Annotated in this window: 189 protein-coding genes, 1 tRNA gene and 1 pseudogene (1 of these 191 cut by a window edge); 101 read left to right on the top strand and 90 right to left on the bottom strand. The window is 60.2% G+C overall.

Translation table 11 applies throughout. From position 1 onward, the window contains the following. Nucleotides 1-98, top strand: the 3' end of a protein-coding gene (gene pgsA, locus AA0535_RS02325) for a CDP-diacylglycerol--glycerol-3-phosphate 3-phosphatidyltransferase (protein ID WP_264814292.1). The gene continues 508 nt to the left of window position 1, outside the view; 98 of the gene's 606 nt are visible here — the last part of the coding sequence; the start codon falls outside the window, past its left edge; the stop codon is at nucleotides 96-98. A gap of 84 nt (nucleotides 99-182) precedes the next feature. Then, nucleotides 183-743 (top strand): hypothetical protein, encoded by a 561-nt coding sequence (locus tag AA0535_RS02320; protein ID WP_264814291.1) that lies wholly within the window; start codon nucleotides 183-185, stop codon nucleotides 741-743. A 21-nt stretch (nucleotides 744-764) separates the two neighbouring features. Here the strand turns inward: AA0535_RS02320 and AA0535_RS02315 are convergent, their stop codons facing one another. Then, on the bottom strand, nucleotides 765-1,637 hold the full coding sequence (locus AA0535_RS02315) for a DMT family transporter (protein ID WP_264814290.1): 873 nt from the start codon (nucleotides 1,635-1,637) through the stop codon (nucleotides 765-767). Between the two features lie 129 nt (nucleotides 1,638-1,766). On the opposite strand from AA0535_RS02315, the gene AA0535_RS02310 reads away from it, so the two are divergent. Next, complete coding sequence (locus tag AA0535_RS02310; RefSeq protein ID WP_264814289.1) at nucleotides 1,767-3,152, top strand: aminotransferase-like domain-containing protein; 1,386 nt, start codon at nucleotides 1,767-1,769, stop codon at nucleotides 3,150-3,152. Nucleotides 3,153-3,195: 43 nt separating this feature from the next. On the opposite strand, the gene lexA is transcribed toward AA0535_RS02310, so the two are convergent. Further along, nucleotides 3,196-3,915, bottom strand: coding sequence for a transcriptional repressor LexA (gene lexA / locus AA0535_RS02305; RefSeq protein WP_264814288.1), 720 nt, complete (start codon nucleotides 3,913-3,915; stop codon nucleotides 3,196-3,198). A gap of 236 nt (nucleotides 3,916-4,151) precedes the next feature. Between lexA and rpmG the strand changes: the two genes are divergently transcribed. Beyond that, a complete protein-coding gene (gene rpmG, locus AA0535_RS02300) occupies nucleotides 4,152-4,319 on the top strand; it encodes a 50S ribosomal protein L33 (RefSeq protein ID WP_023977387.1) in 168 nt (55 codons plus the stop codon). Nucleotides 4,320-4,648: 329 nt separating this feature from the next. Here rpmG and AA0535_RS02295 read toward each other — a convergent pair whose 3' ends face one another. Beyond that, complete coding sequence (locus AA0535_RS02295) at nucleotides 4,649-4,978, bottom strand: FtsB family cell division protein (protein ID WP_264814287.1); 330 nt, start codon at nucleotides 4,976-4,978, stop codon at nucleotides 4,649-4,651. A 111-nt stretch (nucleotides 4,979-5,089) separates the two neighbouring features. Next, nucleotides 5,090-6,370, bottom strand: a complete 1,281-nt coding sequence (eno, locus tag AA0535_RS02290) for a phosphopyruvate hydratase (protein ID WP_023977385.1) — start codon at nucleotides 6,368-6,370, stop codon at nucleotides 5,090-5,092. A 99-nt stretch (nucleotides 6,371-6,469) separates the two neighbouring features. Here eno and AA0535_RS02285 point away from each other — a divergent pair, with 99 nt between their 5' ends. Continuing rightward, nucleotides 6,470-6,958 (top strand): DUF3429 domain-containing protein, encoded by a 489-nt coding sequence (locus AA0535_RS02285; RefSeq protein WP_264814286.1) that lies wholly within the window; start codon nucleotides 6,470-6,472, stop codon nucleotides 6,956-6,958. On the opposite strand, the gene AA0535_RS02280 is transcribed toward AA0535_RS02285, so the two are convergent. The 5 genes from AA0535_RS02280 to tpiA form a co-directional block, all read right to left on the bottom strand. Further along, a complete protein-coding gene (locus tag AA0535_RS02280) occupies nucleotides 6,946-7,419 on the bottom strand; it encodes an OsmC family protein (protein WP_264814285.1) in 474 nt (157 codons plus the stop codon). The genes AA0535_RS02285 and AA0535_RS02280 overlap by 13 nt on opposite strands. Continuing rightward, entirely contained in the window at nucleotides 7,409-8,236 is an 828-nt protein-coding gene (kdsA, locus tag AA0535_RS02275) for a 3-deoxy-8-phosphooctulonate synthase (protein ID WP_264814284.1), read from the bottom strand. Before kdsA ends, AA0535_RS02280 begins: the two co-directional genes overlap by 11 nt. Beyond that, complete coding sequence (locus tag AA0535_RS02270) at nucleotides 8,233-9,864, bottom strand: CTP synthase (protein WP_264814283.1); 1,632 nt, start codon at nucleotides 9,862-9,864, stop codon at nucleotides 8,233-8,235. The genes kdsA and AA0535_RS02270 overlap by 4 nt, the downstream gene beginning before the upstream one ends. A 92-nt stretch (nucleotides 9,865-9,956) precedes the next feature. Then, nucleotides 9,957-10,301: a preprotein translocase subunit SecG gene (gene secG / locus AA0535_RS02265; RefSeq protein WP_264814282.1), complete on the bottom strand. Its 345-nt coding sequence runs from the start codon at nucleotides 10,299-10,301 to the stop codon at nucleotides 9,957-9,959. 34 nt (nucleotides 10,302-10,335) lie between these two features. Beyond that, the gene (gene tpiA, locus AA0535_RS02260; RefSeq protein ID WP_264814281.1) at nucleotides 10,336-11,085 is read right to left on the bottom strand and encodes a triose-phosphate isomerase; all 750 of its coding nucleotides are present in this window, start codon (nucleotides 11,083-11,085) and stop codon (nucleotides 10,336-10,338) included. Nucleotides 11,086-11,314: 229 nt separating this feature from the next. On the opposite strand from tpiA, the gene AA0535_RS02255 reads away from it, so the two are divergent. The 16 genes from AA0535_RS02255 to recQ all read left to right on the top strand — a co-directional run bounded on the left by AA0535_RS02255 (nucleotide 11,315) and on the right by recQ (nucleotide 30,735). Beyond that, nucleotides 11,315-13,234 carry a peptidylprolyl isomerase gene (locus AA0535_RS02255; RefSeq protein WP_264814280.1) on the top strand — a complete coding sequence of 640 codons (1,920 nt, stop codon included), beginning with the start codon at nucleotides 11,315-11,317 and terminating at the stop codon, nucleotides 13,232-13,234. Continuing rightward, complete coding sequence (locus AA0535_RS02250; protein ID WP_264814279.1) at nucleotides 13,231-14,715, top strand: anthranilate synthase component I family protein; 1,485 nt, start codon at nucleotides 13,231-13,233, stop codon at nucleotides 14,713-14,715. The genes AA0535_RS02255 and AA0535_RS02250 overlap by 4 nt, the downstream gene beginning before the upstream one ends. A 58-nt stretch (nucleotides 14,716-14,773) precedes the next feature. Further along, the gene (locus AA0535_RS02245; RefSeq protein WP_264814278.1) at nucleotides 14,774-15,370 is read left to right on the top strand and encodes an anthranilate synthase component II; all 597 of its coding nucleotides are present in this window, start codon (nucleotides 14,774-14,776) and stop codon (nucleotides 15,368-15,370) included. Then, complete coding sequence (gene trpD, locus AA0535_RS02240) at nucleotides 15,371-16,489, top strand: anthranilate phosphoribosyltransferase (RefSeq protein WP_264814277.1); 1,119 nt, start codon at nucleotides 15,371-15,373, stop codon at nucleotides 16,487-16,489. After that, a complete protein-coding gene (trpC, locus tag AA0535_RS02235; protein ID WP_373319252.1) occupies nucleotides 16,486-17,397 on the top strand; it encodes an indole-3-glycerol phosphate synthase TrpC in 912 nt (303 codons plus the stop codon). The genes trpD and trpC overlap by 4 nt, the downstream gene beginning before the upstream one ends. 104 nt (nucleotides 17,398-17,501) lie before the next feature. Further along, nucleotides 17,502-18,524, top strand: coding sequence for a pyruvate dehydrogenase (acetyl-transferring) E1 component subunit alpha (gene pdhA, locus AA0535_RS02230; RefSeq protein ID WP_127102219.1), 1,023 nt, complete (start codon nucleotides 17,502-17,504; stop codon nucleotides 18,522-18,524). Nucleotides 18,525-18,527: 3 nt separating this feature from the next. Further along, the gene (locus AA0535_RS02225) at nucleotides 18,528-19,874 is read left to right on the top strand and encodes a pyruvate dehydrogenase complex E1 component subunit beta (protein WP_264814276.1); all 1,347 of its coding nucleotides are present in this window, start codon (nucleotides 18,528-18,530) and stop codon (nucleotides 19,872-19,874) included. Between the two features lie 12 nt (nucleotides 19,875-19,886). After that, the gene (locus AA0535_RS02220; protein WP_264814275.1) at nucleotides 19,887-21,173 is read left to right on the top strand and encodes a pyruvate dehydrogenase complex dihydrolipoamide acetyltransferase; all 1,287 of its coding nucleotides are present in this window, start codon (nucleotides 19,887-19,889) and stop codon (nucleotides 21,171-21,173) included. A gap of 3 nt (nucleotides 21,174-21,176) precedes the next feature. Continuing rightward, the gene (gene lpdA / locus AA0535_RS02215) at nucleotides 21,177-22,580 is read left to right on the top strand and encodes a dihydrolipoyl dehydrogenase (RefSeq protein ID WP_264814274.1); all 1,404 of its coding nucleotides are present in this window, start codon (nucleotides 21,177-21,179) and stop codon (nucleotides 22,578-22,580) included. Between the two features lie 8 nt (nucleotides 22,581-22,588). Further along, nucleotides 22,589-23,572 carry a lipoyl synthase gene (gene lipA / locus AA0535_RS02210; RefSeq protein ID WP_373319256.1) on the top strand — a complete coding sequence of 328 codons (984 nt, stop codon included), beginning with the start codon at nucleotides 22,589-22,591 and terminating at the stop codon, nucleotides 23,570-23,572. Beyond that, nucleotides 23,572-24,033, top strand: a complete 462-nt coding sequence (locus tag AA0535_RS02205; RefSeq protein ID WP_264814271.1) for a type II toxin-antitoxin system RatA family toxin — start codon at nucleotides 23,572-23,574, stop codon at nucleotides 24,031-24,033. The genes lipA and AA0535_RS02205 overlap by 1 nt, the downstream gene beginning before the upstream one ends. A gap of 130 nt (nucleotides 24,034-24,163) precedes the next feature. Beyond that, nucleotides 24,164-24,478: a hypothetical protein gene (locus AA0535_RS02200; protein WP_264814270.1), complete on the top strand. Its 315-nt coding sequence runs from the start codon at nucleotides 24,164-24,166 to the stop codon at nucleotides 24,476-24,478. Between the two features lie 416 nt (nucleotides 24,479-24,894). Next, on the top strand, nucleotides 24,895-26,631 hold the full coding sequence (gene cydD, locus AA0535_RS02195; protein WP_264814269.1) for a thiol reductant ABC exporter subunit CydD: 1,737 nt from the start codon (nucleotides 24,895-24,897) through the stop codon (nucleotides 26,629-26,631). Further along, a complete protein-coding gene (cydC, locus tag AA0535_RS02190) occupies nucleotides 26,628-28,322 on the top strand; it encodes a thiol reductant ABC exporter subunit CydC (protein WP_373319251.1) in 1,695 nt (564 codons plus the stop codon). Before cydD ends, cydC begins: the two co-directional genes overlap by 4 nt. A gap of 148 nt (nucleotides 28,323-28,470) precedes the next feature. Next, nucleotides 28,471-28,869, top strand: a complete 399-nt coding sequence (locus AA0535_RS02185) for an OmpA family protein (RefSeq protein WP_264814267.1) — start codon at nucleotides 28,471-28,473, stop codon at nucleotides 28,867-28,869. A 24-nt stretch (nucleotides 28,870-28,893) separates the two neighbouring features. Further along, on the top strand, nucleotides 28,894-30,735 hold the full coding sequence (recQ, locus tag AA0535_RS02180) for a DNA helicase RecQ (protein ID WP_264814265.1): 1,842 nt from the start codon (nucleotides 28,894-28,896) through the stop codon (nucleotides 30,733-30,735). 14 nt (nucleotides 30,736-30,749) lie between these two features. Here the strand turns inward: recQ and AA0535_RS02175 are convergent, their stop codons facing one another. Then, nucleotides 30,750-31,232 carry a copper chaperone PCu(A)C gene (locus tag AA0535_RS02175; protein WP_264814264.1) on the bottom strand — a complete coding sequence of 161 codons (483 nt, stop codon included), beginning with the start codon at nucleotides 31,230-31,232 and terminating at the stop codon, nucleotides 30,750-30,752. A gap of 72 nt (nucleotides 31,233-31,304) precedes the next feature. On the opposite strand from AA0535_RS02175, the gene nrdR reads away from it, so the two are divergent. Genes nrdR through thiL form a run of 3 tightly spaced genes read left to right on the top strand, consistent with a single transcriptional unit; the run spans nucleotide 31,305 to nucleotide 33,257 of the window. Continuing rightward, entirely contained in the window at nucleotides 31,305-31,811 is a 507-nt protein-coding gene (gene nrdR, locus AA0535_RS02170) for a transcriptional regulator NrdR (protein WP_264814263.1), read from the top strand. A gap of 2 nt (nucleotides 31,812-31,813) precedes the next feature. Further along, a complete protein-coding gene (gene nusB / locus AA0535_RS02165) occupies nucleotides 31,814-32,311 on the top strand; it encodes a transcription antitermination factor NusB (protein ID WP_264814262.1) in 498 nt (165 codons plus the stop codon). Nucleotide 32,312: 1 nt separating this feature from the next. Continuing rightward, nucleotides 32,313-33,257, top strand: a complete 945-nt coding sequence (gene thiL, locus AA0535_RS02160; protein WP_264814261.1) for a thiamine-phosphate kinase — start codon at nucleotides 32,313-32,315, stop codon at nucleotides 33,255-33,257. 91 nt (nucleotides 33,258-33,348) lie between these two features. Here the strand turns inward: thiL and AA0535_RS02155 are convergent, their stop codons facing one another. Beyond that, nucleotides 33,349-34,638 (bottom strand): GNAT family N-acetyltransferase, encoded by a 1,290-nt coding sequence (locus AA0535_RS02155; protein ID WP_306310208.1) that lies wholly within the window; start codon nucleotides 34,636-34,638, stop codon nucleotides 33,349-33,351. Between the two features lie 80 nt (nucleotides 34,639-34,718). Here AA0535_RS02155 and AA0535_RS02150 point away from each other — a divergent pair, with 80 nt between their 5' ends. The 4 genes from AA0535_RS02150 (at nucleotide 34,719) to AA0535_RS02135 (ending at nucleotide 39,969) form a co-directional block, all read left to right on the top strand. Further along, nucleotides 34,719-35,525: an SDR family NAD(P)-dependent oxidoreductase gene (locus AA0535_RS02150; RefSeq protein WP_264814260.1), complete on the top strand. Its 807-nt coding sequence runs from the start codon at nucleotides 34,719-34,721 to the stop codon at nucleotides 35,523-35,525. A 138-nt stretch (nucleotides 35,526-35,663) separates the two neighbouring features. Next, the gene (gene glk, locus AA0535_RS02145) at nucleotides 35,664-36,638 is read left to right on the top strand and encodes a glucokinase (RefSeq protein ID WP_264814331.1); all 975 of its coding nucleotides are present in this window, start codon (nucleotides 35,664-35,666) and stop codon (nucleotides 36,636-36,638) included. A 438-nt stretch (nucleotides 36,639-37,076) separates the two neighbouring features. After that, on the top strand, nucleotides 37,077-38,420 hold the full coding sequence (gene dctA / locus AA0535_RS02140; protein WP_264814259.1) for a C4-dicarboxylate transporter DctA: 1,344 nt from the start codon (nucleotides 37,077-37,079) through the stop codon (nucleotides 38,418-38,420). After that, nucleotides 38,350-39,969, top strand: coding sequence for an alginate export family protein (locus AA0535_RS02135; protein ID WP_264814258.1), 1,620 nt, complete (start codon nucleotides 38,350-38,352; stop codon nucleotides 39,967-39,969). Before dctA ends, AA0535_RS02135 begins: the two co-directional genes overlap by 71 nt. A 146-nt stretch (nucleotides 39,970-40,115) precedes the next feature. Here the strand turns inward: AA0535_RS02135 and AA0535_RS02130 are convergent, their stop codons facing one another. Genes AA0535_RS02130 through AA0535_RS02120 form a run of 3 tightly spaced genes read right to left on the bottom strand, consistent with a single transcriptional unit; the run spans nucleotide 40,116 to nucleotide 42,488 of the window. Continuing rightward, nucleotides 40,116-40,517 (bottom strand): DUF934 domain-containing protein, encoded by a 402-nt coding sequence (locus AA0535_RS02130; protein ID WP_264814257.1) that lies wholly within the window; start codon nucleotides 40,515-40,517, stop codon nucleotides 40,116-40,118. Next, the gene (locus tag AA0535_RS02125; RefSeq protein ID WP_264814256.1) at nucleotides 40,504-42,174 is read right to left on the bottom strand and encodes a nitrite/sulfite reductase; all 1,671 of its coding nucleotides are present in this window, start codon (nucleotides 42,172-42,174) and stop codon (nucleotides 40,504-40,506) included. Before AA0535_RS02125 ends, AA0535_RS02130 begins: the two co-directional genes overlap by 14 nt. Beyond that, nucleotides 42,171-42,488 carry a DUF2849 domain-containing protein gene (locus AA0535_RS02120; RefSeq protein ID WP_264814255.1) on the bottom strand — a complete coding sequence of 106 codons (318 nt, stop codon included), beginning with the start codon at nucleotides 42,486-42,488 and terminating at the stop codon, nucleotides 42,171-42,173. The genes AA0535_RS02125 and AA0535_RS02120 overlap by 4 nt, the downstream gene beginning before the upstream one ends. A 199-nt stretch (nucleotides 42,489-42,687) precedes the next feature. Between AA0535_RS02120 and AA0535_RS02115 the strand changes: the two genes are divergently transcribed. Further along, complete coding sequence (locus tag AA0535_RS02115; protein ID WP_264814254.1) at nucleotides 42,688-43,182, top strand: flavin reductase; 495 nt, start codon at nucleotides 42,688-42,690, stop codon at nucleotides 43,180-43,182. Nucleotides 43,183-43,266: 84 nt separating this feature from the next. Here the strand turns inward: AA0535_RS02115 and mtnK are convergent, their stop codons facing one another. The 6 genes from mtnK to AA0535_RS02085 form a co-directional block, all read right to left on the bottom strand. Further along, entirely contained in the window at nucleotides 43,267-44,484 is a 1,218-nt protein-coding gene (gene mtnK / locus AA0535_RS02110; RefSeq protein ID WP_264814253.1) for an S-methyl-5-thioribose kinase, read from the bottom strand. Beyond that, the gene (locus AA0535_RS02105; protein WP_264814252.1) at nucleotides 44,481-45,185 is read right to left on the bottom strand and encodes a hypothetical protein; all 705 of its coding nucleotides are present in this window, start codon (nucleotides 45,183-45,185) and stop codon (nucleotides 44,481-44,483) included. Before AA0535_RS02105 ends, mtnK begins: the two co-directional genes overlap by 4 nt. Continuing rightward, nucleotides 45,185-46,162: an aldo/keto reductase gene (locus tag AA0535_RS02100; RefSeq protein ID WP_264814251.1), complete on the bottom strand. Its 978-nt coding sequence runs from the start codon at nucleotides 46,160-46,162 to the stop codon at nucleotides 45,185-45,187. The genes AA0535_RS02105 and AA0535_RS02100 overlap by 1 nt, the downstream gene beginning before the upstream one ends. A 177-nt stretch (nucleotides 46,163-46,339) precedes the next feature. Then, nucleotides 46,340-48,364 (bottom strand): discoidin domain-containing protein, encoded by a 2,025-nt coding sequence (locus tag AA0535_RS02095; RefSeq protein ID WP_264814250.1) that lies wholly within the window; start codon nucleotides 48,362-48,364, stop codon nucleotides 46,340-46,342. Between the two features lie 11 nt (nucleotides 48,365-48,375). Beyond that, nucleotides 48,376-50,337, bottom strand: coding sequence for a discoidin domain-containing protein (locus AA0535_RS02090; RefSeq protein WP_264814248.1), 1,962 nt, complete (start codon nucleotides 50,335-50,337; stop codon nucleotides 48,376-48,378). A gap of 316 nt (nucleotides 50,338-50,653) precedes the next feature. Continuing rightward, complete coding sequence (locus tag AA0535_RS02085) at nucleotides 50,654-51,796, bottom strand: hypothetical protein (protein ID WP_264814247.1); 1,143 nt, start codon at nucleotides 51,794-51,796, stop codon at nucleotides 50,654-50,656. Between AA0535_RS02085 and AA0535_RS02080 the strand changes: the two genes are divergently transcribed. Then, on the top strand, nucleotides 51,741-53,372 hold the full coding sequence (locus tag AA0535_RS02080; protein ID WP_306310207.1) for a glycoside hydrolase family 32 protein: 1,632 nt from the start codon (nucleotides 51,741-51,743) through the stop codon (nucleotides 53,370-53,372). The genes AA0535_RS02085 and AA0535_RS02080 overlap by 56 nt on opposite strands. A 10-nt stretch (nucleotides 53,373-53,382) precedes the next feature. On the opposite strand, the gene AA0535_RS02075 is transcribed toward AA0535_RS02080, so the two are convergent. The 7 genes from AA0535_RS02075 to AA0535_RS02045 form a co-directional block, all read right to left on the bottom strand. Then, entirely contained in the window at nucleotides 53,383-54,279 is an 897-nt protein-coding gene (locus tag AA0535_RS02075; protein WP_264814245.1) for an endonuclease/exonuclease/phosphatase family protein, read from the bottom strand. Beyond that, nucleotides 54,263-54,937: a carbonic anhydrase gene (locus AA0535_RS02070; protein ID WP_264814244.1), complete on the bottom strand. Its 675-nt coding sequence runs from the start codon at nucleotides 54,935-54,937 to the stop codon at nucleotides 54,263-54,265. Before AA0535_RS02070 ends, AA0535_RS02075 begins: the two co-directional genes overlap by 17 nt. A gap of 133 nt (nucleotides 54,938-55,070) precedes the next feature. Then, nucleotides 55,071-57,722, bottom strand: coding sequence for an alanine--tRNA ligase (alaS, locus tag AA0535_RS02065; protein ID WP_264814243.1), 2,652 nt, complete (start codon nucleotides 57,720-57,722; stop codon nucleotides 55,071-55,073). 90 nt (nucleotides 57,723-57,812) lie between these two features. Next, nucleotides 57,813-58,319 carry a GtrA family protein gene (locus AA0535_RS02060; RefSeq protein WP_306310206.1) on the bottom strand — a complete coding sequence of 169 codons (507 nt, stop codon included), beginning with the start codon at nucleotides 58,317-58,319 and terminating at the stop codon, nucleotides 57,813-57,815. 159 nt (nucleotides 58,320-58,478) lie between these two features. Further along, complete coding sequence (gene pnuC, locus AA0535_RS02055; RefSeq protein WP_264814242.1) at nucleotides 58,479-59,045, bottom strand: nicotinamide riboside transporter PnuC; 567 nt, start codon at nucleotides 59,043-59,045, stop codon at nucleotides 58,479-58,481. Continuing rightward, nucleotides 59,042-60,268 carry a phosphotransferase enzyme family protein gene (locus AA0535_RS02050; RefSeq protein WP_264814241.1) on the bottom strand — a complete coding sequence of 409 codons (1,227 nt, stop codon included), beginning with the start codon at nucleotides 60,266-60,268 and terminating at the stop codon, nucleotides 59,042-59,044. The genes pnuC and AA0535_RS02050 overlap by 4 nt, the downstream gene beginning before the upstream one ends. Next, entirely contained in the window at nucleotides 60,268-62,571 is a 2,304-nt protein-coding gene (locus AA0535_RS02045; protein ID WP_373319255.1) for a TonB-dependent receptor, read from the bottom strand. The genes AA0535_RS02050 and AA0535_RS02045 overlap by 1 nt, the downstream gene beginning before the upstream one ends. A gap of 332 nt (nucleotides 62,572-62,903) precedes the next feature. Between AA0535_RS02045 and AA0535_RS02040 the strand changes: the two genes are divergently transcribed. Then, a complete protein-coding gene (locus AA0535_RS02040) occupies nucleotides 62,904-63,434 on the top strand; it encodes a hypothetical protein (RefSeq protein WP_264814239.1) in 531 nt (176 codons plus the stop codon). A 3-nt stretch (nucleotides 63,435-63,437) separates the two neighbouring features. On the opposite strand, the gene AA0535_RS02035 is transcribed toward AA0535_RS02040, so the two are convergent. The 3 genes from AA0535_RS02035 to AA0535_RS02025 all read right to left on the bottom strand — a co-directional run bounded on the left by AA0535_RS02035 (nucleotide 63,438) and on the right by AA0535_RS02025 (nucleotide 67,119). After that, nucleotides 63,438-64,667: an arabinose transporter gene (locus AA0535_RS02035; protein WP_264814238.1), complete on the bottom strand. Its 1,230-nt coding sequence runs from the start codon at nucleotides 64,665-64,667 to the stop codon at nucleotides 63,438-63,440. Between the two features lie 227 nt (nucleotides 64,668-64,894). Continuing rightward, a complete protein-coding gene (locus AA0535_RS02030; RefSeq protein ID WP_264814237.1) occupies nucleotides 64,895-66,274 on the bottom strand; it encodes an amidase in 1,380 nt (459 codons plus the stop codon). Nucleotides 66,275-66,315: 41 nt separating this feature from the next. Then, a complete protein-coding gene (locus AA0535_RS02025; protein ID WP_264814236.1) occupies nucleotides 66,316-67,119 on the bottom strand; it encodes an NAD kinase in 804 nt (267 codons plus the stop codon). A gap of 238 nt (nucleotides 67,120-67,357) precedes the next feature. On the opposite strand from AA0535_RS02025, the gene moaB reads away from it, so the two are divergent. Next, nucleotides 67,358-67,888 carry a molybdenum cofactor biosynthesis protein B gene (gene moaB, locus AA0535_RS02020; protein WP_264814235.1) on the top strand — a complete coding sequence of 177 codons (531 nt, stop codon included), beginning with the start codon at nucleotides 67,358-67,360 and terminating at the stop codon, nucleotides 67,886-67,888. A gap of 4 nt (nucleotides 67,889-67,892) precedes the next feature. On the opposite strand, the gene AA0535_RS02015 is transcribed toward moaB, so the two are convergent. Continuing rightward, nucleotides 67,893-71,633 carry a glycoside hydrolase family 99-like domain-containing protein gene (locus tag AA0535_RS02015; protein ID WP_264814234.1) on the bottom strand — a complete coding sequence of 1,247 codons (3,741 nt, stop codon included), beginning with the start codon at nucleotides 71,631-71,633 and terminating at the stop codon, nucleotides 67,893-67,895. Nucleotides 71,634-72,016: 383 nt separating this feature from the next. Here AA0535_RS02015 and metX point away from each other — a divergent pair, with 383 nt between their 5' ends. The 8 genes from metX (at nucleotide 72,017) to AA0535_RS01975 (ending at nucleotide 81,685) form a co-directional block, all read left to right on the top strand. After that, complete coding sequence (gene metX, locus AA0535_RS02010) at nucleotides 72,017-73,273, top strand: homoserine O-acetyltransferase MetX (protein WP_264814233.1); 1,257 nt, start codon at nucleotides 72,017-72,019, stop codon at nucleotides 73,271-73,273. Continuing rightward, the gene (gene metW / locus AA0535_RS02005) at nucleotides 73,263-73,862 is read left to right on the top strand and encodes a methionine biosynthesis protein MetW (RefSeq protein WP_264814232.1); all 600 of its coding nucleotides are present in this window, start codon (nucleotides 73,263-73,265) and stop codon (nucleotides 73,860-73,862) included. Before metX ends, metW begins: the two co-directional genes overlap by 11 nt. A 147-nt stretch (nucleotides 73,863-74,009) precedes the next feature. Then, nucleotides 74,010-74,618 (top strand): nitroreductase family protein, encoded by a 609-nt coding sequence (locus AA0535_RS02000; RefSeq protein ID WP_264814231.1) that lies wholly within the window; start codon nucleotides 74,010-74,012, stop codon nucleotides 74,616-74,618. Between the two features lie 265 nt (nucleotides 74,619-74,883). Next, nucleotides 74,884-76,221 (top strand): DEAD/DEAH box helicase, encoded by a 1,338-nt coding sequence (locus tag AA0535_RS01995; RefSeq protein ID WP_264814230.1) that lies wholly within the window; start codon nucleotides 74,884-74,886, stop codon nucleotides 76,219-76,221. Nucleotides 76,222-76,638: 417 nt separating this feature from the next. Continuing rightward, nucleotides 76,639-77,841, top strand: coding sequence for an acetate/propionate family kinase (locus tag AA0535_RS01990; RefSeq protein WP_264814229.1), 1,203 nt, complete (start codon nucleotides 76,639-76,641; stop codon nucleotides 77,839-77,841). Further along, on the top strand, nucleotides 77,838-80,210 hold the full coding sequence (locus AA0535_RS01985; protein WP_264814228.1) for a phosphoketolase family protein: 2,373 nt from the start codon (nucleotides 77,838-77,840) through the stop codon (nucleotides 80,208-80,210). The genes AA0535_RS01990 and AA0535_RS01985 overlap by 4 nt, the downstream gene beginning before the upstream one ends. Then, on the top strand, nucleotides 80,210-81,022 hold the full coding sequence (locus tag AA0535_RS01980; RefSeq protein WP_264814227.1) for a Cof-type HAD-IIB family hydrolase: 813 nt from the start codon (nucleotides 80,210-80,212) through the stop codon (nucleotides 81,020-81,022). The genes AA0535_RS01985 and AA0535_RS01980 overlap by 1 nt, the downstream gene beginning before the upstream one ends. A gap of 27 nt (nucleotides 81,023-81,049) precedes the next feature. Beyond that, nucleotides 81,050-81,685 carry a glutathione binding-like protein gene (locus tag AA0535_RS01975; protein WP_264814226.1) on the top strand — a complete coding sequence of 212 codons (636 nt, stop codon included), beginning with the start codon at nucleotides 81,050-81,052 and terminating at the stop codon, nucleotides 81,683-81,685. A gap of 85 nt (nucleotides 81,686-81,770) precedes the next feature. On the opposite strand, the gene AA0535_RS01970 is transcribed toward AA0535_RS01975, so the two are convergent. The 6 genes from AA0535_RS01970 to AA0535_RS01945 all read right to left on the bottom strand — a co-directional run bounded on the left by AA0535_RS01970 (nucleotide 81,771) and on the right by AA0535_RS01945 (nucleotide 90,314). Beyond that, nucleotides 81,771-82,544, bottom strand: coding sequence for an SDR family NAD(P)-dependent oxidoreductase (locus AA0535_RS01970; RefSeq protein WP_264814225.1), 774 nt, complete (start codon nucleotides 82,542-82,544; stop codon nucleotides 81,771-81,773). 17 nt (nucleotides 82,545-82,561) lie between these two features. After that, complete coding sequence (locus AA0535_RS01965) at nucleotides 82,562-83,665, bottom strand: ABC transporter ATP-binding protein (protein ID WP_264814224.1); 1,104 nt, start codon at nucleotides 83,663-83,665, stop codon at nucleotides 82,562-82,564. A 39-nt stretch (nucleotides 83,666-83,704) separates the two neighbouring features. Then, nucleotides 83,705-84,532, bottom strand: a complete 828-nt coding sequence (locus AA0535_RS01960) for a carbohydrate ABC transporter permease (protein ID WP_264814223.1) — start codon at nucleotides 84,530-84,532, stop codon at nucleotides 83,705-83,707. A gap of 4 nt (nucleotides 84,533-84,536) precedes the next feature. After that, the gene (locus tag AA0535_RS01955) at nucleotides 84,537-85,430 is read right to left on the bottom strand and encodes a carbohydrate ABC transporter permease (protein WP_264814222.1); all 894 of its coding nucleotides are present in this window, start codon (nucleotides 85,428-85,430) and stop codon (nucleotides 84,537-84,539) included. Nucleotides 85,431-85,563: 133 nt separating this feature from the next. Next, complete coding sequence (locus AA0535_RS01950) at nucleotides 85,564-87,201, bottom strand: FGGY-family carbohydrate kinase (protein WP_264814221.1); 1,638 nt, start codon at nucleotides 87,199-87,201, stop codon at nucleotides 85,564-85,566. 164 nt (nucleotides 87,202-87,365) lie between these two features. Then, nucleotides 87,366-90,314: a TonB-dependent receptor domain-containing protein gene (locus AA0535_RS01945; RefSeq protein WP_264814220.1), complete on the bottom strand. Its 2,949-nt coding sequence runs from the start codon at nucleotides 90,312-90,314 to the stop codon at nucleotides 87,366-87,368. 300 nt (nucleotides 90,315-90,614) lie between these two features. Here AA0535_RS01945 and edd point away from each other — a divergent pair, with 300 nt between their 5' ends. The 8 genes from edd (at nucleotide 90,615) to AA0535_RS01905 (ending at nucleotide 100,817) form a co-directional block, all read left to right on the top strand. Continuing rightward, nucleotides 90,615-92,603: a phosphogluconate dehydratase gene (gene edd / locus AA0535_RS01940; RefSeq protein ID WP_264814219.1), complete on the top strand. Its 1,989-nt coding sequence runs from the start codon at nucleotides 90,615-90,617 to the stop codon at nucleotides 92,601-92,603. Further along, the gene (gene eda / locus AA0535_RS01935) at nucleotides 92,503-93,099 is read left to right on the top strand and encodes a bifunctional 4-hydroxy-2-oxoglutarate aldolase/2-dehydro-3-deoxy-phosphogluconate aldolase (protein WP_304500830.1); all 597 of its coding nucleotides are present in this window, start codon (nucleotides 92,503-92,505) and stop codon (nucleotides 93,097-93,099) included. The genes edd and eda overlap by 101 nt, the downstream gene beginning before the upstream one ends. 154 nt (nucleotides 93,100-93,253) lie before the next feature. Continuing rightward, nucleotides 93,254-94,813 carry an MFS transporter gene (locus AA0535_RS01930; protein WP_264814218.1) on the top strand — a complete coding sequence of 520 codons (1,560 nt, stop codon included), beginning with the start codon at nucleotides 93,254-93,256 and terminating at the stop codon, nucleotides 94,811-94,813. Nucleotides 94,814-94,816: 3 nt separating this feature from the next. Continuing rightward, nucleotides 94,817-95,911, top strand: a complete 1,095-nt coding sequence (locus AA0535_RS01925; protein WP_264814217.1) for an HlyD family secretion protein — start codon at nucleotides 94,817-94,819, stop codon at nucleotides 95,909-95,911. Beyond that, nucleotides 95,908-97,377 carry an efflux transporter outer membrane subunit gene (locus tag AA0535_RS01920; protein WP_264814216.1) on the top strand — a complete coding sequence of 490 codons (1,470 nt, stop codon included), beginning with the start codon at nucleotides 95,908-95,910 and terminating at the stop codon, nucleotides 97,375-97,377. Before AA0535_RS01925 ends, AA0535_RS01920 begins: the two co-directional genes overlap by 4 nt. A gap of 337 nt (nucleotides 97,378-97,714) precedes the next feature. Beyond that, nucleotides 97,715-98,302, top strand: coding sequence for a metal-dependent hydrolase (locus AA0535_RS01915; protein WP_264814215.1), 588 nt, complete (start codon nucleotides 97,715-97,717; stop codon nucleotides 98,300-98,302). A gap of 119 nt (nucleotides 98,303-98,421) precedes the next feature. Further along, nucleotides 98,422-100,002 (top strand): bifunctional phosphoribosylaminoimidazolecarboxamide formyltransferase/IMP cyclohydrolase, encoded by a 1,581-nt coding sequence (gene purH, locus AA0535_RS01910; protein WP_264814214.1) that lies wholly within the window; start codon nucleotides 98,422-98,424, stop codon nucleotides 100,000-100,002. Between the two features lie 68 nt (nucleotides 100,003-100,070). Next, complete coding sequence (locus tag AA0535_RS01905) at nucleotides 100,071-100,817, top strand: hypothetical protein (protein ID WP_264814213.1); 747 nt, start codon at nucleotides 100,071-100,073, stop codon at nucleotides 100,815-100,817. Nucleotides 100,818-100,884: 67 nt separating this feature from the next. On the opposite strand, the gene AA0535_RS01900 is transcribed toward AA0535_RS01905, so the two are convergent. Continuing rightward, nucleotides 100,885-102,141, bottom strand: coding sequence for an AGE family epimerase/isomerase (locus tag AA0535_RS01900; protein ID WP_264814327.1), 1,257 nt, complete (start codon nucleotides 102,139-102,141; stop codon nucleotides 100,885-100,887). 237 nt (nucleotides 102,142-102,378) lie between these two features. On the opposite strand from AA0535_RS01900, the gene AA0535_RS01895 reads away from it, so the two are divergent. Together AA0535_RS01895 and clpB are read left to right on the top strand one after the other, a co-directional pair. Continuing rightward, the gene (locus AA0535_RS01895) at nucleotides 102,379-103,887 is read left to right on the top strand and encodes a glycosyltransferase family 2 protein (RefSeq protein WP_264814212.1); all 1,509 of its coding nucleotides are present in this window, start codon (nucleotides 102,379-102,381) and stop codon (nucleotides 103,885-103,887) included. Nucleotides 103,888-104,134: 247 nt separating this feature from the next. Beyond that, a complete protein-coding gene (gene clpB, locus AA0535_RS01890; RefSeq protein WP_264814211.1) occupies nucleotides 104,135-106,738 on the top strand; it encodes an ATP-dependent chaperone ClpB in 2,604 nt (867 codons plus the stop codon). Nucleotides 106,739-106,870: 132 nt separating this feature from the next. Here the strand turns inward: clpB and AA0535_RS01885 are convergent, their stop codons facing one another. Next, a complete protein-coding gene (locus tag AA0535_RS01885) occupies nucleotides 106,871-107,839 on the bottom strand; it encodes an SDR family oxidoreductase (protein WP_264814326.1) in 969 nt (322 codons plus the stop codon). 375 nt (nucleotides 107,840-108,214) lie between these two features. Here AA0535_RS01885 and gyrB point away from each other — a divergent pair, with 375 nt between their 5' ends. Next, on the top strand, nucleotides 108,215-110,668 hold the full coding sequence (gyrB, locus tag AA0535_RS01880) for a DNA topoisomerase (ATP-hydrolyzing) subunit B (RefSeq protein ID WP_264814210.1): 2,454 nt from the start codon (nucleotides 108,215-108,217) through the stop codon (nucleotides 110,666-110,668). Next, entirely contained in the window at nucleotides 110,658-111,521 is an 864-nt protein-coding gene (locus AA0535_RS01875; protein WP_264814209.1) for a DUF3108 domain-containing protein, read from the top strand. The genes gyrB and AA0535_RS01875 overlap by 11 nt, the downstream gene beginning before the upstream one ends. 61 nt (nucleotides 111,522-111,582) lie before the next feature. On the opposite strand, the gene AA0535_RS01870 is transcribed toward AA0535_RS01875, so the two are convergent. Further along, a complete protein-coding gene (locus AA0535_RS01870; RefSeq protein WP_264814208.1) occupies nucleotides 111,583-112,257 on the bottom strand; it encodes an HAD family hydrolase in 675 nt (224 codons plus the stop codon). 105 nt (nucleotides 112,258-112,362) lie between these two features. On the opposite strand from AA0535_RS01870, the gene glmU reads away from it, so the two are divergent. The 7 genes from glmU to AA0535_RS01835 all read left to right on the top strand — a co-directional run bounded on the left by glmU (nucleotide 112,363) and on the right by AA0535_RS01835 (nucleotide 120,932). Next, nucleotides 112,363-113,730 (top strand): bifunctional UDP-N-acetylglucosamine diphosphorylase/glucosamine-1-phosphate N-acetyltransferase GlmU, encoded by a 1,368-nt coding sequence (glmU, locus tag AA0535_RS01865; RefSeq protein WP_264814207.1) that lies wholly within the window; start codon nucleotides 112,363-112,365, stop codon nucleotides 113,728-113,730. Continuing rightward, nucleotides 113,730-115,553 (top strand): glutamine--fructose-6-phosphate transaminase (isomerizing), encoded by a 1,824-nt coding sequence (glmS, locus tag AA0535_RS01860; RefSeq protein WP_264814206.1) that lies wholly within the window; start codon nucleotides 113,730-113,732, stop codon nucleotides 115,551-115,553. The genes glmU and glmS overlap by 1 nt, the downstream gene beginning before the upstream one ends. A 31-nt stretch (nucleotides 115,554-115,584) precedes the next feature. Then, nucleotides 115,585-116,556, top strand: coding sequence for a glycine oxidase ThiO (thiO, locus tag AA0535_RS01855; protein WP_264814205.1), 972 nt, complete (start codon nucleotides 115,585-115,587; stop codon nucleotides 116,554-116,556). 99 nt (nucleotides 116,557-116,655) lie between these two features. Beyond that, a complete protein-coding gene (gene thiS / locus AA0535_RS01850) occupies nucleotides 116,656-116,853 on the top strand; it encodes a sulfur carrier protein ThiS (protein ID WP_264814204.1) in 198 nt (65 codons plus the stop codon). A 3-nt stretch (nucleotides 116,854-116,856) separates the two neighbouring features. Beyond that, nucleotides 116,857-117,630: a thiazole synthase gene (locus AA0535_RS01845; protein WP_264814203.1), complete on the top strand. Its 774-nt coding sequence runs from the start codon at nucleotides 116,857-116,859 to the stop codon at nucleotides 117,628-117,630. Next, nucleotides 117,627-118,238, top strand: a complete 612-nt coding sequence (thiE, locus tag AA0535_RS01840) for a thiamine phosphate synthase (RefSeq protein ID WP_264814202.1) — start codon at nucleotides 117,627-117,629, stop codon at nucleotides 118,236-118,238. The genes AA0535_RS01845 and thiE overlap by 4 nt, the downstream gene beginning before the upstream one ends. Nucleotides 118,239-118,343: 105 nt before the next feature. After that, complete coding sequence (locus AA0535_RS01835; RefSeq protein WP_304500829.1) at nucleotides 118,344-120,932, top strand: cation:proton antiporter; 2,589 nt, start codon at nucleotides 118,344-118,346, stop codon at nucleotides 120,930-120,932. A gap of 260 nt (nucleotides 120,933-121,192) precedes the next feature. On the opposite strand, the gene AA0535_RS01830 is transcribed toward AA0535_RS01835, so the two are convergent. From AA0535_RS01830 to AA0535_RS01775, 12 genes are all read right to left on the bottom strand, one after another. After that, on the bottom strand, nucleotides 121,193-122,695 hold the full coding sequence (locus AA0535_RS01830; RefSeq protein ID WP_264814201.1) for a SpoVR family protein: 1,503 nt from the start codon (nucleotides 122,693-122,695) through the stop codon (nucleotides 121,193-121,195). A gap of 2 nt (nucleotides 122,696-122,697) precedes the next feature. Further along, nucleotides 122,698-124,008, bottom strand: a complete 1,311-nt coding sequence (locus tag AA0535_RS01825) for a YeaH/YhbH family protein (protein WP_264814199.1) — start codon at nucleotides 124,006-124,008, stop codon at nucleotides 122,698-122,700. Nucleotides 124,009-124,030: 22 nt separating this feature from the next. Further along, nucleotides 124,031-125,977 (bottom strand): PrkA family serine protein kinase, encoded by a 1,947-nt coding sequence (locus AA0535_RS01820; RefSeq protein WP_264814197.1) that lies wholly within the window; start codon nucleotides 125,975-125,977, stop codon nucleotides 124,031-124,033. A 296-nt stretch (nucleotides 125,978-126,273) separates the two neighbouring features. Continuing rightward, nucleotides 126,274-127,059, bottom strand: a complete 786-nt coding sequence (locus AA0535_RS01815; protein ID WP_264814196.1) for an MBL fold metallo-hydrolase — start codon at nucleotides 127,057-127,059, stop codon at nucleotides 126,274-126,276. Further along, entirely contained in the window at nucleotides 127,056-127,838 is a 783-nt protein-coding gene (locus AA0535_RS01810) for a TatD family hydrolase (protein WP_264814325.1), read from the bottom strand. Before AA0535_RS01810 ends, AA0535_RS01815 begins: the two co-directional genes overlap by 4 nt. An 11-nt stretch (nucleotides 127,839-127,849) precedes the next feature. Beyond that, nucleotides 127,850-129,391 carry a methionine--tRNA ligase gene (gene metG / locus AA0535_RS01805; protein WP_264814195.1) on the bottom strand — a complete coding sequence of 514 codons (1,542 nt, stop codon included), beginning with the start codon at nucleotides 129,389-129,391 and terminating at the stop codon, nucleotides 127,850-127,852. Next, on the bottom strand, nucleotides 129,388-130,329 hold the full coding sequence (locus AA0535_RS01800; RefSeq protein ID WP_264814194.1) for an AAA family ATPase: 942 nt from the start codon (nucleotides 130,327-130,329) through the stop codon (nucleotides 129,388-129,390). Before AA0535_RS01800 ends, metG begins: the two co-directional genes overlap by 4 nt. Continuing rightward, complete coding sequence (gene tmk, locus AA0535_RS01795) at nucleotides 130,326-130,955, bottom strand: dTMP kinase (protein WP_264814193.1); 630 nt, start codon at nucleotides 130,953-130,955, stop codon at nucleotides 130,326-130,328. Before tmk ends, AA0535_RS01800 begins: the two co-directional genes overlap by 4 nt. 3 nt (nucleotides 130,956-130,958) lie before the next feature. Beyond that, complete coding sequence (locus tag AA0535_RS01790) at nucleotides 130,959-132,197, bottom strand: D-alanyl-D-alanine carboxypeptidase family protein (protein ID WP_264814192.1); 1,239 nt, start codon at nucleotides 132,195-132,197, stop codon at nucleotides 130,959-130,961. 9 nt (nucleotides 132,198-132,206) lie between these two features. Continuing rightward, entirely contained in the window at nucleotides 132,207-133,079 is an 873-nt protein-coding gene (locus AA0535_RS01785; RefSeq protein WP_264814191.1) for an SPOR domain-containing protein, read from the bottom strand. Beyond that, a complete protein-coding gene (locus AA0535_RS01780) occupies nucleotides 133,066-134,079 on the bottom strand; it encodes a lytic murein transglycosylase (RefSeq protein ID WP_373319253.1) in 1,014 nt (337 codons plus the stop codon). Before AA0535_RS01780 ends, AA0535_RS01785 begins: the two co-directional genes overlap by 14 nt. A 53-nt stretch (nucleotides 134,080-134,132) precedes the next feature. Beyond that, entirely contained in the window at nucleotides 134,133-134,552 is a 420-nt protein-coding gene (locus tag AA0535_RS01775) for a hypothetical protein (protein ID WP_264814189.1), read from the bottom strand. 464 nt (nucleotides 134,553-135,016) lie between these two features. Here AA0535_RS01775 and AA0535_RS01770 point away from each other — a divergent pair, with 464 nt between their 5' ends. The 13 genes from AA0535_RS01770 to AA0535_RS01710 all read left to right on the top strand — a co-directional run bounded on the left by AA0535_RS01770 (nucleotide 135,017) and on the right by AA0535_RS01710 (nucleotide 151,030). Then, a complete protein-coding gene (locus AA0535_RS01770) occupies nucleotides 135,017-136,027 on the top strand; it encodes a LacI family DNA-binding transcriptional regulator (protein WP_264814188.1) in 1,011 nt (336 codons plus the stop codon). A 373-nt stretch (nucleotides 136,028-136,400) separates the two neighbouring features. Beyond that, a complete protein-coding gene (locus AA0535_RS01765) occupies nucleotides 136,401-137,816 on the top strand; it encodes an MFS transporter (RefSeq protein WP_264814187.1) in 1,416 nt (471 codons plus the stop codon). A gap of 122 nt (nucleotides 137,817-137,938) precedes the next feature. Beyond that, nucleotides 137,939-138,727 (top strand): 2-keto-4-pentenoate hydratase, encoded by a 789-nt coding sequence (locus AA0535_RS01760; protein WP_264814186.1) that lies wholly within the window; start codon nucleotides 137,939-137,941, stop codon nucleotides 138,725-138,727. Between the two features lie 81 nt (nucleotides 138,728-138,808). Continuing rightward, the gene (locus AA0535_RS01755; RefSeq protein ID WP_264814185.1) at nucleotides 138,809-139,804 is read left to right on the top strand and encodes a 2-hydroxyacid dehydrogenase; all 996 of its coding nucleotides are present in this window, start codon (nucleotides 138,809-138,811) and stop codon (nucleotides 139,802-139,804) included. 259 nt (nucleotides 139,805-140,063) lie between these two features. Next, entirely contained in the window at nucleotides 140,064-141,443 is a 1,380-nt protein-coding gene (locus tag AA0535_RS01750) for a carbohydrate porin (protein ID WP_264814184.1), read from the top strand. 117 nt (nucleotides 141,444-141,560) lie between these two features. Beyond that, a complete protein-coding gene (locus AA0535_RS01745; protein ID WP_264814183.1) occupies nucleotides 141,561-142,508 on the top strand; it encodes a LysR family transcriptional regulator in 948 nt (315 codons plus the stop codon). 67 nt (nucleotides 142,509-142,575) lie between these two features. Beyond that, nucleotides 142,576-144,588 (top strand): D-erythronate dehydrogenase, encoded by a 2,013-nt coding sequence (gene denD / locus AA0535_RS01740; protein WP_264814182.1) that lies wholly within the window; start codon nucleotides 142,576-142,578, stop codon nucleotides 144,586-144,588. Beyond that, the gene (locus tag AA0535_RS01735; RefSeq protein ID WP_264814181.1) at nucleotides 144,585-145,574 is read left to right on the top strand and encodes a hypothetical protein; all 990 of its coding nucleotides are present in this window, start codon (nucleotides 144,585-144,587) and stop codon (nucleotides 145,572-145,574) included. The genes denD and AA0535_RS01735 overlap by 4 nt, the downstream gene beginning before the upstream one ends. Nucleotides 145,575-145,604: 30 nt before the next feature. Then, nucleotides 145,605-147,320 (top strand): dihydroxyacetone kinase family protein, encoded by a 1,716-nt coding sequence (locus AA0535_RS01730; protein WP_264814179.1) that lies wholly within the window; start codon nucleotides 145,605-145,607, stop codon nucleotides 147,318-147,320. A gap of 60 nt (nucleotides 147,321-147,380) precedes the next feature. Continuing rightward, nucleotides 147,381-148,313 (top strand): amidohydrolase family protein, encoded by a 933-nt coding sequence (locus AA0535_RS01725; protein ID WP_264814178.1) that lies wholly within the window; start codon nucleotides 147,381-147,383, stop codon nucleotides 148,311-148,313. Nucleotides 148,314-148,379: 66 nt separating this feature from the next. After that, complete coding sequence (locus AA0535_RS01720) at nucleotides 148,380-149,141, top strand: SDR family NAD(P)-dependent oxidoreductase (protein WP_264814177.1); 762 nt, start codon at nucleotides 148,380-148,382, stop codon at nucleotides 149,139-149,141. A gap of 133 nt (nucleotides 149,142-149,274) precedes the next feature. Continuing rightward, entirely contained in the window at nucleotides 149,275-149,871 is a 597-nt protein-coding gene (locus AA0535_RS01715; RefSeq protein ID WP_264814176.1) for a DedA family protein, read from the top strand. Between the two features lie 7 nt (nucleotides 149,872-149,878). After that, nucleotides 149,879-151,030, top strand: a complete 1,152-nt coding sequence (locus AA0535_RS01710; RefSeq protein WP_264814175.1) for a D-alanine--D-alanine ligase — start codon at nucleotides 149,879-149,881, stop codon at nucleotides 151,028-151,030. Nucleotides 151,031-151,322: 292 nt separating this feature from the next. Here the strand turns inward: AA0535_RS01710 and AA0535_RS01705 are convergent, their stop codons facing one another. Next, a complete protein-coding gene (locus tag AA0535_RS01705; protein WP_264814174.1) occupies nucleotides 151,323-151,775 on the bottom strand; it encodes an MlaD family protein in 453 nt (150 codons plus the stop codon). Nucleotides 151,776-151,903: 128 nt separating this feature from the next. Between AA0535_RS01705 and AA0535_RS01700 the strand changes: the two genes are divergently transcribed. Together AA0535_RS01700 and AA0535_RS01695 are read left to right on the top strand one after the other, a co-directional pair. After that, nucleotides 151,904-152,749 (top strand): undecaprenyl-diphosphate phosphatase, encoded by an 846-nt coding sequence (locus AA0535_RS01700; protein WP_264814173.1) that lies wholly within the window; start codon nucleotides 151,904-151,906, stop codon nucleotides 152,747-152,749. A gap of 199 nt (nucleotides 152,750-152,948) precedes the next feature. Continuing rightward, nucleotides 152,949-154,361 (top strand): amino acid permease, encoded by a 1,413-nt coding sequence (locus AA0535_RS01695; protein ID WP_264814324.1) that lies wholly within the window; start codon nucleotides 152,949-152,951, stop codon nucleotides 154,359-154,361. Nucleotides 154,362-154,555: 194 nt separating this feature from the next. Here AA0535_RS01695 and AA0535_RS01690 read toward each other — a convergent pair whose 3' ends face one another. From AA0535_RS01690 to AA0535_RS01650, 9 genes are all read right to left on the bottom strand, one after another. Further along, complete coding sequence (locus AA0535_RS01690) at nucleotides 154,556-156,277, bottom strand: dihydroxyacetone kinase family protein (protein WP_264814172.1); 1,722 nt, start codon at nucleotides 156,275-156,277, stop codon at nucleotides 154,556-154,558. A 54-nt stretch (nucleotides 156,278-156,331) separates the two neighbouring features. Further along, nucleotides 156,332-157,342, bottom strand: coding sequence for an ABC transporter permease (locus tag AA0535_RS01685; RefSeq protein WP_264814171.1), 1,011 nt, complete (start codon nucleotides 157,340-157,342; stop codon nucleotides 156,332-156,334). Further along, nucleotides 157,332-158,837, bottom strand: coding sequence for a sugar ABC transporter ATP-binding protein (locus AA0535_RS01680; protein WP_264814170.1), 1,506 nt, complete (start codon nucleotides 158,835-158,837; stop codon nucleotides 157,332-157,334). Before AA0535_RS01680 ends, AA0535_RS01685 begins: the two co-directional genes overlap by 11 nt. 31 nt (nucleotides 158,838-158,868) lie before the next feature. Continuing rightward, on the bottom strand, nucleotides 158,869-159,792 hold the full coding sequence (locus AA0535_RS01675; RefSeq protein WP_264814169.1) for a substrate-binding domain-containing protein: 924 nt from the start codon (nucleotides 159,790-159,792) through the stop codon (nucleotides 158,869-158,871). Nucleotides 159,793-159,822: 30 nt separating this feature from the next. After that, nucleotides 159,823-160,290, bottom strand: coding sequence for an RpiB/LacA/LacB family sugar-phosphate isomerase (locus tag AA0535_RS01670; protein WP_127102332.1), 468 nt, complete (start codon nucleotides 160,288-160,290; stop codon nucleotides 159,823-159,825). A gap of 25 nt (nucleotides 160,291-160,315) precedes the next feature. Beyond that, nucleotides 160,316-161,143, bottom strand: coding sequence for a DeoR/GlpR family DNA-binding transcription regulator (locus tag AA0535_RS01665; protein WP_264814168.1), 828 nt, complete (start codon nucleotides 161,141-161,143; stop codon nucleotides 160,316-160,318). Further along, on the bottom strand, nucleotides 161,140-161,904 hold the full coding sequence (locus tag AA0535_RS01660) for a triose-phosphate isomerase (protein WP_264814167.1): 765 nt from the start codon (nucleotides 161,902-161,904) through the stop codon (nucleotides 161,140-161,142). The genes AA0535_RS01665 and AA0535_RS01660 overlap by 4 nt, the downstream gene beginning before the upstream one ends. A 702-nt stretch (nucleotides 161,905-162,606) precedes the next feature. Continuing rightward, the gene (locus tag AA0535_RS01655) at nucleotides 162,607-164,286 is read right to left on the bottom strand and encodes a glycerol-3-phosphate dehydrogenase/oxidase (RefSeq protein WP_264814166.1); all 1,680 of its coding nucleotides are present in this window, start codon (nucleotides 164,284-164,286) and stop codon (nucleotides 162,607-162,609) included. 87 nt (nucleotides 164,287-164,373) lie between these two features. Further along, nucleotides 164,374-165,915, bottom strand: a complete 1,542-nt coding sequence (locus AA0535_RS01650; RefSeq protein WP_264814165.1) for an FGGY-family carbohydrate kinase — start codon at nucleotides 165,913-165,915, stop codon at nucleotides 164,374-164,376. 283 nt (nucleotides 165,916-166,198) lie between these two features. Here AA0535_RS01650 and AA0535_RS01645 point away from each other — a divergent pair, with 283 nt between their 5' ends. Beyond that, nucleotides 166,199-167,014, top strand: coding sequence for a DeoR/GlpR family DNA-binding transcription regulator (locus tag AA0535_RS01645; protein ID WP_264814164.1), 816 nt, complete (start codon nucleotides 166,199-166,201; stop codon nucleotides 167,012-167,014). Nucleotides 167,015-167,112: 98 nt separating this feature from the next. Here AA0535_RS01645 and AA0535_RS01640 read toward each other — a convergent pair whose 3' ends face one another. The 8 genes from AA0535_RS01640 to AA0535_RS01605 form a co-directional block, all read right to left on the bottom strand. Then, entirely contained in the window at nucleotides 167,113-168,168 is a 1,056-nt protein-coding gene (locus AA0535_RS01640) for an NAD(P)-dependent alcohol dehydrogenase (protein ID WP_264814163.1), read from the bottom strand. 116 nt (nucleotides 168,169-168,284) lie between these two features. Continuing rightward, a complete protein-coding gene (locus tag AA0535_RS01635; RefSeq protein ID WP_264814162.1) occupies nucleotides 168,285-171,431 on the bottom strand; it encodes an efflux RND transporter permease subunit in 3,147 nt (1,048 codons plus the stop codon). Between the two features lie 2 nt (nucleotides 171,432-171,433). Beyond that, nucleotides 171,434-172,627 carry an efflux RND transporter periplasmic adaptor subunit gene (locus tag AA0535_RS01630; RefSeq protein ID WP_264814161.1) on the bottom strand — a complete coding sequence of 398 codons (1,194 nt, stop codon included), beginning with the start codon at nucleotides 172,625-172,627 and terminating at the stop codon, nucleotides 171,434-171,436. After that, complete coding sequence (locus tag AA0535_RS01625) at nucleotides 172,624-174,006, bottom strand: TolC family protein (RefSeq protein WP_264814160.1); 1,383 nt, start codon at nucleotides 174,004-174,006, stop codon at nucleotides 172,624-172,626. Before AA0535_RS01625 ends, AA0535_RS01630 begins: the two co-directional genes overlap by 4 nt. A gap of 129 nt (nucleotides 174,007-174,135) precedes the next feature. After that, nucleotides 174,136-174,477: a hypothetical protein gene (locus AA0535_RS01620; RefSeq protein ID WP_264814159.1), complete on the bottom strand. Its 342-nt coding sequence runs from the start codon at nucleotides 174,475-174,477 to the stop codon at nucleotides 174,136-174,138. Between the two features lie 16 nt (nucleotides 174,478-174,493). Further along, nucleotides 174,494-175,978, bottom strand: coding sequence for an efflux transporter outer membrane subunit (locus AA0535_RS01615; RefSeq protein WP_264814158.1), 1,485 nt, complete (start codon nucleotides 175,976-175,978; stop codon nucleotides 174,494-174,496). Continuing rightward, entirely contained in the window at nucleotides 175,975-179,130 is a 3,156-nt protein-coding gene (locus tag AA0535_RS01610) for an efflux RND transporter permease subunit (RefSeq protein WP_264814157.1), read from the bottom strand. The genes AA0535_RS01615 and AA0535_RS01610 overlap by 4 nt, the downstream gene beginning before the upstream one ends. A gap of 9 nt (nucleotides 179,131-179,139) precedes the next feature. Next, nucleotides 179,140-180,318: an efflux RND transporter periplasmic adaptor subunit gene (locus tag AA0535_RS01605; RefSeq protein WP_264814156.1), complete on the bottom strand. Its 1,179-nt coding sequence runs from the start codon at nucleotides 180,316-180,318 to the stop codon at nucleotides 179,140-179,142. Nucleotides 180,319-180,409: 91 nt separating this feature from the next. On the opposite strand from AA0535_RS01605, the gene AA0535_RS01600 reads away from it, so the two are divergent. Further along, on the top strand, nucleotides 180,410-181,225 hold the full coding sequence (locus tag AA0535_RS01600; protein WP_373319250.1) for a TetR/AcrR family transcriptional regulator: 816 nt from the start codon (nucleotides 180,410-180,412) through the stop codon (nucleotides 181,223-181,225). A 26-nt stretch (nucleotides 181,226-181,251) separates the two neighbouring features. Here AA0535_RS01600 and purF read toward each other — a convergent pair whose 3' ends face one another. The 6 genes from purF to AA0535_RS01570 form a co-directional block, all read right to left on the bottom strand. Continuing rightward, a complete protein-coding gene (purF, locus tag AA0535_RS01595; RefSeq protein ID WP_264814155.1) occupies nucleotides 181,252-182,682 on the bottom strand; it encodes an amidophosphoribosyltransferase in 1,431 nt (476 codons plus the stop codon). Nucleotides 182,683-182,757: 75 nt separating this feature from the next. After that, complete coding sequence (locus AA0535_RS01590) at nucleotides 182,758-183,285, bottom strand: CvpA family protein (protein ID WP_264814153.1); 528 nt, start codon at nucleotides 183,283-183,285, stop codon at nucleotides 182,758-182,760. Between the two features lie 23 nt (nucleotides 183,286-183,308). Further along, complete coding sequence (locus tag AA0535_RS01585) at nucleotides 183,309-183,737, bottom strand: hypothetical protein (RefSeq protein WP_264814151.1); 429 nt, start codon at nucleotides 183,735-183,737, stop codon at nucleotides 183,309-183,311. Nucleotides 183,738-183,827: 90 nt separating this feature from the next. After that, complete coding sequence (locus AA0535_RS01580) at nucleotides 183,828-184,157, bottom strand: DMT family transporter (RefSeq protein WP_264814150.1); 330 nt, start codon at nucleotides 184,155-184,157, stop codon at nucleotides 183,828-183,830. Between the two features lie 260 nt (nucleotides 184,158-184,417). Further along, nucleotides 184,418-186,292 carry a phosphomethylpyrimidine synthase ThiC gene (thiC, locus tag AA0535_RS01575; RefSeq protein ID WP_264814149.1) on the bottom strand — a complete coding sequence of 625 codons (1,875 nt, stop codon included), beginning with the start codon at nucleotides 186,290-186,292 and terminating at the stop codon, nucleotides 184,418-184,420. 322 nt (nucleotides 186,293-186,614) lie between these two features. Then, complete coding sequence (locus tag AA0535_RS01570) at nucleotides 186,615-186,863, bottom strand: hypothetical protein (protein WP_264814148.1); 249 nt, start codon at nucleotides 186,861-186,863, stop codon at nucleotides 186,615-186,617. A gap of 261 nt (nucleotides 186,864-187,124) precedes the next feature. Between AA0535_RS01570 and AA0535_RS01565 the strand changes: the two genes are divergently transcribed. Together AA0535_RS01565 and AA0535_RS01560 are read left to right on the top strand one after the other, a co-directional pair. After that, nucleotides 187,125-188,198 carry a quinone-dependent dihydroorotate dehydrogenase gene (locus AA0535_RS01565; protein WP_264814146.1) on the top strand — a complete coding sequence of 358 codons (1,074 nt, stop codon included), beginning with the start codon at nucleotides 187,125-187,127 and terminating at the stop codon, nucleotides 188,196-188,198. Nucleotides 188,199-188,329: 131 nt separating this feature from the next. Next, on the top strand, nucleotides 188,330-190,702 hold the full coding sequence (locus tag AA0535_RS01560; protein WP_264814144.1) for a mechanosensitive ion channel domain-containing protein: 2,373 nt from the start codon (nucleotides 188,330-188,332) through the stop codon (nucleotides 190,700-190,702). A 75-nt stretch (nucleotides 190,703-190,777) separates the two neighbouring features. Here the strand turns inward: AA0535_RS01560 and ubiM are convergent, their stop codons facing one another. Continuing rightward, nucleotides 190,778-191,986: a 5-demethoxyubiquinol-8 5-hydroxylase UbiM gene (gene ubiM, locus AA0535_RS01555; protein ID WP_264814143.1), complete on the bottom strand. Its 1,209-nt coding sequence runs from the start codon at nucleotides 191,984-191,986 to the stop codon at nucleotides 190,778-190,780. Beyond that, entirely contained in the window at nucleotides 191,983-192,591 is a 609-nt protein-coding gene (locus AA0535_RS01550) for a nitroreductase family protein (RefSeq protein WP_264814142.1), read from the bottom strand. Before AA0535_RS01550 ends, ubiM begins: the two co-directional genes overlap by 4 nt. Before the next feature lie 78 nt (nucleotides 192,592-192,669). On the opposite strand from AA0535_RS01550, the gene hisB reads away from it, so the two are divergent. The 10 genes from hisB (at nucleotide 192,670) to AA0535_RS01500 (ending at nucleotide 199,797) form a co-directional block, all read left to right on the top strand. Then, nucleotides 192,670-193,266, top strand: coding sequence for an imidazoleglycerol-phosphate dehydratase HisB (gene hisB / locus AA0535_RS01545; protein ID WP_264814141.1), 597 nt, complete (start codon nucleotides 192,670-192,672; stop codon nucleotides 193,264-193,266). A gap of 146 nt (nucleotides 193,267-193,412) precedes the next feature. Next, entirely contained in the window at nucleotides 193,413-193,610 is a 198-nt protein-coding gene (locus tag AA0535_RS01540) for a hypothetical protein (RefSeq protein ID WP_264814140.1), read from the top strand. After that, complete coding sequence (gene hisH / locus AA0535_RS01535; protein WP_264814139.1) at nucleotides 193,607-194,248, top strand: imidazole glycerol phosphate synthase subunit HisH; 642 nt, start codon at nucleotides 193,607-193,609, stop codon at nucleotides 194,246-194,248. The genes AA0535_RS01540 and hisH overlap by 4 nt, the downstream gene beginning before the upstream one ends. 41 nt (nucleotides 194,249-194,289) lie before the next feature. Beyond that, on the top strand, nucleotides 194,290-195,585 hold the full coding sequence (gene hisA / locus AA0535_RS01530) for a 1-(5-phosphoribosyl)-5-[(5-phosphoribosylamino)methylideneamino]imidazole-4-carboxamide isomerase (protein WP_264814322.1): 1,296 nt from the start codon (nucleotides 194,290-194,292) through the stop codon (nucleotides 195,583-195,585). Then, nucleotides 195,585-196,346: an imidazole glycerol phosphate synthase subunit HisF gene (gene hisF / locus AA0535_RS01525; RefSeq protein WP_264814138.1), complete on the top strand. Its 762-nt coding sequence runs from the start codon at nucleotides 195,585-195,587 to the stop codon at nucleotides 196,344-196,346. The genes hisA and hisF overlap by 1 nt, the downstream gene beginning before the upstream one ends. Before the next feature lie 54 nt (nucleotides 196,347-196,400). Beyond that, the gene (locus AA0535_RS01520) at nucleotides 196,401-196,880 is read left to right on the top strand and encodes a phosphoribosyl-ATP diphosphatase (protein ID WP_264814137.1); all 480 of its coding nucleotides are present in this window, start codon (nucleotides 196,401-196,403) and stop codon (nucleotides 196,878-196,880) included. Between the two features lie 4 nt (nucleotides 196,881-196,884). Then, entirely contained in the window at nucleotides 196,885-197,274 is a 390-nt protein-coding gene (locus tag AA0535_RS01515; protein ID WP_264814136.1) for an HIT domain-containing protein, read from the top strand. A gap of 44 nt (nucleotides 197,275-197,318) precedes the next feature. Next, nucleotides 197,319-197,394: transfer RNA gene (locus AA0535_RS01510), tRNA-Glu, on the top strand. 129 nt (nucleotides 197,395-197,523) lie between these two features. After that, complete coding sequence (locus tag AA0535_RS01505; RefSeq protein ID WP_264814135.1) at nucleotides 197,524-198,645, top strand: tyrosine-type recombinase/integrase; 1,122 nt, start codon at nucleotides 197,524-197,526, stop codon at nucleotides 198,643-198,645. 228 nt (nucleotides 198,646-198,873) lie between these two features. Next, nucleotides 198,874-199,797, top strand: a complete 924-nt coding sequence (locus AA0535_RS01500; protein ID WP_264814134.1) for an aliphatic sulfonate ABC transporter substrate-binding protein — start codon at nucleotides 198,874-198,876, stop codon at nucleotides 199,795-199,797. A 13-nt stretch (nucleotides 199,798-199,810) separates the two neighbouring features. On the opposite strand, the gene AA0535_RS01495 is transcribed toward AA0535_RS01500, so the two are convergent. After that, the gene (locus AA0535_RS01495) at nucleotides 199,811-200,545 is read right to left on the bottom strand and encodes an ABC transporter ATP-binding protein (protein ID WP_264814133.1); all 735 of its coding nucleotides are present in this window, start codon (nucleotides 200,543-200,545) and stop codon (nucleotides 199,811-199,813) included. Then, nucleotides 200,545-201,372 (bottom strand): ABC transporter permease, encoded by an 828-nt coding sequence (locus tag AA0535_RS01490; RefSeq protein WP_264814321.1) that lies wholly within the window; start codon nucleotides 201,370-201,372, stop codon nucleotides 200,545-200,547. Before AA0535_RS01490 ends, AA0535_RS01495 begins: the two co-directional genes overlap by 1 nt. A 291-nt stretch (nucleotides 201,373-201,663) precedes the next feature. Here AA0535_RS01490 and AA0535_RS01485 point away from each other — a divergent pair, with 291 nt between their 5' ends. The 5 genes from AA0535_RS01485 to AA0535_RS01465 all read left to right on the top strand — a co-directional run bounded on the left by AA0535_RS01485 (nucleotide 201,664) and on the right by AA0535_RS01465 (nucleotide 207,848). Then, on the top strand, nucleotides 201,664-202,506 hold the full coding sequence (locus tag AA0535_RS01485) for an aliphatic sulfonate ABC transporter substrate-binding protein (protein WP_264814132.1): 843 nt from the start codon (nucleotides 201,664-201,666) through the stop codon (nucleotides 202,504-202,506). Next, nucleotides 202,503-204,074, top strand: a complete 1,572-nt coding sequence (locus AA0535_RS01480; RefSeq protein ID WP_264814131.1) for an FAD-dependent oxidoreductase — start codon at nucleotides 202,503-202,505, stop codon at nucleotides 204,072-204,074. Before AA0535_RS01485 ends, AA0535_RS01480 begins: the two co-directional genes overlap by 4 nt. Then, complete coding sequence (locus AA0535_RS01475; protein ID WP_264814130.1) at nucleotides 204,071-204,406, top strand: 4Fe-4S dicluster domain-containing protein; 336 nt, start codon at nucleotides 204,071-204,073, stop codon at nucleotides 204,404-204,406. The genes AA0535_RS01480 and AA0535_RS01475 overlap by 4 nt, the downstream gene beginning before the upstream one ends. A gap of 93 nt (nucleotides 204,407-204,499) precedes the next feature. Next, nucleotides 204,500-205,624, top strand: coding sequence for an LLM class flavin-dependent oxidoreductase (locus AA0535_RS01470; protein ID WP_264814129.1), 1,125 nt, complete (start codon nucleotides 204,500-204,502; stop codon nucleotides 205,622-205,624). Continuing rightward, nucleotides 205,617-207,848, top strand: a complete 2,232-nt coding sequence (locus AA0535_RS01465; RefSeq protein WP_264814128.1) for a TonB-dependent siderophore receptor — start codon at nucleotides 205,617-205,619, stop codon at nucleotides 207,846-207,848. Before AA0535_RS01470 ends, AA0535_RS01465 begins: the two co-directional genes overlap by 8 nt. Nucleotides 207,849-207,997: 149 nt before the next feature. Here the strand turns inward: AA0535_RS01465 and AA0535_RS01460 are convergent, their stop codons facing one another. Beyond that, on the bottom strand, nucleotides 207,998-209,086 hold the full coding sequence (locus tag AA0535_RS01460; protein WP_264814127.1) for an LLM class flavin-dependent oxidoreductase: 1,089 nt from the start codon (nucleotides 209,084-209,086) through the stop codon (nucleotides 207,998-208,000). 126 nt (nucleotides 209,087-209,212) lie between these two features. After that, complete coding sequence (locus tag AA0535_RS01455) at nucleotides 209,213-211,639, bottom strand: TonB-dependent receptor (protein WP_264814125.1); 2,427 nt, start codon at nucleotides 211,637-211,639, stop codon at nucleotides 209,213-209,215. Nucleotides 211,640-211,826: 187 nt separating this feature from the next. Here AA0535_RS01455 and AA0535_RS01450 point away from each other — a divergent pair, with 187 nt between their 5' ends. Beyond that, nucleotides 211,827-212,966, top strand: coding sequence for an acyl-CoA dehydrogenase family protein (locus AA0535_RS01450; RefSeq protein WP_264814123.1), 1,140 nt, complete (start codon nucleotides 211,827-211,829; stop codon nucleotides 212,964-212,966). Continuing rightward, the gene (locus AA0535_RS01445; protein WP_264814122.1) at nucleotides 212,963-213,925 is read left to right on the top strand and encodes an ABC transporter substrate-binding protein; all 963 of its coding nucleotides are present in this window, start codon (nucleotides 212,963-212,965) and stop codon (nucleotides 213,923-213,925) included. Before AA0535_RS01450 ends, AA0535_RS01445 begins: the two co-directional genes overlap by 4 nt. A gap of 83 nt (nucleotides 213,926-214,008) precedes the next feature. Here AA0535_RS01445 and AA0535_RS01440 read toward each other — a convergent pair whose 3' ends face one another. From AA0535_RS01440 to AA0535_RS01420, 5 genes are read right to left on the bottom strand one after another with little or no spacing between them, the layout of a single operon-like run. Further along, entirely contained in the window at nucleotides 214,009-215,598 is a 1,590-nt protein-coding gene (locus tag AA0535_RS01440) for a rhodanese-like domain-containing protein (RefSeq protein ID WP_264814120.1), read from the bottom strand. Then, nucleotides 215,595-216,176, bottom strand: coding sequence for a cysteine dioxygenase family protein (locus tag AA0535_RS01435; RefSeq protein WP_264814119.1), 582 nt, complete (start codon nucleotides 216,174-216,176; stop codon nucleotides 215,595-215,597). The genes AA0535_RS01440 and AA0535_RS01435 overlap by 4 nt, the downstream gene beginning before the upstream one ends. 8 nt (nucleotides 216,177-216,184) lie before the next feature. Continuing rightward, entirely contained in the window at nucleotides 216,185-216,982 is a 798-nt protein-coding gene (locus AA0535_RS01430) for a class II aldolase/adducin family protein (RefSeq protein WP_264814118.1), read from the bottom strand. Nucleotides 216,983-216,995: 13 nt separating this feature from the next. After that, nucleotides 216,996-218,012: an NAD(P)-dependent oxidoreductase gene (locus AA0535_RS01425; RefSeq protein ID WP_264814117.1), complete on the bottom strand. Its 1,017-nt coding sequence runs from the start codon at nucleotides 218,010-218,012 to the stop codon at nucleotides 216,996-216,998. A 1-nt stretch (nucleotide 218,013) separates the two neighbouring features. Further along, complete coding sequence (locus tag AA0535_RS01420) at nucleotides 218,014-219,117, bottom strand: LLM class flavin-dependent oxidoreductase (RefSeq protein WP_264814115.1); 1,104 nt, start codon at nucleotides 219,115-219,117, stop codon at nucleotides 218,014-218,016. Nucleotides 219,118-219,233: 116 nt separating this feature from the next. Here AA0535_RS01420 and AA0535_RS01415 point away from each other — a divergent pair, with 116 nt between their 5' ends. Beyond that, nucleotides 219,234-220,142 (top strand): LysR substrate-binding domain-containing protein, encoded by a 909-nt coding sequence (locus tag AA0535_RS01415; protein ID WP_264814114.1) that lies wholly within the window; start codon nucleotides 219,234-219,236, stop codon nucleotides 220,140-220,142. Between the two features lie 109 nt (nucleotides 220,143-220,251). Further along, nucleotides 220,252-220,956: a peroxiredoxin-like family protein gene (locus tag AA0535_RS01410; RefSeq protein WP_264814112.1), complete on the top strand. Its 705-nt coding sequence runs from the start codon at nucleotides 220,252-220,254 to the stop codon at nucleotides 220,954-220,956. Between the two features lie 680 nt (nucleotides 220,957-221,636). On the opposite strand, the gene AA0535_RS01405 is transcribed toward AA0535_RS01410, so the two are convergent. Beyond that, nucleotides 221,637-221,894 (bottom strand): alpha/beta fold hydrolase, encoded by a 258-nt coding sequence (locus tag AA0535_RS01405; protein WP_264814320.1) that lies wholly within the window; start codon nucleotides 221,892-221,894, stop codon nucleotides 221,637-221,639. Between AA0535_RS01405 and AA0535_RS01400 the strand changes: the two genes are divergently transcribed. From AA0535_RS01400 to AA0535_RS01385, 4 genes are all read left to right on the top strand, one after another. After that, nucleotides 221,835-222,761: a pyridoxal phosphate-dependent aminotransferase gene (locus AA0535_RS01400; protein WP_306310209.1), complete on the top strand. Its 927-nt coding sequence runs from the start codon at nucleotides 221,835-221,837 to the stop codon at nucleotides 222,759-222,761. The two genes, AA0535_RS01405 and AA0535_RS01400, sit on opposite strands and share 60 nt — an antisense overlap. A gap of 20 nt (nucleotides 222,762-222,781) precedes the next feature. Beyond that, nucleotides 222,782-223,612, top strand: coding sequence for an alpha/beta fold hydrolase (locus AA0535_RS01395; protein WP_264814111.1), 831 nt, complete (start codon nucleotides 222,782-222,784; stop codon nucleotides 223,610-223,612). 875 nt (nucleotides 223,613-224,487) lie between these two features. Next, a complete protein-coding gene (locus AA0535_RS01390) occupies nucleotides 224,488-225,498 on the top strand; it encodes an AAA family ATPase (RefSeq protein WP_264814110.1) in 1,011 nt (336 codons plus the stop codon). Nucleotides 225,499-225,549: 51 nt separating this feature from the next. After that, a complete protein-coding gene (locus AA0535_RS01385; protein ID WP_264814109.1) occupies nucleotides 225,550-228,093 on the top strand; it encodes a S8 family peptidase in 2,544 nt (847 codons plus the stop codon). A 69-nt stretch (nucleotides 228,094-228,162) separates the two neighbouring features. On the opposite strand, the pseudogene AA0535_RS01380 reads toward AA0535_RS01385, so the two are convergent. Together AA0535_RS01380 and AA0535_RS01375 are read right to left on the bottom strand one after the other, a co-directional pair. After that, nucleotides 228,163-228,923 (bottom strand): annotated as a pseudogene (locus tag AA0535_RS01380) (IS5 family transposase). 699 nt (nucleotides 228,924-229,622) lie between these two features. After that, the gene (locus tag AA0535_RS01375) at nucleotides 229,623-230,531 is read right to left on the bottom strand and encodes a hypothetical protein (protein WP_264814108.1); all 909 of its coding nucleotides are present in this window, start codon (nucleotides 230,529-230,531) and stop codon (nucleotides 229,623-229,625) included. Nucleotides 230,532-230,686: the final 155 nt, after the last annotated feature.

Genomic DNA, 230,686 nt, shown 5'->3' with positions numbered 1-230,686 from the left:
TACCGACCGTGTTGAGTGGGTGGGGATATCTGGTAACGGGGCTCTCGAGAATGATGGGATCCGGCACAAACCGGTCCTCTGCCAAGGTCTCGCATTAGTATCACGCTCTATACATGTTCTGTATCTGGCGTCAGACGGCCTCAGCGCTTAAAAGAGCGTGGATGACATCCCTGGAGTAAGTGATGAGAAAGGCCGCTCTTTTAGCGATTCCTGTTTTGTTGAGTGGCTGTTCCGGTTTCGGGAAATCGATTCACGACACCGCGACACTTCCCGGGGCTAATCCGAACATGCCCGAGGGCATTTCCGAGAACATGGAGAAGGTGCGTGGCCACGCCTATCTCGCCATGCCGATCCTTCCCGAAAACGGCAATATCTGGCCGGGTGCACCGCAGCCCCTGCCAACGCTGCGAGATGTCGAGGCCTCCCCGAACGGGTTGCGTGACGCCCTTGCCGACACGAACAGCTATTTTGGCTCGATGACCAAGAGTCATGGCGCGAGCGGAGACAGCGCGATCCAGCTGGGCGATGGCGCAACGCTGGAGATGGGCGAGCATGACGGCATGGTTCACGGGGTGCACACCGCTTCACGCCCGTCATTGTCGTCCTCGGTAGAGGACAATGCCCATAAATATATCGCCCCTGGCCGCAGCGGAACGATCGTGATCCCGAATGGCGATGGCACGAATACGTTGATCGCACCGGACGGCACGGTGAGCGTCAGTCGGGACAAGGCGGCGCACTGAGGAGCGGCACCGCCTTTATTCTCAGGCGGCGCGCCTTGCACCAAACACGCATGCCAGTACCACCAGCGTGACGCCAATCATCAGAGGCGGGACGGCCTCATGAAGCAGCCACGCCGAAAGCGCGAGACCGCCAAAGGGCTGCAATAGCTGTAACTGGCCAATCCTCGCCACGCCGCCTTGTGCCAGGCCATGATACCAGAATACGAAACCCAGCATCATGCTGAAGAGCGCCACATAGGCCAGCGAACACCATGCGGCGCCAGACACATTCTCCCAACCGGGAGGGCGCGTCACAAGGGCCAGCACGATCATGGCGGGGGAAGCGAGCCCCAGCGCCCAGGAGATGACCTGCCAGCCTCCCAGCTTGCGTGAAAGCGATGCGCCCTCGGCGTAGCCCAGACCGCATACCAGCACGGCGGCCAGCATCAGTCCGTCCCCGATCAACGAGCCACCATGGGTCTGGGTCAGAGCGTAGGCGGCGACAGCCGCTGCGCCGCAAAGGGACAGGAGCCAGAAGAGGGGGGAAGGCCGCTCGCCATTGCGGATGACGGCGAAAAAAGCCGTGCTCAGAGGGAGCAGACCCGTCCACATGGCCGAGCGCACTGACTCGATATGCTGGAGTGCGCAGGCTGACAGCAGCGGATAACCTACGACGACCCCGAGCGCGACGATGAGGAGTGGCCCGAGTGCCTGCCTGTCCGGACGCGCCTGGCGCAGGGCCGCAAGCAGGGCCAGCCCGAGCAGAGCAGCAATCGACGCGCGCGCAGCGGTCAGAAACAAGGGAGGGAATCCGGACTCGGCAATTCTCGTGGCAGGGAGGGAGCCACTGAAAACAGCGATGCCGATCAGACCGCTCAACGTCCCGCTCGATTGCTTTCCCGTAGCAGCGTCCATAGTCGCAATTCCTCTTCTTACACTGGGTCATGCCAAGAATGCAACGGCACCTCGTCTCGGAACATGGACAGTCAGCGGGGCATTGCTCAAACTGTTTGGAGGCAGAAACCATACAGTTGCGATATCGATATGAAAACCGACAGCAAGATTGCGATCGCCCTCGAAGCGATAAGAGCGCGTATCAGGACAGGGAGCCTCGCTCATGGTGAGCGCCTGCCGTCGATCCGGCGTTTCGCAAGCCAGATCGCCATGTCGCCCTCTACCGTCAATGAGGCCTATGAGAGGCTGGTTGCAGAAGGGATAATCGTCGCACGTCCCGGCTCCGGCTATTACGTGTCGTCTGCGTCGATAGCCCAGCCTGGCAGGAGGGGGAGGGAAGATCATGCCCTGGACCCCTTCTGGGTATCCCGTCAGGCGCTGGAGGCTGATTCCGGGATGGTTCAACCAGGCTGCGGATGGTTGCCCGAGGCCTGGATGCCGCAGGCTTTGCTGCGCATGGCGATGCGCGACGTTGCGAGGGCCGATGACGCCTTGCTGACAGGCTATGGGCCAGCCATGGGGTCGCCCGGGCTGCGCCATCTGCTCTCTCGCCGTTTCGCTGAAGAGCATTTCCTTGCACCGATCGACCATATACTTCTGACGAATTCCGGTACCCAGGCGATGGACATGGTCTGCCGTCTTCTGCTCAAGCCGGGCGATTGCGTTCTTATCGATGACCCGTGCTATTTCAACTTCAGGGCGCTTCTTGCCGTACATCGGGTCCGTGTAGTCGGCGTCCCATTCGGAGCCGATGGCCCGGATCTGGCGGTCTTTGCCCGCGTCGTCCAGGAAGAAAAGCCGGTCCTGTATCTGACCAATTCGGGCCTTCAGAACCCGACTGGCGGATCGATCACCCTGCGCGCCGCCCATCGGCTTCTTGTCGTCGCTTCGCAGCACGGTGTGCAGATTGTCGAGGATGATATCTTTGCCGATTTCGCTCCACGCGAGACACCCAGTCTCGCGCCACTCGACGGACTGAACCATGTCATCAGGATAGGGTCATTCTCCAAAACGCTCTCGGCGTCGCTGCGCTGCGGCTATATCGCCGCGCGACCCGATCTGATCCGGGCGCTGGGAGATCTGCAGATCGCAACAGGCTTTGCCGGAGCCAGTCCTGTAGCGGCTGCGATCGCCGAGTATGTCCTCAAAGGAGGGGGATATCGGAGGCATCTGGAGACACTGAACCGCAAACTCGCGCGTTTGCGTCGAGACTGTGCAGAGCGCCTTGCCTCGATGGGTATCGAGGTGACGATCAGACCCAAGGGGGGCTTCAGTCTGTGGGGACAGATGCCGGACGGATGCGACGTTTCCCGTCTCGCACGTCTGGCTCTGGACAAAAATCTCGTGCTTGCCCCCGGGGCTGTGTTCGGTGACTCGCCCGCCACAGCACAGTTCATGCGCTTCAACGTTGCTCAGATGACGGACCCATCCCTGTCCGAGCGTCTCAAAGGGCTCATAGACAGCGCGAGTCTCTAGCGCCGCAACTCACGACCAGGGGAGAACGATCAGGAGCGCGTCCTCATTTGTACTGGCGATAAAGCCCGATCAGAACGCCCTGGATGCTGACCCTGTTCTGTGGGAATATCTGTGTTTCATAGGCGGCATTTGCCGGTTCCAGCGCGATGGATTTCCCTTTCTGTCGCAGACGCTTGAGCGTCACCTCCTGTCCATCGACGAGCGCAACGATGATCTGCCCGTTTTCCGCGGTCTCCGCCTGGCGGATGATCACGGTATCGCCATCCAGGATTCCCGCATCGATCATCGAATCGCCCGACACATGCAGGGCGTAATGTCGGCCATTTCCAAGTTGCGCGGCCGGGATATCGATTTGCTCGCCTTGATCCCGGAAAGCCTCGATGGGCAGACCCGCGGCAATGCGGCCAAAAAGCGGCACGCCGACAACCTGGTTTGACGCGTTATCGAATGGCGCCAAAGGGGCGCGATCTCGGCTATGGGCCAGACGGGGAAAGGCGCCGGAGCCATCGGACACTGTTTCCGGTGTCACGGACATGACAGGCGCCTCCATGACAGGCAAACGGACGATCTCGAGTGCGCGCGCACGATGATGGTGACGCCGCAGAAAGCCGCGCTCTTCCAGCGCCGAGATCAGACGGTGAATTCCAGATTTGGAACGAAGCTCGAGCGCTTCCTTCATCTCGTCGAAAGAGGGAGAGAAACCCGTCCGCTTGAGGTAGGAGTCTATATAAAGCAGGAGCTGATGTTGCTTGCGTGTGAGCATGGGGTTCCTCTCTCCTGAGCGTGTGGGAAAAGAAGCATCACGCGCCCGGAATACATCTGTTCTTATTAAGTTCTTGCTTCGATCCCTTCAAGATTTTTTCCCCGGAACACCAAAATTAATCCACCGTTTTGCCGGAAACACTTGACCCGGGGGCGTAATGCAAGCATTTATGCGCCCAGCTTGAAAACGCTGCCGTTCATGTCGCGCGCAGCGACAGATCAGTTTGCGAGGACCCCATGGCCAAGACCAACGTCATCCAGATCCGTCTCGTTTCGACCGCGGATACCGGATATTTCTACGTCACCAAGAAGAACGCTCGTTCTGCAACCGGCAAGATGGAAGTGCGCAAGTACGACCCCGTCGTCCGCAAGCATGTCGCGTTCCGCGAAGCCAAGATCAAGTAAGATCTGCTTTCGCTGACGGTACTCAAAGGCGGCTCTTGGGAGCCGCTTTTTTTGTGCCCGCTTGCCAGTTACGATCACCCCCCGCTTGGCAGATCAATCGCGGCGCTTCCTGCCTGAGCAAGCACACACCCCGTTGTTTGGACGGGGTACTCTACCGTTGCAGGGTAGGATTGGATCAACAGGACGAGATTGACTGGATCCGTTGGCAGTATCCGTGAAGCCGCAGCGATCAGGTAATATGAGGCCGGATAGGGCGCATAGCCTTATCCCGGATGCGTCCGGCTCATACGGGCCATGGGGCTAACGTCTGCTAATCGGTAGACAGGTACTTAGTAGAGTTTCTCATGAGGGCCATACGGGATAACCGTATCGCCATTGCGGGCCAGATTGAGCATGGCGCGCGAGCGCTCATCGAGCATGTCAGCGTCGAGGGCGCGTTCATTCAGGCTGCCAATACGACGCTTCCAGACGGCCTGTTCGGCATCCGCGTCCTTCTGTGCCTGAAGCGCCTGATCCATCAGCTTCAGCTGCTGATGATAGGCCTTTATACCGTGATCGCCATGGAGAGCATTCCATCCGAAATACGCCGTGAGACCCAGAAACAGGGCAGGGGGCACGACGGCACGCACAACGCGGCGGATGGCTCGGACAATCTGCACGGATACTCCACGATCTGAGACGGGCTGGCTGGGGATGATCCTAGCCTCAGCCAGGCTCCGCTTACAATCGCGTATCTGGGCGAGGGAGAGAAAATCTCTCCCTCAGACCAGTCAGGCGCGGGGCAGGATCGAGCGGCCTGCGTAACGGGCTGCGGTAGCCAGCTCGTTTTCGATGCGGATCAGCTGGTTGTACTTTGCCGTACGATCGGAGCGCGAGAGCGAGCCGGTCTTGATCTGACCGCAATTCGTGGCCACTGCCAGATCGGCAATGATCGAATCTTCGGTCTCACCCGAGCGGTGGCTCATGACGCATTTATAGCCGGCGCGATGCGCGGTTTCCATGGCACGGAGCGTTTCGGTCAGCGTGCCGATCTGGTTGACCTTCACCAGAAGTGCGTTCGCGGTGTTGCTCTCGATGCCACGCACCAGACGCTCGGTATTGGTCACGAACAGATCGTCACCGACGAGCTGCAGCTTGTGGCCAAGCTTGGCGGTCAGTTCGGCCCAGCCTTCCCAGTCATCTTCTGCCAGACCGTCTTCGATCGACACGATCGGATAACGTGCGGCGAGATCGGCCAGATAGTCGATCATGCCCGAGGAATCGAGATCGCGGCCTTCGCCGTCCATCTTGTAGCGGCCATCGCGGTAGAATTCGGTGGCAGCGCAATCGAGCGCAAAGGTCACGTCCTCGCCCAGACGATAACCAGCCCCCTCGACCGACTTCGAGATGAAGCCAAGAGCCTCGTCAGCCGATTTCAGGCCGGGAGCGAAGCCGCCCTCGTCACCGACATTAGTGTTGTGACCGGCGGCGTGCAGGTTCTTCTTCAGATGGGCGAAGATTTCCGAACCCATGCGCACGGCGTCCATGATCGTCGGTGCACCAACCGGCTGGATCATGAATTCCTGGATGTCGATGGGGTTGTCAGCATGCTGGCCGCCATTGACGATGTTCATCATCGGCACGGGCAGGGTGTGGGCAAACACGCCACCGACATAGCGATAGAGCGGAATATCGAGCTCGAGCGCCGTGGCCTTGGCAGTCGCAAGCGACACGGCAAGGATGGAGTTGGCGCCCAGACGGGCTTTGTTCGGCGTGCCGTCCAGCTCGATCATGGCTTCGTCGATGGCAATCTGATCGGACGATTCGGCGCCCTGCAGCGCATCGAGGATCTCGCCCTCAGCAAAGGCAGCAGCCTTCAGAACGCCCTTGCCACCATAGCGCGACTTGTCGCCATCGCGCAGCTCGACAGCTTCATGTGCGCCCGTCGAGGCACCCGACGGAACCGCTGCGCGACCTTTGGCGCCCGAGGACAGTTCAACCTCGACTTCGACGGTCGGATTGCCACGGCTATCCAGAATCTCGCGAGCAATGATATCAATAATGGCGCTCATTGGGGGCTCCCTGTTTGAACGTTCGAACTTCGGGCATCACAAGGCGTCGAGACACCGGCGCTGTCAACTGGCGTTATGTGAAATGAGGATGGATATTCCGTGAGACCCCTGTCACCGCTCGTGATTTTCCTCGGTATCGGCGGATTGGTGCCGTTCGTGACCCTCGCCATGGCGGCCCTGTTCTGGGGAAGTCTTGGCCCGATCACCCATATCGGCGTGGCGATGCTGGCCTATGGCGGCTGCATCCTGTCCTTTCTCGGAGCGGTCCATTGGGGGCTGGCACTCGAACAACCCGCCATCATGCCCGCACAGGGTCTTGGAGGCATCAATCGCCGCCGCCTGGTTCTCGGTGTGCTGCCCTCGCTCTGGGCATGGGTCGCCATCTATGCAGGTGTGATCTGGGCGCCCCGGGGCGGCATCCTGATGGAGATGATCGGTTTCCTGCTGGTCCTGGCGACCGAACGTGCCGCCTATCGCAAGGGGGCGCTTCCTGCGGGGTATTTTCCGTTCCGCGCCTTGCTGACGGCCGTCGTCGTGCTGTGCCTTGCGGCGTGCCTGAGCGCGCCGTTGCAGCCTTACACGATCTGAAACACGGGCTCGCAGATCACCGGGAAATTGACCGAACGTGCGATGAAGCAGTGCGCATGGGCCTGATCGTGGAGGGCCTGCGCCCGGGTGATCGAACTCCCACTCGCCAGCGTGATCACAGGCCTGAGGAGCGCGCTTTCGAACGCCCCATCGCCCTGCGGGGTCTCCATCATCACGGCTTCGGCAGAGTCCCGATAGGCGGTGACGATGATTCCCGCTCCGGCACAGAGCCCGAGATACCAGAGTTTGTGGCATGCGCTCAGCGACGCAAGAAGCAGCTCGCCGGGATTCCAGCCCGTCGGGTCACCATGGAAGCTGGGATCGGCAGAGCCATGGATGACCGGCTTGCCCTCGGCCGTAATATCGTGATTGCGGCCATAGACATGCCAGGACTGCGTGCCATGGCCATGATTGCCCTTCCATTCGGTGCCGACCGAATAGAGATGACGCTTAGAACCCATTGGACTTCGCGAGGCTGTCAAAGGCCTGAAGGGTCTTGAGCAAGCCACGCATTTCGGCCAGCGGAACCATATTCGGACCATCGCTCGGGGCCTGATCCGGGTTCTCGTGCGTTTCGATGAACACCGCGGCAACCCCGATAGCCACTGCCGCGCGCGCCAGTGTCGGTACGAACTCGCGCTGGCCGCCCGACGCACCACCGAGCCCTCCGGGCTGCTGAACGGAATGGGTAGCATCGAATACCACCGGATACCCGGTAGAGGCCATGATGGGCAGGCCGCGCATATCGCTCACGAGCGTGTTATAGCCAAAGCTCGTACCACGATCGCAAAGCATGATCTGTTCGTTGCCGGTCGAGGCGATCTTGGCCGCCACATTGGCCATGTCCCAGGGGGCGAGAAACTGACCCTTCTTGACGTTGATTGCGCGTCCCGTCTCACCGGCTGCAAGGAGCAGATCGGTCTGGCGGCACAGGAAGGCCGGGATCTGCAGGACATCGACGGCCTCTGCGGCGGGCGCACATTGTTCGGCGCTGTGGACGTCTGTCAGCACAGGGCAACCGAACTCCTCGCGTATCCCTGCAAGGATATCGAGGCCCTCCGCAAGGCCGATCCCGCGCTGCGCCTTGAGCGAGGTACGGTTCGCCTTGTCGAAAGAACTCTTGTAAATCCAGCCAATACCCAGATCGCCGCAGATCTCGGCAAGCCCCGATGCCATTTCGCGTGCGTGGGCGCGTGATTCGATCTGACAGGGTCCCGCAATGAGCGTGAAGCTCTGATGATTACCGATCGTCAGATTGCCGAGAGAGATTGTGGTCATGCGAGGCGAGCCTTCTTGACGGCAGCCTCGATGAAGCCAGCGAAAAGGGGATGGGGAGCGAAAGGCTTGGACATATATTCCGGGTGATACTGCACACCGACGAACCAGGGATGATCCGGATATTCCACGATCTCCGGAAGCACGTCGTCAGGAGACATGCCGGAGAAGACGAGGCCGGTCGCTTCGAGCTGCTGGCGATAATGCACGTTCACTTCGTAACGATGGCGATGGCGCTCGCGCACCTCGGTCGTTCCGTAGATTTCGGCTGCGCGTGATCCCGGCTTCAGCTTGGCGGGGTAGGCACCCAGGCGCATCGTGCCGCCCAGCTCACCGTGTTCGCGGCGACGGAGCATCTCATTGCCGCGCGCCCATTCGGTCATGAGGCCCACGAGCGGCTCTTCCGTGGGGCCGAATTCGGTCGATGACGCCTTTTCAAGCCCGCCGAGAGAGCGGGCGCATTCGATCACCGCCATCTGCATACCAAAACAGATGCCTAGGAACGGCACGCCGTTTTCGCGTGCATAGCGCACGGCCTCGATCTTGCCTTCAGAGCCACGTTCCCCGAAGCCGCCCGGCACAAGAATGCCGTCCACACGACCAAGTGCGGAGATCGATTCAGGGTTTTTCTCGAAGGTTTCGGATTCGACCCATTCGAGGCGAACCTTGACCTTGTTGGCGATACCGCCATGGAGCAGGGCTTCGATGAGCGATTTGTAACTGTCGAGCAGCGCTGTGTATTTTCCGACCACCGCGATACGGACTTCGCCGTCAGGATGACGCAGCGTGTCGACAATCCTTGTCCAGCGGCTCAGGTCGGGCTCGCCCTCAACCGGGAGGCCGAAATAGCGCAGGACCTCATTATCCATGCCTTCCTTGTGATAGGAAATCGGGCAGGCATAGATCGTATCGACGTCGAGCGCGGCAATGACCGCCTCGGGACGCACATTGCAGAAGCTGGCGATCTTGCGGCGCTCATTGGTCGGGATTGCGCGATCCGAGCGGCAGATCAGCATCTGGGGCTGAATACCGACATTCTGCAGTTCCTTCACGGAATGCTGTGTCGGCTTTGTCTTCAGCTCACCGGCTGCCGGAATATAGGGCAGCAATGTGAGATGGACGCACATCGTATGCGCCGGACCCAGATCGTTGCGCAGCTGGCGGATCGATTCGAGGAAGGGCAGGCTTTCGATATCGCCCACCGTGCCGCCGATCTCGACCAGAACGAAGTCGTAGCCATCCGTTCCGGCAACCACTGCTTCCTTGATGGCGTCGGTGATATGGGGAATGACCTGAACGGTCGCGCCCAGATAATCTCCGCGTCGCTCGCGCGCGATCACCTCGGAATAGATGCGGCCAGTCGTCGCGTTATCGGCCTTGCGGGCGTGAACCCCGGTGAAGCGCTCGTAATGGCCGAGGTCGAGATCGGTCTCGGCCCCGTCATCTGTCACGAACACTTCGCCATGCTGATAGGGGCTCATCGTCCCCGGATCGACATTGAGATAGGGGTCGAGTTTGCGCATGCGGACCTTGTAGCCGCGCGCCTGGAGGAGAGCCGCAAGAGCTGCTGATGCAATGCCCTTGCCGAGAGAGGAAACCACGCCACCGGTGATGAATACGAACCGAGTCATGGAAGGCTCTCCTACACCGGATCGTGTCCTTAGGGAACGAGAAGAATGCCGCCAGAGACCATCTGGCGGTAGAAAATTTACAAGCTGTTGCGTTACTGCTTCGTCGGGGTGCTGGCTGGCACAGTGGCAGGTGCGGCAGGTGCCGTCTGGGTGGCCGGGGCGATTGCCGGGGCAGGCTGCGCCAGAATATCGCTACCGCCATTGGTGGAGGCGCCGCGGTTCAGAACGGCCAGAAGCAGACAGAGCACCATGAACACGCCAGCCAGCACCGACGTGGTTCGGGTCAGGAGGTTGGCCGTTCCGCGGCCGGTCATGAACGATCCCATGCCCTGGCTACTGCCAATACCAAGTCCGCCGCCCTCGCTTCGCTGAATGAGAATGACGCCGATCAGGGCAATGGTCACAAGGAAATTGAGAACGAGCAGCAGCGTGGTCATGTCCGGCTTTCAGGTAAACGCAATAGGTATGCCGTCAGGACGCCGACGAGAGTCCCGCCTGAACGATGCCAAGAAATGATCTGGCAGACAGGCTGGCCCCGCCGACGAGCACGCCCCCCACACCGGGAACAGCGAGGATGGACGCGGCATCTTCGGGCTTGACTGAGCCGCCATACAGGACGCGTGTCGGTTTGTCATCCGTTTCGAGGTGATCTGCCAGTACCCCGTGCAGGAAGACCATGCGGGATTCGATATCCTCTTGTGTCGCTGCCTTGCCGGTACCGATCGCCCAGATCGGCTCATAGGCAACGATGCCATCGAAATCGGCCGGGAGGCTCTGCGTGATCTGCTCGGTCAGCCAGGGCTCTGCATGACCATCTTCTTTCTGCCTCGCACTCTCGCCAACACAGACGACCGGGCACAGACCGAATTCACGTGCGCGCTCCGCCTTACGTCTGATGCGAGCGTTCGTCTCATGATGGTGTTCGCGACGCTCCGAATGCCCCAGGATAACATGACTTACCCCCAGATCCGCGAGCATCGCAGCCGAAATATCGCCTGTATACGCGCCCTCGGCCTCTGCATGACAATCCTGCGCACCGAGCCCGATCCCGTGTTCGTGCAAGAGGGGAGCAAGGCAGTGTGTCAGGGTGAAGGGGGGGGCCAAAACCACATCGCGCCGGGTGAGGGCAGGCCCAATGGCGGCGGCGATCTCTTGCGCCAGTTCCTTCCCGTCGCCCCGCAGGCCGTGCATCTTCCAGTTGCCGATGATCATCTGGCGCATCACGCTCTCTCCACTTTCCCGGGTCCTTCCTGCTTAGCGGATGTTTTCGCGTTCCAGACAGGGGCGCGCGGCACTTTACGCATCATCTTCTCGTCAGTTGGATGACAAGGATGGAATCTAGGGGATCGCAAAGCTGATGCACCATAAGGCACTCTGGCTGGTCAAAACCCGATCCTGCTACTATGGTCCAGCGCTTCAAACCTTGGCAAATTGCGGATCTGAAGCGCGTATGATTTCGACTTTGCGGCATTTCGTTGTCGATTCCTGGCTCGGGCGTATCATCGCGCTCCTCATTTTTCTCGCCTTTGTGGGCTGGGGCGTCGGTGATGTGATTGGCTCCTACAACGGGAGCCAGATCGACACTGCGGCGAGGATCGGATCACGCCAGATCGGGGGGCAGGATCTTGCCCAGGCCATCCGCAACGAGATGCCGCGCGTGGCGCAGCAGATGGGGCTGAACGATCCCTCGCAGGTGCCCGCCGATGTTCGCCAGCAGGTTGCGCAGGGGGTTCTCCAGCGCATGATCGCCCAGAACGAGGTCCTGGCCTTCGCTGACCGCAACGGCATGAAGGTGCCCGATGCTCTGGTGCGGAACGAGATCTTCGGCATGAGCGTTTTTCATGGCACTAATGGCCGGTTTGATCGCGCCCTCTTCGACAGCAAGCTCCGCCAGATTCATCTGACCGAGCGCGATCTTCTCGCCAAGGTCCGGGACGATATCGGCGCGCGTAATCTGCTGGATGGTCTGGGTAACAGCATGATCGTGCCGGGCTCGGTTCTCGATCAGCTTGTCGCCTACAACACAAGAGAGCATCGGATCGATCTGCTTCGTCTGGATAGCACCGCTTTCGCAGTCCCTGCGCCGCCCGAGGAAGCACAACTGCATCGCTTCTACGACAACCATCCTGCGCTTTATCGCTCGGCAGAATATCGCCACGCAAAGATCGTTATCCTGACAACAGACAGCGTTGCGCGTACCCTGACCATTCCCGATGCCGACCTCAAACGGTACTACGAATTCGAGATCCAGAAATACGACGTGCCTGAAACGCGCAGTCTTGAAGTGCTCACCTTGCAGGATCGCAAGGCTGCCGAGACGATTCTTGCTGCGTGGAAAGACAATGGCGACTGGCAGGCCATCCAGGCGCGTGATCCCTCCGCCGCTGCAGTTGCCTTCCCCAATGCGCGGCAGGCCGACATACCGAGCCCGGAGCTTGCAAAAGCCGCATTCACGGCGCCGAAAGATGCCATTCAGGGGCCGATTGAGAGTCCCTCAGGCTGGATCGTGTTTCGTGTGACGACCATCACGCCGCCTCACAAGACCGATTTCGACCATGCCAAGGAGGCCATTCGTGACGAAGTGGCACGTGCCCAGGCCCCGCAGATCCTTGGTGGTCGTGTCGCCAGTTTGCAGGATGCCATTGCCGGGAGCGCGGATCTCGATCAGATCCCAACCAATCTCGGTGCGGTTCCGGCTCAGGGCTCTCTCGACGCACAGGGCCTGACCAAGGACGGTGAGATGGCGCCTCTGCCGGGCAGCGACGCAGTCCGCAAGGCGATCATCGCTCGCATCTTTTCGCAGAAGAAAGGGGAAAAGCCTTCGCTTGTGAACGGCCCTGAAGGCAGCGCTTTCGCTGTGCTGGTTGACGAGGTCGAACCGGGCCACGTCAAGCCCTATGACATGGTGCGTGAGCAGGTCGGTCATGACTGGCTCAAGGCCCAGCAACTGCATCTGGCCGATGAGCGTGCAACGACCCTGATGCTCGCTGCCCGCAAGTCCGGTGGCCTGGCTCAGGCCGTTGCCGGCACTGGCGATGCTGCTACCATGCAAAAGGATCTTGTGATCTCACGCATGCAGAATGCAGGACTGCCGCCCGCGGTGTTGTCCGAGATCTTCGCGACGAAGAAGGGCCAGACGGGAATGCTTGCCGTAGGCGACACGCTTTACGTATTCACCTTGAATGACATTGCCCCGGCCAATCCGGAGAGCACGAAGGCGTTGCGCGATTCCATGCGCGGCCAGCTGCAGGACACGCTGCGCGCTGACGTGCCGGTCGTTTTCGTCCATGCGCTCGAAACCGAGATCAAGCCTGTGCCGAACATGCCCGTGCTTCAGCAGGCGCTCAAACTGGGAACCGGACAGGAATGACGACCGATTTCCTCACCAGCATCGAGGCGGCGGATCTTCTGACGCCCGTCTCGGCATTCATGAAGCTCTCTTCCCTCGTGCCGTCTCTGACCGATGAGGCCGGGAAAACCCACCGCCCTTACCGGCTGCTTTTCGAGAGCGTCGAGGGCGGCGCGGCGAGGGGGCGTTACTCGGTGATCGCCCTGTTGCCGGATCTGGTGTGGCGCTGTGCTCACGGGGTCGCCTCGATCAATAAGGCGCCTTTCGACACGGCCTCCAGCTTTGTCAATACTGACGAGAAGCCCCTCGTATCTCTGCGTCGGCTGGTGAATGAGAACCGCGCGATGCTGCCAGAAAATCTCCCGACGATGATTGGTGGGATCTTCGGCTATCTCGGATACGATATGGTGCGTCAGATGGAGGTGTTGCCGGACGCCCCTCCCGATGATCTGAATCTTCCCGATGGCGTCATGATGCGCCCGGGGCTCTTCGCTGTTTTCGACTCGGTTCGTGATGAGCTTCATCTGGCCGTGCCGCTGCATGACGGCGGTATGACGCGTGATGAGGCGCAGGCGCTGCTCGATCGTGCAAGACATGCCCTCGTCGCAGCCCCTCTGGATGATGCCCCCGTTCTCGCCGCGGGAACGCAGCTCGAAGCCCCGCGCTCGACGATGTCGAGCGAGGTTTTCATGGACAAGGTGCGTCTTGCCCAGGACTATATTGCGGCCGGTGATGCATTCCAGATCGTCCCCAGTCAGCGCTTCGAGACGGATTTTCCACTTCCGGCACTCGCGCTTTATCGTTCGCTGAGACGCGTCAATCCGGCGCCGTTCCTGTTTCTTGTCGAAATGAACGGCTTTTCGCTCGTCGGATCGTCGCCGGAAATTCTGGTGAGATTGCGCGAGGGTGTGGTGACGGTACGTCCGCTGGCAGGAACGCGCCCGCGCGGGGCAGATCGCGAAGCCGATGAACGACTCGAGGCCGAGCTTCTGGCTGACCAGAAGGAGCGCGCCGAACATCTGATGCTGATCGATCTGGGGCGCAACGACGTGGGCCGTGTCGCCCTCATGGGGTCGGTCACCGTGCCCTCGTCCTTCGTGGTCGAGCGTTACAGTCATGTCATGCACATTTCATCGACGGTGCAGGGCCAGATCCGCCCGGAATGCGATGCCCTGGATGCGCTGAGCGCGGCCTTCCCGGCGGGAACCCTTACCGGCGCGCCCAAGATCCGTGCGATGGAAATTATCGACGAACTCGAGGTGACGCGTCGAGGTCCTTATTCGGGGTGCATCGGCTATATCGGTGTCGATGGCGATATGGATACCTGCATCGGGCTGCGTATGGCCATTCTGAACAAGGGCCGCATGTATGTTCAGGCCGGGTGCGGTGTGGTTGCCGATAGCGACCCTGCAAGCGAGGAAATGGAAACGCGACATAAGTCGCGCGCCATTTTCCGAGCGGCGGAACTGGCCGTCCAGCAGGCTGCGGAGATCGGGGTCTGAAGCCCCGGTCCATGTAACGGAATTTGACCTTCTCTCGAGACAACGCCATCTTAGTGCCATGATATTGCTGATCGACAATTACGACAGTTTCACCTTCAATCTCGTGCATCATTTCGGCGCACTGGGCGAGACCTGCGATGTGCACCGCAATGATGCGCTGACTGTTGAGGAGGCGCTCGCGCTCAAGCCTGAGGCCATCGTGATTTCGCCCGGCCCATGCTCTCCCAACGAGGCAGGTATCTGCTGCGCCCTGATCGAGGCTGCGGCGCCGCTTCTTCCTGTACTCGGTGTCTGTCTCGGTCATCAGGCAATTGGCCAGGTCTTCGGTGCGACCGTCGTTCGCGCGCCCAAGCCGATGCATGGCAAGGTCGATGCCATCAGCCATGACGGCACGGGTCTTTTCCATGGCCTTGCGAGCCCGACCCAGGCCACACGCTATCACAGCCTGACCCTGGCGCCCGAGACGATCCCCGATACGCTGGTCGTCAATGCCCGTGCTCAGGACGGGGTTGTCATGGGGGTGCGCCACCGTACGCTTCCGGTCCATGGTGTGCAGTTCCATCCCGAGAGCATCGCCTCCGAAGACGGGCAGATGATGCTGGCGAATTTCCTGAATATCGCCCGGAATGCGCGCCAGAAAAGACAAGCCGCCTGAATGGATATGCAGTCAGGTCGCCTCAAACAGGTCATGACGCGTCTTGCCGAGGGGCGGCGCCTGACAGGGGAGGAGACCGAGAAACTCTTCACCCTCATCATGCGGGGCGAAGTTCCTCCCGAGCAACTGGCCGCCATTCTCATGGCGCTTCGTCTGAGAGGCGAGACTGTCGATGAGCTGAGCGGCGCCGTGCGCGCCGTACGCGCCTGCATGACGATACTGCCCGATCCACCTGAAGATGCGATGGATGTCTGCGGGACTGGCGGAGACGGGCTCGGTACGCTGAACGTTTCCACCGCGGTCGCTTTCGTTCTCGCGGGGCTGGGTGTTCCTGTGGCCAAGCATGGCAACCGGGCGCTTTCCTCGCGGGCGGGGGCGACCGACACGCTTATGGCGCTCGGCATCGAGCCTTGCCACGACCTTGACGAGCAATCACGCCGCCTGCGCGAAGGACGTCTGGCGTTTCTGGCCGCGCCGCTCCATCACCCTGCGATGCGCCATGCCGCCCCAGTGCGTGGTGCGCTCGGTTTTCGCACCATCTTCAATCTGATCGGACCCCTATGCAATCCAGCTCAGGTGCGTCGGCAGATGATCGGCCTCTATGACGCGCGCTGGTTGCGTCCGGTTGTCGAAACGCTCGCCACGCTCGGGGCCGAACGTGTCTGGGCTGTTCATGGAGAGACCGATCTCGGCGGAAGCGACGAGATCACTCTGGCCGGGCTCTCCCATATCCAGGCCTGGGATGACGGGCGCTTTCTTGAGCTTATCCTGACTCCCGACATGGCCGGGCTGCCCCATCGGCCGATCGCCGCGATTGCCGGCGGCGACCCCGCCCATAATGCCAGCAAGTTGCTCGACATGCTCTCGGGACAGGCCGGAGCCTATAGGGACACGGTTCTCCTGAACAGCGCCGTGGCGCTTCATGTCTCGGGACAATCTCCCATTCTTGAAAACGCGCTGATCGTCCCCACTCTCCTGCGCAGGAATGTCGAACTGGCTGCTCATGCCATCGATACGGGTCTGGCGCTTTCTGCTCTCGTCCACGCCCAGCAAGGGCCCCATCACCCTGCCGAAACGGCGCATTCTCCTCACATGATCCAGACGTCAGGCTTATCATGACTGAATTTTCTGCCGCCCCTACACACGACACGCCAGCCGGTTTTCCCGATGTGAAGGTGCCGGGAACCGTTGTGCAGGATGAACCCTCCTTGCCTGTGTCCGGTCTGGACATGCCAGATGTTCTGGCGCGGATCTGCGCGCGCACGCGGATCGACGTCGAGCAGCGTTCCCTGATCATGCCGCTCAAGGAGATCACGGCACGCGCGCGCGAGGTGAACGTCCCGACACGCGGGTTCGGGCAGGCACTCAAGCAGATGGCGGCGGATCGTCGCGTTGGCCTGATTGCCGAAATAAAGAAGGCTTCGCCTTCTGCCGGTATCCTGCGTCCCGATTACGACCCGGTGGGCATTGCCAAATCCTATGAGGCGGCGGGCGCGATCTGCCTGTCGATCCTGACCGAGGGGCCCTGCTTTCATGGCTCCATCGAGGACCTCAAGGCCGTCAAGGAAATCACCCCGCTGCCGATCCTGCGCAAGGATTTCATCCTCGAGCCATGGCAGGTTCATGAAAGCCGCCTGATCGGGGCGGATTGCATCCTCATCATTCTTTCGGCCCTGACGGACCCCGAGGCGGCAGAGCTGATCGGGCTCGCGCGCGGACTCGACATGGATGTGTTGTGCGAAGTGCATGACGAGGCAGAGCTCAACCGCGCTCTGGCGCTCGATACCTCGCTGATTGGCATCAACAACCGCAATCTGCGCACGCTCGTGACCGATCTCGACACCACAGCGAAGCTCGCTCCGCTGGTGCCGCCCGATCGCATCCTCGTTTCAGAGAGTGGTATTCGTACTCTCGAAGATGTGCAGCGCGTTGGTGAAGTCGGCGCAAGTGGTGTGCTCGTCGGTGAAAGTCTATTGCGAGAAGAGGACCCGGGCCTGGCTGCCCGTCGCCTTCTCGGGACTCTCTAACGCACATATTAACAGCCTGGGTTGTGGACTTGCGCAACGGGACTGGTAAATACCGGTCCCAGAATTGCGCTTGGCGCAACAGTCTGGCTCAGGAGAACCTCAGCATGTCCGGCAAAGCCCATAAGGGAGCGGCTCAGCCGCTCGCTGATCATAACGGACCGATCCTGCCTTTGGAGACAGTGCGCACGGCATATCGCGATATGCTCCTGCTGCGTCGCTTTGAGGAAAAGGCAGGGCAGCTTTACGGCATGGGACTGATCGGCGGTTTCTGCCATCTTTATATCGGCCAGGAAGCTGTGATTGTCGGTATGTCGCTGGCCATGAAGCCAGGCGACAAGATCGTGACCTCCTATCGCGATCACGCCCATATGCTGATGATGGGCATGAGCCCGGGCGGCGTGATGGCCGAGCTGACCGGACGCAAGGACGGCTATTCGCATGGCAAGGGCGGCTCCATGCACATGTTCTCGCGCGAGAAGAACTTTTATGGCGGTCACGGCATCGTCGGCGCGCAGGTCGCTATCGGCACGGGCCTGGCTTTCGCCAACAAGTATCGCGGCACCGACGAGGTAGGCGTGGCCTATTTTGGTGAAGGCGCAGCCCAGCAGGGTCAGGTCTATGAGAGTTTCAATCTCGCTGCCCTGCACAAGCTGCCCTGCATCTATGTGATCGAGAATAACCGCTACGGCATGGGCACCAGCGTCGAGCGCTCCAGCGCCGCCGCGCATGATCTCTCGCAGATCGGCGCCCCCTGGAAAATTCCGGGACGCAAGGTAGACGGCATGGATCTGTTCGCCGTGCATGAGGCGGCCCAGGAGGCCGTCGCTCATTGCCGTGCGGGCAAGGGGCCATTCCTGCTCGAGATGGAAACCTATCGTTATCGTGGCCACTCAATGTCCGATCCGGCACGCTATCGCGACCGCTCGGAAGTTGAGGAAATGCGCCGCACGCGTGACCCGATCGAGGCGCTGCACAAGCTCCTGTCCGAGAAGGGCACGACGGACGAGGCGTTCAAGGAGATCGACGCCGAAGTGAAGCAGATCGTCAATGACGCTGCGGAGTTCGCGCAGAACAGCCCTGAGCCCGATCTCTCTGAACTCTGGACCGATATTCTGGTGGAGGCGTAAGTCATGGCCGCTCCTGTTCTCATGCCGGCACTTTCGCCTACCATGACCGAAGGCACGATCTCGAAATGGACCCGCAAGGCGGGTGACAAGATCAATTCAGGCGACGTCATTGCCGAGATCGAAACCGACAAGGCGACGATGGAAGTCGAGGCAGTCGATAGCGGTATCCTGGCGAAAATTCTCGTGCCAGAAGGCACCGAAAACGTCGCTGTGAACACGCAGATCGCGATCATCGCAGAAGAAGGCGAGGATATCTCGGCGCTGGAAAACGGCCCGGCCCCAGCCCAGGCGACCCCGGTCCAGACCGCGGTTGAGGAGAAAGCCCCCCAGAAGCCGCAGGAGCTGGTGGCGACACCGGACCGCGAATGGGGAGAGACCTCGGTCATCACGGTGCGTGAAGCCCTGCGTGATGCGATGGCCGCTGAGCTGCGCCGTGATGACGATGTGTTCCTGCTTGGCGAGGAAGTCGCCCAGTATCAGGGCGCCTACAAGATCAGCCAGGGTCTGCTCGATGAATTCGGCGAGCGTCGCATCATCGATACGCCGATCACGGAGCATGGCTTTACCGGCATGGCGGTCGGCGCGGCGCTGACAGGTCTCAAGCCGATTGTGGAATTCATGACCATGAATTTTGCCATGCAGGCCATCGACCATATCATTAATTCCGCCGCCAAGACGCTTTACATGTCCGGCGGCCAGATGGGCTGTCCCATCGTGTTCCGTGGCCCGAACGGCGCTGCGGCACGTGTCGGCGCTCAGCACTCACAGTGTTATGCCAGCTGGTACGCTCATGTGCCCGGACTGAAGGTTGTTGCCCCGTGGTCGTCGGAGGATGCCAAGGGTCTGCTCCGCGCCGCTATTCGCGATCCAAACCCGGTGATCGTGCTCGAAAACGAGATTCTTTACGGTCAGAAATTCCCGTGCCCGGTGGATGAAGACTTCATCCTGCCCATCGGCAAGGCCAAGATCGAGCGTGAAGGCAAGGATGTGACGCTGGTCGCGTTCTCGATCATGGTGGGTGTGGCGCTCGAAGCCGCTGCGAAGCTGGCAGAACAGGGGATCGAGGCCGAGGTGATCAACCTGCGCACCATCCGTCCCCTGGATACCGAGACGATCATCAATAGCGTGAAGAAGACGAGCCGTATCGTATCCGTCGAGGAAGGTTGGCCCGTCGCCGGTATCGGTGCCGAGATCTGCACGGTGGCCTGTGAGCAGGCATTCGATTATCTCGATGCCCCGCCTGCGCGCGTTTGCGGTCTGGATATCCCGCTGCCCTACGCCGCCAATCTTGAGAAACATGCGCTTCCGCAGCCTGACTGGGTGGTGGACGCGGTTCGCAAACTGTTCTGAGGGGCTGCGACCATGGCTACCAATATCCTGATGCCCGCTCTTTCTCCGACCATGACCGAGGGAACCCTCTCGCGCTGGCTGAAGAAGGAAGGCGACACGGTCAAATCGGGCGATCTGATTGCCGAGATCGAGACAGACAAGGCCACGATGGAAGTCGAGGCCGTCGATGAAGGCATTCTTGGGCGTATCGTCGTTCCTGAAGGCAGCGAGGGGGTGAAGGTCAACTCACCCATCGCTATCCTGGTCGACGAGGGCGAAGCCGTGCCGGATGCGGTCGACGCGCCAGCTGCAAAAAAGGCCGAACCCGCACCGCAAACCGCTGCCCAGCCCGCTTCTACCCCGGCCGCTCCGGCTCAATCCACTTCGGCCCAGTCCGCTCCCGCCCAGTCCGCTGCCTCGACGTCGCAGGCAGCGCCCGTCGCTGGGCCCACAGGCAAGCGCGTTTTTGCATCGCCTCTCGCGCGCCGCATCGCGTCGCAGAAGGGGATCGACCTCTCATCGCTGAAGGGGACAGGACCGAACGGGCGCATTCTTCGTCGCGACGTCGAGAATGCAAAGCCTGCTACCACGGGTGGTGCAGCCGCTCCGGTGACGGCGCCCGCCGAAGCGAAGCGCGTGCCCAACTCGTCTATGCGCAAGGTCATTGCGCGTCGCCTGAGCGAGTCCAAGCAGACCGTCCCGCATTTCTACGTCTCGGTGGATATCGAACTCGACGCGCTGCTCGCGCTGCGTTCCAAGCTCAATGCGGCCTCGCCGAGCGAGGGAGAGGGGCAGTTCAAGATCTCGGTCAATGACATGATGATCAAGGCTGTGGCTCTTGCCCTGCGCGACTGCCCGGGTCTGAATGTCCAGTATACCGAGGCAGAGACGCTGCATTTCCCCGAGATCGATATCTCGATGGCAGTCTCCATTCCCGATGGTCTGATCACCCCGATCATTCGTCAGGCCGACCGCAAATCCCTGCGCGCAATCAGCGCCGAGGCCCGCGATCTGGCCAAACGTGCGCGTGACGGCAAGCTGAAGCCCGAGGAATTCCAGGGCGGCACCTTCTCGATCTCGAATATGGGCATGTTCGGCGTGCGCGAGTTTGCGGCCATCATCAACCCGCCCCAGGCCGGTATTCTGGCGATTGCCGCAGGTGAAAAACGCGCTGTGGTGCGCGGTGACCAGCTTGCCGTTGCAACCGTCATGACGGCCACGCTCTCGGTCGATCATCGCGCCGTCGATGGTGCGCTGGGCGCCCAATGGTTGAACGCGCTGCGCGATATCGTTCAAAACCCCTATTCACTGGTGATCTGAGTCATGGACAAATTCGATCTGATCGTCGTCGGTGGCGGTCCGGGCGGGTATGTCGCTGCCCTGCGCGCCGCCCAGCTTGGCAAGAATGTCGCGGTGGTGGAAAGCACCCATCTGGGCGGTATCTGCCTCAACTGGGGTTGCATCCCGACAAAGGCGTTGCTGCGTGCCTCCGAACTGAACCATCAGCTCCACAATCTTGCCGAGTTCGGTTTCAGCGCGGAGAAGGTGAGCTTCGATATCGAGAAGGTGGTGGCCCGCTCACGCTCTGTCTCGCGCCAGCTTTCCCGTGGCGTGGCCGGCCTGCTGAAAAAGGCGAAGGTCAGGGTCTATGACGGCCGTGCGAAGCTCGCCGGGCGCGATGGCAAGGCGCATGTCGTCGCCATCACCAAGGATGGCAGTGAGACCGGCCGTATCGCAGCGCCGGATGTGATTCTGGCAACAGGGGCCCGAGCCCGCCACTTCCCTGGGCTCGAACCCGATGGCGAACTGGTCTGGACCTATCGCGAGGCGATGGTGCCCAAGGAACTGCCGAAGCGCCTCCTGGTGATCGGGTCCGGCGCGATTGGCGTCGAGTTCGCCTCCTTCTATCGCAACATGGGCGCGGAAGTGACCATCGCGGAGGTGGCGGACCGTATCATGATCGCCGAGGACGCCGAGATCAGCGCCATGGCTCAGAAGGCCTTCGAGAAGCAGGGCATCAAGGTGCTGACCGGCGCCAAGGTCGGCCCGCTTGAGAAGAAGGACGGAACGGTATCCACCCGGATCACCACAGCCTCGGGCACGACCGATCTGGTGGTGGACAAGGTGATTCTGGCTGTCGGGATCGTGGGGAATGTCGAGGATCTCGGTCTTGAGCAGACCAAGGTCAAGATCGACAAGACCCACATCATTGTCGATGAGTTCTGCCGCACCGGCGAGCCCGGCCTCTGGGCCATTGGCGACGTGGCCGGCGCGCCTTGGCTGGCGCACAAGGCGAGCCATGAGGGTGTGATCTGCGTCGAGAAGATTGCCGGGCACGATCCCGAGCCGCTCCATCCGCTCAACATCCCGGGGTGCACCTATAGCCGCCCTCAGGTCGCGTCCGTGGGACTGACCGAGGAGAAAGCCAAGGCGACGGGACGCAAGCTCAAGATCGGACGTTTTCCGTTCCTGGCCAACGGCAAGGCGCTGGCCATGGGAGAGCCGGACGGTCTGACCAAGACCATTTTCGACGCCGAAACCGGTGAGCTTTTGGGGGCGCACATGATCGGGGCCGAGGTCACCGAGATGATCCAGGGTTACGTCATCGCGCGCACCTCCGAATTGACCGAGGCCGAACTCAAGGAAACCGTTTTCCCGCATCCGACCATCTCGGAAACGATGCATGAATCGGTTCTTGCAGCTTGGGGTGGGGCACTCCACTTCTAGTCATGACCATGCAGCGCATCACCATCGATCACCGGAAGCCAGGCTCGCTTCGCCATCCTGAGAAGGCCAATCGGCCCGATAACCCGATCCAGCGCAAGCCAGACTGGATACGGGTGAGGGCGCCGAACAGCCCGGTCTATCAGGAGACGCGCAAGCTGATGCGCGACAACAGACTGGTGACGGTCTGTGAGGAAGCGGCCTGTCCGAATATCGGTGAATGCTGGTCGCAGCGTCATGCCACCATGATGATCATGGGGGAGATCTGTACCCGGGCCTGCTCGTTCTGCAATGTCACGACGGGTATGCCCAAGGTACTGGATACGGACGAACCGCAGCGCGTGGCCGAAGCCGTGGCCAAGCTCGGGTTGCGTCATGTGGTCATCACCTCGGTCGATCGCGACGATCTGGCCGATGGCGGTGCGCTCCACTTCGCGCAGACGATTGCACGGGTGCGCGAGGCCTCGCCGGAAACCACCATCGAGATCCTGACGCCGGATTTCCTGCGTAAGCCGGGGGCACTCGAGGTGGTCGTGAAGGCGCGCCCGGATGTTTTCAACCATAACATCGAAACCGTCCCCCGGCTCTATCCGTCTATCCGGCCGGGCGCGCGCTATTTCCAGTCCGTGCGCCTGCTGGACGATGTGAAGGCGCTCGATGCGTCCATCTTCACCAAATCCGGCCTGATGCTGGGCTTGGGTGAGGAGAAAATGGAAGTGGCGCAGGTGATGGATGATTTCCGTATTGCCGATGTCGATTTCATCACGATGGGGCAGTACCTGCAGCCCACGCCCAAACATGCGGCCGTCGCCAAGTTCGTGCCGCCTGATGAGTTTGAGGAGTTCGCCCGCATGGCGCGTGCCAAGGGCTTCCTTCAGGTCAGTTCGAGCCCGCTGACGCGCTCGTCCTACCATGCCGATTCAGATTTCGCAGCGCTGCGAGAGGCGCGACAGAACAGGCTGAAGCAGGACGCGCTTCTGCCGGAGAGACAATAATGCCCACCCATGCCGAGCAACGGTTGATCGCTTACAGTCCTGAACAGCTTTTCGATCTCGTGGCCGATGTGGGTGCCTATCCGCAGTTTCTTCCCTGGTGCGTCAAAGCCGTCATCAAATCGCGCACCGAGCAGGAGCTGGTGGCCGATCTCACCGTGGGATTCGGTCCGTTCCGCGAGACTTTCACTAGCCGCGTGTCGCTGGAACGACCCCACCGCATAAGGGTGCGTTACGAGAAGGGGCCGTTCCGTTATCTGAACAATGTCTGGACGTTCACCCCCGATCCTCGCGGATGCCTGGTAGATTTTTTTGTCGATTTCGAGTTCCGCTCGCGTCTGCTGCAAAACGCCATTGGTGTTGTGTTCAATGAGGGTGTGCGTCTGATGGTGTCGGCGTTCATCAAAAGGGCGCGCGATACTTATGGCGTGTCTTCGCAGCCCGGCGCCGTCATTCGCGACTGATCACGCGGTCGTTTTCGATTCCACAAGAAACTGCAACGGCTTCGTTACGTTTCGTGCTTATCGACGGGTATGAGCATGGTGCAAACCACGTCTCGCGCCCCGGGATCCGCGAATTCTGAAAGGAAGTCACATGAAGTTCTCTGCTATGGGTGCCACGCTGATGGCCGCTACCTTTGCCATTGCCACCCCTGCTTTCGCAAAGCACACGCCGCATAAGGCGCATTCGAGCAAGACAGCGATGCACCATCAGAAAGCAGACAAGGGCTCGGCTTCCACCGAAGATCTGAATGCCCGCAGCCTGCAGCAGGCCCAGACCCCGGTTCCCGCAACCGCACCGGCCTCTGCCCCGACGGCCAGCGCGACCGCTCCGGCACCGGCTCCGATGCCGATGGATAACTCGATGAAGATGCCTGCCTCTTCGATGCCAGCATCGTCGGGTCAATAACACTCAACCTGCATGATCGCGGAGCGCTCGAACCGAGGTCATACAGCTGGGCTCGATCATTGAGATCGAGCCGCAAGATAAACCCCGCCGCTCGACGGCGGGGTTTTGTTTCGCGCGGCGGTGCATTAGGCCTCGCCGAACACTGGATTGTTCGGGTGCACCGATGCTCGGCATCCCTCTACGTTTCGGACCCGCACGGCCGAACCTAGATAAGCGTCCATCCCACGACATCACTTTGACGTCTCAGCTTCGGGGAGGACGCGGTTGGCAGCGCGATCATAGGCTGACCCGCTGCACGTCGTGAAGCGCACGACACCTGCACCTTCACTCCTCGTCACGAAAAACGGCTTAATGTTCTGCAATCTGGCTGTCCGATCACTACCGTTTCGCCCCAGCATTGCCTATATCCCAGCGTCATGAGCGGCGTAGACAAGAAACTGGTTCGGGCCTGGGTCCGGCAGCAAGCGGGGCCGGCCAAGCGCGCAGCCCTCCCTGTCGTGATTTCAGGAGCTCTTGGTACCCTTATTGGCATCGGCCAGGCCTGGTGTCTGGCAGCCATCATCGGCAACGTGCTGGTGGCACGCATCTTCCCTGATCTGGCGCCACAAGCGACGACCCATACCGCGATCGGGCTGATCGCTGCCTTCGCAGCTTTGTCCGTGCTGCGCGCTTTATCCATCTGTGTTCAGGAGCTTTTTGCAGCTCGGGCCGGTATCGTGGCGCGGGCGCGCCTGCGTCGATCGGTCCTCGATTCTGTCATCGATATCGGTCCAGCTCTCCTCCGGCGTCAGCACTCCGCTGAGATCGCTTCGCTACTCGTAGACCGAATCGAGGTACTCGATGGCTATTTTGCCCGTTGGCTTCCTGCCTCAATGACCTGGATGGTTTTCCCCGCTCTTGTGCTGATTGCCGTGTTCGTGGTCGATCCCAGGGCGGCGCTGATCCTTGCAATATGCGGGGCCCTTGTTCCTGTGTCTCAGGCCGTGTTCGGCATCGGGGCAGCGCTGGCATCCAGAAACCAGTTTCTGGCTATGGTCCGCCTGCAGGCGAGGTTCCTTGACCGCATCCGTGGCGTAGCCACCATTGTGCTGGCTAATGCGACGGACCGCGAGGCTGAGGCTCTCTCACGCTCCGCCGACGATCTGCGCCGCAGGACGATGAAGATCCTGCGCGTCGCATTTCTCTCCTCCGCGGCAATCGATATCGCCATGGTTGCGGCCATCATCTTGATTGTTCTGACGCAGGGACATTTCGTTCATCTCAACGGATTGGCGGCCCCGAGCATTCACCCTTCGCCCCATCTGACCGGAACAGTTTTCGCACTGTTTCTCGTGCCGGAGTTCTTTGCGCCTTTCCGGGGGCTTGCTCTTGCCTATCAGGACCGCGCCCATGCGGCGGGCGCCGCCGAGGCTATGGAAGGGCTCAATAGCGGTCTCGCCGCTCCCGAGGGCGAGATCGCGCAAGAGCGCGAGACGCCCGTACTCGTCGTGAACGTCCGGGCAGAAAATCTCTCCTATCGCTGGAAGGATCATGGTCCGCTCATTCTGGACGGAATCGATTTCGCGGTGGCTCCGGATGACATTCTCCTGCTCGACGGTCCCTCAGGGGCAGGAAAATCCACCCTGATCGAGTTGTTGCTCGGGTTCATTCAGCCCGTCTCGGGCCGCATCCTGTTCAATGATCAGGATATCGCTACGATGAGGGGACGCGATATCGCGCGTCATCTCGCCTGGATCGGGCAAAAGCCGGTGCTCTTCGCCGGGACATTGCGCGACAATCTGATCTTCGCCCGCCCGGATGCGACCGAGGACGAACTGCAGCGCGCTATCGAAGCGGCTGCGATCGACAGTTTCCTGCCTCTGCTCCCCGATGGGCTTGAGACGGCGATAGGAGAGGGCGGGTTCGGCCTTTCGGGTGGTCAGGCCCAACGTATCGCGATTGCGCGCGCCTATCTTAAGGACGCGCCACTTCTGCTGCTCGATGAGCCTACCGCCCATCTTGACCCACAGACGGAGCACGAGATCATCGCCTCCCTGCGTTCGCTCTCGCAGGGGAGGACAGTGATCCTGAGCTCCCACTCGAAGACCATGAAGGCTCTCGCGACGATGTCGCTATCCCTTGGATCAGATGGCGATGGGGAGGCTCGGACATGAGCAGGATAGGGAACATCCCTTCGCGATCTGCACGTCCGGGCAGGACGGGGGCTTTTCATGCTTTGGCCCGCATTCTTGAGGTCTGGCGGCCTTACTATGGGCGCCTCGGCTTTGGTCTGCTGCTCTCTGCTCTCGCGGCACTGAGCGGATTTGCCCTGATGTGGAACGCAGGGTTGAGTGTCACATCGCTGGCATTGGGCGCGGGTATTGCTTTCGGATTGATGCGTCTGTTCGGCGGTGGACGCATCGCCCTACGCTACGCTGAACGGTTATTCGCTCACGATGCGATGTTCAGGGCGCTCGCTGCTCTGCGCGTGTGGTTCTTCCGTCATCTGGCGCAGGGGGCTGCCGCCGGACTGGGGTTCAGGCGTGCGGGCGATCTTCTGAACCGTCTGGTTGGCGATATCGAACTGCTCGATAATCTTTATCTTCGTATCGCCGTGCCGGCGCTGGGCTTCCTCATTGCTTTGCCTGTCCTTGTCTATGTTGCGTTACAGGAATCGGCATCCCTGGGCCTTGCTCTGGGAATACTTTTCATCGTGGCGGGGTGTGTGATCCCGCTTCTTGCAGCCAAGAGAAGCGCGCGCCGCAGCCAATCCATTCTCCACGCTGAGTCGTCGCTGCGCGTGGCGGCTCTCGATCTTGCGACCGGCCTTCGCGAAGCTCGTGCCTTTTCGGGAGAGACCCTTCTTGCTGAGCGTATCACCGGCGAGGAGGCGCGGCTGCATGAGGCGCAACTCGTCCAGGCCCAGGCTATGGCGCAAGCCGGAGCCTTGTCCTATCTGCTTGGGCAGGCGGCTCTGGTCATGATTCTCCTCGGCCTTGTCGGATTCCCAGGCGTGACGGTCAGTCTTGTCTCTGGTGTGGCACTGATCTTCCTCACCGGGACGATCTTCGAATCAGTCGGCACCTTGTCACGCACAAGCGTGCTCGCCGGGCGTGTCGGTCAGGCAGCAGAACGTGTTGTAGCGATTGCCGAGGAAGACCAATCGGCGCTCGAGCCGGGATGTGCCGCTCCCGAGGCCGGAGATCTCGTGCTTCACGATGTCACCTATCGCTGGGACCCAAAGCGATCACCGGTTCTCGAAGAGCTCAGCCTCACCATAAGGGCCGGAGAACACGTGGCGCTTATCGGTCCCTCGGGCGCGGGGAAATCCAGCCTCGCCGCCCTGATACTCAAGGTTGCCCGTCCCGAAAAAGGCGAGATCCTGTTCGGTGGTCATGATATTGCGACACTCGACACGGCATCCTTGCGAGGCAAGATCGGTTGGCTCTCGCAGTCCACGCATCTCTTTGCAGATACCATCCGCAACAACCTGCTGCTCGGGCGTGACGACGTGGCGGACGCCCTTTTATGGGATGCGCTTGAGAAAGCGGAGATGGCAGAAACCGTTCAGGCCCTACCGGAAGGTCTGGACAGCTGGGTCGGGGAAGGGGGCGCGCTGCTCTCCGGAGGACAGGGACGACGTATCGCTCTGGCGCGTACACTGCTTCAGGACGCACCCATCATGGTGCTGGATGAGCCTGCAACGGGTCTTGATTCGGCCACTGAGCGCGCCTTCCTCGGTACGCTCGGGCGCTCCATGCGGGGACGCACGGTCATCTTGATCGCTCATCGTCTGACCGGCGTGGAGAAGTTGGATCGGATCTGGCGTCTGGAAGAGGGAAGGGCGGTTCCGCTCCCGGTCTGAACAAGTCGCTTGTGAGGCTTTCGAGGGGCAACCGGTGCTCATGGTTGTCTCGGGCATCGCGTCGGCAGTCTGCTTGACGGAAAGACTGTCACACGGCAGTGACAGAACCACGGAACCGTGGCTGTCACGGCGATTCGAAAAGGAAATAATGATGCGTCGTCTGCCAGTGATGTTGTCGGTATGTGCTTTCGCCGGGCTGACGGCCTGCACCGGCACGGGTGATCGCGACCGTTATCCCGTCTTTTTCGAACCCGCCTCCACCTCCATCTCACCGACGGCGCAGAGCATCATCGACAAGGCGGCGTCTGACGCCCGCGCGAGCCACGCCAAGGTGGTTGAGGTGATCGGTCATGCAGGTGCCCGTGGCGATCTGTCCACCGATGAAATGCTGTCCGTCGAGCGCGCCAAGGTGGTGGCGGCGGCCCTTACAAAGGCCGGTATCGACGGGGCGCAGATCACCCAGATCGCCCGTCCGCCCAAGAACAACGAGGATGCGCGCGTAGCGTCTCGCGTTGTGACCATCGAGATCGACCCTTCGACCCCCTGATCCAGACCGGACATCACCCGCTCTTTGACCCCTGTCGATACACTTGACGCCAGCCTTGGCCATGGCGCGACACCCGACGCGGTTCTGAACCGTGTTTTCGGGTTCGCGTCTTTCCGTGGCCAGCAGCAGGACGTTATCGATGCGGTGATGGCGGGAGACGATGTCCTCGTCATTATGCCGACCGGCGGCGGCAAGAGTCTCTGTTATCAGGTGCCCGCTCTGTGCCGTCCCGGGATGGGGCTCGTCATCTCTCCCCTGATCGCGTTGATGGATGATCAGGTGGCGGCCCTCCGTCAGCTCGGCGTCAATGCCGCAGCGCTGCACTCCGAGCTCGACCCGGACCGCCTGGAGCAGGTTAGAGGCGATCTGCGCGACGGGCGGCTCGACATTCTCTACATATCGCCTGAGCGTCTGGTCTCGCCGGGCACGGCACGCTGGCTCGCGCGCAACCCGGTTTCGGTGCTGGCGATAGACGAGGCCCACTGCGTTTCGGCCTGGGGGCACGAATTCCGCCCTGAATATCGCGCGCTGGCGGATCTGCCGAGTATCTTTCCCGGCGTACCGCGCATTGCCCTGACCGCAACAGCGGATTCACGGACGCAGGACGATATCCTTCAGGCGCTCGGCATGCCCGAGGCGCGGCGGCTCACTTCGAGCTTCCATCGCCCCAATCTTTTTCTGGCGGCCTCGCCGAAGGGATCTGAAACGAGACAGGTGCAGGACGCGCTGGAGCGTCATAAGGAAGACGCCAGCATCGTCTATTGTGGCAGCCGCAACCGTACGGAGCGTATGGCGAAAAGCCTGAGGGAGCGCGGCTTCAATGCCCTGCCGTTCCATGCAGGACTGTCCTCGCAGGAAAAACATGCAACCCTCATGCGCTTTCGCAGCGGCGAGCCCATGGTCATCGTGGCAACGGTTGCTTTTGGCATGGGGATCGACCGTCCAGATGTGCGCTGTGTGGTGCATCTCGATATGCCAGCCTCACCGGAGGCCTATTATCAACAGATCGGTCGTGCCGGTCGCGATGGCGAACCCGCCGACACGCTCCTCCTGTATGGTGGGGAGGACATGGCCAGGGCCAGATACTGGCTCGAACAATCCAGCGCGCCCGATACCGAAAAGCGTGTGATGCAGGCACGGCTGGAGAGCATGATCGCCCTGACCGAGACCGTGGGGTGCCGTACCCAGGCATTGCTCGCCTGTTTCGGAGAAGCGCTCGATACACCTTGCGGGCATTGCGATAATTGTCGCAGTCCGGCCGAGACATTCGACGGCACGGAGGCCGCGCAAAAAGTGCTGTCGGCCATCTATCGGACGGGTCAGCGTTTCGGCGCAGTCCATCTGACCACAGTGCTCCGGGGTAAGCTGACCGAAGCGATCGAGCGCCACGCTCACCAGCATCTGACCGTGTTCGGGGTTGGCAGGGAGCACTCCGAGCAGTGGTGGAGGGGCGTTATCCGTCAGCTTATTGCACGGGGCGCTATTCGCATGAGCGGTGACCATGGAACGCTCGGTCTCGATGTCGACGCCGCCAGGCCGATCCTGCGCGGTGAGGAAAAACTCAGGTTGAGGGTCGACCCGCTCAAAGCGGCAGCGAGCGCAGGGCGCTCCCTGCCAGCCTCTACGGTCATCGACTCTCTCGATGACGAGGAACGAAAGCGTTTCGAAGCCCTACGTCGCTGGCGCCGCGACGAGGCGCGTGAGCAGGAGATACCGCCCTATGTCATCTTCCACGATGCCGTTCTGAGCGAGATTGCCCGGGAGAACCCGGAGAGCGTCGAGGAGCTTTCTGTCATCAAGGGGGTGGGGTCATCCAAGCTGAAACGCTACGGCGATGCTGTGATCGCCGTGCTCGAGGAGACCTGACCAGCCGCGTTTCGTCAGTCCTTGAGAGTGAAATTGACCGTGGTGGACGTGCCACCCAGGAATTTGAAGGTGAGGGGTACAGCGTCGCCCGTTTTGACCGTGTCGGGGAAATTCCGGCAGATCAGGTGATAGCCGCCTACAGGAAAGACCATCGTCATCTCGGCAGGTATGGTGAAGTGCGAGAAAAGCGACGCTGTATGACTCGTCACCTCCTGCTCACTGTGAAACGCCTCCACAGCAGCACAATCCGGTGACGTCACGCCCGTGATCAGATGCGGCTCATGGCCCTTGTTCACGATGGTGAAATAGGCGGCCGCCAGGCCGGGATAATGCGGCGCACGACGCATCCAGCCGCCAATCGTGATATCGCGATTGGCGTTTTTTTGTCCGGGAACATTATCATCATCTGTCTGGGCCATGGCCTGAGGCATGCCCAGCGCAAGTCCTGCCAGGCAAACTGTCATGAGCAGTGCGGGAAATGCTTGCACTCTTGTCACTGATACGCTCCTTTCTGCCCCCGGCTCGCCGGCCGGGCCGTGCCATACGCTGCCCATCAGGGGGAAACTCTCATGAACTGCCCGTTCTGTGGCCATGAAGATACGCAGGTCAAGGATAGTCGTTCGACAGATGACGGCGCGGCAATTCGTCGTCGGCGTGTCTGCGCAGGTTGTGCCCAGCGCTTTACGACGATCGAGCGGGTCCAGTTGCGCGAATTGACTGTCACCAAGATGGACGGGCGACGCGTGCCTTTTGATCGCGACAAGCTGGCCCGTTCCATTCGTATCGCCCTGCGCAAGCGTCCGGTGGAGGAAGACCGTCAGGAGCGTATCGTCAACGGGCTTGTCCGCCAGTTGGAAGCGTCCGGTGAAACCGAAATTTCTTCCGCCCGGATCGGGGAATTGGCCATGGACGCATTGCACAGCATCGACGGTGTCGCTTATGTGCGCTTTGCAAGTGTATATCGCGATTTCCGCGAGGTAGAGGCTTTCTCGAAGCTCCTGACGGATATGCGTCCCGGTGAGGAAGGGGACAGCCTTTCGCCGATGGTAGAGCGCGAGAAAGACAAGGAAGTATAAGAATGACCGACGAGACACAGACAAAGAATCCGCCGAAGCGCTCGCGTACTGTGGCGCGTGTGGCCGCCGTGCAGGCATTGTTCCAGTGCGAGCAGGGCGGCGAAAACGCCGAGACGGTCATCAGCCAGTTCCAGCGTCATCGTCTGGCTGGCAGTGCCGAAAACGGCTTCGACGATGGCTATGTGCCCGATGCGGATTTCAAGCTGTTCGGTCTGATCGTCAAGGGCGCCACACTGGCGCAGGACCGTATCGATACGGCTCTGGCCGATGCCCTTCCCGAAAGCTGGCCTCTCAGCCGCCTCGACCCCGTGCTGCGTGCTCTCCTGCGCGCGGGTGCATGGGAACTGGGTCAGGATGTCCCCGCCCGTGTTGTGATCAACGAATATCTCGACGTGGCCCATGGATTTTTCTCCGGCGATGAAGCGCGTCTCGTCAACGGCGTGCTCGATGCACTGACGCGTAAAACCGAAGCCGAGAAGAACGGGTCTGACGCTTCCTGAGATGAGCGGCGGCGAGTTCGACTTTATCGATCGTTTCTTTGCGCCTCTCGCTGGCGAGGGCGCTCTTGGGCTTGGCGATGACGCCGCTCTGATCGGTCTGGCCCCGGATCGAGAGCTCGTTCTCTCGACCGACACACTGGTCGAGGCGGTGCATTTCCTGCCGGATGATCCTGCCGAGACGATCAGCCGCAAGCTCCTGCGTGTCAGCCTGTCCGACTGCGCGGCAATGGGCGCGCGACCGCGAGGCTACCTGCTGAATATCAGTCGCCCGGCTGCTTTCGACGATCAGTGGTTTGCGAGCTTCAGCACAGGGCTCGCCCTCGATCAGAAGCTCTACGATGTTGTCCTGCTTGGTGGCGATACGACCAGCACCAGAGGCCCCCTCGTTTTGAGCCTCACCATATTAGGGGAGGTCGAACGTGGCCGCGCCGTGCGCCGTTCAGGGGCGCAGTTGGGCGATACCCTATGGGTAACCGGCACGGTCGGGGACGCCGCTCTCGGTCTGCAGGCTTTGCTAGGCGAATTGCCGGATGAGGATGGCTATCTGGCGGATCGCTATCGTCTGCCGCGCCCACGTACCGCGTTTCCTTTGGCTGGATTGGCGCATGCCGGAATGGACATCTCCGATGGTCTGGTGCAGGACGCCGGACATCTGGCCCGGCAGAGCGCTGTACGCCTCGAGATCGATGCGGCAAGCATTCCTCTTTCCCCGCAGGCGGCCAAGACGGGGGAGGCGTGGTTTGAAACCTGTCTGACAGGGGGGGACGACTACGAACTGCTCTTCACGGCCCCGGAGGAGCATAGCACCGCCATCATGAGTGCGTCGCGCGAGGCGGGAATTGCGGTGACCCGCATAGGGCGGGTGACAGCCGGTCAGGGCGTCGTTGTGCTTGATGCTAAGGGGCAGGAGATGCGCCTGTCACGAACTGGCTGGCAGCATTTCTGACCTAATATGTCCTATGGCGGCGGTGTATTCCCTTAAGACAGGACCGAGCAATTTCCAGCACTGACAGCCGAAACCGACCGACGCCGCAGGTTCAGTTGTGTCGGCTCGGGATGGCTTTTTCGTAAAGGCGATGGACCTTGTTCGGTTCCGGCACGAGCCTTTTGACGAGATTCAGCATCGGCGTGTTCGTATCCAGGATCCAGCCCAGTTCCACTGATTTATAGGGAAGTGTGGCGCGACGACGGATGAGTTCGTCAATGGCCAGAGACGGCATCAGCGCACCCAGCACGGTGCCACGGACCTTGTGTGAGACCCCAAGCAGAATCACGCGGGCTGACTCGAAACGATGCCCCACCAGACGCGCGCCGAGCTTCACCCAGCCGAGCGGAGAGGGCGCTCCATCGATGCCGCGTGCGATATCGAAGATATTCGGCACGACCAGTGCCATGGCGGCGGGCTCGCCTGCGTGATCGATCTGCACGTAATGCTCGGGACGAAGCACCAGCTTGAGCTGCTCGATCAGTCCCTCCATCTCGTAGGATTGCAGGGGCACGAAATTATAGGTCCCGGCCCAGGCATCGTTATACAGCGAACGCAGGACCTCTCCTTGCGCGGTGATCTCTTTTTTGGAGAGATGCGATACGGTCACATCGCCGAGCTTGCCCTCTCCGGGCTTCATGGCGCCGGGAACAATATGACGGTCATCGAGATCGTCGGTCAGGTCGAGCTTGAAAGTCAGGAGATCGCGTGTCGGCTCCAGGCCCAGAGCCTCCAGGATCGGCCCCAGGGCAGGAGGATGCCAGGGGGTGCCGATCATCGGATCTTCCATATGCCCGTCGATCATGAGGCCGGATTCACCATGATAGCCTAGCGTGACCGGCCCCCGCATGCGAGCCATGCCCTGATCGCGCAGCCACGCCTCTGCCGTGTCGAGCAAAGCCCGGACGATTTCATGCTCGGGGAGGGCATCAAGGGCGCCGAACCAGCCGATCTTTTCGTCCCAGGCTTCGAGTGCCTTCGCGTCGACCACGGCCGAAATACGCCCGACCGGCTCATTGCCGCGCCATGCGATGAAGCATCGTACCGATGCATGACGATAGATGCCGTTGCGCTTGGGATCGAGCAGGTCGTTCTGCTCCATATCCAGAGGCGCCACGTAGCCCGGCATTCCCTTGTAAAGCACCCGCGGCAGCCGGATAAATGCTTTCAGCTCTTTACGAGTGAGGACAGGTCGGACAATCAGGTCGGCATCGGTGGGAGGAAGCTCTTGCCATGATTTCGTGTCGATCATCTTGTCGAGCACGACGCCGTTGTCCCCGGGGATACGCTCAGCAACCTGCTGTTCAGCGACAAACTGGCGGAGATCTTCTGCGTCCGGCAAGGTTCACTCTCTATCACGGCATGAGCGGTCCTACCCCATGGTATGACCGTGCATCCGTGTCATTGATGAAAGCGCGTTGAATGTCACGTCCGGAGCGATTTGCAAAGCTGAACTTTGCACCCAGACACGTCCTCATTACCGGAGCCTCGGGAGGATTGGGAAAAGCCCTTGCCTGTCACTATGCGCAGCCCGCGGTACAACTCACATTATGGGGTCGAAACGAATCGCGTTTGCAGGCCGTGGCCGATCAGTGCCGTGCACGGGGAAGCACCGTCGAGATCCATTCTCTTGCCCTGACCGATATCGATAATGGCGTCTCCCTTCTGGAAGCGTGTGACGATGCCCGCCCCGTGGACCTTCTGATCCTGAATGCTGGTGTCTCGGATATACGGCCTGAGGGTGCTCTGACAGAGACGGTGGATGCTGTGAGGGAGGCCGCACTGGTTAATTACGCGGCGCCCGTGACGCTTGCGACCGCTGCCGCGGCGAGGATGGCCCCGCGCCGATATGGACGTATCGCGTTTATCGGCTCCGTCGCAGCGCATCACGATCTGCCTTTTGCGTCGGCCTATAGTAGTTCCAAAGCGGGGCTTTCCCGGTTTTCGACCTGTCTCCACGCCGCGATGGCGCCTCTTGGGGTTGGCGTCACCCTCGTCGAGCCTGGATATATCGACACCGCCATGAGCCGTCGCCTGGATGGCGCGCGTCCCTTCCTCATATCGGCAGAGGATGCGGCGTCGCGTATTGCCGGTGCAGTCGCCGTCAATCGGGCCGTTCTCGTGTTTCCCAGGGTGTTTCTAGTGCTAAAGTTTCTCTCGGCGCTCGTTCCGCGTGGTATCGCCCATCGTCTTCTGCGTTTGGCTGAGGTCAAGCAGAGGGGCCAATAGAGGTTTTGCGGTGCGAGGTGTTGACGACACAGAAATAGCCTGCGACTGCTTCCTCACGATTTACGGCGCAGTCGGCTCAGGACAGGCCCGCTCTGACTGACCCCCGACTTTCTAACGTCCCCGGAACTGGAGTTCGTGATGCAGGATATTGTCACTATCGATATTGGGGGCACGAACGCGCGTTTCGCGATCGCCAAGGTCGATCAGGGTCGCGTTGTCGATCTTGGCGAGGCAACCACGCTCCGGACGGCGGACCATGCAAGCCTTGCTCTGGCCTGGGAAGCGTTCGGACGCACGCTTGATCGCGAATTGCCGCGTTACGCGGGTATGGCGATTGCCTGTCCGATCCAGGGCGAGACACTGAAGATGACCAATAATCCCTGGGTCATCCAACCGGCCATGCTTGCAGAGCGTCTGCATTTGCAGGATTTCACGCTGGTGAATGATTTTGGCGCGGTCGGTCACGCGGTCGCACAGATCGATGAGCGCTATCTCGAACATCTCTGCGGACCGGATCGCCCCCTGCCGACGGAAGGCACGACCACGATCGTCGGGCCGGGAACCGGGCTGGGTGCGGCTTGTCTGCTGCGACGCAAAGGGCAGTATTTTGTCATCGAGACGGAGGGTGGCCATATCGACTTTGCGCCACTCGATGAGTTCGAGGACAAGATCCTGCGTGCTCTGCGTCGGCGCTTCCGCCGCGTCTCAGCCGAGCGCATCGTCTCAGGTCCCGGTCTGACCAATCTTTATGAGATCATCGCCGAAATGCAGGGCCTGCCGATCACCATGCGCGATAACAAGGCGTTGTGGGAAATGGCCATGGAAGGCCGCGATTCCATGGCGTCTGCAGCGCTCGAGCGCTTCTTCCTCTCGCTCGGTGCCGTGGCGGGCGATCTGGCTCTCGCGCATCGAGCGCAGGGCGTCGTGATTGCGGGTGGTCTCGGCCTTCGCGTCGCAGACCGCTTGCCGCACTCAGGTTTTGCGGAGCGTTTCGTGGCCAAGGGACGGTTCGAGAGCATGATGGGCGATATGCCCGTCAAGATCATTACCCACCCGCAGCCCGGTCTGTTCGGCGCGGCTGCAGCCTTCGCGTCGGATCATCCGGAACTCTGAAGTTAAAGATCTTATCCCGGGGGCTCAGGCCCTCGGGAGGCCCGATTCTGATCGAGCCCTGACCTTGATCAGGTCTAGAGCAATACTCCTGCGTCATGCACGGTCTGATAGCTGCGTCACGATGATGACCTGTTCGCAGCCGCATACAGAGACCTTGTCGGCACCAATCAGGAGGTGGTCCGTCAAACGGGCTGACCGGCCAAACGTGGTCTCAGTCATCTGATATCGATATAAAAGACAGTATCACGGCCTTGGGATGCTTTGAGACACGTATTGAGACTGTTGGGGTCACTGCGTCTCAATTTGAACGAAGAGTCAGGTTCGCTGTCCTCAACTAATCGTGCATTGCGCCTCGAGGCGAATACACTAGTTCTCGCATAATTACATTCGTGTAATTTTAGTAACGCCGATACGGCGCTGCCGTGAACAGGATAGAACATGAAGCCAGATCTGACAGTTCGGACGGCCAGCGGATCCTCCCGGCCCGCGCCGCGACGCAAGCTCTGGCATCACACTTACGTTCAGGTTCTCGTTGCCATCGTGACCGGATCTCTGATCGGGCATTTCGTTCCGCAGACCGGGCAGGCTCTCCAGCCCTTGGGCGACGGGTTCATCCGCCTCGTCAAGATGATCATCCCCCCCGTCATTTTCCTGACGATCGTCACGGGTATCGCCGGACTGCGCGACCTGCGCGCTGTGGCACGGGTGGCGGCCAAGACATTCGGCTACTTCCTGTTTTTCTCCACGCTGGCGCTGATTGTCGGTCTGCTCACGGCAAATCTCATCCGCCCGGGCGTAGGAATCCACGCGACAGCCCATGCGGCCGTCACCCAGGATTCCAATCTGGCACGCTATATCGGCAAGGCGCATGAAAGCAGCGTCGTCGAGTTCGTCCTCGATATCATCCCTGATACATTTGTCTCGGCCCTCACGACGGGCAATATCCTGCAGGCCCTGTTCGTTGCCATCCTGACAGGGATCGGGCTCGCCCTGATGGGCGAGCGTGGCGCGCGGATCTATGACGTGCTCGAGGAGATCTCAGCGGTCGCATTCCGCATTGTGGGTATACTCATGAAGGCTGCCCCGATCGGTGCGTTCGGCGCCATCGCCTACACTGTCGGAAAGTATGGCGCCGACAGCCTGACGGATCTGCTGAATCTGGTTCTCACCTTTTATCTGACAGCCATCCTTTTCGTGGTGGTCGTGCTGGGTGTTGTATCGCATCTTGCCGGCTTCTCGATCCTGCGTCTTTTGAACTATCTGCGGGCGGAACTGCTGCTCGTGCTGGGCACGTCCTCGTCGGAAAGTGCCCTCCCAAGCCTCATGGCAAAAATGGAGCGGGCCGGATGCCCCAAGAGCATTGTGGGCCTCGTTGTACCGATGGGATATTCGTTCAATCTCGATGGGACGAATATCTACATGACCCTCGCCGCACTCTTTATCGCGCAGGCTTACGACATTCATCTCAGCCTCGGACAGCAGGTCCTCTTGCTCGGGATGGCGATGCTTTCCTCAAAAGGAGCGGCAGGTGTCACCGGGGCCGGGTTCATCACATTGGCTGCAACCCTCACCATCCTGCCGACTATTCCCGTTGCGGGTATCGGCCTGATCCTGGGTGTCGACAGGTTCATGAGTGAGTGTCGCAGCCTGACCAATTTCATCGGCAACGCCGTGGCGACCATCGTTGTCGCGCGCTGGGAAGGCGTTGTGGATGATGCGAAGCTGGCGGAGGCTCTGGGAGCAAAACCGGGCCGTCGGGCGTCTTCCTGGCTTTCAGGCTGATAATGGCAGAGCGCGTGCCATGCTGCATTTCCACAATATTCCGCTCCTCGCCGGGCGTATCTGGCTGGTTGTTGCCTTCTGTCTGACCGCAACTTCGGGTCGCGCCGAGGCGCAGAGTGTCAGCCAGGGCAACAACCCGGCGCCCGACCCTTTCGCGACACGAGCGCCCGCAGAACCAGCCGTCACGACCTACCCTGCTCCCGCCGCTGGCGATGGCCTGACCACCTCGGGTTATAATCTATCCCGCTGGGCCGAGGACTGGCGCAAGATGCGCGATCCCAAAAACCGCCGCGACTTTCTGGATCGGCTCAAATTCATCCCCCTGACGCGCGCTCAGAATGTCTATCTGACGTTGTCAGGTGAGATGCGTCTGCGTCTGAACCAGACAAGCAACCCAAATCTGAAAAAGGGACCTTTGCAGCGTCAGGATATCATGCGTCTTGTCGGCGGCGCCGATCTCCACGTCACCCGCTATTTCAGGGCTTTCGGTGAGCTCGCCCATGGGGGTGTTTCAGGACCTAATATCGGAAAACCCGCGGCCAGTATGCGTAACAGGCTATTCCTGCAGCAATATTTTGCCGAGGCGACTGTGCCGTTGGCGACAGTGCATCTGGGTGCTCGTTATGGACGACAGGAGTTCACCGATGGGGCCAACCTACTGACCTCGCAGCGCGACAATAACACGCTTCGCTTCGCCCTGAACGGCACACGCTTCTGGATACGTGGCAAACGGATCAGGGGAGATTTCTTCGACTTCCGCTATACCCGGTTGGGGCAGGGCGGGGTGAGAGACGACGTGCTCGATCGCGGTATCCGTTTTTCGGGGGGAACTGCGGGTCTGGTCATCCCCCGCGACTTTCTGGGCAAATCCAGACTCTATCTCGACCCTTTCATCTGGCGGCTGCGCAATAGGAGGGCTGTCTGGGGCGGTCTCGCAGGTCGGGAGGAACGGCTCTATTACGGGCTTCGACTATGGGGCGATGTCGACCGGCTGACCCTCGACTGGGTCGGCAATTATCAGGGCGGGCATTATGAGGGGCGTCGCATCGAGGCGTGGCAGGTTTTCATGGCGCAGACCTGGCGCCTCGGGGTTAAGCCGACTGCACCCAAGATCGGCTTTCATGTCGATTATGCAAGTGGCGGCGGGGCGTACGACAAAAAGACCTTGCGCAACGCGCTCGCCCCTTTCGGGAATAATATCTATTACAGCTATCAACTCTTCCTCACGCCCACCAATCTGATCGCCCTGGCGCCTAACGTGACCGTGTCGCCCCTCGAGAGTTTTCGACTGACCTTTGAGCATCAATTTGCCTGGCGTGCCTCACTGAGCGATGCCGTATACCGCGCCAATGGAAGCGCTTTTGCAGGGACACAGAATACGCGGGCGAGGCGCGTGGCCCAGTCCACGCGTGCCCAGGCCGTATGGACCCTGACTCCTCGTCTGAGCCTCACCGGCCGTTATGAGCATTTGCAGGCAGGGCCCGCGCTGACGCGCGCCAGCTATACGAGCTCCGATTTTTTTGCTGGCTGGGCGAACTACCGCTTCTGACGGCCTGGCAACACGACAAGACGGGAGAGCGCGGTCTCATGAAAATCCGCCCCCTGCTCGGCCTGGTCGTCGCCTCGATCGCAACCTCCGGCCGGATCTCGCGATGATCCCGTCATACGCCCCTGGCTCGCCACGATCGCAGCAGATTACCGCAGTCCGAGACGCGCCTGATACGTGACAGGGAACAGGGTGAGGGCGCGCAGCCAGGGCGTCGTGTCGGTGTCGTCTTCAAGCTGTACGGCATCGACGCCACATGTCCAGAGAAACTGAGCCTGATCGGGGATCAGATGACCCTCCGCGCGTATCTCGCCTGCGAAACCGAAATACTCCCGCAAAGCCCGAGCCTGCGTGAAACCTCTGCCGTCGCGGAAGATCGGGAACGTCACGATGATCAGATCGAGATGGTCCAGGGCGCTTCCAAGCGTCTCGACGTCGAAATCCGGGCTCAGACGAATGGCGCGCGTCGCGTCGGTCATCTCCCCCACAGAAACGATATCGAGTGTTGCGGGGGCCGGGTGACGTACCGGCCCGAGGTTAAACTGTTTCATAAGCCGCTTCCTTGAAGGGGGCATCGCCAAGGCGTGAGAGCGTGTCGAGGAACTGCTCGCCTCTCTCGCGCACACTCAGATAGCGATCAACGATCCTCGCGATAGCATCCACCATGTCGTCTTCGGGGAGAGCGGCACCCAAAATGTCACCTGTGCGCGACTTATCGTCGTCCCGACCGCCAAGCGTGATCTGGAAGAATTCCTCACCGCGCTTGTCGACCCCAAGCAGGCCAATATGACCGACATGGTGATGTCCGCAGGCATTGATACAGCCGGAGATATTGATGCGCAGCTTCCCGATCTCTTCCTGGAGCGCATTGTCGGCAAAGCGGGCGCTGAGCTTCTGCGCGATAGGGATCGACCGGGCATTGGCCAGGGCGCAGTAGTCCAGTCCGGGGCAGGCCACGATATCCCCGATCAGTTCGTTATTCGCGTCACCGAGGCCAATCTCGTTCAGCACCTGCCACAGGGCATACAGACGGTCCTGCGCCACATGGGCCAGGACAACATTCTGAAGATGGGTGATGCGCAATTCGCCAAACGAAAACTGATCAGCCAGATCTGCCAGCCGGTCCAGCTGGTCGGAGGTTGCATCCCCCGGTATGCCGCCTGCGGGCTTGATCGAGACGGTCACCGCAATGCGCCCGGGAGCGAAATGCGGCAGGGTATTGCTTCGAACCCAGCGATCGAATGCCGGGTTGGCCTGACGATCGCGTCGAAGCACGGCGTCGGCATCCGGGGAGGCTGTTAGATCGGGTGCGGCAAAACGCGCCCTGATGGCGGCGACCACTTCGGGGGCAAGGCGATAATGTGACGGATCCATGCGCGAAAGCTCGTGACGGACGGCCTCGCGGTAACCCTCTATTCCAAGTGCCTGTACGAGTATTTTGATACGCGCCTTGTAGATGTTATCGCGCCGCCCATAGGCGTTATAGACACGCAGAACGGCCTCGAGCGTCATGAGAAGATCTGCCTCGGGCACAGAGTCGAAGAGTTCATGACCGACGAGAGGGGTACGGCCAAGTCCGCCACCCACAAAAATGCGGAACAGGGGCCCGTTCTCTCCGGGGCGAGCCAGAATACCGATATCGTGGAAGCGCGCCGCCACACGGTCCTGAGGGCTACCCGAGATTGCGATCTTGAACTTGCGCGGCAGGAAGGTAAATTCAGGATGCAAAGTTGACCATTGACGCAGGATCTCGGCGTGAACGCGGGGATCCATCAATTCGTCGGCAGCGGCACCTGCAAACTGGTCGCAGGTCACGTTGCGTATGCAGTTGCCGCTTGTCTGGATCGCGTGCATGTCGACATCGGCAAGTTGCCGCAGGATTTCCGGCGTTTCTTCCAGCTTGATCCAGTTGAACTGGATATTCTGGCGCGTCGTGAAATGCCCGTAATCGCGGTCGTAACGCCGGGCGATATGAGCAAGCTTGCGCATCTGCCGGGAGTCGAGCACGCCATAGGGGATCGCCACGCGGAGCATGTATGCATGGAGTTGCAGATAGAGGCCGTTCATCAGGCGGAGCGGCTTGAATTCGTCTTCGGTGAGGTCGCCGCTCAGACGGCGCGCTACCTGACCTTCGAATTCGGCGATACGCGAGGCCAGAAACTCACGATCCGCCGTCTGATACTGATAGAGACCGACAGGCGCGTTCATGCGTCCAACTCCGTTGCGAACTGGGGATGTACCGTAGGGCCGAATGCCCGGATTCGCTCTCGCACGCTTACTGGCTCGGCGATCGTGCCCGGTCGGACAACGACTTCGTAGACACCGACAACGCCATCGGCCTGTGCCGATTGTGTGGCGGAGTCGAGCGCCGATTCGTAAGTGTCCGGAGCGAGGATGGCTGCGTGAGCAATCGAACGATTCCACGCGCCTTCGGCATCTCGCCACACGATATGACCGTCCAGCAATCTGTTGGCCGTCAACACCAGTGCCTCACCGGCGGCTATGCGTATCGCCCTTTTCATGGCTCTTCCCGACTTGATTGAACCGCTTTTAGCGTGAATTATAAACTATCCACGATGATCGTGTAATTATATCTCAGAGATCACCGCCAGGAGCAAGGCACCATTCCGCCCGGAGGCGGCTGAAATTGCCGCGCTGCCCCTTGCGACCCGCCTGCATTGCTGCATACGGGACCGAACAAACTGACCAGGAGCTAGAACGATGCCGGATCGCGCCCCATTATCGAAAGAAATTTTCCGCGATGCGATGGCCCGCCTTGCGAGCGCTGTCACCATCATCACGACAGATGGGGAGAATGGCCGCCATGGTTTCACTGCTTCGGCCGTGTGCAGCGTCTCGGACGACCCGGCGACACTGCTTGTGTGTGTGAACCGCTCGGCCTCGACCCATGCGCATCTGGTCAAACACGGTCTTCTGGCCATCAATATTCTGGCGCATGAGCAGGAAGCGCTCTCGACCCTGTTCGGGAGTTCGAAATATGCCATGGAGACGCGTTTTGCGTCAGGGAACTGGCGTCGCGGGGAACTCGGCTTGCCGGTGCTCGAGGGAGCGCTGGTCACACTGGAGTGCCGTATCAGTCTCACGCAGGAAATCGGGACGCATAGCGTATTTTTCGTTGAACCGCTTTGCGCGGAATTTGCCCGTGAAGGAGCGTCGGGTCTCGTCTGGTTCGACCGGGCCTATCGCCGGGCCTGAGAAGGCAGTCAGCGTTGCGTGAGGTTCGCCGTTTCAGAACGAACTAACCGGCCATTTTCCGCCTGGGCCTCTGCTGTCGTCGGCTCAGACATGGTCGAGCAGAGAGGCAACCGTATCGATCCGCCCGGCCTTGAGAATCAGCCGACGTCCGGTGGCCAGGGCGCGTCGACGGGCTTCGATCTGACTGGGACGGTCTCCTGCAGCGTCATAATCGGCAATCTGGGCGAAACCTATTGTGCGCCGTATCATCTCGAGCCCCGCAAATCCTGCAAGATCATGCATCACCTGATGCATGAAGCGGGAGCGCTCGGCAGCCCAGGGAGAGGAGCCAGCGCGCCCTTCGGCCTTCTTTGCCCTCAGTGAACCGACATCGCCTCGGGTGTCGGTGTTCTCTTCTCGCTCCTGATAGGCATGCTGGAAGCTCGACCACAGAAGGGCGATTTCGTCTCTCATCCATTCATCGTGATCCGGCTGGGCATAAGCGTTCATGACGAGGTTTGCGATGAACATGCCCAGATCGAACCCTATAGGGCCGAACACCGCAAATTCGCCGTCGATCACTCGGACATCGTCTCCCGAAATCATGACCGAGCCGGTATGGAGGTCTCCATGCAACAAGGCCTGGTCGACTGACAGGAAACGTTCCTGCAGACGCTCTACAGCCGCATGGAGCGCGATGTCGTCCTGCAGTTCCGCCACCGGGTCGTCCATCTCGGGACTTATCCAGCGATTGCGTTGGCAATCGCGGCGATAAGGATCGGTCAGGACCAGATCGACCGTGATGCGCGTCAGGGCGAGATTGCGCGAGAAAATGTCGCGCAAAGCATGCACGTCCTCGAATGGCAGCGCGCGCCAGGAGGTCGCCCAGGCAGCATGTCCCACAAATTCGCCGATACGTGCGCCGAACCCGGCCGGTGCTGTCCCTTGTATGAGCGCGCCACGCAGCACGTGATGCGTATCCAGATTCTCCATCACGATCAGGAACAGCCCCTCATCGAGATGATAGAGAGCAGGGATCTGATGACCGACAGCGGCGCTGACGCTCTGCATCCAGCGCGCCTCGAAAAGTGTCCGTTCCAGAGGCATCGCCCAGGTGGGATCGACGCGAACGTAAGGCAGGGATTGCTTGCAGCACAAACTCCCTGCCGGCCCCGACACAATGAAAACCGTGTTCAGGTTTCCGTCACTCACCTCGCGCGCCGTCCAGTCAGCTGCATTTCCGCCAAGACGCTCCTTCAGAGGGATATGGCTGGCCAGGTAGTCGATGAGCGAGGCGGCGGTGAGAGGACGATAGGCACTCATGGAACAAGCCTCTCCATCATAGCCCGTGTCGTGGGCAGGACCGTCGTTTCGAGCGTGTGCAGCGCGTCGAGGGGATGACATTCCAGCCGGTCATATTCATCATTGGCCCGCTTGCGCCATGCCGATTCAATCAAGTCGAAACGGCGCGTCGTATGGATGCCAAAGCCGATATCGACGATATGGGTTTCTGTGTGTTCACATGCGAGAAGCGGCGGGGTGAGGGAGACGTCATCCGAAAAGCCGATCTCTTCGTCCAGCTCCGCAAGAAGCTGCGCTCCAAGATCGACGGGCTCCTGCTCCCCGCGCGCCTCGACGCTTCCGGCGGGAACCCCTTGCCAGTATCCGGGCAGATAGAGCGAGTTTGGATTCCGACGACCCAGTACGACCCCGTCAGGACAGATCAGTAACCCCGTCACGGCCAGAGAGCGCAGCTTCAGATGGGAGGCCAGAGCAGGGGAGCGCATCTGCGCAAGGACCCAGCGATATTCGCACCAGAATCCGCTCAGGCGTGAGGGGGTAAGCTCGGAGAGGCAAAAGACCCGGCCATTATAAAGCCTGGGATGAACAGCAAGGGCGTCGTGCCATACCTCGTCAATTCCCGCTTCGACAGTATCGTCATTCAGAAAAGGTGCGTCATGACATACGATCTCCAGCGCGGGAGAGAGGGGAGTCACATGCCAGGAGGTTTGGGTATCCGTCATCAGAAATCCCTCGTCCCGGACAGGACAGCCTCAATCTCGCTGATGACGCAGTCAGGGAGCGGCGATGCGCAGGCACTCACATTGGCGTCGAGCTGATCGATCGATGTCGCGCCAGCAATCACACTGCCCACGATATCCTGTCCTAGCAGCCAGCCGAAGGCGAGACCGGTCAGGGTCAGATCATTCCTGTCGGCGACCGTCTGGAGAGCCTCGACCCGTGCCCAGACAGCCGGGTCACGGTAACGCGCCTGCAGATAGGTCCAGGCGGAGAGCCGGGATCCCTCGGGTGGGGGTGCATCTTGCCTGTATTTTCCGGTCAACATGCCGGAGGCGAGCGGGAAATAGGGCAGGAGCCCCAACCCGAAATGCCGCATGGCCGGTACAAGTTCGGATCGCGCACCGCAAGCAAGCAGGGAAAGTTCGTCCTGACAGGAGATGATGCCCGCCAGATTGTCCCGCCGCGCGATATGGCAGGCATCGGCAACCTGCCATGGGGGCAGATTGGACACTCCCGCATAGCGTATCTTGCCTGCCCTGATGAGCTGATCGAGGGTTTGTAGCGTTTCATCGAGCGGCGTTCGAGGGTCGGGACAATGCAGTTGATACAGGTCGATCCAGTCAGTTTTGAGACGCCTCAGACTGGCCTCGACGGCGCGCAGGATATAGGTGCGCGATGCGCCTGAAGAGATTCCGCGCTCATCTGCATCCGCTTGCATGTTCATGCCAAACTTGGTGGCGATGATCGCTTCATTGCGGCGTCCGGCAAGCGCCAGACCCAGTGCTTCCTCTGATGCGCCCGCATGGGAATCACGTCTCCCATACACATCTGCGACATCGAACAGGGTCACGCCGCGATCGAGGCACGCAGACACGAGTCTGGCGGAGGTATCGTTGTCGATCCGGCCGCCGAGGTTGTTGCACCCCAGCCCGAGCGAGGAAACGATCAGTCCTGACGTACCAAGCGAGCGATAACGCATAAGGTAATCCTGCTATCCCGAACGAACGACCTGGCGTACTTAAAGATCTCGCGCTGGACACTGAATGTCCGACGAAGACCCTGCATCTTGCCTCCTCACGGTATCCTTGTCACCCGGAGGGGCGCGGCAATTCCCCCGGATAGCAGAAGGCGATGATCTTATGGGCGCGGCAATTCGTCAGACTGCGGCGACCCCGAAGCTGATTTCCATCGCGATGCTCGTTTGGACAAAGCACGGAATGCCAATCCATATCTCTCCGTGATGGGAGTCCGGCCGAAGGAAGTAGAAGTGGCGCCGATCGCCGTCATCTTCCTCAAGGACCGGCATCCACGTCACATCGCTTTTGCCATCCGACCGTCTGACATTATGCATGAGCTGATGACGTGCGTAGTCGAACGGTCTGCGCAGGGAAATTCGGAAAAGCTGCGCCTTCTCGCCCTGTAAGGGGGAAAGGAAAAGCACCCCCCAGACCTCGCTCCAGTGATGAGGTCCGAGCCCGGTTCCCGCGGGTCCCGTTCGCAGATCGAGCGCGCTGTGCTTGCCGTCCTCGGAAAGAATCGCCTCGAACTGCATGTCCTGATGACGATGGTCCCGCAGTTCGAGCCATGCACAAGGTTTCTTGCCCGGCAGCATCGGCAGGCCCGAAATCAGCTTTTCGCCTTCAAATCTCTCCCTGGTTTCGCGGCCGATCGTCTCGGAGGCGATCCACTGAATGCGGCCCCACCTTGCATCATCCCGCCATGCGCGGGTGAGGGGCGTGTAGATTTCCTGGCTGCTCAGAGCCGAGGAAAAATGAGCGGAAAGGGCCCGGTTGAGGATACGGGCATGAAGGGTGGCTGGCGTGTCATCATTGGTCAGCGTTGCCAGCAGCGCGCGGCTCCAGGGCTGCGAAAGGGCTGCGGTGGGAACGGAGTCGGGATCCCGGCTGAACCATTTGACCTGGCACATATGCATGGGAAGTTTCTGCACGAACTGAACAAGGTCCGGAAAAATGACCTCGCGTATCGGTTCCCAGAGCATGTGACAGATATTGGTAAAGCGGCTCGTTCCGAATCTTCGGAAGAAGGTGACCGGGAGGAACTCCTCCAGCGCAAGCGTCTTCTGTGTCGGGTTTGCGAAGAACCCGTCGCAGGCCTCAAGAATGGCGATCCGGTCATGCAGCGTGCCCCATTCGCTTCTCTCGGCCAGTAATCCTTCAATCTGGTTGATGGACATGAGCGGGATATCCGCTTCGTCGATCAGATAGCGTCTGAAGGGCTCTGCTTCCTCCAGATTATCCCATACCCAGGCTTCGCCGCGCGGGACATTCTCCAGCGGCACGTCGATGAGATAATGACGCGTCATCCCAACCGGGGCATCATTGCCACGGGCCATATGCGCCACAGCCTGGTCCAGGCTGAATGGCCGCACAAAGAGACTATTTGACGCGCTCGTGCAGAAATAATCGAAATCAGGGAATGCATGGAGCGCCTCGGCATAGGACTCCATGTGGCCGAGGAGGAGAGTGCCTCCCCATTTCTTGCGCTCCACCTTGCCGTTGAAGACATGCACCCGGCGGTGACCCGCCAGTAGGTGGAAAGGAATGGCGCGATTTGCAGGGAAATTGATGACGAGCGAGCAATACTCATCGGTATAGCTCAGGAAATTTTCAATGAAGACCGGAAGGAATCGGTCTTCTTCATTGTAATTTGCTGCAAAGACGACGTGCCTGCCTCTGGTTGCAGGCGGCGTCAGGGGCCTTGTGGCCCCCTCCTGCCTGATTCCCGGCTGACCATAGACGCGCACGCTTTTGAGGTGGAGATGATCCCAGTTATCGAGCCTCACCCGCACGAACCGCGTGCATATCGGGGTCGCGAAAGGCACCGTGTAGGCTGTCTTTTCGTCGCCTCCGAAGGTGTCATGATCCGTTTTCGAGAACACCTCGTGCCATTCCCGGCCATCCTCGGAAACAAGGATCGAAAAGAGCCTGTTTCGTGTCGGCCAGTAATCCGTATTGAAAAGCTCGATACGTTCGATGGTGCAAATCTGCTCGAGATCGACCTGCCACCACGGGAACCACTCTGCCGCAGTCTGGAAACTCGTGTCTCCATATCCTGCGAGGACGGCCTCACCTGCCACTTGTGACAGGGGCAGGACGATCTCCGGGTGTTTCGAGCTCTGGGTGGCAGGTTTTCCCAAAGCAAGATCAATCAGTTCGGACATGGATTCGCTCTTCATATCAGCTCTTCGCGGCTGCTTTTGAAATCGGGACCGATAGAGAGGGTGACTTCTGCGGTGGCGTTGCAGAATACGGGCAGGCCGATCCAGACATCACCGCCTGCGTCATGAGCATGGCGCACAAAATAATGCTGCTCGGCGCCCTCGATCCGATCCAGCCTGTCAGCAAAGCCAACCGTGTAGCCATATTCGTCGTAAAAAACGGTGCGCGAGAGAATATCGTGCGGAATGCAGCCATCCTTCGGCACGGTCATTCTGAAGACAGTGCTTCCCTGCATACCGGAGAGATAGAGATATCCCTGCAGATGGACGCCAGAAACAGCACCGCCATCCTCCGCCGTGGCGCTCGCGGTGAGACGCAGCGTCGTTTCGCCTTCGTCGTTCTCCTGCATTGAGAGGGCAACGGAGACGAGCTGACCGGTAGATTCCAGAAAAAGATAGGCCGGAGCCATGCGTGAGGGCGCCAGTTCGGGAATGTCGATATCGACCCGTTGCCTCTGACAGGGAATGTCCCGGACAGACCAGCGAAACCCGGTCTGCCCCTGGACGGAATGCCGCCACCATCGATCTGTAAGCGGCCCAAAGCACTCGGCCTTGCGCATTTCTTCCACGAGCCGTGTGGCGAGTGTCGTTTCCTGAAACCGCGCGAGGTTCATGGTCTTTGCCTGTGCCTTGCACAGCAACGCACGTCCCCAGTCCGTCGTGACCGCCGCCGTTGATTGCGCACCGGGCGAGCGGTCGAACCATTTCATCGAGCACAGATGGGCGGGCAGTTTCGGGGCCATCTCCAGCAGGTCGTCGACGGTCGCGAGGCGCGTCCCGGACCAGAGTACCCGGGAGATATGGGTGTATTGTCCGCTGCCAAAGCGATTAAAGATCGAGGTAGGCAGCAATTCCTCCAGCGCCATGAAATTCTCGAACGAGATATATTTCTCAAGGCCCATGATGAGGCTTCGACGTTCCTGGATCAGCTCCCAGTCTTCACGTCGGGCAAAAAGGCCTTCGATTTGCGTTACCGATACGGTCGTCAGGCCCATCCGGTCTTTCAGATAGGCCCCCGTCCCCTCGCTATTGCGCAGATGATGCCACATCCATGTACCGTGATAGGTCGGATCGACGGGGTCGACCTCTTGGTCGAGTTCATAGGCGCGCTCGCAGGCCACAGGCACCCGGCTGGCAAGTGGAAGCTGCTCGATTGCGCTCGCCGGGTCGAAGGGCCGAACGAGCAGCGCGTTGGAAGCCATGGTGGCGAAATAGCGGAAATCGGGGAAAATCGCCCGTGCGGTCTCATAGGATTCGATATGGCCCATGAGCAGGGTATGACCCCATTTCTCACGCTTGACCTGACCGTTGAAGATGTGAACACGCGGATCCCGTCGCGCGAGCTCAGAAGGGATGACCCGCCCAGCTGGAAAATTGAGCGCCAGACAGACATTCTCAGGGGTGAACGCCAGAAAATTATCGACATAATGCGCAAGATAGGCGTCGCTTTCATTGAACAGCGTCGAAAAGACGACACGACTGTCTTCCGCCTGGATATGTGCTAATTCTATAGCGTCGGCGGCGCTTTGTTCGCCTCCGACTGGTTCCAGTAGATCGAAAACGAGGCGATCGAAAGCCAGTATTCCGAAGCTATCTGCCCGGAGACGGAAATAACGGGCCGTCCGGATACGTGCAAAGCCTACCGTGAAGCGTTCAGGATCCTCGGGTTCATGCAGCGGCTGCGTCCAGACCGGAAGCCAGTCCTTGCCGTTATCGGAAATCAGTGCCGTGAGCAGAGGGGGCTGACCCTGTTCTGTATGCAGTCCCTCGATCGTGAAGCCATTGATACGCGCAACGCTGGATAGCTCGATCTGCCACCAGGGAAACCACTCCGGGGCCGAGCAAAAGCCCCCTTCGAGACGCGGCCGACGCTGCGAACTTGAGCCAATACCCGAAGCGTCGATGATATCGATCACGAAGCTTGTCCTTTTCGTCTTCAGTCTCTGATGGAACGTCCAGAAGCCCCGTTCAGGCATGGGGCACGCGTTTATCCGGTTCTCAGCTTAAAGCATCCCGTAGCGCGGTGAGGCAAGCACGAGAGCGCGCTCCTGCGCGAGATTAACCTTAAGTCACACGCCGTGTTTATTATGCTATATACAAGCAATCCGCGTTCATCTGCGCTCCCTGGTCGGAACTGATGACGGCGCTGTCCGGAAAGCCTCCACCAATCCGGCGCGAATACTGCCACGACGCCAGAACGTATCCGCGCCCGATAGCTCCAGGGCCTGCCGGTCAGGGCGTTGGGACAACCTTGATCTGAACCTCGACATTCACCGCCCCCTTCACAGCCGGATTGTTCGATGCAGGGAGTATGGCGGATACAAGACAATCGCCCTCTTCGACCGTCGCAGGAACCGTATCGATTGCGTTGGCCTGTTTCATCACAGAGTCCAGTCCGTGCCCCTCGAGGGAAATATCGAGCAGCTTATCTGCATCTGGTCCCAACGCCATGCTTGGGTTTAGGGCATCGCCCGCACCGGTGCGATCATTCCACATGAACTTGTTGGGGGAATGCCCGGGAAACGCTCTGGCGCAGCTATTGTGACGATACACGGCAACAATCTCCCGTATGCGCCAGATATCGTGACTGCGGTCAATCCCGGCATAGTCTGGCGGAGCGGTTGCAGAGACATTGCCGTACAGGCTTATCAGCGCGCCTGGATAAAGCGGCCCTTTTCCCGACACCGGAAGGACGGTGTAGGCATTGAGGACCTGCCCATGAGCAGTGCTGGGTGACACGATGAATTCCGAATCAAGGCCCGTATAGGTCTGCGCCGGAAAGCGCGCCGGGCCGGTGTCGTAAAGCAGTTCGAGATCGCTGGTCATTGTATAGGGTAGATCTGCAAAATCCGTGCCGTCGAAACTTACAAAAATGCACCCACCCTTTTGCATTCGAATTGGGATACGCTCTGGTAATACCAGAGCTACAGGGAATTTTTGCGTTCCCGGCCTTGCCTGCTTGACAATAATCCCGGCGAGCCCCTGACTGGGAAACCGATCATAGATTTCCTGATAGCTGCCGATCGTCTGGCCTGAGACCGGGCAGTTTCCCCGCGTCGTGTAGGCGATACCGAAAAGGGTTTCGGAGCTCACCGCCCCGTGCAGCGCTGGATTGGCGGTCGTGGTAGTCGAGAGACTTCCCACCAGCCCCCTGAAATTGACATCCGGGGGAAGGTCGGCAGGAAGCTGGAAGGCATAAAGGTTCTTGATCTGAAATGATGTGGTTTTCTTCGTAAGCTGCGCCTTCAGAGGGAGCCTGAGGAGATCTTCGGCGTTTGAGGATGCGGGAGGCGCAAGTACCAGGGCCGCCAGGAACGCGATGGTCGGGATCGAGGGGATCCATGGCCTTTGTCTTACCATTTTTTGCCTGAGCATCTTCGGCGTCTTTCATTCGTCGCGCTATGAAATCAAGCACCAAGATATATGGATAGATCGGAAGGAGAAGCATAGTTCGATGAGTATCGTAGAAAAAAGAAGAGAAAGATCGAGAAAAAATTCCCTCGATACCAAAATTTCCGGAAGAAATCTCTTTTCCCGACGTTTTTTTCTCGGATCCAGTATTGCTTCGATTGCCGCTGCCACGGCTCAGAATGCCCGTGCTGCGCAGCGTTTTCCGCCTGATCATGTGCTTGCGACCGACCCGTTCAGACCCATCACCCATTTCGTCGCCCCGAGAGGGTGGATGAACGATCCCTGCGGGCCCATTTTCGTGGATGGTCAGTATCATCTGTTCTACCAGTGGAACCCGGAAGCAGCGATCTGGGACAACATGCACTGGGGACACGCAACCAGTCCGGATCTGGTCAACTGGGAGTACAAGCCGGTGGCGCTGTCGCCACATCACGACGGACCTGAGCGAGACGGGGTGTTCACGGGGGATGTCGTGGTTGATGGAGATCGCGCCGTGGCGATCTATACCGGTTTTCGCTTCGGCCGTGGTCAGGCACAGATTCAATGTGCTGCCTATTCTGACCGGTCGATGGTGCACTGGAAACAGGCTCACGAGCCTGTTTTGGCGACCGGGCCCGATCATCTTCACATAGGAGGGTTTCGCGATCCGAAGTTGTGGAAGGAAGGCGATGTCTGGGTGATGCTCGTCGGCAGCAAGATCGAAGGCATGGGCGGTGTCATCTTCCGCTATGAAAGCCGCAATCTTTCCGACTGGACATTTATTCGTGTCTTTTACGGGCCTTCTGCATTGCGTGGTGGCGATGATGTTCTGGAATGCCCGGATTTCTTTGACCTTGGCTCCTGTCACGCCCTGATCTTTTCGATCAATAACGTGGTTCATGTCATCAGCGGCACCTACAACAAGGGTGTGTTTACCCCGCTACGCGAGGATGTGCTGGGGCATGGCGGCTTCTATGCCGCGCGCAGTTTCGTCGATCAGGAGGGGCGGCGTGCGGTGTTCGGTTGGCTTGCAGAAAAGCCCTGGCAGGCAGGCGAAGCTGCGTCGCGCGGCTGGAGCGGCGCCATGTCATATCCAAGGCTGGTGGAGGCAGACCCCACGGGCAAGGTAAGGACTGTACTCCATCCTGCCGTCGAGACACTGATCGGTGAACAGATGTTTGCCGGGCGCCTTGAGGCGCCTCTTAACGTGGCCGGCCCTCAGGTACGGATCAGGTTGCGCTTCAAGGCGCGAACTGCGGGCAGTGTCGTCTTCGCCCATACGGATCGCTATCTCCATCTGGATTACAATCCTGACGCCGGCCAGGGACGATTCTCGTGCAACGAAGACGATGCACCCCTTGCACCCACCGATGATACGACCCTTGACATCTTCGTGGATGGGGCGGTCATCGAGATCTTTTCCTCGACCGGAGTGGTGCTCAACACGCGCGCCTACGGCAATCCGAGCCGTCCTTTCACGCTGACCGCCTCTGGGTGCTTCGAAGGCGCGCGATGCGAAATCCACTATCTCCTTGCTGCCCGGTTCACTACGGCCGGATAGAGTATCCCGGTTAAGGCATGCCCGGATGCGTTTCGGGATCTGCCGTCGGGGCCACACGGACCGACACGGGACAGTGATCGGACAGAAGAAGCCGCTCGCTCGCTGGAGGCGCGATCAAGACACGCAGTGAGCCGGGGACTATCCAATCCCTGGCCGGGCCTCCAAGCAGGATATGATCGATGAAATAGCTTCCCCCTTCGCAGGGGCTCGACAGACCGGATGTGGTCAGCAAGGGTCGCGCCTTATCGATCAGGGCACGATAATATGGATCGTGAAGGGTCATACGCCGGTTGAAGTCACCGATGACTGCATAGGCCTCGCCCTCATCCTCGCGTTCGGCGATCCAGTCAGACAGAATGGCGATTTGCTCGCGCAGAATGGGGCAGGAGTGGTTTTTTTCAGCCCAGCTACGCTCCCAGCAGCCCGATTTGAGATGGACCACCAGCAGGCGTAGCTGATGGTCCCCGTCGCTGACGATCACATCCAGCCCGGGACGAAGGGTGTGGCCTCCATGAGAAGCCGAGCGATCAAGGGTATGCACTTCCTGATGGCCGATCGCATGCCATGGAGCCCGCAGGGCAACGCCGAGGTTTTGCGCAATAGGCGCATGGCTCATGACAAGATGATAGGTGGCCGGCGGAAACAGACGCGCAAGGGCCGCCTCGTCAGCGACTTCCTGGACCGCGATGATATCTGCGTCGAGACGTGACGCCTCACTTGCGAGACCCGCCCAGTCTCTTTCAGTACGGTGGGGAATATTGGAAGGCAGATCCGCCGGCGCCGAGCCAGGCAGGATCAGCCAGTTGAGATTCCATGTAGCAATCTTGAGGGGAGACGCTTTGGCTGACGGGGTAAAGACCCAGACAGCCAGAAGCAGCCCAAGAAGCCGATCAGGCCTTGACGCCAAGATCGCTCAGAACATCGCGCACAGTGCGCTCCTGACGGGTCTGCTCGTCGATCACGACGACCTGACCCGAGCCGATATCGTAGAACCAGCCCTGGAGGGCGATTTCGCCCGCGGCCAAAGCCCCCACCACGGCCGGATGGGTGCGCAGATGGGCGAGCTGCAGCAGCACGTTCTGCTGGGCCAGTTCCTTGACGGTTTCCGGACCCGCGTCTTCGGCTTTCAGCGGACCGAGAGCGGCACGTGCTGCTTCGGCATTCCGTAGCCAACGTACCACTGTGGGCATCGCATCGAATTTCGGATTGTTTAGGTCGCACAAGGCGCCCATGGCGCCGCAATTCGAGTGACCACAAACGACGATATGCTTCACCTTGAGCACGAGCACGGCGTATTCGATGGCGGAGGAAACCGCACCGAGCATTTCGCCATGCGGCGGGACGATATTGCCGACATTGCGCACAATGAACAGGTCACCCGGCGCGGTCTGGGTGATCATGCTCGGGTTGATACGGCTATCGGAGCAGGTGATGAACAGGGTGGAAGGCGACTGGCCATCGGCAAGACTTTCGAAAAGCTCGCGATGCTCTTCGTAGACTTCGTCGTCGAAATGCTGCACGCCCTTGAGCAGGGCAATCAGGCTGTTTTCGATTTCACTCTTCATCGAGACCTCATCTGAAAGATTGCTGTTGCACTGCTGTATTAGTGCAACAGCTTGAACTCAGATCACTTCGATGCCGCGCTTTTGATTAGGTGTCCATGCCATAACGACATGGTTCACCCTTTGTCATGATCGCTCAAGCAGAGAGCGTTTTTCTGAGTGAATCGAATACGGCGTCGCTATTGGGCTGCGGGCCGCCGGCCTGTGCCATGTCGGGACGGCCACCACCACCCTTGCCGCCCATTTCAGCTGAAGCAAGGCGCACGAGATCAACAGCACTGAAGCGATCGTTAAGGTCCTTCGTGACCGCCACGACCACGCTGCCCTTGCCCTCAGCCGTCGAGATCAGCGCAACGACGCCGCTTCCGATCTGCTTTGTAATGGCCTCCGCCATGTTCTTGAGTTCGCGCGGCGCCACATCGCCCAGATCACGTGGGACGAAGGTTACGCCATTGATGGTTTCGCTGGCCGAATCTGCCTGACCGGTAGCGAGGCGCTTCTGAAGCTCCGAAACCTGTCGCTCGAGCGCGCGACGCTCTTCCACGAGCGCGGCGAGGCGGTCAGGCGCTTCGGCCACGGTGGCCTTCAGCAGATCGGCCATGCGGCGCAGTCGTTCATCGGCTTCGATCGCGAGGCGGTCGGCCGCAACGCCGCAAACAGCTTCGATACGACGCACACCGGCCGAGACACCGCTCTCCGAAACGATACGGAACGGTCCGATCTCACCCGTGCGGCCCACATGCGTGCCGCCACAGAGTTCGATCGAGTAGGCGCCGCGCGTGTCATCGCCCAGCCCCATGGAGACCACACGGACCTCGTCGCCGTATTTTTCGCCGAACAACGCCATGGCACCTTCGGCCACGGCGGTCTCGGGCGTCATGATGCGCGTCTCGACAGCGCTGTTCTCGCGAATGCGGGCATTCACCTCGCGCTCGACCAGAGCCAGTTCCTCGGCCGTGATGGGGCGCGGCTGCGAGACGTCAAAGCGCAGGCGCTCCGGCGCGTTCAGACTGCCCTTCTGGGCGACATGATCGCCGAGCTGGCGACGCAGGGCCTCATGAAGCAGGTGAGTTGCGGAGTGATGCCCGCGCACGGCCTGGCGCCTTGTATGGTCGATCTCGGCTGTGACCGAAGTGCCGGGGCGTACGGTGCCTTCGAGTACGCGGCCATAATGCACCAGCAGATCGCCATTGCGCTTCTGGGTGTCGGTGATCTCGATCCGCAGATTCTCCCCGACCAGCACGCCATGATCGCCCACCTGTCCACCGCTTTCGCCATAGAAGGGGGTTTGGTTCAGCAGGATGGCGATCTCGTCACCCGCTGTGGCGCTCTCGCTCTCGACGCCGGCCTTCGCAATCAGAACGATCTCGGCATCGGCCTTCTCCGAGGTATAGCCCAGGAACTCCGAGGCGCCGAAGCGCTCGCGCGCGTCGAACCAGATGGTCTCCGCCGCTGCATCGCCTGAACCGACCCATGCCGCGCGCGCGCGGGCACGCTGCTCGGCCATGGCGGCTTCGAACCCGGTCACGTCGACCGTGCGACCCTGCTCGCGCAGCGCATCCTGGGTCAGGTCAAGCGGGAAGCCGAACGTGTCATACAGCTTGAAGGCAACGTCACCCGGCAGGGCACCGCCTTCGGCCACACGAGCTGTCTCGTCTTCGAGTAGCGACATGCCTCGCTCAAGCAGGGCGGTGAAGCGTTCTTCCTCACCCTTCATGGTTTCGGCGATGAGCGCCTGATGCTGGACCAGTTCGGGATAGGCCGAACCCATCTGGCGGATCAGTGCCGGGAGCAGGCGATAGAATACCGGCTCGGTCGCGCCCAGACGCTGCAAATGGCGCATGGCACGGCGCATGATGCGACGCAGCACATAGCCTCGTCCGTCCTTGGACGGCATGACGCCATCGGCAATCAGGAAGGCTGTCGAGCGCAGATGATCGGCTACGACACGATGGCTGGCGCGCAGCGCGCCGTCGGGATCGGTGCTGAGTGCATTAGCGGTCGCTTCGACCAGGCTGCGCAGCACGTCGGTGTCGTACACGTCGCGCTTGCCCTGCATGACGGCGGCAAAGCGTTCGAGCCCCATACCCGTATCGATCGAGGGGCGGGGTAGCGGCGCGCGCGTGCCCGGAGGTCCTTCGAGATACTGCATGAAGACGAGATTCCAGATCTCGACGAAGCGATCCCCGTCTTCCTCGGGCGAGCCCGGCGGGCCGCCCCAGACATCGGGTCCGTGATCGAAGAAGATTTCCGAGCAGGGGCCACAAGGGCCGGTATCGCCCATGCGCCAGAAATTGTCGGAAGTCGGAATACGAATGATCTTCTCTTCGGGCAGGCCAGCGATCTTGCGCCACAGACCAGCTGCTTCCTCATCATCGGCGTAGACCGTGGCGAGCAGCTTCTCTTTCGGCAGGCCATAGCCCTTGGTCAGGAGATTCCAGGCAAACTCGATCGCGTCGGCCTTGAAATAATCGCCGAAGGAGAAATTGCCGAGCATTTCGAAAAAGGTCAGATGGCGGGCCGTGTAGCCGACATTGTCCAGATCATTATGCTTGCCGCCTGCACGCACGACCTTCTGAGCCGTGGTCGCTCGGGTATAGGGGCGGGTTTCCTGCCCTGTGAACACGTTCTTGAACGGCACCATGCCAGCATTGGTGAAGAGCAGGGTCGGGTCGTTCTGGGGCACCAGCGGGGCCGAAGGAACGATCTTGTGGCCCTGGTCTCCGAAATACTTCAGAAACGCGCTGCGCAGCTCATTTGTGGTGGTGTTGTGGATCGGTGTGGTCATGGCGCGAGCAGAAAATCCCGATTGCGGCGTGAAGATGGCATCTCCACTAGAGCAAAGAGACCGCAAAGGAAATGTTTTGCGCGCGGGCTCTCAGGATTCCAGATCGCGATCGACCGGATCGACATTCAGGTCTACCGCCATCTGCGCCAGTTCCATGGGCGTCTCGGGCACTTTGGCGCGGAAGACAAGCTTGCGTGACAGGTTGAAATTGGCCATCAGCCCCATCAGCGATCCGGCAGCCAGCGGCAAGGCCACATGACGTGAGCAGAATGGAATGGTGAAGCATAGCGCGTAGACCGTGCCGCGATTGAGAAGGAATCCGAAGCTGTTGGCCGCGAGGAAGCGCAGCCATTGCAGGAAGGGATGATCGCGATGGGCGACCGTGCGAAAGGTCCATATCTGGTTGAGCAGCCAGTTGAGGCTGGCGACCAGAAAATAGGACAGCAATGTTGCAGCCGTCAGGCCGAGTTCTGGGCGCAGCAGCGTGACGATCAGGATGTCCCAGACCAGCCCCATGGCCCCGATGATCCCGAAACGCAGGAACTGCGTGATGAGCTGTCTTGGCGCCCGGGGGTAGAAGAGGCGTTTCTTCAGCAAGGGGCAGGGCCTTTCGCAATCGCCGGTCAATCGCGACAAGCTGGTAAGACCATCAGGTCACGGATGCAAGGCTCGGCACGCCTTGAGAGCTGCAATCTCCTGTCTGGCGAGGCCTGCGTGAAGGACGGCAACAGCGCTGCCTTGAGCGTCGCTCGTTGTTCAGGCGTGAGAGATCTGCGCTTTGCGCCAGGTGAGCCAGCCCCAGACAGCAAGCCCTGTGAGCCCGGCATAGAGCCCGGCGCTGAGCCATAATGTCCGTTCCAGGAACAGGGCGATATAGGCGCAATCGACGGCGATCCAGAGGGGCCAGCAGGCAATGAGGCGCCGTGCCGTCCAGATCTGACCAATCATACTGAACACACTCAGCGTCGCATCGGTCATCGGAGCCGCGTCGCTTGTCCAGTCGCGCAATGCAACACCCAGCACCAAGCTGGTCGCCACACCCAATGCGAGATCCCGTATCAGGATGGTGTGCGCGATCGGTCGCACAGTGATACCGGCTTTATCCTGCGCTGCGCGATGCCAATCGTACCAGCCTTTCAGGAGAAACAGGCAAAAGACGATCTGAAGTGCGGAGTCAGCGTAGAGCCGGGCTTTAGCGAACACGGCCAGATAAAGGGCCGAGGCGGCCAGTGAGCAAGGCCAGCCAAGCACGCGGCGCTGAGCCGTGAGGGCAATCCCCGCTATGGTCACGATAACAGCCAGCGCTTCGACCGGAGACATCATCGCACGATGCCCTGACCTGCTGGAGAGGCGATGAAGTCCAGCAGGGCACGACCCTGCGCCGTGCTGAACCAGCGTGCATGCGCGACGAGATACGTGTCATGGGTGACACGTGCGAGAGCCGGCGCCCGGAGCAGAGAGGCGTAATACCAGATTTCGGAACAGGCGAAGGTGGCGTGGGCGAGGGGCAGGAAGACTGCAATATCCGAGCGATCTGACGCGGTGAGCGGCCATTGCGCGTGATAGCCGCGCAGGAAAGCGCTGATCTGACTCATCTCCACCCTATAATCCGGTACGCCGTCCCCTTCATGGCATGGCGTGAGCCATGCGATCATGCTGCGCTCCAGCGCGATAGCGATATCGAACGCCCGCGTCGTCAGATCGGCCATGCTGAAGTCGAAAGGGACACCTGCAAAACATGTTTTCCCGGCATTCTCTGCCACGCCGCCTTCTGGCGGAGGCGTCTTGTGCCAGATCAAATTGGATCCATGCCAGTCGCCATGCCCCCATTGCAGAGCCGGAGCGGAAAGAGAGGATGCCGCGCGTTTAAAATGGGGCGTCAGGGCCTCGATCAAGGCGCGGTTTCCACCCAGATCCGTCAGGGCCCGCTCGAGGTCGGGCATCGAGGCGATCCACGCCCGCAATCCGGATGCCGGGCCAGCCGGGCCACAGAGCGGGGTGAGGGCAGAAACCAGCGGGCGCTGGGCGCGAGACGGCGCAGAATATCCCTGGGCTGCGCGGTGAAACCGTGCCAGTGCACTACCAGCCTCGAATGCCTGATCGACGGTGAGATACGGCTCCCATGACATGCGATCACGATAAAGATCCTGTCCGGCCAGGGCTGGGAAGCACTCATAGCACCAGGTCGCGCCGTCTCCGCCTTGCAATGAGTACGTGGTATCGCCAGAGGATGTGATGCGTGGCGGGGCCACGGCCAGACCATGTCGGGCCAGATGGGTGATAAACCGATGTTCCTCGCGCAAGGCGGTTGCATCGCGCAGGGCGCGATGATGACGCTTGAGAAACCAGATGGTGCCAGACACGTCCCGCAGGCGCGACACGGCGGAAAACGGACGCGCGCTGTGCCACTCGATGGCCTCGTCGCAGGTGAGGCCGAAGGCGTACAGTGCCTGTTGCGCCTCATCCTGCGTGATCAGGGGCCAGTCACGCTTGGCCTCCTTTCCCCAGAGGCCGAACTGACCGGGGGCCTCGGGCGTGCCGGTCATCAGAAGCCGGCTGTTGCTGTCGCAAGGGCGGAAAAGCCACCGCCAATGTAATAATCCGGTGCGCTTCCCGCGATGGTCGTTCCATATCGCCCGAGGGTATCCCGTGCATTGAGCGTGGGATCGGCAACGCCCGAGAGATAATGCTCGTTGGTGATGTTGATGAAGTTCAGACGGATTGACGGGGCTTTCAGTCGCTTCGCATCGGCAAAACGATAACCAAGCGTCAGATTGCCTGTCGTATGATCGCTGATGCGCTCGTCATTGGTAAAGGTGGCGTATTGCCTTCCGGTGTACTGAACGGCGGCGAACCCGAAAACATGTCCGTCATCGTAGGTGAGCCCTGCCGAGGCCTGAAGCCGGGGGCTGCGCACGGCGGTCTTCCCGGCAGTCGGCAGAAGATCCCCGTTACTCTCAATGTTGTTGTCGATCGTGGCATGCAGATACTCACCGGAGACATAGGGCGCCCAGTGATGCCAGGGCCGAAGACCGATCTCCACATCCAGACCACGGGAAGTCTGGCCACCCGCATTCATGGTCGAGGATACCGGGGTGTTGTTGATCAGGATCTGCGTCTGGATCTGCCGGTTGGTGAAGTTATAGTTGAAGAAGGTCAGGCTGCCTGTCACGAGTGGTCCGCTATACCGGTATCCCAGCTCTTCGGAGATCGAATATTCGTTGCGCAGGTCTCCCGAGCCGGTAGTGCTGGTCGCGCCACTCGTCGGATCGTAGTTGTTGTAAAGCGCCGTGAAAGCGGGCGCTCTGAAATTGGTCGTCGCATTCACAAAGATCTGGTGGCGCGCGGTGATCTGGTAGCGCAGACCAAGCCGGGGGAGCGGTACGGCGCTGTTACTACCCACATGATATTGCGGGCCGGGCACGGCATTCGTACCGGTGCGGCTGACCATCACCTCCTTGAAACCGGCTTCGATCAGGAGCCGGTCGGAGAGCAGATGCATTCTGTCGCCAATATAAAGGGCATTGGTCATGCTGATCGTGTGATTATCGCCAGTAATATAGATCGCGCCATCCGATAGCCTGACGAAATTTCGGGTGCCACTGCCCCAGATATTCGGTGAGCTGCCATTTGCAGAGACAGGTGAGAAAGACTGGACTTCGTGATCGTCCCCGTAATCGAACCAATAACCGAGCACGGCCTCGTTCCAACCCTGCTTCCACGCGATTTCGGAGGTGAATCCTGAACGGTAGCTACGCTGGGTGTAATTGGCGCGTACGATCGCCTCATCGTCCTGGGCGCTCGGTAACGACAGGACATCGCCCAGAGCCTGTGTGCCTGTATAGAGCCCGCTCAGGGGAAGGGCGGAACCACCGGGCACGTTTCCATAGGCGCCCTGGGCGTAGGGCGTGGCATTGAAGGTCAGGTGATCCGTCAGGGCGAGCGAGACGGGAGCACCCATGTACAGGGTCCGCTCCGGTGCGCGCCACAGGCGCTGATAATACTGGGCTTCGTCCGGGTTTGACGGATCATACCTGCCCGAAAGCGCGTTGGTAGAAGACACGCCATAGAGTTTGAACGAGTCTTTCGAAACCTGCGGGTAGTAGCTGGTGATCGTGCTGTTGAAGCTGCCGAGCAGGGATGCGTGGGAGCGCTCACCAATATCGCGTACCAGCTTGAAGTCGATATGATGGCGCATGTCATGACCCGGCCCACGCCAGTTTTCAGCGCTCGTATGGGAGTAGGACACAAAGCCGCGCAGCCCTGTATGCCCGATCAATCCGGTATCGAGACGCAGGAATTCGCGGTTTGTGTTGTATGAGCCATAGGAAACCGAGGCCGTCCCGCCCGCCTTGCGGGCCGGGTCACGGAAACTCAGGCTCATGAGGCCGCCTGCTGCGTTCAGCACGGGGCTATCGAGATCGGCGGCACCCTGGCTGAGGGCGACCTGCCGATAATTCTCGCCATCTGCAAACTGACTGGGATAGCCCGAGTAAAAGGCGAGATCGTTCAGCGGCATGCCCTCCAGCACGTAACCGATCGAATCCGTATTGAGCCCACGCACGGAGATTGTGGTCTGGGGTGAAAGCCCCATGGCGTCGGACGCAGCGACATTGGCGCCCGGCAGCATCGAGACGAGCTGATAGGCGGTCGAGATAGGAGCCTGCTTGGCGATGAAAGCGCTATCCACTGCGCTAATCGAACGCACCGTATGCTGTGCTTCGATCAATCCGCCACCGCGTTCGGCGTCACGTTTTTCCGGCTCTGTCGCCTTGACAGTAATCTGTTCGGCCTTGGTCTTTTTCGACGGCCCGCTGGAAGCTGCGGCAATATCGACGGGCAGGAGCAGACATAAACAGAGACTGGACACCCCCGAGAGCAGGCAGCGTCGTGCCTTTGGCCATGAAGCGGGGACGAGATGAGACGACAACGGCGCGATCCAGTCTTGTGTCTTTGAAGCGGGAAAAACTCGAGAGAGAAGCAGTTCCCATATCATCATCGCTATAACAATGGGCAGCAGGAAGAAACTGCGCTGCGAAACCCGTCGAGCCGGTCGGGGTGGAGACGCGTCGGATCGCCGAGCCCTCGAGAACGCGTTGGTTGCCCGGCTCGGTCGCGCTCGGCCATATGGGCGAGAGATGCGCCATCTGTTATGGGAGGGCGAAAAGACGGGAGGGTGGATTGGCTCTGAGAGACATTATTGCGCGTCATGTCGATGGGTGGATCGTCAAGCGGGATTTTGACGCCTCGCCTCGGCGCATCGAAGCGACCGATATTGATGACCTGTCGGCGGCAATCGCGTCCTGCGGCCTCGGGGCCCGTACGGAAGCCGAGGACAGGCTTTCGGAGAGTCTTGAGGGTTGGGTCGTTCAACGCGCCCGTGGAGAGCGCCCTTCTGCACTCAACGATGCGGATTTTGCGACGCTTCTCGATTTGGTCTCTACGGCACCGGGCGATGGCGACATCGTCGGACCGGAAGCACGGCATGCGGTCGATCCTGATGTCTCGGGGCGCACGGAAGGATACGACTCTCACTCCGGGCAGGCGGAAGAGCACGACGCCATGCTTGAGCGAGAAAGTGCGAATGGGATGGTGCCCGCCGTCGATACGCCTGCCAAGGTTAGCCGCCATGCAGCGCCCCGGAGATTGCCGGAATACAACCTCATGCAAGGGCTGGAACTGGCCCGTTTCCACATCGAGCAGGGGGTCTGAGCGTCAGGCGGCAATTCTGTCACGGTGCCGAAGTCTGATGACCAGGAGGAGCCCCAACAGAGCGCAGGCCATTCCCATCAGAAAGATGGCCTCGTATCCGAAACGGTCGGAAACGAGGCCGGCTGCGGGGCCGCTTACAGCGTAGGAGAGGTCCTGAAATGCAGCGAATCCCCCGAGGGCGGTGGCGCGGATCGAAGCAGGGACACGTTTGACGACCTCTACGCCCATTGACGGGTAGATAAGCGAGCATCCCGCTCCGGTGAAAACCGCCCCCACCAGAGCGAGAATGGGAACAGGAGCGAGGGCGATACAGCCTTGTCCCAGTGCCTCGATCGACAGGGACATCATGGCGACCGTGATTCCCCCGAGACGGTCGGGCAGATGGGCGCAGAAGAGCCGACCCGCCACGAAGGCGAGTCCGAAGCAGGTCAGGCCAAGACTGCCGAAATGCCAGTGCTGATGCAGAAAATAGACCGAGAGAAACGCGCCGAGTACGGCAAAGCCAACCCCTTGGAGTGCGACCACCGTGCCATAGGGACGGATGATCCCGAGAACCGGCCAGAAGGATTCCCGCTCACCATTCAGAACCGGCGCTGCAGGAACAGTTCTGATGACCGCAAGCCCCAGGCAGGGTAGCACGGCGCATATCGCCATGAGTGGGGCAAAGCCCGCCATATGGTAAAACTCGAGCCCGACAGGTCCTCCAAGGGCAAAGGCGCCATACATCGCAGCACCTGTCCAGGTCAGGACCTTGCCCGCTCCCTGCGGCCCCATGAGCCCAATTCCCCAACCGTGCATGCCCACAAGAGTATAGCTCTCCCCGACCCCAAGCAGCAGGCGACCAAACAGGAGCAGGGCGAAGGCACCCGATCTTGGCAAGGCATGGCTGCAAGACGCCAGGCAGATGAGACTGGCAACAAAGTACAGGCAGAGCCCGGCACGCATGGCGGCGCGGCCACCGCGACGATCCGCAAAACTGCCCGCCAGGGTGCGCGTGAGAATGGTGGAGACAAAGGCCGATCCTACGGCGATGCCTGCAAGCGCATTGCCGTATCCGGGCCAGGACGTCACAAAAGGCGGTATCACGGCAAGAGGCATGGCGACCGCCATGTAGGAGAGAAAGAGAGCCGTGGTCAGAAAAGGCAGGCGGCCTCTCTGCGTGCTCTCAGGTGTGAGAGGAGAGGACAGGGAGGATTTCTGTATGTGGCCGGGATGGTCGGCGCTGCGGCTCATCTTGTCTTCTCACGCTGGACCTGCGGGGACAACCCGTCCATGGGAGAACGTTGGATCGCTGCCAGACGTCTCCGTATGGGGGGGCATGGTCGCGTCACGCTAGTCAAAGCTGGTGTCTGCCACAAATAACGCTCCAGTGACGAAGCGTGTCAGGATGAACCTGCGCAGGAGGGGCTCATCGGTCGCGACGTTTCGCATTCCTCTTAGAGACGGACGGTTTTGTCTCGTCAGTTTCGTAGACGATCCTCACATTTCCTGGCTGCGCGCAGCAGCGCTTCATCCTGCCCATGGCACGAAGTGAGCATCAATCCGGAAGGGAACCCTTTCCAGTTGAGGGGAAGGCTGATCGAGCAGCCATCAAGCAGATTGGCGAGAGAGGGGTTGCGCAGCACCAGTCTGTTGTAGCGGCCATATGCCTCAGCTTCGGCACACTCGCTGATCAGGGGAGGCAGGATCGGTGAGGTCGGGCAGACAAGGGCGTCGAACGACGTCATTTCGGCATTGAATCGCGCGCAGAGTCTTTGCCGTTCGATATGGAGCTGACGCAGGATCTGCACGCTTGCCTTCTCTCCGAGCGCGATACGCTCACTGACGCGCGGATCGAATTCGTCCGGATGATGCAGCAAATCGTCGTGGAAGTAGTGATAGGCCTCTGCTGCGACAATCTGCGCCTGAATGTTCAGGTCCTGGATGTCCTGCAGGAGAGGCAGGGGCTGTCTGACGATTTCCACGCCGCCACCCTCAAGGTGACGCAGAACAGTTTCGAAAACGGCCAGAACCTGCGAATCCGCATCGTTGCGGACGAAAGAGGTGGGAAGCAGAAGGCGGAGGGGCCCTTCATGAGCTTGCGGTGCGGCCCATGGCGTGCCGGCATTGCTCATAACGTGATCGAGCAACGCGCAATCCTGCACTGACTGCGCGATGCTGCCCACGCTGTCGAAGCTGGGCGAGAGCGGGATCATTCCCTTGCGGCTGATACGGGCGGCTGTGGGCTTGAATCCCGTCAGGGCGTTCATGGCGGCCGGAATGCGGCATGACCCGCCAGTATCGGACCCGATAGCGGCCAGACACGCACCTGTCGCCACAGAAACAGCCCCTCCTGAACTCGACCCTCCCGGGATGGCACGCCCGTCTTCCACGAGTGTGTTCCACGGCTGCGGGCCATGGGGATTGAGACCAAGCCCCGAATAGGCGAATTCGGTCATCTGGGTACGCCCCATGACGATAAATCCGGCTGCGCGCAGAGGGGCTATGGCCTCGGCATCCGTAACGGCAGGCGGTCGATCGGCCAATATGGTTGACCCAGCGGCCGTGACCTGACCCTTGAGATCGAACAGGTCCTTGACCGAGATTGGCAGCCCTGCCCAGGGCGAAGCGTGATAGCCTTTTGCCCTGATACGGTCGGCGGCATCGGCAAACTGCCGGGCGCGGTCGGCGGAGAAATCACCTGTATAGGCAGCCCGGGCATTGTCGCTTCGCGTGATGGCCTCGAGGCAGGTTTCCACGAGAGCGCGGCTCGTGATCTCACCTTTCTCCAGTTGCTGCGCGGCCCCGACGAGACCGCCGGGAATAGGGGAGTAACTCGATCGTATCGCGGAACCGCTCATGGGCTGGGCCTTCTTCTTATTATGGCGCGTTGAGTGGCGCGCTATTCGGCAAATTGCTCCGCGATGATGCGCTCCGAAAGACCATGATCAGGGTCGAAAAGGATGGTGGCCGTTATAGAGCGATCTTCGCGTACCGTGGCCTCGACAACGTCGCGCACCTCGAGGAAATCCGCAACGGCGGCGCAGGGCCTTTTGTCCTGTTCCAGCAGGGTAAAATGCACGACCGCCGAGGATGGCAGGAGAGCGCCGCGCCAGCGTCGGGGGCGAAAGGCGGAGATGGGGGTCAGTGGCAGCAGATTGGCCGTCAGCGGGACGATGGGGCCATGGGCAGAGAGATTATAGGCGGTAGAGCCCGCCGGTGTCGCAACGATGATGCCGTCACATATCAATTCCGGCATCCTGACACGCTGATCGACCTCGATCCGGATCTTCACGGCCTGTCGCGTCTGGCGGAACAGAAAGACGTCGTTGAAGGCAATGCCCTCATGGCGCGACCCGTCGCGCCCGATTGCCGTCATCCGCAACGGATGAAGCTGCGACGACTGGGCACGCGATAATCTTGCGATCAGATCCTCATCGGAGACCGTGTTGAGGAGGAAACCAACGGAGCCGCAATTAAGGCCGTAGGCCGGAATATTATGCTCGGATACCTTGTGAAGCACCTCGAGCAGAAAACCGTCACCCCCAAGGCACACAACGACTTCAGCCTGATCGAGGGGGCAATCGCCATAGGTTTCGACGAACTTGCCAAGTGTCTTCTGGGCAATGTCGGTTGGCGAAGCCAGAAAGGCAATGCGTTGCGGAGGCCTGGAGAACTGCCTTGGCGGCGATGAGGGGCTGCTCATATCACAATGCCGTACCGTGGGGCGGGCTCAGGAAACTTGGAAACACGCGACGATCCATCTCTCCGAACGGGAAATCCCTAAGCGGGCTCATACCCTGGCGGGCCCACACCCTAGCGAGCATAGTCCTCTGCCGCAACCGGACGCCGAGATACCATGTGAGGCGCCGGAGCTGCGCTGTTGGCGCCGGTCTGAAAAGGACGGTAACATGGGCGTTCCTGATTCCGGAAGGGCCGTTACCATGAGCGAACTCGACCCCGACTTGCTTTTCAAATCCTGCAACATCGCCATCCTCACAGTATCGGACACGCGTGACCTGACAACCGATCGATCAGGCACCATCCTGGCTGAAAGGGTGACGGGGGCGGGTCATCATCTGGCAGCGAGAGATATCGTTCCGGACAGCGTGGAAGAAATCGTTGCACGCCTGCGCGGCTGGATCGCGAGCGACGATATCGACGTGGTTATCACCACTGGCGGGACAGGAATCACAGGTCGGGATGTCACGCCAGAAGCATTCGACCGGGTCCTCGACAAGGAAATTCCCGGCTTCGGCGAACTGTTCCGCATCCTCTCCTATGCCAAGATAGGCACTTCGACCATCCAGTCCCGCGCGCTGGGGGGGATTGCCTCCGGGACTTTCCTGTTTGCCCTGCCAGGCTCGACAGGAGCCGTGGCCGATGCATGGGACGATATCCTGGTTCATCAGCTCGATAGTCGGCATAAACCCTGCAACTTCGTCGATCTTATGCCTCGTCTCACGGAGCGCTGATCGATCAGGACAGACGCGCGCGGCGCTTCTTTTCGGGTGTTTTGAGACCGAACTGGGCTTTCAGTGACAGACGATAAGTTTTTTGACGCGACAGGAGGTCGTGATCGCGATGCAAGCGTGCGGCGATCAAGTCATGCATGACGGTGATCTGCTGCAGATGTCGGACCGGGTCCAGCCCGCCTGTGACCGATCCTCTGTGACGGCGATGAATATTCAGCGGTTCCGCGACATAGGCGATCAGGCTTCCCGGGTGAAGCAGGAGTTCCACATAAACCCGCCAGTCCCCAGCCAAGCTGAGAGCCGCCAGCTCCTCAGCGCATCTGTCGAATGCATCCCTCAAGGTACTGCGTCTAAAGAGCGCGGCGCTCACATTCATGATCATGTTTGCTGAGGAGAGATAGCTTTCGACGAAACTTTCGCCATCCATCAGGCAGTCACGTTCCAGATCCTGAACACCGTGACTGCGGTAATAATCCTTGTAGCTTGGCCATAGCTGCACGCCATCTCGATCGATTGCCCGACTGTCGCAGAAGGCCATTGTGACACCCGGCGTCTGCATCACGATCTGGCTCATCCGTCCGAGGAAGTCCGGTTCCGCGAGGTCGTCGGCCTCGGCAATCCAGAGCCAGTCTCCCTGTGCTATGTCGGCTGCCTTCCGCCACTGACCAAATACCGAACCACTCTGGATCTCCTGACGCAAAACCCTGATGGATTGATCGAAGGATCGGGCGGTGAGTTCCGCGAAATCGGCACTGCCATCGCTTGATCCGTCGTCGATGACGATGATCTCGATGACCGGGCAATCCTGCGCAAAGATCGTCGCAAGCCGTGCCTCGAGATAATGCCTGTAGTTGCAGGAGAGCACGACAACCGAGATCGTCGGGAGTTCCGGCATGGCGAGTGGCAGAAGCTTTCTCACATAGGTGTCGAAAGAGAAGCGCGCGGCCAGAGGCGTCCCATGACGGTCACGCTCCGCGTCTGGCTCAGGCCCCTTAACGGCGTTTGCGAGCACCCAGGCGGCGGCATCGGTCAGATCGCCGGGCGGGATGATAGCGTGACGTCTGTCGCCCTCATGGCGAAGTTCTGCCAGCAGGTCGGGGATCATGCCGGCCCGGGCGAAGGCCATGCAGGATAATCCGGTGGTCAGCGCCTCGAGAACGACCGAGGGATAGGGGTCCTCCCGTGAGGTCAGAGTGAAGAGGTCAGCGCAGGAGAGATAGGCGCCGACATTCTCGACTTCGCCGCATAGATGAAACGTTCCGGTCGATGTCGCAGCTTTCAGATCGGCGTCGAATGTAACGCGCAGACTTTCCTCGATACGGCCCACCCAGAGGAAATGGACCGGCCGGTCGGGTTTCTTGTCCAGCGTCTGCCGGAAAGCCGGACTCCGCGTCATCTGCCATAGCTGCAAAAACAGATCGAATCCCTTGCGCATGTCAGCATAACCGACCCCGGCGACGACGAGGGCTTCCGGCTCGATGCCGTAAGCCTGACGGAGCCGAATCCTCTCGGAGCCTGAGTAGTGGACAGCGTTATAGAGCCCCTGAGGCAGGATGTGCGCTTTTGGGAAAAGGCGGGTGAGCTGGGCGCCGGGGACGATGACATGACAGGCGAGATCCACGGCAACCGGCAGGGCATGTTCCAGATTGCGCTGTGCAATCATCCCCTGGAGTTCATGGATGAGCAGAATATAGGTGAGACCCGCGGAGGCGAGATCGGGAGCAAGTACGCCCGAAACTGCGCTATTGACCAGGGCATGCGAGAACCCCTCCGCGTGGAGAGATTTCAGGCGCTCCTGGCAGGCTCGCGTTCCCGGGGACAGGATATCGACGTTTCCGATCTCCCTGTAGGCTCCCAGTAACTCCCCGCCACCGAGCAGCACGAAGGCAACATCGATGCCATGGTTGCGCCGCAGACTGCGCCCGATGGACAAGAGCAGCCGCTGTGCCCCGGCAGGGAAGGCGTCATGACCCACAAGCAGCAGCCGGTGCGGTGTCAGGCGGCTCTGAAAACCGGTCACGGCGCGGGCTGTTGCGTTGAGATAGGCCGCCCCGAAATGAACGTCCGGCTCGAGATAGGCACCTTCGGCCCATTCGTTCCAGGCGTTGACGCAGACAAGCCTCTCTCCGTGAAAGTCATCCTCGCAGGCCTGATCGATCACTCCCTTGAGCCAGCGCTCGTAAAGGCGGGGTGTCGATCCATGCAGCACAAGCCCTGCCCCCTGACGCCGCGCATCATTGTCCCATGAGGGAGTGACTGTGCGAATGCGCGGGAATGAGGGGGCCGGATCGAGGAGCGCCTGATCCACGAGTTCGGCGTAGTCATAGACGCGTGCCGTCATGTCCTGATCGAGGATCTGCAAATCCCCCTCGATAGGGGTGCAACGGCGCGTGAGTTTGTGGGGCGGGAATTCGATGACGCCATCCATCCCGAAGGGTGCGGGGTCGTCATCGTCGAAAGCCTGAGCCATGATCATGAGAGGCTTCAGACCATGTGACGTCTCAAACGCGTGGCGCCACGCGGCAAGGCGCCGACGAGCATCCGGGATCGTGCCCGGCCGATAGATCATGAAGAGCGGCCGTTCCCCGACGGTGATGTACCGCGGGTCACGCATATGGCGCGCGAAATCGGCGATCAGGGCTGCGTCATCGTCTTCGCGATAGGTCTGTGTGATCAGGAGGTCCGTGTCTCCGCCATCCCAACGTCGGCTCCAGTTTTCGTTTGCCCACATGAGGCAGAAGGGCAGAGCGATCGATTGATCGGCGAGCAGGATCTCCATAGGTGTGTCCAGCAGGCGCTCCCCGTCGAACCAGTAATGATAGAAAATGAACCCCTCGATGCCGCTTTGCCTGGCCATAAGGGCCTGCGCTCGAAGTGTGGAGGGGTCATCCAGCCTGTAATGGCCAAGATCGCGCGGTGTCCGGGGTTGATAATGGTCGGCAAAGCGGGGCACGCCGCGCGCCAGATTGGTCCACTCGGTAAACCCTTTGCCCCACCATCGATCGTTTTGCGGCGTGGGGTGGAACTGTGGGAGGTAATAGGCGAGTACCCGCGCGCGTCGCCTTGCGGCATCGGGTAGGGGATGATGCGTCTCGAAACCGGGGCCGGGTTGAGTGCGCCGACGTATCTCCCTGGCCGTCGTAGTTTCGTGTTCAGGCAGGCAGGCAAACACACCCGCTTCGTGGCGATGGGCAAGCCAGTGCAGGAACGGATTGGCCTCAGGCTCATGACGAAGATAGCGTTGCCGGTAAAATCCGGGATCAAAGCCGGCAAAAGGACGGCGTACCTCCCGAAAACCCTGAACCATGTAGTGCTCGACAGGATCCATCCCCGAGGCAGCGACATCAGGATAGTGAGCCAGATAGAACACAGGGTCGAACTCGGGCAGGGGGCGTATATGGGCGAATTGCCGATTGGCCAGATAATGCGCCAGGGCGTTCGTGTTGGCTGGCGCCTGATTTGTCTGACGATACCAGATCGGGTCGAACCACGGGACTGGCCTGCGCCCCTCGAATTCACCTCGCGTCAGATAATGGAGCAATGGGTCACCTGTGACGTCGCGATACGTCGAAAGATACCAGGCCGGATCGAAGAATGCATTCGGCTTGCGCCCCTCACGCCATCCATAATGATGGTAATGATTGAGCGCGCCACTGCCGATGTTATGAAGATCGGGGTTTCTCGAAATATAGAATGCCGTATCAAACAAGCCTGAGTGGCCGATCATCTTGATGATTGTTGGCATTGCTTCGTTCTCCGGCGATTCGTTAAAATAACATTAAACGCCGTGGCAATTTATGCCTATCATTTTAGGTTATTTACGCCGTGACTTATGCAAGATTTGCGTTTTGCAATCACGAGCGCGATCCCTGTCCCGTCGGGGGCAATTGCGGGCATTCTCCCTGCATGGCATATCGTTGCGCGTTAAACGGTCACTCCAGCCGCGGCAAACCACTGAGGAAGCCAGGGTGGCTCGATTGTGGAGTCAGACGCTGACAGGCGAAGACCGGCGGGGCCGTTCTTCAAGGATATGAGACAGAGAGCGATGCAGTATCATCCCGTTCCGGCGTCGGGCCAATTGACGTCCCATTCCTCATTTTCTGAACCCGCATGCGCGGCTGGATATCCATGCTGAAGCCTGAAGCGGTCGAGGCGGGGGATCGCTTGCCTGCGCAGACGTCCTTTGCCGTGCGGATCGAGGAGGGGCTGACACTTGAATGCGGAGTGCATCTTGCGCCGCTCGATGTCGCCTATTGCGCCTATGGGACGCTGTCGGCGCAAAAGGACAACGTCATTCTGGTCTGTCATGCCCTGACAGGTGACCAGTATGTCGCTGAAACCCATCCGGTCACGGGCAAGCCCGGCTGGTGGGGACGGGCCGTCGGGCCCGGCTGCGCTATCGATACCGACCGTTTTTACGTCATCTGCGTCAATGTTCTGGGCGGATGTATGGGCTCCTCGGGGCCCAAGACGCTGCGAGAGAACGGCGAGCCCTGGGGCACGGATTTTCCCCCGATCACCATACGGGATATGGTGTTTGCGCAGGCCAGGCTGCTCGATCATCTGGGTATCGACCGTTTATTCGCCGCCATAGGTGGCTCGATGGGCGGTATGCAGGTGTTGCAATGGGTGGCGAGCTTACCCGAGCGCGTGGGGGCAGCCATGCCGATCGCTACGGCCCCGTTCCATTCTGCGCAGAATATCGCATTCAATGAAGTCAGCCGTCAGGCAATCTGTGGTGATCCCGACTGGCATGGGGGGCGCTACTGGGCGATGGACACGATCCCCGCCAAAGGGCTGGCGGTGGCGCGCATGATGGCGCACATCACCTATCTTTCCGAGGAAGCGCTCACCCAGAAATTCGGCAGGCGTACCCGGCGCGATGCCGTGCCCTCACACGAGGCGGTGGCCTCGGGGAACTCGCTTTTCGGCGAGATTTTCGAGGTGGAGAGTTACCTGCGCCATCAGGGTTCCAGCTTCGTGCGCCGCTTCGATGCGAACTCCTATCTCACCATCACACGCGCGCTCGATTACTTCGATCTGAGCGCCGATTATGACGGCGATCTCTCGGCGCCTTTCCGCCATTGTGCAACGCGGTTCTGCATCATTTCCTTCACCTCCGACTGGCTTTTCCCCACCTCGCAATCCCGTCTTCTGGCGCGGGCCCTCAACCGGGCTGGTGTGAACGTTTCGTTTGTCGAGATCGAGAGCGATCGTGGGCACGATGCCTTCCTGCTTGAGGAGCCCGATCTGGACCGGACGATGCGTGGCTTCATCAACGGCGCGGCTGAGCAGGCCGGGCTCAGCCAGCGCACGGCGCCAGACCCCGAAGCGCCTGTTGAACGCGGTACCGTCGTAACGGAAGGGACTTCGCATGCGTCTTGACCAGCAACTCATCGCGGAGATGATCGCTCCGGGGACACGTGTGCTCGATGTGGGCAGTGGCGACGGCGCGCTGATCGATCATCTCTTCAGAACGCGACAATGCGATGCGCGCGGGATCGAGATCGACATGCGGGAGGTCACACGCTCTGTCGCTCATGGCCTGCCGGTCATGCATGGCGATGCCGATCAGGATCTGGTGCATTATTCAGATGACGCCTTCGATTACGTGGTGCTGCAGCGCACCTTGCAGGCGGTGGAAAAGCCCCGTGAGGTGCTGCGCCAGATGCTGCGCATCGGGCGTCATGCGATCGTGTCCTTTCCGAATTTCGGCCATTGGCGTCTGCGGCTGCAGATCCTGCTGAGCGGACGTATGCCCATGAATAAGGTGTGGCATACGCCATGGTATGAGACGCCCAATATCCATCCCTGCACCATTCAGGACTTTCTCGAGCTCTGCGAGTCAGAGGGCTATGTGATTGATCGCTGGCTTGCCATTGACGAGGCAGGTGAGCGTGCCCCGTGGCGACGCTCGATCAGGTTGGCCAATCTGTTCGGTGAACAGGCTCTCTTTCTGTTGCGGCGGCGTTGATAAAGGCCCGAGCTTCTATCCTCCCTCTTATTATTTCGACTTTGATCGAAATGGGACTTTACAGTGTAGCGAACCCCGTGTTTGCATCCGGCGTTCCCACGCCACACCCACGCCCTGGAATCCCGAGGGCAGGAAAGCGGAGTTCTCATGACTGATATCCTGACCGCCATTGCCGAGCGTCGCGCCACCAAGCGCTTCGATCCCTCCGTCACCATTCCCGAGCACGAACTGCGCGATATTCTGGATGCCGGGCGTCACGCACCGACGGCGTTCAATATCCAGCACACGCGCTTCGTCGTCGTGACCGACCCGGCGCTGCGTCAAAAGATCCGCGCCGTCTCCTGGAACCAGCCTCAGGTGGAAGAAGCGAGCGCGCTGATCGTGCTCTGCGCCGATTTCAAGGCGTGGGACAAGGATCCGGCACGCTACTGGGCAGAGGCGCCCGAAAAGATGCAGTCCACCTATGAAGGCATGATCCGTCAGTTTTATAGCGGCAACGAACAGATGCAGCGCGATGAAGGTATTCGTTCTGCCGGGATGGCAGCCTACGCCCTCATGCTTGCGGCCGCTGCGCATGGCTACCAGTCCTGCCCGATGGACGGGTTCGATTTCAAGGCTGTGGCCGAGCTGATCAATCTCCCGACTGACCATGAAGTCGTCATGTTCGTCGCGATCGGCAAGAAATCCGGTGAATACCCCCCCCATGGCGGTCATCTCCCGCTTGAGGAGACGATCATCGAAAATCGTTTTGCCTGATGGGGCCTGATTACCCACGGTAACGCTGAGCTGCCGTTTTATAAGCGTAATCGCTTGCGTCCGGGAAGGGCTCTGCCTATATGGGGGCCTCCCCGGTCCAGATTGGGTGCAGCAGGTCCCGGCGTCAGGTTTCTGACGCAGTCGTGTGACCAGCGTCGCCAGTCCCGGATCTCCCTTTTACCCTTGTGACGTCCGGGCCAAGAGGCGTCATCCTGCGAGCCAGCATCATTGGATGCGGCTCGTCGCCAGAGGAGGCGCTTCCTTCATGACCAGTTTTGCCGATCTTCAGCTTGCCACGCCAATCCAGCGCGCTCTCGCTGAGGAAGGATACACCACACCGACCCCGATCCAGGCCGGCGCCATCCCGTATCTTCTGGAAGGGCGCGATCTGCTCGGTCTTGCCCAGACGGGAACCGGCAAGACGGCGGCTTTCGCTCTGCCGGCGCTGCATCGTCTGCTGACCCATCCGCGTCCCCTGACTCCCAAGAGCGCCCGCGTGCTCGTTCTGGCGCCGACCCGCGAGCTGGCCGCCCAGATCGATGACAGTTTCAAGGCCTATGCCCGCCACATGAAGCTTCGCCACGCTGTGATCTTCGGCGGCGTGGGGCAGGGGCGTCAGGTCGAGGCCATGCGCCGCGGCGTGGATGTGTTGACCGCAGCGCCGGGACGTCTGCTCGATCTCATCGGTCAGGGTCATATCGATCTGCATGATCTCGAAGTTCTGGTTCTAGATGAGGCAGACCGCATGCTCGATATGGGTTTCGTGCGCGATATCCGCCGTATCGTGGCCCTGCTGCCAAAGAGCCGCCAGACTGTGCTTTTCTCGGCCACCATGCCCAAGGCCATCGAGGAGCTGGCGCATTCGCTGCTCCATGATCCTGCCAAGGTCGAGGTGACGCCGCCTTCCTCGACGGTCGACCGCATCCGTCAGGGCGTAATGTTCGTGAAGTCGGAGGACAAGCGCGCAGCGACGCTTCTGCTGGTGAAAAACCCCAAGGTGCAGCGCGCCGTCGTCTTTACGCTCATGAAGCATGAGGCCAACAAGGTGGCCGATTTCCTGAATGCCGAGGGCATCCGCTCAGAAGCCATTCACGGTAACAAGTCCCAGGGCGCGCGCGAGCGTGCCATGGCCGGGTTCCGCGATGGATCGGTCAAGGTTCTTGTCGCGACCGACATCGCCGCACGCGGGATCGATGTGGACGATGTGAGCCATGTCTTCAATTATGATCTGCCGAACATTGCCGAGAGCTATGTTCACCGTATCGGTCGCACCGCGCGCGCAGGCCGGGATGGCTGGGCCGTGTCGCTATGTGACGCCGAGCAGCGCGCCTGGCTCAAGGATATCGAAAAGCTGATCGGCAAGGCCATTCCGGTCGTGACCGATCATCCTTTCCATTCCGAAGAGGCGCAGAACTCGACCATGCGTCCGCCTGTTCTGGGCGGCGGTGGACGGGGTCGCAACCAGCCGCGTGGCGGCGGACAGCGCTCAGGCGGTGGTCGTCCCGGCGGCGCGCCGCGCAACGGAGAGGGCAAGCGTCCGGAAGGGCGTCCTGCCGGCAACCGGCCCGCAGGCGGGCGTCCTTCGCGTCCTCGCGCGCGCTGATTCTGGCGCGCCATCGATAGCGCGCTCAACTGTCATCTGACAGGGTCAGTGTGCCCCTGTCAGATTGGACAACTCCCGATGATCTGTCCCTAGGGCACGTCAGGGTTGTTGTTCTCGTATGTGGGCGCGACTGTCCCTGTTACGGCGCGCTCGTCCTTGGGGCGACAGCCTTGCTCGCATGCTCGATTTTTTCCGCTCGCTTCAGGCTATTTGTTGCGGCTGTTTCGAGTGATGGTTTCACAAATCCGTGTAATACGCGCCGGTACTGACGCGCTAAATATCAGATAAACCTTATAAATACAGAATTGGGGCCTCTATAGTCCCCTATTACCACGAAGTTATGTTTGAACCCCCAAGACGACGCGGGGTTTAAGCCTTGGATGTTGGCAATGCCGTCATACATCTCGAGGTCCTTACGTGTCTCAAAGCAGAATTATCCTCACGCTGAATTCCGGCTCGTCGAGCATCAAGTTTGCCCTGTTCGAGGAGCAGGGCGAAGCGGAGCGACTGCTCTCCGGTCTGGTCGAGTATCAATCCGGGGGGGCCGTGCTCACCACACGGACGCCCGACGGCGTCAGCAAGCGCATGGTAATCGAAACCGGCAGCAAGACCGGGAATGCCCATGGAGAGATGATCCGACACGTTCTCAGTTTCGTGGAGTCTCATGAGGCCGGGCGCGACATCGGAGCCGTCGGGCACCGTGTCGTGCATGGCGGTCCCCATTTCGAGGGACCCGCCCGGATCAACGATACGACGCTGGCGCAGCTGGAATCTCTCGTCCCCCTGGCGCCGTTGCATCAGCCCCCCAGCATCGCCCCGATGCGTCTGCTGATGAAGGAGAAGCCTAACCTCCTTCAGGTTGCCTGTTTCGATACCTCGTTCCACCATACCATCCCGACCGTGCGCACGCGGCTTCCGTTACCCGCCGAGCTTCTCGAGGGCGGCGCACGCGTGTACGGGTTCCATGGCCTGTCATACGACTATATCGCCAATGAACTAGAGGCGCGGTTTCCGGCTATTGCCAATAAGCGCGTCCTTGTCGCGCATATTGGGAACGGGGCAAGCCTTTGTGCCCTGATGCATGGGCGCAGCACGGCCACGACCATGGGCCTTACCGTTCTGGACGGGCTCATGATGGGAACGCGATGCGGCACCATCGACCCAGGCGCGGTGCTCTACCTCCTGCAACAAAAGGGGCTTTCTCCCAAGGAAGTGCAGGATGTGCTCTATTACCGTTCGGGACTGCTGGGCGTATCCGGCGTTTCGAGCGACATGCGTACCCTGCGGGAAAATGACGCGGACGAGAACGTGCAGCTTGCGCTGGATATGTTCGTCGAGCGCTTCGTGCAGCAGGCTGGAGGGCTGATCGCCCAGATGGGCGGGCTCGATGCGCTCGTCTTCACGGGAGGGATCGGACAGAACGATGCCACCTTCCGTCAGGCTGTCTGCCAGCGACTCAGATTCCTCGACATCCAGATTTGCGAAGATGCAAATCTTGCAAGCCGACCTGTGATTAGCAGGCGTTCAGGAGGGCCAACAGTGCTGGTTGTCCCTGCGGATGAAGAAAAAACGATCTTCCGACACACAAGAAGAATAATGGAAGGATGTCACATATCATGAGCGAAAAAAATCCGCTAAGCGCCAAGCAAATAGCCCTGTTCGACCAGTGGTGGCAGGCTGCGAACTATCTCTCGGTTGCCCAGATCTACCTGCTCGATAACGCCTTGCTGCGCGAGCCGCTGAAGATCGAGCACGTCAAGCCCCGCCTGCTTGGCCATTTCGGTACCACGCCGGGTCTGACCCTGCTTTATCTGCACCTGAACCGTATTATCAAGGAACGTCAGAAGAGCGTGCTCTTCATCGCGGGTCCCGGCCATGGCGCTCCCGGTGTCGTGGCAGCGACCTATCTGGAAGGCACCTACAGCGAGTACTTCCCCGAGATCTCGCAGGATGTCGAGGGCGTAGGCCGTCTGGTCAAGCAGTTCTCGTTCCCCGGCGGTATTCCCAGCCACGTGGCTGCGACTACCCCTGGCTCCATCCATGAAGGCGGCGAACTCGGCTATTCGATCTCTCACGCCTATGGCGCGGCACTCGACAACCCCGATCTGATCGTCGCCTGCGTGGTTGGCGATGGTGAGGCGGAAACCGGCCCACTCGCGACGTCGTGGCACAGCAACAAGTTCCTCGACCCGCGTAATGACGGTGCCGTGCTCCCGATCCTGCATCTGAATGGATACAAGATCGCCAACCCGACCGTTCTGGCCCGTATTCCTGAGTCCGAGCTGCTCGATCTGTTCCGCGGCTACGGCTACGAACCGATCATCGTCGCAGGGGATGATCGCGACACGGTGCATCAGCTCATGGCCCACGCCATGGATGTCTGCTTCGACAAGATCGCCGAGATCCAGAAGCGCGCTCGTACGGAAAACAATGCCGAGCGTCCCACCTGGCCCATGATCATCATGCGCACCCCCAAGGGCTGGACTGGCCCCAAGGAAGTGGACGGCCAGCGTTGTGAGGGCTATTGGCGCGCTCATCAGGTGCCGCTGACCGATATCGAGAAGCCGGGTCACCTGAAGATTCTCGAAGACTGGATGCGTAGCTACAAGCCCGAGACGCTCTTCGACGAAAACGGTCGCCTTCACGCCGAGATCGCCGCGCTCGCGCCGGAGGGGACGCTGCGTATGAGCGATAACCCGCATGCCAATGGCGGGCAGCTGCGTCGCCCCCTGCGTATGCCGGATATCGAGACCCATGCGCTTGACGTTCCGTCTCCGGGTGCCGTGCAGGGCGAAAGCACCCGTATTCTCGGATCATGGCTGCGTGACGTCATGAAGATGAATCTGGAGAGCCGCAATTTCCGCGTGTTGTCGCCGGATGAAAACAACTCGAACCGTCTTAACGATGTGCTCGAGGTGACCAATCGCGCCTGGGTTGCAGAGACGCTCTCCTATGACGACCATCTGGCGGCAGACGGGCTGGTCATGGAGATCCTGAGCGAGCACACGATCCAGGGCTGGCTTGAAGGGTATCTGCTCACCGGTCGTCACGGTTTCTTCTCGTGCTACGAGGCCTTCGTCCACCTTGTGGACTCGATGGTCAACCAGCACGCGAAGTGGATCAAATCGGCCAAGGAAGTCCAGTGGCGCCGTCCGATCGCCTCGCTGAACTATCTGCTGACCTCGCATGTCTGGCGTCAGGACCATAACGGCTTCAGTCATCAGGATCCGGGGTTCATGGATCACGTGGTGAACAAGAAGGCCGATATCGCCCGCGTGTATCTGCCGCCCGATGCCAACACCCTGCTCTACGTGGCGAAGCACTGCCTCGAGAGCTGGGACCGCATCAATGTAATCGTGGCAGGCAAACAGCCCGAGCATCAGTGGCTTGATATCGATGCCGCCATTGCGCATTGCAGCCAGGGTATCGGCATCTGGCAATGGGCCAGCAACGACAAGGGGTATGACCCTGACCTCGTGATCGCTTCTGCGGGCGACGTACCGACGGTCGAGGCGCTTGCCGCCGTTCAATTGCTGCGCGAACATGCCCCCGATATCAAGGTGCGCTTTGTGAATGTGGTCGACCTGATGACGCTCCAGTCACCGAGCGAGCATCCGCACGGTCTGGACGACGTGACCTTCGACAACCTGTTCACGAAGGACAAGCCGGTTCTGTTTGCTTTCCACGGCTACCCGCAGCTCGTGCATCGCCTGATCTATCGTCGCAGCAACCGGGCGAACTTCCACGTCCATGGTTTCCGCGAGGAAGGGACGACGACCACGCCGTTCGATATGACAGTGCGGAATAACCTGGATCGCTTCCACATCATTCTCAATGCTGTGCGTCGTGTTCCCGCCCTTTCAGGTCATGCGGCCTATGTCACGCAGATGATCAACGACAAGCTCGTCGAGCATAAGCGGTACATCGCGCAATACGGCGAAGACATGCCGGAAATCCGCAACTGGCAGTGGAAAGGTGAAAAGGCCTGATGAAACAGCAGGTTCAACTCGTCCTCGCCGATGTGGATGGAACATTGGTGACGAGGGACAAGATCCTCACACCTCGGGCTATCCGCGCCGTTCAGGCCCTGCGTGAGCGGGGCATACGGTTCGCCATTACGAGCGGTCGTCCGCCACGTGGCATGGCGATGCTGGTTGAACCTCTGGCGATCGATCTGCCGATCGCCGGTTTCAATGGTGGCGTTCTGGTTCATCCGGACTGGAGCGTCATCGAAACCAAGCGTCTGACCCATGACCAGGCAGAGACGGTTCTGAAGCTTATACGCGATCACGGGGCAGACCCCTGGGTTTACACGAGCCATGAATGGATCGTGGGCGATCTGGATGCGCCCCATGTCTCGCGTGAGGAATGGACAGTCAAATTCGCGCCCCGTGCGGACGACGTGACCCGTCATCTGCATGACGTCGTGAAGATCACGGGTGTCAGCGATGATGCCGATCTGATGCAGAAGCTTGAACGGGATCTTCAGGAAGCTCTTGGCAACACGGCCTCGGCTGCCTGCTCACAGCCCTATTATGTCGATGTCACCAATCGCGAGGCGAACAAGGGCGGCGTCGTGACCACGCTCGAAACGCTGTTCGACATCCCGGCCACGGCCATGGTGACCATGGGCGATCAACCGAACGACATGCTGATGTTCGCCAAGAGCGGCATGTCGATTGCGATGGGGCAGGCCAATGACACCGTCAAGGCGGCAGCGACCCATGTTTCGACCTCATGCGAAGAAGAGGGTTTCGCCATCGGTCTTGAACGCTACGTATTGGGGGGCGTTACCGACTGATCCGCCTCAGGATCAGAAAGGACGCCCATGATCGATCTGTATTACTGGCCCACCCCAAACGGCCACAAGATCACACTCTTCCTTGAGGAAGCGGGGCTGGAGTATCGGATCATTCCGGTGAACATCAGCAAAGGCGATCAATTCGCGCCGGATTTCCTCAAGATCTCCCCCAACAACAAGATGCCGGCCATCGTCGATCACGAACCGGCCGATTGTGGTCCGCCGCTCAGTGTTTTCGAATCCGGAGAAATCCTGCTCTATCTCGCCGAGAAGACGGGGCGCTTCCTGCCCGCTGACCCGCGTAGCAAGATTGAAGCATTGGAATGGCTCTTCTGGCAGATGGGCGGTTTCGGACCGATGCTTGGCCAGAACCACCATTTTGCTCTCTATGCGCCAGAGAAGATTCCCTACGCTATCAAGCGGTATCAGGATGAGACCAAACGTCTTTATGGGGTGCTGGAGACGCGGCTGCAGAACAGCCCGTTTGTAACGGGGGCAGAGTACGGCATCGCTGACATGGCGACCTATCCCTGGACTCGTACCTGGAAAGAGCAGGGAATCACGCTCGATGACTTCCCGGCCATCAAGGCCTGGCGTGAGACCATCGAGGCGAGGCCAGCGACGCAGCGTGCACTCGCCAAGGCAGACGCAGTCAGGTCCTGAACTGGGAAAGCGATGGGCGGGATTCCGCCCATCGCCAATCCAGAGCTTCCCGCCGCTGGATCATCGATCCAGACGGGGAGCGGTATTACCAGACGGTGAAGCCACCATCGACGCTGACAATCGAGCCAGTCATGAGGCTGGCGGCATCTGAAGCCAGGAACTGGACCACCGAAGCGACTTCTTCCGGCTGCCCTACACGACCCATAGGCGTTCCATCCACCCAGCGGTCGTAGAGCGCCGGCTTTTGCATGCCAAAACGCGTCAGGGTCGTCTCGATATAGGTCGGTGCAACGGCATTGGCACGAATACCATGAGGCGCCCATTCTGCTGCGAGCGAGCGGATATACTGGTGTACACCGGCCTTCGAGGCGTTATACGCGGCCTGCTCCTGCGGACGGTTCACAATCAGGCCAGACATCGAGCCGATCGCCACGATCGAGCCGGATTTCTGCTGGATCATGATCTTGCCGACAGCCTGGCAGCAGCGGAATACACCGTTCAAATTGACATTGATCTGTTTGAGCCACTGATCCTCCGTCATGTCCTCCGCCTTGACCTCGGAGATGCAAAGACCCGCATTCGCGACCAGAATGTCGAGCTTGCCATGACGCTTCATGATGGTGTCGACAGCCGAGGTCACGCTCGCTTCCGAGGTCACGTCCATGGCGACGCTGCAGGATTTGAAGCCCTGGGCAACCAGCCCCTTTGCCGACTCAGCGGCTTTTTCGCCGTCGAGATCGGCGATCACCACGTGGGCGCCCGCCTCAGCGAGAGCCGTGGCGCAGCAGAGGCCGATATTCTGGGCGCCGCCGGTGATGACGGCCACGCGCCCGTCGAGGCGCAGTTTTTCCATATACATGGTCGAGAACTCTCTAGTTAACCGGCAAGACGGTGGCGCACGAGCTTGGTGAGCGCCATCCCTCTTGCGTCGAAAAGATGACAATTTTCAGCGAGCAGGCGCAGTCCAACGGGTGCATCGACCTCACCGCCATGATCGCCATCGGTCTGCACGATAATGAGCGCCCCATCAGGGAGCGCGACGTGCAGGAGCGTGAGTGCGCCAAGACGTTCAACCATACGGATCGTGCCGGTAATCTCACCCTGCGGGTCGAGCACGATATGCTCGGGCCGAATTCCGAGCGTCATGGCCTCAGCCGAAGCGGTTTCGCCGGGAAGAACCGGCACCGTGACCGGTGCGCCATGGTCGAGCGCCACCACAATCCCGTTTTCGGTCACGCTGCGTACGGTCACAGGCAGGAAGTTCATGGGGGGCGAGCCGATGAATCGTGCAACGAAGAGATTGCGCGGATGGTGATAGAGTTCAAGCGGGGAGCCCACCTGCTCGACGACGCCTTTTTGCAGCACCACAATCTTGTCCGCCATGGTCATGGCCTCGACCTGGTCATGGGTGACATAGATCGTTGTTGCTTTGAGGCGACGATGCAGCGTTGCGAGTTCGACGCGCATCTGCCCACGCAAGGCGGCATCAAGATTGGAGAGTGGCTCGTCGAAAAGGAAGACTTTCGGGTTGCGCACAATGGCGCGTCCGATGGCCACACGCTGTCTCTGCCCACCCGAGAGCTGTCCCGGCTTGTGCTTGAGGTAGGAATCGAGCTGCAACGTTTTTGCGACGTCGTTGATCTTCTGACGACGCTCGGGCTCGGGCATGCCCGCCAGCTTCAGGCCGAATTCCATGTTCTGGTAGACATTCATATGCGGGTAGAGCGCATAGGACTGAAAGACCATGGCGAGCCCGCGCTTCGCGGGCTCGATATCATTGACCCGTTTGCCATCGATCAGGAGATCGCCCGCGGAGATCTCCTCCAGCCCGGCGATCATCCGCAGCAGCGTGGACTTGCCGCAGCCCGAGGGACCGACGAAGACGACAAATTCCTCGTCGTTGATGTCGAGCGAAACACCCTTGATGATTTCTTCGGCGTGATAGGTCTTGCGGATATCGCGCAGTTCAACTTTAGCCATGGGTCACTCCGAAAGAGCGTGTAGGTCCGAAAGAAAGGGTCATTTGACGGCGCCGAAGGTGAGGCCGCGCACAAGTTGCTTCTGGCTGAACCAGCCGAATACCAGGATCGGCGCCACCGCGAGGGTGGAGGCCGCCGAAAGCTTGGCGAAGAAGAGCCCCTCGGGAGAGGAAAAGGACGCAATGAAGCTCGCCAGTGGGGCCGCATTGGAGGACGTCAGGTTCAGCGACCAAAAGGCCTCATTCCAGCACAGGATGAGCGACAAAAGCGCAGTCGAGGCGATACCGGGCAAGGCCAGGGGGAGCAGCACCACGCTGATTTCCTGCCAGCGGTTGGCGCCGTCCATGCGTCCGGCCTCGAGAATGGGCACCGGAACTTCCTTGAAGAAGGTATAGAGCATCCAGACGATGATCGGCAGATTGGTCAGCAGATTGATGATGCCGAGCCCGATGATGGTATCGAGCAGATGGGTGGAGCGTGCGATCAGATACACGGGCACGAGCACACCTACGGGTGGCAGCATGCGGGTCGAGAGCATCCAGAGCAGGGTACCGCGTGTCCGCTTGCCGGGGAAGAACGCCATGGAATAGGCGGCGGGCACACCCAGCAGCAGCGCGCCACCGGTTGCAAAGACCGACATCAGCACCGTATTGAAAGTGAAGTGCCAGTAATTCTCCTGCGCGAAGACATCGTGATAGCTCTGCAGGGTCGGATGGAAGATGAGATGCGGCGGGGTCGAGATGGCATCCATTTCGGTCTTGAACCCCGTCAGGACCATCCAGAAGATAGGAAAGAAGATCCAGAGTGCGACGGCCCAGCCGACGACACCGAGCGCGATCTTGGGGAGAAGCTGCGTTTTCCGGGCCATGATCTCATGCCTCCAGATTGCGGGCGACCGCACGAACGAGGAATGCCGCGATGATGTTGGCGATGATGATTGCGATCACCCCACCCGCCGAGGCACCGCCAATATCGAACTGAAGCAGAGCGCGGGAATAGATCAGGAAGGCGAGATTGGTCGAGGCAACACCCGGTCCGCCAGAGGTGGTGACCGAAATCTCGGCAAACACCGTGAGCAGGTAGATCGTCTCGATCATGATTACGACGGTGATCGCCCGGCTGAGATGCGGCAGGATGATATAACGGAACCGGGCAATCGGCCCCGCACCATCCATACGCGCCGCTTCCTTCTGCTCATGATCGAGCGACTGGACTGCAGTCAGCAGGATCAGCACCGCGAAGGGTAGCCATTCCCAAGCCACGATCATCATGACGGTCTGCATGGGATAATGGGCAAGCCAGTCAATGGGCTGCAGCCCGATAGCCCGCATGAACGCGCTGTACACCCCGTAAATGGGATGAAGCATCAGGTTCTTCCACAGCAATGCCGAGACGGTGGGCATCACGAAGAAGGGTGAGATGACGAGCACGCGGGCGATCCCGCGCCCGAAGAAATCCTGGTCGTAGAGTACAGCGAGCAAGACGCCGCCGCCAACGCTGATCACGAGCACGCCCAGAACGAGCAACACCGTGTTGAGCAGCGCGTAAAGGAAGTCTGGATCGGTCAGCAGATAGACGTAATTGCTGAACCCGGCGAAGCCCTTCAGCGTGGGGTCGACCAGATTATAGTTCTGGAACGAATACCAGAGTGTCAGGACAAGGGGGATCAGAGACCAGATGAGCAGAATGATCACAGCGGGGGAGAGAAAAACTCCCGCACCTGATTTGCGCTTCACCCGTTCCGGCGTGGCAATGACAGCTTCCATAGTCAAGCTCCACGAGCGAAACATCGCCCGTCCTGGCTGTGAAGGAAAACGTTAGTAAGACAAGGTCGGCATTCCGAGGCGTAGCCCCTTCAGTTGCGGTTCAGGACGGCAGCGCCCGAACCGCAATACTTGCTCAATCGGCAAGGGCCTCACGCATGATGGCCCGATGATGAAGCTGTTCCTTGAGCATGGCCTGGAATACCGAGAATTTGGCTGCGTGATAGCGCGCTGTGCGTGGATCGGGCGCAACCTCGGAGCCGACGCGGGTCATCTGGGACATAGCGGCGCGCATATCGTCATAGGCGCCCCCCGCAACCGCACCGAGAATGGCTGAGCCAAGCAACACGGCGTCCGGTTCCTGAGGCAGCATGATACGGCACCCCGTGGCATTGGCGTGTTCGCGCAGGAAGACCGGGTTCTTGGTACCACCGCCTGTGGCGAAGATGGTGTCGATGGCATAGCCCTTGGCGTTGAGCGCGCGGATGATATCGCGTGTGCCATAGGCAAGCGCCTGGATCGTGCCGAGATAGAGCTTGGCCAGATCATCGAAGGTGGCGGAGAGGCTCAACCCGCTCACCATGCCGCGCAGTGTCGGGTCAGCGTGGGGCGAGCGGTTGCCGTGAAAATCGGGCTGAACATGGAACTCGGCGGTCAGTGAGCCGGGCAGGGCGCCCTGCTCGAGTTCCGCCAGGCGCTCGTTCAGCAATTCATAGACGGTGCGTCCCTCTCCCTTGGCCTTCTCCGCCAGGACAGGACCATAGGCGTGAGTTGAAATCACGAAATCGACGAGGGAGCCGACGGCGGATTGTCCGGCCTCATTCAGCCAGGTTCCGGGGATCATGGCTTCGGAATAGGGGCCCCAGATTCCGTCCACATAGCGGGCATCGCGCGATACGGCCATGTGGCAGCTCGAGGTGCCACCAATCAGGGCTAGGCTGCGATCAAGGGCCGCGTCGTCGACAGTCTCGCCGGAGGCGGAGCCGATCACGCCGATTCCGCCGGCATGGGCGTCGATCGCGGAAACGCCGACCGGAATACCCGCGGCAAGACCCAGTTCCTGCGCGGCGGTCTCGCTCAGACCGTTGCCGACGGTCTGGCCGAGCGGCAATACGGTCTGGCCGATACGTTGGTAGTTTTCGGCAACGAGATCACCCAGGCCGATGGCCTCGAAATAGGCTGGGTCCCACCCCTTGACGTGCGCGAGATAGGCCCATTTGCATACGGTTGAGCAGCAGCTGCGGGAGTCCGATCCTGTAGCGCGCCACGTCAGATAGTCGGGCAGGTCGAAGAAGTATCCCGCCTTGGCGAAGGTATCGGGCATGTTCCGCTTGAGCCAGAGCAGCTTCGGCGTTTCCATTTCAGGCGAGATGGTTCCGCCTACGAAGCGTAGCACCTCATACTGCCCAGCATTGATTTCATCGGCTTCCTTCATCGCGCGATGATCTGCCCAGAGAATGATGTCCTGCTCAGCCTCTCCATTGGGATCGACCGAGAGGGGCTTGCCCTCACGGTCGAGCACGACCAGAGAGCAGGTGGCGTCAAAGCCAATCCCTCGCACCGTCACGTCGCCCTGCTCAAGCTCTGCCATGGCGGTACGAACGCTCTTGCAGATTGCGGCCCAGATATCGGTCGATGATTGCTGGATGAAATCGGCTTGGGGGCGCCAGGTCTTGGTGGTTGTCACACAGGAAGCGAGCTTTTGCCCGTTAAGGGTAAACACGCCGGCGCGTGCGCTGCCTGTACCGACATCGACGCCAATCACAACTTCCATGGGGACCCATCCAAACTCTTACGAATTCGTCATATTCCCACTCAGCTTCTGGGATGCAATTCACCAATGCGTGTGATCTGTCTCAATCTGTATGAGATTTCCAACAAAAAAACCCGGCATCTTGGGATGCCGGGTTTTGCTTGTTTTTGGTCAGGGGCGGAGGGTCAGAAATTGACCCCGGCCTGCACGAACACGTTACGGCCCATGAAGAGGTTGCCGTACTGATAAACATTGCTGTTCGTGGCACCATCAACGACATAGGGGGGCTTCTTGTCGAACAGGTTGCGCACGCCTGTCTGGAAGTTCCAGCGGTTCATCTGATAAGCCAGCGTGATGTCATGCGTGAAGATGCCCGGCGTCTTGTAACGGCCCACGGTGCCTTTCACGAGGTCCTGAGACTGGTTGTTCCAGACCATGCCGCCCGTATAGCTCATCATGTAGATGAAGCTGAAATCGTCATGGCGCCATGTTGCCGTCGCGTAGTTACGCACGCGGGGCTGGCCCGTGCTGTTGTTGTACAGCAGGCGGCCATCATAATTGTACCACTGACCACCCGGCACATATTGCTGCTGGAAGCTGACCAGCTGCTGGAAATTGTTGCTCAGGTTCAGGCGATCATGCCGTGTGATACGGAAGGTATAGTCCAGATCGAAGTCGATACCGCTCGTATGCAGGCCGCCAAGGTTTTCATACATGGCGGTGGCAGTCTGGATCTGCTGGGTCTGGGCGTTACGTACGATTGCCGAGCAATAACCAGTGTTTGCGCCGGTATAGCACTGATCAAGCAGATACTGCGTCCCGATGACGCTGATCATGTTTTTGAGCGTGTAGTGCCAGTACTCAACCGAGAGCGAGAGGCCCGGCACCCAGTGCGGCGTCAGCACCGTACCGAATGTGTAGGTGCGACCCGTCTCGGGCTTGACCTGGGCATTGCCGCCCTGAAGGGTTGGCACCTGTGCTGAATTGCGCATCTCAAACCCTGGGCCGATGCCCTGGCGAGCGCATGTGGCGACCACCGTCGCGGAAGACGCACCATAGCTGCCCATCTGCGAGCAGGGATCATAGGCGGTTTCATAGCTCAGCTGCTGACCACCGAAGAGCTCGAAGATGTTGGGCTGGCGATAGGACGTGCCCAGGGTTCCGCGGAAGCGGATATCGCGGTTCGGTGCCCAGTTGATCGCGACCTTCCAGTTCTTTGCTGAACCAAAGGTGTTGTAGGACGAATAACGGCCCTGAGCGTCGATCGTCAGATCCTTGGCAAGGAAGGCATTCTTCAGCAGGTTCAGCTTGCCTTCAAGATAGCCTTCGGAAACGTTGAAGCCACCACCGGTATAGGCTTGGGTGTTCGTCAGCGTGAGACCCTGTGCCACCAGCGGGTCGGGGCTGTCGCTCATCTGCTCGCTGCGGTGCTCCATGCCGAGGGCGATACCGAGCTCGCCACCGTTCTTCCAGGGCATCGAAACGACGTGGTTGTTATGCACACGGAAGTTGGTATCGCGGAACTGATACTGGATGTTTTCGGCTGTTGTGTAGTTGGTGTAGGCAGCGCCCTGCGGCGTCAGCTTGCCAAACGGTGAGGAGAGCTCACAGCCTGCCGATGCCTGACATACACTCGGATCATAAACAAGGCTGGTGTCCGGGTTGCCAGGTTCGGTTGCGCGCAGACCCCAGGTGTTGAGCAGGTTGGCATAGTTGCCGATGTTCAGGCTGCGGACGTTCTCACGGTTTACACCATAGGTGTAGGATGCATCATACATCCACCCATGGGTGATCTCGCCCTTTGCACCGAACATGCCGGTCACTGTGTCTGAGGCGCGCTCATAACGGCGGGGGCCCCATTCACCCATGCGGCGATAGACGGTTGTGTCCTCACCGAACGGGTTGCCGGGATAATCGCCGGGAACGACGACCGCGCCGGGAAGGGTGCTCGGCGGGATCGAGCCGGACATGGGCTCGGGCGCCATGAAGCTGTTCGTCGTGCGGTGGCTGTAAAGCACGTTCGCATAGACTGTCAGGTGCTTGTTCACATCGTAATGTGCATCACCGGAAAGCGATGAGTCCTGATAGTTGTTGGTCAGGCTGGAATCGCGATTGAAGGGGTAGCGATCTGCCTTGGTGAACGGCACGACCGTCTGGCCATTGTCATGGGTCGTGTAGCCCTTGCCATTGCCGCTATCGGGATAGAATACGCCGTTCGTGCTATAGGAGGAGCCGTAGGTCGGCTGGCCTGAAACCGGGTTTGTCAGCGCCACGGGGTTTGCCCAGGCGCGGTTGCGCTGCATCACGCCGGTCGAGGTCAGGTACTGACCGAACAGGGTGATGTTGCCCTTGCCGTGGTCGAAGTTCCAGCCCTTGAACGCTGAGAGCATACCCTCGGGCGCGTCGCCATATTGCGAAATGCTGCCGCGCATCGTGATGTTGCCGGTGTTCACGTCGTGACGCATCTTGATGTTGATGACGCCCGACACGGCATCGGCGCCGTAGAGTTCCGAACCGCCATCCTTCAGGATTTCCACGCCAGCCACCTGCTGCAGTGGAATGGCGTTGAGATCGACGCAGTTCGAGTTGCCATTGATGGTTGTGCGCTTGCCGTCGATCAGCACGAGAACGCGGTTGGTGCCCAGGTTGCGCAGATCGGTACAGGATACACCGCCGCCGCCATTGGTGACAGCGTTCGTCGTGGCACTGGAGCCTACGGAAGGCAGACGGGCGAAGAAGTCACCAAGGTTGTTCACGCCGGTCTGGGCGATCTGCTTTGCCGTAATGATCTGCACCGGATTGGCGTTCGCATTGCGCGACGTGCTGAGGGCTGAGCCTACGACCGTGATGCTCTCATTCCCGGCCGGAACGGGGCCTGACAGGCTCACGAGTGTGTTGCCTCGCGCGTTGATGGAGACCGGTGTTGATGCTGGAGCGACGGCCGGCGAAGTCGTGCTTGCGGTGCTGGTCATGCGCTTGCCGGCGCTCTTATGCGCTGCCTTGTGATGGGCGGAGCTGATTGCCTTGGCAGGCTTGCTCGTCGTTTCGGCGACAGCCGGCAAACTGGCGCCGGTAAGGATTGTCGCGCCGAGGAGCAGCGAGGTGCGGCAAAGACGCGTGCGTGTAATGGCCATCGGACACTTTCGCGAAAGGAAATGGAGGCGGAAGGATCTCCGCAATTGCTGCCGAGATGGCACATCGTGATTGAGGGTTTCAATCTCGTAATGTGACGTCACCCTCCGTAATTGTGACAATTTGATTGCGATGTGTTCCTGATGCAACAGCCAGTTTCTTGCGCGGCGATATAAAAATTTAAAAAAAAGCCATTGAGGAAAATTTTATTACTCTCGCGCTCTTGACCCATTGATCACGGAAACTTTACAAGGGCGCAGCTCGCGAAAACGCGAGCACAAAACATTCGTCAGTGAGCTGCCATGTCCGTTCATCCCGTCGTTGCTTCCGTCACAGAGCGCATCATCGAGCGTTCCGCCGTGTCGCGGCGCCGTTATCTCGCATTGATGGAGCTCAACCGGCAGAAAGGTATCTCGCGTCCGCGCATGGCCTGCGGCAATCTGGCTCATGCGATGGCCGCCTCGGGCGAGGATAAGGCGCAGCTCATGCGCGGGGGCGGCGTCAATCTGGGCGTGATCACAAGCTATAACGACATGCTTTCGGCGCATCAGCCTTATGCGCGATACCCCGATCAGATGAAGCTGTTCGCGCGCGAGATGGGGGCAACCCTGCAGGTGGCTGGTGGCGTGCCTGCCATGTGCGATGGCGTGACCCAGGGGCAGGAGGGTATGGAGCTCTCGCTGCTCTCGCGTGATAATATCGCCATGGGAACGGCCATCGGGCTGAGCCACGGCATGTTCGAGGGCGTGGCCCTGCTGGGTATTTGCGACAAGATCGTGCCCGGGCTGCTGATGGGTGCGCTGCGTTTTGGCCATTTGCCAGCGCTTCTGGTTCCAGCGGGTCCCATGACATCGGGTCTGCCGAACAAGGAAAAGCAGCGCGTCCGTCAGCTTTATGCAGAGGGCAAGGTCGATTCCAGCGCATTGATGGAAGCCGAGGCCGCGTCCTACCACAGCGCGGGAACCTGCACGTTCTACGGCACGGCCAACACGAACCAGATGATGGTCGAACTCATGGGGCTGATGCTTCCGGACTCCGCGTTCTGGAACCCGAATAGCCGTATCCGTCAGGCACTCAACCGCCGTGCGGTCCATCGCCTCGTCGAGATCTCCAGGCCAGGTGAGGGTCATCGCCCGCTCGCGCGCCTGGTGGATGAAAAAGCCATCGTTAATGCCGCGGTCGGTCTGCTTGCCACGGGCGGTTCGACCAATCACGCCATTCACCTGCCCGCCATTGCACGCGCTGCAGGCATCTGTATCGACTGGAGCGATCTCGACACATTGTCATCGGCAGTGCCGCTGCTGACACGCGCCTACCCCAATGGCTCCGCCGATGTGAATGCCATGCAAGAGGCAGGAGGGCTGCCTACCCTCATTGCCGCGCTCTGCGAGGCCGGTATGCTGCATCAGGACATCCTGACCGTGTCCAGGGGCGGTTTCAGTGATTACGCCTGCCGCGCACGGCTCGAAGGAGAGGCACTGCTCTACAGCGCCGCGCGCGCTTCGGCGGATCGCGGCGTGTTGCGTGACACGAAGGAGCCGTTTCGCAAGGATGGCGGCATGCGTCTTGTTCAGGGCTCGCTCGGCCGTGGCATCTACAAGACGAGCGCGGTCGATGAGGACCGTCAGACCATCGAGGCGCCCGCTGCCGTGTTCCAGACCCAGGAGGACGTCATCACGGCCTTCAAGGCTGGAAAGCTCAATCGCGATGTGATCGTGGTTGTGCGCTTCCAGGGGCCCGACGCCAATGGCATGCCCGAGCTGCATCGTCTCACACCGACACTGGCGGTGTTGCAGGACAAGGGCTATCGCGTGGCCCTTCTGACCGATGGGCGCATGTCAGGCGCGAGCGGCAAGGTGCCTGCGGCCATCCATATCTGCCCTGAAGCGCATTCGGGCGGCCCGATTGCGCGCATTCAGGATGGCGACATGTTGCGTATCTGCGCGCGTCGCGGTGAGATTGAAGCGCTTGTCGATCCTGCGATATGGGAGCGTCGCCAGCCTGCAATGCAGCCCTTGCCCGGCATGGGCACGGGGCGTGAGATGTTCGCGCTCATGCGGAGCCGGTCGGATAGTGCGGAGAAGGGCGGATCGGCCATGCTCGCCGCCATGGAAGACGTGATGGATCGTCACGGCGTGGAACTCGATAAGGAATTTGGTGATGCTCGACACGACAATGCTGGACGCCGTGATGACGAAATGTCCGGTCATTCCGGTTCTGGTCATTCCCGACCTGTCTCTGGCGCGTCCGATCGCGCAGGCGCTGGTCGCGGGCGGGTTGACCACGCTTGAGGTGACGCTCCGCACGGAATGCGCGCTCGACGCCATTCGCGAAATGGCGAAGGTCGAGGGAGCTCATGTCGGCGCAGGAACGGTTCTGAACGGTGACGATCTGGCGCGGGCCGTCGATGCCGGGTCGCAGTTCATCGTCAGCCCCGGCCTCACGCCGGAGGTTGCTGCGGCTGCCCAACGTCACGACGTACCCCTGCTTCCTGGCGTTGCGAATGCAGGCGATATTATGCGTGGGCTCGATCTCGGTCTGAGCCGTTTCAAGTTCTTCCCGGCCATGGCCAATGGGGGCTTGCCCGCGCTGAAGGCGCTTGCCTCCGTATTCGGCAAGGTCAGGTTCTGCCCTACAGGGGGAATCAGCGAAGCTAACGCCCCGGAATGGCTCGCAGAGCCTGCTGTGAGTTGCGTCGGTGGCTCGTGGTTGACCGCCGGAGCGTTCGACGCTGCCACGGTTGAGCAAAGGGCGCGCGCCGCGTCGAAAATGAGTGCGGGCGCCTGAAAATCTGCGGGAGCCGGCGCGAGTCGGTTCCTGCAAATTTTATAATTTAGTTTTTAAGAACGCGATGATTGCCAAGGGCAAGGGTTTCGCCCGATAGACAGTCAATGACGCGCAACGCCCCTTCGTTTCACGCCTGTGGTCTGCTGCCGCGTCGATGACGAAGCAGGGACGCTCCTATATCGGGCTCGCTGGCGTGATCGTGCTCGCCATGACCACGGAGCTCAACGAACAGGTCTCATCCCAGTCGCTCCCGGATATTCTGGGAGGGCTGGGGCTCAGCCATGACCCGGGCACGTGGTTCAACAGTCTCTATCTGTCTGCAGAAGTCATGGGAATGTCGCTGGCACCCTGGCTGGCGCTCACCTTTGGGGTAAGGCGCTTTGCGGTGATCGTTGCGATCATTGCCAGCCTCTCGGCGGCCTGTATTCCGTTCAATCATCACCTGTCGCTACTCTTCGGGCTGCGGATCATCGAAGGGTTGGCAGGTGGCTTTGCCGTGCCGCTCCTGCTGCTCGTGGCCCTGAGAGTTCTCGCGCCGCCGGTACGCCTCTACGGGCTTGCGGCGTATTCTCTTACGGCGACCTTCTTCCCCAATCTCAGCACCGCGTTGGCGGGCCTCTGGACCGATCTGGTCGACTGGCGTTTCGTGTTCTGGCAGGCCGTGCCGTTTGGCAGTCTGGCCATATCCCTTATCTGGTATGGCGTGCCGCCCGAAGACATGAAGCTTGGCCGCATCCGGCATTTCGACTGGAAAGGCGCTTTGCTCATCCTGTTCGGCTTCGGGGCGCTGTCGACCATGTTGCAGCAGGGCGACCGTTTCGACTGGTTCAATTCACCTGTGATCTGCGTGCTGGCACTGATTGCCGGGATCTGTCTGCCCCTTTTGGTGATCAATGAATGGGAGCAGCATACGCCGCTCTTTCGCATACAACTGCTAGGGCGACGCAATTTCGCCTATGGCGCCACAACGCTGCTCATCTTTCTGGTTGTGTCCCTCGCATCGTCGACATTGCCCGCGACATTCCTGCAGGAGGTCGCGGGATACCGGCCCGAACAGATCTATCCTGTCACGCTCGAGATTGCCTGCATCCAGCTTGTCATGCTTCCCCTTATGGCTGTTGTGCTCAATAGCCGGGCGGTCGACAGCCGGGTGGTAAGCCTGCTGGGGATGTGCCTTATCTGCATGGCGTGTATCGGCGACAGTTTCCTGACGGTAGGCTGGAATCGCAACGAATTCTATCTGTGGCAGATTTTCATGGGGGCGGGCGAGGCCATGATCGTGATGCCGCTTCTCATGATGTCCACTAATTCCCTCGTCCCTGCAGAGGGGCCATTTGCCTCTGCTATGGTCAATACGCCCCGCGCCGTCTCACAGGCCATCGGGGTGTGGCTGCTGCAGCTCATTCATCGGTGGCGTGGCGGGTTGCACTCGAACCGCATCGTCGATCGTATCGGTGTCGATCGGTATCGCACATTCCAGGCCAATGCGATTCCGCTGCAACGTCCGGCGCCCCTCCTTCCGGATGGCACGGCGCGCAGCCCGGAGGCGCTCTCGACATTCAAATATCAGGTTGCCCATCAGACAACCGTGCTGGAATTATCGGATGCCTATCTGATCATCGCAGGGATTACCGTGTTCCTGATGGCCTGGGTCGTTCTTCTACCCCAGCGCACCTATCCCCCCCGCCTCATGTTCGTGAAGAAAAAAACCTGACCCATGGCCTCAGACGATCAGAAAAGCAGCCCGGCCAAATGGCCCTTCGTGGTGACTGGCCTCATTCTTGTGGTCTTTTGCGGCATCATCCTTGCGATCATTTTCGTGCCCAATCGACGGGTCTGGACGAATGATGCCTATGTGACGGCGCATTACGCCACGATTGCCCCGCGTGTTTCAGGTCAGGTGACCGAGGTGCTTGTCGATGACAATCAGAGCGTGAAGGCCGGTCAGGTCATGGTCCGGCTCGATCCACGCGACTACGAGACCGCTCTGACGCGCAGCCGGGCGCAACTGGCCCATGATGAAGCACTCGTGCTCGATACCCAGGCCGCGGTCGAGCGTCAGCCGAGCATGATCGAGGAGAGCCAGGCCGAGGCCGCGCGTATCGAGGCGCAACTCGTCTATGCCCGGCAGAATGCGCAGCGCTACCACAATCTTGCCCAGACGGGGGCGGGTTCTGCACAGGAGCGTCAGCTCACAGATGCCTCAATGCATGAGATGGAAGCCAATCTGCGCAGCATGAAGGCGCGCGTTGTGGCCGCGCAGGCCGAGATCCCCATCCTCAAGGCGCGTCACGAGGCGGCCATGCGCACGCTCACCATCGACCATGCCGTGGTGCGTCAGGACGAACTCAACCTGTCCTATACCGAGATCCGCGCGCCTTTCGACGGTATGGTTGGGGAGAAAACCGTGCAGGCCGGCAATTACGTCGCTCCAGGTGCCGCGATGATGGCGCTGGTGCCGATGGAACAGCTCTGGGTCATGGCCAATTATCGCGAACTCGCCCTGCGGCATATGCGCCCCGGCCAGCATGCGCGCATCCACGTCGATGCTTATGATATGGATCTGGATGGCGTTGTTGACAGTATTCCCCCGGCATCCGGGGCGGCCTTCGCGCCGATCGCGCCGGAGAATGCGACAGGCAATTTCACCAAGATCGTTCAGCGTTTGCCGGTCAAGATCGTGCTGACACCCAACCAGCCTCTGGCCAAGCTGCTCCGGATGGGATTTTCGGTCGAGACCACGGTCGATACCGGTCTGGAAAACGTGGTCGATGAACAGAGCCACAGCCAGACCGGGATCACCGCACGATGACAGGGTCAGGGCGCATTCTGGCCTTGCTGGGCACGTGTACCGCGCTCTCGGCCTGTACGCTCGGGCCCGACTTCAGGCGCCCCGACATCATTTCGCCCGCGAGCTATGGCCCGGAGCCGCAGGACGTTGCGGGGCTTACTTATGGCGGACCGGTCGATGTCACCTGGTGGAAACGGTTCAACGATCAGGAACTCAACAGTCTGATCGACCGTCTCGCGGTCCAGAATATCGACCTGCAACGCGGTATGCAGCGCATTGCTGAAGCACGGTCGCAGACGCGCATCGCCGCAGCGCAGGGATTGCCGAGCCTGAACTGGGCTGGTTCCTATGCCCGTACCCATCAGAGCGAAACGGGTTTCATCTCGCTTGTGCAACCCCGCAACGGCGCACCGAACGAGTATGATTTCTTCCAGAACACTCTCGGCGCTTCATGGGACCTCGACCTCTTCGGTCAGATCAGGCGCGCAGTCGAGGCGCAGCATGCGTCACAGGAGGCTGCGGTCGAGGCGCGTCACGGTCTTGCTCTGAGCACGCTGGCAACGCTTGTTGACAGCTACATGCAGCTTCGGGGCGTTCAGGACCAGATTGCGATCACGGAGCGGCACGTTGCTGTTGCCGATCACGATGTGGTACTGGTTGAAACGCGGTTCGGCAATGGGGCCGCCACCACGCTCGACCTCGCACAGGCGCGTACAGAGCAGGCCAACACGGCGTCAGCCCTGCCGGTTCTGCGCAATTCGGAAAGCGCGCTCATCAATGCGATCGGTGTCTTGCTGGACGAGCCACCCCGGAGCCTCGCCGTGGAGCTTGCGGCTCGTGATGGGACGATGCCAAAGATCATCCCCTCAGCTCCCGTAGGGCTGCCGTCTGCCCTGGCGCGGCGGCGCCCCGATATCCGGGAGGCCGAGGCGAAGCTGCATATGGCGACGGCGGGTGTCGGGGTCGCGATCGCAGCATTCTACCCTGATATCACCCTGACCGGACAGATGGGCACGCAGACCCTGTCTGCGGCCAATTTCTTCTCTCTCCCGTCGCGCCAGTTCGCGACCGGTCCAACCCTGTCCGTGCCGCTTTTTGAGGGCGGTCGTTTGAGAGGGACGCTGGCCCTGCGCAAGGCGGAGCAGAAGGATGCGGCTCTCGCCTTCCACCAGACCGTCACGACAGCGTGGAATGAGGTGGACAACGCGCTGACTGCCTATGCCCAGTCCCAGAAGCGTCTCGAGCAAACCCGTATCGCATGGGAGGAAAGCCGCAAGGCTATCGCTATTGCGCGGGAGCAATATCGCGAAGGCGCTGTCGACTTCCTTCAGGTCGATAACGCGGAGAGCGCGGCGCTCGCTGCCGAAGCGACCTATTCAGCAAACCGGATCCAGATCGCCACAGCATTCGTCGCTCTCTATCGCGCGCTTGGCGGCGGATGGGAATACCCGGCGCTTTCAGGAGATAATGCTGCAAAAAGAGGATGATGGCTCGAAAACCTCTGAGGTCAGATCAAGAACGTGGGTGTTATACAAAGTGCTCGTCGCTTCATAGAGAGTATGAGGTAAACGGTATAAGACACTGTAACTGCGTTAAAGGACACCCCTAGCGCATACGACATTCGACAGGCGGCCCCCAAATCCCACAGCTTGATATGGTGCGCCCGATGGTCGACCCGTCATACTGGCAATCCTCCTTGCAGAAGGTGCACATTTTTTCTGACTTGGCCCCGCCGAGAAACTATTAAGGATTGGTGGAGAAAAAAAACTATCTCGTAGAATCATAGAGATGGACGCAACACCTCGACCAATGCCATAAGGCGGCATGATCGGGCGTTCCCATCTTGTTCTGGGTGTTGCGTGCGGGCTTACAGCGGCTGCTGCGGGCTGGGTGCCGCTCTCATGGCCGATTGTCATTGCGGCCGGTCTTGGCGCTCTGGCTCCAGATCTCGATACCGAGCGGTCAATGCTCGGTTGCCGCATGGTGTGGCTGTCCCGCCCGCTATCGCGGATGGTGGGGCATCGCACCGTCACGCATAGTTTTGCGGTGCCAATCGCGGCGGGCTGGGTGAGCTGGCACTACCTCGGACAGGCCGCGCTTGATTCTGCCCTGGGGGCCTTTCTGATTGGTTACGTCAGTCATATTTTGGCCGACATGATGACGGGGGGATGCTGGGCGTTCTATCCGCTTTCGCGTAATCGCCTTTCACTGTGGCCGCACGCCAAGGCAGGCAGCTTTCGTGAATATCTCCTGCTTGTGGCCTGTCTCAGCCTCCTAGGCTGGTTCAGCTATCGTTGCCTCGTTCATGAGCCGCGACAGGAAAAGTTAAAATTCGGCCATATCCCTTTGATTGCCTTATCGGGTCCGGGGGAATATGAGCAGCAGCAAAATTCCGCTGTCATGCGTTCGTGACTGGAATCCCGGATCACGGGATCCGGAGTCCGATACCCGGGACCAGGCCATGGAATGGCGATAGCGGAGCCTCCCTCGCTGATTATCAGCGCAGAATGCCGGTTACCCTGGAGCCTGACATGACCTCTGCCGACCGCCTGCCCATTCGCCGGGCGCTTCTCTCAGTATCCGACAAGGCCGGGCTGCTCGACCTCGGGCGCGCCCTGACGGCGCAGGGCGTGCAGCTGCTCTCAACGGGCGGATCGGCGAAGGCGTTGCGTGAGGCAGGGTTAGAGGTAACCGATGTCTCCGATCACACGGGGTTCCCGGAAATTCTCGATGGTCGCGTGAAGACACTCGTACCGCAGATTCATGGCGGAATCCTGGGGCGTCGCGACCTCGCTTCTCATCGTGAGCAGATGGAGGCGCATCAGATCGCCCCGATCGATCTGGTCTGCGTCAATCTCTACCCGTTTGCCGCGACGGTCGCATCAGGTGCGGGTCCTGAGGATTGCATCGAGAATATCGATATCGGCGGTCCGGCCATGATCCGCGCCGCCGCCAAAAATCACGACCATGTCGTAATCCTGACCGAACCCGCGCAGTATCCTGCACTACTCGAGGCGTTGGAGAAGGGCGGTTCGACGCTCCAGGAGCGTACGCTCTGGGCGGGTGCGGCTTATGCTCATACGGCGTCCTATGATGCGATGATTGCCACGTGGTTTGCGAAGCAGCGCGGCGACCTGCTCCCCGAGACCATGACGCTCACCGGGTCGCGTCGCGAATTGCTGCGTTACGGTGAGAATCCCCATCAGGATGCCGCATTCTATGCCACCGCCGAGAAGCGCTACGGGCTCGCTACCGCAGTGCAGGTTCAGGGCAAGGCACTCAGCTACAACAACCTGAACGACACGGATGCTGCGTTCGAAGCGGTGGCCGAATTTGACAAGCCCAGCGTGGTGATCGTCAAGCACGCCAATCCCTGCGGTGTCGCCAGCGCTGAAACCCTCGAGGCGGCCTGGACAGCAGCACTCAAATGCGATCCGGTTTCGGCTTTCGGTGGCATCGTCGCTCTCAATCGCACGCTCGACGACGCGACGGCCGATGCCATCTCCGCCATCTTTACCGAAGTGATCGTGGCACCGGACGCCACGGAAGGCGCGAAATCCGTCCTGAGCCGCAAGAAAAACCTGCGCCTTCTGCTTACTGGCGGTCTCCCCTCGGCCACCGAAGCAGGCATGACGTTCAAGTCGGTTGCGGGTGGTTTTCTTGCGCAGAGCCGTGACGCCGGGCAGGTGCAGGAAGCCGATCTGCGCGTCGTCACCAAGCGCGCACCCACGGAAGCCGAGATGGCCGATCTGCTTTTCGCCTTCCGCGTTGCCAAGCACGTGAAGTCCAATGCCGTGATCTATGCAAAGGATCGCGCAACGGTGGGCATCGGCGCAGGCCAGATGTCGCGCGTTGACTCGGCGCGCATTGCGGCGCGCAAGAGCCTCGATGCCGCCGAGGCCGCCGGGGAGAGCGTTGCGCTCACCCAGGGTTCCGTGGCCGCTTCCGATGCGTTCTTTCCGTTTGCTGACGGTCTGGAGAGCGTGATCGCAGCGGGCGCTGTGGCAGTCATTCAGCCGGGCGGCTCCATTCGCGATCAGGAGGTGATCGACGCTGCCGATGCCGCAGGTATCGCCATGGTATTCACCGGGATGCGTCATTTCCGCCATTGAGCGCGGCTCATGGCTCGAAACGAGCCATGGAACGTTTCACAGCACGGTTTTCAGGGAGGTTTCCAGGCATGACCCTTTGGCCAAGGCTCAGGAGCGTAGCATCCGGCGTCACAGCGACGGCATTCATCGCCATGTTGCCCCCAGCTGCCGGGAGCGCATGGGCAGTGCCCGGGGCTGCCTCTCTCCCGAAAGCGGCGGTTGCCTCGATATCGGCGCCCTGCGTTTTCGACCTGACCGGAATGCAGCGCTTTTCGGGCAAGGTTGACCGTCTCCTGCCGGGGACGCAGGGAGATGCCGTCGGTGCAATCCTGACGGACGGGACGGAAATCGAGATGCCTCCCGGACTGGCCGCGCAGGATCATCATTTGCGCGCCGGGTCCAGTCTGACAGTGAAAGGGCTGAATGCCCCTGCATTGCACCTCGTGCGTGCCTTTGCCCTGAGCGAGAAGCAGGATCTCTGTGCCGCGCCAATGCCCGAACTCGTGACTTCCGCCCCACCTGCCAGCGCAGAGGGTCGAATTGTGCGATTGCTGCACGACGGTGACGGCGCTCTGAACGGGGCTTTACTCGATTCCGGAACAGTGCTGCGTGTTCCGGCCTCCGGCGCACGGACGCAATACCTCAGGCCAGGCGCACCGATCTACGCCGAAGGATACGGATACCAGACGGCATACGGAAAACTCGTCGTGGCGCGCCGTCTGGGCCCTGATCGCCTGCAGGCCATCCATGTTTCCGATGAGCCGCCGATCCCGCGTGGCGCGCCTCCGGGCTCGACAGGGTATGACGAGATCACCGCGCCAGGCGGTACGGAATAACCCTGTTTCCTGGCGGCCAGGCGTCACATTGCCCCGCCCGAAAGGCGGGCAGGGCGTGCTTCATGCCTCAGACGATGTCCGACTCTCGCAATGCAAGGGTAAGGCAGGGTGAAAGCGGCAGGATAGGCGCCACGGTCGACTGGAAAGCGTGATAGAGATCTGCTTTGTCGGGGTAGACCTCGCCCGAGATCCTGCCATGCGCATCCACCTCATTGCGCCAGCCCCCGAGTTCATGGTCGATCAGCGCGCTCGCAATATAGTCCCATAGCTTGCGATACCACGTCTCATAGGCAGGGCTCCCCGTGCGCTTGAGCAGATTGACGGCAGCAGTGACGGTTTCTGCCTGGACCCAATGGGCCCTGACCGTGACGACCGGCTCGTGGTTCCAGTCGATCGTATAGATCATGCCGGGTTCACCATCCGGTGCCCATCCGTAACGCAGCGCAGAATCCAGAAGCGCGCGGGCATCATGGAGCATCCACCCCGGCGCGGTGCCTTCGCGACGCAGGAGGGCTGCTTCCACCTTGAGCGTCAGATGCGCCCATTCGGCGAAATGGCCGGGCGTCATGCCATAGGGGCGGAGCGGATCGGTCGGCTTGTCGCGGTTGTAGTCGGGCATGAGCTTCCAGTCGCGACTGAAATGCTCCGGCATGCAGAAATCATGGTTGCCCGCAATCTCGTGGACAAAGCGATGGACAATGCGGTGGGCGCGGTCGAGCCATTTGTCGTCCCCCGTTATATCGGCGAGAGCGAGGCAGGCTTCGGTTGAATGCATGTTCGCATTCGCTCCTCGATAGTCTTCCTCGTCGCTCCAGTCTGCTGCGAAACTCTCTCGCATGACGCCCTCGTCCTCGGACCAGTATCGTTTCTCCAGGGTCTCGGTGGCGAGGGAGAGCAGTTTCTCGCCGCCCTCAACGCCAAGCAGCGTTGCCGAAGATCCGGCCAGAGCGACGAAAGCGTGCAGGTAAGCCTGCTTGCGATGGTCCCTTGCCGAAGGGCTCTCGTACCAGCCTCCATGATCCTTGTCGTGCAAGGGGCCAAGCAAAGCCTTGACGCCGTGCCTGACCATGGGCAGGCAGCCGGGAATTCCCTGCAATGCCGCCATTGAGAAAGCGTGAACCATGCGGGCGGTCAGGATACCGTCGGGCTCTGCATTCTGCGGGAGCGTGCCATCCCGACCCAGCGCCCCGAATCCTCCCTCCATGCGCGACGCCATCGCGAAACGCAGCAGCCTTCTTCCTTCCGCAGCCAGCCAGAGGCGATGGGCTGAGCGCCGAACCCAGCTTGTTTCGGGCAGAAGCATCGGAGAGAGCAGATCGGTCATCAGGTCGGTCCCAGTCATGTCACGAGATGATCAACACGCGCAGGGAGCGACCGAGTTTCTAACGCAAGGCACACGCGCCTCGGTGAAAGGGGCCGTTATTCCAGCCGTTAAAGCGCGCGAGGCGCCGGGAGCCTGTAGTCACAAGATTTCACTATGGATAACGCAAGGCGGCTTTTATTGTAGAGGCACAGCGAGACGATCAACGCGATCATGCCAAGCCGGGTGACAAGAAAAGAAATGCCGTCGACCAAGTCAAAAAAAGCCCAATCCGCCAGTAATGCCGCCGATCTGCAAAGTTTTGGCAAACTGCCGATTGCCGTGTCCCGGAACAAGGGAATATGGCCCCAGCCAACGCATCAGCATGTTCTGGTCGCCTGCGCGCGCTGGGAAGCCGATAGCATTGTCGAGTGGCTGACTTATCACCGGTCGATCAGGTTCGACCACGTTTACCTCTATTGCAATGATGACGACCCGACGGCGCTCTACGAGGCCGTCATGCCGTTCTTGACCGCGCAACGGCCTTTCGTAACCTTTCATCATTATCGCTACCAGGGCGAGCAGTTGCAGATGTATCGGCACTATCTGCGGCATTATGCCCATGAAACGCGCTGGATGATGTTTCTCGATCTCGACGAGTATGTCTGCTTGCCGGGCTCGGATGACATACGCAGCGTGAGCGACCGCTTCGGCCATGATTGGGACGCTGTCTATTTCAACTGGTGCGGCTACGGCCATAGCGGTCATCGCCAGAGACCGGCAAACGGGGTTCTGCGTCATTACCGTAAACGGGAAAGTGGGGCATCACCATTCACCAAGATCCTGGCCAAGACGGGCGCGGTTTCCTACCGACTATCATTCGATAACCCTCATGTTGCCATCCAGCACGATCTGTTCGCCCTCGGAGCGCCGCTCAAGGCCTGCAACATGCTCGGTGAATCGATGGCAGGATATTACGAGAATTTCCCAGATCATGCTTGGGCATTCCTGAATGCCGAGGACAGGCGCAAGCGTCTGGTCGAAGCCGGCTATATTGCCCATTTCAACATCCGCTCCGAGGAGGATTTCGCGCGCCGTGTCGAGCGGGGATGCCTGGGAGATTTCGGGGCGCAGGGACACTGGGCCCATAAGTCCGAAGAGGAGCGTGCTGCCTACCACGCCGATACGAATGCCGTGCTGGATCCCTATTTAAGTGAGTACTGGGCCCGTCTCGTTGGCAAGGGCCTTCAGTCAACGATTGTCAGGGGATCCGACTGGGCGCTTCTCTCGCAGGGCAAGACGGCAACGCAGAGCTCCACCGTCCATGACGGCTCGCGCGACGAGGATGCCTGCCGTGCTGTGTCCGGTCGTCTCACCGGTCGCCCGCAGCATCACACCGCGCTTGAGGATAATCCCTGGTGGATGGTCGATCTCGGCGCGCTCAGCCATATCCATGAAATCATGATCTTCAACCGCCTCGATGGCGCATTGGACAGATTATCGTCCTTCGTCGTCGACGTGTCTCATGACCGGTTTTTCTGGACGACAATCATCGATCGGCAGGATGGTCCTGTCTTTGGGGGAATGGACGGAACGCCATTCACATGGAGCGACAAGGACGGTGTGCTCGGGCGATATGTCAGACTGACCATCCCCGGAACGCAGGTCTATCTCCAAACCGATCAGATCGAGATTTATGGTCGGGCCTTTTCCCTCAGCGAGTTTGAGGAAACCAGGCAACACGCGCTCGATCTCCAGAAAGCCGGGTAGGGAAGACCGCACGACGGAGGCCGCCGTGCTGCGTCGGGCGCCCGACGGGAAAGGATGGCGATCACGCGCACAACGGCGCCCCATCCCTGAACACCACGGCATTGACGATCACAATTGGTCAATGCCGTGATCTTGGCAAAGAATGAAACGCTCCCATCTATAGTCCAGAGAGGCTGAGAACTGCCGCAACGGGGTTCTCACTGTCGCAACTGGCCGCCTTCACGGGGCATAGGAGCATTGCCAAGTTATGAATATTGAGAAATTTACCGAGCGTAGCCGCGGTTTTCTTCAGGCTGCATCGACCATCGCTCTTCGCGATTATCATCAGCAGCTCACGCCGGAGCATCTTCTCAAGGCGCTTCTGGACGACCCGGAAGGGGCTGCGTCCGCGCTGATCCGTGCCGCTGGCGGCAATCCCGATACTGTCCGTACGGCCAATGATGCGGCGCTCGCCCGTCTGCCCAAGGTTCAGGGCGGTGGCGCAGGCCAGCCCCAGGCAACACCCGATCTCGTCCGCGCCCTCGACGCCGCCGAACAGGACGCCAATCGCGCTGGCGACAGCTTTGTGGCGCAGGATCGACTGCTCGTTGCGCTCGCCGCGAGCAAGTCCGGTGCCGGACAGGCCCTGTCCGAAGGCAAGGCCGATGCCAAGGCCCTTGAGAGGGCGGTGGCCGAACTGCGCAAGGGCCGGGTCGTCGATAGTGCGAATGCTGAGGCAGGGTTCGACGCGCTCAAGAAATATGCGCGTGATGTCACCGCTGTTGCCCAGTCGGGCAAGCTCGATCCCGTTATCGGTCGCGATGAGGAGATCCGTCGCGCCATCCAGGTTCTGGCACGACGCACCAAGAATAATCCGGTCCTGATAGGTGAGCCCGGCGTGGGCAAGACGGCCATCGTGGAAGGTCTGGCGCTGCGTATCGTCAATGGCGACGTACCCGAAGCGCTGCGCAACAAGAAGCTGCTCTCGCTCGATATGGGTGCGCTGGTGGCCGGTGCGAAATATCGCGGCGAGTTCGAGGAGCGGCTCAAGGCTGTTCTCAAGGAGATCGAGAGCGCCGAGGGTCAGGTCATCCTGTTCATCGATGAGATGCATACGCTGGTGGGCGCCGGACGCTCCGATGGCGCAATGGATGCCTCAAACCTGATCAAGCCGGAACTCGCACGAGGTGTTCTGCACTGCATTGGTGCCACCACGCTGGATGAGTATCGCAAGTACATCGAGAAGGATGCGGCTCTGGCCCGGCGCTTCCAGCCGGTTTTCGTGGGTGAACCCTCGGTTGCGGATACGATCTCCATCCTGCGCGGTATCAAGGAGAAGTACGAGCTCCATCACGGTGTCCGCATCACCGATGGCGCCCTTGTCGCCGCGGCGACGCTGTCCAACCGCTATATCACGGACCGCTTCCTGCCGGACAAAGCCATCGATCTCGTTGACGAGGCCGCGAGCCGTCTGCGCATGCAGATTGACAGCAAGCCTGAGGCACTGGACGAACTCGACCGACGCATCATCCAGCTCAAGATCGAGCGCGAGGCCATACGCAAGGAAGACGATAGCGCGAGCCGCGAGCGTCTGGTGAAGCTCGAGGCCGAACTGGCCGACCTGCAGGAGCAATCCGACACGCTGGGCGCGGCCTGGCACGCCGAAAAGGATCGCGTGAATGCGATCCAGAAGCTCAAGGAGCAGCTCGATCAGGCGCGCTCCGAAGTCGAGATAGCCCAGCGCAAGGGGGATCTCGGCAAGGCTTCCGAGCTCATGTACGCGACGATCCCGGGTCTAGAGCGTCAGATTGAAGACGCCCAGCAGGAAGAGCAGAAGGACGCCGCCCAGGCGGGCCTTTTCAGCGAGGCCGTGACGGATCAGGGCATCGCCTCCGTCGTGTCGCGCTGGACCGGTGTCCCGGTAGACAGGATGCTCGAGGGTGAACGTGCCAAGCTTGTGCGTATGGAAGACGAGCTGCGCGAGCGCGTAGTGGGTCAGGAACCTGCGCTCAAGGCCGTCTCCAACGCTGTGCGCCGGGCACGCGCCGGTCTGCAGGACCCCAACCGTCCCATCGGCTCATTCCTCTTCCTCGGCCCTACCGGCGTGGGCAAGACAGAGCTGGCCAAGGCGCTGGCACAGTTCCTGTTCGATGACGACCGGGCCATGCTGCGTGTCGATATGAGCGAGTTCATGGAGAAACACGCGGTCTCCCGTCTGGTCGGCGCGCCTCCGGGCTATGTCGGCTATGAAGAGGGCGGTGTGCTGACCGAGGCCGTGCGTCGCAGGCCCTATCAGGTCATCCTGTTCGACGAGGTCGAAAAGGCGCATGAGGATGTGTTCAATATCCTGCTGCAGGTGCTGGATGACGGGCGTCTGACGGACGGGCAGGGACGTGTTGTCGACTTCCGCAACACGATCATCATCCTGACCTCCAATCTTGGCTCGGATATTCTGGCCCTGCAGCCCGATGGAGAGAGCACGGCTCTGGTTCAGGCACAGGTCATGGCTGTGGTGCGCAGCCATTTCAGACCGGAATTCCTGAACCGCCTTGATGAGATCGTGCTGTTCTCGCGTCTCCAGCGGGCCGACATGAACCGTATCGTGTCGATCCAGCTCAAGAGGCTGCGTGAGCTTCTGGCCGATCGCAAGATCACGCTGGATCTCGATCAGGCGGCCGATGACTGGCTGGCTGAGTCCGGTTACGACCCGGTCTATGGGGCACGTCCGCTCAAGCGTGTGATCCAGCGCAGCCTGCAGAACACATTGGCCGGGCTCCTCCTGGACGGGACGATCTTCGACGGCCAGACCGTCCATGTCTCTGCAAATGACAAGGGGCTGGTCATCAATGGTCAGCAGGCAGAGATCGACTGACCGTTCTGTCCCTCGGGACCGATAGGACATTATGCTCAAAAAAGGGGGGGCATCGCCTGGACGCGACGCACCCCCTTTTTCAAATTCCGTCTTGCGCACACATGCTTGCCAGAGTTATCGCGGGGCCCGCTGTCATCCCGGCATACCGGTGCCGCCGGTGATGCCGTAAATCTGTCCCGTGATGTAGCTGGCTTCTGTCGAGGCAAGGGTGACGTAAAGCGGTGCGATCTCCGCCGGTTGCCCCGGCCGTCCCATCGGTACGGTGGTGCCGTATTTTTCGACGGCTGACATGGGCTGGCCGCCACAGACCTGAAGCGGTGTCCAGAAAGGACCCGGGGCGACGGCATTGATGCGGATCCCTTTGGGGAGAAGCTGCTTGGCGAGCGATTTCGTCAGATTGGCAATACCTGCCTTCGTCAGACTGTAATCGATGATGATTTCGGATGGGTTATAGGCATTGGAAGACGCCGTGTTCACAATGGCGCTCCCGGGCGGCATATGCGGGATGGCGGCCTTGATGATCCAGAACAATGCATAGAGATTGGTCTTGAGCGTCCAGTCGAATTCCTCGGTGCTGAGTTCGAGAATACTGTCATGGTGATGCTGGCGCCCGGCGCAATTGACGAGCGTATCCAGACCGCCCAGCGCACTTGCGGCATCATTGACCAGCTTCTGGCAGAATGCCTCCGAGCGAATATCACCCGGCAGGGCAACGGCCTTACGCCCCGCTTTGCGAATAAGTGCCACGACTTCCCGTGCGTCTTCTTCCTCCTGCGGCAGGTAATTGATGGCGACGTCTGCTCCCTCACGCGCGAAGGCAATGGCGGCGGATCGTCCAAGGCCGGAATCTCCCCCTGTGATGAGCGCACGTCGCCCCGCCATACGGCCGCTGCCTTTATAGCTTGTCTCACCACAATCGGGCTTGGGATGCATGCGCGATTGCAAGCCCGGCCATTCCTGAGGTTGGGAAGCGAACGGGGCGTGGGGGTAGAGCTTCTGCGGGTCAGCCAGAGGCGCCGCTCCCGCCTGTGCAGGTGCCGCCTGCGCGCGACTGGTTGCCGCCACAAGACCGGCAAGGCCAAGTGTGGCACCTTGCATCATGCTCCGCCGATTGGTTGAAGCTGCCCCGGTATTTCTGGTGCCTGATACGGGCGTCTCGCTTTCTTCTGGCGCATAGGGGGCGTGCGATGCTGTCGGATCGGTGGGATTGCTCATGGCGGCGGGTCTCGCTTTTGACAGGAGGGAACCGTGCCGGTCATCCGACACTGAGTGAGAAGCCGTCAGAGACGATTGGGTTGCTATGCAAAGGGAGCCGTACAAACCACTGACGCCCTTCAGCAGGGTGTTCGGCCCTCCTTTTAGGTCTCTGTGACGGCTGCGGTCGTCCAGTCCGGTCATGGTCTCCCAATGCCCTAGCCGCGGCTCGCCAGAGGGGCTATATTGACCACTTGTTGCGAGTAGGAGCGTCACGCCAGCATGTCCGAACAGATCCGTCCGACCGAGTTGCCTGAGAACCTCGATGACGAAGCCGATTATGGCGCCTCATCCATCTCGGTTCTCAAGGGGCTCGATGCGGTACGCAAACGCCCCGGCATGTATATCGGCGATACGGATGATGGCTCGGGACTGCACCATATGGTGTTCGAGATCATCGACAACGCCGTGGACGAAGCGCAGGCAGGTCATGCAACGCGCTGCATCCTGACCCTCAATGGCGACGGGTCGGTGGGCGTACGCGATAACGGTCGTGGCATTCCGACCGATATGCATGAGGAAGAAGGCGTGAGCGCGGCGGAAGTCGTGCTGACCAAGCTTCATGCCGGCGGCAAGTTCAACCAGAATTCCTATAAGGTTTCCGGTGGTCTGCATGGCGTTGGCGCGGCTGTGGTCAACGCGCTCTCAGAGTGGATGGAAGTCCGCATCTGGCGCAACAACACGGAGCATTTCATTCGCTTTCAGCATGGCGAGCGCGATGACGCTCTGGCTGTCATCGGGGCGAGTGACGAGCCTCGGGGGACGCTGGTCACATTCAAGCCCAGCAAGCAGACCTTCACCAAGGTGGAATTCGACTTCACCACTCTCGAACGCCGCATGCGCGAGCTCGCCTTCCTGAATTCCGGCCTCGAGATCGTCCTGCGCGATGAGCGTCATGCCGAGAACAAAGAAGTGGTGTTCTGCTATGAAGGGGGTCTCAGCGCCTTTGTAGAATATCTCGACGCGAGCAAGACCTCGATAGTCACCCCGCCCATCGTCGGTGCAATCGATCATGCCGAGAGCGGTATCCGCGTCGAGTTCGCACTGACCTGGAATGACAGCTTCCATGAGACGATGCTGTGCTTCACCAATAATATCCCGCAGCGCGATGGCGGTACGCATCTGGCCGGGTTCCGCCAGGCCCTGACACGAGTGGTGGGCAAATACGCCGATACCGGATCGTCCAAGAACGCCGCCTCCCTCACGGGTGAAGACATGCGCGAAGGCATGACGGCGGTGCTGTCGGTGAAGGTGCCCGACCCCAAATTCTCGTCCCAGACCAAGGACAAGCTTGTCTCCTCCGAGGTGCAGCCTGTCGTCCATGTGACCGCGGCAGATGCCATTGGGCACTGGTTTGAAACCCATCCGCGTGAAGCCAAGGCCGTGATTGCGAAGGTCAACGAGGCGGCGGCGGCGCGTGACGCTGCCCGGCGTGCTCGTGAACTCACGCGGCGCAAGGGCGTACTCGATGTGTCCTCCCTGCCGGGTAAGTTGGCGGATTGTCAGGAGCGCGATGCAAGCAAGGCCGAATTGTTCATCGTCGAGGGTGATTCGGCAGGTGGAACGGCCAAGCAGGGGCGCGACCGTCGCTTCCAGGCCATCCTGCCGCTCAAGGGCAAGATTCTCAATGTCGAGCGTGCGCGTTTTGATCGTATGCTCGGCTCTGCTGAAGTCGGTACGCTGATCACGGCGCTCGGCACCGGCATCGGCCGTGGCGATGTGGAGCAGGGTGGTTTCTCGATCGAGAAGCTGCGCTACCACAAGATTGTCATCATGACGGACGCCGACGTCGACGGATCCCATATCCGCACGCTGCTGCTCACCTTCTTCTTCCGTCAGATGCCGGAGCTGATCGAGAAGGGATATCTCTATATCGCCCAGCCGCCGCTCTACCGCGCCAAGCGCGGTAACGAGGAGCGCTATCTAAAAGACGATGCGGCTCTGGAGCAGTATCTGCTCGACAAGGCGCTTGCCAATGCCACGCTGACCTTGTCGAGCGGAGAGGTGATTGCGGGTGAGGCGCTGATGGAGCGCGTCAAGGCGATGGGACAGGTGGCGAAGACGCTCACAGCGCTGGCGAGCAAGATTCCTGTCTGGGTGCTTGAGCAGGCCTATGTGGCGCGCGCCCTGTCCCTTGGGCATGAGACTGCCCAGGAACGCGCGCCCATCCTCCAGGCGCGCCTCGATGCCGCCTCGCCGGTCAATGAGCGTGGCTGGATGGTCGGTCCCACGGAAGAAGGCGGCCTGCGGCTTGCGCGCAGCGTGCGCGGCGTGGGCGAGGTCTATACGCTCGATGCCGTGCTGCTGCGTTCGGCAGAGGCGCGCTGGCTTGCGGGAGAAGGCAGCCGGATTGCCGATGATTTCGATGGTGCGGCGAAATTGGCGCTCGACAGCCAGTCGGTGGAACTTGCGGGTCCGGCCATGGTTTTCGACCGGGTGGTGCAGCAGGGGCGCAAGGGCCTTGCCATCAACCGGTTCAAAGGCCTTGGCGAGATGAATAACGAGCAACTCTGGGATACGACCCTCGACCCCGCAACCCGCATCCTGCTTCAGGTCAAGGTCGGCGATGTGGAAGACGCGGGTCAGGTCTTCTCGACCCTCATGGGCGACGTGGTGGAGCCGCGCCGCGACTTCATCGTCGGTAATGCCCAGAAGGTCGCCAATCTTGACGTCTGATCGTCGGGCGTCGCAGGCCATGCGCAGTCTCGCGCTGGGTGCGGCGCTTTGCGCCTTCGCCGGTCAGGCCAGGGCGACGGATCTGGGAAATGACGGAGCGTCGTCTACGGTCTCAACCGCGCCCTCAGCGAATATGGGCCAGACCACCGCGATCTACCGTGTCTATAATCATGGGCTCCACGTTGTGGATGCTACAGCCGATTATACCCTGACCGATCTGGGCTACGGCATCACGACGAGGCTTCATGCAGGCGGCTTCATGAGCCTGTTTCTGCGCATGGATATCCAGAGCACGGCGCAGGGTCATTTCGACCATGACTGGGTTCATCCAGTCGGCTATGAGAGTGCCGGTTACTCGCGCGGACGTCACCGCAGTGTGGTCCTTCACTATGATGACGACGCGCCGCATGTTGTGACGCTCGATCCCAAGGAGAGTGACCGCGAGGACGTTCCTCAGGGCGAACTGTCTCATGCCATGGACACGCTGAGCGCCATGGCGCTTCTGCTCGAAAACGTGCGTCATACCGGGAAATGCGATGGCAACGCCCACGTATTCGATGGCTTGCGTCTGAGCGCCATGACGTCTCACGGGCCGTTCAAGGGCGAAGTGCCCGAGACCTTCGGGCAGAAGTTCAAAGGCCCGGCCTTGCGCTGCGATTTCGTCGGCCAGCAGGAGGCCGGATTCATCAAGGACTCATCTCATCTCGAAGTGATGAAAGCCCCTCATCCCGGTTCGGCATGGTTTCAGGATATTCCCGGCGTCGGGCTGACCGCTGTGCGCATCGAATTCGAACATCCCAAGCTCGGTCAGATGACCGCGGTCCTCGATCACACGCCCGTCGTCCAGCCGTAAGCTGCAGGATTCCACCGTCCGGGCAATCGGGTAGCGTGGGGGGCGAACTCCCCCTGGCGGCTCAGCGAGGCCGAGACAGATCATAGATCAGTTTTGGAAGCTCGGCGACACAACCCGCTATAGCCGTAGCATGCGCGCTCATGCTGCGGTCACCATAGCCCCAACTGGCGAAAAGCGCTGGCATCGGCACGCCCAGAGCAGCCGAGATGTCGTTCCGATGATCGCCAATCATGATGCCTCGCGTAGGTTCGGCGTCGATCATGCGCATGGTTTTGCGGATGTGGTCGGGATCGGGCTTGCGCACAGGGAAGCTGTCGCCACCGCCAACGGCGTCGATCAGCGGCGCAATACCGAGTTTTTCAATAATTTCCTGCGCCGCCTTCACAGGTTTATTCGTGCAGATCACGCAGGCGATGCCGCGTTCATGCAGCGTCGTCAGCATGGCTTCGGTATCCGGAAACAGCCTGGTCTTCTCGGTAGCGCGTGGCTCATAGATGTCGAGGAACCGTCTGGTCGCCTCGTCACGATCGATCCTGTCTGTGTCGCCCCCATAAACCAGTAGCCGGTCAACCAGTTTGCGCGCGCCATCGCCAATCATACCGCGCACCGTTTCAGCATTCGGCTCGCGCAGGTCATAGGATTTGAGCAGGGCGCCCCCGCTCTCTGCAAGGTCGGGCAGGCTGTCGATCAGCGTCCCATCGAGATCGAAAACGGCAGTCTTGATTTCCGTACTCATGGGCGATCTTCCTCTTGAAACAGGCGAATGCAATAATCGGCAATCCGAAGTGACAGGAGAGGTGTTTGACAGCCCTCTGCCGGGTTGGCTACGCCACGTAACGATATGACATCACTTTCCATTTCGGACGGCCAGCCCGTTCGCCATCACAAACCGACGACTGCCGTCATCCTCGCGGCAGGGCTTGGCACGCGCATGCGCTCAAACCTGCCCAAGGCCCTGCATCCGCTGGGTGGACGTCCCATGATCGCGCATCTGATCGAGACAGCAAAAAGCGTCTTCGACCGAATCGTGGTGGTGGTCGGCCCGGACATGCCTGCTCTTGAAAAGGCCGCCGCTCCGTGGCCCTGCGTGGTCCAGACAGAGCGTCTTGGGACTGGCCATGCCGCGCGCATGGCGGAAGAACTGTTTGGTGACGGGGACGTCGCCATTCTCTATGCCGACAACCCGCTGATCACAGAAGCGACGATGCGCATGCTTCTCGAAACGAGGCGTCAGGCGGGAGTGACTCTGGCTCTTCTCGCTATGCGCCCTCGTGAGGCAGGACGTTATGGACGCGTGGTGGTCGAAGAGGGCGCCGTACGGGCTATCGTGGAATGGAAAGACGCCAGCGAGGCCGAGCGCGCCATAGAACTGTGCAACGCCGGTGTGCTTTGCGCTGGCGCGCAGGAGCTGAGAAACTGGCTGGCTGCCCTAGGTAATGACAATGCCCAGGGGGAATATTATCTGACCGATGTCGTGGCGCTGGCGGCCCGCGAAGGTCTTGTCCGTCATGCCGAAGCTCCTGCAGACGAACTGGCGGGGATCAACTCGCGCGCAGAACTGGCTACAGCAGAAGCGAGCCTGCAGAGGCGCCTGCGTAATGCGGCGCTCGATGCAGGCGTGACCCTTGTTGCACCGGAAACAGTCTTCTTCTCGGCGGATACGGTGATCGAGCCGGATGTCGTGGTTGAATCCAATGTCGTGTTCGGCCCGGGAGTGGTTGTGCGTCGCGAGGCGCGTATTCGTGCATTCAGCCATCTGGAGGGCTGCGTCGTGGAGCGCGAGGCGATTATCGGTCCCTATGCGCGTCTGCGTCCAGGAACTGTCTGCGGTGTGGCCTCGCATGTCGGTAATTTTGTGGAGCTCAAGGCGACACAGCTCGGAGATGGTGCGAAAGCGAACCATCTGACTTATCTCGGTGACTCAACAATCGGCGCGCGCACCAATGTCGGTGCAGGCACGATCACCTGCAATTATGACGGCGTTTTCAAGCATCGCACTGTGATCGGCGAGGATGTCTTTGTCGGGTCTGATTCCATTCTTGTGGCGCCCGTCACAATCGGCAGCGGAGCCCTATTAGCCGCTGGCGGTGTCATCACCGAGGATGTGGAAGCAGGAGCCCTGGCTCTGGGGCGTTCGCGACAGATTAACAAGGCAGAGAGAGGGCGCAGCATTCGTGACGCCCTGCGTGCAAAGAAGGAACAGGGCTGATGTGCGGAATCTGCGGCGTCGTCGGACACAAGAATGCCACTCCGCTCATCGTCGAGGCGCTGAGGCGTCTCGAGTATCGCGGCTATGATTCAGCAGGGATCGCCAGTCTGGTGGACGGGCGCATCGCGCGCCGACGGGCGGCGGGCAAGCTCGATAATCTTCAGGCCGTTCTGGATGTGCAGCCTCTCAAGGGCATCACGGGGATTGGCCATACGCGCTGGGCGACCCATGGCCTGCCCAATGAAATCAACGCCCATCCCCATGCGACCGATCGTGTCGCGATCGTGCATAACGGGATCATCGAGAACTACGAGGAACTCAAGGCCGAAATGGTGGCCATTGGACGCCACTTCACGTCCGAGACCGATACGGAATGCGTCGCGCAGCTCGTTGATTTCTACCTCGATCAGGGCATGACCCCGCGAGAGGCTGCAAGCAAGACCCTGGGGCGACTGCAAGGCGCCTATGCCCTGGCCATGATCTTCACTGGCCATGAGGGGCTGCTGATCGGTGCGCGTCATGGTGCGCCACTTGCCGTCGGGTTTGGCGAGGGGGAGATGTTTCTCGGCTCCGATAGTCTTGCCCTGGCGCCGCTGGCGCGTCGCATTGCCTATCTGGATGACGGGGACTGGTGTGTGCTCCAGCCCGACAACGTGGAGTTCTACGACGCATCGGGCCAGCGTGTGCAGCGCGCCGTGCAGACAATCGCGCTCATCGCGGGAACGGTCGGCAAGGATGGCTACCGTCATTACATGGAGAAGGAACTCCATGAGCATCCGGTTGTCATCGGCCAGACCCTGCAGAGAATGATCGATCCGGTCACCCGCGCGATTGCCCTGCCAGAATTTCCCTTTGACATGGCCGCCCTGCCGCGCGCGATCATCACCGCCTGCGGCTCAGCATTCTACGCGGGTCTGGTGGCACGTTACTGGCTGGAAGCGGAAGCGCGCCTGCCCGTGGATATCGATGTTGCATCGGAGCTCCGCTATCGCAACCCGCCGCTGACACCCAGCGGTATGGCGCTGATGATCTCCCAGTCCGGTGAGACAGCGGATACCCTCGCTGCATTACGCAGTCTGCGCGAGCGTGAGCAGCACATCGTATCGATCCTCAATGTCGAGGGAAGCACGATGGGCCGTGAAAGCGACGTCGTGCTCGGCATGGTTGCGGGGCCCGAGATTTCGGTGGCCAGCACGAAGGCCTTCACCGCCCAGCTCTCTGTTCTCGCGGTGCTGACCATTGCCATCGCCCGGGCTCGGGGGGCAATGTCTGCAAAGCGGGAAGCCGATCTTCTGGCCCATCTGCTCGACCTTCCTTCACGGGCTGCAGAAATATTCTCCCGCGTGAGCGATATCCAGGCCATGGCCGCTTCCGTGGCTGAGGCTCGAGACGTACTTTATCTCGGCCGGGGCATCTGCTTTCCGGTTGCTCAGGAAGGCGCTCTCAAGCTCAAGGAGATTTCGTACATTCATGCAGAGGCCTATGCTGCTGGCGAGATGAAGCATGGCCCCATTTCGCTGATCGACAAGGATGTGCCCATCGTCGTCATCGCACCCTCGACGATTTTGTTCGATAAAACCCTGTCGAATATCCAGGAGGCCAAGGCACGCGGCGGACGCATCATGGCCTTCACCGATCAGAAGGGAGCTGAACGATTGAGCGGTCTGGCCGAACATATGGTCATCCTGCCGGATGTCGATCCGTTTGTAGCCCCCATTCTCTATACGATCCCGGTCCAAATCCTCGCTTATGAGGTGGCCCTGCGCCGTGGCACCGATGTCGACCAGCCGCGTAACCTCGCCAAATCGGTGACTGTGGAGTAACCTGACCCAAAACAGCCAGGGGGCCGGAGAAATGGCGGGAGCGGGACCAGCGATACTCATTCGAGGAGCGGGAGTGGCCGGGCTCGTCACGGCCGTGACCCTTGCGGAGAAGGGCGCCACCGTCACGGTGCACGAAGCGGGGCCGCGGATCGGGAGCGGCGCTTCATGGTTCGCCGGCGGTATGCTCGCTCCCTGGTGTGAAGCAGAATCCGCTCCCGAGGAAGTCACGCGCGACTCACTCGACTCCCTGCAGTGGTGGGCCGATCACGTCCCCGATATGGCGCGCAATGGCAGTCTGGTTGTGGCGCCCCCGCGTGATCAGGTCGAACTCGCCCGTTTCGGCAGGCGCACGAGCCATTTCGAGACCATCGACGACCGGAAAATTAGTGAGCTCGAACCCGATCTGGCAGGCCGCTTCGACAAGGCTCTGTTTTTTGCGGGGGAGGGCCATGTCGATCCCCGCCTCGCATTGCAGCGCCTTGAACAGCGTCTTCTGAATCTGGGCGGGATTGTCCGTTTCGGGACGACGCAGAGCGCTGCTAGCTTCGACTGGGTTGTCGACTGCACGGGCATGGACGCGCGCGACATTGAGCCCGGCCTGAGGGGCGTTCGTGGGGAGATGATCCTGGTGCGCTGCCCCGAGATGCGTTTGCATCGTCCGGTGCGCATGCTGCATCCGCGCATCCCGATCTATATCGTGCCACGCGAGAACAATATCTTCATGGCTGGCGCGACGATGGTTGAAAGCGATGATAATCGCGCCATCACGGTCAGGGCCATGAGCGAGCTTCTGAACGCGCTCTACACGCTGCATCCGGCTTTTGCCGAGGCGGAGATCATCGAGGCAAATGCGGGGATACGCCCGTCCTACTCCGATAATGTGCCGCGAGTGCATTGTGAGGGGCGTCGGATCACGGTCAATGGTATGTATCGCCATGGCTTTCTCCTGTCGCCAGCGCGGGCGGCAGAAGTCGGGCGTGTCATTTTTCCCGCCACGACCTGATCCGGCTGCGACACCAGCCGTTCTGATGTCATGAAACCGGCAGCTTGGATCTGCCCTCCCGGCGCGCGCTGCGTGTGGGACGAATTTGGAGGAAATGCCTTGCAGATAATCGTGAATGACGAGACGAAGCGCATCAGCGGCCGCTTTCTCTCCGACATCCTGATCGAGCTTGGCTATGGTGAGTCAAAAGTGGCAACCGCGATCGACGGGGTATTCGTTCCTCGTTCCGCCCGATCGGGCAGGGAATTGCAGGAAGGTGCACGGCTCGAGATCCTTGCCCCCATGCAGGGAGGCTGACCCATGCGCGCCTACGGAACCGAGCTTGCATCGCCCCTTATGCTGGGGACCGCCCTCTATGACAGCCCGGCCGTGCTGGCGGCCTCGGTCAAGGCAGCCCGTCCTGGAGCGGTAACCGTATCGTTGCGCCGTGAGTCGGCTGGCGAACAGGCCGGTCAGGCATTCTGGGAGCTCGTGCGCGGGCTTGAGGTGCCGGTGCTGCCCAACACGGCAGGTTGTCATACTGTGCGCGAAGCCGTGACCACGGCCCAGATGGCGCGTGAGGTTTTTGACACCGACTGGATCAAGCTCGAAGTGATCGGGCAGGGTGATCTGTTGCAGCCCGATGTCTTCGCGCTCGTTGAAGCGGCGCGTATCCTGACCGAGGAGGGATTCAAGGTCTTTCCGTATACCACTGAGGATCTTGTGGTGGCCGAGCGCCTGCTTCGAGCCGGATGTGAGTTGCTGATGCCCTGGGGGGCTCCGATAGGGTCGGGCAGGGGACTCAACAATGTTTTCGGTCTACGCGCCCTGCGCGCGCATTTCCCCGAGATTCCTATGGTGATCGATGCCGGAATTGGACGCCCGTCCCATGCCGTGACCGCGTTCGAACTCGGCTACGACGCCATTCTGATCAATACGGCGGTCGCCAAGGCGGGTGACCCTGTCAGCATGGCTGAGGCATTCCGTCTTGCTTGCGAGGTCGGGCGCCTGGCCAGCGAGGCCGATCCGATGGAGGAGCGCGACATGGCTGTTCCTTCGACGCCCACTCTTGGCAAAGCAGTATTTGCATCATGAACAGCCGTCTTCCTTCACCTATCTACCCCGTTGTCGATCACCCGCGCTGGGTGGAACGTCTCGGTGCAGCCGGGGCACGGTTCATCCAGCTCCGCCTCAAGAATCTCGATCCGGAAACGCTGCGCGCCCAGGTGATAGAGGGGCAGGAAGCTGCCGTGCGGCATAATGTTCGCCTCGTGCTGAATGACTACTGGCAGCTCGCGATCGAACTTGGGATCGACTACATCCATATCGGTCAGGAAGACCTCGATACTGCCGATCTCGACCAGATCCGGGCGGCGCGTATCGCTTTCGGTATCTCGACCCATTCGCATGAGGAACTCGAGCGCGCCCTTTCCGTCGCTCCTGATTATGTCGCGCTTGGTCCGATATGGGAGACGAAGCTCAAGAAGATGATCTGGGACCCCCAGGGCGTCGAAAAACTGACCGAATGGCGCCGTCTTATCGGACCTGACATGCCTCTCGTGGCCATTGGCGGCATCACGCGCGCCCGTGCCCCCTCCTGTATCGCCGCTGGGGCAGACAGCGTAGCGGCCGTTTCCGACTTCATTGCCTCCGAGGAGCCTGAAGCTCAGGTGAAGGCATGGCTGGACGTGTGCAGCCACTGAAAAGACTTAATATTTCCTTCAGGATAGCAGACGAACCCTCGCGGCTGCGGGAGGATTCGCGTATAGAGTGCTGACAACACGGAAATTGAGGGAGAGCGCGCGCCTATGATGGTGACGGGACTGGCTGCCATTATTCTGGCGCTGGCGCTGCTGATGGTTCTGATCAGTGCGGTCCAGCCTTTAGCCCGGCGGCTTGAGGTTTCGGAAACTGTTCTGCTTGCGCTGGCTGGTATTGGTATTGGTGCGGCAGCAGATCTATTGCTCCGCTCCTCCCTGACCGAGATTTTCGATGGTGCAGCCGAGACGCTGCTCTATTTCCCGATCAATAGCGAAGCGTTTCTGCTGATCTTCCTCCCCATCCTGGTTTTTCAGGGGGCGTTGGCGATCGATGTGCGACGCCTTGCGCATGAGACTGCCACAGTGCTGCTGCTGGCTGTCGTGGCGGTACTTGTCTCGACGCTCACTATCGGGATGGCGCTTTATCCGTTTGCCGGCCAGACACTTGTTGTTTGTCTGCTTCTGGGCTCGATCGTCGCCACGACTGATCCGTCCGCCGTCGCCGGGATCTTCCGTGAGATTGGTGCGGCCTCGCGTCTGACCAGACTGGTCGAGGGAGAAGCGCTGCTTAACGACGCGGCTGCTATCGCGATCTTCTCGATCCTGCTCGCCTCCGTGACGTCGCATCGTCATATCGAGCTTGGCGAGACCGTCATCGATTTCTTCGCCTCCTTCGGCGGGGCGATGATCGTGGGGGTCGCCGTAGGCCGCCTGACACTTTTGATGATTGCGGGTCTTGGTGCCTCGGCCGCCGCAGAAATCACGCTCACACTGGCGCTGCCTTATGTAGTGTATATTTTGTGTGACGAGTTTCTGGGCTTTTCAGGTGTGGTCGCCACGGCGGCTTCAGGCCTGACTCTGTCAGTTTATGGGCCATCCACCTTCAGACCGCAGGTCTGGCGCTTTTTGAACGAGCTTTGGGTTCAGCTGGTCTTCTGGGCCGGGTCGCTGGTCTTCGTCCTTGCGTCCATGCTCGTGCCACGCCTCCTGATCGGAATGACGCGGTGGGATTGCGTATTGATCCTCATTGCCACCGTGGCCGGGATGCTGGCACGCGGCGCCGTCGTGTTCGGTTTGCTGCCCATTCTGGCAGCGTTCAAACTCTCACCACCCGTGCCTGCACCGTTCAAGACAACCATGGTCTGGGGCGGATTACGCGGGGCCATCACACTGGCTCTGGCGCTGGCCGTGACTGAAAACCAGCGCGTCTCGACCTCGACCGCGCATTTCATCGGCATCATCGCGACCGGCTTCGTGCTGATCACGCTACTCGTGAATGGCACCACGCTGCGGTACCTTGTGGTATTCCTCAAACTCGACCAGTTGCCTGCCATCGATCAGGCCATGCGTCACCAGGTGCTCAGCAGCGGTCTGGCGCAGGTCGCGGAACGCACGCACACGCTCGCCGATGAACTGGGCTTCGGGGCAGGGACCCAGAAGACGATCATCGGTCAGATCGAGCGCCGCGCGCAGGAGGAGAGCGAGGCCAACACCTTTGACACTGCTCTGGGCGACCGGCAGCGCGTGACACTGGCGCTGATCACCATCGCCAATCGCGAGCGCTCCTTGCTGCTGGACCTGTTTCGCATACGCGGTCTGTCACGCCGGGTCATGGAAACACTGCTGCGCTCATCCGAAGCCATGGTGGATGGCGCACGGCTGGAAGGGCGGTACGGTTACGTGCGCGCTCTGCGCCGAAGGCTGCGCCCGACCATGCGTTTTCGTGTCGCGCAGATGCTGCACAGGCGCTTTCACATCGACCAGCCGCTCATGTTCTGTATGTCCGAGCGCTTCGAAATGCTGGTCATTGCCCATCTGGTTTCGCTCTCTCTGATGCGCTTCATGCATCAGCGGCTGGAGCCGACATTGGGGACGCGCATCAGTGAGATCGTTTCGGAGGTCCTTGGCCGTCAGCGCCGCATGCTCGATGATGCGCTGGAGATGATGCGCTTGCATTATCAGGGCTATTCCGAAGCGCTCGAGAGCCGCATTCTGCATCAGATCGCGTTGCGTCTGGAGGAAGAGGAATATGACGAGCTGTTGTCGGACAATCTCGTCAGTGAGGAACTTCATCGGGAACTGCTGAGAGACGTCGAGAAGCGACAGGAGCGTCTCGAAAAGCCGCTTCGCTTTAACCTCAAGAGCGGTATAGAGCAGCGGTTACGCTCGTTCCCGGCGTTTCGGGGCGTACCGGACGGTGTGCTGCACGATCTGGCGATGAACATATCCTTGCGCTTCGCTTCGCCGGGGGAGGTACTGCTGCGCCGCAACGGCAAGATCAATATGGTATACGCCGTTGTTGCCGGTCTGGCTGAAGTGCATATTGCGGAACAGGACGTGCAGTTCGGGGCAGGGGATCTTATCGGAGCTGCGCCTCTCATCAACGAGACGTTCTCGCGCGGAACAGTCCGGACGCTTCAGTTCTGTCATCTGCTCGCGATACCGGCGTCGCAGTTCCGGCGCCTCGTCGAGGAGTATCCCATCGTGCGTCGTACGATCGATGAGCGTGCCGAGGCGCGTTTGGCTGAGGGTCACCGGCTCTCGCTCGTTCTCGGAGGGGACAAGGAGCCGTTCATCCCGGCGCGTGAATTGATCAAGGCGGGGAACCGCGATAGCTCGAGAGAGAGCAGCAACTGAGACGCTGGTGCGTCTGAAGAGTCGTGCCATGTTCGTTTACGTTCGATCTGTCTGATAGCGGGCAAATCGAACGTATCCAGGACCGAGGCTGAGCCCATGATACAGAGTCCTCATACCGGATATCCAAAAGTTCGATAAGATATATTATGCCAACTCGCATGCGGGTTAGAGAGCAAAGCGCACTCAAACATCCTGTACGACCATCCGCCGCGGTCATGAAAACTCGGCTGCGCGGCACGTATCCGCGCAGCCGACAAGGTTCAGGCCAAGGCATAGCTGCCGAGCTCGGCGCCAGTCTGGCTGTCGACCTCCTTCAGGATCACGCCGTAACCCCAAAGCGCACCGAGATGTTCGAGCGTGAGTCTTGCATCCGTAGGTTGCAGCAGCTTACCCGGACGGGTGCGATGCTCAAGACGCAGGATGCGATCCCCCGTCAGATCGGCACCGACGATCTCGATCTCCTCAGCCAGAAGACCGGGATCGTAGGACGCGGCGACAGAGCGCCTGATGTCGCGATAGCCAGGATCGTCATGGATGGCATCAACCAGCAGATACGGTTGGGACAGGTCATCCTCAAGTCTGAACAGCCTGAAGTCGCGTATGACCTTCGGCGAGAGAAACTGCTGCACGAAACTCTCGTCGCGATACTCCGCCCAAGCGTGATGAAGCGTGCCGATAGGGTCCTGATTGCCCGCATGACCGGGGAACCAGCGTTTGTCTTCCTCAGTGGGCTCTGTGCACACACGCGCGATGTCGGTCATCATCGCGAAGCCCAGCGCATAAGGATTGAAACTGGGCCCTCCCCCTTCATCGAAGCCACGCTGGGTGATGACGTTGCTGGTCGAGTGAATGACCTCCAGAATGGCAGCGTCGTCGATCAGCTTCTTGTCATGCAGGCGATGCATGATGAAGTTGTGCACCCAGGTGGCGCAGCCTTCATTCATCAGCTTGGCCTGAGGCTGCGGATAGAAATATTGCGCGATCAGCCGGACAATACGGATGATTTCACGTTCCCAATTGGCCAGTCGAGGGGCATGCTTTTCGAGGAAGTAGAGGATATTCTCCTCAGGCAGGCCTAGGCTGGCTCCCTGGTCATCCGTTTCGCTGCCCGGTTTTGCCTGATGCTGTGCTTCGGGCAAGGTCCGCCAGAGATCGTTGAAGTTTTCATCCTCATAGGCGCGCCTCTCACGGGCGCGTTCCTGCTCGTGTCGCAGATCGAGCCGTTTGCTCCCCGTATGACGATCGACACCCTGGCTCTGCAGGGCATGGGCAGCGTCAAGAATGCGCTCGACCGCCCTCACCCCGTATTTTTCCTCACATCGGGCCACATAACCCCGTGCGAATTCGAGATAATCGAGAATCTGCGTGGAGTCCGTCCACTCGCGGAAAAGCCGGTTATTTTTGAAGAAATGGTTATGCCCAAAGGCCGCATGGGCAATCACCAGCGCCTGCATGGTGGCTGTGTTTTCCTCCATGAGGTAGGAGATACAGGGGCTGGAATTGATTACGACCTCATAGGCAAGACCCATCAGCCCACGCTTGTATGCGTTCTCATGGGAAACAAAGCGCTTGCCAGCCGACCAGTGGGGATAGCTGATGGGCATGCCATGAGACGTATACACATCGAGCATCTGCTCGGAGGTGATGATCTCGATGCGATTGGGATAGGTATCGAGCTTGAGCTCCTCGCTCGCTATGCGGTCGATCTCGCCATAGCAGTCCCGCAATGTCGAGAACGTCCAGTCTGTGCCGGTATAGAGCATGGTCACTCCCCTGCCCGTTCGGCCGCACGTCGGGCGAACAGATCCCTGAAAACCGGAAAGATATCGCGCCTGTCCTGAACCTGACGCATGGCCAGTTGCGGTGTGGTTTCGGCAATCGCTTTGTAACCGCGCCAGAGATCGGTTTCGCTGCGCAGCAACGCACCGCCCATACTGACCTCGACATAGGCGAAATACTGCACCACGGGCAGGATGGCCTCCGTCATCAGACGATTGACCTTGTTCATATCCGAAGAAATATTATCTCCGTCCGAAACCTGCGCGACGTAGATATTCCATTTATCGGTCGGATAGCGGTCAGCCTGCACCTCATGCAGAAGATCGAGTGCGGTCGACACCACCGTACCGCCTGTGCGCGGATCAGTGAAAAAAACGTCCTCTTCAACCTCTTCTGCTGTTTCAGCGTGTCGGATGAAGACGATCTCCAGTTTCTCGTATCGCTTTTCCAAAAAGACATGCAGCAGCATGAAAAACTGCTTCCCAAGCTCTTTCATCTTTTCGGTCATGGATCCCGAAACATCCATGACACAGAAAATGACGGCCTGCGTCGTTGGTTTCGGCACAGGGGTGAAGCGCCGGTAGCGCAGATCGACCGGATCAACCCACGGGATGCGGGCAAGGCGCTGGCGCAGCAGATCGCGTCCTTCGCGTAATTCCTGCAGCCTGAGGAACAAATTGTCCGAGAGCGGTCTCTGATCTTCGAGTGCTGCGATTTCCTCCTCAATATCGACGAGTTCCTGCGGCTTTGGACGCTTGAGTCCGATACGACGCCCCATTGAGCGCCGCATGGTCCGTCCCAGGTCGATCTGGGATGGCGAACCGTCACTTGTCAGCCCGGCGCGGCTTGTGGCGTGGGTGGTGGTTGAGGCGATCTCGCGCTTCACCAGATCGGGCAGTTCGAGATCGTCAAAGAACAGGTCGAGAAACTCGTCGCGCGAGAGGACAAAACGATAATTGTCCTCGCCGCCCCCCTGCTCGCTCGCGCCATTCCCTTCGCCGCCCCCCTCGCCTTCTCCGCCGGGCGGCCGACGCAGCCTGTCGCCCTTTACAAACTCCTTGTTGCCGGAGAGCACGAAATGACGCGTTCCGGCACTGAAATGCCTGTGAAAGCTCGGCTCGTGAAGGACATCGGCCGGGATCGAGACCGCGCTATCCTGCCCGATCTCACGAATGCGCCCTTGCGCTGCGGCGTCGCGCACCGCGCTCTGGATGGCCTGGCGCGCCCTTGAAAGGACGCGCTGGCGGTTTTCGGTGTTCTTGCCGTGCGGATTCGGGCGTCTGTCGATGATTTCCATGAAACGCTCCGTGAGAGGAAGATCAGGCCGACTGCTTGACGCGCATGTACCATTCGACGAGGCGCCTTACCTGACGCTCGGTATAACCGCGTGCCACCATGCGGCTGACGAATTCATCGTGCTTGCGCTCACTGGTGCTGTCCTTTTTCGACCCGAAACTGATGACAGGCAGCAGATCCTCGACCTGGCTGAACATGCGCTTTTCGATCACGTCGCGGATCTTCTCATAGCTCGTCCATGACGGGTTGCGCCCGCCATTGCTGGCCCTCGAACGCAGGGAGAACTTGACGACCTCGTTTCGGAAATCCTTGGGGTTCGCAATGCCCGCCGCTTTTTCGGTCTTGCTCAGTTCAGCGTTGAGCAGATCGCGATTCATCAGCTGGCCTGTATCGGGATCCTTAAAATCCTGATCCTCTATCCAGGCATCGGCATAGTCCAGATAACGGTCGAACAGGTTCTGACCGTAGTCGTTGTAGCTCTCCAGATAGGCTTTCTGGATCTCATTGCCGAGAAACTCGGCATAGCGACGCGCAAGATCGGACTTAAGCGACGCAAGATAGGCAGCCTCGGTTTCAGCCGGGAACTGTTCACGCCGTACCGCCTGCTCCAGCACATACATGAGATGCACAGGGTCGGCCGAAATTTCGGAGGCATCGTGATTGAAGGTGGCTGAGAGAACCTTGTAGGCAAATCGCGTGGAGATCCCCTCCATACCCTCATCCACACCCGCGCTGTCCTTGTACTCCTGCATGGCGCGCGCCTTGGGGTCGGTTTCCCGGATGTTCTCGCCGTCATAGACGCGCATCTTGGCAAACTGCGTGGAGTTCGGATGCGATTTGAGACGCGACAGCACGGCAAACTGGGCCAGCATTTCGAGCGTATGAGGCGCACATGGCGCATCGCCCAGAGCCGAGGACTGGATCAGCTTCTCATAGATCTTCGACTCTTCGGTCACGCGCAGGCAATAGGGCACCTTGATGACGCAGACGCGGTCGAGGAAGGCCTCATTGGTGCGGTTATTGCGGAAGGACTGCCACTCCGCCTCGTTCGAGTGCGCCAGAATCACACCTGTGAAAGGGATCGCGCCAATATTCTCGGTACCGACATAATTGCCCTCCTGAGTAGCTGTCAGCAGCGGATGCAGCATCTTGATGGGCGCCTTGAACATCTCGACGAATTCGAGAATGCCCTGATTGGCGCGATTAAGGCCGCCAGAGAAGCTGTAGGCATCGGGATCGTTCTGACTGAAGTTCTCGAGCTGACGAATATCGACCTTGCCGACCAGGGCCGAGACATCCTGATTATTGTCATCCCCGGGTTCGGTCTTGGCGACCGCAATCTGGCGCAGCTTGGACGGATTGAGCCTGACAACGGTGAAGCGCGAGATATCCCCGTCGAAATCCTCAAGACGCTTGAGCGCCCAAGGGCTCGCAATGCCGGTCAGCACGCGGCGCGGAATGTTATATTGCTCCTGCAGCGAGGTGGCGAAACGCTCCGGGTCGAACAAGCCAAGCGGACTCTCGAAGACCGGGCTGATCTGCTTGCCGGCCTTGAGCACGTAGATCGGTTCGCGCTCCATGAGTGTCTTGAGTCGCTCGCCAAGGGAGGATTTGCCGCCGCCAACGGGGCCGAGCAGGTAGAGAATCTGCTTACGTTCTTCCAGACCCTGGGCGGCGTGACGGAAAAAGCCCACAATCTGTTCCACCGCATCTTCCATGCCATAGAAATCGGCGAAGGCAGGATAGGTACGTACGGTGCGGTTCATGAAGATACGGCTGAGGCGCGGATCGCGCGCCGAATCAAGCATGACGGGCTCACCGATGGCCTTGAGCATGCGTTCGGCGGCGCTTGCATAGCAGCTGGGGTCTTCACGGCACAGAGACAGGTAGGAGGCCAGCGACATCTCTGTTTCCCGACGTTCCTCACGAAAGGAAGAAGCCAGCGTAAAGACGTCCGAGAATGAACTCATGACTCGTATGCTCCGATAGATCCTGCCACTGGGCCGGGGGGCGAAACGGTCATACCCACCGATAGAGATGCAGGCGATAAGTCGGGAAGTCAGGCTATGGGGAACGACGAACGGCGAAGCGACGACAAAGGGTGCGGAGCCTCGAATTGCCCCGACATTGCGTAAGACTGACCCGGAAATGCCGGATTTGAGGGGAATTCATGCGGTGTCGAACAGTACCGGACTGACCCGATATGATGACGCTATCGCGATGTCGAACCGCGCTTCAACAAAAAACTGGTTAATGCAAAAAATTTTCAGACGGTCAGGGTAAGCCCGTCATAACCCGGCTCTATCCCCATGGGCAGGCGTCGCCGAAGCGTCTCGAAATCCAGCGCCGGGCCCATATGCGTCAGGATGGTGCGCTCCGGCTTGAGCCTCTCGCACCATGCGATGACAAGATCGACCCAGGCATGGGCCACATGGGGTTCGTATTGAAAGCACCCGACAATCCAGGTCCTGACGCCTGTCAGGGCGTTCAGCGATTCCTCGCTCAGATGCTCGACATCAGTGGAATAGGCGAAATCGCCACAGCGTATGCCGATGGTGGGAATACGATAATGGCGCTGTTCGAAAAGCTGGAGATCGAGATCGCAGAGCTGCAGGCGATCCGTGGTCGTGATCAGATGCGGTTCTGGGACGGGGCGGAAAAATCCTGTGCCGGTCCATGGGCGAAAGGCGTAGCTGTAACGTGCCTCAAGCTCACGCATGACCGTCTCGGTCGCATAAAGCGGCAACGGCGCGTCAAGCATACGGTTGATGGCCCGTAACTCATCGAGCCCGGCCACATGATCTGCATGTTCATGGGTGTAGAGCACGGAATGCACAACGCCGATCCGCTGGCGCAGCAACTGGGCGCGCAGATCGGGCCCGGAATCGACCAGCAGGCGTTTTCCGCTATCGGCCTCGATCACAATGGACGAACGCGTACGCTCGTTGCGCGGATTCTGCGGGTCGCAGGCGCCCCATATCCCCTCACCTTTAGCGCCCCCCACCATGGGAACACCGCCGGAACCGCCACATCCGAGGATAGTGACTTTCATGCAGCGCGCCTGAACAGGGCGCGGAAATTGCGTGTCGTCAGCTCCGCCAACGCCTCGAGCGTCAGCTCACGTTCCTGCGCGAGGCGTGCTGCCGTATAGGCAACATAGCCCGGGGTATTGGGCTTGCCCCGCTTCGGGACCGGTGCGAGGAACGGGCTGTCGGTCTCGACCAGCAGGCGTTCAGCGGGCATGGCGCGGGCGACTTCGCGGATCGTCTCGCATTTGGGAAAGGTGAGCAGGCCGGAGAAGCTCACATACCCCCCGAGATCGATGGCCACGCGCGCGAGATCCATCCCCGAGGCGAAGCAATGCAGCAGGAAGGGGAAGGCGCCCTTTGCATGCTCGTCACGCAATATGGCAGCTACGTCGTCGTCGGCTGCGCGGGCGTGGATCACCAGAGGCAGCCCGGTTTCGCGCGCCGCAGCGATATGCACGCGAAAACTGGCCGCCTGAGCAGCACGCACCGGAATGCCGCCATGCAGGTAATCGAGACCTGATTCGCCTATGCCGATCACGCCCTCCGCCTCGGCCAGCCGGACCAAGGTGGCGAGTTCGGGTGGCTCCTCCTCCTCCACATGATCCGGGTGCGTGCCAATAGCGCACCACACTCGAAGCGCAGGCGTATCATGGCGCGTCAGATCGATCTGGGTCTGGGCGCGCGATAGCCGGGTGCCGATCGTTACCATGCCGGACAGCCCGTGCTCCTTGGCCAGAGCAAGAGCCGCAGGCACATCATCGAGCCGGTCAAGATGGCAATGCGTGTCGATCAGCCCCGTCATACGCGTCTTGCTCACGCCGCAGTCTCGGGCTCGACATAGCGCGGGAACAGGCCCTGCGGTGCCGGCAGCGGGATTTCGGCCTCGAGCGGTGTCGAGAGCGAGGCGAAGTCCCGCGCTGCTTCCGACACGCCAAGCTGCGTCAGGAGCTTGTCCATGGTACCCGGCATATAGGGTTGCAGCATGATGGCAATATGGCGCATCGCCTCATGCAGCACTCGCAGAACGGTCGCCATACGCACGAGATCGGTCTTCTTCAAAGCCCAGGGGGCCTGGCGGTCGATATAGCTGTTACAGGCACGGATGACCTTCCAGACCTCCTCGAGACCGTCTGTCAGCGCAAAACGCCCCATCTGGCCGCGCAGCAGCTCCGGCAGGAGCGATGCGCTGGCGAGAAGCGCCTGATCGTCGTCGGTCAGCGCGCCGAAGGCAGGGAGCTTTGCCTCACAGTTGCGGGCGATCAGGCTCAGCGTCCGCTGGGCGAGATTGCCAAGATCATTGGCCAGTTCGACATTCAGGCGATTGACGAGCGAGCGCTTGCTCAGATCGGAATCCCCGCCGAACGGGACTTCGCGCAGCAGGAAGAACCGCACAGGATCGAGACCATAGCTGGTGACCAAGTCGCGCGGGTCGATCACATTGCCGATCGACTTGCTCATCTTCTCGCCCTCGATCGTCCACCAGCCATTGGCGAATACCGATTGCGGCAGATCGATATCGGCAGCCATGAGAAAGGCGGGCCAGAATACCGCGTGAAAGCGGATGATATCCTTGCCAACGATATGCGCCGAAGCGGGCCAGTATTTCATGCGTTCTGCACCGAAATCCGGATAGCCAAGCGCGGAGAGGTAATTCGTCAGCGCGTCGAACCAGACATACATCACATGGTCCGGATCATTCGGGACCGGGATGCCCCATTTGAAGCTCGTGCGGCTGATCGAGAGGTCCTTGAGTCCCTGACGGACAAAGCTCACGATCTCGTTGCGCCGACCCATCGGGCCGAGAAATTCCGGGTGCTGCTCATACAGGGCGAGCAGTCTGTCCTCGAACGCCGAGAGACGGAAGAAATAGGAGGGCTCGCGCACCCACTCGACCGGGGCACCGGTGGGAGCCGTCTTGCGGCCATCCGCATGGGTTGTCAGCTCATCTTCGGAATAGAAGCACTCATCCCGCAGGGCGTACCAGCCCTCATAGGCGTCGAGATAGATATGGCCATTTGCGGCGACCTTTTCCCAGAGCGCCTGAGCCGCCTGTTTGTGGCGCGGCTCCGTCGTGCGTATGAAATCGTCATAGGAAATACCCATGGCGTCGGCCATGCTTCGAAAATCGCCCGCGATGCCATCCGTAAAGCTCTGGGTGTCGATCCCAGCAGTCTGGGCTGCCTGCTCGACCTTCTGTCCATGTTCATCCGTCCCGGTCAGAAAGAACACGTCCTTGCCGTCCAGACGATTGAAGCGCGCCAGAACATCGGCTGCTATGGAGGTATAGGCATGACCGATATGCGGAGCGCCATTCACGTAATAGATGGGGGTGGTGACATAGTAGCGTGACGTCATGGGGCACTCGCAATGGCGGCTGCCTGTCTGACAGCCTGATTCTTGTCCAGGTTGAACCGCTCTGTCTCGCGCTGCAGCGCTTGGAGGGACGCGAAAGCCTCCGCGGCCTTGCTGGCTTCGGTCAGCTTCCCCTGCCCGGCCAGTTGCCTGGCCCGGTTCGCTAGCCCCTCTCCTAGCAAAGAACAGAGCACGGCAAAACCATCATCATGGCGCAGTAATCCGGCCAGAGTGTCCGGTTCGATTACCGTGCGCCCCTCCAGCAAAGCCTGGGCCAGCTGGCGTGCAGCGTCGTCCGTGCTCTGGTCGCTGGCGAGCACCCGCCCTGGTGCGCCCTGAGCCTGGGCAACAAGCGCGGGGAGGCTGTCGGCAGCCCTACCGTGACGGGAGAGGACCTGACGCGTCTCCTCATCGGAAAGGGGATCGAGGCCAAGAAGTCGGCATCGGCTGCGTATGGTTGGAAGCAGCGCTGACGGTGCCGGACAGGTCAGGAAAAATATAGTGTCGGTCGGGGGCTCTTCCAGCAGTTTGAGCAAAGCGTTGGCGGCATTGCGATTGAGCGCTTCGGCAGCATCCACAATGACGACACGCCAGGCCCCGTCGGCAGCCGTGTGATGCAGGAAATCCTGGACCGGACGGACATCGTCGATGACGATCTCCTGACGCATGCGCTTTCGCTTCTCGTCCATATGTCGGGTGATGAGCAGCAGGTTGGGATGCGTGCCGGCTGTGATCTGGCGCCCTGCCCTGCTTTGCGGATCTGTGCCGCCCAGGAGCAGGCGGGCGCAGGCAAAGGCAAAGCTCGTCTTGCCGATCCCCGGTTCGCCATGGATCATCCAGCCATGATGCAGCCGCCCCGACTCATGGGCGCGGCGAAACAACAAGAGTGCCTCGGCATGGCCTGTCAGAGGTGAGGCGGCAAGAGAGTCCCGCTCGCTCATCTCGGCAAAGAGGGGCTGACGATGGCGAGGATGGCCGCGGCCACGTCTTCGGGGCTCTGTGTGGCGTCAACGGGGCGAATGCGCGCCGGAGCAGTTCGTGCCAGATCGGCAAAACCCTGCGCGATACGGTGATGAAACTCGGCTTTCTCCGCCTCGTAACGATCGGGTTTTCCGCCACGGGCAGCGATGCGCGCCGCGCCGATCTCGGGCGGCACAGTCAAAAGAAGCGTGAGATCGGGCTCGCAGTCGATCAGACCACGCAGGGCATTGATGAACTCGAGAGTCGCCACTTCGCCTCGCGCCAGCCCGTAACCTTGATAGACGAATGTCGAGTCATGGAAGCGGTCGCAAAGCACGATTTCGCCCCGCGCCAGAGCAGGGAGAATGACATGATCCAGATGATCGGCGCGGGCGGCCATATGGGCAAGGGCCTGCGCTCTGAGCGAAAGTGGTGCCTCACTGAACAGGATCAGTTCGCGCAGGGCTTCCGCCCCCGCTGAGCCTCCTGGTTCACGGGTCAGGACGACCTTGCGGCCCTGAGCGGTGAGGGTCTGATGGAGCAGGCGGATCTGGGTTGATTTTCCCGCCCCCTCTCCACCCTCGAAGGTGATGAAAAGTCCTGCCACGCCTCAGCTATGCGGCAGAGGCTTGGGGCCATGACCCAGACGGGCGAGCGCGCGTCCGACGAGGCCCAAACGCGGCACGGCATTGGCCGCGACAAGATCGAGGCGGATATCGGGCATGCCCTGATTTTGCAGCACGAGCGCGCCCAGTGTCTGACCTGCCATGACCGGAGCAATGGCAGGAGACGGATATTCCACACTGATCTTGCTGCGCTGCTGCCAGCCATGCGGCAGTGTCAGGACGATATCACGCGTGCCGACCAGCGCGACCTCGGCGGCTTCACCCATATAGACCGGCATGTGATCGACCACCTGACCGTGGTGGAACAGGGTGACGTTCTCGAAATTGGCGAAGGCCCATCCGAGAAGGCGTTCGCCCTCATGGGCGCGCTCATTCATGGACGAGGTACCGTTGATGGTCATGATGACACGACGACCATCACGCTTCGAGCTCGCGCAGAGACCAAAGCCACCGGCATCCGTGTGCCCTGTCTTCAGACCGTCTGCCAGACCCTTATCGACCAAAACATTGCGATTGCCCTGCTTGATATTGTTGTAGGTAAACTCTGTGGCGGAGAAGAGGTGATAATATTCGGGATAGTCACGGATCAGATGCATCGCCACGCGGCAGACATCGCGTGCGCTCATGTATTGCGATTCATCCGGCAGGCCGGTGCAGTTCATGAAATGGGTATTGTTCATGCCCAGCTTGGCCGCCGTCTGGTTCATCAGATTGACGAACTGCTCTTCGGACCCGGCAATGCCCTCCGCCAGAACGATGCAGGCGTCATTGCCCGACTGGATGACCATACCCTCGATCAGGTCGGACACGGTGACGCTCTGCCCCAGGGGCACGAACATCTTGGAGCCCTGGGTGCGCCATGCCTTCTCGCTGACCGGAAGGGACTGGGTGAGCGTGAGGTGTCCAGCACGCAGCATGCCGAAGGTGATGTAGGCGGTCATCATCTTGGTCAGTGACGAGGGCGGCATATGCTCGTCAGCTGCTTTTTCCAGAAGGGTCGCGCCTGTATCGAAATTGATGATGCAGGCCCAGCGTGCAACCGTATCGAGCGGTCCGATAGGTGTTGTGGCAGGTGACGCGCCGCCGGACGCAGGAGCGCCGGCGGGCGTTGACGGGGCGGCGGCGCTCGCTGCTGCTTTGCCGCGTCGCGGACGCGCGAAGGCAAACTGAGTTGAAGCGGCTAGTCCAGCCGCACCCGAGAGCAGAAAACGTCTTGTCCGCACGTCAACACCTTATTTGGCCACGATATGCGCGCCGGTGCCACCGCATTGGCGCGCTTGTGCTAATGCCCTATCCGCCTCGGGCACTGTTGTGAAGGGGCCGAGTGAAACCAGCCATGGAAGTCCGTTGCTAACTCCGGCTTGGGCCACGATGTCCGCTCCGCATTGGGCTGCCACGCGCGACGCTGTGGCATGACCCGAAAAACTGCCTAGGACGACGTGATAGGCCACGTAATCAGGCTGCCCCTGCATCACCGTCTGAGGCATGTCTGGCACGTAGAGGGCTCTTGCTCCGGTCGATGCCTCGGTCGATTTCAGGCCGAGCGTTTTCGTGCTGCCGTCATCGAGCGATTGCGCCACGATGGCCTCCCTCGGAGCGGCTGCGATCTCGAGCTTCGGTGCATTCGGGTTGGACTCGGCGATCTGTCGGCTCAAAGCCTCGTCCTGCACGATCTCCACCGGTGTGGGAGCGGACTCCATGCCGAGCAGGGTCGCCACGCGGGGCGTCACAGCCAGCATACGCCCTGAGCTGGAGGGGCCGCGGTCATTAAGCCTGATGCGGACGATCCGCCCATTGGTCAGATTGCGCACGCTCACGACGGCGGGCAATTGCAGCGTCTGATGTGCGCCGGTCATGGCCTGGGCCGACCAGACCTCGCCGTCAGCCGTCAGCCCGCCCCTGGGCTGTGCCTGAATGACAGCGAGGCCGGTTTCGGACAGATCGAAATGCTCGGCCGGGTAGAACCATGTCTCCGTGCCTTGCCATGCCGTTCCGATCACATAATGGGGAGCTGATTTCTGGGGCGGGGCGTCGTGATGACAGCCTGCCAGAGTAAGCCCTGTCCCACCCAGGATCGCGAATGCGAGCGCCTTAAGCGACTGCATAGCCAAGCAATCCAACACCAAGAGCATAGAAATCCGAGGGGTTATAGCGTCTGATCACGTCGAAATTCTTGTAGACCATGAATGCTTCGGTGCCGGGGCCGTCCGGTCGGATTACCGCCCCTGAAACGTCCTCACGTGTGAAGGCAGAGCCGTCCTCACGGCGCACTCCGAGAGCCATCCAGGCTGAAAGGCTCTGCTTGTTCCCACGACCGAGCTGCGTTTGCGCGATCTCGCGCGTCAGTTTCACGGGCTGGCCCCAGGGCGCGTCGGCCTGCCAACCGCAGCTATGGAGGTAGTTGCCTACAGACGCGAAAACATCGGGTTCGCTGGTCCATATGTTGCGCCTGCCGTCATGATCGGCATCCACGGCATAATGCAGGTAGGCGCTGGGCATGAATTGCGGCTGTCCCATCGCGCCGGCATAGGAGCCGAGCATGGTTTCCGGCTGGATATCGCCATGGTCGAGAATCTGCAGCGCCTTGAACAATTCACCCCGAAAGAAGCTTGCGCGCCTGCCGTCATAAGCCAGGGTTGCGAGGGCATCGACGACAGAGAACGTGCCGATCTTTCGCCCGAACCCTGATTCCAGGCCCCAGATACCTACAATCACGCGCGGGTCCACCCCGTAGAACGTGCCGGTGTTTTCCAGAAGCTGGCTGCGGCTCTGATAGGCCGCCTGACCCTGGCTGATGCGTGTGGCGCTGATGACGCGCTCGCGATACTGCGCCCAGGTGAGTGTGAATTCGGGCTGATGACGGTCCAGCTTGATGACCCGCGCATTGGGTTCTTTGGTCATCGCCAGAGCGCGCGTCAGCGTGGCGGCATTGATGCCCTTACCCAGAGCCTCGCTTCGGACCGAGTCGAGAAAGGCAGCATAACTGCCGCCCGACGCCGGGGCGGCGCTCTGCCTTGCTACATGGTGCTGGAGCGTTCGCGCGACGCCGCTCCCGCTCAGGCAGGGAGCGGCCATGACGGCAGCCAGTAACGAGCGTCTGTTCAGCACCTTGGTCTATCCTCGCCAGTTCGGTCCTTGCGGGATGCCGAAACTGCCGCTCAGCGACGAAGCGGACGGCCCTCGGCAGCACCATGCATGATGAAGTGCAGGAATGGATTAATCGTCAAGGGGATGTCCGGATTTGCCGCGATATACTCGGCCACGCTGAAGAAGCCGTTCGGGTCACGGCCTTCAAGGTAACCATGGGTCATGAAGTGCTCGACGGCATCCATGCCGCATGCCCCCACGTCGGGATAAGCGGCCAGATACCAGGTGGAATCGAAGTAGAGCGCCTCAGAGGGATAGGCAGACGTCTCAACCATTGCCTCCTCAGGTGCCGCCGGCGGCATCTCGTGATCGGATGGTTCCACGGCGAGCTCAGGGTTTGCAGGCGCCGCGACTGCTGCCGAGGTGTCGGGAGTGTCGGCCTGCGTTTTTTTTCTTGCTGCGGTCGTCCGGGACCGGGCTGCTTTTGCCAAGAGAATATCCCCCGATAATACTGTCTGCGCGTTGATCGACCCGGTGCTGCGAGATGCGCCTCTCCCGCTGACGGTTCATAACACATCCGGGCTAAAAGGTGCGGAAACCCTTTACCAGCCCGATAGCGTTAATGACCGTTTCCGGCTCGTGGTCTCATCGTCATTGCTCTCCATTCGGCGAGAAAAAGGCGTAAGACTGATCGGCGATTTTCTAGGGGATGGGCTAAGGGCGGTCCAGTGACAAATTGCGCGAAAAACGGCCATTATTGAAGTATTACGAAACGATCATGAGACTTGTCATGCAGATTTCAAAATATTGCGAGGCAATCGTTAAACCGTTAATTGCTGGTCGGGTCGGATCTTCCTGCGATCTGCGTCCTTGTGGGAGGCGACTTCCACACGGATACGTTATATTGAGAGAACCGACGTGATTTCTGTTTTGACCTTCTCGTGGGCGGCGTTTCATGAAAACTGACAAGCAGGATGCGCCGGTCAACCTGCTGGACGTTGCGCGCGAGGCCGGGGTTTCCCGGGCGACAGCATCGCTCGTCCTACGCAATAGTCCTCTGGTGGCCGCCGCGACACGGGAGCGCGTGCAGCAGGTCATGCAACGCCTGGGCTATATCTATAATCGTGGGGCTGCCAATCTGAGGCAGAACAGGACAAATACGATAGGACTGGTCCTCTCCAACATCTCCAACCCGTTTTTCAGTACGCTCACCGCAGGTGTTGAAGAGGCGAATGACGCGTCCGAAATCGTATGCTTTATCGCGGATAGCGCGGAGTCACCTGAGCGTCAGGCCAGGCAGATCCAGCGCCTTCGCGAGCATAATATCGACGGTCTGATCCTGTGTCCCGCCGTCGGGAGTGACGAGCGTGTCATCGCGGATCTCGACCGGCTCGGCCTGCCTTTCGTGCAGGTTCTGAGAGAGATCCCCGGCTGCGCGCGTGATTACGTGACCGTGGATTACGCGGCGGGGATCGACGAGGCGATGGCACATCTGGTCACCGCCGGTCGGCGGCGCATTGTATTCATCGGAAATTTCAGCACGCATTCGGCTGCGCGTGCCCGACTGGAAGGGTTCAATCGCGCTGCCGCGCGGCTCGGACTGCCTTCCTTGCCCGTGATCGCCGGAGGACGGGACAACCGGTATGATGAGGCAGCGCTGGACGAGATTCTTGCCTCCTCCGAGCCACCCGAGGCCGCGATCTGCTATAATGACATCATCGCCCTGGCGGTGATGGGACATCTCAGACGCCGGGCAATCGGCGTAGGGTCGGACTTCTCTGTGATAGGCATGGATGATCTTTCTTCAGCGTCGGCCTCCTACCCTGCCCTGACGACAATCGCGACCATGCCTCATCGTGTCGGTGAGGCGGCGGCGCGCCTGCTGCAAAAACGAATTTCGCGCCCTGCCAAACGTTCCGAACAACTGGTCATTACACCACGCCTCATCGTGAGAGAGAGTGCGTGACAGGTCATGGCCAGGATGGCCGGAAGGATGAGTTCACAGAGGAGTGATGTTCGTATCACAAAAATTCTGTGACTTTCCGCGTGAATGAGCGCTCATATGCCATTACAGAATTGTTAGATCCCTTCCGCGACATATCTCAATCATTCCTCAAGCCCTTATTTTACGCCTTTGGTATCAATTTAGATCGATCCAAAAGCGGAAAAAGGATAGAAAACCGAGAGAGGTCTGCGGGCAGAGCATGGAGACCACGAGACGCCGAATGTGATGATGATGTGATCCTTGTCGTATCCGTCACCCCTTCCACGTTCGCGATCCTCCCGGTCATTCATGCTTTTCCCCGCAATGCGTTGACGGGATCGGATGAGGTGCAGATATGGTAGCGCTTACCTTGACCAAGACCCATGCCCCGGTGGCAGCGCATTCCGTGACCGATCGTGAAGCGGACCGGCAGCGACCCGAGATGTCTGCCACCGAACTCAGACGAGCCGCGTGGACGTGCTCGATCGGCAGCGCGATGGAATATTATGATTTCGCGCTCTATAGCCTGGCTTCGACGCTTGTCTTTGCGCCGCTTTTCTTTCCGAGCGGCATTCCCGGGCTAGGGCTGGTGGCGAGCTTTGCCACCTATTTCATCGGTTTCGCGGTACGTCCGCTTGGCGGCATATTCTTCGGGCGGCTGGGGGATCGTTACGGTCGCAAGAAGGTTCTGCTCCTGACCGTGACCTTGATGGGCCTTGCAAGCGCCCTGATCGGCCTCATTCCCTCCTATAAATCGATCGGCTTTGCCGCGCCGCTCCTGCTGGTATTTCTGCGGATGGCCCAAGGTTTCGGCGCGGGAGCCGAGCAGGCGGGTGCAGCCGTCATGATGACAGAATGCGCCCCCCGCCGCCGCCGGGGCTACTACGCTGCCCTTCCCTTTCTTGGCATCCAGATCGGCACGGTGGCTGCCGGACTGATCTATTATGCCATGCTCACCGGTGTGCCCGATATCAGCCAGACCATGCTCTGGCGCGTGCCCTTCGTCGGTAGCGCAGTGCTACTTCTGATCGCGCTTTACATGCGGCTGCGCCTCAAGGAGTCACCCACTTTCGCCAAGATCAAGGCGGAAGAACACCATGGGGAGTCCAGCTCCATTCGCGGGACGCTGCAATCGTCGTGGCGCCCTATCCTGGCCGGTATGGGCCTGCGCATGGCTGAAAATGGCGGATCGTCGATCTATCAGGTCCTCGCGATCAGCTATCTTGTCCATACGATCGGCATGAACAGTCAGTGGGGTACGCTCGTCCTGATCGGTGCGGCACTTGTCGGGGGCGTGACCATCCCCGTGGCGGGTTGGCTGAGTGATCGTTTCGGCCGGGTGCGCGTCTATCGCGGCTTCGCTATTCTTCAGGCCGCAAGCGCCCTGCCCGTCTGGTACATATTCAGTCAGGGCCATCCCATTCCGTCAGCCATTGCGCTCTCCTTCGCGCTGGGCGTGGCCACCTGGGGCATGTTCGGCACGCAAGGCGCTCTTCTCCCCGAGATGTTCGGGCTCCGCCATCGCTATACGGCGGTCTCGTTCACGCGTGAGTTTTCGTCCGTGATTGCGGGTGGCGTATCGCCCATGGTCGGGCAATTTCTGATTGCCCTGTTCGCCCGATTTCATATCGGCGGTATCGGTTCAGGGAAATACGCCTGGATCCCACTCTCTGTCTATGTGGTGTTCCTGGCCTGTCTCGCCATCGCGGCCACGTTCTATATTCCCGAGACGCGTGGCCGTGATCTCATGGCACAGGAAGACGCATTGTGAGGAACCTACGACCCTCGTTTTTGCGCCGCCTCCTCGGCGCGCCCAGCAGGGGGACGCCCTCCCCGCTGCCCGCTCATTCTGATCGCAGACTGCGCTTTTCTCTCCGGACAAGCTGAACCGCCATGACTCTTCTCGACACACGACCCCACCTCGATATCCGCCCCGCGGTTCGCGAGTTGCTCAGCGCCCGCCGATCCGGTCAGGTTCTCGCCGTCCTGCCGGATGCCGATCAGGTGACGACCGAACAGGATGCCTACCGCATTCAGGATGCCGTCGTGGCGGGACTGATAGATCGTGACGGGCCGGTGACCGGGTGGAAGGTTGGATCGGTCACACCGGCAGCCGAGCCGTTTGCGGCGCCCCTGCATCGTTCCACCCTGTTCGAGGGCGATACGATCCTGCCCGAAGGTTTTTGCCGCCATTACGGCGTCGAAGCCGAGATCGTCTATCGTTTCGGACGCGATCTGCTCCCGAGAGCCCGATCCTGGTCTCTCGATGAGGTTCTCGACGCCGTGGTCTCTGCCCATAGTGCCATAGAGATCATCGACACGCGGTTCGAACGCCCAAATTCGCAGCCGCGCCTCATCCATCTGGCCGATCAAGCCAGTCACGGCGCTCTCATCGTTGGGCACGGAGAGACCGAATGGCGCCCTATGAGCCCGGTCACCGAAACTGTTCGGCTGAGCTTCAGCGATGGCAGGGTGGTGGAGCATATCGGCGGAAATTCGGCGGGCGATCCGCGTCGCCTCCTGGTCTGGCTGGCCAATCATGCATCATCGCGTGGTTTACCCCTCCTTGCCGGGACCATGGTGACGACGGGCTCGATGACCGACACCTGCTTCGTACCCGTCGGGACATCGGCAACCGCACAGATTGCTCATCTTCCTCCAGTGACCGTCCGGATTGCCTGAGCGCGGTGATCGCGCGGCGCCGGACGTTATTTCCCGTATCCAGTTCCAAGCCAAATGCCCAAGAATGAAAGACACCGGATCATGAAACCCGATATCCTCCTCATCGAACCCATGATGCCCGCCATCGAGGCCGAGCTTGACGCTGCCTATCAGGTCCATCGCTGGAATGGTCAGCCTCTCCCGGCGAACAGCCCGATACGCGCTGTGGTCACGGGTGGTGGGACAGGTGTGCCATGTGCGGTGATGGACAGCCTTCCTGCCCTGGAGGTGATCACGATCAACGGGATCGGTACCGATGCGGTCGATCTCGTCGAAGCGGCGCGCCGTGATATCGCTGTCACGGTCACGCGTGATGTCCTGACCGACGATGTGGCCGATCTTGGCATGGCCCTCATGCTTGCTGCGATGCGCGATCTCGTCCCCGGAGACAGGCTGGTGCGCGACAGTCTGTGGGGAAAACAGGGCTTGCCGCTTGCGCGCAAGGTGTCAGGGGCAAAACTCGGCATCGTCGGGATGGGCCAGGTCGGCCAGGCGATCGCGCGACGCGCCCGGGCGTTTTCGATGGATGTTGCCTATTTCAGCAGACGTGATCTCGCTCTGGACGGCGTTCCGTTCCACGCCTCCCTGATCGACCTTGCTTCATGGAGCGACGTGCTTGTCATCGCAGCATCGGGAGGTGCTCAGTCGCGTCATCTGATCAGCCGCGACGTGATCGATGCGCTCGGTCCTGATGGCCTGTTGGTGAATGTTGCCCGTGGCAGCGTCGTGGATGAGGAGGCGCTCGTTGCGGCTCTTGTCGAGGGGCGGCTCGGCCGTGCGGCGCTCGATGTCTTCACGGATGAGCCCAATGTTCCCGATACCCTGAAAACTCTAGATAACGTGGTGCTTCAGCCTCATCGCGCCAGCGCAACGCTGGAGACGCGCACGGCGATGGGGCAGCTCGTGCTCGATAATCTTGCTGCACATTTTGCCGGACGCCCGCTGCTCACCCCTGTGATCACGGTTGATACGCCAAAGTCGGCGGCTCAGGCGAAAGCTGCTTCACGCGCGGGAGTGCCCGAACCCGCCAGTTCCTGACGTCTCGCAGAGGTGGCCGGGATAAGCGCGCATCGCGTGATCGCGCTTATCCCGGCGCTTTGCCAGACAAACCGGCCGCACGTTTTCTGCATTTCGCTTGTACCTGTGTCCCGATGCGGAGCGCGTTGATCCGGCCCTGAGATCGCCCACGCGCCTTCACTTTCAACGGTGCCTTATCATGTCAATACGGTCCAATTCCGGGGCCCCACCAGTCGTGGGGTCATGGCTGAATCACGTCCGCCATTCAGGATGTGCTGGGTTGTCAGCGCTGGCGATCGCCCTCGCAATCCCTTCGGCCCATGCCCAGTATCGGGGTCCTGTTTCCGAGACTGCGCCTCTCTTCGCACTGGATACGCCCACATCCTATGCCAATACGCCCTTCACGCCACCGGTGGAAAGCATGGTCCTTCCATGGGAGCGTCTCGTCAAACGGCTGAACAGGCACGGCATCGGCATTGTTGTCGATTACACCAGCGAGAGCGCCATGGTGCTCAATGCCGGTCACGCAGGTGATGCCGGTTATGCCCACCAGATCGGCGTCGAGCTCGATCTCGACTGGGAGAAACTTGTGGGGTGGCGCGGCTTCGTGACCCATGCAGTGATCGTGAACCGAGCCGGCCATAATCTGGCGACCGATCTTGGAGAGAAATCGCTCAACGGCTTTCAGGAGATCTATGGCGGCGGCGGGAATGTCGGCGTGCATCTGGTCTATGTCTATGGCACGCAGAACCTGCTGAAAGACCGGATGCAGGTCGCGATAGGCAAAATGCCGGTAAATATCGACTTCGCCAATTCGCCTCTGTTCTGCACCTTCATGAACAAGTCCAATTGCGGGATCCCGAAATCCCTTACTCGTACCGCTGCAGGTTACGGCACCTATCCGGGATCGACCTGGGGGGCACGCATACGCTACTGGCCGCTGCACGGGGTCTATGCCCAGACGGGACTTTATGGGGTCAATCCGTACCTGAACACCAATCAGTATGACCGCACCGGTTTCAGGATGGGAACGGAGCTTTATACGGGTGTCTACATCCCCACCGAAATCGGGCTCATCCCGTCCTTCGGCAAGAACCAGCTCGTTGGGCACTATAAATTCGGCGTGGCCTATGATTCATCGAATTACCGCGATCTTTATTATGATGCCGCAATGAATCCGGCAGCCGCGACCGGGCAGCCCTATCGCTGGACTAACGGCAAGACCCAGCTCTGGCTGCAGGGCGACCAGATGATCGTTCGCAATGGTCACGGTCCCCTGCAGGGCATGTATGTCCTGGCTGGCGCAACCAAAAGCCAGGGGGAAAACAGTCCCTATGACTGGCAGGTCTATGCCGGTCTTGTCGATCGCGGGTTCTTCAGATCGCGCCCCAAGGACACGTTCGGCGTGGAGTGGTCCGAGACCTTCGCCAGTCGTCAACTCGTCGCATCCCAATGGATCCGGTATCGCCAGGGCCGCTCCCTGCCGGGTAATGCCACCTATCCGCAAAGCCATCTGATGACATTCGAGGCGACCTATAACATCCATGTCTTCCGCGGATTATCGATCCAGCCCGATTACCAGCATATCTGGCGTACGAATCTCCAGGCCGATAAACCGCAGGTGGATGCGGTGGGTCTCAAGATACATGCCGTTCTCTGAGGCGGATTGTTGTTCAGGATGTAAACGCAGTGCCCCGAACAGTCGCGTATCCTGGGGCGCGAGGGTCATCACAGTCGTGAAGTGACAGGACCATCAGACATTGCCACGATGATCCCCATGATGGACACGCTGATATTCCGCCTCAAGTTCAGGCAACTCCTCCTGTTGCGGCAGATCAGTATCGAGCCATCCCTGAATCGTGCAGCACGCTCCCTCAACCTTTCCCAGCCTACGGCTTCAAAGCTGCTACAGGATATGGAGACCGACCTTGAGGCACAGCTCTTCGAGCGTCACGCTCATGGGTTGACCCCTACAGGCGCAGGCCTGGTCGCGATACGCCATGCGGAACAGATACTGGCCGATCTCGGACGCCTGCGTCACGATCTCCAGGCGGTCAAACGCGGTCTGTCCGGTACAGTGCGTATCGGCGCCATCGGCGCTGCGCTGCATGATCTCGTTACCCCGGTGCTGTCCGATCTCGCGCAGTCGCATCCCGAGATCAATGTGACCCTTCAGGTCACCACGAGCGACGACCTTATGGAGATGTTGCAGGCGGGGCGGATCGATCTTGCTCTCGGGCGCCCGGTGGAGGGCGTATCGCCCGGCCTTCTCATGGTCGAGGAAATGGCGCCCGAACCACTGCATGTTGTCGCTGGGGCCCAGAATCCGCTGCTGCAGGGCCAGACCTTTACGCTTGAGACGCTCTCCGCCCTGCGCTGGATCGTGCCAGTGCGGCCCAGTCCAATGCGCAAGGCTGTCGAGGCGATATTCACGATGGCGCGACTGCCACTGCCGGAACATCCCATCGAGGTTTCCTCGATCCTCGCCACGATCGACCTTCTGGCTCAGTCCGACATGGTCTCTGCCCTGCCCGGATCGGTCTGCGCGCTCTTCGCAGGGTCAGGCATGGTGCGGATATTGCCGGTTTCCCTGCCGGATGTGATCGGCCCGTATTTTCTCATGCGCATGCGTGAGCGTAACATGACCCCGGCTGTGGCACATCTGGCTCGGCAACTGAGAGAGCGGGCTATCGGATTATCCGATAGCGCCATTCAGGAAGTCTGATCGACAACCGGAGTAGTCTGGCGCTTCCTGACGGCCTGTTTGTTGACCAACCAGGTGACGCGATATCATGCATGTTCTCATTCTCGGCGCGGCAGGCATGCTGGGCCGGAAGCTGACAGAGAGCTTCATCGAAACACCGACTTCGGCCTCTCCCCGTGCGGCCCATCTCACGCTTGTCGACATCATTGCGCCCGAGCGCCCCACCCAAGGTGTCGCCTGGCCGCACTGCGAGATTACGACACTCGCGGCAGATCTTTCCGCTCCCGGTGGTGCAGAGAAGCTTATCGCTCTCAGGCCTGACGTCATCTTCCATCTGGCGGCGGTCGTTTCCGGCGCTGCGGAAAAGGATATGGCGCTTGGCTATCGGGTCAATCTGGACGCGACACGCTCCTTGTTCGAGGCGATCCGTGTGGCTCATGAAAGCGATGGCTACAAGCCACGCCTCGTCTTCACGTCGTCGATCGGGGTTTTCGGACGCCCCCTGCCCGATCTGATCCCCGACAGTCAGGCTCCTACACCCGAAAGCAGCTATGGCACCCAGAAGGCCATGGCCGAGCTCCTGCTCAGTGACTATGCGAGGCGGGGTATCTTCGATGGTGTGGCGCCCCGTCTGCCGACGCTTTGCGTACGCCCCGGTGCGCCGAACGCTGCGGCATCCGGCTTCTTTTCAAGCATCATCCGCGAGCCTTTGATCGGGCGGGAGGCCGTGCTCCCTGTCCCAGCGGACACGCGCCACTGGCTGGCGAGCCCACGTGCCGCAGTCAGGGCGCTCCGCCATGCCGCAGAGATTGATTACGACCGCGTGCGCCCACGATGCGTGTTTACGCTGCCTGCTTTGAGTGTGACCGTCGAGGAGCAGATCGAGGCCCTGCGTCACATTGCAGGAAACCGCGTTGTCGCCTTGATCCGTCAGGAGCCGGACCCCTTCATCCAGCATTTCGTCTCAAGCTGGCCCAAGGCGTTCGATACGCACTGGGCCCTCTCTCTCGGTTTCACAGCCGATGAGTCGTTCGACGGGATCATTCGCACCCATATCGAGGACGAACTCGATGGGAGGCTTGGGGGCACGCCTTTGAGTGCAAACCCGACATGGGTGGCACCGCAAGCCGTCGCCGCTCCCACATGGTCGGGCGCCGCTCCGAAAAAGCCCGCCGCGCCGTGGTCCGCGAGAAACTGGCCCATCGCTGCGGCCATGATTCAGTATCCGGCGCAGCTCCCGGATGGGAGTTCCGTACAGGATCAAACGCCCGAAGGCTGGGCTGCCACGATCGCGGATGTCAGCCGGGCAGGTTTCACAGAGCTGGACCCTACCGATTCATGGCTGCGTGTCGCGGATCTGGCGCCGTCGCGCAGGAAGGAATTCCTTGCGGTATGCGGCGAAGCCGGTCTGACCATCCCCGCAATATCGACATCACGGCGTTCGGTGATCGATCCCGATCCGGCCAAGGCGGCCGCGTATCTTGCCTATATTCATCGTGTGATCGATGTGGCGCCGGAAATGGGGGCGCGCGAGATTGCGGTCGGTTTTGCCACAGCGCTGAACGATGCGCAGAAAAAGGCGCTCTGGTTCTGGACTGCACAGGGGCATCGCGACCCCGATGACGCGGAAACCTGGAACCTCGCTGTCCATCGCATCCGCGAGCTTTCCGCTCACGCACAGAGCGTTGGCGTGACGCTCTCGCTGGAGATGTATGAAGACACCTATCTTGGAACGGCAGAGTCGAGCGTGCGCTTCCTGCACGATGTCGATCACCCGGCCTGCGGCATCAATGCGGATATCGGTAATCTCGTGCGCCTGCATCGCCCGGTGGAACACTGGCACGGTATGATGACGAAGCTGGCCCCGTTCCTGCGTTACTGGCACGTCAAGAATTATCTGCGTACCGAAGATGCAACGACAGGAATGATCGTCACGGCCCCGGCGCCAATGGAGCAGGGAGTTATCAGCTATCGCGCGGCCATCAACATGGCGCTGGCTCACGGCTATGCCAGTCCCTTCCTGGTTGAGCATTATGGCGGCGATGGGCTGAGTGTCGCGGCAAGGAACCGTGACTATATTCGCGGGATCCTGCCGCTATGAGCGCACTGGTTCATGAGATTGGCTCGCGGCTCGCGCGCAAACTGGCACGGATGAGCGCCGGAGAAGACGGCCCCACGGATTTCATCCTTGCCGATGCGAAAGACGCCGATATGGCTGGCGGTCTCTCGGCCCTGGGGGTGAACAGGGAGACTGGTCGCGCCTGCACCCTCCCCGAATTCGATGCGGCTATCGGGGAGATCGTCAGGCAGGACCTGATCGATATCCTGCTCGCCTCTGTTTCGACACTGGAGCGATTGCAATCGCGCAATCAGTTCGACAATTCTGCAGTCGCCCAGGCGGTACGCCTGAACGATACAAGCGATCTGTGGCGCATTCGCGGAGCAGATTACGAGAAGCAACCCTCGGTGCCGTTTGCAACCGCGAAGCTGGCGCAATGCCCGGCAACGCTCGGTTTGTATTCGATGACTTTCAGCGGCGATGCCTGCCACGATGCAGAGGCGCTTGAGCGATATCGCCGGTTCCGTGAGGCCGCACAGGCAAATGGCGTGGCGCATTTCCTTGAGGTGTTCAATCCGGTTGGGTCACGCCTGGACAAGGTCGATTACGGGCCTTTCCTGAACGATATGGTCAGCCGCGCCCTCGCAGGCATGCAGACGAGCGAGCGCCCGGTATTCCTGAAACTTGCCTATAACGGAGCCAGCGCTTTCGAGGAGCTCTGCCGATATGACCCGTCTCTTGTGGTGGGCATTATGGGCGGCAGCAGCGGTACGACGCGCGACTGTCTCGAACTGCTGCACCAGGCGCAAAACGCTGGTGCGAGAGCCGCCTTGTTCGGGCGCAAGATACTGGATGCCGAGCATCCTCCCGGCATGGTGGAGATGATGCGCGCGGTCACAGATCGCCGCCTGAGCCCGGGTGAGGCCGTCGACCATTATCACATGATGCTCGAATCAAGGGGGATCGTTCCCCGCCGCCCCTATGCGACGGATAGCGAAATCACCGAACCAGCGCTCCTCGAAGGATGAGAGCCTGAAGGCTCGTTAGGGAAGAAGAAGATGGTCGATATCTGCGGCGAAGAAGACGATTTCGCGACCCATGGTCTGCGCGCGTTCAATCATATTTTCCAGGACATCGTCAGGCCCGTCCGGAGCGGGGCCCTGCGCGCCCAACCGGGCAAGGAAGGCAAGGTCACCGTGCTCGTCGGCGGTGGGTCGGGACATTATCCCACCTTCTGCGGTTTCGTCGGCCCCGGCTTCGCCGATGCGGTCGTAATGGGAGGGATTTTTGCATCTCCCTCGATTCAGGCTGTCGCGACCATCGGGCGCCTCGCCCATCGGGGCGGTGGGATCGTCATGGGCTTTGGCAATTACGCGGGCGACAATCTCAATTTTGGTATTGCCGCTGAAAGACTGCGCGCAGAGGGGATAGACACGCGCATTGTCGTAACAACCGATGATGTGGCCAGTGCGCCCTCGGATACCCCTGAGCGTCGACGTGGTGTTGCGGGCGATATCATTGTGTTCAAGATCATGGGCGCTGCTGCCGATGAAGGCTATGACATCGATGCTGTTGAGGCTGTGTCCCGCAAGGCGAACGACCATACACGTTCCTTTGGCATCGCATTTGACGGTTGTGCTCTCCCCGGAGCGCCGGAGAAGATCTTCACCGTAGCCGAGGGGCGTATGGCGCTTGGCCTCGGTATCCATGGCGAGCCCGGCATTGAGGAGCGCGACATCGCTGCGCCTGCCGAGATCGCTGCGGAACTCTATCAGCGTGTGATGGCTGAGCGTCCCCCCGAAGCCAGACGCCTGGCCGTGTTGCTCAATGGCGCCGGCGCCACGGCAACGGAAGAGCTGTTTGTTCTGTGGAACGAGCTCGAAGTGCTGTTCGAGCGTGATGGTCTCACCCTTGTGGCGCCCCTCGTCGGTTCCTACGCCACAAGTCTCGACATGTATGGTTGCTCGCTCACCATCACCTGGCTCGATCAGGAGCTGGAGCGTTTCTGGCGTGCTCCGGTGAATTCTCCCGCTTTGTGTCGCCATGCCGTCGAGGGAGACTGGGTGCCGGCATCACGTCAGTCCGTTGCCGAACTGCCTGTGCATTACGAGCGGGCGGAGACTGCCGATGCTGCGCGGGCGGGGCAATGCATTGCGCGCGCCATGGCGTTGCTTTCACGAACCATGCAGGAACATGAGGCAATGCTTGGCCGTATCGACGCCATTGCGGGTGATGGCGACCATGGTCAGGGCATGGCGCGTGGTGCGCGTGCCGCCGCAAGAGGCGCCCGGCGTGCGGCCGATGAGGGAGCAGGCGCCCGCACCGTGATGGAGGCCGCGGCAGATGCCTGGGGAGACCGCGCCGGTGGAACCTCGGGTGCATTGTGGGGCGAGGCGCTGTTCGCCTTCTCGACCCTGCTCGATGACCGCTCGTCTCTGAGCGCCGCCACAGTTCGGCAGGGCATGATCAAGGCGGCACGGCGTGTCAGGCAGATCGGCAAGGCCGAGCCGGGGGACAAGACTCTCGTCGATGCGCTCGCCCCCTTCGTCTCGGCTCTTGAAGAGGCACGTCCGGAGGCAGAAACCATAGCGGCAAGCTGGAACAAGGCTGTGGCACGCGCCCATGAGGGTGCCGAGGCGACGAAAGCCTTCGCGGCAAGGCGCGGTCGCGCCAAGACGCATGGCAATCACAGTCTCGGCCACCCTGACCCGGGTGCCCTCTCTTTCGCCCTCGCGATGGAAGCCCTGGCGGCCCTGATGGATGATCTGGCCTGAAAGGATGAACGGTAGCAGCCCTGTGCCTGCCTGAAGGGCGCGTTGGAAGTGGAGGGAATCATGGATTTTGTAGACGCTCATATGCATCTGATCGATCCTGAGCGTCTGCCTTATCCCTGGCTCTCCCCGCCATTCGACCCGGAAGGGCCGAATGGCGACACCTCCGCGATTGCAAAACCCTACACGTTGCAAAGCTATGGGCAGGATATCAGCCGTTGCAAGGTGCGGGGGCTGGTCCATGTGGAAGCAGGTGTCGGGCTGGATGACGGCAGTGTCGAACTTGCCCATATCCATCAGATTCTGACCGAAGCGCTCTCCTCTCGTCAGGCGGCAGGGTCGATAGGTCTTGAAGGCGCCGCTATCGTTGCCTACGCGTCGCTCCACACTCCTGATCTTGCGGCGCGCCTCGATGTTTTGTCCCGTTTTCCGCTGCTGCGTGGCGTGAGGCATATCGTCAACTTCCATCCGAGTAGACAGAGAGCCTATCCAGGGCCGGACCGGACGCTCGATCCCGTATGGCGCGAGGGGCTGGCCATGCTGGCAGCGCGGGATCTGAGCTTCGACCTGCAATGCTTCCCTGAGCAGATGCCCGGACTTGCGGCCCTCTTCCGTCATCATGATTCGCTGCGCGTCGTGATCGATCACCTCGGTATGCCGCTTCTCGATGAACCCGGGGGATACCATGTGTGGGACGCTGGGATGACCGCCATGGCTGCCTGTCCGAATGTTCAGGTCAAGCTATCGGGCTTTGGGTTCCTGCGTCGCGACTGGGACTATGGGGATGTCGCGCCTGTTATCTCCAGGGTGATCGACCTGTTCGGCATCGAGCGATGTATGGTGGCCTCAGATTTCCCGACCGATCTGCTTTTCGCCCCGGCGCAAAAGACGCTGGATTGCATTGCCCGGTTCAGCACGACTCTCAGCTTTGACGAGAGAGCCGCCCTCCTTGGTGGCAATGCGGCTCGCTTTTATCGTCTCGGCTTCACGTTCTGAAGCACGGCGTAAGGAGTTCAGGCCGCATTGCGCCTCGTGAGCCACCCAGATTGAAAAGGTTAACCCATGCTTCTCACGGACAAGATTTTTGCCATCACCGGGGGCGCCTCAGGGATTGGGAGAGCCGCCGCCCTCGAGGCTGCACGCCATGGGGCCGACATTGCCATCACGGACATCGCACCGGTGGAGGCTGCGGCCCCACTACTCCGGGAGATTGAATCGCTGGGACGCCGCGCCCTCTACGTTCAGGGAGATGTGTCCAAGCCCGAGACAGCCGGGGCCTTCATGGCTGCCATCAAGGAGGAACTGGGCGGGCTGGACGTCTTCGTCAGCAATGCCGGAATTTGCCCTTTTCACGGATTTCTGGATCTCCCGAAAGAGATCCTGACGAAAACAGTCGAGGTCAACCTGCTGGGCGCGTTCTACATGGTGCAGGCGGCGGCCCGGATGATGGTCGATGAGGGCCGGGGCGGGTCGATTATCGCCGTTTCGTCGATCTCTGCCTTGGTCGGAGGAGAGTTCCAGACCCATTACACGCCGACCAAGGCCGGCGTTCTTTCGCTCATGCAGTCCACCGCCATCGCGCTCGGGCGCCATGATATCCGGTGCAATGCTATCCTGCCGGGTACAATCCGGACCGCGATCAACCACGATGATCTCTCTGACCCCACGAAGGCGGAGGCCATGATGGCGCGTATCCCGCTGGGCCGATTCGGTGAGGCCGAAGATCTTGCAGGGCCTATCGTGTTTCTCGGGTCATCGATGGCCTCCTACATCACCGGGGCGTCTCTCCTGGTCGATGGCGGATGCTTCGTGAACCTTCAATGATCATGGAGTTCGACGCACTGGACATCCTTCGTGACTGAGAGTCCCGACCGGTAACCCGGAACCATGTGCCACCCCCGTGAATCGTCGGGGGGCGAGGTGGCGTTTTGCATGTCCCCGTGGCACATGATGCGCCATGTCCGATGGCGCCCCTTTTCATGCAAGCTCGCTTTATCACCTTCTCTCGGTCGCAGGCGCGGCCTGGTGGTCGAAGGGGCTGGCTGTGATCACCGGCACCTTCATTCTCGAAGATGCCACGACCATGATCGCGGCCATGGCTGTGGATGACGGGCGCATCGGTGCGACCCTTGCCCTGATTTCACTCTATATCGGCGTGGCCGTAGGAGATCTCGGTCTGTACGGGTTGGGCGCCCTCGGTGCGAAATGGCCGCCAGCGCGTCGCTGGCTCACCTTGCCCAAGCACGACAAGGGGCGCTCATGGTTTCAGCGCAATGTGGTGCGCACGGTGATGATAAGCCGGTTCATACCGGGGGCCCGCCTGCCGCTTTATACGGCATGCGGTTTCTTCCGCGCGCCCTTCGGCGCGTTTGCGGCCAGTGCAGTTGTTGCTACACTCATCTGGACTTCCTTGCTGTTTGGCGTGTCGCTGCATGTTGGCGGATGGTTGTCGGTTCATATGGCAGGCTGGCGCTGGTTCGGTATTGCTGGCTTCGTTCTGACCATTCTTTTCGTCGGGCGTCTCATCGCCCGGTTCCAGACATTCAGTGACTGATCGCCCGATGCTCCAGACCATTCATTCCTCTCACGACGACAAGATCGGCGCGCCGGAGGCCCTCCCGACAGTCTCCGGGCAGGGCGAGACACAGGAAAAGGCTCCGCATCCGCTGTCTCTTTTCGAGTTCTGGCCCGGGTCGATCTTCTATACGCCAATCGTGCTCTACTGGATCGGGATGGGACTGCGTTACGGCGATTTCAGCGTGCCGAGCGCTGCAAACCCGCTGATTGAGACCGGTGGACTCTGTGGAGAAAGCAAGAGCGGCATACTCGACCTCGCCGGGCCGGTCGCGAAGGCATGGATTGCCCCTTACGTCACCCAGATGCTGCGTAAAAACCGGCGCGAAGACGACGCGCGGGAGTTGATGCGCGCAATGGCGGAGAAGCAGATCGGCTTCCCGGTCGTGATCAAGCCCGATATCGGCTGCAACGGGACCGGCGTGAAGCTGGTCCGGTCGAAGGATCAGGTTTTGCCGGTCCTGCGCGAATTTCCCTCCGGCGTTCGTATCCTTGCTCAGGCTCTGGCTGAAGGGCCGGTCGAGGCAGGTCTGTTCTACATCCGTGAGCCGGGCGCGCGCGAAGGGCGGATCACCTCGATCACCTACAAGGAAGCGCCCGTGATGACCGGGGATGGTGTCGCGACCATACGGGAGTTGATTGCCCGCGACGCACGAACCAATCTCCTGCCCGATATCTACCTGCCGCGCCTTCGCGACCGCCTCGATACGATCCCTGAACTGGGGGAGCAGGTCCAGCTCGTCTTTACCGGCAATCATTGCAAGGGATCCATTTTCCGTGATGGGCGCAAGGACGCCACCCCTGCGCTCTGTGCCCGTCTCGATGAGATCATCGGCGACGTCACCGAATTTCATTTCGGTCGTATCGACGTCAAAGCCGCGTCGGTCGAGGAGCTCAGGCGGGGTGAGAATTTCGAGATCATCGAGCTCAACGGGGTCGGTTCGGAAGCGACCCATATCTGGGATTCCCGTACCACGCTCTGGGAAGCCTATCGCGCCCAATTTTATCATTATCGGGCGGCTTTTCGCATTGGCGCCATGAATCGCGCCCGAGGCTGGAAGACCTGTGGCGCGTACACGATGCTGCGTTACTGGCGCAAGCAGCGCAGATTGCTGGCGCTCTATCCGCTGAATGACTGAGTAGCTTTGCTGGTATCCGGCTTGCGCGCATGGTCGCGCTGCGGCGCGGCGCTTTCTAGTGCGGCCAGGATCAGGCGAATCCCCGCCCTCGAATGGTCGAGACCTCAGGCATATCGGGTCTGGTTCGACGACGATCGGAGCGCCGCGATCCCCGCGTGAACGTCATGACGGGTGAGCGAGGGGCAGAACGCCGATCATTCCTGAGCGCAAAGCGACTGTATCGTCTCGCTCTGCGCCTCTCATCCGACGGAGACGGCGCGTTACTCCGGAGAAACGCGCCGCTCTGTTGGGGTTACTGAACCCCGGAGCCGAAGATATAATCGCTGACCTGTTGCTCAAGCGACGAGGGAGCCTGCGTATTCGTGATTGTACCCCCCGATTTCAGCGGACTCGCTGACTTTCCGGGTTCGATTGTCAGCGCGTTATCGGAGGTCATGGAAGGGGCGGCGATAGCAAGCACTGTGTCAGATGGCAGTGAGAGATGGCGGTCGATCGAGAAGTCGACTTGCGCCATCTGCGTGGCCGGGTCGAGATCGACGCGTGACACCGTGCCGACCCGTACCCCTGCCAGCACGACCATGGCGCCGGGATTCAGTCCATTGGCAGAGACGAAGCGCGCATGAAGCTGCTGCGTGTCACCCGGTGGGCCGTGCCGTTGCGCGACGGCATAGACAGCGAAACTCGACGCGAGAGCGAGCACCATCGCGCTCGCCAGAATCGCGCCTCCCCGGTTTTTTGACGCCATCTCTGCTTCACCCACCTGTTATAACAGCGGAACTCTTCGCCCGAGTTGGGATGCGGGTCAAGCACGGGGTTGCGGTCCGTGCCGCAGTAAGGCAGGAGGTAGAAACATTTATTTCATATTGAGCTGACATGACGCTGCTTCAAGCACTGGTTCTGGCCATCGTCCAGGGACTGACCGAACTTTTCCCCGTGAGCAGTCTGGGTCACGCAGTATTGCTCCCTGCCCTGCTTCACTGGAACCTTGATGAGCGCAGCGAGCTTTTCCTGCCGTTCCTGACAATGCTCCATTTCGGAACGCTTGTTGCGCTTTTCTGCTTCTTCTGGCGCGACTGGCTGGCGATCTTCACCGGCGCTTTCGGATTGCATGGCGCGGCCCGGCGCGAGGAGGCCATCCGTATTCTTGTGCTCCTCGTCGTGGCGACCATCCCGGTTGTGATTGTCGGTGCCGCTTTCGAGCACAAGCTCAAGGTCATTTTCGGCACGCCCACGGCAGTGGCGATTTTCCTTTTCCTCAACGGCGTGATCCTGCTCGTGACCGAGTGGATGCGCTCGTACAAGGGACGTATGCCCCAACGCGCCATTGCGGATATGTCGGCGCGCGACGCTCTGGTAATCGGGTTCTGGCAGTGCCTTGCGCTGTTTCCGGGGATTTCGCGATCCGGATCGACCATCAATGCCGGTCTGGTCTGCGGCCTGAATCATGAAACCGCTGCCCGTTTCTCCTTGCTCATGGCGCAGCCCGCAGTTCTTGCGGCAACGGTCCACGAAGCATGGCAGCTCCGCCATATGACGGTCAGCCATGACATGATCCAGGTATCCGTGATCGCCGCCATAGCGGCCGGTGTCACGGCGCTGATCAGTACTGCGGTGCTGCTGCGCTATTTCCGCAACCATGAGCGCTGGGCGCTCTCGCCTTTCGCGTTCTATTGCATGGGCGCGGGTCTTGTCTCGCTGGTTGCGCTCGTTCTCTTTTGATAACGAAATAATTTCCACTTTGATGGCCGATCCGGCAAGATCGGCTTTTTGACCATGGGCGATTTTCACCATTCCTGACCAGGCCGCACCACCCTCCTTCACGCCAACCAAGGCGAGCCGTCGCAAGACGCTCGAGCAGGTCACGGCTGATTACGAGACCAATGGTCTCAAGCGCTCGTTGACGGCAACCCAGCTTGTGATGCTGGGCGTAGGCTCGACAATCGGCGCAGGCATCTACGTCATGACCGGCACCGCGGCGGCCCAGTATGCCGGGCCTTCGATCCTGGTCTCGTTTGTGATCGCCGCCCTTGCCTGCCTGTTCACCGCCTTTTCCTATGGTGAGCTGTCCTCCAGCCTGCCCGTTTCAGGCTCGGCCTATTCCTACGCCTATGTCTCGATGGGCGAGCGGGCAGCCTGGACCGTAGGGTGGCTCCTCCTTCTCGAATACGGCATTTCCTGCGCTGCAGTCGCGTCGGGGCTGTCGGGCTATGCCACCAGCCTTTTGTCGAGTTTTGGCTATCATGTCCCTGCGTCGCTGAGTCAAGCCACATTCCAGACCGTCCCGGGCAGCGGGGGAATGGCAATCACTTCAGGCTGGCGTTTCGACTTTGTCGCGACCCTCGCGATCGCGGTCGTGACAGCCTGTCTTGTCCGTGGGGTGCAGGAATCCGCTCGGGTCAACACGATCATCGTCTTCATCAAGGTGGGGGTGCTGTTCCTTTTTGTGGGGTGTGGGTTGTTTGCGCTTCACCCCGCCTACTGGCACCCCTTCATTCCGGAATATCGCGGCGGGTTCCAATACGGCATTCCGGGCATGTTTCGGGCTGCCTCAGTCATCTTCTTTGCCTATGTCGGGTTCGAGGCCGTATCGACGGCATCTGCCGAGGCGCGCAATCCGCGCCGTGATGTCCCTATCGGCATCATTGGCAGTCTGGTCATCTGCACGATCGTCTATGTGTGCGTTGCCTCGATCCTGATCGGCATCGTGCCCTATCAGCAGCTCAATGTGGCCGATCCCCTGTCGATTGCCGTGCGGGCGATGAAGCAGCCCTGGCTGGCTCTCTTCGTCAACATGGGCGCCACGATCGGTCTGTGTTCAGTGTTGCTGGGATTGCTTTACGGGCAGACGCGCATCTTCTTCGCCATGAGCCGCGACGGGTTGCTTCCGCCCGTCTTCTCCTACGTCCATAAGAGATATCACACACCCTGGACGGGAACGATCCTGCTGGGCGTGATCGTGGCGCTGGCCACAGCCACCTTGCCGATTGATGTCATCAGCGACCTCGTCAGTATCGGTACAGCAGCAGCGTTCGGTATCGTGTGTTTCACGGTCATCTGGCAGCGTAACATGCACCCCGATATGGAGAGGAGTTTCAGCGTTCCGCTTGGCGGGTTCCGGATCAGGGGGTGGTGGATCGGTATCACGCCGCTGCTCGGCATGCTGTTCTGTGTGATCATGATCGCGCCGCTTTTCGCCGACATGATCCGTGCGCTCCTCCACGGAAACCCTGTGCCGGCGCTTCTGCTTATCGCCTATGCCGGACTGGGCTTCGCCACCTACTGGTATTATTCGCGCCATAATTCCACCTTCGCGCGCGAAGGCAAGGACTGATCCGGGCAGCTGCGCGCTGCGGCAGGCTGGATGATTTACCCACAGAATCCGTGGATGCGTTCGTGGGTAAGGATGTGGATAACCGTCTGATGAAACGTGAAAGAGGGGAGCGAAAGCTCCCCTTTCCTTTTGCCCCGATCATACGATCGAGGTTCATACCGTCCTCTGCATTCCCTGTCAGACGGATTGAGACATTACTTGACAGCCATCGCCGAGAGTTCCTCGCCGATCACGCGCGCGCTGAGTGCCATGGAGATGGCGCCTGCATCCGGATGACCCTTGCTTCGCTCCCCGTGCGTGCGGGCACGACCCAGACGGGGCAGCAGGTCCTTCGTTGCTTCTGCTGCGATAGTCGCGTCCTGAGCAGCCTGCGCCCACGCCTTTGCAACAGTCGAACCTTGCCGCAAACCGTTATCGAACCCTTCCACCAGCGGGGCGAGCGCGTCCATCAGGGTCTTGTCGCCCGGTTTCGCCTTGCCGAGCGCCGTGATCTTGTCCATCGCCCGTCTCAAACCAAGGGAAAGGCTCTGCGCGTCCGGGACTGCGGAGTCATCGAAAGCCGTGCTGAAGGCGAATAGCCCTGCCCCCCAAAGTGCTCCCGAGGTTCCCCCGGCCCGGTCGGCCCAGGCATCGGCCGCGGCGGCGAGCACGGTAGCCGGGCCAGCGCCGGCCTCCACGGCAGCACGAGCGGCTCTGGCTGCAGCCGCCGCACCGCGTGCCATGCCCTGACCGTGATCTCCGTCACCAGCCTGGGCGTCGATATGGCCGAGTTCGGGCTCCGCCTTGGTCAGGGCAGCAGACAGTTTGATCATCATGCTTGCCACGCAGCGCCCACCCTGGCGACCGGCCTCGGTCAGGGATTTCATATAGGCGACGGGCGCTTCGGCCAGAACCGGCAGGGAGTCGCGATACGCCCCGCGCATCTCACCGCGCGTGAGCGCCGCGCTTTCAACCGGTGCCCGCCAGAGGCGCTCGAGTTCGTCATCCAGCCAGGTCAGGGTGAGCGAGCAGCCTGCCATATCGAGGCTTGTGATATACTCACCGGCGAGAGGAGCAATGACCGTGTAGCCCGCATTTTCGAGCCTGGGGATGATCGCCTCCCACAGAACGAAAAGCTCCTCGTATTTCGTGCTGCCGAGGCCGTTGAGCAGGGCCGTTATGCGCGAGCCGGCATTGGCCGGAGCTTCCTTCAGAAGGCGGTCGCACAGAATGGCTGCAAGTTCCTCCGCGCGAAGCAGGTCGAGTTCGTCGATGCCCTGTTCCCCATGGACGCCGAGACCAAGCGCGACTCTTCCCTGGGGCACATGGAAGAGCTTTTCCTTCTCCCCAGGGAGAGTGCAGCCATCGAAGGCGACGCCGAATGACCGTGTCTGGGCATTAACGCGCTTCCCGATGATCTCCACCTCATCGAGGCTCAGCCCGGCCTCAGCCGCCGCACCGATGATCTTGAACACCGGAAGGTCCCCTGCGGTGCCGCGGCGACGGCTTTCTTCATGCGCAGGGGCGCTCGCAATATCATCGGTCGTGGCAATGAGGCGCGTATCGATGCCCTCGGCGCGCAGGCGCTCAGCGGCAATACTGAAATTCAGTACGTCGCCCGCATAATTGCCGTAGCCGAGAATCACGCCGCCACCGAGATGGGCTTCTCTGGCGATACGCAGAATAGCCTGGGTGGAGGGCGAGGCGAACACATCCCCGGCCACTGCCGCATCGGCAAAGCCTGCGCCGACATACCCATTGAAAGCCGGGAAATGGCCCGATCCGCCACCCACCACCAGCGTCACCTTGCCCTGCTTGCCGGGAGCGGCGCGCAGGACGCCGCCGCGTACGGGCTGGACGATATCGCTATAGACACTCGCAAAGCCCCGTAGAGCGGAGGTCGCGAAATTCTCGGCGTCGCCACAGATCTTGGTCATGGGGTATCCTTGGTAAAGTCAGACGGTCCTGAGTGGTCGGAGCGGGAAGCGCGCTCAGGCCTCCCGGTTGAAATAGCGTCGCGCAATGGCGTCGAAGGAGATGGCGGCCACGACGATTCCGCCACTGACGATGGACTGCCAGTAGGGCGAGATGCCGAAGAGCACGATCACGTTCTCGATGATCCCGATGATAACCGCGCCCAGAACAGCGCCGAACGGGCTGCCCAGCCCTCCTGTGGTGGCCACTCCGCCGATCACGGCGGCGGCGATAGGGGCCAGCACCCAGGTATCGCCGATGGAGGGCTGCGCTGTGCCAAGACGTGCGACCATGACGATACCGGCAAGAGCCGAAAGGAAGCCCGCCGTGGCAAAGGCGCAGACGCGGATGGCGTCCACCCTGATGCCCAGCATGCGCGCTGCGGCATTATTGCTGCCGATGGCGTAAACATAGCGGCCCAGCGGCGTACGGATCATGACGAAGGAGACGATGGCGAGGCAGACCAGCAGGATCACGAAGGGTACCGGTAGACCGGCCATCATGCCGCGCCCCAGGAAGCTGATATCGCTGGGGATGCCGGTAATGGCCACGCCCTTGGTGAGCACGAGATTGGCGCCCCCATAGACGCCGGCCATGCCGATGGTGAGCACGAGCGAATGAAGGCGCAGACGTGTGATCAGCAGACCGTTCAATAAGCCGCAGCCTGTGCCCAACGCGAGGCAGAGCAGGAGGGAGAGCCAGGGATTGAGCCCGGCCTGAACCATGAGAAGCCCGCCAGCCACGCCTGCCAGCCCGCCTATGGCACCGACCGAGAGGTCGAGTTCGCCAAGGATCATCAGAATGGCCTGGCCGATGGTCACCAGCCCGACAAAGGCCAGGGAGCGTGCGATGATCTTCATGTTGAACGCGGTCAGGAAATTAGCCGAGAGCGCGCTGGACAGGACGAAGATGACCACGAGAGCGATCACGACACCGCAAAGCGGGTTGGCGGCCAGTGCCTTCAGTCTCTGGACCGGGTTCGGAGAGGAAGAGATGGAAGCGGCGTCGACAGAACGATCATGCGACATGTGTGGTCTCCGGAGAGCCGATAATGGAGGCGACCAGCGTGCTGACATCTGTCTTGTCGTGGTCGAAGGAGCCGTTGATCCGGCCGGAATAGAGCGTGATGATCCTTGTTGCGCAGCGCTGAAGCTCGCTCATCTCGGACGAGACGAGAATGATCCCCACCCCTTCCTCCGCCAGACGCTGCATGATGCGATAGATCTGGAACTTGGTGCCGATATCGATCCCCTTTGTAGGTTCGTCGAAAATGAGCAGCCGGGGTTTGCGGGCCATGGCCCGTCCTATGATGGCCTTCTGCTGATTGCCGCCGGAGAGGAACATGATCTTTTTCGACGGGGAGGACGTCCGCACATCGAATTGCCGTATGATCTCCGCGACGATCGATTTTTCGCGCGCAGGCGAGATCACACCGCCTTTGGCGATATCCTTCGTGACGGCGAGGGCGATATTCTCGCGCACGCTGAGCAATGGAAAAATCCCGTGATGCTTGCGCTCTTCCGAGAGGTAGACCATGCCTGCCTGAACGGCCTTGTCAGGGCGGTTGGGCGGTATGCGTTTGCCATCCAGAGTGATGGTTCCACTGCTGAACTTGCGGAAGCCGAACATGGCCTGCATGATTTCCGAACGCCCTGCCCCGACGAGCCCTGCAAAACCAAGGATTTCGCCGCGCCTGAGTGTGAAGGAGATATCCTCGAAACCGGGCCCTGAAAGATTCTCAACCTCCAAGATTGTCTCGTCGCTTCGCGCCGAGGGGGAAGACTGGAACTGCTCATCCAGCTTGACCGAGCTGCCTGACATCAGGCGTATCAGCTCGCTCTCGGTCATCCCCTCCATGGGGAAACTGCCGACGCTTCGGCCGTTGCGCAGCACTGTGACCGTGTCACCCAGCGCGAAGATCTCTTCCATCTTGTGAGAAACGAAGACGATGGCGATCCCTTGGACACGCAGATCGTCGACGATGCGAAACAGCCGCTCCGTTTCACGGGCGGTGAGAGACGAGGTCGGCTCGTCCAGGATCATGACCCCGAAATCTTCCTGCGTGGCGGCGCGGGCAATCTGCAGAAGCTGCTGATCGGGTACGCTGATTTCCGCCACTTTCTGACTGGGGCGCGCCTGAATGCCGAAACGGGTGATATAGGAGGCGGCCTTTTCCTCCATGGCCTTTTCAGAGACCGTGATTCTGCCGAAGCCCGAACGGGCGAACGGCATGAACATGTTCTCGGCGACCGTGAGATAAGGAAACAGGTTCAGTTCCTGCGGGACATAGGCAACACGCCGGAACAGTCTGGGATCATGCAGCGCATCGGCATCGTCGATGACAAGCGTGCCCTCATCGGGCCGAACGAGGCCCGAGAGAGTCTTGATCAGGGTGGATTTTCCCGCCCCGTTTTCCCCGGCAAGGATATGGACCTTGCCGGGTTCGAGGGTCAGGTCGATGTGATCGAGGGCAACGACACCCGGATAGGCTTTTCGTATACCCGTCGCCTTGAGTAGGACCATGGCCCTGCCTCCCTCCTGGACGCGAGAGCGGTTATTTGGAGAGCGATGCTTTGGTGATGATGTCGATACCCGTATCGATGTTCTTGGGTGTCTGCTGCCCTATGGCTTTCTGCCAGGCGGCGATCACAGCCCAGTAGCCCTGCATTTCGGGACGGCTGGAGGCGGAAGAGTCCACTACGCCATCCTTGATGAGCTGGAGCATGTCGGTCAGGTTGTCGAGCCCGACCTCCTGCACCTTCCCTACCTTGTCACTTTCGCGAATGGCCTGACCGATGCCTACCGGTCCTGCCGCGTCACAGGCAACCCAACCCGCAAGATTGGGGTGGGCCTGCATGATGGCCGATGCCTGTTTCTGGGCGGTCTCGATGCTGTCATTATCGATACCGGTCGCCACCACCTTGATGTCGGGATATTTGGCGAAGACCTTGAGCTCGCACCGGGCGCGCAGCGCATGATTAGGTGCTGTGGGCACGCCCATCATGATGGCGACCTCACCCTTGTGATTGATGAGTTTCGCCAGGCGCTCCGCAGCAAGGCTGCCCTGCTCGCAAAAATCGGCGCCGACTGCCGTGATGTCCATACCCTCGGGCGGGAGGGAGTCGAACACCGTCATCGGGATCTTCTCGTCGACCGCTTCCTGCATGGTGGAGCGATTGCCCTTCTCGTCCAGAAGGTCGAGGATCAGGCCATCGGGATGGGTTGCGATGGCGCGTTCGATGATGTCGTTCTGGGTCGAGACATCGGCCGTCTGCGGGGCACGATATTCGACCGTGATGGTGCGACCTGTCGCCTTGCTGAGGAGCGCAGCGGCAGACTGGGCCCCGTTATTGGCCTTGTCGAACCAGGGATGAACGGCTTTCGGAATCATGACGAACCGCATCGGCGCGTTATCTGCCGCATGGGCAGCGAGAGGCGCGAGAAGAAGGGCAGCGGTCGCGAGCAGAGCTTTTTTCATGAGATCAGACCTTGTGGTCGTGTTAATCCATTACTTGCAGGAATTCGGCGAGTATTTGCGGTCGAGAGCGTCGATACCATCGACGTTTTTCTTGGATGCGCTTGCCGGATCGAACTCCTTGGCGAGGAAAGAGTCCACGATGGTCTTGGCGAGCTCTGCCCCGACCACACGAGCGCCGAGAGTGATGATATGAGCATTGTTCGAGAGAGCAGCCCGTTCGGCCGAATAGGCATCATGAGCCTGTGCCGCACGAATGCCGGGGATCTTGTTGGCCGAGATCGCTACACCGATTCCCGTGCCGCAGCACAGGATACCGCGCTCGTATTCGCCCGAGAGAATGGCGTGACCCACGCGTTCGCTCAGTTCGGAATAAAGCTCGCTCTTGGCATCTACGGGGCGCGACAGATCGACCGCGTCAACGCCTTTGGACTTGAGATGCGCGACGATCTGCTGGGCCAGACCTTCACCGGCGCTGTCGCCACCTACTGCAATTTTCATGATCTTGTTCCTCTCGGTGATGTGTTCAGGGGGTATCGGCATGCGCGGCGGTCGGCACAGCGTCCATCTGGGCGATATGCAGGTTGATGCCCGCGTCGAGCATGCGGTTCTTCTGACTGTCGGACACACCTGAATCGGTAATCACGACGTCAAAATCGGAAAGGCTCGCGAGACGGTTCAGTGCCGTCACATCGAATTTCTGGCTATCGATCATCAGGATGCGACGGTCGACGATTTGCATCAGCGCCATCTTGCACTTGACGATTTCCTGCTCCTGATGGAAGGCGCCAAGATCGCGTACCGCGGAAACCGACATGAACAGTGTATTCGCCCGAAGCGATTTGGTGCCCTGCTCGCACAGAATACCAAGAAACGCATCAAAACGCGGGTGGTATTTGCCGCCCAGTGAGATGAGACTGATGTCGCGGGCGCCCGCGATCTGCGTGGCGATGCCCATACTATTGGTCAGCACGGTGAGCGGCATGCCCGAGGGCAGGTTTTCAGAAAGCACACGCGAGGTCGTTGAATCATCGAGGGCAATAATATCGCCTGCCTTGATGAAGCTCGATGCAACACGGGCTATCGCCTGTTTCTCGCGTGAGGCACGTCGCATACGGTGGACGACGCTCGTTTCCATCACGCCGCTGGCCAGCATGGTCACGCCACCATGGACCTTGCGCACAAGTCCCTGTTCGGACAGGGCATGCAAATCGCGATGAATGGTCATGCGGCTTGTCGAAAACCGGTCGACGAGTTCCTCGATCTGGGCGCCCCCATTCTCGAGAACGTAATCCAGGATCTCCCGACGACGCGCCGAGACGGCCTTGCTCTCGACGCCGGTCGCGCCGCTCATGACACCACCGACCGGATGATCGCCTCAAGGCCCGAAGGGTCCCAGGCCGAGCGCCCGATGAAGACGCCGTCCACATTATCGAGCGCCGTGTAACGCGCGGCATTATCCAGCGAGACGCTGCCGCCATAGAGCACGGGCACGCGCTGCGCCGCCTCGGAGCCAACGAGTTCTGCAAGGACGTTGCGCAGCCGGGTATGAGCCAGCGCCACGAAATCGGGCTCAGCGGCCCTGCCCTTCGCGCCGATGGCCCAGACGGGCTCGTAAGCCAGAAGAACCGTGCCGATCTCAGCGGCGCTCAGCCCATGGAGCGCTATCTTGGTCTGACGTGCGAGCGTCTCATGGGTCACACCGAATTCGTATTCCTCGGCGCTGTCACCGATGCAGATCAATGGGCGCAGTTTGTGGCGTATCGCGGCCCTCACTTTGAGATTGACCGTGATATCGGTCTCGCCGAAATGCTCGCGACGCTCGGAATGGCCCAATTCGATCATGTCTGCGCCGCATTCACGCACCATGTGGGGGGAGATCTCGCCGGTCCAGGCGCCGTCATCTTCCCAGTGCATGTTCTGTGCACCGACATGCCAGCGCGTGCCTGAGAGCGTGCTCGCGACTGTTTCGAGCGACGTGAAGGGCGGGATGACGAACGGCGTGATCTCTTCCGGGATAGCCATCGAGACGATCTGGCCCACAGCGTCCCGGGCCGCAGCCGGGCCCTTGTTCATCTTCCAGCTCGTGCCGATCCAGAGCGGCTTTCTCGTCATGGTTTCCTGTCTCCGTCGCTGATCGGCGTTCCGTGTAACGATATCATGTTATCTTATGGATGAAGCTAACATTCTGATAGAGAAAATATCAGTATGATCGTTCACATTGATATGATTTAGCGAAGGGATAAGTGCGGAAGCGCGTCTAAAGCCATATTTTGCAACATGATAGGACAAGCCGGGTGATGTTATCCTCCGGAACGCAGATTTGTGATTTCACGTTCCTGAGGGCGTTACCCTGGGTCCCGATGATCGGTCATTTGCCGTCTATCTGCCGATATCATGAGCCCCATGGGCACCTATCGGACGGTGTCGAGCATCTGAGTCATGCTGCTTCACGCGTTTCAGGTTGCCGGGTACCACGGACAAAGGTTTTTCTCAGGGCGGGGACGTCGGATCGTGAGGAAAGTTTCCTGGCTTCCCTGCCCTTCGAATGCGACAGCGTCATGCCTCAGGTCAGATCGCTCTGCCGATGACTTTTGGACAGCCGACAGCGACGCGAGGCGAACCCAATCTGGACCCTATGCTGCCTGGTTCGACGTTCCCCGCTTTCGCATCCTGATGGAGTTCCGCCCCGAAAGCTTGCCGTCCATGATGTGCATTGCCCCCGATATATGCGCGAGGACCGTGTTCTCGCGCTCGTCAAAGGCAGCGCCATTATGCGGGGGCTGCTTCCCGACGGGTTCACATCAGGCCCGTCGTTCAGCTGGCAGAAGCATCGCGAAGCCCGTGCACAGTTTTGGCCTTGTTCCAGCAGGTCTGCGCCTGGCTTGTGCTCTCCTGATCCGTCCATCCCATATGGGGTGCCATGATACTGCAGACTTCCTCGACAACCTGCTGGGTCAGATGTCCACCGAGAGCGATGGACGTGCGGCGGAAAAGGATGTCGTCAACGCTACGCACCAGTTCCTGGCTTGCGACGTAGAGAATCTCGTTACGAGAATATTCGGGCAGAGAGGCGAGAGGTTGGTCTGGCGTGGCAGCGCAATACGCAGCGATACGTTCGGCCGTGGTGCCATAGCGCTCGAACAAGCTGCGCGCACGAGAGGCGGAGAGACTGTGAGTCTCGATGAGGCGGCGTAGATAGGCATCATGGGCCCGTGGCCCTGGATAGCGGGCGCCGCCGCCAATGGGCCTAAGGCGCGATGAGGCAATGCGCTTGCGGTGCAGGAGCGCCAGCGTCTTGTCTGCCACCTCTTCTGCAAGACCGCGGAACGTGGTCCATTTTCCACCCACGAGAGAGAGAACCGGGGTGGTGCCGGTGTAGTCCGTATGAATGATATGATCACGGCTGATCGCACCCGGGTCGTCAGTCGCGCTGGCGGGAAGTGGTCTGACTCCGCAATAACGGTAGATGACGTCGCCATCCGCAATGGTCAGCCCGGGAAACAGCTCGCGCACCATACGCAGCATGTAGGCTTGCTCGTCATCCGTACAGGAGGCGGTATCCGGATCGGTGATGGGGATGTCGGTAGATCCGACAAGCACATGCCCGAGGAACGGATAGACGAGGCAGATGCGGCCATCGGCAGTACCGAAATAGACCATCTGTCCGTTCAGCTCACGATGAAGCTCCGCGTGATCGATGACGAGATGAGAGCCCTTTGTGCCGCCGATATAACGTGTGTTCAGTCCGATCTGGGCATTGACCCGGTCGATCCAGGCCCCGCCCGCATTGACGATCAGATCCGTACGGATCGTTTCGGTGTTCCCCGTCAGGCGGTCTTTGATTGCCAGAGCGCCCTCGTCGAAGGAGACGATCTCCGTATAGGTTTTCACCCCGCAGCCCAGACTGAGCTGAAGCGCATCTTCCACGCATTCGAAGCCGAGACGCTCGGGCTGTGAAATCGCCGCATCATAATAGCGACCGGTCGCGATAACCTTGGAGGTTATGCTTGGCCAGTCTTGTCTTACGTTCTTGCCAAGAGACAATTTATGGCGAGGCATCACACGCGCCCTGCGTCCCAGAAAATCATAGATCTGCATGCCGATCTCGGTGATCAGCACGCCACGATCCGCCAACTTGGCCTTGCGTCCGAGAAACCGCCGGATGGAGGGGACGATGCCACCGAACCAGGAGTGAATGGGAATGACCGTTGGCAGCGGCGTGACAAGATGAGGCGCATTGCGGAGCAGAAGGTTACGCTCGAGCGTCGATTGCGCGACGAGCCTGAATTCCCCGGTCTCCAGATATTTGATTCCCCCGTGAATCAGTCGTGAGGGCGCGGCAGAAGCACCCGCGCAGATATCGTCGCGGTCGATCAGAAGAACGTTTATCCCCTGCATGGCCAGTTCGCGGAACAGGCCGACACCGTTGATGCCGGCACCGATGATCGTCACGTCGAAATGGGCTGAGTCGAGTTGTGTGGCGGAATGGGTCATCAGGGGTCCGGTGTCTTTCTGCATTTTCATGAGGGGTGCGTTCTGGGAGCCTGCGCATGGCAGGACGGTCTCTGGCGTCCTGGGCCGTCAGCCCGCTGACATGGATAAGGGGGTGTAGTCGTCGCCCTGATCGCTGTGCAGCGCAGGCCAGAACGGTTCGAGTGCTTTCGCGACAGACTGATAGCGACGGTAGATGTCTTCGTAATACCGGGCGAGAACCGGATCGGGCTTGAAATACCGTGGCTCGAGATCGAGACAATCCGCCGCGCCCTCGAGCGATGTGGCCAGACCGCACGCCACCATGGCTGTCATTGCGGCACCAAGAGCGCCAGCCTCTCTCACCGGTGAGGTCGAGATGGGTCGTCCCAGAATATCGGCGAAGAGCTGGCCGATTTCCGGCCTGCGACTGCCTCCCCCCGAGACACCGATGCTGCGCACCGGACCTGAGCGGAGAAGATCCTCAACATGGTGGCGATGATTGAATATCGTGCCTTCGATCATGGCGCGGAACAGATCGGCGCGGTCATGCCAGGACTGGACTCCGAGGAAAGACGCGGTGGCCGGGCACTCGAACGGGGAGCCGAACAGATAGGGATGATAGAGCGGTATCTGCCGGGTTGTTCGTCCGTCCTTGAACTTCGCAATCGACGCCTCGATGAGTTTGGCGGCGGCCTCGGGATCCTCCGGAGCGACATAACGCGCCATCCATTCAAGATTGCTTGCAGAGGCCGGCGAGATCGCCATGCAGTTCCAGAGCCCTTTCCTGTATCCCGCGCGGCATGCCCATTCCGTTCCCGTGACAGGCGCGTCACGCAGGACCTCGTTGATCGAGAATGTTCCTGCGGTCACCGTCATATCGCCAGCCCGGACCTGTCCCAGACCCACTGCTGCGGCGATGACGTCATGCAGTCCCGCCGAGACTGGCGTGCCCTCAAGCAGACCTGTCTGTTCGGCCGCCAAAGCCGTGACACGGCCTGCCTGCTCGCATGAGTCCAGCATGGGGGGGAGAGCATCGACCATCTCGCTCAGGTCGAGCGCATCGAGGATCTGAGGGCTGTAGCTTTGCGTGTGCAGGTCGGTGAACGCCGTGCTCGCCTCGGTCAGATCGGTGGCGACTTTCCCCGTCATGCAGTAGCGCAGCCAGTCTTTTGCAAAGCAGACAACGCCGATAGCAGCATAACGTCGTGGATCGTGACGTTTGATCCATGCCAGAAGGGTCGTGGCTGAGTAGGGATAGGGGCGTTGTCCGGAGAGCAGCATCATCCGGTCGAGCAGCCCTGCATGCTTCCACTGGTCATGAATGCCATAGGCCCGGCTGTCGAGGGACATGATTCCGTGCCCGAGAGGCTGAAACTGCCGGTCCATGAGGAACAGGCCATCCCCGTGCGCGGTGATCCCGACGCCCGCTATGTCCTGTCCCGTAAGCCCGGCATCGCCAAGAGCCTGCCGTATTGTGGCAGAGACGATCCGCCATGCCTGGGCCATGTCACGCTCGACATGACGTGGCGTCTCTGTGATCTGCGCGATGCGCGCCTGGCCCAGACCCATGATCCTGCCATCTGTGGCGAAGATCACAGCCTTGGCACTCGAGGACCCGCAATCCACACCGATCACATATTGCGCACTCATGACCAGGCTCCGTTCTGGTGATCGGCGATATCCGTCACACATGATATAAACGGCGTGATCATGTGCCAATAATCACAATATAGTGCGATTTATGATACAGTCCGTCAGGAGGCATCTGTCAATCACCGGGGTTTGAAAGGCGTGACATGTTATTGCCCCTCGGGTTTGCCGCTCCTCTCTGACTTGTCGGTGTGAGATATTTGTGATATTTTTGTTATCAAATCATTGGTTTGCGCCAGACTCGTGATCACGCGGCGCGCTCTTTCAGAGGCTGTTCTTCAATATGAGTGACGATCCCACTTCGGTGCCCCCCCTGGATGGCTTTTCCGGGATCAAGCGTCAGAACCTGAAATCGCGTCAGCAGCAGATTCTCGATCTGCTGTTCGAGCAGGGCAATGCCAGCATCGAGTTTCTGGCCGAGCATTTCGATGTGAGCCGCATGACCATCCATCGTGATGCCCATGCGCTGGCGAGTCAGGGGCTGATCGATAAGATCCACGGCGGGATCACGCTCAAGAACCGTGCCCGCACGGAGAAGAATGTCGCCTACCGGCAGCACCGTGCAGCGAATCTGAAAAAGGCGATCATCCAGCGCGCTGTCTCGATGATCGAGCCGGGACAGGTCATCATTCTCGATGATTCGACGACTGTCGCGGAGATGCTGCCGCTGTTACCGGCAAGAGCGCCACTGACCGTCATCACCAATGCCGTCGGGGTGGTGCAGGCTCTTGCCCCTTTCCCCGGCATCAAGATCATCTGTCTGGGTGGCGACTACAGCAATTCGCGTAATGCGTTTTTCGGGCTCGTTTGCGAGCAGGCTGCCCGGTCGCTCCGCGGGAACATCATGTTCATGTCGACCTCGGTGATTTCCGGCGACACAGCGTTCCAGAACGATCAGGATGTGGTGAAGGTCAAGCGCGCCCTGATGGCGATTGCAGATCGTTGCGTCCTGCTCGTCGATAGCACGAAGTTCCGGCAGGGCGGTCTGCATCGACTGACATCGCTACAGGATTTCGACCGTATCCTGACGGACAGCCAGATCAAGCCTAACGTCGTGTCCGAACTCGAAGCCTCAGGGATCACGGTCGAAGTCTGCTGAAAGCCGCGCTGGGTTCCCGTCTTTCATGCATGACGGGAGGGTTTCACCTCTCCCTGTCATGACTGATGGGGAGAGACTGACCCCTCCCCGTATCTCGATCAGGCAGCGTTTTCGAGAGTCGCCATATCGATGACGAAGCGGTACTTCACGTCAGACTTGATCATGCGCGAATAGGCGTTCTCGATCTCGTCCATGGCAATCATCTCGATATCGGAGGTGATTCCATGTTCACCGCAGAAATCGAGCATCTCCTGCGTCTCGGCAATGCCGCCAATCAGTGAGCCCGCGAACTGACGACGCTTCATGATCAGGCTGAACACGGCGACCGGCAGAGGTTGTTCGGGCGCACCGACCTGGACCAGCGTGCCCTCACGCTTGAGTAGGTTGAGATAGGTGTTGATATCATGCTCCGCGGCTACCGCGTCGAGAATGAAGTCAAAACGTCCTGTCTCGCGGGCCATTGCTTCGGGGTCCTTCGAGAGAACGACCTCATGCGCGCCGAGACGCAGCCCGTCCTCGACCTTGCTCTGCGAGGTCGTGAACAGCACCACCTCGGCCCCGAAGGCGCGCGCGAATTTTACGCCCATATGGCCCAGCCCGCCAAGGCCGACGATACCGACGCGCTGACCGGGGCCGACCTTCCAGTGGCGCAGCGGGGAATAGGTGGTGATACCGGCGCAGAGCAGCGGCGCGACAGCAGCGAGGTCGAGGTTCTCGGGCACCTTCAGAACGAAGGCCTGATCCACGACGACGGCCTTCGAGTAACCCCCATAGGTGTTACCACGGCCCTGCTTGTCTTCACCGTTATAGGTGCCGACAAATCCGTTCTCGCAATACTGCTCGAGGCCTTCCTTGCAGCTGGCGCATTCGCGGCAGGAGTCCACCATGCAGCCCACGCCTGCCAGGTCGCCTACCTTGAACTTGGAAACCGAGGCGCCGACCTCGCTGATCCGTCCGACGATTTCATGGCCGGGAACGCAGGGATAGACGGTGTTGTGCCACTCATTGCGGGCCTGATGTATGTCTGAGTGACAGACGCCGCAATAAAGAATGTCGATGCGGACATCATCGGGGCCGGTATCGCGGCGATCGAATGTGAAGGGTGCGAGACGTTCAGAGGCGCTTTGCGCGCCATAGCCGATACAGGTGAGCATCGTTTTTCTCCGACTTGGCTTGCGCCGTTACAACGAAAATCGCCGCGCCGCCGCAGGGGCAGTCACGGTGACTATTTCGTAGCATGTCGAACTAACGCCCGATATGGCACAGGGGTTCATTCGGGCGCGGTCACCTGTGCGCGACGTCCTTCACGCCAGCTGGAAAGACGTATGTAAAGGGTCGGCAGCACCAGCAGGGTGAGCGCCGTACAGGAAATTAAGCCGCCAATCACCACTGTCGCCAGGGGCTTCTCGACCTCGGCTCCTTCGCTCATGGAAAACGCCATCGGGAAAAAGCCGAGACACGCCACAGTGGCCGTGGCCATGACGGGGCGGAATCGCTCTCTGGCGGAGGTGATTGCGGCTTCCACTGCGCCGAGACCGGCGAGGCGTTTGTCACGGATGTAGGAGATGAGCACGACGCCATTAAGTGTTGCCACACCGAACAGGGCAATGAAACCGATACCCGCCGAGATGCTGAACGGCATGGCGCGTACCCAGAGTGCGATGATGCCGCCTGTTGCCGCAAAAGGCAGATTCACAAAGACGAGGGCCGCAAGCCAGACATCGCCCAGTGCCAGGATCAGCAGGCAGAAAATCAGCACGAGCGTGATCGGGACGACGATCTCGAGACGCGCCACCGCGGTCTGGAGGTTGCGGAACTGACCGCTCCATTCGATGCGATAGCCCGGCGGCAGTTTGATCTGCGTTTTGACCGCCCTCTGCGCTTCCTGAACGAAAGAGCTGAGATCACGGCCACGCACATTCGCCTGAACCATCATGCGCCGCTCCCCCTGATTGCGCCGGACGGCCGCAGGACCGTCGCGCATGGTGATTTCGGCCACCTGATCGAGGCGCACCGAGTGATCGTCGCGGGTCAGGACAGGAAGCAGGCGGATATCGTCGAGGTCCTGACGTGCCTCGGGCATGATACGGACTTCGGTCGGAATGAGAGCATCCTGCAGGGCAACGGGCGGGCCAACATGGCCGCCAATCGATTCCACCACGTCGAGAACCTCAGACGTATCGACATTCAGGCGGGCAGCCGCGGTACGATCGACATCGATATGCAGATAGGGGATGGTCCCGACATCCTGAGGCGCGACATCTGCCGCTCCCGCGACGCTGTCCACAACGCGGGCGGTGCGCGCTGCGAGGGCCATGAGCATATCGATATCCGGGCCATAGATCCCGATAGCGATCTGTGACCGTACGCCCGATTGCAGATCATCCATGCGCATCTGGATGGGCTGGCTCCAGGAATAGAGCGAGCCAGGATTGTTCTTGCGTAACGCCGCATCGAAGGCCCGAATAAGCCCTTCCTGTGTGTCGGCAGTCTTCCAGTCGTTGCGCGGCTTGAGCAGCACATAGGTATCCGACTGCTCGCCACCCTGCGGGTCAGTTGGAATGGCGGAGGTGCCGCTATTGCTCACCACCATACGGATATCGGGGAACTGTTTCAGCGTGCGCTCGATCTGCTGGATAGAGCGCAAAGAGGCATCTAGGGAGATACCGGGCAGGCGCGTAGAGGTGACGATCAGATCACCTTCCTGCAATTGCGGAATGAATTCGCCACCCAGTCGGGTTGTCAGGCCAAGAGACAGGACCAGCACCACGAGCGCGATCCCCACCACCATTTTTCCATGCGCCATGCACCAGCGCGATGCCGGGCTGAAGCCGCGCCTCAGGAAGCGGATGAAAAGCGTGTCGTGTTCCGTCCCGCTTTCGGGAACGGGATGCCCCTCGCCCGCATGAGAATCATCTTTATGAGCGCTATGACCGGGCTTGATGCGCATGATCAGGGCAGCGAAGGCAGGCACTGCCACAAGCGCATAGAGCAGCGAGGCAATCAGCGCCAGAATGACAGTCTGAGCCATGGGCCGGAACATCCGCCCCTCGACGCCTTCAAGCGTGAGTACAGGCAGATAGACCATGATGATGATGAGAATGGCGAAAATCACCGGCCGCGCGACGGAAGTCACCGTGGCGGCAATACGCTGGGTGAGCGGTACGGATCTGTCTGCCTGGCTCGATAGAACGCTCTCCACAATCACGAGCGCGCTATCCACCACCATGCCGAAATCGATGGCACCGAGACTGAGAAGATTGGCCGAAATGCCAAGATGACGCATCCCGACCATGGCGGCCACGAGTGAGAACGGAATGACCGAGATGATCACCAGCGAAGCCCGCCAGTCTCCGATTACCACCAGCAGGACGAAGAGAACCAGGAGCGCGCCGAGGATCAGATTCTCCTTGACCGTGTGGATCGTGACATCGGTCAGGGTAGCGCGGCTGTAATAGGGTTCGAGCGTCACGCCCTCGGGCAGGGTCGAGACGATCTTGGGCAACGCCGCGTTGATGCGCGCGAGCGTGGCTTTCGCGTTGGCCCCCTGCTGCAACAGGATGACGGCATTGACGATCTCGCCTTCGCCATCGCGGGTAACGCCGCCCAGTCGCGGCAGACGCCCCTCCTGCACGGTGCCGACATCGCGCACATGCACGACGCCACCATTGGGCATGCTGCGAACCTGAACCTCGCCAAGCTCGTGGAGGCTGTCGATCAGGGAGCGTCCGACGATGATATGCTGCTCGTCATTATGTTCGATCCACGCGCCCCCGGCGGCTTCGTTATCCTTGTCGACGGCATTGAAGACATCGGATACCGAAACACGGAACTGGCGCAGCGCCATGGGGTTGAGTGCTACCTGATAGGTCTGCGATGCGCCGCCATTGATATTGACGTCGATCACGCCCGGAACGAGCCGCAGCTTCGGGACCACGTTCCATGTCATGATACGGTTCAGTGTCGCGAGAGATCGATCCTTGCCGTGGATCTGGATCTGCAGGATCTCACCCATGCCCGTCGCCATGGGGCCCATGGTGATGGACAGACCCCGCACCGAAACCGCATTGCGCGCAAGCGACAGCCGCTCGGCCACGAGTTGTCGGGCGCGATAGATATCCGTGCCGTCGTCGAAACCGAGATAAAGCACCGACACACCCGTGCGCGAAACCGAGCGCATCGAGTTGACGCCCACGATTCCTGACATGACCGTCTCGATCGGAAAGGTCACCAGACGCTCGACTTCTTCGGTCGGGAGACCGGGGGCACGAACCGACACCAGAACCTGACGCGGTGAAATATCGGGCACCGGCTCGACGGAGAGAGAGCGTAGGTCGGCAATTCCTGCGATCATGAGCAGTATCACTGCGCCCAGAATGGCCGCGCGTCCCTTCAGCAGGGCAAGCATGAAACGCATGATTACTTCTGGCCCCCGGCCTTGTCCTTTTCGGGGGGCGGCGCCAGCAGGGCCTGGGATTTGAGGACGAAGCTTCCATCCGTCACGACGGTTTCGCCGGGCTTCAGACCGGATGTCACGACGATCGTCCCGTCCAGCTCCGGCCCCACAGCGACCTTGCGCGCTTCATAGCGTGATTCGTCCAGACGCACGAACACACAGCTCTGGTTGCCGATCGTCTGAATGGCAGCCTCCGGAATGAGCACGCCACTGACCTTGCTGGTCGAGAACAGCCGCGATTTGACAAGCATCTCGGGCCTGAGGAGGCGCTGGCTGTTATCTACCAGACTGCGCACCAAGACATGACGGGTCATGGGATCAACACTCCCCTCGATCAGGTCGATGCGGGATTTGATCGGCTTGGAGTCAGGGGTGGGCCAGGTGAGCTGGCGTCCCCCGCGCGACAGGCGCGTCGCCTGCTGCTCTCCTACCTGCGAGACAACCCAGACATGGGAGAGATCGTCGATTTCCACCGCCGCCGCAGCGCGGTTGGAGACTTCCTCTCCCACCGAGACGATGATCTTGTTCACGATGCCGTCGATTGGTGAGATGACGGAGGAGTGCAACCCGTCGGCGCGTTCTGCCGAGGACGTGAAGCGCGCCAGTCTTTCCCGCTCGTTCTGCACAAGGGCTTCGCTGCGCTTGACCGTGCCCTGGGCATCGCGCAGGCGCGAATAACGTCGCTGGGCTTCGCCCTGCGAGACCGCGCCTCCCTGAAGCGAGCGTGCGCGATCATAGGAGAGGCTTGCGTCGTCACGCAGGGCGCGTGCCTGTTGCAGGGCGGCTTCGGCCGAGAGCAGGCGTTGCCGTTCGTCGCTGAGGCTGAAATCGTCATAGGTGAACAGGACCTGACCCTTTTTCACCACCTCGCCCGGTGTGACCAGAACAGACTGCACCCTGCCCTGCCCCACCGGATGCAGACGCGCGCTCTTGCGGTCATCCTGATCGATATAGGCCGGGACATCGACATGCGGGGGAAGAGCCCCCTTATGGGCGACGGCCACATGGATCGCCTCTGACCTGAGCGCGTCCGGCGCGATGGTCAGGGGGGCTGTGGGCCATGCAGCAGCAGCCTGCGCGTAGGCCCCATGGGCAGAAAGGGGAATTGACACGCCAAGCAGCAGCGCGGAAGCGAGGGGCAGGACGATGTGTTTCATGGGTAGTTTCCCGCCATCAGGCTCATTCGGATCATGGCGGCGTGCCAGATCACATCGGCTTCCGCACTGCGTTGCCCGGCTTCCAGCGCTGCGCGACGGGCGCGCAGATATTCGATCACCGGTGTCTCACCCACGCTCCAGGCATGCTCGAGATCTCCGGCACGGGCATTGAGGGCATGGACAGAGGTCGTGGTGTGACGCAGCATCGACAGCGCCGAGCTCAGGCTGGCGCGTGTCTGTCGATATTCCACCGTCACCTTGCGCTGGGCGAGCACGGCGTCGCGCTCGGCGGCGCCCATGGCCTTGACCTCTTTCATGATCATGGGCGTGTTGCGCGCCTCGCTGGGGAGCGCCATCGAGAACTGGACGCCCACCTGCGTGTCCCAGGGGCTGCCGTACTGTCCCTGCTTGACGACCTGAACACCGACCTGCGGGTTGGGCATGTACGAGTGCCGCGCCACTGAATAGGCCGCCCGTGCGCTCTTGGTCACGGCGGCTGCCATCTCGATACGAGGGTCCCGTGCCGGGTCGAGGGCGAGGTTCTGCGTGCCGAGAATACGGCCGTCCAACGAGAGAATATCCGGGATCTCATCGGTGCCGGTCAGGGCATCGAGCTCGGCGCGTGCGCTCTCCAGGGCCTGCTCGGCCTGGGCGATCTGGGCGTCGAGATCGGCTTTCTCGCCCACTACTGCATCGAAATCTGCCGAGGCAATCTCACCGGCGCGCAATCCCTGCTGCGAGCTGCGTACCACACGGTCAAGAAGGTCGCTGGTGGCGCGCAGATTGCCGATCTTCTTCTGCAACAGGGTTGCACTGCTGGCGAGGTCGAGCACTCTGACCGAACTCAGGAGATGCTGCACCTTGATCCGCGCACGCGCCACGGCTTCATCGGCCAGCGCATTGCGCATGGTCGCCGTGCCCTGACCAGGCAACCAGAGAGGGATGCTGATGCTGCCCTGATAGGTTGTGTAGCCGAGATTCGTGCCGATGAAATGGTCATCGAGATATTGTCCGGCGAGGATCGGCCCGTCTGGAAACCAGGATTGCGCGGCGTTGGCATTCTTGTGTGAAGCGGTCGCGTCGATCGAGAAGGACTGGTTGGCCGGATCGCGGTCCCAGGCAGCGCGTATGGCGTCATGAAAACTCTCCGCCCGGCAGGCAGGCGCTGCAACCGCAAGACCGAACAGGATCGAGAAGGCGATCTTGCCGGGAGGCCTGACGCGCCTTGTTCCCGCACGGACAGGGGCAGCGTGAGGGGGCGCGCTCTCCGGCGTCGCGTCAAAGGGCGTCGCGGCCGTTGAGGGCGCGGCTTGAGAACACGCGGCATGGAGAGCCGAGGTGCGGAAAGGCAGCCTGTTCGACCGAAGAATCACTGACATGATGGCGCGATCTTAGGCGTAGTTACGCGGCGCTCCGCGACAAAACTTGGCTGGACAATAAAATAAAAAATAACTGTTGCCGGGACGGCGACAGTCATGGGGGCAGTAAACGCCCCCATGGGCTGGCTATCAGTTGCCCAGGGGCTGGACGTGCGAGACTTTGCCGTAGCGATCGTAATAGATCACGGCGTCTCCACGCCTTTGCGCATAGCCATCCGGTGTGCCGTCAGGGCGCTTGAACAGAATGCGATTGGCGTCGGGCTGTTCGATAACCTTGTCGCCCGGGGGGCGATATTTGAACATGCTGAAATCCGCTTCCGCCTTCGGAAGGGCGGAGGAGCGGGCAAGCTGATGCATGTCCGGCTTCTTCTTGCTGTCATCGTCATCCTGGGCCAGCGCCAGAACGGGGGTCATGACGACCCCCATACCCAGAGTTGCAAGTGCGAGATGACGGAGTGTGGACGGTTTCATCCGGGTGTTTCCTGTGTCAGCCTTTGTTCCGGGCGGCGGGCGGAGCCGAGGCTGTCGCAACATCGGATGCGCTCCAGCCGCCGCCCAGGGCCCGATAGAGCGTTACCAGATTCTGGTAACGCGCCAATTGCACGTTGATCAGGCTCTGTTGCGCGTCATACAGGCTGCGCTGCTGTGTCAGGGTGGTCAGATAGGTATCGATACCCGTGTTGTAACGCATCATCGCCAGATCGTAGGCCTGCTGGGACGACTGGACCAGCCCCTTCATATGCGTGTCCTGCGCGAGATAGGTTTCACGCGCCGTCAACGCATCCGAAACTTCCTTGAAGGCGGTCTGTACCGCCTTCTCATAGGTGGCGATCTGAGAAAGGCGACGGGCCTTGCTGATCTTGAGGTTGCCCTCGTTCTGCCCCCAGGTGAAAATCGGGAAGGTGATGTTCGGCGAGACCGACCAGGTCTGGGCACCCGGGGTAAAGAGATGCCGGAACTGCAGCGAGCTCACGCCTTCCTGCGCCGTCAGCGTCACCTTGGGGAAGAAGGCTGCGCGCGCCGCACCGATATTCGCATTGGCACCGATCAGGTTGTGCTCGGCCGACTGGATATCGGGACGCTGGGCGATCAGGTCCGAAGGAAGCCCCGCGGGAAGATCGCTCAGAAGCGTCTGGCTGCCGAAAGGCTGAGGCGCTGGCAGCGTATCGGGAAGCGGCACACCGACGAGCAATTGCAGCTGATGCTCGTCCTGAGCCATCTGCCGCTCATACTGCGCCTTGTTGCTCGCCGCCTGCTCAACCTGGGTCTGGGTCTGGGCCAGGGTCAATGCATCGGACTCGCCATGATCGTATTTCATGCGGGTCAGACGCAGCGTATCGCTTTGCGACGTCAGGGTCTGGTTCGTCACCCTGACGAGTTCGCGGTCGGCCAGCCATTGCAGATAGGTATTGGCTACCTGAGACACCATGCTGATCAGCACGGATTGCGCATTCATGCGCGACCCGAGCAATTCCTCGGCCTGCTGGCGCGACAGATTGCGAATGCGGCCGAACAGGTCGATCTCATAGGATGAGAAACCGATATTAAGACCGTAATAACGCAGCAATGAGGTGCTGCGGCCAAGGCCCGGCGCAAAGGAGAAGCCAGCCGTGTCAGACGGTGCATAATATTGCCCCTGCCCTGTCACCCCAATCGGGGGAAACAGCGAGGCGTGCTGAACATCGTAGTTACCCTGGGCCTCGATGATCGCCGCGGCCTGACTGCGCAGGTCGCGGTTGTTGCGCAGGGCAAGCTCGATCAGCGCCCGCAGGCGAGGATCGGTGAAGAAATGCTTCCATCCGATATCGGATGCAGCCTGGCCAGCGAGGGCAGCCGTTTTGCCTGCATCAGCCGGATAGGCGTTCTGCACTGGCTGGGTCGGCCGGTTGTATTTCGGTGCCAGATCGCACGAGGCGAGCATGGTGAACGCCAGCAGGGCGCTCACCGATTTCACGGTCTTCATGGGTCTCATGCGCCCTCTCCCCGAGCGGCTTCATTGCGGTGTTCGTAGGGATCGACACGATCCTTCATGCGGGTCACACGGAACAGGCGCAGGATCACTACAAAGAACACGGGAACAAAATACACGGCCAGCAGCGTTGCCGAGAGCATGCCGCCCACCACGCAGGTGCCGATGGCCACGCGCGCCGCCGAACCTGCGCCCGTCGCGATTGCCAGCGGGAATACGCCGCAGACGAAGGCGATGGACGTCATCAGGATCGGACGCAGGCGCTCGCGACCGGCCTTGAGCACTGAATCCTCGAGGGAGTCGCCCTGCTCGAAGAACTCCTTGGCGAATTCGACAATCAGAATGGCGTTCTTGACCGAGAGACCGACCGTGGTCAGCAGTCCGACCTGAAAATACACGTCGTTATCGAGGCCGCGCCAGAGGGTGGCACCGATGGCGCCGAGTACGCCAAGCGGAAGCACCATCAGCACCGAGAGCGGGATGGCCCAGCTCTCATAAAGCGCTGCAAGGCAGAGCAGAATGACGATGGCGGCAAGAGCGTAAAGAGGACCTGTGGCACCGCTTGAGGCGACCTGCTCGTAAGAGATACCGGTCCATTCGTAACCGATACCCTTGGGCAGATGCTGCAGGATCTTCTCCATCTCCTGCATGGCGGCGCCGGAGCTCGTGCCCGGGGCACCCTGACCCTGAAGTTCGAAGGAGTTCAGACCGTTATAGTCCTCTACCTTCTGAGGGCCGACGATCCAGTTACCCGAAGCAAAGGCGTTGAACGGCACCATGGCACCCGCCGTATTGCGGACATACCACTTGTTGAGGTCCTCAGGCGTCATGCGTGCCCAGGCTTCGCCCTCGATATAGACCTGCTTCACACGATCGCTGCGCATGAACTGATTGACGTAGATCGAGCCGAACGCCCCCTGAATGGTGGTGTTGATCTCGGCATTGGTCACGCCCTGCGCATTGGCGCGCTCGCGGTCAATGTCCAGATGGAACTGGGGCTGATCTTCCAGCCCCATGGGGCGCACAGCCATCAGCTTCGGGTTCTTCGCGGCTTCGCCCAGAACCTGATTGCGGGCTGCCAGAAGGGCCTGGTGCCCGAGATGTCCGTTATCTTCGAGTTCGAGATCGAAACCGGCCGCGTTGCCGAGCTCCATCACGGCAGGCGGATTGATGGCGAAGATGATCGCTTCCGGGTCCATCCAGAAGTGCTTCATGATATCGCCAGCAACTGACATCGTTGTGTTCTTGTAGCCGGGGCGTTCATCCCATGGCTTCAGACGAATGAAGAAGGCACCCGCGCTCTGGCCCTGACCGGCAAAGTTGAACCCGTTCATGGCAAAGACAGACTGCGCGATATCGCCGTATTTATGCATGACGTAATCGGTGATCTTGCGGTTGACCGCTGCGGTCTGGGCGTTGTTCGCACCCGGGCGCATGGTCACCTGACCAAAGATAATGCCCTGATCCTCCTCCGGCAGGAAGCCGCCGGGAACGCGCATGAACAGGAAGACGGCACCGCCAGCGAAGGCCGCGAAGATCAGCATGCTGACCAGACGGCTGCGCACGAGGCGCCGCACGCCGCCCAGATAGCCGTTGGTCATCCGGTCGAAATTGCGGTTGAACCAGGCGATCGGGCCCTTCTTGTGCTCCTTGTGCGTCGGTTTGAGCATGGAGCCGCAAAGCGCAGGTGTCATGACCGTGGCGACGAGCACCGAAAGCCACATGGCTGAAACGATGGTGATCGAGAACTGACGATAGATCACGCCCGTCGAGCCGCCAAAGGCTGCCATTGGAAGGAACACAGCTGTTAGAACGAGCACGATACCCACGAGTGCGCCCGTGATCTCGTCCATTGACTGGCGTGAGGCTTCCTTGGGGGAAAGCCCCTTCTCGCTCATCACGCGCTCGACGTTCTCCACCACAACGATCGCGTCATCGACCAGCAGGCCGACGGCGAGCACCATGGCCAGCATGGTGAGGGTGTTGATGGAGAACCCAAGAGCCGAGAGCACGCCGAACGTCCCGAGCAGCACGACAGGCACGGCGATCGTCGGGATCAGCGTGGCGCGGAAGTTCTGCAGGAAGATCAGCATCACCACAAAGACGAGAGCGATAGCTTCGACAAGGGTGATCACCACTTCCTTGATGGACAGGGTGATGAACGGCTCGGTATCGAGCGGATAAACGGTCTTCAGGCCGCGCGGGTAGAATTTCTCGAGCTCTGCCACCTTGGCGCGCACGGCGGTTTCGGTCGTGAGCTGGTTTGCTCCCGGTGCGAGTTTGAGCGCCATACCGACGGTGGGCAGGTTGTTGTAGAACGACGACAGGTTATAGTTCTGCGCGCCGAGTTCCACGCGGGCCACGTCGCTCAGATGCACCTGCGACCCATCCTGCTGGACCTTGAGCACGATCTTCTTGAACTGCTCGGGTTCGCTCAGGCGCGTCGGACCGATGATGGTCGCGTCGAAGCCGATCTCCTTGGTAGCGGGCAATCCGCCGAGCTCGCCCGAGGAAACCTGGATGTTCTGCTGCGAGATCGCCGTCTGGATGTCGCTGACGTTGAGCGCGTATTTATAGAGCTTGTTCGGGTCCAGCCAGACACGCATGGCGTATTCCGAGCCGAACAGCGTGTGATCGCCCACACCCGACACGCGCGATAGCGGATCGGACACGTTCGAGGCCACGTAATCGGCAATATCCTGACCCGACATGCTGCTATCGGTCGAGATGAAGGCGAGAACGAGCATGAAGTTCTTAACGGCCTTCGTCACGCTCAGACCCTGCGCCACCACTTCGGTCGGCAGGCGCGGCTGAGCGAGCTGCAGCTTGTTCTGAACCTGAACCTGAGCGATGTCGGGGTTGGTCCCCTGCGCGAAGGTCAGGTCGATCTCCATATGGCCGCTGCCGTAAGAAGAAGCCGAGAGATATTCGAGATGATCGAGGCCGAACATCTGCTGCAGAATCGGGCGAACGGTCGTGTTATTGACCGTTTCGGCTGAAGCACCGGGATAATCGACCGTGATCGCGATCTGCGGGGGCGCGATCGACGGGTACTGGGCGATCGGCATGCGGAAGATGGCAACCGCACCGACCAGCATGATGATCAGTCCGATAACCCAGGCAAAGATCGGTCTGTCGATGAAGAAACGAGACATTGAGAACTCTTATCCTGCGTGCGCGGGCTGGGCGTCGGCTGGCTTGCCGTCGGCGGATTTCTCGACCGGTTTCACAACGGCGCCGGGATGCGCCTTCTGGATCCCCTCAACGATGATCCTGTCACCGTCATTGAGCCCGCCCATCACGACCCAGTCACCGCCGAGCGCACGATCGAGCTGCACAAAGCGCATGGTGACCTTGTTGTCGTTATCCAGGGCGTAGACGTAGGGATCTCCCTTGGGGTCACGCTGCAGCGCCGGCTGGGGGATGGTGATGGCCTTGGGGTCAACGCCTTCGGCAACTTCAGCGTGCACATACATGCCCGGCATCAGAAGACGGTCGGTGTTCGGGAACTCCGCGCGGACGACCATCGTCCCTGTGGCCGGATCGACCGTGACTTCCGTCAGGCGCAGCTGCCCCTTCTGGTCGTAATGACTGCCATCCTCAAGCGTGAGCTCGACAGCGGCCGCGTTGCCCGACACCTTCTCCAGCTTGCCGCTGGCGAATTCACGGCGCAGGCGAAGCATATCTGAAGTGGCCAGATTGACGTCCACATAGATAGGATCCATGCGCGTGACCGTAGCGATGGCTGTCGTCTGACCTGCCGTGACCAGCGTGCCTGGCGTTACGAGCATACGCCCGATGCGCCCATCAATGGGTGAACGGACCTGGGTCCAGTCAAGATTGACCGCAGCGCTGTCCACATTGGCTTTCGCCTGAGCGATATCGGCCTCTGCCTGCTTCGCCGAGGAAAAGGTATTGTCGTAGTCCTGTTTGCTGACAGCATGCGCAGCGGCAAGCGGGCGATAACGCTCCAGCTGGGCACGGATGCTCAATGCGGCCGCCTGGGCATGCAATAGCTGCGCCTTCGCCTGATCATAGGCAGCCTGATACGGGGCCGGGTTGATGACATAAAGCAGTTGCCCTGCTTTCACATCCGTCCCCTGTTCGAAGCTGCGCTTGAGGATCACGCCGCCAACCTGCGGACGTACCTGCGCCTGTTCGAAAGCTTCGACACGCCCCGGCAGGGACGTGCTGGTCTCGAGCGCATGGGGATGCACGGTATAGACGCCCACCGTCTGTGGCGGCGGTTTGGGTGCGGCTGCCTTCTGTTTGCAACCGGAGAGATCGAGCGTCAAAAGGGCTAGGGGAATGAGACGCAGGGAAAGGCTTGTTGTCGCCTTCAAATTCCACGGTGAACGGGCCGTGTAAGACGGAAATGCTCGCATGCTGGCGCTATCCAAAATGACCGATGTTCAAGAAGGGTAACCGCAAACCATGCGCTCGCGCCAAAAAAGGTTTCGGAAACCCTTGAGTTTCTCTGGCATAGGGAACTATACGGTTTCCGAAAGCCGGTCAACGGACCAGCAGCAGCCTGGAGCGATTTTTCGCAATACGATGTCAAGTACGACCCGCACGAACGCAAGTCACATCCAATCCCAGGAAACCGTTCCATTGCGCAGGCATTGTGGTCGGCCGCCAGTATTGTGTGAAACTGAACGGCGCGAGAAAATACTCGACGCTGCCGAAATTGTATTGCAACAGCACGGCTACTCTGGTGCTTCCATGGACCGGATTGCTCAATGCTCGAACATGTCCAAAAAGACGCTTTATCACATGTTCGAGTCGAAGCAGGATATGATGGAGCATCTTCTGCGCGACCGCCTTTTACTTTCAGGTCTGCGCGACCTCGAACTGTGTGGCGAGACGGTGGAGGATCGTCTTGTCTACGGGCTTGAGGCTCTGGCGGTTGCCATGATGGCCGAGAAGCGGCTCAGCCTGATCCGTGTCGTGATCGCCGAAGTCTCACGCAATCCCGAGGTCAGCCGTTTCGTCCGCGAGTTCTTCTCCAGCGCGGCGGGGCCCTTTCCGCTGCGCGTCTGGCTCGAGCGCATGGTGGAGGAAGGCAGTCTTCATGTTGAGGACGTCGAACAGGCCTCTGACATGCTTTTTGGCGGGGCGCTGGCGACATCCATGCTTTGCGAACTGAGCCATTGCCGCCCAAGGCAGTACTGGGACGAGACGCCCGGTTATCTGCGGCGTGTGGTCAGGATGTTCCTTCACGGACTGGAAAACGAAAAAGGGGCCGTCTAGGCCCCTTTTTTCTGCCTCAGCCTGGATCAGGCGACCAGGCGCCCGTCCTTGTCCACCAGTTCGATCGGGTAATCGCCGGTGAAACAGGCATCGCAATAGCGTCCCTGTGCGCCCGTGCGGCCATCATGACCAAGCGCGCGGTAGAGGCCGTCAAAGGAGATGAAAGCCAGGCTGTCCACGCCAATGGCTTCGGCCATCTTTTCGATACTGTGGGTCGCGGCGAGCAACTGGCTCTCTTCGGGGGTGTCGATACCGTAGAAGCAGGGATGCTTGGTGGGGGGGCTGCTGATGCGCATATGCACCTCTGTCGCCCCGGCGGCGCGGACCATGTCCACGATCTTGCGCGATGTCGTGCCGCGCACGATGGAATCATCTACTAGCACGACGCGCTTGCCCTGAAGAACCGGCGTATTGGCTGAATGCTTCATGCGGACGCCAAGGTTGCGGATCTGGTCAGTGGGCTCGATGAAGGTCCGTCCGACATAATGATTGCGGATAATTCCCATCTCGAACGGAATGCCGCTTTCCGCCGCAAAGCCCATGGCGGAGGGAACGCCTGAATCGGGGACCGGGACGATCACATCGGCCTCGACACCGCTTTCGCGGGCCAGTTCGACGCCAATCTGCTTGCGCGCCTCATAGACCGAGTGATCTTCGAGGATCGAATCAGGGCGGGCAAAATAGATGTATTCGAAAACACAAAAGCGCGGGCTGGTCTGGGCGAAGGGGCGCATCGAGCGGATGCCATCATTATCAATGATGACCATCTCACCCGGTTCAACATTGCGGACGAACTCGGCGCCGACGATATCGAGGGCACAAGTCTCGCTCGCCAGCATCCAGCCCCCATCTGCCACACGTCCCAGAATAAGAGGGCGTACCCCCAGAGGATCGCGCAGCCCGATCAGGAAATCGGGGGTGAGCGCCACGACCGAGTAAGCCCCCTTCACCTGCTTGGCCGCATCCACCAGGCGCTCCAGCACCGTAGCGTAGAGCGATATGGCGATGAGATGGACGAACACCTCGGTATCGGTCGTGGACTGGAACAGACACCCGCGCTTGACCAGGGCCTGACGCAGCGTGGCAGCATTGGTGAGGTTGCCGTTATGCGCCACAGCCAGTCCACCGAATTCGAAATCGGCGTAGAGCGGCTGAACGTTGCGAAGCAGGGTGCCGCCCGTGGTCGCATAGCGATTGTGACCGATTGCCCCGCTTCCTGCGAGCGTGTTCATGACGCGGGCATCGCTGAATACGTCGCCAACCAGCCCAAGCCCCTTGTGCTGGCAGAATTTTTCACCGTCATGGCTCACGATACCGGCAGCTTCCTGACCGCGATGCTGAAGCGCATGCAGACCCAGAGCCGCGAGTGCCGCCGCGTCCGGGGCTCCCCAGATACCGACGACACCGCATTCTTCATAAGGGCGGTTCGAGGGCTCGAGTGTTGCGGGATTCATCATCGGGCGGCGCTCCTTGGCAGGGTCACACTGGGTGTTCGAGGCGGGCGTGCGAGACAGATCATCGGGGCGACCCGATCAGAAGGCAGCCTCATGGCCTGTTGCGGGCGGCATGGCAAGATGAAGTTGCTGGAAATATGGCATGAGTTCCTGTGCCAGATGCACGCCTGCCACGATGTAGGGTCCCGACTGGCTGCCTGCAATGAGGGAGTGGGCAAGGCTCGCACCGACGAGGGAGACAACGAGCAGATAGAGCACGACCAGCAGGATATAGCCCCGCGCAAACCCGAAGAAGAGGCCGAGAAGCTTGTCCGTCCCGCCCACCAGCACGCTGCGCAGAGCTGTGGCGAAGCGCTGTGCGACGGTGGAGAGTATGAGGACCAGAACGATGAACGCGGCGATATAGGCAAGCGCCGAGGCAGCGAGCGGGTCGTGTATCTTCTGCGCGATCCAGGGCAGGATAAGGGGCGCAATACGCGCTGCAAGGATGAAGCTGACTATCCAGGCGGCGAGAGTGAAAACCTCCTTCGCAAATCCCCGCGCAGCGCCCCAGAGCGCCGAGACAAGCAGAATGAACAGGGCGGCAATATCGGCGGAATGTTCCATGAAAGGTAAGGCGATCTGCTGGGTCAGGGAAGCTTCGTCGATGACGGCCGCCAGAACCGGCGAGCCGTATCCACGCTGGACGGAATGTCCCGGTTGATCTGGTTCAGCAGGTTCCCCAGCTGCACACGATGGTCGATCTCGCGCCAGACAGCCTGCGGGTCAATCCCCCGCGATGCCCAGAGGCGTATGAGAGCGTTCAGAAACGCGGCGCTCTGCTCGACCAGATCGTCACGCTGCTCGAGGCTGTAGAAGCTCGTGCAACGCACGATGGCGTGGGCGAGGTCGCGGCGTAGTGTCTCGTCGAGAAGGTTGACGGACAGGGAATTGCCGTCGATCGTGAGGCGTTTCTTGCGCGTCTTCCCGCGTCCCGAAGCCTTGGGTCGCGGGCGCTCCGGCGCGGCATCCGCGCGGTGCTGAGCGGTGAGTCTGTCGATGATATGGGGTTCAGCCAAGGGCGCCTTCATGGATCCGGCATATGGATTTGCCGGGGCAAACGTCAATCAAATCCAGCAGGCATGCATCAATTTGATGATCATTAACCGTTAATGCATGACCGAGCGCGAAAAAACATTAACGATTACGACGCCGACAATGATCAGGCTCAGCCCGATCAGCGCCGGAAGATCCAGCGCCTGCTTGAACTTGACCCAACTGATGGCCGAGATGAGCACAATGCCAACACCAGACCAGATGGCGTATGCGATGCCGGTGGGCATGGAGCGCAGGGTGAACGACAGAGCGTAGAATGAAACGCAGTAGCCGAGGACGCTCAGGATGCCCGGTCCCGGACGGGTGAAACTGTCGGACATCTTGAGCATGGTGGTTGCGAACACTTCAGAAAGGATCGCGATCATCAGGCAGAGATAGGTCATGCACCCTCCGGGTTCTGGCTGGGCTTCCCTTATCGCAGGCAGTCGGACCTGTCACCCTAGACGCCGGTGGCCTTCCTGCGACGCCGGGAGGGCCGAGCTTTGCTGTTCTTCCCTCTGGTCGTCAGAGTCTCGTAAGTAGGAAAGAAAACGATGCCCTGCTTTACAGCACATCGAAAAACAGGCCGGAGCGCCTGAACACTCCGGCCTGTTCATCCTGGAGAAGCCTTCGCCTCACAGATGAGCCATAGCTCAATCGTGTTTCAGGCTGGCTCTACCTCCCCCGATTTCAGATAGAGCTTGCTGCCATGGGCCTTGAAGCTCTCCTTCATCTGTTCCATGCCCTGCTCGCGCTCGGCATTGCGTCGGATATCATGGCTGATCTTCATCGAGCAGAATTTGGGGCCGCACATAGAGCAGAAATGAGCTGTCTTATGGGCCTCCTTAGGCAGGGTCTCGTCGTGGTAGCAACGCGCCGTGTCGGGATCGAGCGCGAGATTGAACTGGTCCTGCCACCGGAACTCGAAGCGCGCGCGTGAGATGGCATCATCCCTGATCTGTGCGGCTGGATGACCTTTGGCGAGATCGGCCGCATGGGCGGCAATCTTGTAGGTGATCACCCCAACTTTCACGTCGGACCGATCGGGCAGGCCCAGATGCTCCTTGGGTGTGACATAACAGAGCATGGCGCAGCCATACCAGCCGATCATCGCCGCCCCGATGCCCGAGGTAATATGGTCATAGCCGGGTGCGATATCGGTCGTGAGCGGGCCGAGCGTGTAGAACGGTGCCTCACCGCATTCGCGCAACTGCTTGGTCATGTTGATCTTGATCTTGTGCATGGGCACATGGCCCGGCCCCTCGATCATGACCTGACAGCCTTTTTCCCAGGCAATGCGGGCGAGCTCACCCAGTGTTTCAAGCTCGGCGAACTGGGCCGCGTCATTGGCATCGGCAATCGAGCCGGGACGCAGGCCATCGCCCAGCGAGAAGGAGATATCGTAGCGACGCATGATGTCGCAGATTTCATCAAAATGCTCGTAGAGGAAATTCTCACGATGATGCGCCAGGCACCATGCCGCCATGATCGATCCGCCACGTGACACGATGCCTGTCGTGCGACCTGCGGTCAGCGGCACATGGGCAATGCGCACCCCGGCATGGATGGTGAAGTAGTCCACCCCCTGCTCCGCCTGCTCGATCAGCGTGTCGCGGTAGATTTCCCAGGTAAGGTCTTCAGCCACGCCACCCACCTTTTCGAGCGCCTGATAGAGCGGCACTGTGCCGATCGGCACCGGGGCGTTGCGCAGGATCCAGTCGCGGATATTGTGGATATTACGCCCGGTTGAGAGATCCATGACCGTATCGGCACCCCAGCGGATGGACCAGACGAGTTTCTCGACTTCTTCTGCGGCCGAAGAGGTTACGGCCGAATTGCCGATATTGGCGTTGATCTTCACCAGAAAATTGCGCCCGATGATCATGGGCTCAAGTTCTGGGTGATTGATATTAGCCGGGATAATGGCGCGGCCCGCCGCGATTTCAGAACGGACAAATTCGGGCGTGATGAAATTCGGGATCTCGGCGCCGAAATCCTCGCCATCGGCGCGTCGTGCTTCGGCCCCCTCGACCATGGCGGCACGGCCCAGATTTTCGCGATGTGCGACGAAGATCATTTCCTCTGTAATGATCCCGGCACGGGCGAATTCATACTGCGTGACTAGATCGGCCTTGTCGCCGCACAAGACGCCATGGGGTGCCGGACAATGAGGCACGGCCTGATCGCCTTTGGCAAAACCGTTGTCTTCCGGCTTGATAGCCCGGGTTTCAACAACCGGACTGAACCCGCGTCGGGCCAGCCAGGCGGAACGGATGGACGGCAGGCCGAGCGACACGTCCGCGTGGTAGCCGGGCGCGGTGTAAGGGCCTGACGTATCATAGACGCGTACTGGCGCCTCATTGGCACTCGGTTCCAGATCGATTTCCCGAAACGGCACGGTGATATCGGGGCGCCCCTCGGGGCTGGATATGACCTTGCGTGAGCCTGAGATCGGTCCGGTGGTAACCTTCCCATGAGCAGGTGCGCGATCACGCGTTGTGATTTTGGTGGCGGATTGCAGCGTTGAGTCGTCCATCATGTCTCCCCTTGCAACGTGGAGTTATGTCCGACAGCGCAAGAGCAGGATGAACGGGGTCACAGATCGGGACTTGGCCGCTCACACCAATCCCTACGCCGGTACGAACCGGATCAGGTTCTTCGCCCACATGCCGGGGCGAAAGGGTCGCTGCGCTGCGGGAAACCCGCGATCAGCCTCTCAGCCCCTTGTCGAGGCCCCCCCTGGTATGGCGCCAGTGTTGCGACCTCCGGGGTCAGGAGTCAATCGTAATCTGGAATGACGGGCTGGGTGTCAGCGTCACAATGGGCTTGGCATTTCCCCGATATCGGCCGGTGCCGTGTTTTCAGGCGCGCAGGCGGCTTGCCCGGACGCTCATTGGCTTGAGCTGGCCGATTTCCTGATCATGACGGCTGAGCCCCGCCGGGGTGATATGAAAACGCCCGTCCTCACCTAGCGCGACGAAGCCCATGGCCTGCAGGCGCTCAAGGCAGGGCTGGTCGCGCAGCCCCTGCGGGCGGCCGATCCCCTCGCAGAGCAGCGTGCGATGCAGCGTGGAGCGACAGCAGGTTTCGAGATAAGGTTCATCCCACATGGAGGCCTCTCAGGTCGTCTTGCGGCTTGAGCGGGTCGCTCGCGCCCCGTCTTTCCACGATTGAGAGCATGGAGCAACCGGAGATCGTGACACTCTTCAATCCGTGCGCCTCGAACGACGGTGTCGTCAGGATCGAGGCACAGCGTTTCCGCGCTCCCTGCCTCTGGGGAGTGTGCTGGAGCGGGAGCGCCTGCAGGGGGTCGATCCTGCACGCAGGAGCGGTATAAAGGCCCAAACAGATTTTCAGACCCGGGTAATCACATGGCCTTCTCCCCTCTCTCGTCCCTAGCGACCCGTCTCATCCACGGTCTTGATCCTGAGCACGCGCATGAGGCGGCTATCGAAGCCCTCGCGCTCGGCATGGGGCCAACAGCACCGAGAGATGTGCCGGCCCTCAGCACGCGCTGCATGGGGCTACGCTTCCCGAACCCGATCGGGATGGCGGCGGGGTTCGACAAGAACGCCCGTATTCCCATGGCACTGGCCCGTATGGGATTTGGCCATGTGGAGTGCGGCACAGTCACGCCACGCCCACAGGAGGGAAACCCGAAGCCGCGTCTCTTCCGCCTGACCGAAGACCGGGCGATCATCAACCGCATGGGTTTTAACGGCGACGGGATCGATGCCTTTGTGGCTCGTCTGACGCGGTTTCGCCAGCTTCAGGCAGGACGCAGCGCCGCCATCCGGCAAGTGCCCATCGGGGCCAATCTCGGGATCAACAAGATCGGGGCGAGGCCCCTGGAGGACTATCCCTATCTCGTCTCACGCGTGGCGGGGCTTGCCGATTACATCACCATAAACCTCTCATCGCCCAATACGCCGGGTCTGCGTGACCTTCAGAGCGCTCAGACCCTCGGCGATATTCTCGCTGCCGTAAGAGCCCATAATCCGGGCCACCCCCCTCTGGCGGTCAAGCTCGCTCCTGATCTAGACCCGGCTGCCCTTCCCGATATTGTCGCGGCGGCGATCGAAGGCGGGGTGGCCGGGTTGATCGTGAGCAACACGACAATCAGCCGCCCCTATTCCCTGAGCGATGCGCAGGCCAGCGAGAGCGGGGGCTTGTCCGGCAGGCCTCTGGCGCAGCTGGCCCTCATGATGTTGCGCCGTATCGTCCCGTTGGTCGATCGTCGCGTCGCGGTCATTTCCTGCGGGGGGATCGAGAGTGGTTTCGATGTCTTCGAGCGCCTGCGTGCCGGAGCGGACATGATCCAAGTCTACACGGCGCTGATCTATCATGGACCCGGCCTTGCCGCCCAGATGAATAAAGAGCTTCTTGCCGAGCTCTATCGCGCCGGTCACGAGAGCATTGCGGATCTCAAGCACGACGCTGCTTGAGCTGGAAAGCAAGAGCGGACGAGGGGGGGCACCCCGAACGCGGGCAAGGGTTGAGAGAAACCCCTCCCCGTCCCTGATCGTTCATTCCCGTCAAGGGTAGTCACAGAGGCAAAGAGGAGTTCCAAGCGGCGATGTCAGCATTCACGAGGCGATCAGGTCTCCCCCTACTTTTCAGGGGCCTGTTTGCCCTGCTTATTTCTGTTGCAGCTCCTGCGGCCTCGGCTGCTCCCTCGGCAGGGCCATCTGCATCCGCTCCTGGACCCCTGGTACCTTCCGCCGCTGATGGCTACGGTTGGACGACTGTTTCGAGCGCGCTCAATCGCCAGATCAGTTCGGCTCAGAACCAGCTCAAATATATCTACGGGCAACTTAACCGCACCGATATCGTGCTCGGGAGTGAGACACTCACCGAACTCTCGGATCAGGTCGATGCCGTTACCTCTACCGCGCAATCGATCCAGACCCAGGCAGCGTCTTACCAGACTGTCTATGAGAGCTATCTCGACATCGTCGGCGCGAAGGCGGAGGGCGAGAGTCAGGCAATCGTCGCGCAACGAGCCCATCTGCAGTCGGTGCTGCAGGATATCAAGTCGACCGTGACACAGGGTCGTTTGCTCGGGTTGCAGGCCAAGCAGGTCCAGCTGGAAGTTCAGCGGCGTGGCACGGTCAACCAGCAGGAACTGCTCTCGGAGAGGATCGCGTCCCCTCTCACCCTGACGTTCTGGCGCAACCTTTATGCTGAGGGGCCCGCGCTTCGCCTCACCCTCGCGCCGCCGGTCAATAACGGCTACGCGGGCGTTCTGTATCATTGGCCCTATCTTGTGGGTGCGCTTATCGGCGCCTTCCTGCTGACGGCTTTGCTGGCGCGACCCGCCTATTGGCTATTCCGGCAGCTCGAGGGGAATATTGTGCGCCGTTTCACCGGCGATATCCTTTCCGAGCATCACCGCTCATTCATCCCTGTAGCGATGTCCGGGGTGGTTTGCGGGTTCATCATGTTCCTGATCTGGGAGATCCTGGCAGGCATATTCTCGCTCGATCTAGGCCGCAGTCCGCTGTTCATGAACAGTATTGCCGGGATCATGCCTCTGTGCGGTTTCATTCTCGGGGCTGGGCTACCTGCTCTGAGCCGCGCAACTGCGATTGATGGAGCCGATCAGCGCGCAGCCCGCGCCCTGTGGGGTGTTGACTGGTGCATGGCAATCATCGTGCTGCTTCAGACCATCTTCATCACCATCGGAATGGAGAACGCGTTTCCGGTCACGGCGCGTCGCCTGATAGAAGCCATTTTCACGCTCGCGGTGACATCGCTGTTCGTTGCCATGTGCCGTCGACTGTCACGACGCACTGATGCGCGCCTCGCCCCGGCGGTTTACGGTATTGGCTGCCTGATCATGGCGGTTACCTGGGTTGCTATTGCGATTGGCTATCTTGCCTTCGCCTTTGCCGTGACTGTGTGGTCTGTCGCGCTCTCCGTCAGCTTTGCGACTCTTTTCCTCATCTCGCTCGCCACGAAAGAGTTTACGGCACGCAATTTCTCGACGGCTTCCCTTGTCTCGCGTCGATTGTCGCGTCTGGGGGTTCATTCAAACCGCGTCGCGCAGTTCGGTGTGCTTCTTTCCGGTATCGTGAATATCGCCCTGATCATCGTGTTCGTTGCGGTCTGCCTGTCTGAAGGGAGTCTCGACATCCCCGTGGTAGCCGACAAGGTGAACGGGCTATTCGTGGGTCAAACGATCAACGGCGTCCAGTTCTCGCTAAACACCGCGGTTTTCTGCATCGTCATCCTGCTGGTCGCCTATTACGCGATCAGGGCCTTCAGCCAGTGGCTTGAATCGCGCCTCTTTCCGACCACCAATCTCGACATCGGTGCGCGTACCTCGATCCTGAATATCTTCCGCTATGTGGCGTGGATTGCCGTGTTTCTCATGGTCCTGTCCGAGGCCGGGGTAACGGTGAAAAACCTGACCTGGGTTGTCAGCGCCCTGTCGGTCGGTATCGGCTTCGGTCTCCAGGCGATTGTCCAAAACTTCGTTTCCGGCGTCATCCTGCTGGCGGAGCGCCCCATCCGTGTGGGTGATCTGATCGAGCTGGGATCGATCAAGGGTGATGTGAAGCGCATCAGTGTGCGCTCGACCGAAATCGGTCTGGGTGACGGGTCGACCATGATCGTTCCCAACTCGCAGTTCATCACATCGGCGGTCCGAAACGCCACGCTTGGCACGTCGCTAAGCGCCGCTTCCGCCACTGTCACGATCTCGCCGCGTGCCGATGCGACCAAGGCGCAGATTGCCCTGATGAACATGATGAAACAGCGCGAGGATATCCTGCAGGACCCTGCCCCAGGTGTGGCCATATCGGCCATCACCGATACGGGTATCACTCTGGCCTTGTCGGCCAAGGTCTCCTCTGTTCGCGATGTCGGTGGCGTCACGAACGCCATCATGCTGGACGCCTATCGCGTTCTGCAGGAGTCAGGGCTTGAGCTGGGCAAGCCCTCCTGAATGCCTCCCTGATCAAACAAAAAGGGGTGGGAGATCACTCTCCTGCCCCTTTCTCTTCTGCGCGCAATGATTGCGTCAGGCCGTATGACCGCGGTCCATCAGAAACCCGGTCACAATGGATTTGAGCGGGCTGAGACGATTGGCCACGGCCAACCCCGCCTTGCGCAGGGCAAGTGTCGGGCGAGCGTCATGAGTATAGACCGTGGCGATGCCGTTAGTGGCGGCGAAAAGCGGCGCGGTAGCACGGCGATGCCTCCGCTCGAAGGAACGCAGCGCTATGGCACTCCCCGGATCGGCATCCCCTTGGGCGATTTCCTCACAGAGTATGGCCTGCCCCTTGAGACCCAGATTGAACCCATGCGCGGTGATGGGATGCATGCCGACCGCTGCATCGCCGATAAGGGCGAGGCGTGTCGTCTGAAAGCGATGAGCAAACACTGTTTTCAGCGGATAGGTGACACGATCGCTTTCGAGTACCATGACTCCGAGCCGCGATTGGGTGCGTCGGGTGATATCCTCGCTGAACACATCGGGCGGCAAAGCCTTGAGAGTAGCGATGTCGCCTGGATCGAGCGTAAGAACCAGGGATGACAGATGGCCTGGCTTGTCGTCATCGGCAACCGGCAGAAGCGCGATTGTCTGCCCCTCATCGAACCATTGGAGCGCGACCCCATGATGGGGCTCCGGATGGCGCATGCGGCACACCATGATCTGCTTGCCGAAATCATGGATGATCGCGCCGATCCCGCGCGATTGCCTGATACGGGAAAAACGCCCGTCAGCGGCCACGAGCAACGCGCTCTCGAGGAGTGTCCCGTCATCCAGCAGCGTCCGTGCTACATCCCTGTTGCCGGAACTGGTGACAACCTTCCTGCCGGACAGGAACGTGATGCGCGGCTCCTGCCTTGCAGCCTCGTACAGGGCGGTGCGAATCAGATGGTTAGGCACGAGATAGCCAAGCGCATCGCTCGACCCTTCCGGGGCGCGGAACAGGAGCGCGCCCGCGCCGCTCTCCGCCGCGTCCTGACCCGTCTCGATGCGCGCGGTCTTGAGGGGAGATACCGATGTGGCCGCAATACGCGACCAGATGCCGTGCGCCTCGAGCCAGTCACGCGAATGATGGGTGAGAGCGATCTCTCGACCGTCGAACGCAGGCGCAGCAAGGACATGCTCGGGCGCCGGGTCCGTGACCGTAACCCTCCAGCCCTTTTCGGCAAGTGACAGGGCGCAGGCCAATCCTGCGGGACCCGCTCCCGCGACGACGATATCGGGTTGCGAACTCACTTGTCGGCACCGAAGCTGACAGGCTCGCTTTTCCAGAACGCCATATAATCGCTGACGTCGGGGCGTTTTGCCCCCTGCACCGGCTTATCGGGTGTGCCGACAAAGAGGAAACCAGCAAGGCGCTGCGCATCGCCAAGGCCGAGCGCTTCCCTGAAACAGGGCTCGTCCGCGAAATCGCTCGACACCCAGAAGCCACCAAACCCTTCTGCATGCAGGGCATTGAGGACATTCATCGCGCCGGCACCGACGGAGAGTTCCTGTTCCTGCACCGGGATCTTGCTCTTAGGTTCGATCGCCATCACGAGAGCGATGGTCATGGGCATTTCCGAAAAGCGCTGACGACGCTTCGCGATCTTCTTTTCGGGCACTTCCGGGTCGGCCGAAACCATGGCGCGTACCACTTCCTCGGCAAACTCCGTACGATGCTTGCCCTTGATGACGATGTAGCGCCAGGGCCTGATCTTTCCGTGATCGGGGGCGCGCAACCCAGCCGAGAGGATGCGGCCGATCTGCTCCTTGTCGGGCGCCGGCGCGCTCAGATGATCGGTCGATGCCCGGGACAGCAGGACATCAAGGGCGGGGGACGATGCGGGAGAGCTGCTCATGGCCGATAGATGGCAAGCTTCCGATCTCTCGCCAAGAGGCCATCGCGTAATCGCGCCGAATAGTTTATGCTCGCGCTCATGACAGACGCCAGACAGTCCCGCCTTCACCGCAAGACCGGTGAGACCGATATCTCCGTTTTCATCGATCTTGATGGCAGCGGCCGCGCCGAACTCGACAGTGGCATTGGGTTCTTCGATCACATGCTCACGGCTCTGGCCAAGCATGGCGGCTTCGACCTCGAGGTACGGTGCCATGGCGACCTGCATGTGGATGGACATCACACCGTCGAGGATATCGGTATTGCTCTGGGCAAGGCCTTTGCTCAGGCTCTGGGCGACAAGAAGGGCATCACGCGCTTTGGCCACGCTCTTGTCCCGCTCGATGAGGCGCTGACGGAGGTCGTGGTCGATATATCGGGCCGTCCCTATCTGGCATGGAATGTGTCGTTCATTCGCGAGCGTATCGGTGAGATGGATACGGATCTCTTCGAGGAATTCTATCGCGCTTTTGCCATGGCTGCCTCCATCGCGCTGCATGTGACCTGCAAGGCGGGGCGGAATGCCCACCATATCGCCGAGAGCGGTTTCAAGTCCTTTGCTCGTGCGTTGCGCATGGCCGTTGCTCTCGACCCACGCGCAGCTGACACTGTACCTTCCACGAAGGGGGTCTTGTGAACTGCTATCTCGCTTATCGTGATCCGCGTTCTGCCGGCGCCCGTATGGTCAAACAGGGGATGCACTGGCGTTTACTCGTCCTGGGGCCACTCGGACTTCTCGTGAGCCGATGCTGGATGGGTTTCGCCCTGACAGGATGCGTGAATATGCTGCTCACCAGGTTTACCGGGGCTTACGGTATGTATGCAGCAGTTTCGGTTAATCTCGCGCTCGCTGTATTTGGAGCCGAAGTGATCGATCTTGAGCAGCGGTTGCGTGGGCGCGTGTGCGAGGGCCTATGGATGGGGCGATCCGCTGGCGATGCGCGACTCCGATTGGCCGATCGGGGTCAGGTGCTCTCATGAGGCGCGTTGTCGTTATCGATTACGATGGTGGAAATCTCGCATCGGCGGCTCAGACGGCGCGGCATGTTGCCGAGCAGCGCGGTATGGACGCCGAGATCATCATCTCCGGCGATCCTGAGACCGTCATGGCGGCGGACCATATCATCCTCCCCGGCCAGGGGGCATTTGCCCATTGTGCCGCGGGCCTGAAGGGTGGACTGCGCGAGGCCCTGATCGAGGCGACCGAGCGTGGCACACCCTTTCTGGGGATCTGCGTCGGGATGCAGCTCATGGCTGAGTGGGGGCTGGAGCACGGCCGGACGCCTGGCCTAGGCTGGATCAAGGGGAGCATTGCGAAGATGGACTCTGCCCTGGAGGCCGGTCTGCGCTTGCCGCATATGGGGTGGAATGTGCTCGAATTCGAGCCGGGCGCGCATCGACTGACCGAGGGGCTCACAATTGGCGACCACGGCTATTTCGTCCATTCTTACGCCCTGACCGACTGGGATCCACTCGATGTGGTGGCAAGCGCCGCCTATGGGGGGGCGGTGCCCGCCATCGTGGCGCGCGGCAACCGATGCGGGACGCAGTTCCATGTTGAGAAAAGCCAGAAGACCGGGCTGACGATCATGGCCAATTTTCTGAGCTGGACACCGTGACCCGGCTTGCCGAACGCCTGACACGGATCGATGAAAGCGATATGGCCGCGTTGTGTGAGATCACGACGGCGGCCATTATCGATGGCGGCGGGCTTGGATGGCTTACTCCGCCCGGTCGTGCCGTGCTTGAGAGGCACTTCAACGGACTCCTCCTTGTCCCCGAGACACGATTTTTCGTCGTGCGTGACGAGACCGGGCTGATACAGGGCTGTGCGCAGCTTGTACGCCCCTCCCGTAACAACGAGGCGCAGGCGCAGACAGCCCAGATACGGGGCTATTTCGTTGCACCGTACATGCGCGGACGTGGGTTGGGATTCGTATTGGCAGATGCAGTGATCGCCGCGGCGCGCGCGCTAGGATGCCGTGTTCTCAATTGCGAGGTGCCGGAGACACAGAGTTCCGCGCTTTCAATGTTCAGATCTCTCGGCTTCGAGACCTGGGGAACCCATCCCTATTATGCACGCAATTACGAAGGCCTGGTCCGCGGTATCTTCATGACGCGTCAGCTCGACCGTGAGCCTGCGCGCGCGCGTAACCAAGACAAATCCAAATCCGGGAAGGATCAGAACGTGGCCGATAAGGCAGTCAAAAAGAGCCGCCCCCTCACGCTTTATCCGGCGATCGATCTGAAGGACGGGGCCTGTGTGCGCCTCCGCCGGGGTGAGATGGATGATGCCACGGTCTATTCGGACAATCCCGCTGCGCAGGCCCAGGCTTTTGCTCAGGCCGGGTGTTCTCATCTGCACGTTGTCGATCTCAACGGGGCTTTTGCGGGCCGCTCGGCCAATGGGGCGGCGGTTGAGGCCATTATCGGCGCAACGGATCTGCCTGTTCAGCTTGGCGGTGGTATCCGCGACATGGCGGGCATTGCCAGATGGCTCGAAGCTGGACTGAGCCGTGTGATACTGGGGTCTGTTGCCGTCAAGGATCCTGAACTCGTCCGGGAGGCCTGCAAGGCGTTTCCCGGTCGTATCGTAGCCGGTATCGACGCCCGTCAGGGGCGGGTTGCTACGGAAGGCTGGGCAGAGGTGTCCGATCTGAACGCGCGCGATCTGGCGTTGAGAATGCAGGACGCTGGTGTAGCGGCTGTGATTTTCACGGAAATCACCCGTGACGGGATGCTCGAGGGGCTCGATCTCGAGCAGACGGCAGATCTGGCGCGCGTGTTGTCCATACCCGTGATCGCAAGCGGCGGCGTTGGTTCGGCGCAGCACCTGCGTGACTTTCGCGATATCGCGCAGGAAGTCCCCGGTCTGGAGGGTGTGATTGTGGGGCGCGCGCTCTATGACGGTCGTATTTCCCTCTCCGAGGCACTCGCAATTGTCGAGGGGGTTTGATGCTTAAACTCAGAGTGATTCCCTGCCTCGACGTCAAGGACGGGCGCGTGGTGAAGGGAGTTAATTTCGTTTCTCTGCGCGACGCAGGTGATCCAGTTGAGCAGGCTGTCGTCTATGATGCCGCCGGTGCAGATGAACTGACTTTCCTCGATATCACGGCCAGTGTCGAGAACCGAGACACGATCTATGATGTGGTGCGCCGAACGGCGGAGCGCGTTTTTCTTCCCCTCACCGTCGGTGGTGGCGTGAGAGCTCCGGAGGATATGCGAAAGCTGCTTCTGGCGGGAGCTGATAAATGCGCTGTGAATTCTGCTGCCGTGACCAATCCAACGCTGATCAATGAATCGGCCAACAGGTTCGGCAGTCAGTGCGTCGTGGTGGCGATTGATGCACGCTCCGATGGCAGGGGTGGTTGGGAAGTCTATACAAAAGGCGGAAGACAGCCCACGGGGATAGATGCGATTGCCTGGGCACGTGAGGCACAGGAGCGCGGCGCTGGAGAGATCCTGCTCACAAGCATGGACCGTGACGGTACCGGGGAAGGCTTTGATCTCGATCTCTTGCGCACCGTATGTAGCAAGATCACGATCCCGGTGGTTGCCTCCGGCGGCGTTGGCGAACTGCAGCATTTTGTCGAAGGCGCAAAGGCGGGAGCAACTGGTTTGCTCGCAGCGAGCGTCTTCCATTTCGGGACATTCGGCATCGCAAGTGTGAAATCGGCGCTTGAGCAGGCAGGACTGCCTGTACGGCCGGGCAACTAGACCCATCTTAGCGGATTTTTATCCACCGAACTCGACGACAGACGGAACATGACCATGGCGCTTGCCACCAAACGCACTGCACGCAAGACCGATAGCACCGGGAAAAAAGCGGCCAAGAATACCGCCGTGAAGGGGACTGGCGCCAAAAAATCCTCAGGCAAGAAGACGGTCGCCAAGCCAGAGGTTGAACCGGTCGTTGCTCTGGATGCGCAGGTGCTCGATAGATTGTTCGATACCGTGCAGTCCCGACGAGGGACCGACCCGGCTCTCAGTCACTCCGCGCGCCTGCTGTCTCGTGGTCGAAAGAAGATCGCCCAGAAGTTTGGCGAAGAGGCAGTCGAGTGTCTGATCGAGGCGGTGGCTGGCAAACCAGCCGAACTGGTGAGCGAAAGCGCAGATGTGCTTTATCACCTGATCGTCATGTGGGTGGATGCCGGGGTAACTCCTCAGGAAGTGTGGGCGGAATTGCGGCGCCGTGAAGCAATGAGTGGCGTTGAAGAAAAAGCGTCCCGTCCCAACAATACAGGAGCTTGATCCCATGGCTGTGGACCTGACCCGCCCCTATGACGCGAATAATGTCTTCGCCAAAATCCTGCGTCGGGAGATTCCTGTCGAGATTCTCTACGAGGATGATTTTGCCCTCGCTTTTCCTGATATCACACCGCAGGCTGCGATTCATGTGTTGATCATTCCGAAGGGGGCTTATGTCTCTGCGTCTGACTTTGGTGCATCGGCGAGTGACCTCGAGATAGCTGGCTATGCCCGCGCCATCTCGAACGTTGCAACACAGCTCGGTTTACAGGAGGCCGGTTACCGTCTGATCAGCAATGCCGGGCCGGACGCCGGGCAGGAAGTCCCGCATTATCATGTGCATCTTCTTGCAGGCGAAAAACTCAGTGCAAAATTAATCAAGAAATCTGCTGATTGACCCTTGCGGGCACCCCCGCAATGTCATAGAAGGCACCTCGCCTCGTCCCATTCGTCTAGAGGCCTAGGACACCGCCCTCTCACGGCGGCAACAGGGGTTCGAATCCCCTATGGGACGCCATTTGATTTTTCGCAGTTTTCTGCGGGTTCCAATGGGGAAAGAGCGCAATCCTGATTTACCAGAGTGTTGATTTTGAGCCATTCCTGAGCCAATCAGGAAGATATGGCTCTTTGGTATCAGGGGCTTCGCATGAGCGAATCAGAAAGATCAGGCACCGATCCGGCTACAGGTAAACCGCTTCCCAAGGGCGTATGGTACCGGGGCGCGGGTCAGTATCAGGCCCGCAAGATGGTCGATGGCAAACGCCTGAGAAAGACCTTCGCATCCTCAGCGCTGGCTCGTCGCTGGCTCACTGAAAAACGCGCTGAAGTCGATCTGCGTCAGTTCAAGGACACATCGTCCCTCGACAGGACGCCTCTCAGACGACTGGTGGAACGCTACCGCGACGAAGGCATGGCTCATCGCCAGGCGGACCGCACTGGCCACATCCCTGCCCTGCTTGATGACCCTGTCGTCAATGCCATGGTGAGTAGATGGCAGCCCGCTGACGTTCGGGCTTTTCGTGATCGCATGCTTTCCGACGGTTATGCGCCAGCGACCGTTGTCAAACGGCTCAATCTCCTCGCCAGCATCGTCCAATATGCGATCAGTGAGTGGGATATCCATACGGTTAATCACGCGTCAGGCAGATTTGTGAAACGGCCGCAAGGCGCTGACAGGAAGCGTAGCAGGCGATTGGCCATGCTCGACAATGACAACACTCACCAGAATGAATATGACCGCCTCATAGAGGTTGTTTCGGCCTCTGAGCATGCGGACGATGTATGGCTTGTCAAATGGTCGATTGAACAAGCATGCCGTTTATCGGAGTCCGTTTCTCTCTGCTGGAGAGACATCGATTTCCGCAATCGCACGCTGTCGCTTATCAGAGTGAAGAGCGAGCGCCACCGGGAGGAGCTCGGTCCTGAGAAGCGCCCCCTGACACCCGGTGCACGGCGCCTCCTCGTCGAGAAACTCAAGCAGATGCCGCACAGGCCCGAGCCGCACGAGAAGATCTTCGATATCGACAATGAGAAGGCGTTCTCCGTCCGCTTTGGCCGGATGACCAAGCGTGCAGGCCTAATCAACCTTACCTTCCACGATCTGCGCCATGAGGCGACGTCGCGTCTCGCGCGCTATCTTGCGAACCCGCTTGATTTGATGCGGGTCACCGGACATCGCGATCTGAAATCGCTCGATCGATACTACCAGCCCATCATGCAGGAACTCGCGGACAAGATTGAGGCTAATGAGCCAACGCCTATAGAATAGACATCTCTTTTCCGCTACTTCCGATAATTATTATTATCGGAAGTAGGTGTGATGGGCGGAGAACGGCGGAGGACGGGCCGGAAAGCGTGCCTCGGAGGCTCACCGCTCTTACCAAGGTGCTCCGAGCCGCCCGATAGCTTCGGCACTGGGTGGACGAACGGAGGGGGCCACCTGTAATCTCGCTTAATCTCAACCGACGTCTACTCGGGCGATAGTAAGAGTGATCTAATGAGACTGACTCGACGCGACGCAATGAAACTGACCTGCGCGACAGCCTTTTTCCCTGAGCCAGGGCGGGCAGCGACGGTGCTGCGGATCGGTTATCAACGCTATAGCACCCTGATTATTACGAAGCATCTCGGTCTGATGGAGAAAGCGCTGGCTCCTCACGGCATAACTGTCAGTTGGGCGGAATTCGTGGCTGGCCCCCAATTGCTGCAGGCTCTGGCAGCGGGCGCGATAGATCTGGGTCAGACGGGGGATGCCCCGCCCGTCTTTGCTGAGGCAGCGCAGCCCGGTGGGCTGGTCTACCTTGGCTACGAGCCCCCAGCTCCGGAAGCCGAGGCTATTCTGGTGCGCAAAGACAGCGCTATACGGCAAATGGCCGATCTGCGGGGCATGCGTATCGCGCTCAATCGCGGATCAAATGTTCACTGGTTTCTGCTTGAGGCCCTCAGGCACGCCGGGCTGGGCTTTCATGATGTGCATGTCAGCTATCTCACGCCGCCCGCTGCCCGGGCAGCTTTCGAAAATGGTCATATCGACGCCTGGGCAATATGGGACCCGTATTTCTCCAGCGCGCTCAACGACCAGACTCGAATTCTGACCACCGCTGAGGGCATAGTCGAAAACCGCGAGTTTTTCCTGATCAGCAAAGCCCTGGCGCAGCAGCCCCATGATATCGTGGCTGTGGTCTCAAGAGCCATCGCGCAGACGGATGCGTGGGCAATGGAGAACAAGGTGCAGGTTGCGGCCCTGTTTTCAAAGGAAACCGGGCTAGCCCTGGATGCCATAAGCCACGCGCTTTCCACCCGATCTTTCGGTTTTCACAGCATGGATCAGGCGATGATTGACGATCAGACGAATGTCGCCAAAGGCCTCAAAGACTCTGGGCTTATTCCGTATCTGCCTGCGATCACCCCTTATCGCTGAGCCTATTGCGGGGTCAGGATGTGACCCCCAAAGCGTGTAGCAGACGCTCGCGCAAGGCCTCGAACACCGGATCGGCATGACGCCTCGGGCGGGTGAGAGGAATCTCCACTTCCGTGCGGATTTCGCCACGCTCAAGAACAAGGGCTCGGTCCGCCAGAGCAAGCGCTTCATCGACATCATGCGTGACCAGAAGGACGGCGCAGTCATGACGTTTCCACAGGTCAAGAACCAGCTTCTGCATGCGCAGTCGTGTGAGCGCATCGAGTGCGGCAAAGGGCTCATCGAGCATCAACAGCTTTGGCTCACGAATGAGGGCGCGGGCCAGTGCAGCACGCTGGGCTTCGCCGCCAGACAGGGTGAGCGGCCATGCCTCGAGACGATGTCCCAACCCGACTTCATGCAGTATCGCCTCGGCTTGAGCGTTCCATTCCTTGCCATCGAGACCCAGCGTGACGTTATCGGTCACGTTTTTCCAAGGCAGGAGCCGGTGCTCCTGAAAAACGACCGAGACGGCTGAAGGCCGGTCGATCTGCCCCTCCTCCACCGTATCAAGCCCAGCCAGGGCACGTAGCAGGGTGGACTTGCCTGAGCCGCTATGCCCAAGAAGCGCGACAAACTCGCCCGGTGCAATATCGAGATTGAGATTGCGCAGGACGGTTGTCTCGCCAAAGCGTCGCGTGAAATGGCGTATGCTTACCGCATTCCCGGCAAGCTCGAATTCGGCCTTTGTCAGGGGGTTCGCGCTCATCAGCGTGTGCCTCCCTGCACTGCCGTCCGCCCACGCCATGTAAGGAGGCGTCCTTCGGCCAGGCGCACGATTTGATCGGAGAGCAGGCCGAGCACAGCGTAGACGGCCAGCCCGACAAGGATGATGTCAGTGCGCAAAAAATCTTCGGCGTCCATCATCATGTGGCCGATGCCACTATCGGCGTTTACCTGTTCAGCGACAACAAGCATCAACCACGAGATCCCCACGGCAAAGCGAATACCCACCAGCAGATCGGGAAGCGCTCCGGGTATGATGATATCGCGAATGATCTTCCACCGCGACAAGCCGAGAGTCTTGGCAAGTTCTATCAACTTCGGGTCGATGCTGCGTATGCCTTTGTACAAATTGAGATAGACGGGAAATTTCACGCCCAGGGCCACGAGCAGGATCTTCGGAAGCTCGCCGATGCCGAACCACAGAATGAACAGCGGCACTAGCGCCAGAGCAGGCAAGGTACGCGCCATCTGCATGGGCGCGTCGACAATGTCTTCTCCAACCCGGGACAAGCCGGCAACAAGAGCGAGCGCAACGCCAACGGCAATGCCGAGAACAAGTCCAGCCCCTGCCCGCCCAAGAGAGACGAGCAGATTCTGCGGAAGGGTATGATCCAGAGTGAGCGACCACGCCGTATGCACAATCTGGACCGGAGAGGCGAGCAGCCGCGACGGTATAAGCCCCGCCTGCGCTCCTGCCTGCCAGAGCACGAGGACCAGCGCCACGGACAGATAGCGCCGGCAGAACCGAAGCAACCCGCCAATACTCAGGCTTAGCTGATGCGAAGCCGTGCGCGCGGGAAACAGGTTCATGACCAGCTCGACCATTTCACATTCCTTATATGTGATTTAGGGAGATGATACGCTTTTTTATCACACGCGTCAGTTGAATTTTCCATATGTCACTCTTGAGCGTATTTTGGCTTCCTCAGCCCGCCGGGGTCTCGCTACGACTGGCCCATGATCTTCGTGCACAGGGTCGCAAGACCTTCCCTTCGCCATTTTCCGGCGCGATCCTACCCTCGCCTCGTGCATCGCTTAGCTGCGTTCGCTGCCCTGATCGTCGGGGCGACATCATGCGCGGCGCAAGCCGAGACCCTGATAGTGGCCGATCAGCGGGGCATGCAGCGCGCTCTGCTTCAGGCAGCCCATGCTGACAAGGACCTCGGGTTCGATATCCGCTGGGTCGAGTTCGACGCTGCAGCCCCGCTCCTTCAGGCGCTAGGTGCCGGGGCTGTCGATCTGGGCATTGCAGGCGACGGGCCCTATCTCTTTGCCTGGGCTGCCGGCATTCCGGCCCGCGCAGTCCTGCTCCTGCCACCACGCGGCGGTGGTCATATGACCGCCATCATCGTGCCAGCCCATAGTCCGGTGCACAGCCTCAGCGATCTGACGGGGCGGAAAATTGCGACAGGGCGTGGTTCGATCGGTCACCTGCTGGCGCTCAGTCTTTTCGACAGCGCGGCAGGAAATCGCCCCGATTATGTCTTTCTGCCACCGTCACAGGCCAAATCGGCGCTCGATTCCGGTGCGGTCGACGCCTGGGCAACCTGGGAGCCCTATGTGACGCTCGCCGCCGCCCAGACCGGCGCGCGCGTTGTGGCAGACGGTCAGAATGTCATGCCCAATAACGGCTTCATGGTCGCGAGCACGCGAGCCATCACCGACAAACACCCGCAGATAGCAGTTTTCCTCAGGCGCATCACGCAGGCCTATGGCTGGGGGCGCGCTCATCCGCAGGAATTCGCCGCGCTGCTTTCACGCCAAACTGGCCTGCCCCCTGAGGTCGCCAATAAGGTGGCGCAGGAACAGATCACCGCTCCCGGTCCAATCACAGATGAGACAGTCAAGGAGGAAGCCCGTGTGATCGCTACTTACCGTAAGGCGCGACTCGTTAACCCGCCTCGGAAGCTTGATGACGCTTTTGACCGTAGCTTCGTCCCGTGAACGAGAGGGGGTTCCACCACTATCGGTCGGATATCCTCGTCATTGGCGGCGGATTATCGGGTTGCTGGGCCGCATTGACAGCAGCGCGCGCCGGCGCTCGTGTGCTGCTGCTTGAAAAGGGGTATTGCGGCACTTCTGGCGTCGCCGCACCGGCGGGCCCCGGTCATTGGTGGGTTCCCCCTCTCCCCGGCGCTCGAGAAGACGCAGCAAAAGCCCGCCTCGATAAAGCGCAAGGGCTCGGCGAAGCGAGATGGATGCACCGCATCATGGCTCGCACATGGCAGACCCTGCCGGATATCGGACGCCACTATCAGTACCAACCCGATGATGACGGTCGGATTCGACTCAACGCCCTGAGAGGGCCGGAATATCTCAGGGCGCTTCGTGCATATTGCCTCGCTGTCGGTGTTCAGATCCTCGATCACTCCCCGGTTTTCGGTCTGTTGCGTGACAAGGCCGGGCGCGTTGCAGGGGCTCACGGCGCGCATGTCCAGGGGGCGCACGGGCCTTACCGCGCAAGGGCTGGCTCTGTCATTCTTGCAACAGGAGGCTGCGCCTTTCAGTCTCGCTTGCTCGGGGCGGCGAATAATACGGGTGATGGGCATCTGATGGCCGCGGGAGCAGGTGCGCAATTTTCGGGAATGGAATTCTCATCCATCTTTAGCGTCGTGCCCCGCAACACCACCATGTCGCGCGCCATGATCTACAGCTTTGCGCGCTATCTCGACGAAGCAGGGCAGGAAATTGCACCCGATGCCGAAGGGCAAAGCTTTCTTGGCCTGGCACGTGCCCTTTCTCGAGGCAGGGTTCTTTGCGACCTCTCGGCAGTTCCAGAAAGGGTCCGCGCTCAACTGCCACTTATCTCACCTAATGTCATGCTTCCCTTTCGTCGTCAGGGGATAGACCCCTTCCGGGAGCGTTTTGGGATCGATCTCGTTGGCGAGGGGACAATCAGGGGCGTAGGCGGTGTCAGACTGAGAGGCGAAAACTGGGAGACCGGGGTACCGGGGCTCTATGCAACAGGTGATGTTGCCTCGCGAGAAAGCGTGACCGGTCCGATCAGTGGCGGTGGGGCCGTCAATGCCGCATGGGCGCTCAGTTCGGGTTGCCTTGCTGCAGAGGCTGCTCTGGCTGAAGGACACAGCAGCACCGGAGAGCTGGAACCGTTTAGCAATCATGAGGCTTGCTCCGATCGGCGAGACAGGTCTGACTCACAGGAGAAAACCATACGCAAGCAGATTCAGGCAGTGATGCTCGATGCCCCAAGCCAACTTTCCCGCAACGCCGGGAGTTTGAGAGCCGCGAGAAATGAACTCGAGAATTGCCATGACAGTCTGACTCATTCGGCGCCTGAAGGCTCCTGGCGGCAGCGGCAACAGCGACGCGAGACGCAAGCCCTTCTCGCAGTGGCGCGATGGTGCACAGCAAGTGCTCTGGAGCGTACCGAGACGCTCGGCATGCATCGCCGTGAAGATGCGATCGCAAAAGCGTCGGATGTTCCCGCCTATCATGTCATCAGTAGTGGGCTGGAGCACGTGCAGTCCCGAAGGGAGGTAGTTCCTGCATGATCGAGCTCATTCTCGATGCGCAATGCACAGCCTGCGGCGAGTGCGTGACGATCTGCCCAAGCGATGTTTTTGATAGCGGTCCCGGCGGTGTGCCGGTACTCGCACGTCAACAGAACTGCCAGACCTGCTTCCTCTGCGAGCTTTACTGTGAGACGGATGCACTTTTCGTTCATCCCGACGCCACTGCCACACATGGCCTTACCGCTGGCGAAGTCGCAACGGGCGATTATCGACGTGACTCCGGTTGGGGCAGCTGGGCTGAGGACGCGCAGTATCGCAACGAACACTGGCGAATGGGAGACGTGTTCGCGCTGGCCCGCTCGCGCACTTGAACGATGATCATGTAATGATTGAGTAGTAATCGTTCCTGATTACCTCGCCGATGAGGGATAGTTCGTTATCGGAAAATAGATAACGGAACGCCTATGTCTGTCGAATTTATCGGCTACGTCTCTGCTCGAGAGCAGAGTGAAATCATTTCTCCTAAAGGTCCCGATGTCGATCCGGCCTATATCGAGACCACGGCTCGGCTCCATGAGCGCGCGGGGTTCGATCGGGCGCTCGTTGCCTTTCATTCCAGCGCACCAGACAGTCTGTTAATCGCGCAACATGCGGCTTCAGTTACCACGAAACTGGGTCTGCTTATCGCCCACCGTCCAGGCTTCACGGCCCCTACCCTTGCCGCCAGACAGCTTGCGACAATCGATCATCTGAGTCGTGGCCGTGTCGCTGTGCATATCATAACGGGTGGAAACGATCGGGAGCTCAAGGCAGATGGTGACCATCTGTCGAAGGCCGAGCGTTACGCCCGTACGAATGAATATCTGACCGTTCTTTCACGTGAATGGGCCTCGACCGCGCCATTCACGGTCAAAGGTCGCTATTACGATATCGAGGACGCCTCTTCGGAAGTACGCCCCTATAAAGCCAGAACGATCCCGATCTATTTCGGCGGAGCGTCTGACGAGGCCATTGCGGTAGCAGGACGGCATGCCGACGCCTATGCGCTCTGGGGAGAGTCTCTGGCCGGAACCAGGGAGTTGGTTGATCGTGTATCCGCAAGCGCAGCGAGGCATGGGCGCAGGCCCCGGTTTTCAATCTCGTTCAGACCGATCATTGGCGAGACGGAACGGCAGGCCTGGGAACGCGCGCACGATATAGAAGCGCAGATCATTGCACGGCAGAAAGCCACGCTTGAGAGCACGCAAAGCGGGCTCGACACTGCCGGAGCCGCGATTTCCGGCAATAACCTGCCCAGTAATGCCGGATCCCGCCGCCTTCAGGCCTTGTTCTCGGGTGGTGATCGCCATGATGCCCGTCTTTGGACGGGGGTGGCGAGGGTCACGGGCGGGCGATGGAACTCGACGTCCCTCGTCGGCACCGCCGAACAGGTTGCAGAGGCGATGCTGGCCTATCATCGCATTGGCATCGGGACTTTCCTGATACGGGGTTTCGATCCGCTGGCGGATGCAGAGACCTACGGCAGGGAATTGATACCACTCGTCAGGGAACGCGTCTCGAGAGAAGAGGCATCGCTTTCCCATGGCTAAACGCTCTGTCTACGCGGCAGCATCCTTGCTCCATACACGCATGGCGGTGTCTGCCATGGGCCTCGCGCTCTGCACCACAGCCCTTGCCCATGCGACCACGACCCCCTTGAAGAGTAAGGATAAGACCGGGACGCATAACACCCCCCAACACGCAACGAACCGCCCCGTGCGGGCCGGTCCTCAGGCGCAAGGAAAGCCTCTCGGCCTTTCGCCCCAAACACCGGAGACCGTGACAGTACACGCAAACGCACGCGCACCTAGACTGGCAGGAAAAGTATCACTCGGCATTCTGGGGACCCGCTCAGAACTCGATACGCCCTTTTCCATCGCCTCGGTTTCCGCTGCGCAGATACAGAAACTGCAAGCTGCGGATATCAATGATGTGTTCCGTTACGAGCCGGGAATACAGGAGAATTCCAACGGAGGGTCTACAGCTTCCGGGTCGAGTTTTCGCGTTCGCGGACTGAATCTCGACTGGACCAATGGCTACAAGATTGATGGATTGGCAATTCCTTACTGGTATATTGATATACCGCTCGCCAATATTGACCGGCTACAACTGGTCAAAGGTGCCTCAGCCTTCATGTATGGGTTCGGCTCGCCGGGCGGCGTGCTCGATTACCAACTCAAAGCCCCGGTCGAAAATCGTCAGATCGCCGCGGAGGCAGGATACAGGTCTGATGCCGTATTCAGGCAGATGCTCGATATTGGCGGATCGTTGGACCATGCCCATCGCGTAGAGACACGTTTCTCCTTCGGCAGCGAAGTGGGCGACCAGTACAATCAGAGCTTTGTGCGCAATCTCTCTTTGTCATTCACGACACGCATCAAGCTTTCTGATAGCCTGCACTGGCATTTCGAGAGCTTCTACATGAACACCTTGCAAAAGGGCATGGTGAACGGCGTTGCAGTCTCCAACACGTTGACGTCGCTTGAGACAATCAGCGGTCGCGCCCCCTTTGGTGCTGCCAATTCGTGGAAAACGAACGACCTCAAAAGGTTCAGTACCGGATTTGACTGGGATATCGTGCAGGACTGGACGGCTTCAGTTGTCTACGGGTACACCCATCTCGATGAGCGTTTTCCGTCAAATCAGGTAACGTTTACCAGCCCCACTGGCGATTACTACAACCAGAGTTTTCAGCAGACACGGGTTCTTACGTACCATCAGGTCAATGCCGGATTGAACGGGCATTTCATGACCGGTCCCTTGCGTCATGAGGTCAGCTTCGGTCTCACGTGGTTGCGACAGCTCTTTGACGCCGATGCCGCCTCTGGCACGGGAACGCTCAAGGAATATGGCAATATCCACGTCGACCGGCCGGGACTGACCAATGCCACCGCCTATGATCCGAAGCTCTATCGCTATGTCGATTACATGCAGCTTGCGCCTTACTGGACTGACACGATTAGTTGGCATCGTTGGTCGCTGATGGCTGGCGGGCGCTATACCGACTATCACGAGAATGATTTCCTGCCTTCAGGCAGTGTCAGCGCGGTACACCGGAATAACCCGGTGACACCAATCGTCTCTCTCTCGTACAAGCCCGATGCCGGGGTAAATCTCTATTTCAGCTATGTCGAGTCGATGCAAAGTGGTGGTCAGGCTGGCACGACCAATGTCAATTACATGCAGGTATTCGGACCGATCCGCAGCCAGGAATATGAACTGGGGCTGAAACTGCAAAGGAAACACTGGAGCGGCACCCTGGCGGTTTACAGGCTCGATACGGGCGCTGCGTACACCAATGCGCAGAACTATTATGTCCAGGATGGTCTGTCGCGCTATCAGGGTGTCGAAGCGTCAGCGGGATGGCAGGTCACTCGCGACCTGACGATCGGCGGCAGCCTGACTTATCTTGACGCACGCTACGTCAAAGCGGCTGCGGGGTACAAAGGGCGCAGACTTGAGGCCGTCGCGCCGTTTCAGGCAGCCTTCAGCGCGGATTATGCTCTCCCTTTCAACAAAAACTTCGTCTTCAGCGCCGGGTTCAATTACGTATCGTCAAGCTGGCTCGATGCTGCCAACACGTTCCGGCTGCCCTCCTATATCGTGGGCAATGTCGGTGCGAGTTACTGGACCCATCTTGGGCGGCACAAGCTGACGCTGAGAGCGGGCACGCAGAACATAGGCAACGTGCAATACTGGGTAAGCCGTGGCAATCGCGGCCTCTTCCCGGGAGCGCCCCGTACTGCGACGCTGAGCGCTCGTCTCGATTTTTGAGGGCGTCCGCACGGTTCACGGCGCATCACTGCCGTCGGCTGTGAAACCATAGAAAGCGCCCTTGTTCTGTTCCCTTCCCTGCGATCGCATGACAGCAAGGAAGGGACAGAAGTTTGCACCCGTGACGGGCTATACCGACAGGGCCTTAACTAGCTGGCCTGCACCGACTGCAGCGCGTCATAGGCCGCGATCTTTTCCCGCACGATCGGCAGAAGGTCACGCCCATAAAGCTCGGCATCGCCAAGGGGGTCAAAGCCGCGGATGAGGAAATGATCGACGCCCAGACGATAATATTCGAGCATGGATTCCGCTACTTGCTCAGGCGTGCCGACCAGCCCGGTTGAATTGCCAGCCGCCCCCGTCAATTGGGCAACGCCGGTCCAGAGCCTTTCATCCTGACGCAGAGCAGAAGCCGTTTCCAGCAGACGGCGTGAGCCATCATTGGGCGGCGCATGATCGCGGATCGGCAAGCCCTGGCGAATGCGGGCTTCGCGCACGCGCTCAACAATAGACGCGGCCTTGCGCCAGGCTTCCTCCTCTGTGGCGGCAATGACCGGTCTGAGCGACAGCGAAAACCCCGGCGAGCGTCCATGCCGGGCAGCCGACGCCCGGACTCGGGTAATCGTCTCCCGGGTGGCAGACAATGTTTCCCCCCAGGTTGCGTAGACATCGGCATGGCGCCCCGCCACTTCGATGGCTTCTGGGGACGTTCCACCGAAAAATACGGGTAAATGCTCTGGCTTTATGGCGCTCTGCGCCTTGCGTATCCGGTAAAAACGACCGTCATGATCGAAGGGCGCGTCAGCCTGCCATTCGTGACGGAGTACATCGAGATATTCATCACTGCGGGCATAGCGTTCGGCCTTGGTCGTGCCGACATCGCCGTCGCGCGCCATTTCCTCATCTGCGCCACCGGTGATGATATGAACGGCCACACGACCGCTGGAGAGTTGATCGAGTGTCGCGAGCTGCCGCGCCGCCAGTGTAGGCTGCGTGAAGCCGGGGCGATGAGCCACGAGAAAACCAAGCCTCGTGGTGAGGGCGGCGCCATAGGCCGCCACGATCTGGCTCTCCGGCGTGTTGGACCCGAACGGGATGAGAACCCGATCGAAGCCCCCCTCTTCCTGCACACGCAGGGCATTACGCACGTAATCGAGGTCGAGGGCACGGTTACGTGTGCCCTGATCAACCTCCGAACTGTTGTTGAACCCGATATACCCAATGAATTTGACAGACATGGATCCTGACCCCGCAAAAGCATGCGACGTCATCCGAGCGCCAATTCGACATGAGGACAAACGAGTTCGGGTGTTGAGAGACTTCAGTTTTTCCAATGGGTACGCGTTCTGACCCGTGCTTCCTCATCAAAGACGGAATTCGACGGAACCGTATATCGTGCGCGGATCGTTGAATGCCGCCGCATAATAGACAGGCACGCCTCCCCCCTGCACAAAACTGAGGGTTTGAGGGTAGCGATGGTCCAGAAGATTGCGGCCGTTGACTGTCACTGTCCATCGATGGTTGGCGCTCGTCCAGGCGGCAATTGCGTTGACATAGGTCTGAGCTGGCAGGCGTGTCTGGGCGTTGGTCAACGCATCGGTGAAAAGGCTCGATTGATAGGCAATATCTGCCCCGACCCGCCAGGCACCGGGCAGACGAGGCACCGTGAAGCGGTAACTCGTGCCTGCATGCATCTGAAAACGGGGCGAATAGGGCAACGGGCCACCCGCACGCGGCGTGCCGTTGAGCGTCTGCCCGTTAGCCAGTCGCGTCTGGCTGAAAGTACCGGCGAAGCTGTCGAGCTGTGCAAACAGCCAGGACGCCGTGCCGTTGATCTCCCAGCCTTTCGTGACCTGCGCCGAAGTCTCGAACTCGGCGCCGACAGAGTGACCCTTGCCCGCATTGTAGCGTCTCGTCAGGCCTGAGGCAGGGTCCAGTGTGGTCACCTGAATGTTCTGGAAATCGTTGTAGAAGATATCGGCATTCGCGGTCAGGATACCGGATATCGGTCTCGTCTTCGCACCGATTTCATAGGTGGTCAGGATTTCCGGTTTATAGGGCAACAGGGCCTGCAATCTGCCGAGTGCGGTGGGCGTCTGCGCGCGATAGTCGAAGCCGCCGGATTTGCTCCCCTGGGAAATAGAGACGTAGGGCATGAGCCGCGATGTCGCCTGCCAGGTCAGCGCCCCCTTCGGCAGAAGCTGCGTCCAGCTGCGGGTCACACCGGCGCTCCAGGCCTGCTGGCCCGGTGTCGCGGAATAGAGTGTCTGCAGATTATTGGCGACGCCTTGGGTATAGGGAGACGATGCGACGAGATAGGAAAGCTGCTCGGAGTTCGAGTGATCCTCCCAGTTGAAGCGCAGCCCGGCCGTGGCCGTCAGCGTCGGAGTGATGCGATAATGCGCCTCACCGTAAACTGCCCAGTTGCGGGTAAGCTGACCGATCACGGCATAAACCGGCTGATATCGTATCAGCGCCGGATTATTGGTCTGTGTCCCTGCGGCGTTATTGGCCCGGCGCTGCGTAAACCAGTCTTCGTAAAAGAAAAATGCGCCTGTGGTGAAGGAGAAGCGGCCATACTCGCCATTGAGATGCACATCCTGCGAGTAGGCGCGGTCACGATAGGAGAGAAGCTGCGAAGCACGGATATAGGCGTCACCGTAATTGTCGTAATCGCCCTTCATGTCATAGCCACGTATGCCGGTGGTGCCATGCAGCGTCAGGTGAGAGTCGAGGATGTAATTGATGTTCCCGGTAAATCCGGCCTCATTGTAATTGTTTTTCGGATAGATGCGCGAATACAGACCGTAGCGATAGGGGTTCAGCAGATTGCCGTAACCGCGATTGGTGCTGTTATCGATCGTGCCATCGAAAGCCAGGGTGATATCGAGCCGTTCGTTGGGCGTAAATCGTAACTTTCCGCGTCCCTGGCTGTAATCGATATTATTCTCACCACGGTTGAGCGTATAATTATGGTCGATACTGCCACGACCATGATGGTTCAGCGCGATACTGGCATAAATCTTGTCCTTGAGCAGAGCGCCGCTGGCAGCCACGCTCAGGCGATATTCATTATAAGAACCATAGCCCGCAAGCGCCGAAACATGGGTGCGGTTGGTCGGCACTTCCGTCGTGATGCGAACGGCGCCTCCTTCGGCCTGATGGCCTTCGATGAAACCAACCGGACCACGGCTGATGGCAATAGCCTCGATATCGAGCAATTCCTGCATCGTGCCGAGTGTGCGTGGCAGATACACGCCGTCGATATATGTTCCGACCGATGGTTCACCCTGAGGGTCGAGCTCTCCGATGCCGCGAATGAAGTAATTCGTCGCCGAATAACCGACTGAGGCACGTGGCTGGTAGAGGTTGGGGGTCAGATTGCTGATCTGGCGGATATCGGTCACACCCAGTGCACGAAGCCTGTCACCTGTCAGTACGGAAATGGATTGCGCCGTCTTCTGCGCCTGATCGACCAGATGATCGGCACGCGACGACGCGCTTACAACCAGCGTCTCACTCACTGCAGGATGGTGATTTCCCGGTTGCTCCGGTTTTACCGCTGCGGGTTTCCTGAATGCGGCACCCGCCTTCCTGCGCGTCGGGTGCTTGTCGCCGAGTGACGGCAAGTCAGCCTGAGGGCCTGATTGGGTTCGCGTCGCTCCGTGAGCCGTGGCCACAAAGCTGCAGACAAGCGCCGCAGAAGTGCTCGTGCAGAGCAGCAGACGAAACAGGGTTGTCTGTCCTTTCCGCGCATAAGCAGGGGCGACGTGTCTTGCAAACGGGGTCATCGAGGCTCTCCGAAATGATAGGCCTCGTATTTATTGTGCAACGATTGTATATTTCAACAAACAACAACATTCAATAGTGAAATATGATCCATGACCGTTCCTCATTTTGTTTCCCGGGGAGCGGTGCATAAAAAAGACCCGATACAGAGGCCCGGTCCAGAAATACGGCCCAGAGGAAGTAATACAGATGACGGTTTCCGCCCCCCTGCTCGAGACACTCGCATCGGCTTTTGCCCGTCGCGCAGCCGCGCATGATCAGTCGGGAGAAATCTGCACTACCAATCTGGCCGATCTTCGCGAGGCAGGGCTCCTGGCCCTGACGGTTCGGCCCGAATTTGGCGGAAAAGGCGCAGGGTTGCGTGATGTGACGCGTGTTATCTCGGCCATCGCGAAAGGAGACCCGTCAACGGCGCTGATTCTCTCGATGCAATATCTGCAACATGCCAGTGCCGCATCGGCGCAATGGCCTGAGAACACCCATCGGCTGATCTCTGAAGAAGCAGTCAGAACGGGAGCGCTTATCAACGCATTGCGTGTCGAGCCAGCGCTCGGAACTCCGGCACGAGGCGGCCTTCCGGCCACGGTTCTGCGACGCCAGAATGGGTCTTGGGTGCTTACGGGCAGCAAGATCTATTCGACCGGATCAACCGCGCTGCGTTGGGGGATCGTCTGGGCTGCCACCGACGAGGCCCATCCCCGGGTCGGCCATGTGCTGGTTCCCCTCGACCAGGATGGCGTCTCGATTGAGCCGAGCTGGAACCATCTCGGCATGCGCGCCACCGGCAGCCATACGATCTCCTTCGCGACTGTATCGGTGCCTGATGATCACCTGCTTGATCTGCGCGCGCCTGATGCCTGGAAAGGCCATGGGGACGATCTGGCCGCATGGCACGGCGTGGTGATTGCCGCCCTTTATGATGGGGTGGCGAGAGCCGCAGTCGAGTGGTTCCACGGTTTTCTGGACAATCGCATACCAGCCAATCTTGGTCAGAGCCTCGCCACACTGCCGCGCTTTCATGAAATCGCGGGCGAAATCGAGGCCCTCCTGCTCAGTAACGAGGCCCTCATTGCCCATCAGATCACCCGTCAGGAGCGGCGCGAGGCGACTGCCACAGAGGCCAATCTCACCAAGCATATCGTGACCGAAAATGCGATCAGGGCGGTGGAGCGCTGCGTCGCTGCAATCGGCAATCCCGCCCTCACGAGGGATAACCCGCTCGAGCGCCATTACCGCAATGTTTTGTGTGCCCGTATCCATACACCACAGGCCGATATCGCTCTTTCCGCCGCCGGTCGCGCGGCCCTGAAACAGGACAGACCCGTATGAAACTCTCCAGGAGAGCCCTGCTGGCCAGTATCCCCGCCGCGACACTTCTTCCACCGCACAGCTTTGCCGATGATCTGTCCCAGGTCACGCTGCGCGTAGCGACGTTTCGTGGTGCCGATCAAACCCTGCTGCGGACCACGGGGCTTGATGACTTCCCATACAAGGTCGTTTTCAGCGAGTTCAACTCCGGCAATCTGATCGCCCGCGCCATCGATGCCGATGCGATCGATCTCGGTGCTTGGAGTGAGATCCCGATGGTGTTTGCGGCGTCGAGCGGCGCGCGTGTCGCAGTGGCTGCAACACTTGAAGGGCCAACCACCAATCAGGCAGTTCTGGTCCCGACCCGATCACCGCTCAAGAACTTCAGCGATCTGCGGGGCAAGCGCGTAGGCTATATCCGCTCAACCACCACGCAGTATTTTCTGCTCAAGATGCTCGCACAGCATAATATGACGCTGGCCGATATCACCCCCGTCACGCTTGGCATGAGTGAGGGTCTGACGGCGTTGAAATCCGGCAGTCTCGACGCCTGGGCGACCTACGGCTATGCCATCGAAATTCTCGAGGCAGATAACAGTGCCCGTATCCTCGAAAGCGCCGAAGATATCCTGTCTGGTCATTACTTCGTCGGCATCAATCCGCAGCATCTTGACGATACAGGATTCAAGACTGCCTCGGCCGATTACATCAATCGGCTTGGCAAGGCGTATTCGCAGCTCAACGCCGACAAACCCCGCTGGGCACGCGCCGTCGCACCAGACGTGCATGTGCCCGAACCGCTTGTCCTCTCCTACCTCAATCACATGAACCGCGCCTATCACACGCGACCATGGAAGCGATCTGATATCGCCACAGCGTCGGAGGTCGCCCGAACCCTCGGTGGCGCTGGCGCCCTGCCCCCCAACCCGAACCTTGCCTCGGTATTCACGCCGGCCTTGAGCGCCCTCCTGAACGGGTGACCCGCCCTCAGGCTGACAACACAAAAACGCCAGTCCGACTGTATCGGGCTGGCGTCAGTCTGTCTCGGTCTATCGCGACCGGGTCAGATCGGACCCAGCACGCGAAAATTATGCGTCCCATCGCGCTCAAGCTGCGCGATAAGACCGAACTCCCAGTCTAGATAGGCCTGCATCGCTGCAGCGCCGTTATCTGTTCCCTCGTAGGGGCGTTTATAAACATCGTCGGTTGAAGTCAGGGCGCGTGCCTCATCAAGTCCCGCCTCAAGGGTAAAGCCCTCGGCACGCCAGGCTTCCGTACCGCCCTGCAACACACGCACATCGATGCCGAGCGCCGCGAGTTCCGGTGCGGCGAGCGCGGCCAGACGACCATCAGGAGAGGTCAGGACAATTTTCCTGATTTCCCGTGCCTTGAGCTGCGTCCCAAGCTCCGCCCGTGTCGCGAACACCGCGCCCGGGATATGCCCTTTCCGATAGACCGGGGTCGTCGCCAGATCGACGAGAAGAGGCTTTTCAGCCTCATTGGCATAGGATCGCGGCGACAAGGCGCGGATACTGGGAGACAAAGCGTCTGGGCAGACATCCTGGGCACCGGCCCTGGTCTCCTGCTCGAGATCTCCCCGCTCGGCCAGCACATAGACCTCGTTCCATCCGAGTTGACGCAGCCAGTGTCCGGCCATGCGGGCCCTTACGCCGTCATCGTCACTCAGCACGATAGTCCCGTGACGCACGGCAACCCACTCATCCGTCGCCTGTATGAGCTGACCACCCGGCGCGGAGGCAAAGCCCTGAAGGTGCCCCGCCGCATATTCCTCCGGCAAACGAACATCCAGACGATAAAGCGTACGCGTTCTGTCCGCCTGCAAGGCCAGAAATCCTGCTGGCGTGAGCGTTCTGACACCGGTCGCATCGGCCAGCTCCTCCGCCCGCCTCCGGGCGAGAACCACATGACCTGCGCTTGCCGGGGCGCCTGCTGCACGCTGGCCGCGCGCGACGTCGAAACCTGCGAGGGTCCAGCCGATCGTTCCATTACGCAAGGCATAGACCGGGTTCGGCAGGGCCGCATTGACGAGCGATTGCGCGCCTATGATCGACCGTGTGCGCCCGGCACAATTGACCACGATGGTGGTGTCAGGAGACGGCGCATTATCGCGTGCCCTGTACGCGAGATCTCCGCCCGGAACGCTGCGTCCGCCGGGAATGGACATAACTTCATATTCGCTGAAACGCCGCGCATCGAGAATTACAATATTCTCGCCCTTTGCGATACGTTTCTCCAGCTCTTCTGCAGGAAGTGAGGGCGTCTGGCGTTCATGCTCGACAAGCTCGCCAAAAGCCTTGGACGGCACATTCACGTCAATGAAGATCTCGCCGCCACTCTCACGCCAGCCGGCGAGGCCGCCTTCAAGCGACGCGACATTGCCATAGCCCAGCGCCGCAAGAAGCGGCAGAGCTCGGGCGACGTAGCCTTCTCCGTCATCATAGATCACGATCGGCGCATCGCCCCTCGGTACGAGGCGTTTGATATCAAGATCGAGCCTGCTGAGTGGTATGCTGACCGCAAAAAGCGGATGAGCGCGTGAAAATGGCCCCTCTTCACGCAGATCGATCAGCGCGATTTCGCGCCCCTCGCGCAAGGATGCCCGCACAAGCTCGGACGATATGGTTCTGGTCATTTCGTAAGATCCCACAGATTGGGCACAACATCGGACGAGTAGCCGGAGATGAAGATTCTCTCCTGCCCGGTTTCGATGTCATAGGTAGCGCGCGCGACAGCGCCGATATTGGCCCCGTAGACATGGATGGAGAGCGAGGTCTCATCGGCAAGCGCATTCGAGACTAGATGATAATCGCGCTCACCAGGACGCAGGAGTCCGACATGGCCGGGCTCGAGGATCTCTTCCCCTTCACGCTCGAAACCCGCTTCAGTACGGGAGTAGCTTTCCTCTCGCTCGCGCCCACGCAGAATGCCGATCAGCCCCCAGACGCGATGGTCGTGCAGCGGCGTCGTCTGCCCCGGCCCCCAGACGAAACTCACCACCGAGAAACGCCCGTAAGGATCGGCGTGTAGCAGATACTGGCTATAGCGTTCGGGGTCAGGACGAGCGAACAGCTCCGGTAACCAGCGATCATGCGCAATCAGAGCGCGCAGGAGCACGGCACCCTGGTCCAGAATACGCTCCTGACCCTCATCGCGATCGATGAGGGCCGTGAACGCTTCCACAAATTCACGTAAAGGGGTGATGCTCGTCATTGAAGGGCTCAATCCAGAAGTTCGGGCTCTGCCGCGGTAATCCAGTCCCAGAGAGGCTGGAAAGAATAATATCCACCCTGATGCGTGCCGACTTGGCTAGCTGTCAGACGGGCGATATCGGGAGCGATTGGACGCGTTTCCCCTGCCGCCTGGGCGAGGAGTTGTGTCTGGGCGGCATTATCCATAGAGAGGAACCACCATGCGGCGGCCTCGACAGTCGGTCCGACAGTCAAAAGGCCGTGGTTTTGTAAAATGAGCGCCTTTCTCTGGCCAAGAGTGCGCGCCAGACGATCGCCCTCATCATCATTCAGCACGACGCCTGAAAACGGGTCGAAAACCGCATGATCCTCATAAAAGGCGCAGGCATCCTGCGTCAGAGGGGCAAGTTCGATCCCGAGTGTTGAAAATGCCTTGCCATAGGTCGAATGGGTGTGCGCGGCAGCGATCACATCGGGCCGTTCGCGATGAATGGCCGAGTGAATGGTAAAGCCTGCCTGATTGATCGGTTTGTCTCCGATCAGGATATTCCCTTCATGATCGACCAGTTGGAGGTCCGAAACCTTGATCCGGGAAAAATGAACCGCAAGCGGATTGATCCAGAACCGATCCGGAAATTCAGGGTCGCGCGCCGTCACATGCCCGGCCAGCCCCTGATCGAACCCATATCGTCCGAATAGCCGGAACGTTGCTGCAAGCCGTTGCTTGCGGTGCAGACGCTCCTCCTCAAAGCTCTGCGGCTCGGGGCGAGGCGTAAGACGGATAACGCGGGCAGGTGCTGTCTTCTCGGGAGCAAGAACACTCATCATCAGGGCTTTCGGATTAGAGGCGCGACTGTTCAGGGATTCTCGAAGGGCTCTCGATGCAGTTCACAAGAGGCTCGCCAGCGAGAAAACTACGAATATTTCCGGCAATCAGGGCTGCGAGCGGTTCACGCCCCTGCCCTCCAGACCAGGCAATATGCGGTGTGAGACGGATAGAGGGATGGCTATAGAAGGCATGTCCGGCCGGTAGTGGCTCGGGTTCGGTCACATCCAGTGTTGCCAGACGCACGATCCCGCTCGAGAGCGCCTCGATAAGGGCTTCCTGATCGATCAGCCCCCCTCTGGCGACATTGATCAGATGGAGGCCAGGATTAGCGCGGGACAAGGCGCGCTGGTCAACGCAAAACCGCGTTTCGTCATCGAGCGGCAGAGCCAGCACCACGATGTCGCTTGCAGCAAGCAGATCGGGTAGACTGTCTACCGAGGCGATACCTGGCAATTCAGCCTGTCGTGACTTTCGGCAGACACGCAATTCCAGGCCAAACGCTTTCGCACGCTTTGCGACAGCGCCCCCGATGGCGCCAAACCCGGCAAGACCCAATACCTTCCCATCCAGCGTACCGAGCGGTTTGAGCACATCCGGAGACGCGTAGTCTTCGGGTCCATGGGCCTGGCGCAAAGGGAGATTTTTAACGTCATCAAGTATCGCCGCCAGAACATAGTCGGCAATCGCTTCGGCCGTCACACCGCGACCTGTCGTGACCTGCGGGACATCGAAAAGCCAATCGGGAAAGCCGTCGACCCCGGATGAGGCGATCTGGACCCATTCGAGATTGAACGGCCATCCCTGGGGTGGTGTGGCGGGCGCCCCCCGCCATGCAGATGAGGGGCCTGTCACGAGAATAGTCGCATCACCCACCTGCCAGGGCGTTTCCTCCCGAGAGGCCGAGCGGAACACTGCCTGAGGAGGGAGAGCGACTGCATTGGTCAGATCGAGGCCGATCTGATTGAGAATCTTCACCGGCTTCGCTTCAGACGCCGCTGCAGGCGCAACACGCTCCAGAACCTGGCTCATCTCACGCGGCCTTGCTGGCAGAAATTTGAGCCGCCTGCGCCTCTTCACGAGCGATCAACGCCTTGACCCGCGGTATGAGGTCGATGCCGTAAGAGAGCGCATCGGGTAGCGGATCGAAGCCTCGTATCAGAAACGTGGAAATGCCCAGGCGATGGTAATCGAGCAGCGCATCAGCCACCTGATCCGGCGTGCCTACAAGCGAGGTCGAATTCCCCTTCGCCCCGGTCAGGGCCGCGATGCCAGTCCACAGACGTTTATCGGCGCGATGGGTGTCGCCTGCTGCGGCCAGAAGACGGCGCGAACCCTCTGCATGAATATGCGCCTCCCTGCCAAAGCCTGTCTTGCTCAGCAGATCCTGAGCTCTCGCCAGAATAGCCTCGGCCTTGGCCCAGGCGCCGTCTTCAGTTTCGGCAAGTATTGGGCTCAGAGAGAGCGAAAATCGGGGGGAGCGGCCATAGGGTGCCGCCGCCGCCCTGACTTTTGCAACGGTCTCGGCAACCTGGGCATAGCTTTCTCCCCAAAGCGCATAGACGTCAGCGTGCTTCCCCGCCACTTCTATGGCCTCGGGTGAAGATCCGCCGAAATAGACCGGTATCCCGGCGGGATTTCGGGGCCTTATCTGTGAGCGCCCGGCGGCAACACGATAAAACCGGCCCGCATAATCGAATGGCTCTTCCGAGCCCCATTCGAGACGCACGATATCGAGATATTCCCGCGTACGGGCGTAGCGTTCCGATTTTGTTGTAAAATCGCCATCTGCCTGAAATTCGATATCGCTCGCTCCGGTGATGATATGGGGAGCGACACGCCCGTTCGAGAGATGGTCGAGCGTGGCGAACTGACGCGCCGCAAGGGTGGGAGCAATAAAGCCTGGCCTGTGGGCGATCAGCAGGCCGAGATTCGGCGCAATAGCCTGAGCATGAGCCGCTACCGTGAAGCTGTCGGGCGAGTCCGAATGCAGCGCGAAAAGCGCACGATCAAAACCAGCGCTTTCGTGGATCTTGGCTGCGGTCTCGACATAAAGCGGGTCGAAACTCGCGCCGGTGGGCGCGATGGTTTCCGACGCGTTGCGATAGCCGACAAAGCCTATGAACTCGACAGCCATCCTGCTTCTCCTATTTACCGAATCTGTGTCGTGGTAATCTTATTTCACATTGAGTTTTCCGGTCATTCAACGCAATAATATTAAATAGACAGTTTTCTATCGTTAAACGAGGTTCCATGTCAGAAGCGCCCGCCCCCGCCCCACAGCGTCAGCCAAGACGCATGGCGACCAACATGCCGACAGAACTCGTCCGGTCGTTCGTGGCGATCGTCGATGCAGGTTCTATGGCACAGGCGACGGAAGCGATTTTTCTGACCCAATCAGCGCTCAGCCTCCAGATGAAACGTCTGGAAGACTTGCTGCAGCAGAAACTCTTCCGTCGCGATGGCCGGGCTCTCACACTGACAGCCGCTGGAGAGGATCTTCTGGTGAGGGCGCGGCAGTTTCTGGCCCTGAACGACCAGATCGTTCAATCGATGGGTCAGGGCTTCGACCCTGAGCCGATCCATCTTGGCATGACCCAGGACTACGCGGATACCATCCTCCCCGGGGTTCTCGCGCGGTTCCACCATGCTCATCCGCGAGCCCGCCTGCGTCTGCATGTTGGGGGCACCATGGATCTGCTCGATCTGTACGACCGCAGCAAGCTCGATATCGTGCTCGGTTTCGGTCGCCATGCTGAACGTGGCGATGCGGAACTTGTCGAGGTCGCCCAGACCCGCATGATCTGGCTAGGCAATCAGATACATGCGGATTCCGTCGAAGTGCCTCTGGTCCTGCTGGAACCGCCCTGCCAGTTTCGTAACGCTGTTCTCACCACGTTGCAGAATGCAGGCCGTGAGCACCGCATCCTGCTCGAGACGCCCCATCTTCCCGGCCTCAGGGCGGCCCTGAAGAGTGGGCTCGGTGCCAGCGCTCGGACAACCGGTTATGCCGCGGCTGCGGGGTTGCCAGTCATGGCCTCCGGTAGCCTGCCCAGTCTGCCCGACCTTCCGACAATACTGTTGAAACGGCGAGGTATCTCGGAGGCAGCCGATGACCTTGCTGAATTGCTGGTGCAGGAAACCCGGGACAACCAGGAATGAAGCTCGCATGAGAAACGTCAAACTAGAGGTTGAGCGAAACTCTGTTGGGATTTTACGAAGCCTCCGACACCATAGAGGAAAATTCCAGACATTTTAGGAGCATGACCTCATGGGCGATTTCCCCACAGCCCTCGACGCAACAGACCATAAGACCCCTTCTCTGTCAGAGCGGTTCGAGGCCCTTGAGCGCGAGCGGGAACAATCCTGGCCCGCGGAGGCTCTGACGATCAATCGTGACCAGCGCTCCCTTCTTGTGCGCGAACATGATTTGTCAAAAGGGGCTGCCGTCGGGGATCGGTTTCCTGATGCCACACTTACGAGACTGGACGGCACGCTACTGCAGTATCCTTCAGCAGATAGAGGGCCATCAGTTCTCATCTTCTTTCGTTTCGCCGGATGCCCGGCCTGCAATATCGCGTTGCCATTCTACCGTGATCACCTATTTCCAGAACTCAAACGCCGCAATATTGAGCTGCTTGCGATATCCCCGCAACCGATACATCTTCTCCGGGACATCAGTGACAAGCATCATCTGCCATTCACGGTTGCCTCAGATGAACGGCTGTCCCTCGCGAGGAAACTCGGAATCACCTATCGCTATGACGAACCTTCCCGAAGATCTGCGGTCGAAAAAGGGATCGATCCCCTGACCCTGAACGGGACCGACACCTGGGTCCTACCTAAACCTGCGGTGTATGTGGTGGATCATGAGAAAACGATCATTTTCCGCGACGTTTCACCTGACTGGATGGAACGAACCGAAACCGCGCCTATTCTAAAGGCCGTAGCAGACTTTACTCAATATTACGATTGAGCGTTTTTCATATAAGATTGTCGCCCTCAGCAACAAAGGTGGCGATCCGTGACAAGGCGACGTGGTCGTCGCAATTATGCGCGATCCGCCGTCGGTGGGCCATCAAATCATAAGACTTATCGACCACACACCGCTCCGCTAGCACCTTCAAACCCGTCGCTCCGTCGCGGCAGAGGGTAACGTCGACATTGTTGATACATAAAAAGAGTTTGGAAGCACCGCTCTAGGTTATTCCTATGGCATATGGGGGCATGATGCTGCGCATGCACTCTGAGTTGTAGATATCCCGGAACCAAACCACGCCGGTTTTGGCGGTGATGTCAGCTTTCCATGCCATTTCGGTGTGGCTCTTATTGTATTGACCTACTTCAGATAGATTATATTATTGGAAGTAGGTGGGTGCGCGGAAAACGGCGGAGGATGGGCCAGGAAGCATGACTCGGAGACGTGGTTTTTATGCGGTGAGATCGTCTGTCTGCCCATACAGCTGCGCTCAATGAAGGATGTCAGCTTTCGCCTCATGTAAGACATTACGTCTGCCTGCAAGAGTGTTGTAAAGCCGACATTGATGCCTAACATTAGCCCAGAAATACTGAGGAACTGATTTCATAAGAAGGCAGGTAAAGAGGCAAAACCTCTCCCTGCCTCCGTTAAAACGTTACATCGTTATGCCATGATCTTTATACGGTGATGAACGCCAGGATGTCTTCATTGATGACGTCAGCATGGGTGGTGTGCATGCCATGCGGGTAACCGGCATAGATCTTCAAGGTGCTGTTCTGAAGCAGTTTGTCCTGGAGGATCGCAGCGTTTTTGTAGGGCACGACCTGGTCATCATCGCCCTGTAATACAAGCACCGGCACCGTGATCGCCTTCAGATCGTCCGTCTGGTCGGTTTCCGAGAAGGCCTTTTCAACGCGCTGGCCGCCACACTCAATGAGGGCGACGAGGTGATCGTGCTCGCGCCTTACTGGGTCAGCTACCCGGAGATCGTGCAGTTGTGCGGCGCCACGGCGGTGACCGTCGCCTGCGGGGCCGATAGCGGCTTTAAGCTCACGGCCGATGCGCTGGCCACTGCGATCACGCCTCGCACACGCTGGTTGATTCTGAACTCGCCGAGCAATCCCACTGGCGCGGTCTACAGCCGCGAGGATCTGCAGGCGCTGGCCGAGGCGCTGCTGGCCCACCCGCAGGTGCTGGTGCTCTCGGACGACATCTACGAGCACCTGATTTTCGACGGGCTAGAATTCTTCACCCTTGCGCAGGTTGAACCACGGCTTCGTGAGCGGGTCTTGACCATGAATGGTGTGTCCAAAGCCTACGCCATGACAGGTTGGCGCATTGGCTTCGGCACTGGCCCCGGCTGGCTGATCGAGGCGATGGAGAAGCTGCAGGGTCAGCAGACATCGGGCGCTTGCACCATATCCCAGCACGCCGCACTGGCCGCGCTGACCGGGCCGCAGGACTTCATCGCGCAGTCGCGCGTGGCGTTCCAACGCCGGCGCGGCGCGGTCGTCGAATTGCTCAACCAGGCGCCAGGGCTGCACTGCCAGATACCGCAAGGCGCGTTCTATGCTTTTGCCTCTTGCGAGGGTCTGCGGGGCAAGACGACTGCTGCGGGCCAGCGGCTGGCGAGCGACGAGGACGTGGTGAACGCCCTGCTGGATGAAGCAGGCGTCGCTACCGTGCACGGTAGCGCCTTTGGCCTGGGCCCGTACATCCGCATCGCCTATGCGCTGGATGATGCGTCGCTGCAACGTGCCTGCGAAGCCATCCAGCAGTTCTGCCGAACGCTGAGTGATTGAATATGAGAAGACGCTTCCCGATGAAGACCGAGTTCCAGACGACGTCTGTTCCCTTGCGGATTGCCGACACCCACCTCGCAATCGCGGCCGTTCACCGGGATGGCCAACGCGCGCCAATCGTGTTCCTGCACGGGTTCGGCTCGACCAAGGAAGACTATGCCGACATCGTGCGCCACGCGGCATTCGATGGTCGCGCCGTCCTAGCCTACGACGCGCCGGGATGCGGCGAAACCTGCTGCGATGATCTGTCGAAGGTGTCGATCACCTTTCAGGTAGAGACGGCGCTGGCCCTGCTCGACCGGTTCGAAATCGAGCGTTTCCATTTGGTGGGCCACTCGATGGGCGGCCTGGGTGCGTTGCTGCTCGCCCACGCGCAGCCGCAGCGCGTGCTCAGTTTCACCGACATCGAGGGCAACATCGCCCCCGAAGATTGTTTCCTGAGCCGGCAGGTTGTCGAGCACCCGCACGACGATCCTGAGGTATTCTTTTCACGATTCATCGAACGCACCCGTCACGCGCCGGCCTATGCCAGCGCGTTGTACGCAGCCAGTTTGAGGCACAAGGTGCGCGCACAGGCGGTGCAGGGGATCTTCCGCTCAATGGTGGATATGTCGGATCACGGCGACCTGATGAACAAGTTCCTGGGCCTGCCAAGTCCGAAGATGTTCATGTACGGCGAGCAGAACGCCCATCTGTCCTACCTGGCCCATATCGAGCGCCACGGCGTGCGCCTGGCCGAGATCGAGCAGTGTGGGCACTTTCCGATGTATTCGAATCCGGCGCGGATGTGGGAGAAGATAGGGGATTTCATTGCCCTGGCTGAGGACGGCCACGCGGGCAACCCCGCGTGACGTGGCTTTTCAGGCGAAGGCCTCAGCCTCTTCGCCTCCAATCGAACACACAGCCCTACTACGCTGGGTGTCCTGCGCTTTAGCGCGCGGCGACCAATCGGGCTATGTTGGCCGGGCGAGAATACCATTTGCTGACATTCGTCACCGCTACAGGACGACCCAGCTCTCTTTCTCAATGCTCTTATGTGGCTCCCAGCCGACAACACCGCATCTCCTGCCAGAGGCACGAAACAGAGCTAACCTGTTGCCAAGTGTATGGTTTTCAGCTTGGCGTGCTTTGCACGAATGCCTTGACGCCGGCCCCTTTTTTACCCCGTACCCTATGTTTGATAAAGCAAAGAAACGGAAGTAGGGTCGGTGGACGAAAAAAGAGAAGAACGGGCGGAAAAGCGTGCCTTTGCGGGACAGTTTCGATGCGGCGCTAATGATCTGTCTTCCTATACGGCCGCGCCCAAGCTTGGATGTCAGCTTGGGGCATCGCAATATCGGGTCATAGAGGGAAATCGACGGTGTTGGCGGGCAGCGCCCGATGAAGATGATTACTATGAGATCATCATATCCCTCTGAAATGAATTAAGATTCTTTGAAGAGCTCCGGCAATTGGCCATAATCGGCCCCGATTGGGTGCCCATCGGTGGCTACATCGGGCTTTTGGCGGTCACCGGGCGATGCGGTCTGTCCGCTAAGCTTGCAAATCAGTATGAGCCGTTCGCTTTTATAAGCCATTCGAGGCGCACACTTGCCTGGCCGCCTGATAGGAAACGGTGGCTTTTTCTGTCTGGCTGAGATACCTTCGGCAAGAGCCATTGGCCGCCCTGTAGGTATCTGGACATCTTGACAGTATAGCGAGGCCGAACTGAAGAAAGGGGCGAGCAATGTCTACCAAGCAAATTCTTGCGCTCCTTAACTCGCATGTCGACGGGGATGAAGACCAACTTCTCTCAATCGCCTTGCAGATCGCAGCCCAGGAAGCCCGTCTCGGCCGCCCCGATGAAGCGGACAAGCTGAAGCGTCTAGTTCAAAAAGCCCGCGACCAACGTCGGATAGGAAAGCCCGCTGGTGGTCAAACGCCGATCCCACTAGCACGTCCGCGAGGCGAATTGCAGGGACTGGTTGAGAGCACCTATCCCAAGGTCACGTTGTCCAGCATGGTGCTGCCGGATGACATTGCTATGCGGATCGGACGGATCGTTCGTCAGCAGCGAGAGCGCGTCGTCTTGCGCGAGCACGGCCAGACACCGGCGACGCATATATTGCTCGTTGGGCCACCCGGAACCGGCAAGACGATGACCGCCTCGGCGTTGGCGGGGGAGCTTCATCTGCCGCTCTTCACCGTGCGGCTCGAAGCGCTGTTCAGTCGGTTCTTCGGCGAAACCGCCGGTAAGATGCGTCTCCTGTTCGATCAGATCGCGCAGACGCGCGGCGTCTATCTGCTCGACGAATTCGACGCTATAGGCGCGCGTCGGGGCGATCCAAACGACGTTGGGGAAATTCGGCGTGTGCTGAATTCAGTGCTGGCGTTTATGGAAGAGCCAAATTCGACCGACAGCCTCGTGCTGGCGGCGACCAATCATGTCGAGATACTGGACGAGGCCTTGGCGCGACGTTTCGACGAGGTGATCGAATACACGTTGCCGGATAGAGCAGCGGCGCGTGCCGTCGTCGAGCGGCGCCTTGGCAAGTTCAAGTTTGCCGCGAAGTCATGGCTCAGTCTGGAAGCGGCGCTCGACGGTCTCAGCCCAGGCGAACTCGTGCGCGCAGCCGATGCTGTCGTTAAGGACGCCATTCTTGAAGGGGCCGCGAAAGTGTCACCGGTGGCTTTGCGCGGTGCCCTTGAGAACCGGCAGATCTTGAAAGGCAAATTCCGTCGTCAATCCGGCCGTTAGGCAGGCACCGCCAACGGATAGACTAGAACGCGAACGAACGAGCAGGAACTTATGGCGGAGTCAGACAATTTCGACACGAGAAACCGTCCGCACATTGCAATTGACGCCTTTCGTGAAACCGCAGCATACAAGTATCCATCACGCAATCAGGAGCGCAAGCCCCTTCGCGGCGACTATGCCGCGCATGCGGCGCACCTTCTTCAGCAGCTTGATATTGCTCTTGGTGATGTTCCTCTGCCAACTGACGACTCGCGTCTGACCGTTCAAGGTCTGAAGTCCGGCACCGTCGTCGAGATCACTACGCTCACTCCGGCAGAGGACTCCCGCTCCAAAGCCATCAAGATTCCAACCGCCCTGGAGTTTCGCACACAGGACGTGGTGGTGCTACGTTCCGAGCGAAACAATGATCGCACCGAGAGCGCCTTACTTTTTGTGCCTGACGATGCGCGCGCCTTCCTGCAAGCACGGATCAGCGATTATGGCCGTGATCCCGGCAATCAGCGCCGTCCCGATGTCGATCGCTTCGAGGTTGTCGAGGAAGTTCGCGCGATCGACGCCGGTTCGCTGTTCACGGGCGCGCTAGATCTTGTTGCGCCGGACATCATCTGGTGGGAGCTTTGGGTTCGTCAGCCCATCGCTCTGGCGGACCGACTGGCCGACGTAGCGCGCAACGCTAATATCGATGTGCATGAAGATCGGCTCATCTTCCCCGACACGACAGTCCTGTTTCTCCACGGCGCGGCAGCGACGATTGCGACGTTCGCAATGCGGGTTCCAGGCGCGATTACCGAAATCCGCCGTGCGACGGGGACAATCGACCCTTTTCTAGACCATGGCGATACCGGACTCGGACAGCACGATTGGGTCGTGGAACTGGCGCGACGGGTCTCCGCACCTGCGCAGGACGCACCGGTTGTTTGCACGCTCGATACCGGCATCGCCGCATCTCATCCATTGATCGCACCCGGCCTTCGCGGTGCATGGGCCTATGATGCCGCCTGGGGAGCAGACGATCATCAGCCGAATGGCGGTCACGGCACACCGCTGGCAGGTCTCGTGCTCTATGGCGATCTCGAACCGCTGATGAACGATGCGCGTCCGGTCGTGCTGACGCATGGTGCGGAATCCATGAAGCTCTTGCCGCCGCACGGATTCCCGCCGACCAAGCCACCAAGCTATGGGGTTGTGACGCAGGGTGCGATCAGCTTGGTCGAAATCGAACGGCCGGACGCGCTGCGCAGCTTCTGTATCGCCACGTCCGCGACGGACTTTCCGCCTAGCCGTCCCTCGACATGGAGCGGCGCGCTCGATCAGATTGCTTCCGGTGCGATGCTGGGCGAAGTGGATGAGAAAATCTCGGCCGCTGAGCGCCCGAAACGCCTGATGGTCGTCGCCACCGGAAACGTCTCCGGAGGGATGGCTGTGGATGTTCTCCCATCACAACCGCTAGAAGACCCGTCACAGAGTTGGAACGCGCTGACAATCGGTGGTTTCACGCGGAAAGAGCAACCGCCGGCACCGCCGCCGGTCATGCGCGCGGCGGTGCCGGCCAACCATCGCAGTCCTTTCAGCCGAGGTTCGCAATCGCTTCCCGACGACCTGACTCCGATCAAACCGGAGGTTTTGTTCGAGGCGGGCAACATGATGTCCGACGCAACTGGATTTTGTGGTTGGGATCCGTCAGTATCGCTGCTGTCGACGGGATCGGGCGTTGCCGCCGAACCGCTGGTGCCGTTTTGGGCGACTAGCGCCGCCGTTGGTATGGCCGGCCACTTCGTCGGACAGTTGCAAGCGGCGCGACCCGACCTCTGGCCGGAGACGCATCGTGCGCTCACAGTGGATTCCGCGCATTGGCCGGAGCCGGTGCGCAAGAAATTCATCGGACGCGGCGCACACTGGAAGACTGGCTCCAAAGCAGAGAAACAGCAGCATCTCCGTGAGTTCGGGTACGGAGTGCCGAACATTGATCGTGCCATCCTGTCAGCGCGTAATGACGTCACTCTTGTCGCGCAGGCGGAGATTCAACCGTTCGCTATCGGCACCGATGGTCGGACGGGTGTCTTTAACGAGATGCACTTTTACGACCTGCCCTGGCCCAAGGCCGCGCTGGAACAGCTCGAAAACGAAATCGTCACAATGAAGGTGACGCTGTCCTATTTCATCGAGCCTAACCTGACGGGGAAGGCTGCGACCCGACCGGACACATATCGATCCTTCGGCCTGCGCTTCGATATGAAAAAGCGCATTGAATCAAACGCCCGTTTCCGCAACCGAATCTGCGCCAGCCAAGCGAAGGACGGCACCGAAGCCGATGCCGAAACGAGCTGCTGGCTGCTGGGTCCGAAAGCGATTCAGGCCGGCTCCCTGCATTGTGATCTTTGGCGCGGTCGGGCCGTCGACCTGGCCGGACATGACGCCATCGCCGTGTATCCCGTAGGCGGCTGGTGGAAATCGCACGCGGGACAAAAGCGTGTCGCCGATAAGGCGCGTTATGCACTGGTCATCTCGATTTCTGCTCCTGGCCAGCAGGTCGATCTTTATTCTGAAGTCACAGCACTTGTTGAAGCGAAGGAAATCGAGGTGCTGCTCGGCTAAAGACGGTACATACGAAAATACGGATTGGATAGATGCTTGAATGCGTTCGTTTACACTTAATGGGACCTATCAGGTCTTGATATGATCTGCGGCGGTTGCGATGCAGATGACGAAAGCGGAGATTTTCTCGTATCGGGCGACGACGGCCCTCCATTCCTTGAGGCGCGCCCACAGATTCTCGACCAGATAGAGGTGCCTATAGGCCCATTTCGGGTACGAGACGGGCAGCTCGTTTCGGTTGGGCGGGATGACCGGACGCGAGCCTCTGCTCCATAGTTCCTCACGAAAGGGGTTTGAGGCATACCCCCGGTCACAGACGATGTAGCGCGGTGCGGTTGGCAGAGCGTCTAGGAGCGCCATGACGGACGGCAGTTCATGTGCCTGTCCCGGCGTCACGGTATAAAACAGGGCCTTTCCATGGCCATCCGCAGCAACACAGACCTTGCTTCCAAAACCTCCACGCGAGCGGCCAAGTGCCTGACAATCGCTTCGGCGCTCTCGGAATTTCCCTCTTAAACGGCTCCCGCTGCCTTGTGATGAGCCCCGATATTCGTGCCATCAAGAAAGACCACTCCCATGGCTGGATCCTGGTCTTTTACGCGCTCGAAGAGTGCTTCCCAGACGACGAGCTTCGACCATCGAATAAAAAAGCTGGGCTGCGGTCCTCCAGTGGCCGAATACCGAGGGGGGAGATCGCCATTTCACGCCATCCTGATGACGCCAGAAGATGGCCGACACCGTCTGGCGCAGGTTGCGTGGCGGAATTTTGCCTTTGGTCGCACTACCTCGATCAGAGGCTCCCAGACCCGCCACTCATCATCGGACATCACAGACTGCAGCACGCTCATCATGAAGAGCTATGCCGATACATAATATCTTCAAGCCCTAACAGAGTCTAGCACGGCCGTTACCATCTGTATTGCTAAATTGTCCAAAATATCTTCCGTCACTCATGCAGCAATGTGGAACTGCACCCGGATTGGTGGTGACGTCCAATTACGAGTTTCTATGTTTGTAGCGAAAGGTCCTCTTATCCCTCAATTTGGGATAAGAGGAGGCTTCGGCGCGGGTTTTTGGCACGCCGACCTACTTCCGTTTCCTTTAATTATCGGAAGTGGGTGGGGTGGTCGTGAGACAGACGAGAACAGGCTGGCATGGCCGCACCAGACGCTCGCTGTCGATGACGTTTAGATCGTCTTTCCTTCCTTGCGACTGCGCTCAAGCATGGATGTCAGCTCCCGCCTCGTGGCAGACATCCACGCAGCTCCGGCGGTCGTCCAAAAGCCGACATTACGTGGCGAACTGCGATTGACCGAGTTTGGCACAAGCCCGTCGTTCAGGAGAACGACGGCGAATGGCCATTTTCGGATGAAGTGGCCGTTCGCACGGCCGCGAGATGTATGCGAGGAACGAGTGAGTCTGATCGAGCAGCCGCCGATGTAGATCGCGGGCCACCTGCCTCTTGGCGGCGTCGATCCAATCAACCCAGTGCCATATGTCGGGCGCGATGATCGTAGTCTTCAGGAGGGTCATGGAACTGCACCTCCGTTCTGCAGCACAGGCGCGATCTGAGCAGCCGGAGCTGCTCCGGCAGTAGCAGGCTTGGGACACGACCGGGTCCGCAACGGATCGGCGCGTCTACGATTCATCCGTGGCTTGGCCGGTCGGCGTGGTCGCGCCTCAGAGATAACCGCGCCAGCGGTCTGCCCGCCGAATGGACCCACGGGCTGAGTAATCGTGCATTTCAGTTCGGACGGGACCCCGGCCGCCGGGTTCTGGACGACGATAACCTTCGTCGCCGGCGGCTGCTCCTCCTGTGCGACGCTGCGGAAGCCCATCGCGTAGAACAGCGGATCGAGCAATAGGAGCAATATGAATATGCCGAACGCCCGAAGCAGGTGCTCGTGCGTGACCAGAATGCGCGTGACCTTCTCGTTAACCACATCTCGGGAGTTGCGTGTCGCTAGCAGGGTACTGCGGGTCATCCTGCGAAGGGGCTTTGACCTCCGCCATGCCGCCACGATCTCGGACTCGCCGACTTTCTGGAAGCCCCGGACCTGCAGAGTCTTGAAGGCGTTGAACCCAGCTCCAGCCACGTAGATCGTCGCCAGCGCCAGCACGAACAGCCGCGCCGCCTCCGGTGCCGGCCCCGCCTTCTTCTCCCAATTTGCCGCTTGCAGCGTAATGATGACCGGAACCAGCGCCGCTAACACCGCGAGGTAGGTCGTCGCCTTGCCCTCAGCCGTACGAACCCTCTCTTTCTCGGTCGCCGCGAGTTTCTGCGCCTCGTCCAGCGCCCGTTCCTCGTTCGAGTTGAAGACCACCGCCCGGATAGAAGCCTGATCCTTCAGGAGTCGTTGCTCCTCAGCAGTCTTCTGCGCGGGCGTCAGCGGTTCGATGTAGGGGAACACCCAGCTGGCAATCCGATGCCAGTTCATGAACAGCCTACGTATAGGGAATCAACGATCGCGGCCGTGATGGGGGCTCCCGTCCGCTGCTCAATCCAGGCCCACTGCCCGTTCGGGTTGGCCTCTAGGCTCAGGACTCATAGCCAGAATATGACGGTTGCGGCGAGACAGATGGCCGAGAAGAA

The organism is Asaia krungthepensis NRIC 0535, assembly GCF_025995175.1.
Lineage (GTDB): Bacteria > Pseudomonadota > Alphaproteobacteria > Acetobacterales > Acetobacteraceae > Asaia > Asaia krungthepensis.
This window is presented reverse-complemented; position numbering and strand designations above follow the sequence as displayed.

Coding starts and splice junctions, on each gene's coding strand:
- AA0535_RS02320 (WP_264814291.1), top strand. CDS start 183: ATGAGAAAGGCCGCTCTTTTAGCGATTCCTGTTTTGTTGAGTGGCTGT.
- AA0535_RS02315 (WP_264814290.1), bottom strand. CDS start 1,637: ATGGACGCTGCTACGGGAAAGCAATCGAGCGGGACGTTGAGCGGTCTG.
- AA0535_RS02310 (WP_264814289.1), top strand. CDS start 1,767: ATGAAAACCGACAGCAAGATTGCGATCGCCCTCGAAGCGATAAGAGCG.
- lexA (WP_264814288.1), bottom strand. CDS start 3,915: ATGCTCACACGCAAGCAACATCAGCTCCTGCTTTATATAGACTCCTAC.
- rpmG (WP_023977387.1), top strand. CDS start 4,152: ATGGCCAAGACCAACGTCATCCAGATCCGTCTCGTTTCGACCGCGGAT.
- eno (WP_023977385.1), bottom strand. CDS start 6,370: ATGAGCGCCATTATTGATATCATTGCTCGCGAGATTCTGGATAGCCGT.
- AA0535_RS02280 (WP_264814285.1), bottom strand. CDS start 7,419: ATGGGTTCTAAGCGTCATCTCTATTCGGTCGGCACCGAATGGAAGGGC.
- kdsA (WP_264814284.1), bottom strand. CDS start 8,236: ATGACCACAATCTCTCTCGGCAATCTGACGATCGGTAATCATCAGAGC.
- AA0535_RS02270 (WP_264814283.1), bottom strand. CDS start 9,864: ATGACTCGGTTCGTATTCATCACCGGTGGCGTGGTTTCCTCTCTCGGC.
- secG (WP_264814282.1), bottom strand. CDS start 10,301: ATGACCACGCTGCTGCTCGTTCTCAATTTCCTTGTGACCATTGCCCTG.
- tpiA (WP_264814281.1), bottom strand. CDS start 11,085: ATGCGCCAGATGATCATCGGCAACTGGAAGATGCACGGCCTGCGGGGC.
- AA0535_RS02255 (WP_264814280.1), top strand. CDS start 11,315: ATGATTTCGACTTTGCGGCATTTCGTTGTCGATTCCTGGCTCGGGCGT.
- AA0535_RS02250 (WP_264814279.1), top strand. CDS start 13,231: ATGACGACCGATTTCCTCACCAGCATCGAGGCGGCGGATCTTCTGACG.
- AA0535_RS02245 (WP_264814278.1), top strand. CDS start 14,774: ATGATATTGCTGATCGACAATTACGACAGTTTCACCTTCAATCTCGTG.
- trpD (WP_264814277.1), top strand. CDS start 15,371: ATGGATATGCAGTCAGGTCGCCTCAAACAGGTCATGACGCGTCTTGCC.
- trpC (WP_373319252.1), top strand. CDS start 16,486: ATGACTGAATTTTCTGCCGCCCCTACACACGACACGCCAGCCGGTTTT.
- pdhA (WP_127102219.1), top strand. CDS start 17,502: ATGTCCGGCAAAGCCCATAAGGGAGCGGCTCAGCCGCTCGCTGATCAT.
- AA0535_RS02225 (WP_264814276.1), top strand. CDS start 18,528: ATGGCCGCTCCTGTTCTCATGCCGGCACTTTCGCCTACCATGACCGAA.
- AA0535_RS02220 (WP_264814275.1), top strand. CDS start 19,887: ATGGCTACCAATATCCTGATGCCCGCTCTTTCTCCGACCATGACCGAG.
- lpdA (WP_264814274.1), top strand. CDS start 21,177: ATGGACAAATTCGATCTGATCGTCGTCGGTGGCGGTCCGGGCGGGTAT.
- lipA (WP_373319256.1), top strand. CDS start 22,589: ATGCAGCGCATCACCATCGATCACCGGAAGCCAGGCTCGCTTCGCCAT.
- AA0535_RS02205 (WP_264814271.1), top strand. CDS start 23,572: ATGCCCACCCATGCCGAGCAACGGTTGATCGCTTACAGTCCTGAACAG.
- AA0535_RS02200 (WP_264814270.1), top strand. CDS start 24,164: ATGAAGTTCTCTGCTATGGGTGCCACGCTGATGGCCGCTACCTTTGCC.
- cydD (WP_264814269.1), top strand. CDS start 24,895: ATGAGCGGCGTAGACAAGAAACTGGTTCGGGCCTGGGTCCGGCAGCAA.
- cydC (WP_373319251.1), top strand. CDS start 26,628: ATGAGCAGGATAGGGAACATCCCTTCGCGATCTGCACGTCCGGGCAGG.
- AA0535_RS02185 (WP_264814267.1), top strand. CDS start 28,471: ATGATGCGTCGTCTGCCAGTGATGTTGTCGGTATGTGCTTTCGCCGGG.
- nrdR (WP_264814263.1), top strand. CDS start 31,305: ATGAACTGCCCGTTCTGTGGCCATGAAGATACGCAGGTCAAGGATAGT.
- nusB (WP_264814262.1), top strand. CDS start 31,814: ATGACCGACGAGACACAGACAAAGAATCCGCCGAAGCGCTCGCGTACT.
- thiL (WP_264814261.1), top strand. CDS start 32,313: ATGAGCGGCGGCGAGTTCGACTTTATCGATCGTTTCTTTGCGCCTCTC.
- AA0535_RS02150 (WP_264814260.1), top strand. CDS start 34,719: ATGTCACGTCCGGAGCGATTTGCAAAGCTGAACTTTGCACCCAGACAC.
- glk (WP_264814331.1), top strand. CDS start 35,664: ATGCAGGATATTGTCACTATCGATATTGGGGGCACGAACGCGCGTTTC.
- dctA (WP_264814259.1), top strand. CDS start 37,077: ATGAAGCCAGATCTGACAGTTCGGACGGCCAGCGGATCCTCCCGGCCC.
- AA0535_RS02135 (WP_264814258.1), top strand. CDS start 38,350: ATGATGCGAAGCTGGCGGAGGCTCTGGGAGCAAAACCGGGCCGTCGGG.
- AA0535_RS02130 (WP_264814257.1), bottom strand. CDS start 40,517: ATGAAACAGTTTAACCTCGGGCCGGTACGTCACCCGGCCCCCGCAACA.
- AA0535_RS02125 (WP_264814256.1), bottom strand. CDS start 42,174: ATGAACGCGCCTGTCGGTCTCTATCAGTATCAGACGGCGGATCGTGAG.
- AA0535_RS02120 (WP_264814255.1), bottom strand. CDS start 42,488: ATGAAAAGGGCGATACGCATAGCCGCCGGTGAGGCACTGGTGTTGACG.
- AA0535_RS02115 (WP_264814254.1), top strand. CDS start 42,688: ATGCCGGATCGCGCCCCATTATCGAAAGAAATTTTCCGCGATGCGATG.
- mtnK (WP_264814253.1), bottom strand. CDS start 44,484: ATGAGTGCCTATCGTCCTCTCACCGCCGCCTCGCTCATCGACTACCTG.
- AA0535_RS02105 (WP_264814252.1), bottom strand. CDS start 45,185: ATGACGGATACCCAAACCTCCTGGCATGTGACTCCCCTCTCTCCCGCG.
- AA0535_RS02100 (WP_264814251.1), bottom strand. CDS start 46,162: ATGCGTTATCGCTCGCTTGGTACGTCAGGACTGATCGTTTCCTCGCTC.
- AA0535_RS02095 (WP_264814250.1), bottom strand. CDS start 48,364: ATGTCCGAACTGATTGATCTTGCTTTGGGAAAACCTGCCACCCAGAGC.
- AA0535_RS02080 (WP_306310207.1), top strand. CDS start 51,741: ATGGTCGGGATCGAGGGGATCCATGGCCTTTGTCTTACCATTTTTTGC.
- AA0535_RS02085 (WP_264814247.1), bottom strand. CDS start 51,796: ATGCTCAGGCAAAAAATGGTAAGACAAAGGCCATGGATCCCCTCGATC.
- AA0535_RS02070 (WP_264814244.1), bottom strand. CDS start 54,937: ATGAAGAGTGAAATCGAAAACAGCCTGATTGCCCTGCTCAAGGGCGTG.
- alaS (WP_264814243.1), bottom strand. CDS start 57,722: ATGACCACACCGATCCACAACACCACCACAAATGAGCTGCGCAGCGCG.
- pnuC (WP_264814242.1), bottom strand. CDS start 59,045: ATGATGTCTCCGGTCGAAGCGCTGGCTGTTATCGTGACCATAGCGGGG.
- AA0535_RS02050 (WP_264814241.1), bottom strand. CDS start 60,268: ATGACCGGCACGCCCGAGGCCCCCGGTCAGTTCGGCCTCTGGGGAAAG.
- AA0535_RS02035 (WP_264814238.1), bottom strand. CDS start 64,667: ATGAGCCGCAGCGCCGACCATCCCGGCCACATACAGAAATCCTCCCTG.
- AA0535_RS02030 (WP_264814237.1), bottom strand. CDS start 66,274: ATGAGCGGTTCCGCGATACGATCGAGTTACTCCCCTATTCCCGGCGGT.
- AA0535_RS02025 (WP_264814236.1), bottom strand. CDS start 67,119: ATGAGCAGCCCCTCATCGCCGCCAAGGCAGTTCTCCAGGCCTCCGCAA.
- moaB (WP_264814235.1), top strand. CDS start 67,358: ATGAGCGAACTCGACCCCGACTTGCTTTTCAAATCCTGCAACATCGCC.
- AA0535_RS02015 (WP_264814234.1), bottom strand. CDS start 71,633: ATGCCAACAATCATCAAGATGATCGGCCACTCAGGCTTGTTTGATACG.
- metX (WP_264814233.1), top strand. CDS start 72,017: ATGCTGAAGCCTGAAGCGGTCGAGGCGGGGGATCGCTTGCCTGCGCAG.
- metW (WP_264814232.1), top strand. CDS start 73,263: ATGCGTCTTGACCAGCAACTCATCGCGGAGATGATCGCTCCGGGGACA.
- AA0535_RS02000 (WP_264814231.1), top strand. CDS start 74,010: ATGACTGATATCCTGACCGCCATTGCCGAGCGTCGCGCCACCAAGCGC.
- AA0535_RS01995 (WP_264814230.1), top strand. CDS start 74,884: ATGACCAGTTTTGCCGATCTTCAGCTTGCCACGCCAATCCAGCGCGCT.
- AA0535_RS01985 (WP_264814228.1), top strand. CDS start 77,838: ATGAGCGAAAAAAATCCGCTAAGCGCCAAGCAAATAGCCCTGTTCGAC.
- AA0535_RS01980 (WP_264814227.1), top strand. CDS start 80,210: ATGAAACAGCAGGTTCAACTCGTCCTCGCCGATGTGGATGGAACATTG.
- AA0535_RS01975 (WP_264814226.1), top strand. CDS start 81,050: ATGATCGATCTGTATTACTGGCCCACCCCAAACGGCCACAAGATCACA.
- AA0535_RS01970 (WP_264814225.1), bottom strand. CDS start 82,544: ATGTATATGGAAAAACTGCGCCTCGACGGGCGCGTGGCCGTCATCACC.
- AA0535_RS01965 (WP_264814224.1), bottom strand. CDS start 83,665: ATGGCTAAAGTTGAACTGCGCGATATCCGCAAGACCTATCACGCCGAA.
- AA0535_RS01960 (WP_264814223.1), bottom strand. CDS start 84,532: ATGGCCCGGAAAACGCAGCTTCTCCCCAAGATCGCGCTCGGTGTCGTC.
- AA0535_RS01955 (WP_264814222.1), bottom strand. CDS start 85,430: ATGGAAGCTGTCATTGCCACGCCGGAACGGGTGAAGCGCAAATCAGGT.
- AA0535_RS01950 (WP_264814221.1), bottom strand. CDS start 87,201: ATGGAAGTTGTGATTGGCGTCGATGTCGGTACAGGCAGCGCACGCGCC.
- AA0535_RS01945 (WP_264814220.1), bottom strand. CDS start 90,314: ATGGCCATTACACGCACGCGTCTTTGCCGCACCTCGCTGCTCCTCGGC.
- edd (WP_264814219.1), top strand. CDS start 90,615: ATGTCCGTTCATCCCGTCGTTGCTTCCGTCACAGAGCGCATCATCGAG.
- eda (WP_304500830.1), top strand. CDS start 92,503: ATGACGAAATGTCCGGTCATTCCGGTTCTGGTCATTCCCGACCTGTCT.
- AA0535_RS01930 (WP_264814218.1), top strand. CDS start 93,254: ATGACGAAGCAGGGACGCTCCTATATCGGGCTCGCTGGCGTGATCGTG.
- AA0535_RS01925 (WP_264814217.1), top strand. CDS start 94,817: ATGGCCTCAGACGATCAGAAAAGCAGCCCGGCCAAATGGCCCTTCGTG.
- AA0535_RS01920 (WP_264814216.1), top strand. CDS start 95,908: ATGACAGGGTCAGGGCGCATTCTGGCCTTGCTGGGCACGTGTACCGCG.
- AA0535_RS01915 (WP_264814215.1), top strand. CDS start 97,715: ATGATCGGGCGTTCCCATCTTGTTCTGGGTGTTGCGTGCGGGCTTACA.
- purH (WP_264814214.1), top strand. CDS start 98,422: ATGACCTCTGCCGACCGCCTGCCCATTCGCCGGGCGCTTCTCTCAGTA.
- AA0535_RS01905 (WP_264814213.1), top strand. CDS start 100,071: ATGACCCTTTGGCCAAGGCTCAGGAGCGTAGCATCCGGCGTCACAGCG.
- AA0535_RS01900 (WP_264814327.1), bottom strand. CDS start 102,141: ATGACCGATCTGCTCTCTCCGATGCTTCTGCCCGAAACAAGCTGGGTT.
- AA0535_RS01895 (WP_264814212.1), top strand. CDS start 102,379: ATGCCGTCGACCAAGTCAAAAAAAGCCCAATCCGCCAGTAATGCCGCC.
- clpB (WP_264814211.1), top strand. CDS start 104,135: ATGAATATTGAGAAATTTACCGAGCGTAGCCGCGGTTTTCTTCAGGCT.
- AA0535_RS01885 (WP_264814326.1), bottom strand. CDS start 107,839: ATGATGCAAGGTGCCACACTTGGCCTTGCCGGTCTTGTGGCGGCAACC.
- gyrB (WP_264814210.1), top strand. CDS start 108,215: ATGTCCGAACAGATCCGTCCGACCGAGTTGCCTGAGAACCTCGATGAC.
- AA0535_RS01870 (WP_264814208.1), bottom strand. CDS start 112,257: ATGAGTACGGAAATCAAGACTGCCGTTTTCGATCTCGATGGGACGCTG.
- glmU (WP_264814207.1), top strand. CDS start 112,363: ATGACATCACTTTCCATTTCGGACGGCCAGCCCGTTCGCCATCACAAA.
- glmS (WP_264814206.1), top strand. CDS start 113,730: ATGTGCGGAATCTGCGGCGTCGTCGGACACAAGAATGCCACTCCGCTC.
- thiO (WP_264814205.1), top strand. CDS start 115,585: ATGGCGGGAGCGGGACCAGCGATACTCATTCGAGGAGCGGGAGTGGCC.
- AA0535_RS01845 (WP_264814203.1), top strand. CDS start 116,857: ATGCGCGCCTACGGAACCGAGCTTGCATCGCCCCTTATGCTGGGGACC.
- thiE (WP_264814202.1), top strand. CDS start 117,627: ATGAACAGCCGTCTTCCTTCACCTATCTACCCCGTTGTCGATCACCCG.
- AA0535_RS01835 (WP_304500829.1), top strand. CDS start 118,344: ATGATGGTGACGGGACTGGCTGCCATTATTCTGGCGCTGGCGCTGCTG.
- AA0535_RS01830 (WP_264814201.1), bottom strand. CDS start 122,695: ATGCTCTATACCGGCACAGACTGGACGTTCTCGACATTGCGGGACTGC.
- AA0535_RS01825 (WP_264814199.1), bottom strand. CDS start 124,008: ATGGAAATCATCGACAGACGCCCGAATCCGCACGGCAAGAACACCGAA.
- AA0535_RS01820 (WP_264814197.1), bottom strand. CDS start 125,977: ATGAGTTCATTCTCGGACGTCTTTACGCTGGCTTCTTCCTTTCGTGAG.
- AA0535_RS01815 (WP_264814196.1), bottom strand. CDS start 127,059: ATGAAAGTCACTATCCTCGGATGTGGCGGTTCCGGCGGTGTTCCCATG.
- AA0535_RS01810 (WP_264814325.1), bottom strand. CDS start 127,838: ATGACGGGGCTGATCGACACGCATTGCCATCTTGACCGGCTCGATGAT.
- metG (WP_264814195.1), bottom strand. CDS start 129,391: ATGACGTCACGCTACTATGTCACCACCCCCATCTATTACGTGAATGGC.
- AA0535_RS01800 (WP_264814194.1), bottom strand. CDS start 130,329: ATGAGCGAGCGGGACTCTCTTGCCGCCTCACCTCTGACAGGCCATGCC.
- AA0535_RS01785 (WP_264814191.1), bottom strand. CDS start 133,079: ATGCAGTCGCTTAAGGCGCTCGCATTCGCGATCCTGGGTGGGACAGGG.
- AA0535_RS01770 (WP_264814188.1), top strand. CDS start 135,017: ATGAAAACTGACAAGCAGGATGCGCCGGTCAACCTGCTGGACGTTGCG.
- AA0535_RS01765 (WP_264814187.1), top strand. CDS start 136,401: ATGGTAGCGCTTACCTTGACCAAGACCCATGCCCCGGTGGCAGCGCAT.
- AA0535_RS01760 (WP_264814186.1), top strand. CDS start 137,939: ATGACTCTTCTCGACACACGACCCCACCTCGATATCCGCCCCGCGGTT.
- AA0535_RS01755 (WP_264814185.1), top strand. CDS start 138,809: ATGAAACCCGATATCCTCCTCATCGAACCCATGATGCCCGCCATCGAG.
- AA0535_RS01745 (WP_264814183.1), top strand. CDS start 141,561: ATGATGGACACGCTGATATTCCGCCTCAAGTTCAGGCAACTCCTCCTG.
- denD (WP_264814182.1), top strand. CDS start 142,576: ATGCATGTTCTCATTCTCGGCGCGGCAGGCATGCTGGGCCGGAAGCTG.
- AA0535_RS01735 (WP_264814181.1), top strand. CDS start 144,585: ATGAGCGCACTGGTTCATGAGATTGGCTCGCGGCTCGCGCGCAAACTG.
- AA0535_RS01730 (WP_264814179.1), top strand. CDS start 145,605: ATGGTCGATATCTGCGGCGAAGAAGACGATTTCGCGACCCATGGTCTG.
- AA0535_RS01725 (WP_264814178.1), top strand. CDS start 147,381: ATGGATTTTGTAGACGCTCATATGCATCTGATCGATCCTGAGCGTCTG.
- AA0535_RS01720 (WP_264814177.1), top strand. CDS start 148,380: ATGCTTCTCACGGACAAGATTTTTGCCATCACCGGGGGCGCCTCAGGG.
- AA0535_RS01715 (WP_264814176.1), top strand. CDS start 149,275: ATGTCCGATGGCGCCCCTTTTCATGCAAGCTCGCTTTATCACCTTCTC.
- AA0535_RS01710 (WP_264814175.1), top strand. CDS start 149,879: ATGCTCCAGACCATTCATTCCTCTCACGACGACAAGATCGGCGCGCCG.
- AA0535_RS01705 (WP_264814174.1), bottom strand. CDS start 151,775: ATGGCGTCAAAAAACCGGGGAGGCGCGATTCTGGCGAGCGCGATGGTG.
- AA0535_RS01700 (WP_264814173.1), top strand. CDS start 151,904: ATGACGCTGCTTCAAGCACTGGTTCTGGCCATCGTCCAGGGACTGACC.
- AA0535_RS01695 (WP_264814324.1), top strand. CDS start 152,949: ATGCTGGGCGTAGGCTCGACAATCGGCGCAGGCATCTACGTCATGACC.
- AA0535_RS01690 (WP_264814172.1), bottom strand. CDS start 156,277: ATGACCAAGATCTGTGGCGACGCCGAGAATTTCGCGACCTCCGCTCTA.
- AA0535_RS01685 (WP_264814171.1), bottom strand. CDS start 157,342: ATGTCGCATGATCGTTCTGTCGACGCCGCTTCCATCTCTTCCTCTCCG.
- AA0535_RS01680 (WP_264814170.1), bottom strand. CDS start 158,837: ATGGTCCTACTCAAGGCGACGGGTATACGAAAAGCCTATCCGGGTGTC.
- AA0535_RS01675 (WP_264814169.1), bottom strand. CDS start 159,792: ATGAAAAAAGCTCTGCTCGCGACCGCTGCCCTTCTTCTCGCGCCTCTC.
- AA0535_RS01670 (WP_127102332.1), bottom strand. CDS start 160,290: ATGAAAATTGCAGTAGGTGGCGACAGCGCCGGTGAAGGTCTGGCCCAG.
- AA0535_RS01665 (WP_264814168.1), bottom strand. CDS start 161,143: ATGAGCGGCGCGACCGGCGTCGAGAGCAAGGCCGTCTCGGCGCGTCGT.
- AA0535_RS01660 (WP_264814167.1), bottom strand. CDS start 161,904: ATGACGAGAAAGCCGCTCTGGATCGGCACGAGCTGGAAGATGAACAAG.
- AA0535_RS01655 (WP_264814166.1), bottom strand. CDS start 164,286: ATGACCCATTCCGCCACACAACTCGACTCAGCCCATTTCGACGTGACG.
- AA0535_RS01650 (WP_264814165.1), bottom strand. CDS start 165,915: ATGAGTGCGCAATATGTGATCGGTGTGGATTGCGGGTCCTCGAGTGCC.
- AA0535_RS01645 (WP_264814164.1), top strand. CDS start 166,199: ATGAGTGACGATCCCACTTCGGTGCCCCCCCTGGATGGCTTTTCCGGG.
- AA0535_RS01640 (WP_264814163.1), bottom strand. CDS start 168,168: ATGCTCACCTGTATCGGCTATGGCGCGCAAAGCGCCTCTGAACGTCTC.
- AA0535_RS01635 (WP_264814162.1), bottom strand. CDS start 171,431: ATGCGTTTCATGCTTGCCCTGCTGAAGGGACGCGCGGCCATTCTGGGC.
- AA0535_RS01630 (WP_264814161.1), bottom strand. CDS start 172,627: ATGAAACACATCGTCCTGCCCCTCGCTTCCGCGCTGCTGCTTGGCGTG.
- AA0535_RS01625 (WP_264814160.1), bottom strand. CDS start 174,006: ATGTCAGTGATTCTTCGGTCGAACAGGCTGCCTTTCCGCACCTCGGCT.
- AA0535_RS01620 (WP_264814159.1), bottom strand. CDS start 174,477: ATGAAACCGTCCACACTCCGTCATCTCGCACTTGCAACTCTGGGTATG.
- AA0535_RS01615 (WP_264814158.1), bottom strand. CDS start 175,978: ATGAGACCCATGAAGACCGTGAAATCGGTGAGCGCCCTGCTGGCGTTC.
- AA0535_RS01610 (WP_264814157.1), bottom strand. CDS start 179,130: ATGTCTCGTTTCTTCATCGACAGACCGATCTTTGCCTGGGTTATCGGA.
- AA0535_RS01600 (WP_373319250.1), top strand. CDS start 180,410: ATGCGCTCGCGCCAAAAAAGGTTTCGGAAACCCTTGAGTTTCTCTGGC.
- purF (WP_264814155.1), bottom strand. CDS start 182,682: ATGATGAATCCCGCAACACTCGAGCCCTCGAACCGCCCTTATGAAGAA.
- AA0535_RS01590 (WP_264814153.1), bottom strand. CDS start 183,285: ATGGAACATTCCGCCGATATTGCCGCCCTGTTCATTCTGCTTGTCTCG.
- AA0535_RS01580 (WP_264814150.1), bottom strand. CDS start 184,157: ATGACCTATCTCTGCCTGATGATCGCGATCCTTTCTGAAGTGTTCGCA.
- thiC (WP_264814149.1), bottom strand. CDS start 186,292: ATGATGGACGACTCAACGCTGCAATCCGCCACCAAAATCACAACGCGT.
- AA0535_RS01570 (WP_264814148.1), bottom strand. CDS start 186,863: ATGTGGGATGAACCTTATCTCGAAACCTGCTGTCGCTCCACGCTGCAT.
- AA0535_RS01565 (WP_264814146.1), top strand. CDS start 187,125: ATGGCCTTCTCCCCTCTCTCGTCCCTAGCGACCCGTCTCATCCACGGT.
- AA0535_RS01560 (WP_264814144.1), top strand. CDS start 188,330: ATGTCAGCATTCACGAGGCGATCAGGTCTCCCCCTACTTTTCAGGGGC.
- AA0535_RS01550 (WP_264814142.1), bottom strand. CDS start 192,591: ATGAGCAGCTCTCCCGCATCGTCCCCCGCCCTTGATGTCCTGCTGTCC.
- hisB (WP_264814141.1), top strand. CDS start 192,670: ATGACAGACGCCAGACAGTCCCGCCTTCACCGCAAGACCGGTGAGACC.
- AA0535_RS01540 (WP_264814140.1), top strand. CDS start 193,413: ATGCTGCTCACCAGGTTTACCGGGGCTTACGGTATGTATGCAGCAGTT.
- hisH (WP_264814139.1), top strand. CDS start 193,607: ATGAGGCGCGTTGTCGTTATCGATTACGATGGTGGAAATCTCGCATCG.
- hisA (WP_264814322.1), top strand. CDS start 194,290: ATGGCCGCGTTGTGTGAGATCACGACGGCGGCCATTATCGATGGCGGC.
- hisF (WP_264814138.1), top strand. CDS start 195,585: ATGCTTAAACTCAGAGTGATTCCCTGCCTCGACGTCAAGGACGGGCGC.
- AA0535_RS01520 (WP_264814137.1), top strand. CDS start 196,401: ATGGCGCTTGCCACCAAACGCACTGCACGCAAGACCGATAGCACCGGG.
- AA0535_RS01515 (WP_264814136.1), top strand. CDS start 196,885: ATGGCTGTGGACCTGACCCGCCCCTATGACGCGAATAATGTCTTCGCC.
- AA0535_RS01505 (WP_264814135.1), top strand. CDS start 197,524: ATGAGCGAATCAGAAAGATCAGGCACCGATCCGGCTACAGGTAAACCG.
- AA0535_RS01500 (WP_264814134.1), top strand. CDS start 198,874: ATGAGACTGACTCGACGCGACGCAATGAAACTGACCTGCGCGACAGCC.
- AA0535_RS01495 (WP_264814133.1), bottom strand. CDS start 200,545: ATGAGCGCGAACCCCCTGACAAAGGCCGAATTCGAGCTTGCCGGGAAT.
- AA0535_RS01490 (WP_264814321.1), bottom strand. CDS start 201,372: ATGAACCTGTTTCCCGCGCGCACGGCTTCGCATCAGCTAAGCCTGAGT.
- AA0535_RS01475 (WP_264814130.1), top strand. CDS start 204,071: ATGATCGAGCTCATTCTCGATGCGCAATGCACAGCCTGCGGCGAGTGC.
- AA0535_RS01470 (WP_264814129.1), top strand. CDS start 204,500: ATGTCTGTCGAATTTATCGGCTACGTCTCTGCTCGAGAGCAGAGTGAA.
- AA0535_RS01465 (WP_264814128.1), top strand. CDS start 205,617: ATGGCTAAACGCTCTGTCTACGCGGCAGCATCCTTGCTCCATACACGC.
- AA0535_RS01460 (WP_264814127.1), bottom strand. CDS start 209,086: ATGTCTGTCAAATTCATTGGGTATATCGGGTTCAACAACAGTTCGGAG.
- AA0535_RS01455 (WP_264814125.1), bottom strand. CDS start 211,639: ATGACCCCGTTTGCAAGACACGTCGCCCCTGCTTATGCGCGGAAAGGA.
- AA0535_RS01450 (WP_264814123.1), top strand. CDS start 211,827: ATGACGGTTTCCGCCCCCCTGCTCGAGACACTCGCATCGGCTTTTGCC.
- AA0535_RS01445 (WP_264814122.1), top strand. CDS start 212,963: ATGAAACTCTCCAGGAGAGCCCTGCTGGCCAGTATCCCCGCCGCGACA.
- AA0535_RS01440 (WP_264814120.1), bottom strand. CDS start 215,598: ATGACCAGAACCATATCGTCCGAGCTTGTGCGGGCATCCTTGCGCGAG.
- AA0535_RS01435 (WP_264814119.1), bottom strand. CDS start 216,176: ATGACGAGCATCACCCCTTTACGTGAATTTGTGGAAGCGTTCACGGCC.
- AA0535_RS01430 (WP_264814118.1), bottom strand. CDS start 216,982: ATGATGAGTGTTCTTGCTCCCGAGAAGACAGCACCTGCCCGCGTTATC.
- AA0535_RS01425 (WP_264814117.1), bottom strand. CDS start 218,012: ATGAGCCAGGTTCTGGAGCGTGTTGCGCCTGCAGCGGCGTCTGAAGCG.
- AA0535_RS01420 (WP_264814115.1), bottom strand. CDS start 219,117: ATGGCTGTCGAGTTCATAGGCTTTGTCGGCTATCGCAACGCGTCGGAA.
- AA0535_RS01415 (WP_264814114.1), top strand. CDS start 219,234: ATGTCAGAAGCGCCCGCCCCCGCCCCACAGCGTCAGCCAAGACGCATG.
- AA0535_RS01410 (WP_264814112.1), top strand. CDS start 220,252: ATGGGCGATTTCCCCACAGCCCTCGACGCAACAGACCATAAGACCCCT.
- AA0535_RS01395 (WP_264814111.1), top strand. CDS start 222,782: ATGAAGACCGAGTTCCAGACGACGTCTGTTCCCTTGCGGATTGCCGAC.
- AA0535_RS01390 (WP_264814110.1), top strand. CDS start 224,488: ATGTCTACCAAGCAAATTCTTGCGCTCCTTAACTCGCATGTCGACGGG.
- AA0535_RS01385 (WP_264814109.1), top strand. CDS start 225,550: ATGGCGGAGTCAGACAATTTCGACACGAGAAACCGTCCGCACATTGCA.
- AA0535_RS01375 (WP_264814108.1), bottom strand. CDS start 230,531: ATGAACTGGCATCGGATTGCCAGCTGGGTGTTCCCCTACATCGAACCG.